At 74.7% G+C, this 227,756-nt stretch carries 205 protein-coding genes, 4 pseudogenes and 1 riboswitch (2 of these 210 only partly in view); of the genes and pseudogenes, 103 read left to right on the top strand and 106 right to left on the bottom strand.

What is annotated here, in order from left to right:
* Together ACQP04_RS18470 and ACQP04_RS18465 are read left to right on the top strand one after the other, a co-directional pair.
* On the top strand, positions 1–718 hold the 3' portion of the coding sequence (locus tag ACQP04_RS18470) for a polyprenol monophosphomannose synthase (protein ID WP_433508264.1). It extends 74 nt beyond the left edge of the window; only the last 718 of its 792 coding nucleotides appear in the window; its start codon lies beyond the left edge, outside the window; its stop codon occupies positions 716–718.
* A 16-nt stretch (positions 719–734) separates the two neighbouring features.
* The gene (locus ACQP04_RS18465) at positions 735–1,229 is read left to right on the top strand and encodes a phosphoribosyltransferase (protein WP_433508263.1); all 495 of its coding nucleotides are present in this window, start codon (positions 735–737) and stop codon (positions 1,227–1,229) included.
* 21 nt (positions 1,230–1,250) lie between these two features.
* Here ACQP04_RS18465 and ACQP04_RS18460 read toward each other — a convergent pair whose 3' ends face one another.
* The gene (locus ACQP04_RS18460) at positions 1,251–2,543 is read right to left on the bottom strand and encodes an MFS transporter (protein ID WP_433508262.1); all 1,293 of its coding nucleotides are present in this window, start codon (positions 2,541–2,543) and stop codon (positions 1,251–1,253) included.
* A 103-nt stretch (positions 2,544–2,646) separates the two neighbouring features.
* Here ACQP04_RS18460 and ACQP04_RS18455 point away from each other — a divergent pair, with 103 nt between their 5' ends.
* Positions 2,647–4,608 (top strand): aconitate hydratase, encoded by a 1,962-nt coding sequence (locus ACQP04_RS18455; protein WP_433508261.1) that lies wholly within the window; start codon positions 2,647–2,649, stop codon positions 4,606–4,608.
* A gap of 91 nt (positions 4,609–4,699) precedes the next feature.
* On the opposite strand, the gene ACQP04_RS18450 is transcribed toward ACQP04_RS18455, so the two are convergent.
* The 5 genes from ACQP04_RS18450 to ligD form a co-directional block, all read right to left on the bottom strand.
* Positions 4,700–6,340, bottom strand: coding sequence for a DUF885 domain-containing protein (locus ACQP04_RS18450; protein WP_433508260.1), 1,641 nt, complete (start codon positions 6,338–6,340; stop codon positions 4,700–4,702).
* Positions 6,341–6,481: 141 nt separating this feature from the next.
* Entirely contained in the window at positions 6,482–6,823 is a 342-nt protein-coding gene (locus ACQP04_RS18445) for an RNA polymerase-binding protein RbpA (protein WP_233304225.1), read from the bottom strand.
* A 372-nt stretch (positions 6,824–7,195) separates the two neighbouring features.
* Positions 7,196–8,515 (bottom strand): MFS transporter, encoded by a 1,320-nt coding sequence (locus ACQP04_RS18440; protein ID WP_433508259.1) that lies wholly within the window; start codon positions 8,513–8,515, stop codon positions 7,196–7,198.
* A 63-nt stretch (positions 8,516–8,578) separates the two neighbouring features.
* The gene (locus ACQP04_RS18435; RefSeq protein WP_433508258.1) at positions 8,579–9,352 is read right to left on the bottom strand and encodes a glycerophosphodiester phosphodiesterase family protein; all 774 of its coding nucleotides are present in this window, start codon (positions 9,350–9,352) and stop codon (positions 8,579–8,581) included.
* 27 nt (positions 9,353–9,379) lie between these two features.
* Positions 9,380–11,278 carry a non-homologous end-joining DNA ligase gene (ligD, locus tag ACQP04_RS18430; RefSeq protein WP_433508257.1) on the bottom strand — a complete coding sequence of 633 codons (1,899 nt, stop codon included), beginning with the start codon at positions 11,276–11,278 and terminating at the stop codon, positions 9,380–9,382.
* An 84-nt stretch (positions 11,279–11,362) separates the two neighbouring features.
* On the opposite strand from ligD, the gene ACQP04_RS18425 reads away from it, so the two are divergent.
* From ACQP04_RS18425 to ACQP04_RS18410, 4 genes are all read left to right on the top strand, one after another.
* Positions 11,363–11,560, top strand: coding sequence for a (2Fe-2S)-binding protein (locus tag ACQP04_RS18425; protein ID WP_433508256.1), 198 nt, complete (start codon positions 11,363–11,365; stop codon positions 11,558–11,560).
* A 133-nt stretch (positions 11,561–11,693) separates the two neighbouring features.
* Entirely contained in the window at positions 11,694–12,179 is a 486-nt protein-coding gene (bfr, locus tag ACQP04_RS18420; RefSeq protein ID WP_037038919.1) for a bacterioferritin, read from the top strand.
* A 68-nt stretch (positions 12,180–12,247) separates the two neighbouring features.
* Positions 12,248–12,886 (top strand): HdeD family acid-resistance protein, encoded by a 639-nt coding sequence (locus ACQP04_RS18415; protein ID WP_433508255.1) that lies wholly within the window; start codon positions 12,248–12,250, stop codon positions 12,884–12,886.
* 58 nt (positions 12,887–12,944) lie between these two features.
* The gene (locus ACQP04_RS18410; protein ID WP_433508254.1) at positions 12,945–13,169 is read left to right on the top strand and encodes a DUF3072 domain-containing protein; all 225 of its coding nucleotides are present in this window, start codon (positions 12,945–12,947) and stop codon (positions 13,167–13,169) included.
* A 16-nt stretch (positions 13,170–13,185) separates the two neighbouring features.
* Here the strand turns inward: ACQP04_RS18410 and ACQP04_RS18405 are convergent, their stop codons facing one another.
* A complete protein-coding gene (locus ACQP04_RS18405) occupies positions 13,186–13,446 on the bottom strand; it encodes a hypothetical protein (protein WP_433508253.1) in 261 nt (86 codons plus the stop codon).
* 193 nt (positions 13,447–13,639) lie between these two features.
* On the opposite strand from ACQP04_RS18405, the gene ACQP04_RS18400 reads away from it, so the two are divergent.
* From ACQP04_RS18400 to ACQP04_RS18380, 5 genes are all read left to right on the top strand, one after another.
* Entirely contained in the window at positions 13,640–14,092 is a 453-nt protein-coding gene (locus tag ACQP04_RS18400; protein WP_433508252.1) for a helix-turn-helix transcriptional regulator, read from the top strand.
* Positions 14,089–14,505, top strand: a complete 417-nt coding sequence (locus ACQP04_RS18395) for a VOC family protein (RefSeq protein ID WP_037038926.1) — start codon at positions 14,089–14,091, stop codon at positions 14,503–14,505. The genes ACQP04_RS18400 and ACQP04_RS18395 overlap by 4 nt, the downstream gene beginning before the upstream one ends.
* Before the next feature lie 101 nt (positions 14,506–14,606).
* On the top strand, positions 14,607–16,991 hold the full coding sequence (locus tag ACQP04_RS18390; RefSeq protein WP_433508251.1) for an ATP-binding cassette domain-containing protein: 2,385 nt from the start codon (positions 14,607–14,609) through the stop codon (positions 16,989–16,991).
* 87 nt (positions 16,992–17,078) lie between these two features.
* Positions 17,079–17,570: a hypothetical protein gene (locus ACQP04_RS18385; protein WP_433508250.1), complete on the top strand. Its 492-nt coding sequence runs from the start codon at positions 17,079–17,081 to the stop codon at positions 17,568–17,570.
* A gap of 4 nt (positions 17,571–17,574) precedes the next feature.
* A complete protein-coding gene (locus ACQP04_RS18380) occupies positions 17,575–18,453 on the top strand; it encodes an LLM class F420-dependent oxidoreductase (protein ID WP_433508249.1) in 879 nt (292 codons plus the stop codon).
* 447 nt (positions 18,454–18,900) lie between these two features.
* Here the strand turns inward: ACQP04_RS18380 and ACQP04_RS18375 are convergent, their stop codons facing one another.
* From ACQP04_RS18375 to ACQP04_RS18365, 3 genes are read right to left on the bottom strand one after another with little or no spacing between them, the layout of a single operon-like run.
* Positions 18,901–20,064: an acyl-CoA dehydrogenase family protein gene (locus ACQP04_RS18375; protein ID WP_433508248.1), complete on the bottom strand. Its 1,164-nt coding sequence runs from the start codon at positions 20,062–20,064 to the stop codon at positions 18,901–18,903.
* A gap of 1 nt (position 20,065) precedes the next feature.
* On the bottom strand, positions 20,066–21,097 hold the full coding sequence (locus tag ACQP04_RS18370; protein WP_433508247.1) for a zinc-binding dehydrogenase: 1,032 nt from the start codon (positions 21,095–21,097) through the stop codon (positions 20,066–20,068).
* Positions 21,097–22,092, bottom strand: coding sequence for an LLM class flavin-dependent oxidoreductase (locus ACQP04_RS18365; protein ID WP_433508246.1), 996 nt, complete (start codon positions 22,090–22,092; stop codon positions 21,097–21,099). Before ACQP04_RS18365 ends, ACQP04_RS18370 begins: the two co-directional genes overlap by 1 nt.
* Here ACQP04_RS18365 and ACQP04_RS18360 point away from each other — a divergent pair.
* From ACQP04_RS18360 to ACQP04_RS18340, 5 genes and pseudogenes are all read left to right on the top strand, one after another.
* Positions 21,995–22,630, top strand: a complete 636-nt coding sequence (locus ACQP04_RS18360) for a TetR/AcrR family transcriptional regulator (RefSeq protein WP_433508245.1) — start codon at positions 21,995–21,997, stop codon at positions 22,628–22,630. The genes ACQP04_RS18365 and ACQP04_RS18360 overlap by 98 nt on opposite strands.
* A gap of 100 nt (positions 22,631–22,730) precedes the next feature.
* Positions 22,731–22,916, top strand: a pseudogene (locus tag ACQP04_RS18355) (aldo/keto reductase); the annotation flags it as partial.
* 29 nt (positions 22,917–22,945) lie between these two features.
* The gene (locus ACQP04_RS18350) at positions 22,946–23,353 is read left to right on the top strand and encodes a VOC family protein (RefSeq protein WP_433508244.1); all 408 of its coding nucleotides are present in this window, start codon (positions 22,946–22,948) and stop codon (positions 23,351–23,353) included.
* 394 nt (positions 23,354–23,747) lie between these two features.
* On the top strand, positions 23,748–24,350 hold the full coding sequence (locus ACQP04_RS18345; RefSeq protein ID WP_433508243.1) for a cadmium resistance transporter: 603 nt from the start codon (positions 23,748–23,750) through the stop codon (positions 24,348–24,350).
* Positions 24,351–24,397: 47 nt separating this feature from the next.
* Positions 24,398–25,258, top strand: a complete 861-nt coding sequence (locus ACQP04_RS18340; protein ID WP_433508242.1) for an endonuclease/exonuclease/phosphatase family protein — start codon at positions 24,398–24,400, stop codon at positions 25,256–25,258.
* Here ACQP04_RS18340 and ACQP04_RS18335 read toward each other — a convergent pair.
* From ACQP04_RS18335 to ACQP04_RS18320, 4 genes are read right to left on the bottom strand one after another with little or no spacing between them, the layout of a single operon-like run.
* The gene (locus tag ACQP04_RS18335; RefSeq protein WP_433508241.1) at positions 25,255–25,656 is read right to left on the bottom strand and encodes an HNH endonuclease; all 402 of its coding nucleotides are present in this window, start codon (positions 25,654–25,656) and stop codon (positions 25,255–25,257) included. The two genes, ACQP04_RS18340 and ACQP04_RS18335, sit on opposite strands and share 4 nt — an antisense overlap.
* Before the next feature lie 41 nt (positions 25,657–25,697).
* Complete coding sequence (locus tag ACQP04_RS18330) at positions 25,698–26,306, bottom strand: PASTA domain-containing protein (RefSeq protein ID WP_433508240.1); 609 nt, start codon at positions 26,304–26,306, stop codon at positions 25,698–25,700.
* Positions 26,307–26,345: 39 nt separating this feature from the next.
* Positions 26,346–26,924, bottom strand: coding sequence for a Fic/DOC family protein (locus ACQP04_RS18325; RefSeq protein ID WP_433508239.1), 579 nt, complete (start codon positions 26,922–26,924; stop codon positions 26,346–26,348).
* Positions 26,921–27,127, bottom strand: coding sequence for an antitoxin VbhA family protein (locus ACQP04_RS18320; RefSeq protein WP_156066933.1), 207 nt, complete (start codon positions 27,125–27,127; stop codon positions 26,921–26,923). Before ACQP04_RS18320 ends, ACQP04_RS18325 begins: the two co-directional genes overlap by 4 nt.
* Positions 27,128–27,260: 133 nt before the next feature.
* Between ACQP04_RS18320 and ACQP04_RS18315 the strand changes: the two genes are divergently transcribed.
* Both ACQP04_RS18315 and ACQP04_RS18310 read left to right on the top strand, forming a co-directional pair.
* Positions 27,261–27,875: a malonic semialdehyde reductase gene (locus ACQP04_RS18315; protein ID WP_433508238.1), complete on the top strand. Its 615-nt coding sequence runs from the start codon at positions 27,261–27,263 to the stop codon at positions 27,873–27,875.
* A gap of 144 nt (positions 27,876–28,019) precedes the next feature.
* On the top strand, positions 28,020–28,253 hold the full coding sequence (locus ACQP04_RS18310; protein ID WP_433508237.1) for a hypothetical protein: 234 nt from the start codon (positions 28,020–28,022) through the stop codon (positions 28,251–28,253).
* Here ACQP04_RS18310 and pepE read toward each other — a convergent pair.
* The 5 genes from pepE to ACQP04_RS18285 form a co-directional block, all read right to left on the bottom strand.
* Positions 28,243–28,917 carry a dipeptidase PepE gene (gene pepE / locus ACQP04_RS18305; RefSeq protein ID WP_433508236.1) on the bottom strand — a complete coding sequence of 225 codons (675 nt, stop codon included), beginning with the start codon at positions 28,915–28,917 and terminating at the stop codon, positions 28,243–28,245. The genes ACQP04_RS18310 and pepE overlap by 11 nt on opposite strands.
* Before the next feature lie 32 nt (positions 28,918–28,949).
* Positions 28,950–29,573 carry a DUF4232 domain-containing protein gene (locus ACQP04_RS18300; protein ID WP_433508235.1) on the bottom strand — a complete coding sequence of 208 codons (624 nt, stop codon included), beginning with the start codon at positions 29,571–29,573 and terminating at the stop codon, positions 28,950–28,952.
* Positions 29,574–29,727: 154 nt separating this feature from the next.
* Positions 29,728–30,888 carry a heparan-alpha-glucosaminide N-acetyltransferase domain-containing protein gene (locus ACQP04_RS18295; RefSeq protein WP_433508234.1) on the bottom strand — a complete coding sequence of 387 codons (1,161 nt, stop codon included), beginning with the start codon at positions 30,886–30,888 and terminating at the stop codon, positions 29,728–29,730.
* Positions 30,885–32,846: a serine/threonine-protein kinase gene (locus tag ACQP04_RS18290; protein ID WP_433508233.1), complete on the bottom strand. Its 1,962-nt coding sequence runs from the start codon at positions 32,844–32,846 to the stop codon at positions 30,885–30,887. The genes ACQP04_RS18295 and ACQP04_RS18290 overlap by 4 nt, the downstream gene beginning before the upstream one ends.
* Positions 32,847–33,049: 203 nt before the next feature.
* Positions 33,050–33,541 (bottom strand): MarR family winged helix-turn-helix transcriptional regulator, encoded by a 492-nt coding sequence (locus ACQP04_RS18285; protein WP_051736536.1) that lies wholly within the window; start codon positions 33,539–33,541, stop codon positions 33,050–33,052.
* Positions 33,542–33,576: 35 nt separating this feature from the next.
* Between ACQP04_RS18285 and ACQP04_RS18280 the strand changes: the two are divergent.
* The 5 genes and pseudogenes from ACQP04_RS18280 to ACQP04_RS18260 form a co-directional block, all read left to right on the top strand.
* Positions 33,577–33,759 (top strand): annotated as a pseudogene (locus ACQP04_RS18280) (hypothetical protein); the annotation flags it as partial.
* Positions 33,760–33,848: 89 nt separating this feature from the next.
* Positions 33,849–34,121, top strand: a complete 273-nt coding sequence (locus ACQP04_RS18275) for an asparagine synthase-related protein (protein ID WP_433508232.1) — start codon at positions 33,849–33,851, stop codon at positions 34,119–34,121.
* 6 nt (positions 34,122–34,127) lie between these two features.
* Positions 34,128–34,235: pseudogene (locus ACQP04_RS18270) on the top strand (asparagine synthase-related protein); the annotation flags it as partial.
* A gap of 28 nt (positions 34,236–34,263) precedes the next feature.
* Positions 34,264–34,449: a hypothetical protein gene (locus ACQP04_RS18265; protein ID WP_433508534.1), complete on the top strand. Its 186-nt coding sequence runs from the start codon at positions 34,264–34,266 to the stop codon at positions 34,447–34,449.
* A gap of 84 nt (positions 34,450–34,533) precedes the next feature.
* Positions 34,534–35,331, top strand: coding sequence for a DUF427 domain-containing protein (locus ACQP04_RS18260; protein WP_433508231.1), 798 nt, complete (start codon positions 34,534–34,536; stop codon positions 35,329–35,331).
* Between the two features lie 15 nt (positions 35,332–35,346).
* On the opposite strand, the gene ACQP04_RS18255 is transcribed toward ACQP04_RS18260, so the two are convergent.
* Both ACQP04_RS18255 and coaA read right to left on the bottom strand, forming a co-directional pair.
* On the bottom strand, positions 35,347–35,835 hold the full coding sequence (locus tag ACQP04_RS18255) for a MarR family winged helix-turn-helix transcriptional regulator (protein WP_081923627.1): 489 nt from the start codon (positions 35,833–35,835) through the stop codon (positions 35,347–35,349).
* Between the two features lie 58 nt (positions 35,836–35,893).
* Positions 35,894–36,916, bottom strand: coding sequence for a type I pantothenate kinase (gene coaA / locus ACQP04_RS18250; protein ID WP_358205638.1), 1,023 nt, complete (start codon positions 36,914–36,916; stop codon positions 35,894–35,896).
* A 152-nt stretch (positions 36,917–37,068) separates the two neighbouring features.
* Here coaA and ACQP04_RS18245 point away from each other — a divergent pair, with 152 nt between their 5' ends.
* From ACQP04_RS18245 to ACQP04_RS18230, 4 genes are all read left to right on the top strand, one after another.
* A complete protein-coding gene (locus ACQP04_RS18245) occupies positions 37,069–38,379 on the top strand; it encodes a DNA glycosylase AlkZ-like family protein (protein WP_433508230.1) in 1,311 nt (436 codons plus the stop codon).
* Positions 38,380–38,448: 69 nt separating this feature from the next.
* A complete protein-coding gene (locus tag ACQP04_RS18240) occupies positions 38,449–39,777 on the top strand; it encodes a hemolysin family protein (protein WP_433508229.1) in 1,329 nt (442 codons plus the stop codon).
* Positions 39,770–40,816: a hemolysin family protein gene (locus ACQP04_RS18235; protein ID WP_433508228.1), complete on the top strand. Its 1,047-nt coding sequence runs from the start codon at positions 39,770–39,772 to the stop codon at positions 40,814–40,816. The genes ACQP04_RS18240 and ACQP04_RS18235 overlap by 8 nt, the downstream gene beginning before the upstream one ends.
* Positions 40,817–40,968: 152 nt before the next feature.
* A complete protein-coding gene (locus ACQP04_RS18230) occupies positions 40,969–41,793 on the top strand; it encodes a 3-methyladenine DNA glycosylase (protein ID WP_433508387.1) in 825 nt (274 codons plus the stop codon).
* Between the two features lie 39 nt (positions 41,794–41,832).
* Here the strand turns inward: ACQP04_RS18230 and gcvP are convergent, their stop codons facing one another.
* Entirely contained in the window at positions 41,833–44,730 is a 2,898-nt protein-coding gene (gcvP, locus tag ACQP04_RS18225) for an aminomethyl-transferring glycine dehydrogenase (protein WP_433508227.1), read from the bottom strand.
* A gap of 175 nt (positions 44,731–44,905) precedes the next feature.
* Positions 44,906–45,003, bottom strand: a riboswitch (glycine riboswitch).
* A 79-nt stretch (positions 45,004–45,082) separates the two neighbouring features.
* Between gcvP and ACQP04_RS18220 the strand changes: the two genes are divergently transcribed.
* The gene (locus ACQP04_RS18220; protein ID WP_433508226.1) at positions 45,083–45,385 is read left to right on the top strand and encodes a YiaA/YiaB family inner membrane protein; all 303 of its coding nucleotides are present in this window, start codon (positions 45,083–45,085) and stop codon (positions 45,383–45,385) included.
* A gap of 122 nt (positions 45,386–45,507) precedes the next feature.
* Here the strand turns inward: ACQP04_RS18220 and ACQP04_RS18215 are convergent, their stop codons facing one another.
* The 5 genes from ACQP04_RS18215 to ACQP04_RS18195 all read right to left on the bottom strand — a co-directional run bounded on the left by ACQP04_RS18215 (position 45,508) and on the right by ACQP04_RS18195 (position 48,538).
* Complete coding sequence (locus ACQP04_RS18215) at positions 45,508–46,089, bottom strand: MerR family transcriptional regulator (RefSeq protein WP_433508225.1); 582 nt, start codon at positions 46,087–46,089, stop codon at positions 45,508–45,510.
* 239 nt (positions 46,090–46,328) lie between these two features.
* Entirely contained in the window at positions 46,329–46,805 is a 477-nt protein-coding gene (locus tag ACQP04_RS18210) for a bifunctional nuclease family protein (RefSeq protein ID WP_037038968.1), read from the bottom strand.
* A 121-nt stretch (positions 46,806–46,926) separates the two neighbouring features.
* Positions 46,927–47,376 carry a glycogen accumulation regulator GarA gene (gene garA / locus ACQP04_RS18205; RefSeq protein WP_037038971.1) on the bottom strand — a complete coding sequence of 150 codons (450 nt, stop codon included), beginning with the start codon at positions 47,374–47,376 and terminating at the stop codon, positions 46,927–46,929.
* Positions 47,377–47,514: 138 nt separating this feature from the next.
* The gene (gene gcvH / locus ACQP04_RS18200) at positions 47,515–47,922 is read right to left on the bottom strand and encodes a glycine cleavage system protein GcvH (protein ID WP_433508224.1); all 408 of its coding nucleotides are present in this window, start codon (positions 47,920–47,922) and stop codon (positions 47,515–47,517) included.
* Positions 47,923–47,932: 10 nt separating this feature from the next.
* A complete protein-coding gene (locus tag ACQP04_RS18195; RefSeq protein WP_433508223.1) occupies positions 47,933–48,538 on the bottom strand; it encodes a CDP-alcohol phosphatidyltransferase family protein in 606 nt (201 codons plus the stop codon).
* Positions 48,539–48,591: 53 nt separating this feature from the next.
* Here ACQP04_RS18195 and ACQP04_RS18190 point away from each other — a divergent pair, with 53 nt between their 5' ends.
* From ACQP04_RS18190 to ACQP04_RS18170, 5 genes are all read left to right on the top strand, one after another.
* Positions 48,592–49,101 carry an OsmC family protein gene (locus tag ACQP04_RS18190; protein ID WP_433508222.1) on the top strand — a complete coding sequence of 170 codons (510 nt, stop codon included), beginning with the start codon at positions 48,592–48,594 and terminating at the stop codon, positions 49,099–49,101.
* Positions 49,102–49,110: 9 nt separating this feature from the next.
* Positions 49,111–50,724 carry an acetolactate synthase large subunit gene (locus ACQP04_RS18185; RefSeq protein ID WP_433508221.1) on the top strand — a complete coding sequence of 538 codons (1,614 nt, stop codon included), beginning with the start codon at positions 49,111–49,113 and terminating at the stop codon, positions 50,722–50,724.
* 131 nt (positions 50,725–50,855) lie between these two features.
* Positions 50,856–51,938: an MEDS domain-containing protein gene (locus ACQP04_RS18180; RefSeq protein WP_433508220.1), complete on the top strand. Its 1,083-nt coding sequence runs from the start codon at positions 50,856–50,858 to the stop codon at positions 51,936–51,938.
* Entirely contained in the window at positions 51,935–52,882 is a 948-nt protein-coding gene (locus ACQP04_RS18175; RefSeq protein WP_433508219.1) for an ATP-binding protein, read from the top strand. Before ACQP04_RS18180 ends, ACQP04_RS18175 begins: the two co-directional genes overlap by 4 nt.
* Positions 52,883–53,172: 290 nt before the next feature.
* The gene (locus tag ACQP04_RS18170) at positions 53,173–53,988 is read left to right on the top strand and encodes an AfsR/SARP family transcriptional regulator (protein WP_433508218.1); all 816 of its coding nucleotides are present in this window, start codon (positions 53,173–53,175) and stop codon (positions 53,986–53,988) included.
* Between the two features lie 70 nt (positions 53,989–54,058).
* On the opposite strand, the gene ACQP04_RS18165 is transcribed toward ACQP04_RS18170, so the two are convergent.
* The 3 genes from ACQP04_RS18165 to fgd all read right to left on the bottom strand — a co-directional run bounded on the left by ACQP04_RS18165 (position 54,059) and on the right by fgd (position 56,593).
* Positions 54,059–54,553 carry an ATP-binding protein gene (locus ACQP04_RS18165; RefSeq protein WP_433508217.1) on the bottom strand — a complete coding sequence of 165 codons (495 nt, stop codon included), beginning with the start codon at positions 54,551–54,553 and terminating at the stop codon, positions 54,059–54,061.
* Positions 54,554–54,662: 109 nt separating this feature from the next.
* The gene (locus tag ACQP04_RS18160) at positions 54,663–55,463 is read right to left on the bottom strand and encodes an enoyl-CoA hydratase/isomerase family protein (RefSeq protein ID WP_433508216.1); all 801 of its coding nucleotides are present in this window, start codon (positions 55,461–55,463) and stop codon (positions 54,663–54,665) included.
* A 125-nt stretch (positions 55,464–55,588) separates the two neighbouring features.
* Complete coding sequence (gene fgd / locus ACQP04_RS18155; protein ID WP_433508215.1) at positions 55,589–56,593, bottom strand: glucose-6-phosphate dehydrogenase (coenzyme-F420); 1,005 nt, start codon at positions 56,591–56,593, stop codon at positions 55,589–55,591.
* A 216-nt stretch (positions 56,594–56,809) separates the two neighbouring features.
* On the opposite strand from fgd, the gene ACQP04_RS18150 reads away from it, so the two are divergent.
* Positions 56,810–58,633 (top strand): ABC transporter ATP-binding protein, encoded by a 1,824-nt coding sequence (locus tag ACQP04_RS18150; protein ID WP_433508214.1) that lies wholly within the window; start codon positions 56,810–56,812, stop codon positions 58,631–58,633.
* Entirely contained in the window at positions 58,630–60,459 is a 1,830-nt protein-coding gene (locus ACQP04_RS18145; protein ID WP_433508213.1) for an ABC transporter ATP-binding protein, read from the top strand. The genes ACQP04_RS18150 and ACQP04_RS18145 overlap by 4 nt, the downstream gene beginning before the upstream one ends.
* 32 nt (positions 60,460–60,491) lie before the next feature.
* On the opposite strand, the gene ACQP04_RS18140 is transcribed toward ACQP04_RS18145, so the two are convergent.
* Positions 60,492–61,685 (bottom strand): acyl-CoA dehydrogenase family protein, encoded by a 1,194-nt coding sequence (locus tag ACQP04_RS18140; RefSeq protein ID WP_433508212.1) that lies wholly within the window; start codon positions 61,683–61,685, stop codon positions 60,492–60,494.
* Positions 61,686–61,781: 96 nt separating this feature from the next.
* Between ACQP04_RS18140 and recQ the strand changes: the two genes are divergently transcribed.
* The 3 genes from recQ (at position 61,782) to ACQP04_RS18125 (ending at position 66,409) form a co-directional block, all read left to right on the top strand.
* Positions 61,782–63,725 carry a DNA helicase RecQ gene (recQ, locus tag ACQP04_RS18135; protein WP_433508211.1) on the top strand — a complete coding sequence of 648 codons (1,944 nt, stop codon included), beginning with the start codon at positions 61,782–61,784 and terminating at the stop codon, positions 63,723–63,725.
* Positions 63,726–63,818: 93 nt separating this feature from the next.
* Complete coding sequence (locus ACQP04_RS18130) at positions 63,819–64,781, top strand: NAD(P)H-dependent flavin oxidoreductase (RefSeq protein WP_433508210.1); 963 nt, start codon at positions 63,819–63,821, stop codon at positions 64,779–64,781.
* A 38-nt stretch (positions 64,782–64,819) separates the two neighbouring features.
* Positions 64,820–66,409 (top strand): AMP-binding protein, encoded by a 1,590-nt coding sequence (locus ACQP04_RS18125; protein ID WP_433508209.1) that lies wholly within the window; start codon positions 64,820–64,822, stop codon positions 66,407–66,409.
* Between the two features lie 3 nt (positions 66,410–66,412).
* On the opposite strand, the gene ACQP04_RS18120 is transcribed toward ACQP04_RS18125, so the two are convergent.
* Entirely contained in the window at positions 66,413–67,399 is a 987-nt protein-coding gene (locus tag ACQP04_RS18120; protein WP_433508208.1) for a hypothetical protein, read from the bottom strand.
* A 1,178-nt stretch (positions 67,400–68,577) separates the two neighbouring features.
* Here ACQP04_RS18120 and ACQP04_RS18115 point away from each other — a divergent pair.
* Entirely contained in the window at positions 68,578–69,624 is a 1,047-nt protein-coding gene (locus ACQP04_RS18115; RefSeq protein WP_433508207.1) for an NAD(P)H-dependent flavin oxidoreductase, read from the top strand.
* A 42-nt stretch (positions 69,625–69,666) separates the two neighbouring features.
* Here ACQP04_RS18115 and ACQP04_RS18110 read toward each other — a convergent pair whose 3' ends face one another.
* Together ACQP04_RS18110 and ACQP04_RS18105 are read right to left on the bottom strand one after the other, a co-directional pair.
* Positions 69,667–69,963 (bottom strand): hypothetical protein, encoded by a 297-nt coding sequence (locus ACQP04_RS18110; protein WP_433508206.1) that lies wholly within the window; start codon positions 69,961–69,963, stop codon positions 69,667–69,669.
* A gap of 130 nt (positions 69,964–70,093) precedes the next feature.
* Positions 70,094–71,275 carry a geranylgeranyl reductase family protein gene (locus ACQP04_RS18105; RefSeq protein ID WP_433508205.1) on the bottom strand — a complete coding sequence of 394 codons (1,182 nt, stop codon included), beginning with the start codon at positions 71,273–71,275 and terminating at the stop codon, positions 70,094–70,096.
* Between the two features lie 127 nt (positions 71,276–71,402).
* Here ACQP04_RS18105 and ACQP04_RS18100 point away from each other — a divergent pair, with 127 nt between their 5' ends.
* The 8 genes from ACQP04_RS18100 (at position 71,403) to ACQP04_RS18065 (ending at position 79,012) form a co-directional block, all read left to right on the top strand.
* The gene (locus ACQP04_RS18100) at positions 71,403–72,179 is read left to right on the top strand and encodes an IclR family transcriptional regulator (RefSeq protein WP_433508204.1); all 777 of its coding nucleotides are present in this window, start codon (positions 71,403–71,405) and stop codon (positions 72,177–72,179) included.
* Positions 72,180–72,394: 215 nt separating this feature from the next.
* The gene (locus tag ACQP04_RS18095; protein ID WP_433508203.1) at positions 72,395–73,771 is read left to right on the top strand and encodes an MFS transporter; all 1,377 of its coding nucleotides are present in this window, start codon (positions 72,395–72,397) and stop codon (positions 73,769–73,771) included.
* The gene (locus ACQP04_RS18090) at positions 73,768–74,832 is read left to right on the top strand and encodes a Rieske 2Fe-2S domain-containing protein (RefSeq protein WP_433508202.1); all 1,065 of its coding nucleotides are present in this window, start codon (positions 73,768–73,770) and stop codon (positions 74,830–74,832) included. Before ACQP04_RS18095 ends, ACQP04_RS18090 begins: the two co-directional genes overlap by 4 nt.
* Entirely contained in the window at positions 74,829–75,068 is a 240-nt protein-coding gene (locus ACQP04_RS18085) for a hypothetical protein (protein WP_037038998.1), read from the top strand. Before ACQP04_RS18090 ends, ACQP04_RS18085 begins: the two co-directional genes overlap by 4 nt.
* A 19-nt stretch (positions 75,069–75,087) precedes the next feature.
* Positions 75,088–76,050 (top strand): PDR/VanB family oxidoreductase, encoded by a 963-nt coding sequence (locus tag ACQP04_RS18080; protein WP_433508201.1) that lies wholly within the window; start codon positions 75,088–75,090, stop codon positions 76,048–76,050.
* A gap of 92 nt (positions 76,051–76,142) precedes the next feature.
* The gene (locus tag ACQP04_RS18075; RefSeq protein ID WP_037039001.1) at positions 76,143–76,430 is read left to right on the top strand and encodes a GlsB/YeaQ/YmgE family stress response membrane protein; all 288 of its coding nucleotides are present in this window, start codon (positions 76,143–76,145) and stop codon (positions 76,428–76,430) included.
* A 244-nt stretch (positions 76,431–76,674) separates the two neighbouring features.
* Entirely contained in the window at positions 76,675–77,736 is a 1,062-nt protein-coding gene (locus ACQP04_RS18070; protein ID WP_433508200.1) for a tyrosine-type recombinase/integrase, read from the top strand.
* Positions 77,737–77,803: 67 nt separating this feature from the next.
* Complete coding sequence (locus ACQP04_RS18065; RefSeq protein WP_433508199.1) at positions 77,804–79,012, top strand: globin domain-containing protein; 1,209 nt, start codon at positions 77,804–77,806, stop codon at positions 79,010–79,012.
* Positions 79,013–79,231: 219 nt separating this feature from the next.
* Here ACQP04_RS18065 and ACQP04_RS18060 read toward each other — a convergent pair whose 3' ends face one another.
* The 7 genes from ACQP04_RS18060 to ACQP04_RS18030 form a co-directional block, all read right to left on the bottom strand.
* Entirely contained in the window at positions 79,232–80,281 is a 1,050-nt protein-coding gene (locus tag ACQP04_RS18060) for an NAD(P)/FAD-dependent oxidoreductase (RefSeq protein WP_433508198.1), read from the bottom strand.
* On the bottom strand, positions 80,278–80,829 hold the full coding sequence (locus ACQP04_RS18055) for an isoprenylcysteine carboxyl methyltransferase family protein (protein ID WP_433508197.1): 552 nt from the start codon (positions 80,827–80,829) through the stop codon (positions 80,278–80,280). Before ACQP04_RS18055 ends, ACQP04_RS18060 begins: the two co-directional genes overlap by 4 nt.
* Positions 80,826–81,902: a type III polyketide synthase gene (locus tag ACQP04_RS18050; RefSeq protein ID WP_433508196.1), complete on the bottom strand. Its 1,077-nt coding sequence runs from the start codon at positions 81,900–81,902 to the stop codon at positions 80,826–80,828. The genes ACQP04_RS18055 and ACQP04_RS18050 overlap by 4 nt, the downstream gene beginning before the upstream one ends.
* Positions 81,890–83,065, bottom strand: coding sequence for an NAD(P)/FAD-dependent oxidoreductase (locus ACQP04_RS18045; protein WP_433508195.1), 1,176 nt, complete (start codon positions 83,063–83,065; stop codon positions 81,890–81,892). Before ACQP04_RS18045 ends, ACQP04_RS18050 begins: the two co-directional genes overlap by 13 nt.
* The gene (locus ACQP04_RS18040; protein ID WP_433508194.1) at positions 83,065–83,898 is read right to left on the bottom strand and encodes a UbiA family prenyltransferase; all 834 of its coding nucleotides are present in this window, start codon (positions 83,896–83,898) and stop codon (positions 83,065–83,067) included. Before ACQP04_RS18040 ends, ACQP04_RS18045 begins: the two co-directional genes overlap by 1 nt.
* Positions 83,895–84,953 (bottom strand): NAD-dependent epimerase/dehydratase family protein, encoded by a 1,059-nt coding sequence (locus tag ACQP04_RS18035; protein WP_433508193.1) that lies wholly within the window; start codon positions 84,951–84,953, stop codon positions 83,895–83,897. Before ACQP04_RS18035 ends, ACQP04_RS18040 begins: the two co-directional genes overlap by 4 nt.
* Before the next feature lie 110 nt (positions 84,954–85,063).
* Complete coding sequence (locus ACQP04_RS18030; protein WP_433508386.1) at positions 85,064–87,310, bottom strand: HelD family protein; 2,247 nt, start codon at positions 87,308–87,310, stop codon at positions 85,064–85,066.
* 326 nt (positions 87,311–87,636) lie between these two features.
* On the opposite strand from ACQP04_RS18030, the gene ACQP04_RS18025 reads away from it, so the two are divergent.
* Entirely contained in the window at positions 87,637–88,443 is an 807-nt protein-coding gene (locus ACQP04_RS18025) for an RNA polymerase sigma factor SigF (RefSeq protein ID WP_433508192.1), read from the top strand.
* A 4-nt stretch (positions 88,444–88,447) separates the two neighbouring features.
* Here ACQP04_RS18025 and ACQP04_RS18020 read toward each other — a convergent pair whose 3' ends face one another.
* The 4 genes from ACQP04_RS18020 to ACQP04_RS18005 all read right to left on the bottom strand — a co-directional run bounded on the left by ACQP04_RS18020 (position 88,448) and on the right by ACQP04_RS18005 (position 94,526).
* On the bottom strand, positions 88,448–89,554 hold the full coding sequence (locus ACQP04_RS18020; protein ID WP_433508191.1) for a DNA topoisomerase IB: 1,107 nt from the start codon (positions 89,552–89,554) through the stop codon (positions 88,448–88,450).
* 74 nt (positions 89,555–89,628) lie between these two features.
* The gene (locus tag ACQP04_RS18015; RefSeq protein ID WP_433508190.1) at positions 89,629–91,989 is read right to left on the bottom strand and encodes a glycoside hydrolase family 65 protein; all 2,361 of its coding nucleotides are present in this window, start codon (positions 91,987–91,989) and stop codon (positions 89,629–89,631) included.
* Complete coding sequence (locus ACQP04_RS18010; RefSeq protein ID WP_433508189.1) at positions 91,986–92,720, bottom strand: beta-phosphoglucomutase family hydrolase; 735 nt, start codon at positions 92,718–92,720, stop codon at positions 91,986–91,988. The genes ACQP04_RS18015 and ACQP04_RS18010 overlap by 4 nt, the downstream gene beginning before the upstream one ends.
* Before the next feature lie 102 nt (positions 92,721–92,822).
* Positions 92,823–94,526 carry a histidine kinase gene (locus ACQP04_RS18005; protein WP_433508188.1) on the bottom strand — a complete coding sequence of 568 codons (1,704 nt, stop codon included), beginning with the start codon at positions 94,524–94,526 and terminating at the stop codon, positions 92,823–92,825.
* Between the two features lie 453 nt (positions 94,527–94,979).
* Here ACQP04_RS18005 and ACQP04_RS18000 point away from each other — a divergent pair, with 453 nt between their 5' ends.
* Both ACQP04_RS18000 and ACQP04_RS17995 read left to right on the top strand, forming a co-directional pair.
* Positions 94,980–95,546 carry a hypothetical protein gene (locus ACQP04_RS18000; protein ID WP_433508187.1) on the top strand — a complete coding sequence of 189 codons (567 nt, stop codon included), beginning with the start codon at positions 94,980–94,982 and terminating at the stop codon, positions 95,544–95,546.
* A gap of 41 nt (positions 95,547–95,587) precedes the next feature.
* The gene (locus ACQP04_RS17995; protein WP_433508186.1) at positions 95,588–98,122 is read left to right on the top strand and encodes a DEAD/DEAH box helicase; all 2,535 of its coding nucleotides are present in this window, start codon (positions 95,588–95,590) and stop codon (positions 98,120–98,122) included.
* A 22-nt stretch (positions 98,123–98,144) separates the two neighbouring features.
* On the opposite strand, the gene ACQP04_RS17990 is transcribed toward ACQP04_RS17995, so the two are convergent.
* The 3 genes from ACQP04_RS17990 to ACQP04_RS17980 all read right to left on the bottom strand — a co-directional run bounded on the left by ACQP04_RS17990 (position 98,145) and on the right by ACQP04_RS17980 (position 100,983).
* Positions 98,145–98,966, bottom strand: coding sequence for a DUF1206 domain-containing protein (locus ACQP04_RS17990; protein ID WP_433508185.1), 822 nt, complete (start codon positions 98,964–98,966; stop codon positions 98,145–98,147).
* A gap of 12 nt (positions 98,967–98,978) precedes the next feature.
* Positions 98,979–100,175 carry an acyl-CoA dehydrogenase family protein gene (locus ACQP04_RS17985; RefSeq protein WP_433508184.1) on the bottom strand — a complete coding sequence of 399 codons (1,197 nt, stop codon included), beginning with the start codon at positions 100,173–100,175 and terminating at the stop codon, positions 98,979–98,981.
* A gap of 73 nt (positions 100,176–100,248) precedes the next feature.
* Positions 100,249–100,983 (bottom strand): DUF742 domain-containing protein, encoded by a 735-nt coding sequence (locus tag ACQP04_RS17980; RefSeq protein WP_433508183.1) that lies wholly within the window; start codon positions 100,981–100,983, stop codon positions 100,249–100,251.
* A gap of 274 nt (positions 100,984–101,257) precedes the next feature.
* Here ACQP04_RS17980 and ACQP04_RS17975 point away from each other — a divergent pair, with 274 nt between their 5' ends.
* From ACQP04_RS17975 to ACQP04_RS17960, 4 genes are all read left to right on the top strand, one after another.
* Positions 101,258–101,905 carry a Pr6Pr family membrane protein gene (locus ACQP04_RS17975; RefSeq protein ID WP_433508182.1) on the top strand — a complete coding sequence of 216 codons (648 nt, stop codon included), beginning with the start codon at positions 101,258–101,260 and terminating at the stop codon, positions 101,903–101,905.
* 82 nt (positions 101,906–101,987) lie between these two features.
* Positions 101,988–103,538 carry an alkaline phosphatase D family protein gene (locus ACQP04_RS17970; RefSeq protein WP_433508181.1) on the top strand — a complete coding sequence of 517 codons (1,551 nt, stop codon included), beginning with the start codon at positions 101,988–101,990 and terminating at the stop codon, positions 103,536–103,538.
* Between the two features lie 81 nt (positions 103,539–103,619).
* Positions 103,620–104,228: a sulfite oxidase-like oxidoreductase gene (locus tag ACQP04_RS17965; protein ID WP_433508180.1), complete on the top strand. Its 609-nt coding sequence runs from the start codon at positions 103,620–103,622 to the stop codon at positions 104,226–104,228.
* Positions 104,228–104,914, top strand: a complete 687-nt coding sequence (locus tag ACQP04_RS17960; RefSeq protein WP_433508179.1) for a ferredoxin reductase — start codon at positions 104,228–104,230, stop codon at positions 104,912–104,914. The genes ACQP04_RS17965 and ACQP04_RS17960 overlap by 1 nt, the downstream gene beginning before the upstream one ends.
* A 68-nt stretch (positions 104,915–104,982) precedes the next feature.
* On the opposite strand, the gene ACQP04_RS17955 is transcribed toward ACQP04_RS17960, so the two are convergent.
* Positions 104,983–105,783 (bottom strand): DUF1932 domain-containing protein, encoded by an 801-nt coding sequence (locus tag ACQP04_RS17955; RefSeq protein WP_433508178.1) that lies wholly within the window; start codon positions 105,781–105,783, stop codon positions 104,983–104,985.
* 8 nt (positions 105,784–105,791) lie between these two features.
* Entirely contained in the window at positions 105,792–106,586 is a 795-nt protein-coding gene (locus ACQP04_RS17950; RefSeq protein ID WP_433508177.1) for a metal-dependent hydrolase, read from the bottom strand.
* Between the two features lie 67 nt (positions 106,587–106,653).
* Between ACQP04_RS17950 and ACQP04_RS17945 the strand changes: the two genes are divergently transcribed.
* Entirely contained in the window at positions 106,654–107,367 is a 714-nt protein-coding gene (locus tag ACQP04_RS17945) for an HpcH/HpaI aldolase family protein (RefSeq protein ID WP_433508176.1), read from the top strand.
* Positions 107,368–107,467: 100 nt separating this feature from the next.
* Here ACQP04_RS17945 and ACQP04_RS17940 read toward each other — a convergent pair whose 3' ends face one another.
* The 9 genes from ACQP04_RS17940 to ACQP04_RS17900 all read right to left on the bottom strand — a co-directional run bounded on the left by ACQP04_RS17940 (position 107,468) and on the right by ACQP04_RS17900 (position 118,842).
* Positions 107,468–109,651 carry an FUSC family protein gene (locus tag ACQP04_RS17940; RefSeq protein ID WP_433508175.1) on the bottom strand — a complete coding sequence of 728 codons (2,184 nt, stop codon included), beginning with the start codon at positions 109,649–109,651 and terminating at the stop codon, positions 107,468–107,470.
* Between the two features lie 32 nt (positions 109,652–109,683).
* Positions 109,684–110,106 carry an ester cyclase gene (locus ACQP04_RS17935; RefSeq protein ID WP_433508174.1) on the bottom strand — a complete coding sequence of 141 codons (423 nt, stop codon included), beginning with the start codon at positions 110,104–110,106 and terminating at the stop codon, positions 109,684–109,686.
* A gap of 59 nt (positions 110,107–110,165) precedes the next feature.
* Positions 110,166–111,167 carry a YihY/virulence factor BrkB family protein gene (locus ACQP04_RS17930; RefSeq protein WP_433508173.1) on the bottom strand — a complete coding sequence of 334 codons (1,002 nt, stop codon included), beginning with the start codon at positions 111,165–111,167 and terminating at the stop codon, positions 110,166–110,168.
* A 267-nt stretch (positions 111,168–111,434) separates the two neighbouring features.
* The gene (gene meaB, locus ACQP04_RS17925) at positions 111,435–112,418 is read right to left on the bottom strand and encodes a methylmalonyl Co-A mutase-associated GTPase MeaB (RefSeq protein ID WP_433508172.1); all 984 of its coding nucleotides are present in this window, start codon (positions 112,416–112,418) and stop codon (positions 111,435–111,437) included.
* Positions 112,418–114,607, bottom strand: a complete 2,190-nt coding sequence (scpA, locus tag ACQP04_RS17920; RefSeq protein ID WP_433508171.1) for a methylmalonyl-CoA mutase — start codon at positions 114,605–114,607, stop codon at positions 112,418–112,420. The genes meaB and scpA overlap by 1 nt, the downstream gene beginning before the upstream one ends.
* Positions 114,608–114,680: 73 nt before the next feature.
* Positions 114,681–116,627 carry a methylmalonyl-CoA mutase family protein gene (locus tag ACQP04_RS17915; protein ID WP_433508170.1) on the bottom strand — a complete coding sequence of 649 codons (1,947 nt, stop codon included), beginning with the start codon at positions 116,625–116,627 and terminating at the stop codon, positions 114,681–114,683.
* 141 nt (positions 116,628–116,768) lie between these two features.
* Positions 116,769–117,239, bottom strand: coding sequence for a Rieske (2Fe-2S) protein (locus tag ACQP04_RS17910; protein ID WP_433508169.1), 471 nt, complete (start codon positions 117,237–117,239; stop codon positions 116,769–116,771).
* Positions 117,240–117,257: 18 nt separating this feature from the next.
* A complete protein-coding gene (locus ACQP04_RS17905; RefSeq protein WP_433508168.1) occupies positions 117,258–118,244 on the bottom strand; it encodes a DUF6529 family protein in 987 nt (328 codons plus the stop codon).
* A gap of 22 nt (positions 118,245–118,266) precedes the next feature.
* Positions 118,267–118,842, bottom strand: a complete 576-nt coding sequence (locus ACQP04_RS17900) for a hypothetical protein (protein ID WP_433508167.1) — start codon at positions 118,840–118,842, stop codon at positions 118,267–118,269.
* A 224-nt stretch (positions 118,843–119,066) separates the two neighbouring features.
* Here ACQP04_RS17900 and ACQP04_RS17895 point away from each other — a divergent pair, with 224 nt between their 5' ends.
* From ACQP04_RS17895 to ACQP04_RS17885, 3 genes are all read left to right on the top strand, one after another.
* Positions 119,067–119,633, top strand: coding sequence for a sigma-70 family RNA polymerase sigma factor (locus ACQP04_RS17895; RefSeq protein WP_051736552.1), 567 nt, complete (start codon positions 119,067–119,069; stop codon positions 119,631–119,633).
* The gene (locus ACQP04_RS17890) at positions 119,630–120,304 is read left to right on the top strand and encodes an anti-sigma factor family protein (protein WP_433508166.1); all 675 of its coding nucleotides are present in this window, start codon (positions 119,630–119,632) and stop codon (positions 120,302–120,304) included. Before ACQP04_RS17895 ends, ACQP04_RS17890 begins: the two co-directional genes overlap by 4 nt.
* A 419-nt stretch (positions 120,305–120,723) precedes the next feature.
* Entirely contained in the window at positions 120,724–123,351 is a 2,628-nt protein-coding gene (locus ACQP04_RS17885) for a LuxR C-terminal-related transcriptional regulator (protein ID WP_433508165.1), read from the top strand.
* On the opposite strand, the gene ACQP04_RS17880 is transcribed toward ACQP04_RS17885, so the two are convergent.
* Entirely contained in the window at positions 123,282–124,310 is a 1,029-nt protein-coding gene (locus tag ACQP04_RS17880; RefSeq protein ID WP_433508164.1) for a hypothetical protein, read from the bottom strand. The two genes, ACQP04_RS17885 and ACQP04_RS17880, sit on opposite strands and share 70 nt — an antisense overlap.
* An 81-nt stretch (positions 124,311–124,391) precedes the next feature.
* Between ACQP04_RS17880 and ACQP04_RS17875 the strand changes: the two genes are divergently transcribed.
* The 5 genes and pseudogenes from ACQP04_RS17875 (at position 124,392) to ACQP04_RS17855 (ending at position 132,436) form a co-directional block, all read left to right on the top strand.
* Positions 124,392–126,224: a dynamin family protein gene (locus ACQP04_RS17875; RefSeq protein WP_433508163.1), complete on the top strand. Its 1,833-nt coding sequence runs from the start codon at positions 124,392–124,394 to the stop codon at positions 126,222–126,224.
* Entirely contained in the window at positions 126,221–127,696 is a 1,476-nt protein-coding gene (locus ACQP04_RS17870) for a dynamin family protein (protein ID WP_433508162.1), read from the top strand. The genes ACQP04_RS17875 and ACQP04_RS17870 overlap by 4 nt, the downstream gene beginning before the upstream one ends.
* 190 nt (positions 127,697–127,886) lie before the next feature.
* Entirely contained in the window at positions 127,887–130,574 is a 2,688-nt protein-coding gene (locus ACQP04_RS17865) for an Hsp70 family protein (RefSeq protein ID WP_433508161.1), read from the top strand.
* 175 nt (positions 130,575–130,749) lie between these two features.
* Positions 130,750–131,468, top strand: a pseudogene (locus ACQP04_RS17860) (HAD-IC family P-type ATPase); the annotation flags it as partial.
* A 248-nt stretch (positions 131,469–131,716) separates the two neighbouring features.
* The gene (locus tag ACQP04_RS17855) at positions 131,717–132,436 is read left to right on the top strand and encodes a DUF4386 family protein (RefSeq protein ID WP_433508160.1); all 720 of its coding nucleotides are present in this window, start codon (positions 131,717–131,719) and stop codon (positions 132,434–132,436) included.
* A gap of 13 nt (positions 132,437–132,449) precedes the next feature.
* Here ACQP04_RS17855 and ACQP04_RS17850 read toward each other — a convergent pair whose 3' ends face one another.
* The 6 genes from ACQP04_RS17850 to ACQP04_RS17825 form a co-directional block, all read right to left on the bottom strand.
* Positions 132,450–132,575 carry a hypothetical protein gene (locus ACQP04_RS17850; protein WP_433508159.1) on the bottom strand — a complete coding sequence of 42 codons (126 nt, stop codon included), beginning with the start codon at positions 132,573–132,575 and terminating at the stop codon, positions 132,450–132,452.
* A gap of 75 nt (positions 132,576–132,650) precedes the next feature.
* Positions 132,651–132,998 (bottom strand): hypothetical protein, encoded by a 348-nt coding sequence (locus ACQP04_RS17845; RefSeq protein ID WP_433508158.1) that lies wholly within the window; start codon positions 132,996–132,998, stop codon positions 132,651–132,653.
* 211 nt (positions 132,999–133,209) lie between these two features.
* Positions 133,210–133,698: a BBE domain-containing protein gene (locus ACQP04_RS17840; protein ID WP_433508157.1), complete on the bottom strand. Its 489-nt coding sequence runs from the start codon at positions 133,696–133,698 to the stop codon at positions 133,210–133,212.
* Positions 133,617–134,498 (bottom strand): FAD-binding oxidoreductase, encoded by an 882-nt coding sequence (locus ACQP04_RS17835; protein ID WP_433508156.1) that lies wholly within the window; start codon positions 134,496–134,498, stop codon positions 133,617–133,619. Before ACQP04_RS17835 ends, ACQP04_RS17840 begins: the two co-directional genes overlap by 82 nt.
* Before the next feature lie 239 nt (positions 134,499–134,737).
* Positions 134,738–135,166 (bottom strand): DUF3237 domain-containing protein, encoded by a 429-nt coding sequence (locus tag ACQP04_RS17830; protein WP_433508155.1) that lies wholly within the window; start codon positions 135,164–135,166, stop codon positions 134,738–134,740.
* A 160-nt stretch (positions 135,167–135,326) separates the two neighbouring features.
* A complete protein-coding gene (locus tag ACQP04_RS17825; RefSeq protein ID WP_433508154.1) occupies positions 135,327–135,755 on the bottom strand; it encodes a DUF3237 domain-containing protein in 429 nt (142 codons plus the stop codon).
* A gap of 151 nt (positions 135,756–135,906) precedes the next feature.
* Between ACQP04_RS17825 and ACQP04_RS17820 the strand changes: the two genes are divergently transcribed.
* Positions 135,907–138,696 (top strand): ATP-binding protein, encoded by a 2,790-nt coding sequence (locus ACQP04_RS17820; protein ID WP_433508153.1) that lies wholly within the window; start codon positions 135,907–135,909, stop codon positions 138,694–138,696.
* Positions 138,697–138,763: 67 nt separating this feature from the next.
* Complete coding sequence (locus ACQP04_RS17815) at positions 138,764–139,612, top strand: alpha/beta fold hydrolase (RefSeq protein ID WP_433508152.1); 849 nt, start codon at positions 138,764–138,766, stop codon at positions 139,610–139,612.
* Positions 139,613–139,673: 61 nt separating this feature from the next.
* Here the strand turns inward: ACQP04_RS17815 and ACQP04_RS17810 are convergent, their stop codons facing one another.
* On the bottom strand, positions 139,674–140,735 hold the full coding sequence (locus ACQP04_RS17810) for an LLM class flavin-dependent oxidoreductase (RefSeq protein ID WP_433508151.1): 1,062 nt from the start codon (positions 140,733–140,735) through the stop codon (positions 139,674–139,676).
* Between the two features lie 121 nt (positions 140,736–140,856).
* Here ACQP04_RS17810 and ACQP04_RS17805 point away from each other — a divergent pair, with 121 nt between their 5' ends.
* The 5 genes from ACQP04_RS17805 to ACQP04_RS17785 are packed head-to-tail and all read left to right on the top strand — an operon-like array spanning position 140,857 to position 148,097.
* The gene (locus ACQP04_RS17805; RefSeq protein ID WP_433508150.1) at positions 140,857–142,272 is read left to right on the top strand and encodes a cytochrome ubiquinol oxidase subunit I; all 1,416 of its coding nucleotides are present in this window, start codon (positions 140,857–140,859) and stop codon (positions 142,270–142,272) included.
* Positions 142,273–142,281: 9 nt separating this feature from the next.
* On the top strand, positions 142,282–143,283 hold the full coding sequence (gene cydB, locus ACQP04_RS17800) for a cytochrome d ubiquinol oxidase subunit II (protein WP_433508149.1): 1,002 nt from the start codon (positions 142,282–142,284) through the stop codon (positions 143,281–143,283).
* 12 nt (positions 143,284–143,295) lie between these two features.
* Complete coding sequence (gene cydD / locus ACQP04_RS17795) at positions 143,296–145,005, top strand: thiol reductant ABC exporter subunit CydD (protein WP_433508148.1); 1,710 nt, start codon at positions 143,296–143,298, stop codon at positions 145,003–145,005.
* A 37-nt stretch (positions 145,006–145,042) separates the two neighbouring features.
* Entirely contained in the window at positions 145,043–146,731 is a 1,689-nt protein-coding gene (cydC, locus tag ACQP04_RS17790) for a thiol reductant ABC exporter subunit CydC (RefSeq protein ID WP_433508147.1), read from the top strand.
* Between the two features lie 13 nt (positions 146,732–146,744).
* Complete coding sequence (locus tag ACQP04_RS17785) at positions 146,745–148,097, top strand: GH39 family glycosyl hydrolase (protein WP_433508146.1); 1,353 nt, start codon at positions 146,745–146,747, stop codon at positions 148,095–148,097.
* A gap of 61 nt (positions 148,098–148,158) precedes the next feature.
* Here the strand turns inward: ACQP04_RS17785 and ACQP04_RS17780 are convergent, their stop codons facing one another.
* Positions 148,159–148,971, bottom strand: coding sequence for a PaaI family thioesterase (locus tag ACQP04_RS17780; RefSeq protein WP_433508145.1), 813 nt, complete (start codon positions 148,969–148,971; stop codon positions 148,159–148,161).
* Between the two features lies 1 nt (position 148,972).
* Positions 148,973–149,734: a 3-oxoacyl-ACP reductase FabG gene (gene fabG / locus ACQP04_RS17775; RefSeq protein WP_433508144.1), complete on the bottom strand. Its 762-nt coding sequence runs from the start codon at positions 149,732–149,734 to the stop codon at positions 148,973–148,975.
* A gap of 167 nt (positions 149,735–149,901) precedes the next feature.
* Here fabG and ACQP04_RS17770 point away from each other — a divergent pair, with 167 nt between their 5' ends.
* Together ACQP04_RS17770 and ACQP04_RS17765 are read left to right on the top strand one after the other, a co-directional pair.
* Positions 149,902–150,663 (top strand): SDR family NAD(P)-dependent oxidoreductase, encoded by a 762-nt coding sequence (locus ACQP04_RS17770; protein ID WP_433508143.1) that lies wholly within the window; start codon positions 149,902–149,904, stop codon positions 150,661–150,663.
* A 17-nt stretch (positions 150,664–150,680) separates the two neighbouring features.
* The gene (locus tag ACQP04_RS17765) at positions 150,681–151,043 is read left to right on the top strand and encodes a VOC family protein (protein ID WP_433508142.1); all 363 of its coding nucleotides are present in this window, start codon (positions 150,681–150,683) and stop codon (positions 151,041–151,043) included.
* Between the two features lie 15 nt (positions 151,044–151,058).
* On the opposite strand, the gene ACQP04_RS17760 is transcribed toward ACQP04_RS17765, so the two are convergent.
* A complete protein-coding gene (locus ACQP04_RS17760; protein WP_433508141.1) occupies positions 151,059–152,654 on the bottom strand; it encodes a Na+/H+ antiporter in 1,596 nt (531 codons plus the stop codon).
* A gap of 42 nt (positions 152,655–152,696) precedes the next feature.
* Here ACQP04_RS17760 and ACQP04_RS17755 point away from each other — a divergent pair, with 42 nt between their 5' ends.
* The 3 genes from ACQP04_RS17755 to ACQP04_RS17745 all read left to right on the top strand — a co-directional run bounded on the left by ACQP04_RS17755 (position 152,697) and on the right by ACQP04_RS17745 (position 154,768).
* A complete protein-coding gene (locus tag ACQP04_RS17755) occupies positions 152,697–153,230 on the top strand; it encodes a YbhB/YbcL family Raf kinase inhibitor-like protein (protein WP_433508140.1) in 534 nt (177 codons plus the stop codon).
* A 62-nt stretch (positions 153,231–153,292) separates the two neighbouring features.
* Positions 153,293–153,874, top strand: a complete 582-nt coding sequence (locus ACQP04_RS17750; RefSeq protein WP_433508139.1) for a hemerythrin domain-containing protein — start codon at positions 153,293–153,295, stop codon at positions 153,872–153,874.
* A 63-nt stretch (positions 153,875–153,937) separates the two neighbouring features.
* Positions 153,938–154,768, top strand: coding sequence for a family 1 encapsulin nanocompartment shell protein (locus ACQP04_RS17745; RefSeq protein ID WP_433508138.1), 831 nt, complete (start codon positions 153,938–153,940; stop codon positions 154,766–154,768).
* A 73-nt stretch (positions 154,769–154,841) separates the two neighbouring features.
* Here the strand turns inward: ACQP04_RS17745 and ACQP04_RS17740 are convergent, their stop codons facing one another.
* The gene (locus ACQP04_RS17740) at positions 154,842–155,882 is read right to left on the bottom strand and encodes a hypothetical protein (RefSeq protein WP_433508137.1); all 1,041 of its coding nucleotides are present in this window, start codon (positions 155,880–155,882) and stop codon (positions 154,842–154,844) included.
* Complete coding sequence (locus tag ACQP04_RS17735; RefSeq protein WP_433508136.1) at positions 155,879–156,505, bottom strand: hypothetical protein; 627 nt, start codon at positions 156,503–156,505, stop codon at positions 155,879–155,881. The genes ACQP04_RS17740 and ACQP04_RS17735 overlap by 4 nt, the downstream gene beginning before the upstream one ends.
* A gap of 85 nt (positions 156,506–156,590) precedes the next feature.
* Between ACQP04_RS17735 and ACQP04_RS17730 the strand changes: the two genes are divergently transcribed.
* Positions 156,591–157,676 (top strand): hypothetical protein, encoded by a 1,086-nt coding sequence (locus ACQP04_RS17730; protein ID WP_433508135.1) that lies wholly within the window; start codon positions 156,591–156,593, stop codon positions 157,674–157,676.
* 237 nt (positions 157,677–157,913) lie between these two features.
* Here ACQP04_RS17730 and ACQP04_RS17725 read toward each other — a convergent pair whose 3' ends face one another.
* Both ACQP04_RS17725 and ACQP04_RS17720 read right to left on the bottom strand, forming a co-directional pair.
* Entirely contained in the window at positions 157,914–158,282 is a 369-nt protein-coding gene (locus ACQP04_RS17725) for a RidA family protein (RefSeq protein ID WP_433508134.1), read from the bottom strand.
* A gap of 380 nt (positions 158,283–158,662) precedes the next feature.
* Positions 158,663–160,378: a class I adenylate-forming enzyme family protein gene (locus ACQP04_RS17720; RefSeq protein ID WP_433508133.1), complete on the bottom strand. Its 1,716-nt coding sequence runs from the start codon at positions 160,376–160,378 to the stop codon at positions 158,663–158,665.
* Between the two features lie 98 nt (positions 160,379–160,476).
* Between ACQP04_RS17720 and ACQP04_RS17715 the strand changes: the two genes are divergently transcribed.
* Complete coding sequence (locus tag ACQP04_RS17715; protein ID WP_433508132.1) at positions 160,477–161,592, top strand: AbrB family transcriptional regulator; 1,116 nt, start codon at positions 160,477–160,479, stop codon at positions 161,590–161,592.
* On the opposite strand, the gene ACQP04_RS17710 is transcribed toward ACQP04_RS17715, so the two are convergent.
* Both ACQP04_RS17710 and ACQP04_RS17705 read right to left on the bottom strand, forming a co-directional pair.
* The gene (locus tag ACQP04_RS17710) at positions 161,585–162,949 is read right to left on the bottom strand and encodes an MFS transporter (protein WP_433508131.1); all 1,365 of its coding nucleotides are present in this window, start codon (positions 162,947–162,949) and stop codon (positions 161,585–161,587) included. The two genes, ACQP04_RS17715 and ACQP04_RS17710, sit on opposite strands and share 8 nt — an antisense overlap.
* Positions 162,950–163,049: 100 nt before the next feature.
* Positions 163,050–163,931, bottom strand: a complete 882-nt coding sequence (locus tag ACQP04_RS17705; protein ID WP_433508130.1) for an ABC transporter substrate-binding protein — start codon at positions 163,929–163,931, stop codon at positions 163,050–163,052.
* 141 nt (positions 163,932–164,072) lie between these two features.
* Here ACQP04_RS17705 and pgm point away from each other — a divergent pair, with 141 nt between their 5' ends.
* Positions 164,073–165,704 carry a phosphoglucomutase (alpha-D-glucose-1,6-bisphosphate-dependent) gene (gene pgm, locus ACQP04_RS17700; RefSeq protein WP_433508129.1) on the top strand — a complete coding sequence of 544 codons (1,632 nt, stop codon included), beginning with the start codon at positions 164,073–164,075 and terminating at the stop codon, positions 165,702–165,704.
* Complete coding sequence (ppgK, locus tag ACQP04_RS17695) at positions 165,701–166,465, top strand: polyphosphate--glucose phosphotransferase (protein ID WP_433508128.1); 765 nt, start codon at positions 165,701–165,703, stop codon at positions 166,463–166,465. Before pgm ends, ppgK begins: the two co-directional genes overlap by 4 nt.
* Here ppgK and ACQP04_RS17690 read toward each other — a convergent pair.
* From ACQP04_RS17690 to ACQP04_RS17675, 4 genes are all read right to left on the bottom strand, one after another.
* Positions 166,462–167,934, bottom strand: coding sequence for a mannitol dehydrogenase family protein (locus tag ACQP04_RS17690; RefSeq protein ID WP_433508127.1), 1,473 nt, complete (start codon positions 167,932–167,934; stop codon positions 166,462–166,464). The genes ppgK and ACQP04_RS17690 overlap by 4 nt on opposite strands.
* A gap of 49 nt (positions 167,935–167,983) precedes the next feature.
* A complete protein-coding gene (locus tag ACQP04_RS17685) occupies positions 167,984–168,889 on the bottom strand; it encodes an aldose 1-epimerase family protein (protein ID WP_433508385.1) in 906 nt (301 codons plus the stop codon).
* Positions 168,890–169,034: 145 nt separating this feature from the next.
* Positions 169,035–172,538 carry an AAA family ATPase gene (locus ACQP04_RS17680; protein ID WP_433508126.1) on the bottom strand — a complete coding sequence of 1,168 codons (3,504 nt, stop codon included), beginning with the start codon at positions 172,536–172,538 and terminating at the stop codon, positions 169,035–169,037.
* Positions 172,539–172,541: 3 nt separating this feature from the next.
* Complete coding sequence (locus ACQP04_RS17675; protein ID WP_433508125.1) at positions 172,542–173,810, bottom strand: metallophosphoesterase; 1,269 nt, start codon at positions 173,808–173,810, stop codon at positions 172,542–172,544.
* 212 nt (positions 173,811–174,022) lie between these two features.
* Here ACQP04_RS17675 and ACQP04_RS17670 point away from each other — a divergent pair, with 212 nt between their 5' ends.
* Both ACQP04_RS17670 and ACQP04_RS17665 read left to right on the top strand, forming a co-directional pair.
* Complete coding sequence (locus tag ACQP04_RS17670; RefSeq protein ID WP_433508124.1) at positions 174,023–174,304, top strand: hypothetical protein; 282 nt, start codon at positions 174,023–174,025, stop codon at positions 174,302–174,304.
* Between the two features lie 201 nt (positions 174,305–174,505).
* Positions 174,506–175,159 (top strand): RNA polymerase sigma factor, encoded by a 654-nt coding sequence (locus ACQP04_RS17665; RefSeq protein ID WP_433508123.1) that lies wholly within the window; start codon positions 174,506–174,508, stop codon positions 175,157–175,159.
* A 17-nt stretch (positions 175,160–175,176) separates the two neighbouring features.
* Here the strand turns inward: ACQP04_RS17665 and ACQP04_RS17660 are convergent, their stop codons facing one another.
* From ACQP04_RS17660 to nhaA, 3 genes are all read right to left on the bottom strand, one after another.
* Entirely contained in the window at positions 175,177–178,251 is a 3,075-nt protein-coding gene (locus ACQP04_RS17660; protein WP_433508122.1) for a helix-turn-helix transcriptional regulator, read from the bottom strand.
* Between the two features lie 219 nt (positions 178,252–178,470).
* Entirely contained in the window at positions 178,471–179,688 is a 1,218-nt protein-coding gene (locus ACQP04_RS17655; RefSeq protein WP_433508121.1) for an MFS transporter, read from the bottom strand.
* Positions 179,689–179,806: 118 nt separating this feature from the next.
* Positions 179,807–181,084 (bottom strand): Na+/H+ antiporter NhaA, encoded by a 1,278-nt coding sequence (gene nhaA, locus ACQP04_RS17650; RefSeq protein WP_433508120.1) that lies wholly within the window; start codon positions 181,082–181,084, stop codon positions 179,807–179,809.
* Positions 181,085–181,233: 149 nt separating this feature from the next.
* Between nhaA and ACQP04_RS17645 the strand changes: the two genes are divergently transcribed.
* Complete coding sequence (locus ACQP04_RS17645; RefSeq protein WP_433508119.1) at positions 181,234–182,457, top strand: ROK family transcriptional regulator; 1,224 nt, start codon at positions 181,234–181,236, stop codon at positions 182,455–182,457.
* On the opposite strand, the gene ACQP04_RS17640 is transcribed toward ACQP04_RS17645, so the two are convergent.
* Complete coding sequence (locus ACQP04_RS17640) at positions 182,441–183,157, bottom strand: GNAT family N-acetyltransferase (protein WP_433508118.1); 717 nt, start codon at positions 183,155–183,157, stop codon at positions 182,441–182,443. The genes ACQP04_RS17645 and ACQP04_RS17640 overlap by 17 nt on opposite strands.
* 80 nt (positions 183,158–183,237) lie before the next feature.
* On the opposite strand from ACQP04_RS17640, the gene galT reads away from it, so the two are divergent.
* The 3 genes from galT to ACQP04_RS17625 are packed head-to-tail and all read left to right on the top strand — an operon-like array spanning position 183,238 to position 185,848.
* Complete coding sequence (galT, locus tag ACQP04_RS17635) at positions 183,238–184,362, top strand: galactose-1-phosphate uridylyltransferase (RefSeq protein WP_433508117.1); 1,125 nt, start codon at positions 183,238–183,240, stop codon at positions 184,360–184,362.
* Positions 184,359–185,483 (top strand): galactokinase, encoded by a 1,125-nt coding sequence (gene galK / locus ACQP04_RS17630; RefSeq protein WP_433508116.1) that lies wholly within the window; start codon positions 184,359–184,361, stop codon positions 185,481–185,483. The genes galT and galK overlap by 4 nt, the downstream gene beginning before the upstream one ends.
* Positions 185,480–185,848 (top strand): YchJ family protein, encoded by a 369-nt coding sequence (locus tag ACQP04_RS17625; protein ID WP_433508115.1) that lies wholly within the window; start codon positions 185,480–185,482, stop codon positions 185,846–185,848. Before galK ends, ACQP04_RS17625 begins: the two co-directional genes overlap by 4 nt.
* Positions 185,849–185,855: 7 nt before the next feature.
* Here ACQP04_RS17625 and ACQP04_RS17620 read toward each other — a convergent pair whose 3' ends face one another.
* Together ACQP04_RS17620 and ACQP04_RS17615 are read right to left on the bottom strand one after the other, a co-directional pair.
* Positions 185,856–186,470, bottom strand: coding sequence for an Rv1733c family protein (locus tag ACQP04_RS17620; protein ID WP_433508114.1), 615 nt, complete (start codon positions 186,468–186,470; stop codon positions 185,856–185,858).
* 124 nt (positions 186,471–186,594) lie between these two features.
* Positions 186,595–187,800: a PucR family transcriptional regulator gene (locus tag ACQP04_RS17615; protein WP_433508384.1), complete on the bottom strand. Its 1,206-nt coding sequence runs from the start codon at positions 187,798–187,800 to the stop codon at positions 186,595–186,597.
* 132 nt (positions 187,801–187,932) lie between these two features.
* Here ACQP04_RS17615 and hpnC point away from each other — a divergent pair, with 132 nt between their 5' ends.
* The 8 genes from hpnC (at position 187,933) to ACQP04_RS17575 (ending at position 197,747) form a co-directional block, all read left to right on the top strand.
* Complete coding sequence (gene hpnC, locus ACQP04_RS17610; protein ID WP_433508113.1) at positions 187,933–188,943, top strand: squalene synthase HpnC; 1,011 nt, start codon at positions 187,933–187,935, stop codon at positions 188,941–188,943.
* Positions 188,940–189,998: a squalene/phytoene synthase family protein gene (locus tag ACQP04_RS17605; RefSeq protein WP_433508112.1), complete on the top strand. Its 1,059-nt coding sequence runs from the start codon at positions 188,940–188,942 to the stop codon at positions 189,996–189,998. Before hpnC ends, ACQP04_RS17605 begins: the two co-directional genes overlap by 4 nt.
* Entirely contained in the window at positions 189,995–191,410 is a 1,416-nt protein-coding gene (hpnE, locus tag ACQP04_RS17600; RefSeq protein ID WP_433508111.1) for a hydroxysqualene dehydroxylase HpnE, read from the top strand. Before ACQP04_RS17605 ends, hpnE begins: the two co-directional genes overlap by 4 nt.
* The gene (locus ACQP04_RS17595) at positions 191,407–192,456 is read left to right on the top strand and encodes a polyprenyl synthetase family protein (RefSeq protein ID WP_433508110.1); all 1,050 of its coding nucleotides are present in this window, start codon (positions 191,407–191,409) and stop codon (positions 192,454–192,456) included. The genes hpnE and ACQP04_RS17595 overlap by 4 nt, the downstream gene beginning before the upstream one ends.
* Positions 192,457–192,469: 13 nt before the next feature.
* Positions 192,470–194,380, top strand: a complete 1,911-nt coding sequence (shc, locus tag ACQP04_RS17590) for a squalene--hopene cyclase (protein WP_433508109.1) — start codon at positions 192,470–192,472, stop codon at positions 194,378–194,380.
* Positions 194,377–195,903 (top strand): 4-hydroxy-3-methylbut-2-enyl diphosphate reductase, encoded by a 1,527-nt coding sequence (gene ispH, locus ACQP04_RS17585; RefSeq protein WP_433508108.1) that lies wholly within the window; start codon positions 194,377–194,379, stop codon positions 195,901–195,903. The genes shc and ispH overlap by 4 nt, the downstream gene beginning before the upstream one ends.
* A gap of 4 nt (positions 195,904–195,907) precedes the next feature.
* Positions 195,908–196,912 (top strand): adenosyl-hopene transferase HpnH, encoded by a 1,005-nt coding sequence (gene hpnH / locus ACQP04_RS17580; protein WP_433508107.1) that lies wholly within the window; start codon positions 195,908–195,910, stop codon positions 196,910–196,912.
* A gap of 175 nt (positions 196,913–197,087) precedes the next feature.
* Positions 197,088–197,747: a VC0807 family protein gene (locus ACQP04_RS17575; protein WP_358206138.1), complete on the top strand. Its 660-nt coding sequence runs from the start codon at positions 197,088–197,090 to the stop codon at positions 197,745–197,747.
* A gap of 8 nt (positions 197,748–197,755) precedes the next feature.
* On the opposite strand, the gene ACQP04_RS17570 is transcribed toward ACQP04_RS17575, so the two are convergent.
* Positions 197,756–198,886, bottom strand: coding sequence for an MGDG synthase family glycosyltransferase (locus ACQP04_RS17570; RefSeq protein ID WP_433508106.1), 1,131 nt, complete (start codon positions 198,884–198,886; stop codon positions 197,756–197,758).
* Between the two features lie 59 nt (positions 198,887–198,945).
* Here ACQP04_RS17570 and ACQP04_RS17565 point away from each other — a divergent pair, with 59 nt between their 5' ends.
* From ACQP04_RS17565 to ACQP04_RS17555, 3 genes are read left to right on the top strand one after another with little or no spacing between them, the layout of a single operon-like run.
* Positions 198,946–201,318: an MGDG synthase family glycosyltransferase gene (locus ACQP04_RS17565; protein ID WP_433508105.1), complete on the top strand. Its 2,373-nt coding sequence runs from the start codon at positions 198,946–198,948 to the stop codon at positions 201,316–201,318.
* A 37-nt stretch (positions 201,319–201,355) separates the two neighbouring features.
* Positions 201,356–202,279: a DMT family transporter gene (locus tag ACQP04_RS17560; RefSeq protein ID WP_433508104.1), complete on the top strand. Its 924-nt coding sequence runs from the start codon at positions 201,356–201,358 to the stop codon at positions 202,277–202,279.
* 16 nt (positions 202,280–202,295) lie between these two features.
* Entirely contained in the window at positions 202,296–203,021 is a 726-nt protein-coding gene (locus tag ACQP04_RS17555) for an SDR family NAD(P)-dependent oxidoreductase (RefSeq protein WP_433508103.1), read from the top strand.
* A 57-nt stretch (positions 203,022–203,078) separates the two neighbouring features.
* On the opposite strand, the gene nusB is transcribed toward ACQP04_RS17555, so the two are convergent.
* The 3 genes from nusB to ACQP04_RS17540 form a co-directional block, all read right to left on the bottom strand.
* Positions 203,079–203,498, bottom strand: a complete 420-nt coding sequence (gene nusB / locus ACQP04_RS17550; protein ID WP_037044388.1) for a transcription antitermination factor NusB — start codon at positions 203,496–203,498, stop codon at positions 203,079–203,081.
* 1 nt (position 203,499) lies between these two features.
* Positions 203,500–204,063, bottom strand: coding sequence for an elongation factor P (gene efp, locus ACQP04_RS17545; protein WP_037044386.1), 564 nt, complete (start codon positions 204,061–204,063; stop codon positions 203,500–203,502).
* 234 nt (positions 204,064–204,297) lie between these two features.
* Positions 204,298–205,425, bottom strand: a complete 1,128-nt coding sequence (locus tag ACQP04_RS17540) for a M24 family metallopeptidase (protein ID WP_433508102.1) — start codon at positions 205,423–205,425, stop codon at positions 204,298–204,300.
* 24 nt (positions 205,426–205,449) lie between these two features.
* Here ACQP04_RS17540 and ACQP04_RS17535 point away from each other — a divergent pair, with 24 nt between their 5' ends.
* A complete protein-coding gene (locus tag ACQP04_RS17535) occupies positions 205,450–206,160 on the top strand; it encodes an MBL fold metallo-hydrolase (protein ID WP_433508101.1) in 711 nt (236 codons plus the stop codon).
* A 4-nt stretch (positions 206,161–206,164) separates the two neighbouring features.
* On the opposite strand, the gene aroQ is transcribed toward ACQP04_RS17535, so the two are convergent.
* From aroQ to ACQP04_RS17510, 5 genes are all read right to left on the bottom strand, one after another.
* Positions 206,165–206,593 carry a type II 3-dehydroquinate dehydratase gene (aroQ, locus tag ACQP04_RS17530; RefSeq protein ID WP_433508100.1) on the bottom strand — a complete coding sequence of 143 codons (429 nt, stop codon included), beginning with the start codon at positions 206,591–206,593 and terminating at the stop codon, positions 206,165–206,167.
* Positions 206,590–207,729, bottom strand: coding sequence for a 3-dehydroquinate synthase (gene aroB / locus ACQP04_RS17525; protein ID WP_433508099.1), 1,140 nt, complete (start codon positions 207,727–207,729; stop codon positions 206,590–206,592). The genes aroQ and aroB overlap by 4 nt, the downstream gene beginning before the upstream one ends.
* 83 nt (positions 207,730–207,812) lie before the next feature.
* Positions 207,813–208,442, bottom strand: a complete 630-nt coding sequence (locus tag ACQP04_RS17520) for a shikimate kinase (RefSeq protein ID WP_433508098.1) — start codon at positions 208,440–208,442, stop codon at positions 207,813–207,815.
* 100 nt (positions 208,443–208,542) lie between these two features.
* Positions 208,543–209,730: a chorismate synthase gene (aroC, locus tag ACQP04_RS17515; RefSeq protein WP_433508097.1), complete on the bottom strand. Its 1,188-nt coding sequence runs from the start codon at positions 209,728–209,730 to the stop codon at positions 208,543–208,545.
* A gap of 12 nt (positions 209,731–209,742) precedes the next feature.
* Positions 209,743–210,666 carry a prepilin peptidase gene (locus tag ACQP04_RS17510; protein WP_433508096.1) on the bottom strand — a complete coding sequence of 308 codons (924 nt, stop codon included), beginning with the start codon at positions 210,664–210,666 and terminating at the stop codon, positions 209,743–209,745.
* Positions 210,667–210,865: 199 nt separating this feature from the next.
* On the opposite strand from ACQP04_RS17510, the gene ACQP04_RS17505 reads away from it, so the two are divergent.
* Entirely contained in the window at positions 210,866–211,732 is an 867-nt protein-coding gene (locus ACQP04_RS17505; RefSeq protein WP_433508095.1) for a spermidine synthase, read from the top strand.
* A gap of 171 nt (positions 211,733–211,903) precedes the next feature.
* Here ACQP04_RS17505 and ACQP04_RS17500 read toward each other — a convergent pair whose 3' ends face one another.
* The 6 genes from ACQP04_RS17500 to shbA all read right to left on the bottom strand — a co-directional run bounded on the left by ACQP04_RS17500 (position 211,904) and on the right by shbA (position 217,998).
* Positions 211,904–213,103, bottom strand: a complete 1,200-nt coding sequence (locus ACQP04_RS17500; RefSeq protein WP_433508094.1) for an endolytic transglycosylase MltG — start codon at positions 213,101–213,103, stop codon at positions 211,904–211,906.
* A 118-nt stretch (positions 213,104–213,221) separates the two neighbouring features.
* Positions 213,222–213,635 (bottom strand): Holliday junction resolvase RuvX, encoded by a 414-nt coding sequence (ruvX, locus tag ACQP04_RS17495; protein ID WP_433508093.1) that lies wholly within the window; start codon positions 213,633–213,635, stop codon positions 213,222–213,224.
* A gap of 41 nt (positions 213,636–213,676) precedes the next feature.
* Entirely contained in the window at positions 213,677–216,337 is a 2,661-nt protein-coding gene (gene alaS, locus ACQP04_RS17490) for an alanine--tRNA ligase (protein ID WP_433508092.1), read from the bottom strand.
* A gap of 56 nt (positions 216,338–216,393) precedes the next feature.
* On the bottom strand, positions 216,394–216,702 hold the full coding sequence (locus tag ACQP04_RS17485) for a hypothetical protein (RefSeq protein WP_433508091.1): 309 nt from the start codon (positions 216,700–216,702) through the stop codon (positions 216,394–216,396).
* Positions 216,699–217,100, bottom strand: a complete 402-nt coding sequence (locus ACQP04_RS17480) for a DUF948 domain-containing protein (protein WP_433508090.1) — start codon at positions 217,098–217,100, stop codon at positions 216,699–216,701. Before ACQP04_RS17480 ends, ACQP04_RS17485 begins: the two co-directional genes overlap by 4 nt.
* A gap of 103 nt (positions 217,101–217,203) precedes the next feature.
* Complete coding sequence (shbA, locus tag ACQP04_RS17475) at positions 217,204–217,998, bottom strand: RNA polymerase sigma factor ShbA (RefSeq protein ID WP_433508089.1); 795 nt, start codon at positions 217,996–217,998, stop codon at positions 217,204–217,206.
* A 372-nt stretch (positions 217,999–218,370) separates the two neighbouring features.
* On the opposite strand from shbA, the gene ACQP04_RS17470 reads away from it, so the two are divergent.
* Both ACQP04_RS17470 and ACQP04_RS17465 read left to right on the top strand, forming a co-directional pair.
* On the top strand, positions 218,371–219,066 hold the full coding sequence (locus ACQP04_RS17470) for a TetR/AcrR family transcriptional regulator (RefSeq protein ID WP_433508088.1): 696 nt from the start codon (positions 218,371–218,373) through the stop codon (positions 219,064–219,066).
* A gap of 452 nt (positions 219,067–219,518) precedes the next feature.
* Positions 219,519–220,340, top strand: a complete 822-nt coding sequence (locus ACQP04_RS17465; RefSeq protein ID WP_433508087.1) for a DNRLRE domain-containing protein — start codon at positions 219,519–219,521, stop codon at positions 220,338–220,340.
* Here the strand turns inward: ACQP04_RS17465 and rocD are convergent.
* The 3 genes from rocD to ACQP04_RS17450 all read right to left on the bottom strand — a co-directional run bounded on the left by rocD (position 220,327) and on the right by ACQP04_RS17450 (position 223,012).
* Positions 220,327–221,559, bottom strand: a complete 1,233-nt coding sequence (gene rocD, locus ACQP04_RS17460) for an ornithine--oxo-acid transaminase (protein ID WP_433508086.1) — start codon at positions 221,557–221,559, stop codon at positions 220,327–220,329. The genes ACQP04_RS17465 and rocD overlap by 14 nt on opposite strands.
* The gene (gene ddaH, locus ACQP04_RS17455; protein WP_433508085.1) at positions 221,556–222,392 is read right to left on the bottom strand and encodes a dimethylargininase; all 837 of its coding nucleotides are present in this window, start codon (positions 222,390–222,392) and stop codon (positions 221,556–221,558) included. Before ddaH ends, rocD begins: the two co-directional genes overlap by 4 nt.
* A gap of 137 nt (positions 222,393–222,529) precedes the next feature.
* On the bottom strand, positions 222,530–223,012 hold the full coding sequence (locus ACQP04_RS17450; protein WP_433508084.1) for an Lrp/AsnC family transcriptional regulator: 483 nt from the start codon (positions 223,010–223,012) through the stop codon (positions 222,530–222,532).
* On the opposite strand from ACQP04_RS17450, the gene ACQP04_RS17445 reads away from it, so the two are divergent.
* The gene (locus ACQP04_RS17445) at positions 223,011–224,285 is read left to right on the top strand and encodes an arginine deiminase (RefSeq protein ID WP_433508083.1); all 1,275 of its coding nucleotides are present in this window, start codon (positions 223,011–223,013) and stop codon (positions 224,283–224,285) included. The two genes, ACQP04_RS17450 and ACQP04_RS17445, sit on opposite strands and share 2 nt — an antisense overlap.
* 132 nt (positions 224,286–224,417) lie before the next feature.
* The gene (locus ACQP04_RS17440) at positions 224,418–225,290 is read left to right on the top strand and encodes a S1 family peptidase (RefSeq protein ID WP_433508082.1); all 873 of its coding nucleotides are present in this window, start codon (positions 224,418–224,420) and stop codon (positions 225,288–225,290) included.
* A 108-nt stretch (positions 225,291–225,398) separates the two neighbouring features.
* Here the strand turns inward: ACQP04_RS17440 and ACQP04_RS17435 are convergent, their stop codons facing one another.
* Both ACQP04_RS17435 and ACQP04_RS17430 read right to left on the bottom strand, forming a co-directional pair.
* Complete coding sequence (locus tag ACQP04_RS17435; RefSeq protein WP_433508081.1) at positions 225,399–226,763, bottom strand: replication-associated recombination protein A; 1,365 nt, start codon at positions 226,761–226,763, stop codon at positions 225,399–225,401.
* Positions 226,764–226,808: 45 nt separating this feature from the next.
* Positions 226,809–227,756: the 3' portion of a hypothetical protein gene (locus tag ACQP04_RS17430; RefSeq protein WP_433508080.1), read on the bottom strand. It continues 225 nt past the right edge of the window; 948 of the gene's 1,173 nt are visible here — the last part of the coding sequence; its start codon lies beyond the right edge, outside the window; the stop codon is at positions 226,809–226,811.

Genomic DNA, 227,756 nt, shown 5'->3' with positions numbered 1-227,756 from the left:
CGCGCGGCTCAACGCGGCCGTGCCCGACGCGGACATCCTGGTCGTCGACGACGCCAGCCCGGACGGCACGGGCGAGCTCGCCGAGGAGATGGCGGCGAAGGACCCGCGGGTGCGCGTGCTGCACCGCGAGGGCAAGAACGGCCTCGGCGCCGCGTACCTCGCCGGCTTCCGGCACGCCCTGAGCGGCGAGCACCAGGTCGTCGTCGAGATGGACGCGGACGGCTCGCACGCCCCCGAGGACCTGCCGGCCCTGCTGGCCGCGCTGGAGGAGGGCGCGGGCGCCGACCTCGTGCTCGGCTCCCGGTACGTGCCCGGCGGCGAGGTCGTCAACTGGCCCGCCCACCGCGAGTGGCTCTCCCGCGGCGCGAACCTGTACGCGCGGCTGGCCCTGGGCGCGGACGTCCGCGACATCACCGCCGGTTACCGCGTCTACCGGCGGCAGGTGCTCGAGCAGCTCGACCTCGACTCGGTGATCTCGCAGGGCTACTGCTTCCAGATCGACCTCGCGTGGCGCGCGCTGCAGGCCGGCTTCCGCGTGGTCGAGGTGCCGATCACCTTCACCGAGCGGCAGATCGGCTCGTCGAAGATGGACGGCGCCGTGATGCTCGAGGCGTTCGTGAACGTCGCTCGCTGGGGCTTCGAGCACCGGTTCCGCCGGCTGCGCCCCGCCCGCGGCACCCGGGACACCGCAGCCGGCGAAGGCTCCGTGCGCGCCTGATCGTTAGGCTCCGGCCATGAGCGGTGCGGAGCGCGAGACGCTGACCTGGGACCTGTTCGGCACGGCCTCCCGCGAGCTGGCCGAGCAGGTCGCCGACAGCGGCTACCGGCCGGACATCATCCTGTCGGTCGCGCGTGGCGGGCTGTTCGTGGCCGGCGCCCTCGGTTACGCGCTCAGCGTGAAGAACCTGCACGTCATGAACGTCGAGTTCTACACCGGCGTGGGGGAGCGGCTGCCGCTGCCGGTCATGCTGCCGCCCGTCCCCAACGTCGTCGACCTGTCCGGGGCGAAGGTCCTCGTGGCGGACGACGTGGCCGACACCGGCGCCACGTTGAAGCTGGTGCGGGACTTCTGCGGCGAGCACGTGGCGGACGTCCGGTGCGCCGTCGTGTACGAGAAGCCGCAGAGCGAGGTGCGCTGTGAGTACGTCTGGCGGCACACCCCGCTCTGGATCAACTTCCCCTGGTCGACGCTGCCCCCGGTCGTCCAGGCCGAGGTGCTCGACGCCTGAGGCTCCCTCCCCACAGGGGCCTCAGGGCGGCAGCGGCTCGTCCTTGGTCTCGTGCAGGAAGGGCAGCATGACGAGCCCGAGCAGGTACGCCGTCCCCATGTAGAGCGCGGCGCGGGAGACCCCGCCGAAGGTCGCGATGAGCGAGCCGGACACGATCGGGCCGATCCACGCGATGAGCCGGGTGGCGTTGAAGACGAATCCGGTCGCGGTGGAGCGGACGGTCGAGCCGAACAGCTCCGGCAGGTAGATCGCGAACCAGGCGAAGCCACCGAGGGTGAAGGCACCGTTCACCAGCGCGACCACCTGGAACGCCACGGGGCCGCCCCACCAGAGGTAGGTGATCGGCGTCATCACCAGGGAGCCGCCGAAGATGATCGCGACGAGCCACCGCCTGCCGAGGGCGTCGGCGACGAACCCGCTCGCGATGTAGCCCAGGATGGCGCCGACGTTGTAGAACACGACGGCCAGCGCACCCCAGCTCTCCGGGTGGGCGACTCCGCTCGCGCGGGCCAGCGGGATGGCGAACTGCGGGAGGAAGGCCGACACCGCGTACCAGCCGATGATCGTGCCGAGGGACAGCACGAGCAGCACCAGGACGCGCCGACGGTTGACCGGGTCGGCGAAGAGCCTGCGCACGGTGAACGTGCGCTTCTCCTGTGCCTGCTTCTCCGCCGCGACCGCGTCCTGCCAGCGTCGCGACTCGTCCAGGCGTCGCCGGATGTAGAGGACGAGGAAGGCGGGCGCGATCCCGATGACGAACATCCAGCGCCACGCCCCCGGACTCGATCCCTGGATGAGGAACCAGATCAGGGCGGCCAGCAGCGTGCCGAAACCGAACCCGGACTGCATGAACCCGGCGCCCTTGGCCCGCGCCCGGTCCGGCCAGGTCTCCTGCAGCAGGACCGTCCCGGTGGCCCACTCGCTGCCCATCGCGATGCCCGTGAGGATCCGGAAGGCGATCAGCATCTCGAACGACGTGCTCAGCGCCGTCAGACCGGTGAACAACGCGTAGCCGACGATCGCGAACAGCATCACCCGCCTGCGCCCGACGTAGTCGGCGAGCACGCCTCCGACGAGCCCGCCGATGCCCCAACCGAGCAGGGTCAACCCGATCGCGAGCCCGGAGTAGAACCCGATGCTGCCCCGCTCGCCCGCCGGCAGCAGCTGCGCCAGCGCGGGCGCCACCACCACGACGAGCGCCTGGGTCTCGTAGCCGTCGAAGGCCCACCCCGCGAACGTCGCGTAGAGGACCCGACGATGGTTGCGGTTCAGCCCCGCGTACCACGGGGTCCGCCGCGTCTCGACCTCGGCCATGGCACCCCCTCGTGCTGGCGGCGAAGCGACGGGACTACCCAACCCGGCGGTGCCCTACACCCTCCTTCCTGCACTCGGCGGCGGAGGTGAGGACGATGGCGTGGTGGCCGAGAACCTCACCCGCACACTCCTCGCCCAGCACCGTCGCGAGGGGGCGCTCGAGCCCGGCGAGGACGTCACGCTCGCGGTGGACCAGGTGCTCATCGAGGACGCCACCGGGTCGATGACGTGCATGCAGTTCGAGGCGCTCGACGTGGAGCGCGTGACGGTGGACCCGACGGTGCTCTACGTCGACCACAACGTGCTGCAGATCGACGAGCGCAACATGGCCGAGCACCACTACCTACGCTCGTTCTGCCGCCGTCACGGGGTGCGGTACTCGCCCGCCGGCAACGGGATCTCCCACTACGTGCACCTGGAGCGTTTCGCCCGGCCGGGTGGCCTGCTGGTGGGCGCGGACTCCCATTCGACGACGGCGGGCGCCGTCGGGATGCTCGCCGTGGGCGCGGGCGGTCTCGAGGTGGCCGTGGCGATGGCCGGCCGCGGGTTCGACCTCGCCTGCCCGCGGGTCGTGCGGGTCGAACTCACCGGCGCCCTGTCGGAGTGGGTCGAGGCGAAGGACGTGATCCTGGAACTCCTGCGCCGCCACGGGGTACGGGGCGGCGCGGGAGCGGTGTTCGAGTTCACCGGCGAGGGCGTCGCCGGCCTGTCGGTCACCCAGCGCGCCACGATCTGCAACATGATCACGGAGACCGGTGCCACCGGGGCCGTGTTCCCCGGCGACGAGCGGGTCCGGGAGTGGCTGGCCGCCCAGCGTCGCGAGCAGGACTGGACGGCAGTGACGGCCGAGGACGGCGCGACCTACGACGCCGAGGAGCACATCGATCTTGCCCGGCTCGAGCCGTTGATCGCCGTGCCGCAGTCACCGGGCGACGTCGTACCGGTCCGGGAGGTCGCCGGTACGCCGGTCGTGCAGGTGTGCGTCGGCTCCTCGGTCAACTCCTCCTACGAGGACCTCGCGACGGTCGCCGCGGTGCTGGCGGGCCGTACCGTCCACCCGGACGTCGCGCTCACGGTCACACCGGGCTCGCGGCAGATCCTCGACACGATCGTCCGGGGTGAGGTGTACCGCGGCCTCGCCACGGCCGGGGCCCGGATGCTGGAGCCGGTCTGCGGTCCCTGCATCGGGATCGGGCAGGCCCCGACGCGTGGGCAGGCGTCCGTCCGGACGTTCAACCGCAACTTCCCGGGCCGCAGCGGCACGGCCGAGGATCGCGTCTACCTCTGCTCGCCCTCGACGGCTGCGGCGACCGCGCTGACGGGACGGATCATCGACCCTCGCGACCTCGGCGCGTTCCCCACGCTGCCCGCCGCCCCGGACACCGACCCGGCGGTGGTCGAAGGGCTGATCGCCGAGCCGCTGCCCGCCGACGAGGCGCGGCGGGTGGAGATCGTCCGTGGACCGAGCCTCGTCCCCCCGCCGGTGCCGGAACCGCCGCCGGAGGAGCTCGACGGGCGGGTGGTGATCGTCGTCGGTGACGACGTCTCCACCGGCGACATGGCCCCGGACGGCGCCATCGGCATGTCCGTGTGGTCGGACATCGAGGCGTGCGCCGGCTACATGTTCCGCCGCCTCGACCCCCGGTTCCCCGACCGGGCGCGCGAGTGGGCCGCCCGCGGGACCCCGGGGATCATCGTCGGCGGGCACAACTACGGCCAGGGCTCCTCGCGCGAGCAGGCCGCGCTGGCCCCGTTGCATCTGGGTGTCAGGGTCGTGGCCGCGGCGGGCTTCGCGCGCATACATCGGCGCAACCTCATCGTGCAGGGCATCGTGCCGCTGGTCCTCGCCCGCGAGGGCGACCGCGAGCGGGCGTCGGTCGGCGACCGGTGGCGCATCGAGGGTCTGGCCGACGCGGTCCGCGACGGTGTCGAGGAGCTGACCGCCGAGGTGGAGCGCGGTGAGCCGATCCCACTACGACTGCTGCTCAGCCACGAGGAGCGCAACGTCCTCGCCGCGGGGGGCCTGCTGCGCCGGGCCAGGGACGGAGACCGCCCGCCGCCGTGAGATCTGCGCAGGACTGCCCGTGCTCGACGACGTCGCCACCGGTCGACCTCGCGTCGGGAGCCCGCGCCGTGAGCGGCCGGACTCCGGAACCTCAGAGCGCGGCCAGCTCCAGCTCCAGGTCGTCGAGGCCCAGCGAGCCCTGCGACAGCGCGGCCATGTGCCAGGCCTTGAGGTTGAAGTCCGCGCCCCGCGCCCGCCGTGCGGCGTCCCGGCCCGCCAGCCACGCGCGCTCGCCGAGCTTGTAGCTGATGGCCTGCCCGGGCCCACCCAGGTAGCGCAGCAGCTCGCTGTCGAGGAACGCCGCGTCCCGCCCGCAGTAGGCGCCGAAGAGGTCCCGGGCCAGCTCGGGGGTCCAGGTCAGGCCGGCGTGCAGCGGCGAGTCGGCCGGGACCGCCAGCTCCAGGTGCATGCCGATGTCGATGATCACCCGGATCGCCCGCATCATCTGGGCGTCGAGGTAGCCGAGCCGCTCGCCGGGATCGGTGAGGAAGCCGAGCTCGTCCATGAGCCGCTCGGCGTAGAGCGCCCAGCCCTCGAGGTTGCCGCTGATCATCCCGGCCGAGGCCTGGAAGGTGGAGAGCTCGCCGGCGCACAGCGCCCACTGGCCGAGCTGCAGGTGATGCCCCGGGACGCCCTCGTGGTACCAGGTGCTCACCAGGTCCCACATCGGGAAGCGGTCGCGGCCGAGGGTCGGCAGCCATGTCCGGCCGGGGCGGGAGAAGTCCAGGGAGGGCTGCGTGTAGTACGGGGCGGCGGCGCTGCCCTCGGGCGCGATCATCGCCTCGACGCGGAGCAGCTCGGGGGCGAGGTCGACGTGCGTGCCCTGCAGGGCCGCGATCGTGTCGTCCATGATCCCCTGCAGCCGGGCGCGGATCGCGTCGAGCCCGACGACGACCTCGCCGTGCGTCTCGAGGTACGCCATCGCCTCGCGCGGCGCAGCGCCGGGCAGGATCCGCGCGGTCTCGGCGCGCTGCTCCGCGAGGATGCGGTGGAACTCCGACCAGGCCCAGTCGTACGCCTCACGGAGGTCGAGGTCGGCGCCCGTCCAGCGGCGGACGGCGACCCGGTAGCGATCCTCGCCGACCGCGTCCGCGACGCCTGCGGTGCGCGGGCGGTACTCGCGGGCCAGGAACTCCCGCAGCGTGCCGAGGGCCGCGGTGGCGGCGTCGGCGCTGCCCGCGGGGAGGCCGGAGTCGGCGGCGAAGGAGGCGAACCAGTCGGCGGCGAGCCACGAGCCGAACTGCTCGACGGCGGCGTCGACCTGGCGGGGCGCGGCGAGCAGCCCGCGATCGGCGCCGGCGCGGAGGCTCTCGGCGTAGCCCGCGAACGCGGCGGGGACGGCGGCGAGCCGGGCGGCGAGGTTCGCGCGCTCCTCGGCAGTGCCCGCGGGCATCAGCGTGAGCGTGGTGCGCAGGTTCTGGACCGGCCCGAACAGGATCTGGACGTTGCGCAGGTGCTCGCCGAGGGCGCGGGTCTCCTGCGCGGCGGCGAGCCGCTCGCGGAGCAGCCGGGCGCAGCGGCGCTCGATGTCGTTCTCCGGCTCGCCGGCGGCCTCGAGGCGGGCGAGGGTGTCCCGGTCGAGGGCGTCGAGCGCCTCCTCGCCGGCGGGGGAGAGGTCGGGGAGCCGGTCCTGGCCGGTGGGCAGGCCCAGCGAGGTCGCGAGCAGCGGGTCGAGCTCGGCGTGCGCGGCGACGTGGGCGTCGGCCAGGTCCCGGATCGTGCGTGCGGACATGCGGTCATCATCGCCCGCCCGCTCCCAGACGCGACGAAGCCGGGCCCCACGGGAGGTGGCCCGGCTTCGTGATGTGCTGCGGCGCGTCCGCCGTGGCGTCGCCGTCGCGACGCCGACCCGTTCGGGAGGGTCAGGCGATCACTAGGCGATCTCCTGGCGACGCTCGCGGAGCAGGTCGAGCCGCTCGTTGAGCAGCTCCTCCAGCTCCGGGATCGAGCGGCGCTCCAGCAGCATGTCCCAGTGGGTGCGCGGCGGCTTGGTCTTCTTCTGCTCCGCCTCGACGCCGTCCACCCGACGCCCGACGCCGCCCTGGGGCGACTCCCAGGTCGCGGGCGCCTCGGCGTCGTTCGCGAAGGGCACCTCGAACTCATGGCCCGAGGGGGAGACGTAGCGGACCAGCTGCCGCGGCGCCAGGTCGTGATTCCGGTCGGTCTCGTAGCTGACAGCCCCGAGCCGGCTGCCACGGAGCACGCGGTCGGCCATGCGTCATCCTCCCGTCTTCTGCCGAGGGGGGCACCCCTCGACGGTCACGTCGTCGCCACCCGGTGTAACGTCTGCAGTGCAGCCGTGCATTCCCGGGGAGGCATTGCGCGGGCATGCCGAGGTCATCGTGACCGTCGGTCACCCGCTCCTGTCCCGACGTCAGAGTGTGGCCCATCAGGCGCTTTGCCACACGCGAATGTGACGTGTCAGCCTTCTGTGACTTACCTCACCGGCCGGGCGCGGAGTGTTTACACAAGGGTGGCTTCCCGTTACCCGCGATCGTCATGCATCAGGATATGCGCAGGTGGGAGTGCTTGCAGCGCGAACCGTCGGGCGTCCGACGATCCCGCGGCGAAGACCATCCGGTCGGGGTCACCCCGCCGACGCCTCCGGCCGGCGGACGGGCCACAGGGCGAGCAACCCGGCCGCGAGAACCACGAGGATCCCGACCGTGCCCGCGCGGTCCGAGCCGAACGCGTACGTGAAGAAGCCCACGAGCGTCGGGGCGAGGAAGGACACCGCCCGGCCCGTGGTGGCGTACAGCCCGAACATCTGGCCCTCCTGGCCGGGCGGCGTGAGCCGGGCCAGGTAGGTGCGCGAGGACGACTGCGCCGGCCCCACGAACAGGCACAACCCGAGCCCGAACACCCAGAAGGCCGTCGGGCCGGACAGGAACAACAGCACCACGCCGCACACGATCAGCCCGACGAGGGACCCGACGATGACCGCCTTCGGGCCGATCCGGTCGTCGAGCCAGCCGCCGGTGAGCGCGCCGAGCGCGGACACGACGTTGGCGGCCACGCCGAAGACCAGCACGTCGCCCGGGCTCAGCCCGTACACGCTGACGGCGATCACGGCGCCGAACGTGAACACCGCGGCCAGCCCGTCCCGGAACAGCGCGCTGGCCCCGAGGAAGTAGACGGTGTGCGGGCTCGCGCGGTGCAGGTCCCGCAGGTCGACGACCAGCTTCCGGTAGCTCGCCCGCACGCCCAGCCGCGGCGCCCGGTCGAGGGCCGGGGGCGCCTCCGGCACGACGAGGAACAGCGGGATCGCGGCCACCGCGAACCACACGGCGGCGACGAGCGCGACCACCCGGACGTTGAGCCCGCCCTCGGTGCTCACCCCGAGCGCGCCGCCCCCGCCGGCGATGAACAGCACGTACACGGCCAGGAGCAGCACGATCCCGCCGAAGTACCCCATGGACCAGCCGAAGCCGGAGACGCGGCCGATCGTGGCGGGCGTGGAGATCTGCCGCAGGACGGCGTTGTAGGAGACCTCGGCGAGCTCGAAGAAGATCGAGCCCAGGGCGAGCAGCAGCAGGCCGAGCCAGAGGTAGTGCCAGTCGTCCCGGACGAGGAACAGCAGCGCCATGGACGCGACCGTTGCGGCGGTCCAGATCGCGGTGGACCGCAACCGTCGCCCGGCCCGGTCGGCGCTCTGCCCGACGACCGGCGCCAGCAGCGCGATCACGAGCCCGGCGGCGCCGATGGCGTAGCCGAGCCAGCTGTTGGCGTCGACCGAGCCCGGCAGGTCCCGCCCGACGGTGTCGGTGAGGTAGACGGAGAAGACGAACGTGAGCGTGATCGTGTTGTAGGCCGAGGAGCCCCAGTCCCAGAAGGCCCAGGCGAGCACCTGCCGCCGCGCGACCCGAGCGTCTCCGGTCCGGTCCGCGGGGGCGGCCTCGCTGCTCACCGCGGCAGCCTAGAGCGCGGGGCGCGCCGGGAGGGAGGAGGCGCGACGGTCACAGCACGGTCGTCACAGGGCGATGAGGAGGTCCGGCCGGTCGGAGAGCAGTCCGTCAACCCCCATCGCGAGCAGCTCGCGCATCTCGGCCGGCTCGTCGACGGTCCAGACGTGCACCTCCAGGCCGGCGCCGTGGGCCCGGGCGAGCAGCCGGTCGTCGACCACGGTGAGGGGGCCGAACCGCCGCGGGATCTGGGCGAGGCTGCCGCGGACCCGGGGGAGGACCGGCTCCATGTAGGGGAGGGCCGACGGCGAGGCGTCGAGCCAGGCCCGCGCGCGCAGGCCGAGGACCGCCTCGAAGCCCATCGACGTGAAGAGCCGCGGACCGGCCGCGCGGGCCCGCCGGAGCCGGCTCTCGTGGTAGGCGCCCAGGCAGACCCGGTCCCAGGCGTCGAGCCGCTCGAGCACGGCGAGGGTCGGCAGGACGACGGCGTCGGACTTCAGCTCGATCGTGAACCGGGTCTCCGGTAGTGCCGCCAGCACGGACTCCAGCCGCGGCACCGGCTCCCGCCCGCCCACCCGGGCGTCCTCGATCACCGCGGCCGGCAGGCGGGCGAGCAGGCCGCTGCCGTCCGTTGTGCGGTCGAGGGCCATGTCGTGGTGGACCATCGGCACGCCGTCCACCGACGCGTGCACGTCCATCTCGATGTAGGAGAAGCCGTTCGCCACCGCGAGCTCGAAGCCCGCGAGCGTGTTCTCGCAGCCCGCGAGCTCGCCGATGTGCCAGCCGCGGTGCGCGTACCGGCGCGGATAGGGCCCGTCCAGGTACGGGTGCCGGTCCGTCACGCCCGGCACCCTCTCATCCGGACCCGATCACGCGCGACGCGGAAGGCGTTGCCGCTCGGTGAACAGCAGGGGTTCGAGCAGGTCACCGTGCTCGTCGAGGCGGGCGGGCAGGTCGTCGAGGGTGAAGACGAGGTCGTCCGGACGGCGGCAGGCCCGGACCTCCTCCCAGGTCACCGGCGTGGCGACGGTCGGGCGGGCGCGCCCGCGCAACGAGTAGCTGCCGATCGTCGTCTTGGCGGTGTTGTTCTGGCTCCAGTCGACGAAGACCTTCCCGCGCCGCCGCGCCTTGGCCATCACCGACGTGACGGTGCGCGGGGACTCGTCGGCCAGCCGCTCGGCCAGTGCCTTCGCGAACTCGATCGTCTGCTCGGCGCGGCTCACCGTGACCGGCAGGTAGAGCTGCAACCCCTTGCCGCCCGACGTCCGGGGGTACGCCACGAGGTCGTCCTCGGCGAGGACCTCGGCGATCCGCTGCGCGACCCGGCAGCACTCGACGACCGTCGTCCCCTCGCCGGGGTCGAGGTCGAAGACGACCAGGTCCGGCTCGTGCCGGCCGCCGCGCGGCCCGACCCGCCACTGCGGCACGTGGAGTTCGAGCGCGGCCAGGTTCGCCGCCCAGGCCAGCCCCTCCTCGCTCTCGAGCAGCGGGAAGTCGGCGGTCTCCGATCGCCCGCCCGGCGTCCCGACCCGCTCGGTGCGGATCCAGTCCGGCGCGTGCCGCGACACGTCCTTCTCGAAGAACGAGGGCTTCTCGACGCCGTCCGGCCAGCGGACGAGCGTGACCGGCCGGCCCTCGAGGTGCGGCAGCATCACCGGCGCGACGGCGCGGTAGTGCGCCAGCACATCCGCCTTCGTGGTGCCGGTGAGCGGGTAGAGGACCTTGTCGGGGTTCGTGAGCTTCGCCCGGCCCACCCCCGCCTTCGCACCGGTGCGTCCCGCACGCGGCTTCTCGGGCTCGGCGATCTCGCCCACCTCCCGCCAGGTGTCGGAGCGTGTCCCGGGCCGGTACGGCGAGTCCGCCCGCTTGGCGACCAGGCCCGGCAGGCCCTGCCCGCGGACGGCGTCGAGCACCGCGGCGCCCGTGTCCGCCGGGTAGACCGGGGCGAGCCGCCAGTGCGGGCCGGACAGCGGGAGCTCGGTGAGCAGGTCGTGCCGGTCGGCGAAGCCCAGCCCGCAGGTGTCCCGGCCGTCGAGGAACAGCAGGTCGGAGATCCAGAGCTCGCCGCCCCGCGTCAGCTCGGCGTCGAGCAGCAGCGCGGTGGCCCCGACCGAGGGCCCCAGCTCGGCGAGGGTCTTCGCGGTGACCTCCTCGCCGTCGGCCGTCACCCGCGTCCGCCCGCCGTCGAGCTCGACGATCACGCGGCGGCCGCCGAAACGGACCTGCAGCAGCCAGCGCTCAGGGTCCTCAGGCAGCTCGCCGGGCACCCCGCGCATGGGGGCGGTGTCGTGGGGGAGGGGAGTGCGGTCGGTGCGGTCCGACCGCTTGAGCAGCCAGCCGTCGCGGCGTTCGCGGTTGCTCCTGACCAGCACGTACTTCCCCTGCGCGCGCTCGCCGTGCAGGGTGAACGCCACCTCGCGGTCCGACCACTTCTCGGTCTCGTAGCGGCCGTGGTCCCAGATCGTCATGGTCCCGCCGCCGTACTCGCCGCGCGGGATCTCGCCGGAGAACTCCAGGTATTCCAGAGGATGGTCCTCGGTCCGCACGGCCAGCCGCAGCGTCTCGGTGTCGACGGGCAGGCCCTTCGGCACCGCCCAGGAGGCGAGGACGCCGTCGCGCTCCAGCCGCAGGTCCCAGTGCAGCGCGCGGGCGTGGTGCTCCTGGATCACGAACCGGTCGCCCGGCCCCTCCGCCCCGGGGTCGGCGTCCGGCACGGGCTCCGGAGTGCGCCCCCGGTCGCGCTTGCGGCGGTACTCGTCGAGCGGCACGTGGCCAGGCTAGCGCCGTGCAGGGCTTGTCACCGGGCGTGATCGTCTGCGAGCATAGGCTTACCTGACGAAAGGCTGGCCTGCATGTACGTCTGCATCTGTCACGCCGTGACGGACGTCGAGCTGCGCGACTGCATCGGCGAGGGCGCCCGCACGGTCGAGGACATCGGCGACGCGTGCGGTGCCGGCACCGGGTGCGGGAGCTGCCTCGACACGGTCGACGTCCTGCTGGCCGCGGAGCTCGCCTCGTCCGTGATGTCGGAGCTGCCGCTCAGCGCATGATCGTCCACGGGCCGGCCGACACCGCATTCGCCCAGGTAAGCCTAGCCGTCGCACAGTCCGTCCTTCGTGGATCCGGGCGAACCGGACCCACTACCGTTCGTGTCGCCCGTCACAGCGAACGAAGGACGACGCCATGCGTGGGGACCCGGAGATCATCTCCCTGCTCAACGAGCAGCTCACCAGCGAGCTCACCGCGATCAACCAGTACTTCCTGCACGCGAAGATGCAGCAGAACTGGGGCCTGACGAAGCTCGCCGCCTACACCCGCAGCGAGTCGATCGACGAGATGCGGCACGCGGAGAAGATCACCGACCGCATCCTGTTCCTGGAGGGCCTGCCGAACTACCAGCGCCTGTTCCAGCTGCGCATCGGCACGAACGTCCGCGAGATGCTGCAGTCCGACCTCGCCATCGAGCTCGAGGTCGTGCAGCGGCTCCGGCCCGGCATCGCGATGTGCCGCTCCAAGGGCGACATCACCACGGCGAACCTGTTCGAGGAGATCCTCGCCGACGAGGAGCACCACATCGACTACATCGAGACGAACCTCGAGCTGATGGACCGCCTGGGCGAGCAGCTCTACCTGGCCCAGCTGGTCGACCAGCCTCCCACGCCCGGCTGATTCCGCGTTCCCCGCGCGAGGAGTACACAGATCGCGGGGTGTCCACCCGGGACACCGAGGGGGGCGTCATGACCGAGAACGTGAGTGCCGGTGGCCGGGCGGGCGACTCCGGGCAGCGCCCGGTCGACGCGGTCCGCGAGTTCGCCGGGGCCGTCTGGTGGATGGTGCTGCTGCGCGGCGCCCTGATCGCCCTGTTCGGGATCATCGCGCTGGTGAGTCCGGGGATCGCGCTGCTGACCCTGGTGTTCCTGTTCGGCTTCTACGCGATCCTCGACGGCGTCGTCGCCGTGGTCATGGGTGTCCGGGCGCGCAAGACCGCGGCGCACTGGGTGTGGCCGGTCGTGCAGGGCGTGCTGTCGGTGATCGCCGGCATCGTCGCGCTGGCCTGGCCCGGGGTCACGGCGCTGGCGCTGCTCTTCGTCGTGGCGTTCTGGGCGATCGTCATGGGCGTCGCGGAGATCGCCGAGGCGTTCACGGCGCGCCGGGCCGGGGCGCAGGCCTGGGGCTGGACCCTCGTCGCGGGCATCGTGAACGTCCTGTTCGGCCTCGCCCTGCTCGTGTGGCCGGCCACCGGGATCCTCGCGCTCATCTGGCTCGTCGGCCTGTTCGCGCTGATCGGCGGCGTGATCCTGATCGGCTGGGCCTTCCGGATCCGGGCGATCGCCAAGGGTGCCGCGGGTCACCGGCCCTCGGCCGACCTGTCATAACGGGCGCGGCGTCGCGGCTCGGGTCGCGGGGGAGCGCGGTCGAAGATATGTTCGAACCATGACCGATCGCGACACCCAGGACCAGACCAGCACGCCGGCCGCGAAGGACCCGGAGGACTGGACCACCGGCGACGAGCCGATCACCGGCCCGCAGCGCTCGTACCTCGAGACGCTCGCGCAGCAGGCGGGCCAGGAGCTGCCCGAGGACATCGGCGCCCTCACCAAGGCCGAGGCGTCGAAGCGCATCGACGCGCTGCAGGCGGCTGCGGGCCGCGGGCAGTGACGACGGCGGGCGGCGGTCAGTCCGGCTCGCCCGGCAACGGGTCGAGCCGGACCCGGACCGCGACCCGGCCACGCCCGTCCCTCGTGGCGGCGGCGTGCCCGGTCCGGTCGGCGCCGTCGAGCTCGACCGTGATCGGGCCGCCCTCGCCGAGGAAGTTGCGCCACCAGTTCTTCGCGTCGGGGAACTGCACGCCGATCACGAGCTCGTCGCCGGAGCGCCGGTAGGCCACCGGCGTCCGGAAGGTCCGCCCGGAGCGGCGGCCGACGTAGCTGATCATCGCGATGCTGCGGCCCACGACACGGCCCACGCGCGGGCGAGGGCCTCCACACCGGCGTTGACGCACCGGACCGCCTTGCTGGTGAACAGGGGAGCGCGCACGGGGCCGACCGTAGCCGCGCCGCCCTGAAGTCGCTCTCAGCCCTGGCCGGGCACGGTGCATTTCGGACGCGCGACGTGGCACGATCACCGGGGTGAGCAGCAGACCCGCCGCGAACCTGAGCGACCTGGCCCGGCTGCGCCGCGTCAAGGACCGGATAGACCGGGAGTACGCCCACCCGCTCGACGTCGAGGCGTTGGCCCGCGGCGTGCACATGTCGGCGGGGCACCTCAGCCGGGAGTTCCGGCGGGCCTACGGCGAGTCGCCGTACTCCTACCTGATGACCCGCCGCATCGAGCGGGCGATGGCGCTGCTGCGACGGGGGGACCTGAGCGTCACCGAGGTCTGCTTCGCGGTGGGCTGCTCCTCGCTGGGGACGTTCAGCACGCGCTTCGCCGAGCTCGTCGGCATGCCGCCGGGCGCCTACCGCCGGGCGGCCGAGGAGGCGACGGTGGACATGCCGTCGTGCGTGGTCAAGCAGGTGACGAGACCGGTCAGGAATCGAGAAGCCCCGGCCGGCCGAGCGCCGCTAGCGTCCCCCTCATGAGTTCGGACATCGTCATCAGCCAGAGCTACCTCCCGCACACCGGCAAGGACGAGGCGATCGCCTTCTACCGGGACGTCCTCGGCTTCGAGGTGCAGAACGAGGTCGGCTACAACGACATGTACTGGATCACCGTCGCCCCTCCCGGGCAGCCGGAGATCGCGATCGTCCTGCACCCGCCGGCGGTGGACCCGGGGATCACCGACGAGGAGCGCAGGGTCATCTCCGAGATGATGGCCAAGGGCACCTACGCCGCGATCAACCTGGCCACCAAGGACCTGGACGCGACGTTCGACCGGATCCAGGCCGCGGACGCCGAGGTCGTCCAGGAACCGATGGACCAGCCCTACGGCGTGCGGGACTGTGCCTTCCGCGACCCGGCGGGCAACATGATCAGGATCAAGCAGCTCGGCTGAGCGGAGCTAGCGGAGCGACCATCCGAGCTGAGCGGAGCCCGGGTGGCGGATATCGACAGGGACATCGACACAGCACGTCGCACCACAGGGGGAGACACGGGATGAGCACGGCCACGGAGACGGAGTCCCCGTCGCTGCACGCCGCCGACAGCCACGACCTGATCCGGGTGCACGGCGCGCGCGAGAACAACCTCAAGGACGTCAGCGTCGAGCTGCCGAAGCGGCGGCTGACGGTGTTCACCGGGGTCTCCGGCTCGGGCAAGAGCTCGCTGGTGTTCGGCACGATCGCCGCGGAGTCCCAGCGGCTGATCAACGAGACCTACAGCACCTTCGTGCAGGGCTTCATGCCCACGCTGGGGCGCCCGGACGTCGACGTCCTCGACGGCCTGACCACGGCGATCATCGTCGACCAGGAGCGGATGGGCGCCAACCCGCGGTCCACCGTCGGCACGGTCACGGACGCCAACGCGATGCTGCGGATCCTGTTCAGCCGGCTGGGCCGGCCGCACATCGGCTCGGCCCAGGCGTTCTCCTTCAACGTGGCGTCGATCAGCGGCGCGGGCGCGGTCACCATCGAGAAGGCCGGGCAGAAGGTGAAGGAGCGCCGGGAGTTCAGCATCACCGGCGGCATGTGCCCGCGGTGCGAGGGCCGGGGCGCGGTCAACGACATCGACCTGACCGCGCTGTACGACGAGACGAAGTCGCTCAACGAGGGCGCCATCACCATCCCGGGCTACAGCATGGAGGGCTGGTACGGCCGCATCTACCGCGGCTGCGGCTACTTCGACCCGGACAAGCCCATCAAGGAGTTCACCACGAGGGAGCTGCAGGACCTCGTCTACAAGGAGCCCACGAAGATCAAGGTCGAAGGCATCAACCTGACCTACAGCGGACTGGTCCCGCAGATCCAGAAGTCCTACCTGTCGAAGGACATCGACGCCCTGCAGCCGCACATCCGTGCCTTCGTGGAGCGAGCGGCCACGTTCAGCACCTGCCCGGAGTGCGAGGGCACCCGGCTGACCGAGGCGGCCCGGTCGTCGAAGATCAAGGGCATCAGCATCGCGGACTGTTGCGCGATGCAGATCAGCGACCTCGCCGCCTGGGTCCGCGAGCTCGACGAGCCGTCCATGCGGCCGCTGCTGACGTCGCTGGGGGAGACGCTCGACTCGTTCGTCGAGATCGGGCTGGGCTACCTGTCGCTCGAGCGCCCGTCCGGCACCCTCTCGGGCGGGGAGGCGCAGCGCACCAAGATGATCCGCCACCTCGGCTCCTCGCTCACGGACGTCACCTACGTCTTCGACGAGCCGACGATCGGCCTGCACCCGCACGACATCCAGCGGATGAACGACCTGCTCCGGCAGCTGCGGGACAAGGGCAACACCGTGCTCGTCGTGGAGCACAAGCCGGAGGCGATCGCGATCGCCGACCACGTCGTCGACCTCGGCCCGCACGCCGGCGCCGCGGGCGGCGAGGTGGTGTTCGAGGGCACCGTCGAGGGGCTGCGGACCAGCGGCACGCTCACCGGGCGGCACCTGGACGACCGGGCGTCGGTGAAGCCGTCCGTGCGGAAGGCCTCCGGGGCGCTGGAGGTCCGGGGCGCGGACACGCACAACCTGCAGGGGGTGGACGTCGACATCCCGCTCGGCGTGCTCTGCGTGGTCACCGGGGTGGCGGGCTCGGGCAAGAGCTCGCTGATCCACGGTTCGGTGGCCGGCCGGGACAGCGTGGTGGCCGTCGACCAGGGCGCCATCCGCGGCTCCCGGCGCAGCAACCCGGCCACCTACACGGGCCTGCTCGAGCCCATCCGCAAGGCGTTCGCGAAGGCCAACGGCGTGAAGCCGGCGTTGTTCAGCGCGAACTCCGAGGGTGCCTGCCCGAACTGCAACGGCGCCGGGGTGATCTACACCGACCTCGCGATCATGGCCGGGGTCGCCACCACGTGCGAGCTGTGCGAGGGCAAGCGGTTCGACGCGTCGGTGCTCGAGTACCACCTGGGCGGCAAGGACATCAGCGAGGTGCTCGCGATGCCGGTCGCCGAGGCGTTCGAGTTCTTCGGCGCGGGCGAGGCGAAGGTCGCGGCCGCCCACAAGATCCTCGAGCGACTCGCCGCCGTCGGGCTCGGGTACCTCACCATCGGGCAGCCGCTCACCACGCTGTCCGGCGGCGAGCGCCAGCGGCTCAAGCTGGCGACGCACATGGGCGACAAGGGCGGCGTCTACGTGCTCGACGAGCCGACCACCGGTCTCCACCTCGCGGACGTCGAGCAACTGCTCGGGCTGCTCGACCACCTGGTCGACTCCGGGAAGTCCGTGATCGTCATCGAGCACCACCAGGCGGTCATGGCGCACGCGGACTGGATCATCGACCTGGGCCCGGGGGCCGGCCACGACGGCGGCCGGGTCGTCTTCGAGGGCACGCCCGCCGATCTCGTCTCCGCCCGGTCGACGCTGACCGGCGAGCACCTCGCGGCGTACGTGGGCGCCTGACCAGGGCAGAGGCCGCCGGGACCGTCAGAAGAGGACGGAGCGGGAGATCCCTGGACCACGGGGACGGGATCGGGCACCATCCCCGTCATGACCGACGAGGAGCAGGACTCCGCGATCGCGCCGTCCACGGACGGCGCGATCGCCTCGGTCGGCAGCGCCGCGATCTCCGAGAGCGTCGCGGTCGCGGGCAGCGTGGACACCGCCCACAGCGTCGCGGTGGCCGGCAGTGTGGGGACGGTCGGCAGCGTGGGCGTGGTCCAGAGTGCGGCCACGGCCGGCAGCGTCGCGGTCGCCGGGAGCGTGGCGACCGCCGGAAGTGTCGCGGTGGCCGGGAGCGCCGCCACGGCCGGCAGTGTCGCGGTCGCCGGCAGCGCGGCCACCGCCGGGAGCCTCGGGATCGTGGCCAGCCTGCTCACCGTCGTCGGCGTCGGCCTCCGGAAGTGCGTGGCCACGCTGGCCTGCATCAACTGCACGCGGTGCGTGGGCTGCATCGCGTGTGTCGACTGTGTGGACTGCGTCGGGTGCATCGGCTGCGTCGGCCTCCGCGGGGCGGTCGGGCAGCGGGGCGTGCGGGCCTGACGCGATGCAGATCGGTCTGCACGCTCTCGGGATCGGGACCGGCGCCCAGCGGTCCGTCATCGACGCGGTCGCGGTCGCCGCGGAGACCTGCGGCTTCGCCACGCTGTGGTCGGGGGAGCACGTCGTGATGGTCGAACGCGGGTCGTCGCGCTATCCGTACTCGGCCGACGGGCGGATCGCCGTGCCGGCGGCGGCCGACTGGATCGACCCCCTGATCGGTCTCAGCTTCGCGGCCGCGGCCACCTCGACGATCCGGGTCGCGACGGGCGTGCTGCTCCTGCCGGAACACAACCCGGTGCTCGTGGCCAAGCAGGCGGCGACGCTCGACTCGCTCTCCGGCGGCCGGCTGACGCTCGGCGTCGGCGTCGGCTGGTCGCGCGAGGAGTTCGACGCGCTCGGGGTGCCGTTCGCGCGGCGGGGCGCGCGGACGGACGAGTACGTCGCCGCGATGCGCACCGTGTGGCGCGACGACGTCGCCTCGTTCACGGGCGAGTTCGTCCGCTTCGACTCCGTGCGGGTCAACCCCAAGCCGGTCCGGGACAGGACGATCCCGATCGTGTTCGGGGGCAACAGCGACGCCGCGCTCCGCCGCGTGGCCGCCGTCGGCGACGGCTGGTACGGGTTCTACCTGGACGACGTCGGTCACGTCGCCGAGCGCGTCGAGTTCCTGCAGGCGACGTGCCGGGAGGCGGGACGCGACCTCGCCGAGCTGCGGCTCGCCGTCGCGCTGCGCAGTCCGGAGGTCGACGACGCCGCGAGGCTCGCCGATCTGGGGGTGGACGAGCTGGTGGTCGTCGAGGGCCCACCCGCCGATCCGCAGGACGCCGGCGGGTGGGTGTCGGCCCTGGCCGACCGCTGGCTCCCGGCCGCGACGAGCGCCTGACTGTTCCCGCCGGCGCCGGTGCGCCGCTCAGCGGGGTCGCTCGACGGGCTCCGGGCGCAGCCACAGCGTCGGCGTGCCGCCGTCGGGCTTCGGTGTCGTTATGACAAATCAGGGCGTCGAACTGCACGGGGAGCGTCGGCGTGGACGTGGTGCTGCCCGAGGACGGGCGCGCCGCCGTGCACGCAGCGCGGCCGGTACACGCTGTCGCGGTGCGAGGACTTCTTCTCGACCGCCTGCCGGAGCGGGCCGCGACGAGCTCACGCGCGCTCACTTGATCCACAGGACGTCGTGAGGGTCCGTGCCCTGCAACAGGTAGCTCCCGTCCCTGCAGAGCCGATAACCTACGTTATGACAGTTCGATTCGACTGGCCCTATCTCGCAGCACCCGCGCGCAACTCCCGCGGAATCGTGTGCGCCGCCGCCACGCGTGCTTGCCATGCGGGGCGGTCAGTCGGAGGGCCAGCGCGGCTCCGCCGCCAGGTCGATCCCCAGGGCCGCCTTGCCGATGGTCTCGAGGGCGACGTCGGTGGACGGCGGGTGGAACTGCCCGGCCCGCACGTCCCGGTAGTACCGCTCGAGCGGCAGCCGGCGGAAGATCCCGTGGCCGCCGACCATGCGCACGCAGCGGTCCACGGCGGCGGCCGCGGCGGTGACCGAGGTGTGCTTGAGGGCCTGGATGTCCGCGGGCGCCAGCAGCTCGCCGTCGGCGCGGCGGGTCAGCACGTCGTTGACCATCGCCTCCGCCGGCCGCAGCGCCAGCTCGATCTCGGCCGCGCTCGTCACCTGGGCGGGCTGGCGTGCCATCGGCAGCGAGGCGCCCGTGACGGTCCGGCCGCCGACGTAGTCGTAGGCGAACCGGGCCGCGGCGCGGGCGATCCCGAGGTAGACCGAGGCGACCGAGACGGCGAACCAGGCGAAGATCCGCTCCTGGGCGGCGTCCCACACCGGCGGGCCCGCGGGGTCGGTCCCGCGCTGCACCGCGGTGTCGGGCACGAACACGTCGTCGAACACGACGTCCCAGGAGCCGGTGCCGCGCATGGCCATCGTGTCCCAGGTGTCGACGAACGACAGCCCGGGCGTGTCCCGCGGGAGCCCGAACAGCAGCAGCCGCCCGGTCCCGGTGTCGGCCGCGGTACCCCAGAAGGAGTTGAGCACCGGGGCGAGCGAGCAGAACGACTTGCGGCCGGTCACCCGGTAGCCGCCCGGGACCGGGCGGGCCGGCGTCGACGAGGTGCGCACATTGAGCCCGGTGGCGGCGTCGGTGAGGCTGCCGCCGACGACCGTGCCCGCCGTGACCATGCCGAAGATCGGCTCGGCACCGCGCTCGCCGCCGTGCCAGCCCTCGGCCGCGGCGCCGACGCCGAACAGGTGCATGTTCGTGGCGAGCGCGGTGGAGGCGCAGGCCCCGGCGATGATCTTCTGGCAGGCGGCGAACGTCGCCAGGTCCGCCCCTCCCCCGCCGAGCTCGGTCGGCACCACCGAGGAGAGGTAGCCGACCTCCTTCATGCGTTCGACGTTCTCCACCGGGAAGCGACCCTCCCGGTCGATCTCGGCGGCCCGCGGCGCGAACTCCTCGGCCAGCTGCGCGGCGACGGCGGTCCAGTCGGTCATCTCACGGCTCCACGACGATCTTGCAGTGCTCCTCGGGGTCGCCCAGCGCGTCGAACGCCCAGGACAGGCGGTCGAGCCCCACCCGGGCGGTGACGAGCGGGGCCACGTCGATCTCGCCCTCGGCGATCGACCGCAGGGACGCGGCGAACTCCTCCGGCGTGTAGCCGAGGACGAAGTCGACCGACAGCTCCTTGGAGATGCCGAAGTACGGGTGGACGGTGTCGGCGCCCATGCACACCCCGACCACGACGACCCGGGAGCGGGCCGGCGCGCAGCGCATGATGTCGTCGAGCACGCCCGGGACACCGACCGCCTCGAAGACGACCAGCGGCGTGGCCGCGCCCGTCCGGTCCCACACCGTCTCCTGCCGCGGGTCGACGACCTCGGTGGCGCCCATCGTCGCGGCGAGGGTCCGCCGGGCCGTCGAGAAGTCGGCGGCCACGATCGACTCGACGCCCCGGACGCGCAGGGCGGTGATCACCGCCAGCCCGACGGGCCCGCAACCGACCACGACGGCCCGCTGACCGGCCTCGATGCCGGACCGGACCACCGCGTGCAGCCCGACGGCCATCGGCTCGGTGAGCGCGGCGTGGTGCGCGGGCAGCCCGTTGGGCACCTCCAGCAGCAGCGGCGCCGCGAGCAGCAGCTTCTCGCCGTACCCGCCGTGGATCGTGTTGGAGTAGACGATCGTGTCGATGTCCCCGTCGGCGCGCGGGAGGATCGGGAACGCCGTGACGAGCGTGCCCGCAGGCGGGGCCGTCGTGTCCGGCCCGGCCTCCAGGACTCGGCCCGCGAACTCGTGGCCCATGTAGACGTCCTGGTCCAGGTCGAGCTCGCGGCGGCTCGGGCGGGCCATCCCCTCGATCTGGGTGCCCAGCGCCAGCATCTCCGCGCCGTGCTGGGCGAAGTGCAGGTCCGACCCGCATATCCCGCAGGCCGCGACCTCGACGAGGACCTCGCCGGGGCCGGGGACCGGGTCCGGGACGTCGTCGCGGACGTGGATCTTCCCGGCGTTCAGCACCCCGGCGCGCATCAGGCCCCCCGCCTGGTCGCGCCGGTCTCGGCGGCGTGGGTCTTGATCGCGTTGACCACGGCCTCGCCCGCCCGCCCGAAGATCTCCTCCTTCTTGGCCACGGCCCAGTCGTGGGAGGCCTTGGGCGCGGACAGCCGGCCCTTGAAGTGCGGGATCACGTGCCGCGCGAACAGCCGGTAGGACTCGATCGTCGCGGTGGGGGAAGCCCAGTCGTGGCCGAGCTGGAGGAAGGTGCCGAACCCGCCGGACTGGTCGAGCAGCTTCTCGATGTAGGCGATCGCGTCGTCCGGGGTGCCGATCATGGCGCGCCCGCTCGCCGCGTACTGCTCCACGAAGTCCCGGTCGGTGACCGAGGCCGGGTCGCCGCCGTCGGACAGCGGCACGAAGCCCGCGCCGCCGCCGCCGAAGTAGTTGGCGAAGTCCCGCAGCCCGTAGGTGCAGTCCTCGATCGCCTGCTCCCGGGTCGGGGCGAGGTGCAGCTGGCCGAGCACGCGCCAGGTCGAGCGGTCCGGCGCCGGCCGGCCGGCCGCCGCGGCCTGCTCCTCGACGACGCTCCACGCGTTGCCGATCGCGGCGAAGCCCTCGGCCGCCGCGGACATCGACAGCGACAGCAGGGAGGCGCCGTAGCGCCCGGCCAGCCGCGGCCCGGACGGCGACACCATCGCCGCCACCGCGACCTCCGGGTGCGGGTACTGGTAGGGCCGCACCTGGAGCCGCGCCTCGCGCATGGTGAACCAGTCCGACTCGCGGGTCACCGGGTCCTCGCCGCGGAACAGCGCGAGCACGGCCTCGAGCGCCTCCTCGTGGCGGCGCCGCTGGTCGACGGGGTCGATGCCCATGACGTAGGCGTCCGTCGGCAGGGCGCCGGGGCCGGTACCGAAGATCAGCCGGCCACGGGTGAGGTGGTCCAGCAGCGCGATCCGGTCCGCCAGCAGCCACGGGTGGGCCGAACGGCGCTCCCTGCTGCTCGACGCCGGGCTGGAACTACTGGGCACCCAGGGGCTCGCGGCCACCACGGTCCGCGGCGTGTGCGCGGCGGCGCGCCTGAACGCGCGGTACTTCTACGAGAGCTTCGACGACATCGGCGCCCTGGTCGTCGCCGTGTTCGACCAGGTCGTCGCCGAGCTGCACACGACAGTCGACGCGGCCGTGGCGGCGGCCGGCGACGATCCGGTCGCCCGGGTGCGGGCCATGGTGGCGAGCACCGCCGAGTTCGTCGACTCCGACCGGCGCCGGGCCCGCGTGCTGTACGTCGAGGGCCGCGGCCACGAGCGGCTGCAACGCCGGCGGCGGGAGTCGTCGTCGGACATCGCCGGGCTGCTCGCCCTGGAGGCGGCCGGGAAGGAGCCGGGCTCCGAGCACCGGATCGTCGCGGCCTTCCTGGTCGGTGGGTTCAGCGAGCTGCTCACGCGCTGGATCGACGGCGAGATCCCCGTCGACCGGGACCAGCTGGTGCACGCGGCGACCGAGCTGTTCCTCGCGCTCGGGCGCGCGGGGGGCCGCCTCGCCACGTCGGCCGACCGGACCGGCTGAGCGGGACCGTCAGCCCCGCTCCTCCACGGGAACGGCCGGGCCGGGGGTCGCGGCCAACGGCCCAGTCCGGTGCCCTGCACGCCGTGGCCGACCGGCTTGTGCCACCCCGCTGGCCGTCGCGCTCGCGTGGCCGCTGCAGCGGTCGCCGAACATGCTGCTCATCCCCGGGACGTCGGCCGTCGCGCACCTGCGGGAGAACGTCGCGGCCGCCGGGCTCGAGCTGCCGGACGACGCCCTGGCCGAGCTCGACGCGATCCGGCGGAAGGAATCCGCCGGCGGCCGATGAGTTCCGCGGCGGCCCGCGGTCGTAGGGGCATGAGCAACGACACCAGGGCACGCAGCGGCATCTCCAACATCGGCGTGGTCATGTTCACCGTCGCCGACCAGGACGCCGCCCAGGAGTGGTACACGACCGTCCTCGGCTTCGAGGTCCGCAGCGACAGCCGCTTCGGCCCGAACGACGAGTACCGCTGGCTCGAGGTCGCCCCGCCCGGCTCGACGGCCCGGCTCGCCCTCAACCCGCCGATGTTCGACCAGCCCGGGGGCGGCTCGATCGGCGTCGAGACGGCCGACGTGGCGGCGGAGCACGCCCGGCTGAGCGCCATCGGCGGGGTCGACCTCGACGCCGCGCCGGACGACAGCACGCCCGGGGCGCCGAAGCTGTTCATGATGCGCGACCCGGACGGCAACAATATCGCCGTCGTCGAGGTGCCGGCCGGCTGAGGCCGGCCGAGGTCACGGGGTCGGCGGTACACGGCGGGTGTACCGCGGTCCCCGGGTAGTCCGTTGGTGCCATCGGCAGGTGTGGCCCGCCCCGTGTGGGCTACCCTGCCGCCGATGTCCGCTCCGACGGATGGCGTCAGAGCCTCACCGTCCCGGGACCCCGGGTGGCCCCGGCCGTGGCGGACGCCCTGCTGCCGACCCGCAGCTTCGACGTCCTGCAGGGGCACGACGCCGGGGACGAGTACTCCGCCGCGCGGCCAAGCATCGTGACGGGCTTCCCGGGCGCCTGGAAGGCGGCCGACGACGCCATGTACGAGCAGAAGCGCCGCCGGCGGGCCGGACTCTCGCGCACCCCCTCCGGAGCGCACGCGGGCCCCGCGGCAGGCTTTAGGGCGTGCAGCTCGGGGTGATCGGCCAGGCGGCCGGGATGTTCGCGGTGACGAACGTCGACGACCTCCTGCTGCTCGCGCTCTGGTTCGGGCGGGCCCCGGACCGCCGCGCCGCGGGAGAGGTCGTGGCCGGGCAGTACCTCGGCTTCGGCGCGATCCTGGCCGCGTCGCTGCTCGGCGCGGTCGGGGCCGGGTTCCTGCCCGAGGGCGTCGTCCCCTACCTCGGACTGCTGCCGATCCTGCTCGGGCTGCGCGCGGCGTGGGAGGTGTGGCGGGCCCGGCGGGACGGCGAGGGCGGCGACGAGGACGACGAGCCCGGCGGCGGGACGGGCCTGCTCGCGATCGCCGCGGTGACGCTGGCCAACGGCGGCGACAACATCGGCGTCTACGTCCCGGTGTTCGCGACCACGGACACCGTCGGCCTGGTGATCTACGCCGTCGTGTTCCTGCTGCTCGTGGGCGTGTGGTGCGCCGCGGGCCGATTCCTCGCGACCCGTCGCTTCGTCGCCCGCGCGATCTCGCGGTGGGGACACGTCCTGCTGCCGGTGGTGCTGATCGCGATCGGTGTGCTCGTCCTGGTCGAGGGCGGGGCGTTCGGCCTGGGCTGAACGGGGCCGGGCTGAGTCGGAAAGCGCGACCGGGCAGCATGGGCCGGGTGAACCCGACCCGCCCCGCGGCCCGGATCCGGGTCGTCACCCTCAACGCCCTGTCCCCGCAGTACGCCGACGGGCCGCGGCGCCGCGAGGCGATCCGTGCGGAGCTGCGGCGGCACGACCCGGACGTGGTGGCGCTGCAGGAGGTCGTGCGCGACGAGGTGCCCGATCTCGTGCCCGGCCACCACCTCGCCCCGCACCCCGCGGTCGCCGACGACGGCAGCACCGCCGTGCTCGCGAGCCGGTGGCCCTTCGCGCGGGTGCACCGGCTGGATCTCGACGTCACCCCGCGCGCCCGGGAGTTCCCGTGGGGCGGCGCGGTGGTCGCCGAGCTCGACGCACCCGGGCTCGGTCCGCTCGTCGTCGCCCACCACAAGCCGTGCTACCAGCTGAGCTTCGAGCGGGAGCGCGAGCTCCAGGCGGTGGCGACCGCCGAGCTCGTCGAGCGGGTGGTGGCGGAACGGCCGGCCCACGTCGTGCTGCTCGGGGACCTCGACGCGACGCCCGACGCGGCCAGCATCCGGTTCCTCACCGGGCGCCAGTCCCTGGAAGGCGTGAGCGTGAGCTACCACGACGCATGGGAGACCGCGCACCCCGGCGAGCCCGGGCACACCTTCACGCCGGCGAACCCGCTGGTCGCGGCCGGGGACATGCCGCTGGTCCGGCCGCGGCGCATCGACTACGTGCTGGTGCGGGGCACGAGCCACGGCCCGACCCTCCGGGTCGACGCATGCGAGCTCGCCTTCACCGGCGGGCCCGGCGGTACCCCGCCGAGCGACCACCTCGGCCTCGTGGCCGATCTCGCGCTGCCCGACCGGCCGCCCGAGACGTTCGGCGCGGGGTTCGCCGGCCACGTCCCCTAGGACGCGCGGCGCTCCTCCTCGGCGCGGGCCAGCCGGCGCAGCTGGGCGGCGAGGTAGGGCCGGGCGCGCCGCTGTCCGCCGCGGGCCGCGATCGCCGCGTCCAGGGCGCGCAGCGCACCGAGCACCGCGGTGAGGTTCGGCTCCCAGCCGCGCCGCTCACACTCGGCGAACCACTCGGCCGGGCTGCGGTGCCCACGCGCGGCGTTGCAGCGTCGGCACGCCACGACCTCGTTCTCCACCCAGCTCGGGCCGCCCTTGACCTTGGGCACCAGATGGTCGGTCGTCGGCGCGACGAGACCGACGCACGGCCGGCCGCACCACACGCACGCGTCGCCGTCCCGGGCCGCGGCGGCGCGCAGCCGTTCGGCGCGGCCGGGCTGCGGGTGTGGGGACGACATCGTGGACCAGTGTCCCCCGGATGCCGCCGGAGCGCCCGCGGTCAGGGCACGCTCTCGCCCGTCGCCTCGTCGACGGCGCCGCGACGGGCCCGCGGGTCCGGGGGCGGCCGCAGCGGCGCGGGCACCCCGGCCGAGCCGGGACCGCGGCGCAGCCACACCGTCACGGCCGTGTGTGCCGCCACCCGCTCGCCGGGCGCCGGCTTCTGGTCCACCACCCGGAAGTCCGCGGCCTCGGGGCCGAGGAAGGGCGGCAGGTCGGGATCGGCACTCACGATGTCCAACCGCTCCTCCTGCAGCCGCAGCCGGGCGGCGGCCCAGGTCATCCCGACGACGTCGGGCACGGTCACGGGGCGGGCGGCGAGGTCCCGGGCGGCCTCGTCCTCGGCGCGCCGCAGCGGGTCGGGGCCCTCCTCGTCGAGCTCCCGCCAGCGCTCCCAGGCCGACTGCCGGGTGATGCCGAGCCGCGTCGCGATCTCGGCCCACGACCGTCGCCCGGCCCGGGCGTCCCGCACCGCCTCCAGCTCCGCCCGGTCGAGCAGGCGGCGCAGGGAGCCGATGTCGGAGAGGGCGTCGAGCGCCCCCTTGCGGGTCCGCCTGCCGGCGAGGCGTCCGAGCGCCTCCCGGGCCTCGCGCCACGGGTCCACGGCCACAGTGTCAGGCTAGCCTGACACTGGCCGTCCGCCAACGGTTCAGTCCCGGCCCACCACCAGCCGGTCGAGCATCCGGCGCAGCGGCTCCAGGTCCCCGGCGTGCGCGGCGACCGACGCCCGGACGTTCTCCCCGCGGTCGAGGGCGGCCCACCGGATCCGGTGGCCGGCGTCGCGGGCGAGCTGGGCGAGGAAGGCGCGCCGAGCGCGCCCGTTGCCCTCCCGGAAGGGGTGCAGCTCGTTGATCCCGGCGAGGAGCCCGGCCAGCCCGGCGACGAAGTCCGCTCGGGCGCGGCCGCGCAGGTGCGAGTCGCGGGCGAGGTCGGCGAAGAGGACGGCCGCGCGGTCCTCGAGCTCCGCGGGCGGGCAGAACGACCGGCCCTTCCCGAGCGCGACGGTGCGCAGCTGCCCGGCCCACGGGTAGACGTCGCCGAAGACGTGCCAGTGGAAGGCCTGCAGATGGGCCAGGTCGTAGCCGCCGGGCACCGGCCGCAGCTCGAGGCCGGCGATCCGGGCCGCGCTGAAGTCGGCCTCTGCGGCGGCGAGCGCGACGGGATCGGTCAGGCCGAGCCGGTTGCGGAGGACGCCCGTGCGGAGATCGAGGTAGGGATCCCAGCTCAAGCCGGGCGGTGCGGGCGGTAGTGCGCGGTCAGCCGCGCGACGGCCTGCTCGGGGTCGAGCTCGCCGCGGGCGATGGCCTCGCACAGCGACAGCCCCGTGCTGCTGGGCTCCAGGCCCTCGGCACGGACGGAGCCGAGCGCCTCGTCGACCGCGTCGCGGCAGCGCACGGCCGCAGGCGGCGCGGGCTCCCGGGTCACATGCACGCCGGGGAGACTACCGGAGCACGACGCCCCGGGCCGCTCCCCTCTCGGCTCCTCGTGATCATGCGTGACCGAGACCACCGGGCCACATCGGAACACCCTGGAGTGTTGAGCGTTTGACTATCTCGTGACGACAGTGACTGACAGCCCCGTGACCCTCCCCGTCCTCGACGACGCGGGCCGCGCAGCGCTCTTCACCGAGGCCCGGACGGCCAACACGTTCTTCCCGGAGCCCGTCTCCGACGAGACCCTTCGCGCGGTGTGGGAGCTGGCCAAGTGGCCGCCGACCGCCGCCAACACCCAGCCCCTGCGCGTGACCTTCGTGCGCGGCGAGGAGGGAAAGCAGCGGCTGCTCCCGCTGCTCGCCGAGGGCAACCGGGCGAAGTCCGAGAAGGCCCCGGTCGTGGCGATCCTCGCCGCGGACCTCGACTTCCACGAGTTCGTGCCGCAGACCTTCCCCGCGCGCGCCGAGATGAAGGACGCCTTCGAGGCCTCCGGCCGCAAGGGCCGCGAGGACATGGCCCGCTTCAACTCCACCCTGCAGATCGGCTACTTCCTGCTCGCCGCCCGCGCCCACGGCCTGGCCACCGGCCCGATGGCCGGCTTCGACCACGACGCCGTGACCGCCGAGTTCTACCCGGGCGGCCGCGAGAAGGTCCTGCTGGTCGTCAACCTCGGTCACCCCGGCCCCGACGCCTGGTTCCCGCGCCTGCCGCGCCTCGAGCACTCCGACGTCGTCCGCTGGGTCTGAGAACCCGCCGCTCCCCCGGCCCCGACGCCCGGTCCGCCCCGCCGCGGACCGGGCGTCGCGCGTCCGCACTCCCATGGCGAACGGCGCTCGCCCGGGGCGAAAACCGATCGCCCCGCCGTCGCCCGGCGGGTACCAACATCCGGTATGACCGGCCCCGTCCTGCACCCGATCGTCGCCGACGGACTCGTCCGGGAACGGCACGCGGACCTGCTCCGCGCCGCCGAGGTCGCGCGGCTGCGCCGCCTCGCGCGCCGGCGCCGCCTCGCGCAGCGGCTCCCGGTTTCTCCGTCCCCCCTGCGTCGACGGGTCGGCTGGGCACTGGTGGAGGTCGGCCTGCGGCTCGCGGTCGGCCGGGCCCCGTCCCGGGTCACGGGCTGAGCGGCCCCGTCCGGCACTCCTCCGGCTCCGCACCGCGGCGGAACACCCGCGCCGACCCGTGCAGCGTCACCGCCGCGCCGGACACCCGCAGCCACCCGCCCTCGCGGAGCCCGACGACGGGCAGGGCGTTCTCCTCGAGGAACTCCCGGATCCGCTCCTCCCGGGTCTCGCCCATGTGGGCCGACCCCGGTACCGGGTCGAGGTAGTGCGGGTTCACCTGGAAGCCGACGAGCCCGAGTGCGGCGAACCCCGCGGGCTCGACGATCGGCATGTCGTTGGTGGTGCGGATCGTCGGGCAGGCGAGGTTGCTGCCGGCGCTCGCGCCGCCGTACCGGGCTCCGCAGGCGACGGCCTCGCGGATCGCGGCGAGACCGTCGAGCCGCTGCAGGGCCCGGAGCAGCCGGAACGTGTTGCCGCCGCCCACCCACACCGCCTCGGCGGTGCGCAGCGCCGCGGCCGGGTCCGGCTCGGTGTGCACGCTGCGCAGCCGCAGCCCGGCCCGGGCGAAGGCGGCGCCGATGGCCTCGGCGTACCCCGCGTGGTCGGCGAGGGCGTACGGCACGAAGCGCACCTCGCGGCCCTCGTAGAACTCCGCGAGCGGGGCGTGCGCCAGCGTCCGCGCGCCGTGGTTCGTGGAGTTCGACAGCAGCAGGAGTTCGCTCACGCAGATCATCCCAGCACGGGCGCCGCCCCGACTCAGTGCGCCGTCATCGTCTGCACGCTCAGCTGGTTCCCCGGCAGCTGCTCCGCCGCACACCCCGTCGTCTCGAACGGCACGAAGGCGGACCGGGTGTTCCCCGGCGGGTAGACCCGCAGGCCGCGCACGGGGGTCGGCCGGCAGGCGGCGGCGTCGAAGTTCTGGACGTTCACGAGCTGCAGCTGCGCCGCCGCGGACCCGCCGGACGCCAGCCGCACCTCGCCGCCCCGCTCCCCGGACATGGCCGCGGCGGGCCCGACCTGGTGCCCGTCGTCGCCGGTCACGTACGAGACGCCCGGGAACCCGCGCAGCTGGCAGGTGCTCCCGCCGGTGTTGGTGAAGATCAGCGGCCGGTAGCTGGAGCCCGCACCGGCGTCGCCGTCGCCCAGGGTGATCCGCAGCGAGGCGGTGGGGCAGTTGGGCGGGCTGAGCGGGTCGCCGCCGCTCGTGGCCGCCGCGGCGGTGGTGCTCGCGGGCGGTGTGGCCGGCGCTGTCGTCGGTGTACCGCTCCCGGCCGGTGTGCCGCCGTTGACCTCGTCCGTACCGCCGGAACAGCCGGCCAGCAGGAGCGCGGCGACGGCCACGCCGGCCGCGGCGAGCCGGCGGATGATCGTGATCGACATGTCTCCCCTTCCCCGACGCCGGACCCCCGGTCCGGCGGGAGCCGACCGGGAGAGGTCGGCTCCTGTCAGGGGGACGGGCGGGACGGCCGAGGGGTTGCGCCGCGGAACGATCTTTCTGCGCCGAACGGCTTCTTTGACGCCTCCGGCTGGCAGATCAGCCCGTGGACCGGAGCACGGCCCGGCGGGCGGTACGGGAGGCCGCGGACACCACCGCCTCGGCGGGGCCCCCGATCCGCAGGGCGCGGGCGACCAGCCCGATCGCCAGGCACCAGCCGACGTGCCAGAGCAACGTCACGACTCCGGTGTTCCCGAGGATCGCGAGCGAGGCGACGTGCAGGGCGTACAGCGTGAGCGGCACCGCGCCGATCGCCGCGAGCGGCACGACGAGCCTCGGGACCCGTTCCGCGACCAGCAGCGCCGCGCCCAGCACGGCCAGGGCACTGCCGGTGGTCTGCGCGAGGTCCAGCGGGGTGCCGGAGTGCGGCACCTCGGCGGCGAGCCACCACCAGGTGTCGGCGGGGACGGTGCCGTAGCGCTGCACCCGCAGGGCGTCGGCGCCCGAGCCGGCGGTGATCGTCTCGGCCCCGCCGGCCGCCAGCAGGACCGCCGACACGACCGTCGCCGCGACCGCGAGCGCGGCGCCCCCGCCCAGCATCCACCACGCCGTGCGGGCGCGGCGCAGGTCGAGCCGCCCCACGGCCAGCCCGGCGAGGAGGTAGGTCGACCAGGTCAGCACCGGGTAGTAGCCGGTGACCAGCAGGGTCCCGAGCGCGCTCCCGGGCTCGCCCAGCGACGAGAGCCCGACCTGGGCGCCGGGGCCGGGCGGCAGCCCCTCGCGCAGCAGCACGCTCAGGACGGGCGTGACACCGCCCGCGACCATCGCGCCGGCCGCGAGCACCCCGGCCCGCAGCCGCAGCAGCGGGATCGCCAGGAGGATGAGCAGGCCGTAGTAGGCGAGGATGACCGCGACCGGCGGCCGGAGCTCCACGAGCGCGAGCCCGAGCAGCGCCACCAGCACCGCCCGCACGACCAGGCCCGCCGCCGCGGCGAGATGCAGCCGGCCGAGCGGCGGTCCCGGGGGATCCGGCGGCCGCAACCCGAGGTGACCGCCCGTGCCGAGCGCGATCCCCACCCCGAGGAGCAGCGCGAACAACGCGGAGGCCCGGCCGGCGGCGACCGCGCCGGTGAGCGTCTCCCCGGTCGCGGTGTGCAGCGGCAGGACGTGCGTGGCCATCATGCCGAGCAGCGCGATCCCGCGCGCCGCGTCGACGCCCGCGATCCGGTCCCGGACGCCGGCGGGCACGGCGGCCGTCACGGCCGGGCGGTGCCCGCCCCCACCGGGCCCGCGACCGGCACGCCCGTCCGCCGCAGCCACTCGTCGAGCGACCGCTGGGTGGTGACCAGGTCCGGCCGGCGGTCCGGGTCGGTGCGCAGGGCCTGCTTGAGCAGCGAGAGGTGCGCGGTGCGCCGGGGCAGGTGCGTGAGCTTGGCCCCGACGGCGGCGGCCCGCAGCCCGGAGATCGCGTCGGCGTGCCCGCCGCGCGGCGGGTAGCCGGTGAGCGCGAACGACACCGTGGCCGCCAGCTGCCAGATGTCCGAGCGCGTGGTGGCCTTCTGTCCCGCGGCGACCTCGGGCGCGAGGTAGTCCGGTGTGCCCAGCACGAAGCCCGTCATGGTCAGCGTGGAGTCCCCGGTCCGGCGGGCGATGCCGAAGTCGATCAGGTGCGGGTGCCCGGCGGCGTCGACGATCACGTTGCCCGGCTTGAGGTCGCGGTGGAGCACCCCGCGGCGGTGGGCCGCGTCGAGGGCGCCGGCGACGCCGCTCCAGATCCGGGCGGCGGACACGTCGTCGACCGGCCCGCGCTCCTGCACCAGCCGCGAGAGCGGCACGCCCTCGACGTACTCCATCACGATGACCAGGCCCTCGAGCTGGGACAGGCCGGGATCGGACTTGGCGTGCACCAGGTCGTGGATCTGGACGCACTGCGGGTGCCGGACGGCGGCCAGCGCGGCCGCCTCGCGACGGATCCGCTCCTCGGTCTCGCCGTCGGGCGCGTGGGCCGACTTGAGCGCGACGGTGCGCCCGAGCTTGGCGTCGTGGGCCAGCCAGACCCGGCCGAAGCCGCCGGCGCCGATGCGCTGCAGCACCCGGAAGCGCGGCGCCCTGCCGTTCAGCGGGGCGCCGCCCACCGGGACGGCACCCATCGCGGCGGGCGGGCCGGGGAACGGTCCGGCAGCCGCGAGGGTGCCGCCCGGGCCGGTGGGGCGCCCCGGAGGCGGGCCGAAGCCGCCGGGCCCGCGGCCGGGGATCGGCGGCAGCGCGCCCGGCGCGGCCGCGAGCGGCGCGGGACCGCCGGCGCGGGGTTGCGGAACGGCGGTCGGCGGCGGCGCGACGGGCAGCCGGCTGCTGTCGAAGTCGGCGTACTGCGGGCGAGGTTCCTGCGCGGAGCGGTCCGCCCGGCGCTCCTCCGCGGAGGGGAGCTGCACGATCGGCTGCATCCGCTCCTTGAGGCGGGCGAGCCGCTGCTCGCCGGTCTCGGCCGGCCGCTTCTCGCGGGCCGGGCCCGCGGGCTGCAGCGAGCGCCGGACCGTCTCACGGGACGGCGGCGGCACGGCGCTGACCAGCAGCATGCCGGCGAAGGCGCCCAGGCAGGCCCCGACCCAGAGGTGCTCGGACGCGCCCGCGGGCACGCCGGCGGTGAGCACGGCCAGCGCCAGGGTGGGGCCCCAGAAGAACCGGGCGGGCCAGGCGGGCCCGCGGCGCAGCGCCAGCCGGGCCTGGATCCCGACGAACACCGCGGTGATCAGGGGCACGATGCCGAGCAGCAGGACGGCGACGCCGAGCCGGACCGGGTCCGAAGGGTCGAACGCGTCGCCGACGGTGCCGGAGCCGAGGTAGGTGCTCTGCGACCCGACGAAGCACTCGGTGGAGCGCAGCGAGCGCGCCGCGGCACCGGTCAGGCCGGGCACGTCGGCACCGCGGACGGCGGAGGCGGCGAACACCCGCCCCGCGGCCACGAACACGAGCAGCGGGAGCAGTCCGGCGGTGAGCAGGCCGATCCCGGCCAGGAGCACCCCGCGCCCGCCGCCGTAGGCGGCACCGAAGCGCCGCCGCAGCAGCGCCACGACCAGGGCGCCCGCGGCGGGCAGGAGCCCGACGCCGAGGCCCAGCGCCGACGTCGCCCAGGCCCAGACACCCGGGCAGGCCTGCGGGGCCACGGTCTCGCGCAGCACGGACAGCAGCTGCCCGACCAGCGCGACGAGCGTGTCCACCGGCTCCCCCTCCCCCTGTCGGAGCGCCCGGACGCCGGGCGCGATACGTGACGCGACCGGGACGTGGCCGGCACCCCCACTATGGCATCACCGGGGTCCCCCGTGCCGGGCCGTGCCGGGCACAGCGTGTCGCCCGTTCGTCGCCCCGCCCCGCCGCCGTCCGGGGGTACCGGTCGGGCCGCCCGCCGTGCGGCCCGTGCCGCTCAGCGTCCGCCCTGCTCCCGGTACGTGTCCAGGTCCTCGTTGAACCGCTCGAGCAGCATGCCGAGCGACTCCCGGTCCTCCTGCGGCCAGGACTCCAGCACGGCTTGCAGCGGGCGAAGCCGGGCCTCGCGGACGAGCTCCCGCTGGGCCAGGCCCTCGGCGGTCAGCGACACGACGACGGACCGCGAGTCGCGCTCGTCCGGCCGGACGTCGACGAGCCCGGCGCGGGAGAGCCGGGAGACCTGCCGGCTCGCCGTCGGCTTGCTCACGCCCAGCCGCGCGGTGAGCAGCGTGAGCGACTGCGCCCCGTTCTCGTCGAGCGCGGCGAGCACGGGATAGGTGTAGCGGTCCACGGCCTCGTGCGCGCCGTAGCCGCCGGACCAGACGGGCTCCAGCGTGCGCCGGATCAGCACGGTGATCTCGTGTTCGAGGCGGTGCAGCGAGTCCTGGGCCGGATTCTCGGGCGCGACCGCACCAGTGGTCGACGTCACTGGGTCACCCCTCCGCGGAAATCGGTCGTTCGGGCATGAATCGATCGTACCCGTATTGCGGCCCGCAATGTTTCGTCGTGCAATCCGATCATCTCGACGCCCACGCCCACGCCGCGCTGGGCCGGCGCGACCCGCGCGAGGGCGTCCGGCGGATGAACGGCATGTTCGCCTACGCGCTGTGGGACCCGGCGGCCCAGGAGCTCGTGCCGGTCCGCGACCGGCTCGGGATCAAGCCGCTCCACTACCTGCCCACCGCCGACGGCGTGCTGTTCGCTCCGAGCCCGAGGCGATCCTCGCCGACCCGCGGGTGGAGCGCCGGGTCATGCTCGACGGCCTGCGCCGGCTGCTGTCCTGGGTGGACGACCCGTCGAACGCGGTGTTCGCCGGGATGCGCGAGGTGCCGCCGGGCGCGGTCGTGCGGGTCACCCGCGACGGGCTGCGCGAGGAGCGGTACCGGCAGCTCCGGGGGCGGTCGACGGTGGCGCCCTCGGGCGAGTCCGCGGACGAGGTCTTCGGCGGGTACCGGGACTTCCACGACCCGGACCACCGGCTCGTCGAGTACGTCTTCGGCACGCCGTGAGCGCACATGACCTTCGACGGCCGGGAGAAGAGCCTGCTGCGGCACGCCACGGCGCACCTGCTGCCCGAGTCCGTGGTGCAGCGGGTGAAGAGCCCGTACCCGTCGACGCAGGACGACACCCACGAGAAGGAGCTGCGCGAGCATGCCGCGGACCTGTTGCGCCGCGACGACTCCCGGTGCCCCGCTGATCGACCGCGCGGTCGTCGCGGCCCGGATCGACGCCCCGCTCGACGGGACCACCGGGATGCACGCCCGCACCCAGCTCGAGCGGGTCCTCGACGTCGACGCCTGGCTGCGGGACTACGACGTGGCGCTCGATCTGCGCTGACCCGCCGTGCGCGGTGAGTGGTTCCGGAGCACCACTCAGCGTGCACGGCGGAATGCCGCACCGTGCCGGCGGGTTGGCCGTGACATGGGACTCACCCGACGCGAGGGACCCCTGGCCCCCGACTCACCCACCACCGTCAACTACGCGATCGACGGCCCGGCCCACAAGCTGTTCGCCCAACCCTTCCCGCGCCGCATCCGCGCGGAGTTCGCCGGCCGGACGGTTGTCGACACCACCCGGGGCGTGCTGGTCCACGAGACCGCCCTGCTCCCCGTGCTCTACGTGCCGTTCGACGACGTCGACGCGGACGCGCTCGTCCCCACCGACCACTCGACGCACTGCCCGTTCAAGGGCGACGCGAGCTACCACTCGCTGGTCGTGGGCGACCGGACCGCGGAGAACGCCGTCTGGTCCTACCCCGAGCCGAAGCCCGAGGCCCCGTGGCTGAAGGGCTACGCCGCCTTCTACTGGAACGCCCTCGACGCCTGGTACGACGAGGAGGAGCAGGTCTTCGCCCACCTCACCGACCCGTACACCCGCGTCGACGTCCGGCCGACCCGCCGCCATGTCCAGGTCCGGCACGGCGACACGGTGCTCGCGGACTCCGACGCGCCGGCCGTGCTCTCCGAGACCGGGCTGCCGAACCGCTGGTACCTGCCGAGGGACGCGGTCCGGGTGGAGCTGCGCCCGTCGGACACCCGCACGCGCTGCCCCTACAAGGGCGAGGCGCGCTACTGGACCGCGGTGCTGCCCGACGGCACCGAGATCGCCGACGCGGCCTGGGAGTACGAGACCCCGCTGCCGGAGTCGAGCCGGGTCGCGGGCCTGCTCAGCTTCTGGGGCGACGGCGTCGAGGTGCTGGTCGACGGCGCGCCGGCCTGAGCCCGTCCTCCGTGCCTACTCGTCCTCGAGCAGGGCCTCGATCGCGGGCAGCGCCGCCCGGATGACGGCGCGCTGCTCGGCGTCGAGGCGCTGCAGCCGGCGGGCGACGAGCGCGGTCCGGTGGGTGCGGATCTCGTCCAGCCGGACCCGTCCGGTGTCCGACAGCGTGATCAGCACGCCGCGGGCGTCCTGCGGGTCCGGCGTGCGCACGACCAGGCCCTGGTCGTCGAGCGCGCCGAGCACCCGGGACATGGTCGGAGCCGTGACGGCCTCGCGTTTCGCGAGCTCGGAGAGCCGCAGCGGGCCGTGCATCGCGATCGTCACCAGCGCGGAGAGCTGCAACGGGGGCAGCGAGTCCCCGCCGTCGATCCGGATCCGCCGATGCAGCCGGCCGACGGCGAGCCGCAGCCGGGTGGCCTCCTCGGTGAGCTCCGGGTCCTCCACGTCGGGTGCGACGGGGGTCTCGACCGGGTGATCGGGCGGCGGGACGTGCTCCGCGGTCATCCACCCATCCTGCCAGCCGGACAGTTCGGACAGTGCCCGGTCCCCCTGGCCTGCGCCGTCAGACCTTCCGGAGCCGGATCCGCGTGACGTCGTGCCGCGGGCCCTTGGTGAGTACCAGGCTGGCCCGGCCGCGGGTCGGGAGGATGTTCTCCTCCAGGTTCGGCCCGTTGATCGTGGCCCAGATGTTCTCGGCGTGCGCCACGGCCGCGTCGTGGTCCAGCTCGGCGTACCGGCGGAAGTACGAGGCCGGGTCGCGGAAGGCGGTCTCGCGCAGCTTGAGGAAGCGGTCGACGTACCAGCGGCGCAGGTCCTGGGTGGCGGCGTCGACGTAGACCGAGAAGTCGATGAAGTCGCTGACCGTCAGGGCCGTGTTGCCCGAGGCCGGTTGCAGGACGTTGAGCCCCTCGATCAGCAGGATGTCCGGGCGCCGGACGACCAGCCGCTCGTCCGGGACGATGTCGTAGACCAGGTGGGAGTACACCGGCGCGGTCACCTCGGCGCGGCCCGCCTTGACCTCGGTGACGAACCGCAGCAGCGCCCGCCGGTCGTAGGACTCGGGGAACCCCTTGCGCTGCATGAGCCCGCGCCGCTCCAGCTCGGCGTTGGGGTACAGGAAGCCGTCCGTGGTGACCAGCTCCACCCGGGGGTGCTGGGGCCAGCGGGCGAGCAGCAGCCGCAGCAGGCGCGCGGTCGTGGACTTGCCCGCCGAGACCGAACCCGCGACCCCGATCACGAAGGGCGTGCGCGCGGCCGTGCCGCCCAGGAAGGTCCGGTAGGCCCGGTAGAGCCGCCCGCCCTCCTGCACGTGCAGGTTCAGCAGCCGGGACAGCGGCAGGTAGACCTCGCGCACCTCGGCGAGGTCGACCGCGTCGCCCAGGGAGCGCACCCGCTCCAGCTCCGCCGCGGTGAGCGGCAGCGGGCTCGTCTCCCCCAGCCGGGCCCACGAGGCGCGGTCGAAGTCGACGAAGGGCGAGGAGCCCCCGTCGCGATGGCCGAGGGAGGCGCCCGGGACGCCGGGCGGGAGCACGTGCCGTGGGGCACGGCGGTCGGTCTGCTCTGTGGCCTGCACCGTCGCGGGCATCGGGACCTCGGTCCTGTCGGGTTCTTCGGGTGCGATGGAGGTCCAACCTAGACGTCGATCGGCCGGCCGACCCCGCGACGTGGGGTGAACCACTCCGCCGCGACGCGTGATCGATCGGAGGTCCCCACGGGATACCCGGGAGGATGAACGGTATGTCCGGGACGCCCCCCGCGCTGGACCGCCGCCGCGTCCTCGCCCACCGGTTCGCGGCGCACGGGCTGGCCGTCCGCACGGCCGCCCGTCCGTCCGACCTGCGGGTCCTCCACCTGGGCGTGCAGGACACCCCGCCGGGATCGCTGCCGCTGGCCCTGGCCGCGCGGCTGCCGGAGATCCCCGCGGACACCCCGCCGGGCGCGAGCGTGGTGTGGTCGCACCGCGGCGCCCCGCACCTGCACCCGGACGCGGACCTCGTCGCGTTGGCGGCGGCCTGCTGGCCGGTCTCCGACGCCGACGCGGCCGCCCGGCTCGGCTGGCAGCGCGCCCGGCTCGCCACGGAGGGTGCGGCCGCCCGCGGCGCGATCCGGACCGTGGCCGAGGCGGTCGCGACCGTGCTGTCCGGCGGGCCGCTGGTCAAGGGCGAGCTCAGCACCGAGGTCACCCGGATCGTCCCGGGGGCGCTCTCGCCGTGGTGCGGCCCGTGCGGGGTGCACCACGTGGCCGAGCAGCTGCTCCGGCTGGCGGGGCTGCCGGCCGGGGCGCGGCTGCGTCCGGGCACGAAACCCGTTGTCCTGGAGGCGATCCCGGACTGGCCGGGGCTGCCCGCCGCCGACGCCGCCGGCGCCGGCCCCGTCGTCGCCGCCTACCTCGGCCTCTTCGCGCCCGCCTCGCCCTCGGACGTCGCCGGGTTCCTCGGCACGTCCACGACGGCCGCCCGGCCGGCCCTGCCCGCCGGCCTCGTGCCCGTGACCGTCGACGGCCGGTCGGTGCTCTGCCCGCCCGCGCTGCTCGACGAGCTGACCGGACCCGCGCCGGACCCGGCCGGCGTCGTCCGGCTGCTGCCGCCCTCCGACCCGTACCTGCAGGGGCGGGACCGGGAGCTGCTGGTCCCGGCCAAGGAGCACCGGTCGGTGATCTGGCGGGCGGCCGGAGCGCCCCGGGGTGGTGGCCGTCGACGGCGAGATCGCCGGGGTGTGGCGCACCCGGGCGCGCGGGCGGGTGCTGGACATCACCGTCGACGGGTTCCGCCCCCTCACGGCGGCCGAGACCGGGGCCGTCGAGGCCGAGGCGGAGCGGGTTCGCCAGGTCCGGGGCGCGCGGGAGGTCGTCGTCCGGACCGGCTGAGGGGCCGGGGCCGCGTCCGTCCGGAGGAACCCGCCGCCGGTGCGGCCACCGTCGGGCGCGGGACGGCACCGGGCGCCCTAGACTCGGCCGGGCGCCCCTGGTACTGCCGTCCGGGGCGCGTGCACCCCGAGTCCGACAGGAGTCCCGTTGCCGTCCGCGTCCGCAGGACCGTCAGGCAGTAGCGCGCCGGGCTCGGCCCGGCCGCACCGATCCCGGGAGCGTCACCCGGCCCGGCCCCTCCGGCGGCCCCGGTGACCGTGCTCCTCTCCCTCCTCGGCCTGCTGGCCGTGGTCGCCCTCACCCTGGGCACTGCCATCTCGGTGGCCTCGGAGTTCTCGCTGACCGCGCTGGAGCGCAGCCAGGTCGACTCGCACGTCGCCGCCGTCGGGGACCGGCGGGCGCGGGCCGTGCAGCGGGCGCACCGCACGCTGTCCTTCCAGCTGTCCGGCAGCCAGCTGGGCATCACGGTCACCACCCTGGCCACCGGTTACATCGCCGAGCCCGCGATCGCCGAGCTGATCCGGCCGGGGCTGACGGCCCTCGGCCTGTCCGAGGGGATGTCGGCCGGCGCGGCCACGATCGCCTCCCTGCTGATCGCCACGACCCTGTCCATGGTGTTCGGCGAGCTGGTGCCCAAGAACATCGCGATCGCCAAGCCGCTGGAGACCGCACGCGCGGTCGTCTGGCTGCAGAGCGCGTTCGCCCACGCCTTCCGCTGGCTGATCGACCTGCTCAACAGCTCGGCCAACGCGATCGTCCGCCGGCTGGGCGTGGAGCCCGCCGAGGAGCTGCGGTCGGCCCGGTCGCCGCACGAGCTCAGCTCCCTGGTCCGCTCCAGCGCGGAGCACGGCACGATCGACGAGGGCACCGCCGCGCTGCTCGACCGGTCGCTGCGGTTCACCGACCGGGTCGCCGAGGACCTCATGACCCCGCGGGTGCGCGTCGACACCCTCGACGCCGCGGACTCGGTCGCCGACCTCGTCGCCCTCGCCCGGCGCAGCGGCCACTCCCGTTTCCCGGTGCACGACGGCGACCCCGACGCCGTCCTCGGGCTGGTGCACGTCAAGCAGGCCTTCGGCGTCGAGCCGAGCGCCCGGGCGGGCACCCCGGTCCGCGACCTCGTGCAGCCCGCCGAGATCGTCCCCGCGTCCCTCGACGGCGACGAACTGCTCTCCCGGCTGCGCGAGTCCGGCCTGCAGACCGCCGTCGTCGTCGACGAGTACGGCGGCACGGCCGGCCTGGTGACCCTCGAGGACCTGATCGAGGAGATCGTCGGCGACGTCCGGGACGAGCACGACCGTGCCGAACAGGCCCGGGTGCGCCCGCTCGGCCGGGACAGCTGGCTCGTCTCCGGGCTGATGCGCGCCGACGAGGTCGACGAGGCCACCGGCTTCCGGATGCCCGAGGGCGACTACGAGACCCTGGCGGGGATGGTGCTGGAGAGGCTGGGCCGGATCCCGGACGTGGGCGACGACGTCGCGGTCGACGGCTGGCGGGTCACCGTGATGCGCCGCGACCGCAACCGCGTCGCCGAGCTGCGGCTCGCGCGGCTGGCGCCCGAGGCGGTGGCCCGTGGGTAGCGACGTCCTCGCCGTCCTGGCGGCGATCCTGCTGCTGGGTGCCAACGCGTTCTTCGTGATGGCGGAGTTCGCCCTGATCAGCGCGCGCAAGGACCGGCTGGAGGCGATGGCCGACAGCGGCGTCGCCGGGGCCCGGACCGTGCTGCGCGCGAGCGCCGACCTGGCCCGGATGCTCGCGGCGTCGCAGCTCGGCATCACGATCGCCTCGCTGCTGCTGGGGCGGCTCGGCGAGCCCGCCGTCGCGCACTTCATCGAGGCGCCGCTGGAGTGGGCGGGGCTGCCCGAGGCCGCGCTGCACCCGATCGCCTTCGCGCTGTCGCTCGCGCTGGTGTCGGTGGCGCACATCCTCCTCGGCGAGATGGTGCCGAAGAACATCTCGATCGCGGGCCCGGAGCGCGCGGCGATCCTGCTGGTGCCGCCGTTCCTGGTCTTCACGACGGTGATGCGGCCCTTCATCGACCTGTTCAACCACCTGGCGAACCTCACCCTGCGGCTGCTGCGGATCGAGCCGAAGGACGAGCTGGAGACGGCGTTCACCTCGGGCGAGCTGTCGGAGATGATCGCGGACTCGCGCCGCGAGGGCCTGCTCGACGACGAGGAGTCCACCCGGATCTCCCGCACCCTGCGGTCCGCCGAGGCGACCGTCGGCGACGTGCTCGTGCCGGCCGGGGAGCTCGTCTCGCTGCCCGTGCGGCCGCGGGTAGGGGACGTCCAGCGCGCGGTGGAGCAGACCGGCTTCTCCCGCTTCCCGCTGCGCGCCCCGGACGGCCGCTTCACCGGGTACCTGCACGTCAAGGACGTGCTCGACGTGATCGACGATTCCGACGCCGACATCCCGCTCACCCGGGTCCGCGGCCTGCCCGAGGTGCCCGCCGACGCCCGGCTCGACGAGGCCGTCGCCGCCCTGCGCACCACCCGCGCACACCTCGCCCGGGCCGTCGACCGGTTCGGCGCCACGGTCGGCATGGTGGCCATGGAGGACCTGATCGAGCACTACGTCGGCACGGTCCGCGACGCCACCCACACCAGCGAGTCCTGACCCGTGGGTGCCGACTGCCCCTCGAGGGGCACTCGGCACTCACGACCCCCGGTGACCTGGGCAGACCCCGCCGCGTAGCGTTGCGGGGCGTGGTGACCGAGGAACTCGACGAGCCCGCGTGGCGGGCCCGGGCGGCCGCCCACCGCACCCGGATGGAGCGCTGGACCGGGCCGCACCGGGAGCGCCGGCGCCGCCGCGAGCCGCACCCGGTGCAGGACTTCCTGTTCACCTACTACTCGCTGCGGCCCGCGCAGCTCGAGCAGTGGCAGCCCGGCCCCGGCGTCCGGCTCCTCGGCGACGTCCGCGGGTTCGCCGACCGCCCCGGCTACCGGCCGGACGGCGCCGGCGTCGTGCTCGATCCCGCGCTGCTGCCCGAACGGCTGCACCGCACAGCCGGCTTCGTGCACGGGCTGGTCTCCGCGACGGCCGCCCGCCCCGCCCGCTACGGCTGCTTCGGGCTGCACGAGTGGGCGATGGTCTACCGCACCGACCGGCCGCGTCACGGCGCCGTGCCGCTGCGGCTCGGCTCGGCCGGTACCGACGCCGTCGTCGAGTCGATCCCGGTCACCTGCACGCACCACGACGCGTTCCGCTTCTTCACCGCGGCCGCGCGCCCGCTCAACCGGCTCCAGCCGACGCGCGAGGACCAGGTCGCGCTGGAGCAGCCGGGGTGCCTGCACGCGACCATGGACCTCTACAAGTGGGCGTACAAGCTGCTCCCGGCCACCCCGGCCGAGCTGCTCGGGGACTGCTTCGCGCTGGCTGCCGAGGTCCGCGAGCTCGACATGCGGGCCAGCCCCTACGACCTCGCCGACCGCGGCTACGCGCCGGTGCGCATCGAAACACCCGAGGGCCGCGCCGAGTACGCCCGGGCACAGCAGGGCTTCGCCGAGCGCGCCGCACCGCTCCGCACCCGCCTCCTGGCCCTCTGCACCGCCCTCACCGACCCGGTGAACGGCACTCTCGCTCACATCTAGTGAGCGAGAGCGCCGTTCGCTCGGACTTGTGACCTGGGGTCAGGAGCTGTAGGCCTCGATGGGCGGGCAGGAGCAGACCAGGTTGCGGTCGCCGTGCGCCTGGTCGATGCGGCGGACCGGCGGCCAGACCTTGCGGTCGTGCACCCCGGGTACGGCACCCGTCGGGTAGGCGGCGAGGTCGCGGGGGTACGGGTGGTCCCACTTGTCCACCAGGCAGGCCGCGGTGTGCGGCGCGCCGCGCAGCGGGTTGTCGTCGACCGGCCACTCCCCCGCCTGCACCCGGCGGATCTCGTCCCGGATCCCGATCATGGCCGCGACGAACCGGTCGATCTCGGCGAGGTCCTCGCTCTCGGTCGGCTCGACCATCAGCGTGCCGGCGACCGGGAAGGACATGGTCGGGGCGTGCAGGCCGTAGTCGGCGAGCCGCTTGGCGACGTCGTCGACCGTCACGCCGGACTCCTTGGTGATCCCGCGGAGGTCGAGGATGCACTCGTGCGCGACCGCACCGTCGCGGCCCGCGTAGAGCACCGGGTAGTGCTCGCCGAGCCGGGCGGCGACGTAGTTGGCCGCCGCGACCGCGGTGAGTGTGGCCCGCCGCAGCCCCTCGACGCCCATCATCCGGATGTAGGCCCAGGAGATCGGCAGCACGCCGGGACTCCCGTACGGCGCGGCCGACACCGGTCCGACCTCCCCGCGGCCGGGCAGGAACGGCGCGAGGTGCTCGGCCACGGCAACCGGCCCGACGCCCGGGCCGCCGCCGCCGTGCGGGATGCAGAAGGTCTTGTGCAGGTTGAGGTGGCTGACGTCGCCGCCGAACGCACCGGGCCGGGCGAGCCCGAGCAGCGCGTTCAGGTTGGCCCCGTCGACGTAGACCTGACCGCCCGCCTCGTGCACCGCGGCGCAGACCTCGCGCACCTCGGCCTCGTACACGCCGTGGGTCGACGGGTAGGTGATCATCAGCGCGGCGAGGGCCGACCCGTGCTCGCCGATCTTGGCGTGCAGGTCGGCGAGGTCGACGTTGCCCGCCGGATCGGTGGCCACCACGACCACCCGCATCCCGGCCATGACGGCTGACGCCGCGTTGGTGCCGTGGGCGCTCGACGGGATCAGGCAGACGTTCCGCTCGGCCTCGCCGCGCGAGCGGTGGTAGGCGGCGATGGCCAGCAGCCCGGCGAGCTCACCCTGGCTGCCCGCGTTGGGCTGCACGGAGACGGCGGCGTACCCCGTCAGCTCGGCGAGCCAGCGCTCGAGCTGCGTGATCATCTCCCGGATTCCCTCGGTGTCCGCCGCGGGGGCGAACGGGTGCAGTTCCGCGAACTCGGGCCAGGTGATCGGCTCCATCTCGGCGGTCGCGTTGAGCTTCATGGTGCAGGAGCCCAGCGGGATCATCGTGCGGTCGAGGGCCAGGTCGGCGTCGGCGAGCCGGCGCAGCCAGCGCATGAGCGCGGTCTCCGAGCGGTGCTCGTGGAAGGTCGGGTGGGTGAGGAACTCCGACTCCCGCCGCAGGTCCGCGGGCAGCGCGTCGGGGGTGGCGGCATCGAGGTCGGCGACGTCCGCATCCACCCCGAACGCCTCCCACAACGCGCGGAGGTGCGCGATGGTGGTCAGCTCCGAGCAGGCCAGGCCCAACTCGTCGGCGGAGATCCGGCGGACGGAGATCCCGACCGCGTGCGCCGCGTCGGCGATCTCGGCGGCACGCCCCGGCACCCGCGCGACCACGGTGTCGAAGAAGTTCTCGTAGGCAACCTCGACCCCGCCCGCGCGCAGCCCCGCCGCCAGGACGGCGGCCATCCGGTGGGTGCGCCGGGCGATCCGGGTGAGCCCCTCGGGGCCGTGGTAGATCGCGTAGCAGGCCGCGACGACGGCGAGCAGCACCTGCGCCGTGCAGATGTTCGACGTCGCCTTCTCCCGCCGGATGTGCTGCTCACGGGTCTGCAGGGCGAGCCGCAGGGCGGGATTGCCGTCGGCGTCCCGGGACACGCCGACGAGCCGGCCCGGCAGCTGGCGGGCGAACTGCTGGCGCACCGACAGGAAGCCGGCGTGGGGACCGCCGAACCCGAGCGGGACGCCGAAGCGCTGGGTCGTGCCCACCGCGGCGTCGGCCCCGAGCTCGCCGGGCGGGGTGAGCAGGGTGAGCCCGAGCAGGTCCGCGGCCACCGCCACCAGGCCCCCGCGGGCGTGGGCCTCCTCGATCAGCCTCCGGGGGTCGGCGACGCGGCCGGACGCGCCCGGGTACGACAGGAGCAGGCCGAACAGGTCGCCCTCGGGCAGGCCGTCGGCCAGGTCGGCGACCACCAGCTCGATGCCGAGCGGCTCGGCGCGGGTCCGCAGCACGTCGACCGTCTGCGGGAGGGTGTCGGCGTCGACCACGAACCGCGGGCTCTTCGCCTTGCCCGCCCGCCGCAGCAGCGTCATCGCCTCGGCGGCCGCGGTGGCCTCGTCGAGCAGCGACGCGCCGGCCACCGGCAGCCCGGTCAGGTCGGCGACCGTGGTCTGGAAGGCGAGCAGCGCCTCGAGCCGACCCTGGCTGATCTCCGGCTGGTACGGCGTGTAGGCCGTGTACCAGGCCGGGTTCTCCAGCACGTGCCGGCGGATCACCGGCGGGGTGACCGTGCCCGCGTAGCCCAGCCCGATCATCGGGACGGTCACGGTGTTGCGGTCGGCGAGCCCGCGCAGCTCGGCCAGCATCTCGGTCTCCGACGCGGGTGCCGGGATGCACGTCGGCACCTCGCCGGTGTCGCGGATGCTCGGCGGCAGCGCGCGGTCGGCCAGCTCCTCCAGCGAGCCGACGCCGATCGCGGCGAGCATGCGCTCGAGCTCGGCCGGCCGGGGCCCGACGTGCCGGTCGGCGAACGGGACCCCCGCCTCGAGCTCGGCCAGCGAGAGCTGCGGCGGGGCGGACGTGGTGCTCGACGGAGCAGGCGGCGCGTCGGTCACGAGGACGACCTTTCGGGCGGTGGGCAGGACGGCAAGCGGGACGTGCTGCCCTCCCCCTCTGTCCCCACCCGGGGTACCCGGGTGCCTGAGAGATTCACCCGGCCGGAGCCGGGCTTTCCCCGTCGGCGGACGCCGGCCCGGTGGTCCCCGCACCGGCGTCGCTTTCCAGAGGCGTCTCACCCTCGCGGTCTCGGGTGCCTGAGAGGTTCCGGGGAGGAGTTGCTCCTTCGGCGCCCGGTCCACGTGCGACCGGGTCTCTCCCGCGCGGGATCGGCGACTGCCCGACCAGCCTAGCGCCGGATGCCGTAGTTCCACCGAGGAACCGGGCCGGGATCACCGCCAGACTCGCCGCATGAGCAGCTCGGACCGCAGCACCGGTCCCGTCCCGTCGACCACCGCGGCGTTCCACCTGCAGGCGGCGGCGTCGTTCGTCGTCTCGCTCGCCGCCGTGACGGTCGGCGTGCTCTACCTGCCCGCCGGCCCCTGGGTGCGCGCCTTCCTCGCCGTGTCCGTTCTCTACGTGACGACCTCGGCCTTCACCCTCGCCAAGACGGTGCGGGACAAGCAGGAGCGCCTCACGGTGGTCAACCGGGTGGACCAGGCGCGGCTGGAGAAGCTCCTCGCCGAACACGACCCCTTCCGCCCCGCCGCCTGAGCGTGCAGCTCCCGCCGGTCGAGATGAACCGCAGGGCAGTTCGCGACCCTCAGAACGACCTGATGTTCATCTGCGGAGGAGAAGGGGCGGGTGGGGTGGCTCAGGGAGCCGCGCCCGGGGCCTCAACTGATGGCGCGGCGGGCGCGGCGTCGGGAGAGTTCGTCCTCCGGGGCCTCGTCGACCGAACCGCCGTCCGCACGCTCGACCGGGAAGTCCTTGATGGAGCCGCTGATCTCGCGCATCGCGCCGGAGACCGCGATCCCGAACACGCCCTGGCCGCCCTGCAGGAGGTCGACGACCTCCTCGGGCGAGGTGCACTCGTACACCGTGGTGCCGTCCGAGAAGAGGGTGATCTGCGCCAGATCTCTTATCCCCCGCCGGCGCAGGTGCTCGACGGCGACCCGGATGTTCTGGAGGGACACCCCGGCGTCGAGCAGCCGCTTGACGACCTTGAGGACCAGGACGTCCTTGAACGAGTACAGGCGCTGCGACCCGGAGCCGGCGGCCCCGCGGATCGACGGGACGACGAGCCCGGTGCGGGCCCAGTAGTCCAGCTGCCGGTAGGTGATGCCGACGACCTGGCAGGCGGTGGGGCCACGGAACCCGACGAGCTGGTCCGGCAGGCCGTCGAGGCCTTCTCCGATCAGCGGGTCCGGGAAGAGCTCGCCCTGCTCGGGCCCGTCGGACGACGACGACCCGTCCACGGCACTCCCTCCGCCGGTCGGGACCTCCTGTCCCGACGACCACTCACCTGTTGACGGAGCCGACGGTAAGCGCGCGGGCGCCGACGGTCAACGCGCCACGCCGCCGCACGCCCTGCTCACCCGGGCGTGTCGGCGATCGGCCGCATCCCCGGGCGGGGTCGACGCCCCACCGGGGCCCTTCCGACGACCGGGAGCGACGATCACGCCCGCCCCCGACCGACCTTCGCACGGTTCGGGGATCAGCCCGGCTGGGCGCCCCGGAAGTCCTCCGGGGAGACGGAGTCGAGAAACTCGCGGAACTTCTCGACCTCGTCCTCCTGCTCGTCCGGGATGACCAGCCCGGCCTCGGAGAGCACGCTCTCGTCGGCGTGGATCGGCACCCCGATGCGGAGCGCGAGCGCCACCGAGTCACTCGGCCGCGCGGACACGGTGATCCCGCCGTCGAAGATCAGCTCGGCGTAGAACGTGCCCTCCTGAAGATCGGTGATCCGCACCTGTTCCAGCCGCCGCCCGAGCGCGCCGATCACGTCCTTGAGCAGGTCGTGGGTCAGCGGACGGGCGGGCTTGACCCCCTGCTGCTCCAGCGCGATCGCGGTGGCCTCCACCGAGCCGATCCAGATCGGCAGGTAGCGGTCGCCCTGCGTCTCCCGCAACAGGAGGATGGGCTGGTTGGCGGGCAGTTCGACCCTGACTCCCACGACGCGCATCTCGCTCATGCGCCCGCCTCCTCACCCTGGGGTCCGACATCCTCGACGCTACACGCGCGACCCGTGCTTCGCGCGCCTCCGGACGGGCGTCGGCGCGGACTTTTCCGCCCCGCAACGCCCCCGCGCCCGGTCAGCCCTCCGCCCCGGGCTCCGGCCCGGTGAGGAAGACGAGCCGGAACTTGCCGATCTGGACCTCGTCGCCGTTGGCGAGGACGGCCGTGTCGACCGGCTCCCGGTTGACGTAGGTCCCGTTGAGGCTGCCGACGTCGACGACGACGAACTCACCCGAGTCGCGCCGGAACTCCGCGTGCCGCCGGGAGACCGTGACGTCGTCGAGGAAGATGTCGCTGTCGGGGTGCCGACCGGCGCTCGTGGTCGGCCGGTCCAGCAGGAAGCGCGAGCCGGCGTTCGGGCCGCGGCGCACGACCAGCAGGGCGGAGCCGGGGGGCAGCGCGTCGACGCCCGAGACCGGCTGCTCCTGGGCGGGCGGCTCGACGTCGGCCAGGAAGTCCGCCCGGAAGACCGACGTGGTCTCCGGGGAACGCTCCGGCGGAACGCCGGGCCCGTCGTTCGTGGTCACCTCGGGGTCTCCTCCTGCGTGGTGCGGTCCCGGCCGCGCCGCTGAGGGCGCCGCAGGGGCTTGCTGTCGTGCGGGCCGCCGCGGCACGACCCGCCGAACCTATCGTGCCGGGGCCGTGCGCGGGGGCCGGGGACGGCGCTAGGCGCCCTCGACCAGCTGCCGGTAGGCGGCCGCGTCGAGCAGCTCCGCGACGGCGTCGGCGGCGCCCTCGCCGAGCTCCAGCTCGACGATCCAGCCGTCCCCGTAGGCCGCGGAGTTGATCATCTCCGGGCTGTCCTCCAGGGCCTGGTTGACGGCGACGACCTCGCCCGCGAGCGGGGCGTAGATGTCCGAGACGGACTTGGTCGACTCGACCTCGCCGAGCGCGTCGCCCTGGGCGAAGCTGTCCCCCACCGCCGGGAGCTGCACGAACACGACGTCGCCGAGCTGCTCCTGCGCGTGGTCGGTGACCCCGACCCGTACCCGGTTCCCGTCGAGGACCCGGACCCACTCGTGGGCCTCGGTGTACCGCAGGTCGTCCGGCGTGGCGGTCTGCTCGGCAGTCACGCTGCGCAGCCTAGACCTCGGGCCGCGGGTCCTCGGAGCGGACCGGTCCGGCGCGCATCGCCAGGACGAACTGGGCGAAGTACAGCAGGCCGGACCACAGGTAGAGCGCCACGCCCCAGGCCGCGAAGGCGTACCCGAACGGCCGCGCGAGCTCGCCCCAGAACCCCGCCCGGGTCCCCAGCAGCAGGATCGGGAAGGCGTAGAGCAGCAGGAACGTCGCCGCCTTGCCGAGGTAGATCACCGGGAACGGACCGTAGCCGTTGCGCCGCAGCACGGACACGCACAGCCCCAGGACGAGGTCGCGGGCCACGAGCACGGCGACGACCCACCACGGCACGATGTCCCGGACACCCAGCGCGACCAACGCCGAGAGGATGTAGAGCCGGTCGACCGCGGGGTCGAGGAGTTCGCCGAGCCGGGAGTACTGGTCCAGCAGTCGGGCGAGCTTCCCGTCGGCCCAGTCGGTGACCCCGCCGACGGCGAGCACGAGGATGGCCCAGCCGTCCGCCCGCGGGCCGAGCAGCAGCCACAGGAACAGCGGGACCCCGGCCAGCCGCAGCACGCTGAGCAGGTTGGGGACGGTGAGCACCCGCTCCTGCCGGATCACCCCTGTCACGACGGGGAGGGTACCGGTGGAGATCGGCCCGTCCCCGGGCGACGATGGCTCCCATGGACGCCACCCAGCTGCGGGACGTGCAGGGCCCGCTGAAGAAGCAGTACCGGGAGGACCCGGGGTCCGCCGTGGTCACGTTGCACGCGGACGGGGAGCTCGACGGCACGGGCGTGGCCTGCCGGGTGCGCACCGCGACCGCGCTGGCCGAGGCCGGCCTGCACCCCGCGACCGGCGGCGACGGCACCCAGCTCTGCTCCGGCGACATGCTCCTCGAGGCCCTGGTCGCGTGCGCGGGGGTCACCTTGCGGGCGGTGGCGACGTCGATGGGTCTGGAGGTGTCCGGCACCGTGCGCGCGGAGGGCGACCTGGACTTCCGCGGCACGCTCGGTGTGGACAAGGAGGCACCGGTCGGGTTCCGGGACGTCCGGCTGTCCTTCGCCCTGGACACCACGGCAGACGAGGAGCAGGTCGCGAGCCTCGTCACGCTGACCGAGCGGTACTGCGTGGTGCTGCAGACGATCAAGGGGAACCCGCACACCGAGGTGGCGGTGACCACCGCCGGGTAGCGTCGCGGCATGGCAGGACCCGAGACAGGACCCGAGCCCGCAGTGGAGACCACCGGCGCGCAGGTGCTGCTGCGCACCCTGGTCGACGCCGGCGTCGACGTCTGCTTCGCCAACCCCGGCACGTCCGAGATGCACCTGGTCGCGGCGCTCGACGCCGAGCCCCGGATGCGCGCGGTCCTGACCCTGTTCGAGGGCGTGGCGACCGGCGCCGCGGACGGCTACGCCCGGATGGCGGACAAGCCGGCGGCCACCCTGCTGCACCTCGGGCCCGGCCTGGCCAACGGCACCGCCAACCTGCACAACGCGCGACGGGCCGGCACGCCGGTGGTCAACGTCGTCGGCGACCACGCGCTGGACCACAAGCCGCTCGACGCCCCGCTGGAGTCGGACGTCGACGCGCTGGCCGGCACGGTCTCCGCCCGGGTGCACCGCAGCCTGTCGACCGCGGACCTGGGCCGGGACACCGCCGACGCCGTGGCCGCGGCGTGCGGCCCACCGCCCGCCGTCTCCACCCTGCTCGTGCCCGCCGACGTGGCCTGGACCTCGGCCGCGGGACTCGAGCCCGGCACCGTCGCGCCGCCGGCCGCCCCGGGCCGCGGGGCCCTCGACGCCGACGGCCTGGAGTCCGCCGCCAAGGCGCTCTGGTCCGGCGAGCCCTGCACCCTGCTCGTCGGCGGCACGGGCCTGCGGGAGCGCGGGCTCGTGGCGGCGCACCGGATCGCGGTCGCGACCGGGGCCCGGGTGCTCGCCGAGTGCTTCCCGACGCGGCTGGAGCGCGGTGCGGGCGTCCCGCCGATCTCCCGGCTCGCCTACCCCGGCGACGTCGCGCGGAAGCAGCTCGAGGGCACCACGCACCTCGTGCTCGCCGGAGCCGTCTCCCCCGTCACCTTCTTCGGCTACCCGGGCAAGCAGGGCGACCTGGTGCCGGAGGGCGCCACCGTGCACCGCGTCAGTGAGATCGGGGCCGCCGGCTCCGTCGCCCTCGAGGCGCTGGCCGACCTGGTCGCCGCCGGCGTCACGGACGTCCCGCGCGCCGGGTTCGCCCCGCCCGCGCTGCCGACCGGCCCGCTGACGGTGCAGACCGCGGCGGAGGTCGTCGGTGCCCTGCTGCCCGAGGGCGCGATCGTGGTCGACGAGTCGGTCACCTCCGGCGCGAGCCTGCCGCAGGCCACGGCCGGGTCGGCCCGGCACGACTGGCTCACCCTCACCGGCGGGGCGATCGGGTTCGGCCTCCCCGCAGCCACGGGGGCGGCGGTCGCCTGCCCCGACCGGCCCGTCTGGTGCCTGCAGGCCGACGGGAGCGCGATGTACACGATCTCCGCGCTCTGGACCCACGCGCGGGAGAACCTCGACGTCACCACCGTCGTCTACGACAACGGTGCCTACGCGATCCTGCGCGGCGAGCTGCTCGGGGTCGGCGCGTCCCTGCCCGCGGACTCCCCCGCGCGCTCGCTGCTCGACCTCGGCTCGCCCCGGCTGGACTTCGTCGCACTCGCCACCGGGATGGGGATGCCCGCGGTGCGCGCGTCGACGGCCCAGGAGCTGGCCGGCGCGCTCCGCCGGGCAGCGGCCGAGCCCGGCCCCCACCTGGTCGCCGCGCAGGTCCCGCCGCTGGTCCCCTGATCACGACCGTCGGACCCACCGCTCGTCGCGGTGTCGTGTCGCTTCGGCGCGGGTACCCCCGGCCGTGTGACGGGTGCCCCCTTGTGGCGCCCGTAGGGTGGTGATCTGGTCACGAGCAGCGAGCGAGAGACATGAGCGTGCGAGCGGCAGAGGATCTGGCGTCCGGCGACCACGCCTGCGCCGTGCCGGTCAGCGACGAGCAGCTCTGGGAGCTCACGGCCCGGTTCCTCTCCGGCGGCCTCCGCCGCAACGAGAAGGTCGTCTACTTCGACGACGGCACCTCCGAGCGGGTCCTCGACCGGCTGACCGAGGACCGCATGCCGGTCGCCGCCACGCTCCGGAGCGGTCAGCTGCAGGTCGTGCCCGCCGACGTCACCCGCGGCGCCTTCCGCTCCCCCGTCGCCGACGTCCGCGCCCTGCTGCACTCCTATGTCGACGGCTCCGTCGCCCAGGGCTGGTCCGGCTTCCGCATGACCGGGCAGATGAGCTACGGCGCCGACGCCCCCGCGGGCATCCCGATGACGGCCTACGACGCCGCGCTCGACGACGTCGTCCGCGAGCGCCGGCTCGCCGCGCTGTGCCTCTACGACCACGGGCACTACACGCAGGAGCAGATCGAGCGGATGCGGGCGGCGCACCGCGAGGAGCTCACCGCCCCCGCCGCCTACGACGACGGCCTGCTGCGGATCACCCAGACCGGCGTCACCGCCGTGCGGCTCGCCGGCGAGGCCGACCACAGCAACCGCCCGGTGATCCACAAGCTGATCACGGACACGCTGGACCGGGCGCTGCGCTCGGCCGACGCGCCCACGGACATCGAGCTCAACCTGGCCTCCCTGCGGTTCATCGACGTGGCCGGCGCGGTCGCCCTGGTGCACGCGGCCGAGGAGTTCCCGAGCAGCCACCGGCTGGTGCTCGGGGACGTCCGGCCCGGCGTCCAGCGGGTGCTCGACCGGTGCGGGGCGCCGTTCGCGACCCAGCTGCTGGTCCGCGAGGCCCGCCAGCCCCCGGTCCGGCTGCCCGAGTCCGCGGACGGGCCGCACGGTCCGCGCGAGCGGCGGGTCGCCGGGGCCGAGCCCGAGGCGGTGGGGAACGGGTCCCGGCCGGAGCAGGACGCGCCCGACGACACCGAGAAGACCGACGCGTCCGACGCATCCGACGCCGTCGACGAGGACCCCCGGCGCGAGCCCGCCACCGAGGGGGCGGCCGGATGAAGGTCGAGTCCCGCGTCCCCGCGCACACCCGGCTGCGGCACGCCGTGGAGTTCCACGACGGGACGGAGGACCAGCTCACGCGGGCCGTCGCGTTCGCCCGGGCCACCGTCCGCCGCGGCGAGCAGCTCGCCGTGGCCGTGCCGCCCGCCGTCGGGAAGGCGGTGTTCGACGCGGTCGGGCACGCCGGCGTCGTCGCGTTGACGGCGCCCTTCGGCGCGTCCGGCGGCTCGGGGCAGACCACGGCCGCGACCTGGGCCCGGGAGCTGCGCTCGCTCGTGCAGAGCGACGCCGGCGTCACCGTGCTGTGCGGGCACGACCCGGCGCACGACGGCGTCGACGGCGGCTACTGGACCGAGCTCGACGCCGCGCTCAACGTCTCGCTGGCCGACCTGCCGGTGGACCTCGTCTGCCTCTACCCGGCCTGGCCGCTCCACCTCGAGGTGCTCGAGGGCGCCCGGGCCAACCACCCGTACGTGCTCGACGACGGCGGGCTGCGGCACAACCCCGAGCACCGCTGCCCGATGGAGGTGCTCCGCGGGCGGGAGCGCGCCGCGCCGCTGGTCCTGGGCCCGCCGGACCTCACCTACCGGTACAACTCCTGGCAGCTGCACGAGGTCCGCCGCATGGTCGCGCGGCTCGCGCCCGCCCTGGGCTTCGACCCGGTCCGGTCCGAGGACCTGGTGCTGGCCGTGAACGAGGTCGCCACCAACGCCGTCGAGCACGGGGCACCGCAGGCGGAGATCCAGCTGTGGGCCACGGCGGGCGGCCTGGTCTGCGAGGTGCACGACACCGGCGACCTCGACGAACCGTTGCCCGGCCTGACCGCGCCGCACCCCGCGGAGCCGCGCGGGCGCGGGGTGTGGATCGCGCGGCAGCTCTGCGACCTGTTGCACGTGTGGCAGGACCGCAGGGGAACACACGTCCGGCTGCACGCGACCCCGTGATCGGCCCGCCGGGGGTCCCCCGGCCGTGTCCCGAGGGCTGCGTTAAGATCGCCCCGGACGTCACCACTACGGCTGTACCTGCGGATTGTCAATTAGGTACGTGCAGATCGTAACTGTGACGAAACAGCCTCTTGGCAATCCGGGTCGTCGGGAGAACACTGTTCGGCGGCACGGAGCCCACCCACGAGGCGTGCCCACGGGTCATCAGTCGAGTACCACCACAAGTCGGGATAACCATGTCTGACGGTCACCGCCGATCCCTCACTGAGTGTCCGGGCCACCGCATCACGGTGCTCGGATCGTTCGGTCTCACCTCGGACGGCACCACCGTGCCGTTGAGTGTTGACTCCCGCCGCGTCGTCGCGTACCTGGCCGTGCACCGCCGGCCGCAGCCGCGCGCCGGCCTCGCCGCCGACCTCTGGCCGGGCGTACCGGCCGAGGCCGCCCGCCGCCTGCTCGCCGAGGCGCTGACCGGCATCGACGTACCGGGCCTGCTCGTGGGCGACCCGGCCGACGAGGCCGCCCCGGTCGCCCTGGCGGACGAGGTCGAGGTCGACCTGTCCGACGCGATGCTCCTGGTCCGCGCCTTCAACGGCGGCGGTCGCCTCACCGAGCGTCCCGCGGTCGACCTGCTGTCCGAGGACATCCTGCCCGCGTGGACCTCCCCGTGGATCGCCGTCGAGCGCGAACGCTTCCGCCAGCTCCGGCTCGCCGCGCTGGAGGAGGTCTCCCTCAAGCTGACGGCGGCCGGCCTGTTCGCCGACGCCGTGCAGATCGCCGAGATCGCCGTGGCCGCCGCCCCGAGCCGGGAGAGCGCGCGCCGGGCCCTGGTCGAGGCGCTGCTGGCCAAGGGCGACGTCGTCGAGGCGGTCGCCCAGTACGACGCGTTCCAGGAGCTGCTCCGCACGAGCGTCGGGCCGGAGAGCGCGGGCCTGGAGGGCCTGTTCCCGTTCGCCGGCGCCTGGCCGATGCGGCCCTCGATGGGCGGGTTCCGTCGCCCGGTGCAGCGCTCCGCCGTGGTCCTGCCGGGCCTGCGCGCCGCGCGCCCGGCCACACCCGGTGCCCCGCGTCGCCTGGTCTCCGGCGGGTCGGTGCCCGGCCGCTGAGCCCGCCCGTCCCGTTTCTCCCGGAACCCCGGTCGCCCCGCGGCCGGGGTTCCGGCGTTCCCGGGCCCGGTCAGTCCGGGAGGGCCAGCTCGAGGCAGACCTCGGTCCCCCGGCCCGTGGCGACGACGTCGAGGTGCGCCGCCAGCGCCCGGATCATCGGCAGCCCGCGGCCGCGGTCCCGGACCGCCCCCGCCGTGGCCGGCCGCCAGCGCCCCTGGTCGGAGATCCGCGCGGCGACGACGCTCCCGGAGCGGCGCCGGCGCAGCTGCACGTCGACCTCCACCGGACCGGGCGGGCCACCGCGGTAGGCGTGGTCGACGGCGTTGGCCGCAGCCTCCCCCACAGCGAGGAGCAGGTCGACGAGCACGTCGGCGGACAGGCCCGCACGCCGGCCCCACCGGGACACGGCGGTGCGGATGCCGGAGAGCTCGTCGGCCACGGCCGTGCGGACGATGCGCAGCTCGTCCGGTACCGCTCGCACCGGCCGCCGGTCGGCCGCGCCCTGCGCGGTCGGTGCAGCGGTCGGTGCGGCCGGGACGCCGCGCTGCGGGCCGTGCACGTTCACGAGCGGAGTGCCCCCGGGGATCGACGGTGGCGCACCGGATTCGGTCGCCTCGCCTGGTATCCCCCGGGCGCGCGCGCGGCAAACAGGCTCGGTGCGTGACCCGCGCCGGTCAGCCGTGGAAGCGGGGCGCCCGCTTCTCGCCGAACGCGGTGAGCCCCTCGGCCCCCTCCGGCCCGGCGGCGCTGGCGGAGATCGACGCCGCCTCGGCGTCGAGGTGGGTCCGCAGGTCGTGGTCGAACGTCCCGGCGAGCAGCCGCTTGATCCGGCCGAGCGCCGCCGTGGGCCCCTGGGCCAGCCGGTACGCCGTCGCCTCGGCCTCGGCGGCCAGCTCGGTGTCGTCGGCCAGCACCGACGCGATGCCCAGCGACAGCATGTCCTCGGCGGTGAGCACCTGGTCGGACAGCAGGATGTGCCGGGCCCGGCCAAGGCCGACGATCCGCGGCAGCGTCCAGCTCATCCCGCCGTCGGGCGAGAAGCCGATCGCGGGGTAGGCGGGCCGGATCCGCGTGGAGGTCCCGACGACGACCACGTCCGTGGCCAGCACGAGGCTCATCCCTGCGCCGGCGGCCCAGCCCTGCACGCCGGCCACCGTCGGGACGGCGCACCGGACGTAGGCCCCGAGCATCTCGTGGAACAGGTCGGCGACCTCGCGCACGAACGCGCCGCGGTCCTCCGCGGCCGCGAAGGAGCGGACGTCCCCGCCCGCGCAGAAGTTGCCGCCGTCGTGCGCGAGCTGGACCGCGCCGATCCCCCGCTCGGCCGCCTCCTCGAGGGTGCCGAGCCCGCGCAGCGCCTCGGCGACCTCGGCCATCGCCGGGCCGTCGAGCGCGCCGGCCTTGCCCGCCGTCACCCGACAGCGCAGCACGCGCCCGTCCTGCGCCACCACGGGGCTCCCGCTCGCACCGCTCATCCCACCGCTCCTCACCCGGGGCGCGTCCCCGTCGACCCCGGCAGACTAACGGTCAGCGCTGACCGGACGGAACGATCGCCTCGGGTGAGGCACCCGACACCGGGCCGGCCACGCCATCCTCACGGTCAGGCCAGGGCGCGCAGCTTCGGCACGACGTCCTCGGCGAACTGGGTGAGGAACCGCTCCTGGTCGTGGCCGGGGCCGTGGACGACCAGGTGGTTGAGCCCGGCGTCGAGGTACGGCTTGATCTGCGCGACGGCCTCGTCCGGGTCGCTCGCCACGATCCAGCGCTTGGCGACCTGCTCGATCGGCAGCTCGTCGGCCAGCCGCTCCATCTCCTCCGCCGAGTCCACCGTGTGCTTCTGCTCGGCGGTCAGCGACAGCGGCGCCCAGAAGCGGGTGTTCTCGAGCGCCGCGTCGGCGTCCCGGTCGTAGGAGAGCTTGATCTCGATGGTCCGGTCGATGTCCTCGAAGGACCGCGACTCCTTCTCCGCGCCCTCCTTGACCGCCGGGATCAGCTTCTCGGTGTAGAGGTCCATGCCCTTGCCCGAGGTGCAGATGAAGCCCTCGCCGGAGCGGCCCGCGTAGCGCGCCACCACCGGCCCGCCGGCGGCGATGTAGACCGGCACCGGCTTCTCCGGCCGGTCGTAGATCGACGCGTTGACGAGCGTGTAGTAGTCGCCCTCGAAGTCGACGTTCGTGTCGGTCCACAGCGCGCGCATCAGCCGCACGGCCTCGCGCAGCCGCGCGAACCGCTCCTTGAACTCCGGCCACTCCATGCCCGACACCGCGATCTCGTTGAGCGCCTCGCCGGTGCCCGCGCCGAGGATGATCCGGTTGTCGTAGAGCAGCGCCATGGTGGCGAAGGTCTGCGCCATCACGGCCGGGTTGTAGCGGAACGTCGGCGTGGTCACGCTCGTGCCGATCTGCACCCGGCGGGTGCGCTCCCCCACGGCCGCCATCCACGTCAGCGCCGACGGCGCGTGCCCGCCCTCGTGCCGCCACGGCAGGAAGTGGTCCGAGACCCACACGCTGTCCAGGCCCACCTCCTCGGCCCGCACCGCATACTCCACCAGGTCACGGGGCCCGAACTGCTCCGCCGAGGCCTTGTAACCGATCTTCAGGTCCACGCTGGTCCTTCCGCTGGGGAAACCCCTCCTGCGCACAGGTCTACTACACCGGACCGCCGCCGACACCCGCGCCGCCCGGCCCGCCCTTGACCTCGACCGCGGTTCAGGTCGCACGGTCGGGTGGTGATCGACACACGCATGCACGGCTCGGCCCACGGCGAACCCGCCGCAACTCGGATGCGCCGGCGCCGGCGACTTCGTAGCGTGGTCGAAACCATGCCTGCCTCTCCCGACACCGTGCAGGCGCAGGACCCTCCCACGACCGAGCCGTCCGGGGCCGTGATCCGGCCCGCGGCGACCCTGGCCGCGCTGCGCCGCCTCGCCCCCTACGTCCGTCCGCACCGCGGCGCGCTGCTCGGCTCCGGCGCCGCGGCGCTCGCCGCCACCCTCGCCGCCCTGGTGATCCCGCTGGTCACCCGCCGGATCGTCGACGGGCCGATCGCCCGCGGTGACCTCTCCCCGCTGCCGTGGCTGATCGGCGGCGTCCTCGCACTCGGCCTCGTCGAGGCCCTCCTGCTGCTGGTGCGCCGCCGGATCGTCGCGCGCCCGACCACCCGCATCGAGGCCGACATGCGCGCGGACCTCTACGCCCACCTGCAGCGGCTGCCGATCTCCTTCCACGACCGCTGGCCCTCCGGCCAGCTGCTGTCCCGCGCGGTGCAGGACCTCTCCACGATCCGCCGCTTCCTGGCCTTCGCCGGCGTGTTCCTCGTCGTCAACACGATCACCGCCCTGGTCGGCATTGCGATCCTCGGCGCCTTGTCCTGGCTGCTCGGGGTCGCGGTGGTCGTCGTCGCGGTGCCGCTGGTCGTGCTGACGCTGCGGCTCGAGCGCCGCTACTCGGTGGTCGCGCGGCTGGCCCAGGACCAGGACGGTGATCTCGCGACCGTCGTCGAGGAGTCCGCGCTCGGCGTCCGGGTGCTGCGCGCGCTGGGCCGCGGCCGGCAGATCACCGACCGGTTCGTCACCGGCGCGCGCGGCCTGCGCCGCACCGAGCTCCGCAAGGTGCGGCTGCAGGCGGCGCTGTGGTGCGTGCTCGTGCTGCTGCCCGAGGCCGCGATCGCGGTCATCCTCGCGATCAGCGCGTGGGGCGTGGCGACGGGCGCGCTGACCGTCGGCACCCTGGTCGCGGCCGTGACGATCATGACCTACCTGTACTGGCCGATCGCCTCGCTCGGGTGGCTGCTCACCGAGGCCGGGAACGCCGCCGCCGCGACCCGCCGGTACTGGGAGGTCCGCGACGTCGCGCCGGCGATCGTCGACCCGCCGGACCCCGTCGCCCTCGGCGCCGTGCGCGGCCGCGTCGAGTTCCGCGGGGTCCGGTTCCGGCACGACGGCGCGGAGGCCGACGTGCTGCGCGGGGTGGACCTCGCCGTCGAGCCGGGCGAGACGATGGCCCTGGTCGGCGCCACGGGCTCGGGCAAGACCGTGCTGACCTCGCTGGTCGGCCGGCTCGCTGACGTCACGGGCGGCGCGGTGCTGCTCGACGGCGTCGACGTCCGTCGACTGCGGCTCGCCGACCTGCGCACCGCCGTCGCCACGGCCTTCGAGGACCCGGTGCTGATCTCCGCGAGCGTGCGGGAGAACGTGGCGCTCGGCCTGCCCGACGCGAGCGACGCGGACGTGTGGGAGGCCCTGCGGGTCGCGGGTGCGGCCGGGTTCGTCGAGGCGCTGCCCTGGGGCCTGGCCACACGGATCGGCGAGCAGGGCCTGTCCCTGTCCGGCGGTCAGCGGCAGCGGCTCGCGCTGGCCCGCGCCGTGCTCGGCCGCCCGCCCGTCCTCGTGCTCGACGATCCCCTCTCGGCCCTCGACGTCCACACCGAGGCCGAGGTCGAGGCGGCCCTGCGCAGCGTGCTCGGCGGGGTGACGGCGCTGGTGGTGGCCCACCGGCCGTCGACGGTGCAGCTGGCCGACCGGGTCGCGCTGCTGGAGGGCGGCCGGGTCACCGCCGTCGGCACGCACCGCGCGCTCCTGGCCACGAACGCGGTCTACCGGAACCTGCTGAGCAGCCCCGACGCCGACCGGGTGGGGGCGGCATGAGCGCCGACACCACCGATCTCGGCTGGCACGGAATCGGGGACGAGAGCGAGGAGGTCACCCGGGCCGCCGGGCTGCGGCTGGCCCGCAGCGCCCGCCTGCTCGTCGCCGACCTCCTGCGACCCCGCCGCGGCGCCGTCGCGCTCGCGCTGCTGATCCTGGTCGTCGAGAACGCCGTGATGCTGACCGGGCCGCTGCTCGTCGCGCTGGCCGTGGACACCGGCGTCCCCGCGGCGCTCGACGGACGTCCGGCGCCGTTGGCCTGGGCGGTCGCCGGGTACGCGGCATGCGGTCTGGCCTCGGCGGGCCTGCGGGCGGCGTTCCTGCTGCTGTCCGGCCGGCTCGGCCAGGACGTGCTGCTGGAGCTGCGGCGGCGGGTGTTCCGGCACGCGCAGCGGCTCGCCCTGGAGTGGCACGAGTCGTACACCTCGGGCCGGCTGATCAGCCGCTTGACGAGCGACCTGGAGTCGATCGACGACCTGCTGCAGCAGGGGCTCGACGGCCTGCTGGGCGCCCTGCTCTCGCTGGCCGGGATCACCGTCCTGCTCCTGCTGATCGACCCGGTGCTCGCCGGCGTCGTACTGGCCGGGTTCGTGCCGCTGGCGCTGCTCACCCGCTGGTTCCAGCGCCGCTCCCGGGCGAGCTACCGGCTCACCCGCACCTGGGTGGCGCGGGTGATCGTCCAGTTCGTCGAGTCCATGAACGGCATCCGCGCGGTGCAGGCCTACCGCCGCGAGGCGCGCAACGAGTCGATCATGGAGCAGCTCAACCACCGGTACCGCGACGCCAACGCCGACGCCCTGCTCACCTTGTCCTGGTTCGTGGCCTGCGTGCGGGCCGTCGGCAACCTGACGCTCGCGCTGGTGCTGCTGCTCGGCGCGCTGCGGGTCACCTCCGGGGCACTCGAGCTGGGCGCGCTCACCGCGTTCCTGCTCTACCTGCGGCGCTTCTACGACCCGCTGGACCAGCTCGCCCAGTTCATGAACGCCTACCAGTCGGCCGCCGCGGCGCTGGAGAAGCTGGCCTCGGTCCTGGAGACGCCGATCGGGGTGCCCGAGCCGGCACGCCCCCGGGCGCTGCCCGAGCCGGTGCGCGGCGAGCTGACCTTCGGCCGGGTCACCTTCGCCTACCCGCGGGCGCCCGAGCGGCTCGTGCTGCCCGAGTTCTCGCTGACCGTGCCGGCCGGGCAGACGATCGCGCTGGTCGGCGAGACGGGGGCGGGCAAGACCACGCTCGCCAAGCTGGCCGCCCGGTTCCACGACCCGGTCACCGGCGCCGTGCTGCTCGACGGCGTGGACCTGCGCGAGCTCGCCGACGCGGACCTGCGCCGTGCGCTGGTCATGGTCACGCAGGAGCCCTTCCTGTTCTCCGGTTCGCTGGCGGACAACGTCGCCATGGGCCGGCCCGGGGCGTCGCGCGCGGAGATCGCGGCGGCCGTCGACGCCGTCGGGGCGGACTTCGTGCACGCCCTGCCGGAGGGGCTCGACACGGACGTCCGCAAGCGCGGCGGGCGGCTGTCGGCCGGGCAGCGGCAGCTGGTCTCGCTGGCCCGGGTCGTGCTGGCCGATCCCGCGGTCGTGTTGCTCGACGAGGCGACGTCGAGCCTCGACATCCCCTCGGAGCGGGCGGTGCAGGCCGCGCTGGAGACGGTACTGGCCGACCGGACGGCGCTGATCATCGCTCACCGGCTGTCCACGGTCGCGATCGCCGACCGGGTGCTGGTGATGGGCGGCGGCCGGATCGTGCAGGACGGCACCCCGGCCGAGCTCCTCGCCTCCGGCGGCGACTTCGCCGACCTCCACGCCGCCTGGCAGGACTCCCTGCGCTGACGCGCATCATGGAACCACAAGTGCGGTCGGGGTCAGCGGACGAAGGCGGAGTGGCCGGTGATCGCCCGGCCGACGACGAGGGTGTTGATCTCGCGGGTGCCCTCGAAGGAGTACAAGGCCTCGGCGTCGGCGAAGAACTTCGCCACGCCGTAGTCGAGCACCACGCCGTTGCCGCCGACGACCTGCCGCGCCAGCGCCACGGTCTCGCGCATCGCGGTGGTCGTGTACTCCTTGGCCAGGGCGGCGTGCTCGTCGCGCGCCTCGCCGGCGTCCTGCATCTCGGCCAGCCGCACGCACATGCCGAGCGAGGCGGTGATGTTGCCCAGCATGCGCACCAGCAGGTCCTGGACCAGCTGGAACCCGCCGATCGGCCGGCCGAACTGCTCCCGCTCCTTGCTGTAGGCGAGCGCGGCCTCGTACGCGCCGATCATCGTGCCGGTGGCGCCCCACGCCACGCCGCCGCGCGTCCGGCGGAGCACCCCGTTGGTGTCCTTGAACGAACTGGCTCGCTGCAGCCGGTCCTCCTCGGGGACGCGGCAGTCGGTGAGGACGATGTCGGCGTTCTGCACGGTGCGCAGCGCGATCTTGTTCTCGATCTTCGTGGCCGTCATGCCCGGGTTGTCCTTGTGCACGACGAAGCCCTTCACCGCGTCGTCGGCCTCGTCGCGGGCCCAGATCACGACGAGATCGGCGAAGGTCGCGTTGCCGATCCAGCGCTTCTCGCCGTTCAGGACCCAGGTGTCGCCCTCGCGCCGGGCGGTGGTCTCCAGGCCCTGCGCGACGTCGGACCCGCCGTGCGGTTCGGTGAGGCCGAAGGCACCGATCTGCTCCATCCGGGCCATGGCGGGGAGCCAGCGCTCGCGCTGCTCGTCGGAGCCGCAGAGGTCGATGCTGCCCATCGCGAGCCCGTTGTGGATGCCGAAGAAGCTGTTCAGCGAGGCGTCGGTGTGCGCCAGCTCCAGCGAGACGAACCCGATCAGCAGCCTGCGCGCGGCCGGGCCCGCGAGCCCGTCGTAGGGCAGCGCGGCGATGTCGAGCTCCGCGAACTTCGGGACGATGCCGTGCGGGAACTCGGCGCGGCTCCAGGCCTCCTGCGCGATCGGGGCGATCTCGGTCCGGCAGAACTCGCGGACGCGTCCGACGATCTTCTGCTCCTCGTCGGTGAGCAGGGAGCCGTAACCGAAGAAGTCGCCGGTGAGGAGGTCGGCGTCGCGCAGGTCGCTCATGGGGCGACTCTTGCACGACGCACCGGCCTCCGCTCGTCGTCGCGACCGTTCGCGTGCCCGTCCCGGACCGTCGGTGCCGGCCTTTACGATCGCGCCGTGACCGCTCCCCCCGCCCCCGCGCTCGAGGTGCTCCACCGGGTCTTCGGCTACGAGGCGTTCCGGGGGCCGCAGCAGGAGGTCGTGGAGCACGTCTGCGCGGGCGGGGACGCGCTGGTCCTCATGCCCACCGGCGGCGGCAAGTCGCTCTGCTACCAGGTGCCGGCGCTGGTCCGGCCCGGTACCGGCGTGGTGGTCTCGCCGCTCATCGCGCTCATGCAGGATCAGGTCGACGCCCTGCGCACGCTCGGGGTGAAGGCCGGGTTCCTCAACTCCACGCAGGGGCCGGAGGAGCGCCGCGACACGGAGCGGGCGCTGCTCGGGGGCGAGCTGGACCTGCTCTACCTCGCGCCCGAGCGGCTGCGCGTCGGGTCGACCGTCGACCTGCTGGACCGGCTCGAGGCCCGGGGCGGGATCGCGCTGTTCGCGATCGACGAGGCGCACTGCGTGGCGCAGTGGGGCCACGACTTCCGGCCGGACTACCTGATGCTCTCCGAGCTGCACCGGCGCTGGCCGGCCGTGCCGCGCATCGCGCTCACGGCGACGGCCACCGAGCACACCCGCGCGGAGATCGCCGAGCGGCTCGACCTCACCGGGGCCAAGCAGGTCGTCGCCAGCTTCGACCGGCCCAACATCCAGTACCGGATCGCGCCGAAGGCCGAGCCGCGCCGGCAGCTGCTCGACCTCATCCGCACCGAGCACCCCGGCGACTCGGGCATCGTCTACTGCCTGTCGCGCAAGTCGGTGGAGCAGACCGCGGAGTTCCTGCAGGGCCAGGGCGTGCCGGCCCTCCCCTACCACGCGGGGCTCGACGCCGGGGTCCGCCGCGAGCACCAGGCCCGGTTCCTCCGCGAAGAGGGCCTGGTCATGTGCGCGACCATCGCCTTCGGGATGGGCATCGACAAGCCGGACGTCCGGTTCGTCGCCCACCTCGACCTGCCCAAGTCCGTCGAGGGCTACTACCAGGAGACCGGCCGCGCGGGCCGGGACGGGCTGCCGTCCACGGCGTGGCTGGCCTACGGGCTGGCCGACGTCGTGCAGCAGCGCAAGATGATCGACGACTCCGAGGGCGACCAGGCGCACAAGCGGCGGCTGGGCCAGCACCTCGACGCGATGCTCGCGCTGTGCGAGACCGTCGAGTGCCGGCGGGTGCAGCTGCTCGCGTACTTCTCCGAGAAGACCGAGCCGTGCGGCAACTGCGACACCTGCCTCACCCCGGCCGAGTCCTGGGACGGCACCGTCCCGGCCCAGAAGCTGCTGTCCACGGTGTGGCGGCTCAAGCGCGAGCGGAACCAGAGCTTCGGCGCCGGGCAGGTCGTCGACATCCTCGTCGGCAAGCGCACCGCGAAGGTCGAGCAGTCCCGGCACGACCAGCTCTCCACCTTCGGCATCGGCACCGAGCTGTCCGAGCAGGAGTGGCGCGGCGTCGTGCGGCAGCTGCTGGCGCGCGGGCTCCTCGAGGTCGGCGGGGCCTACAACACGCTGCAGCTCACGGACGGCAGCTCCGCCGTGCTCAAAGGCGAGCGCCAGGTGATGCTTCGCAAGGACCCCGAGCGCACGCGGACCCGCCGCTCCGCCCGCTCCACGGTCCCCGCGGCGGACCTGCCGGCCGGCGCGGCCCCGGTGTTCGAGCGGCTCCGGGCCTGGCGCGCCGCGACCGCGAAGGAGCAGGGCGTCCCGGCGTACGTGATCTTCCACGACGCCACGCTGCGCGCGATCGCCACGCTCGCGCCGAGCTCCCCCGCCGCCCTCGGCACGGTCAGCGGGGTCGGGGAGAACAAGCTCGCGAAGTACGGGGCGGGGGTGCTGGCGGCCGTCGCGGGGAACGACGGGGCCGCTTCCGAGACACCCCCGCAGCCGACTGCGCCGTCGGCGGACGAGGACTGGCCGGTCGAGGAACCCCCGGAACCCGACCACCCCGACGAGGACCCCTGGGGCGCTTGAGTCGACCCGCCTGTCACCCCGTCGGCCCATCGGTCGGGCCCGCCGAACGTCGATAATCGCGGGCGGACCCGTCGTCGAGGCCCGGGAGGACATGTGCCGGAACGGACCGGCCTGCCCCTACGGATCACGGAGCGGCTGCGCCTGCCGGTGATCGCCGCGCCGATGCTGCGGGTCTCCGGCCCGGACCTGGTGGTGGCGGCGTGCGAGGCGGGCGTCGTGGGCGGGTTCCCCACCGCCAACGCACGCAGCGCCGAGGAGCTCGACCGCTGGCTCGCCGACATCGAGGCACGGACGGGTCCCGCCGCCGCGCCCTGCGCCCCGAACCTGATCATGCGCTCGCTGCGGCTCACCGAGGACCTCGCGGTCCTCGTGCGGCACCGGGTGGAGCTCGTGATCGCCAGCGTCGGGTCGCCGGCGCCGGTCCTCGGGCCGCTGCACGACGCGGGCGCCCTCGTCCTGGCCGACGTCGCGACGCTGCGGCACGCCGAGCGGGCCGTCGCGGCCGGGGCGGACGGGCTGGTCCTGCTCACCGCGGGCGCCGGCGGGCAGACCGGCTGGATGAACCCGTTCGCGTTCGTGCGCGCGGTACGCAGCTTCTTCGACGGCCCGGTGGTGCTCGCCGGCGGGATCGGCGACGGCACCGCGCTCGCCGCCGCCCGCACGCTCGGCGCCGACCTCGGCTACCTGGGCACCGCCTTCCTCGCCACGCGGGAGAGCATGGCGGCCCCGGAGTACAAGCGGATGTGCGTCGACAGCACGCTCGACGACGTCGTTCTGACCAGGGCGTTCACCGGCCTGCCCAGCAGCATGCTCGCCGCCGCCATCCGCGCCGCCGGCCTCGACCCGGCCGCGCTCGACGAGACCGTCACCCCGGCCGACGCCGATGCCCTCTACGGCCACGGCGGCCTCGGCCCGCGCCGGTGGACCGAGGTCTGGAGCGCCGGCCACTCCGTGTCCGGGGTCCGCGAGATTCCGACGGCCGCCGAGCTCGTCGACCGCCTGGCGGGCGAGTACGAGGCCGCCGCCGATCCGGGCCGCGCCGTCACCCCGTCCTGACCCGGCCCGACGTCCGTCGCCGCACCGAGGGAGCACGCATGACCACCGACACCCGCACCACCGCACACACCGGCTCCGCGCCGGCACCGCTCTGGGCGGAGACGACCGTCGGGACGCTGGTGCTCCGCGCGCTGCGCCGGTACCCGGCCCGGACCGCCTTCGCCACCGACACCGGAACGCTCACCTACGCCGCCGTGACGGAGCTCGTCGGACGGATCCAACGGGTGCTGGCCGACCGCGGCCTCCGCCGGGGAGACCGGATCGGGCTGCTCGCCGGCAACAGCCCGGAGGCCTGGTGCGCGGGGATCGCGGTGCAGGCGTCGGGCATGGCGACCTCGTGGCTGCACCCGCTCGGTTCGGTGGAGGACCAGCTCTACCAGCTCGCCGACCTCGACGCCGCCGCCTGCCTCGTCGACGCCCAGCGGCACCCCGGCCGCGGGGCCGAGCTCGCCGCCCGCTCCGGCGACGTCCCGGTGCTCGGCCTCGGTCCGTCGGAGTTCGGTCCCGACCTGCTCGCGGAGGCCGCGGCGGTGGGTGCGGCGACCGCCCACGACGTCGCCCACGTCGACGACATCGCGCTGGTCAACTACACCGGCGGCACCACCGGCCGCCCGAAGGGCGTGATGCGCCGGCACCCCGCCGTCAGCCACATCATGTCGATCGGCACGCTCACCGACTTCGAGATCCCGTTCGACGCCCGCTACCTCGCCGTCGCGCCGATCACGCACGTCGCGGGCACCAAGGTCGTCCCGGTCCTGCAGCGCGGCGGGACCGTGCACCTGCAGGACGGCTTCGATCCCGGCCGCTTCCTGGCGACCGTCGAGCGGGAGCGGATCACGATGACCCTCGCCGTGCCGACGATGATCTACGCGCTGCTCGACCATCCCGCCCTCGACCGCACCGACCTGAGCTCGCTGGAGCTGCTGCTCTACGGTGCGTCCCCCATGTCGCCGACCCGGCTGGCGGAGGGGCTGGAGCGGATCGGGCCGGTGTTCTCGCAGCTCTACGGCCAGACCGAGTGCTACCCGATCAGCGTGCTGCGCCGGGCCGAGCACGCCGACCCGACGCTCGAGGGCTCCTGCGGCGTGCCGATCAGCACCGTCGACGTCGCCCTCCTCGACCCGGAGGGCAACCCGGTCGAGCCCGGCGAACCCGGCGAGATCTGCGTCCGCGGTCCCGGAACCATGGAGGAGTACTGGCGCAAGCCGGACCTGACCGCGCAGGCCTTCGCGTACGGCTGGCTGCACACCGGCGACGTCGCCCGGCGCGACGACCGCGGCTACCTCACGATCGTCGACCGCACCAAGGACATGATCATCAGTGGTGGCTTCAACGTCTTCCCCCGTGAGGTGGAGGACGCGTTGACCAGCCACGACGCCGTCGCGATGGCCGCGGTGTTCGGGCTGCCCGACGAGAAGTGGGGCGAGGCGGTGACCGCCGCGGTCGTGCTGCGGCCCGGCGCGACGGCGACCGCGGAGGAGCTCACCGCCCACGTGCGGGCGCTCAAGGGCGCGGTGCAGACGCCGAAGTCGGTCCACCTGGTCGACGCGCTGCCGACCACGGCCGTCGGCAAGATCGACAAGAAGGCGCTGCGGGCGGGCCTGCGGACCGGCGGGCTCGAGCGGTAGCCCTCACCCCTCCCCCGGGTCGCCCGCCGCGCGCAGCCGCTCCAGCTCGTGCTCGGCCGCGCCGAGTCGCCGGTGCAGGTCAGCCGCCTCCCGCGCGTGCTCGGCGGCGCGCCGTTCGATCGCGGCCGCGTGCTCCTCCCGCAGCCGGTCCTGCTCCGTGCGGTGCCGGGCGGCCGTCCGGTCCCGTTCCTCGGCGGCGGCGGCCCGGACGGCGTCCAGCCGGGAGGCGTGCTCCTCCCGGAGGCCGGCCAGCGCGGTGTCGAGCTCGTCGTGGTGGGCGGCGGCCGCCTCGCGGGCCCGCTCCCGCTCCTTGTCGAGCTCCGTCCGGTGGGCGGCCAGCTCCGTCCGGTGGGCCTCGGCGGCCTCGCGGGCCCGGCGTCGTTCGGTGTCGAGCTCGGTGTCCCGGGCGGTGAGGGTGGCGCGCAGCGCGGCGAGCTCGTCGCGCAGCTGCGCGGTCTGCGCCGCGGCGGCCTCGGCCAGGTCCTCGGCGCGCACGGCCCGGTCCTCGAGCGCGACGGACCGGCCCTCGGCCCGCAGCTGCTCCCGCTCCGCGGCGGCCGCGGCGTGCTCCGCGCGGGTGCGCGCCCGCTCGGCCTCCGCCCGCACCTCGACCGCCTCCGCGGCCCGCGCCCCGGCCTCGCCCGCCGTCGCCTCGGCCCGCGCCGCGCGCTCCTCCGCCGCCAGCCGCGCACCGTGGTCCTCCGCCGCCCGCGCCAGGGCCGTGTCCCGCGCGGCCAGCGCCTCGCGCACCTCGTCGTCGAGCCGGGTACGCAGCACCGCCACGCCGTCGAGCACCGCGGCCAGCGGGCCGGCCGCCGCGGCGAGCCGGGCCCCGAGGTCGTCGACGGCGGTGACCGCGCCCGCGGTGTCCCCCTCCTCCCGCAGGGACTCGACGGCCACGAACGCCGCCTCGGCGTCCTTGCAGCTCAGCCCCTTCGTCCCCCAGCCCCGCCCGTCCTGGCAGTAGCGCGGCCGGTTGCCCCGCCCCACCAGAACCGGCAGCGGCTCCCGGCAGCGCCGGAAGGCACACCGGCGGGGCTCCGCCGGCGGCCCCGACTCGATTTCCGCAGGTCGTACTGCCGTCGCGCCGTTATCCATTGTGCTCTCCCGGAATTGCGTAACTCGTTCTCGATAATCAGAACTACATCTCTGTAGTTCCCAGAGTACTCAACTCGGGAGAACATCTCTTCTCCTGGGTCGGAAGGACCGTTCGGGGCGAGGAGGGGCCGGAAAAGTGGCCCGTCGCCGGGCCGGCGGAGCCCGTGCGCCCGGCGCCGCACTGCGCACAGCCAGCGGTGCCCCGCACACCCGTCCCGGTGCCGCGGCGACACCCGGTGAGCACGTCGCAGACCCTGTCGACGGCCTGCGGGACGCCGCTTCGGGTGTGTGAGCTCCGACATCGGCCGGCTCGAGGGCGCATCTCACGCGGTCGCACCGCGGAGCGTTCCTGTCTCGGCACAACCTGCCGGGCGTGGCACACCCGGTCGACTGGGTGTGCCGTCGACCCCTCGGCTGTGCGACCGCGCCGGGGCAGGTGTGCCGCGCCCTTCCCAGCGTGCGGGCCCCCTCCCGGATGTGCGGGGCCCTTTCGGATGTGCGGAGCCCTTCCGGATGTGCGGGCCTTCCGGATGTGCCGCGCCTGTGCTGCGCCGTCCGAGGTCCGGGCGACAGGTCGCGATCCCGCCGCGGGGTGCGCGGGGTCCGTCGACGTGCGCCGGGTCCTTCGGGATGCGCCGCGTCCTTCCGGGTGGCCGCGTCCTCCAGGTGCGCTGCGTCCTTCCGGGTGCGGGGCGCTCTCTCGGGTACGCCCAATTCCCTGCGGCACAGCGCGCGGAGCGGGTTCGCGCACTGGGCGACCAACAGTCGCGAATTCCTCACCAGCCCGTCGCCCGACGGCTCGACCGCCGGCCGGGCGTGGTGGCGGCGCGACCGCCCGATCCCCGTGGAGTGACCGCGCCGTTGCGGTCTCGGGAGCGGCCGCGCCGCTGCGGGTTCCGAGAGTGGGTGAGGACCCGCACCCCGGCTGTTCCCAGTCTCGTGCCTTCGCCGAACGCCGTGTACAGGTTCGGCTGCGGCGTGCCCAGGTTCGGGTGAGCGCGCACCTCCCCCCTCGCCCGGCCCTGGAGATCACCTCCGCGTGAACCGCGGCGTGTGGTCGGATGACGGGCATGCAGCGACGCGTGACGGAGTTCTGCGAACGGTTCGGCCTGCGGCTGCCGATCCTCGAGGCGCCGATGGCCGGGGCCTGCCCACCGGAGCTGGCGATCGCGGTGGCCGAGGCGGGCGGGATGGGCGCCGACGGGGTCGTCCTCGACCCGCCCGAGCGAATCACGGCGTGGGTGGAGCGGTTCCGCGCGGGCTCGGCCGGTGCCCTCCAGCTCAACATCTGGATCCCCGGCCCGCCGGTCGACGCCCCCGACCGCCTGCGCGCCGCCGAGGACTACCTCGCGGGCTTCGGCGCGCCGGGCGAGCCGGGTCCGGCGGGCCCGGTGTTCGCCGAGCAGTGCGAGGCCATGCTCGACGCCGCGCCGACCGTGATCTCCTCGATCATGGGGCTGTTCGAGCCCGAGTACGTCGAGCGGATGCACGCCCGCGGGATCGCCTGGTTCGCCTGCGCGACCACCCTGGAGGACGCGCTCGCCGCCCAGGAGGCCGGCGCCGATGCGATCGTCGCCCAGGGCATGGAGGCGGGCGGCCACCGCGGGACGTTCGATCCGGCCGCGGCCGAGCACACGAACGTCGGGCTCTTCGCCCTGCTCCCCCACCTCGTCGACCGGCTGCGGGTGCCCGTCGTCGCCGCCGGCGGGATCGCCGACGGCCGGGGCGTGGCCGCGGCGCTGGCGCTCGGTGCCAGCGCCGTCCAGGTGGGCACGGCGCTCCTGCGGTCGCCCGAGGCCGGCATCGACGAGACCTGGGCCTCGGCCCTGGTGGAGCTGCCACCGGAGCAGACCGTGCCCACCCGCGCCTACTCGGGGCGGCTCGGCCGGGCCGTGCCGACGCAGTACGTCACCGCCTGGGCCCGACCGGAGGCACCCGCGCCCGCGCCCTACCCCGACCAGCGCCGGCTCGTGGGTCAGTGGCGACGCGGGGGAGCGACGGGCGTGGACCGGGTCAACCAGTGGGCCGGCCAGGGTGCCGCGCTGGCGCGGCAGGCCCCGGCCGGGACCATCGTGCAGGAGATGTGGGAGACCGCCCGCGCACTTCTCGCCCAGTAGTACGGCGGCCGCGATCCTCGGCGACACCGAGCCGAGGGCGGCTCAGCCAACCGGCTCCCGATCCTCGTGACCATGGTGGTGGTGACCGTGCGGCAGGCGCTCGGCCACCCGCCGGATCCTGCGCAGCAGCGGGATGCTCGGGTAGCGGTCCTGCTCGACCTTCTCCCTGAGCACCTGCAGGTACTCCGGGATCATGCGGCGTGGGATCCACCGCTCGATGAGGTCGAGCAGGGTGTAGCTGGGGTAGCGGCTCTCGCGGACCCTGTCGAGGAGCAGCTCGACCAGCCACTCGCGGATGTCGTCGCGGGTCAGGTCGTTCTCGATCTCGTCACGGGTCATATCGGGATCGACCTCCGCCGCCGTCGGGCCGTGAACCGCCTCCAGGGTCCGTCGGCCCGGGTGCCGGTGATTAGGGACGAAGGACCCGCCCGGCCGGGCCCCGCGCACGGGAACGGCACATCGGCCACCGTCAGGGTGCAGCCGGGGCGAGGAGGGGCCCAGCAGGCACGCCCGCGCGACGACCGGTCCCCGGCCGCACGAACAGCGCGCCGATCGTGGCGAGGGTGCGGGCGTGCGCGGCGCCCCGTCCCAGCCCGACCTCGACGACGTCGTCGAACACCGCCCGGTCCCGGCCCGCGGCGAGCACCGCGGCGTGCACGAACCGGGGGCTCCTCATCAGGCGGGCCAGGGCCGCGGTGTGCCGGTGGTGGCGGCCGAAGCAGCGGCGCAGGCTCGCCCGGTGGACCGCGCCCGCCGCCGCCCCGTACAGCGCGGCCTGGCCGGCGAGCACCCCGGAGGCCACGGCATCGAAGATGCCCTCGCCGGTGAGCGGGTTGACCAGCGAAGCGGCGTCGCCCGCGAGGAGCACCCGCCCGTCCGGCTGGACGCGGCCGCCGGTGGACAGGGGCAGGCGGTGGCCCCGGACGGTCGACGGGTCGGGCTCCTGGCCCGGCAGCTGGGCGTCGAGCCCGGCGAGGAGCTCGTCGCGGCTGGTCGGCGCGGTGCCGTCGAAGATCCCGTACCCGACGTTGGCGCCGCCGTCGGCGAGCGGGAAGGACCAGGCGTAGGCGGGTCGGCGGCCCTCGGCGAACGCGATGTGCAGCGCTCCCGGGGTCGCGGGGGCCTGCGGGCTGTAGCCGCGGACCGCCACGGCCATCCCTCGCGGCCGGGGCGGGATGCCGAGGCTGCGACGGACGACGGAGTTGGCGCCGTCGGTACCGATCACCGTGCGCGCGGCCGTGTCGCCGTCGAGCACCACGTGGTCGGCGTGGGCCTCGAGGCGACGGACGCGCTGGCGCCGCAACCGGGCCCCGCGCGCGACACAGGCCGTGACCAGCGCGTCGTCCAGCACGGCGCGGGGCACGACCCGGTTGGGGCGGGCGCAGTCCCGGTCGACCACGGCCCCGCGCGGTGAGCGGACGCACAGCCGCGGCACGGACCCGCCGAGGGTGGCCGACTCGGGCAGGCCCAGGGCGGCGAGGAGGTCGAAGACCCCCGCCGCGATCCCGTCGCCGCAGGTCTTGTCCCGGGGGAACCGGGCGGCGTCGAGCAGCAGCACCCGGGCGTCGGGCCGGAGCTGGAGCACCCTCAGGGCGGCCGCGCTCCCGGCCGGTCCCGCCCCGACCACGGCGACGTCGTACATCCCGGTCATCGCGACCCTCCCCGTCGCCGGCCGGAGCGCCGACGTCGCCGGGTGATACCCCGGGACGCCATGACCGAAGACGAGTACGGACACTAGCGCTCACGCGGGTACGGCGGACGGACGAGCGGGAGCGGACATGGCGGGTCGAGGCCGACCGACGGGTCCGACGGGCCCGGTGCTGACCCGCGGGCTCGCCCTGCTCGGCGCCTTCGGCCCCGCCCGCCCCGCGATGACCCTGAGCCAGCTCGCGCGGCACGCCGGGATGCCGCTCTCGACCGCCCACCGGCTCCTCGGCGAGCTCGTCGAGTGGGGCGCCCTCGAGCGCGACGACACCGGCTCCTACCGGATCGGGCTGCGCCTCTGGGAGCTCGGCGCGCTCGCCCCGCGGGGCCAGGGCCTGCGGGAACGCGCACTGCCGTTCCTCGAGGACCTCTCCCAGATCACGCGGGAGAACGTTCAGCTCGCCGTCCGCGAGGGCACCGAGGTCGTGTTCGTCGAGCGGATCGGCGGCTCCGGCGCGGTCCCGGTCCTCACCCGTGTCGGCGGGCGGTTCGCGTTGACCGCCACCGGCGTCGGGCTCGTGCTGCTCGCGCACGCCCCCACCGAGGTGCAGGAGGACGTCCTCGGCAGCCGGATCGAGCGCTTCACCGAGCGCACGGTCACCGATGCCGACGAGCTGCGCCGCATGCTCGCCGACGTCCGCGTGAACGGCTTCTCGATCAGCGACCGCCAGGTCACGATGGACGCGCTCTCCGTCGGCGCGCCGATCCAGGACGAGCGCGGCCAGGTCGTCGCGGCGGTCTCGCTCGTCGTCCGGCACGGCACCGCGTCGCCGCACACCCTCACGCCGCTGGTGCGCACCAGCGCACGGGCGATCAGCCGCGCCCTCGCCGAGGGCTACCGCGCCGGCTGAGCCCGGCCCAGCACAAACCCTTCCATTTTCCGGAAGGCCTGTTCGGCCGCGCCGGGCACGGAACGCATGCTCTCGGACACCGCACCGGGACCCGACCCGGGCGGCGCCCGCTCCCACCACGGCCGTCCTCACGACCGGTGCGGGCCCCGACGCAGTCGACAACGGAGTGCTGCCATGCGTCCTCCCACCCTTCGCGTTCCCGAGGGCCGGCGCCGATGAGCGCCACGGTCCGGGAGCTCATCGACGACCGGCCGATGTCCCGCTTCCAGTGGGGCGCCGTCGTCGTGTGCGTCCTGCTGAACATGCTCGACGGCTTCGACGTGCTGGTCATGGCCTTCACCGGCAAGTCCGTCTCCGCCGACTGGGGACTCAACGGCGCCCAGCTCGGCCTGCTGCTGTCCGCCGGCCTGATCGGCATGGCCGTCGGCTCGATGGTCGTGGCCCCGTGGGCGGACCGGTTCGGCCGGCGGCCGATCGTGCTCGGCTGCCTCGCCGTCGCGGCCGCCGCGATGCTGCTGTCGGCCGCCAGCCAGTCCCCCGCCCAGCTCGGCGTGCTCCGCGCGGTGACCGGCCTGGGAATCGGCGGCATCCTCGCCACCAGCAACGTGATCGCCGCCGAGTACGCCTCGAAGCGCTGGCGCGGCCTCGCCGTGAGCCTCAACTCGACCGGCTACGCCCTGGGCGCCACGCTCGGCGGGCTGCTGGCCGCCGTGCTGATCGGCCAGTTCGGCTGGCGGGCGGTGTTCCTCGTCGGCGGCCTCGCGACCGCCGCGTCGATCCCGCTGGTCTGGTGGCGCCTGCCCGAGTCGCTGGACTTCCTGCTGGCCCGCCGCCCGGCGGGTGCCCTGGAGCGGGTGAACGCGCTGCTCGCCCGGATGCGCCACGAGGCGCTGGCCGCCCTGCCCGAGCAGACGACCGCGCCCAAGGGCGTCGGCGCCGGCTACAAGGAGCTGCTCACGCCGCGGCTGCGCCGCACCACGCTGGTGCTCTGGGTCGTCTTCTTCTGCATCATGGCGGGCTTCTACTTCGTGACGAGCTGGACGCCGACCCTGCTGGTCGCGGCCGGCCTGTCCCCCACGGCCGGGATCGCCGGCGGCACCCTGCTCAACGTCGGCGGGATCTTCGGCGCCGCGCTGCTCGGGCTGCTGGCCGCGAAGTTCGCCCTGCGCACCGTGCTGGCCACGTACCTGGTCGCCACCGGCGTGCTGCTGGCGATCTTCATCGGCGCGTCGTCCTCGCTCGCCGCGGCGTTCGCGATCGCCGCCGTGATCGGCGTGTTCGTCAACGGCTGCGTCGCCGGGCTGTACGCCCTCACCCCGACCGTCTACGACCCGGCCGTGCGCACCACCGGCGTGGGCACCGGCCTGGCCATCGGTCGCGCCGGCGCGATCCTCGCCCCGACGCTCGCCGGCACGCTGCTCGACGGCGGCTGGACGCCCGAGCAGCTCTACATCGCCTTCGGCGTGGTCTTCGTGGCCACCGCCGCCCTGCTCTTCCTCCTCCGGCTGCGCAGCACCACCCCGGACACCGCCCCGGACACCGCACCGCGCGCCGCCGGCCCCACCGTCCGACCCGAGGGAGCCACCTCATGAGCACCATCCCCCGCGACCAGTGGTACGTCGCCGCGTACGGCTCCGAGATCCGCCACGAGCTGTTCGCCCGGACCATCTGCGACGAGCCGATCCTGTTCTGGCGCACCGAGTCCGGCGAGGTCGTCGCGAACTCCGACCGCTGCGTGCACCGCCGCTTCCCGCTGTCCAGGGCCCCGTCCCGGCTCGTCGACGACAAGGTCGTCTGCGGCTACCACGGCTTCACCTACGGCTCCGACGGCAAGTGCGTCGCGGTGCCCGGCCAGACCCGCGTGCCGCGCACCGCCCGGCTCACCCCGTACCCGGTCGTCGAGCTCGACTCGCTGGTCTGGGTGTGGATCGGCGACCCCGCGCTGGCCGACCCGACCCGCATCCCGCGCGTCCCCTACCTGGCCTCGCCGGACTTCACCACGGTCCGCGGGATGGAGCCGCTGCAGGCCCGGTTCTCGCTGCTGGTCGACAACCTGCTCGACCTGTCGCACGAGACCTACCTGCACGGCGGCTACATCGGCACCCCCGAGGTCGCCTCGACCCCGATCTCCACCGAGGTCGACGACGAGGCCGGCATCGTCTACGTCTCCCGGCACATGGACGACGCGGAGTGCCCGCCCTTCTACTCGAAGTCGACCGGCCTGCAGGGGCGGATCGCCCGCTGGCAGGACATCGAGTACACCCCGCCGTGCCTGTACAAGCTGCACAGCCGGATCGCGCCCGTCGGCTCCCTCCCGAACCCCGACGGCACCGACCCCGACGCCTTCCACGTCGAGGTCGTCTACGCGATCACCCCGGAGACCGAGCATTCGACGCACGACTTCTGGATGGTCGCCCGCGACTTCGCGCTCGAGGACGAGGAGGTCTCGACCTTCCTCGCCGAGAACAACCGGACCGTCGTGCTGCAGGACGTCGAGGCCCTCGACGTGCTCGAGCAGGTGATCCAGGGCGAGCCGGAGGGCTACCAGGAGCTCTCGATCAACATCGACACCGGCGGCCTGGCCGCGCGCCGGATGCTGGCCCGGATGGTCGGGCAGGCCCCGCGCAACGCCCCGGCGGCCCCCGCCCGATGAGCGCCGGCATCCCGGAGGCCCCGCCCGTCCTGGGCGGCGACCGCGTCTACCGCATCCACTGGGTCCTCGGCACCGACCGGCTCCGCGCCGTCTGCCACTGCGGCAGCGAGCGGATCTTCGAGGACCCGGTGGAGCTGTGGGAGTGGCTGCTCGCCCACCCGGACGGCCACGGGCCCGCCGCCGTCCCCGCACCGTCGCCCGAGCCCGCCCCGGCCCGCGAGCCCGCGCCGGCCTGAGCACCCCGAGGAGACCCGAATGCACGCCGAGACCCCCGAGCCCGAGCTCGACCTGGTCCTCGAGAAGAAGGAGACCCTGGCCGACGGCGTCGTGCAGCTGACCCTGCGCGATCCCGCCGGTGCGGACCTGCCCGCCTGGGAGCCCGGGGCGCACGTCGACCTGGTGCTCACCGACGGGCTGACCCGGCAGTACTCACTCTGCGGCGACCCCGCCGAGCGCTCGGTGCTGCAGGTCGCGGTCCTGCGCGAGCCCGCGGGCCGGGGTGGTTCGGCGCATGTCCACGACGTGCTGGCCGAGGGCGACACCGTGCGGGTCCGTGGGCCGCGCAACCACTTCGCGCTGGCGCCGGCCCCGCGCTACCTGTTCCTCGCCGGCGGCATCGGCATCACGCCGATCCTGCCGATGATCGCGGCGGCCGAGGCGGCGGGCGCGGACTGGCGGCTGGTCTACGGCGGCCGCACCCGCGCGTCGATGGCCTTCCGCGACCGGCTCGAGGAGCGCCACCCCGACCGGGTCGACGTCCGGCCGCAGGACGAGACGGGCCTGCTCGACCTGGCCGCCCTGCTCGGCGAGCCGGTCGAGGGCACCGCGGTCTACTGCTGCGGGCCGGAGCCCTTGCTGTCGGCCGTCGAGGAGCGGTGCGCGGCCTGGCCGGCAGGGACCCTGCACCTGGAGCGGTTCGCCCCGAAGGCCGGCGCGGACGACGGGCCGCGGGAGGCGTTCGAGGTCGAGCTCGCGCAGACCGGCACGACGCTGACCGTGCCGGCGGACCGGTCGATCCTCGAGGTGGTGGAGGAGGCCGGCGTCGGGATCCTGTCGTCGTGCCGTGAAGGCACGTGCGGTACCTGCGAGACCGGGGTGCTCGGGGGCGTCGCGGACCACCGCGACTCGGTGCTCACCGCCGAGGAGCAGGCGGCGAACGACGCGATGATGATCTGCGTGTCCCGCTCGTGCTCGGCCCGCCTGGTGCTCGACCTCTGACGGGAGCCCAGCTGTGGATCCGCTGAGAGGTTCCGTAACGATGTTGTGATCGGGGTACACCGGGGTCACGGCCTCACGCGGAGGAGAACGCCATGACCATCACCGGGATCATCTCGGCCCTGCTCGTCGGCCTGCTCATCGGAGCCCTGGGCCGGCTCGTCGTGCCCGGGAAGCAGCGCATCCCTATCTGGCTGACGATCGTGATCGGCATCGTCGCGGCCTTCGTCGGGTCGTACCTTGCCGGTCTGTTCGGTTACCGGAACTCCGGCGGCGGGTTCCCGTGGCTCCTGCTGGTCATCCAGGTGGCGGTCGCGGCGGTCGGCGTCGTCCTCGCCGCGGGGGCCTACGGCCGGCGGCACCGCGGCATGCTGCGCCGCTGAGCGGGGCCGCGCGCAACGGCCCCGTGCTCAGCGGGTGCGTCGCCCGGCCGCGCCGAACCAGTAGCCGAGGACCGTGCCGGCCATGCCCGTGGTCCCGCCGGCACGCGGGGGCGGCCCCTACTCCTCGCCCGGGCCCGGGACGACCGGCGCACCCGGCCGGGCGCGTCGCCGACGACGTCGGCTGCGCGGCTCCTAGGCTCGGTGCCGTGCGCGACCGAGCCCTCACGACCCGTCCGACGTGCCGGTGACCGGCCGGGAGACCGCGCTCAGCCCCCGGGCGACGTCCGCGCTGCGGCGCCGGCCGCTCCCCGGGGACCCTGCCTCCGACGCGACGCTGCGGGTCGACGCGCTCGACGCGGCGGCGGACCATTATCTCGACGCGGAGCGGGTGGCCAGCACCCGTGAGGCCTACGCGCGGGACTGGGCGGCCTGGGAGGACTACACCCGGTGGGCCGGCATCCCGCTGCTCTCCGGCGGCCGTGGCGCCCTGGTCGGGTTCGTGCTGTGGCTCGAGCAGGGCGCGCCCCGGCTCGGGCGGGAGCCCGGCGCCCCGGCCGCACCCGCCACCATCCGGCGCAAGCTCGCCGGGGCGCTGTACGGGCTGCGGAAGTTCGGGGCCGACGTCGACCCCCGCGGCCCGGCCGCCGCCCGCGAGGCCCTCACCATCTACCGGCGACGTCTCGCCGCCGGCGGCGAGCGGCGCGGCCGCGGCCAGGCGCACGCCGTGGACCTGCGGGCCGTGCTCGCGATGTCGCAGGCCTGCCCCGACACCCGCCGCGGCCTGCGCGACCGCGCCATGCTGACCATCGGCTTCTACGGCGCGACCCGGGCCAGCGACCAGGCACACCTGCTCACCTCCGACGTGCTCGTCGAGCAGAACGGCGTGGTCCTCGACGTCCGGGTCGGCAAGACGACCGGCCGCAGCGCGCTGCCCCGGCGTCGGCACCCCCTGCTCTGTCCGCGCTCGGCCTGGCTGGCGTGGCTGCGGGCGGGCGGGCACACGGGCGGCCCCGCCTTCCGGCGCATCGACCGGCACGACACCGTCCGCGACGAACCGCTGTCCCCCGACGCCGTCACCGCGGTGATCGCGCGGGCCGGGGAACGCGCCGGGCTCCCCTACCCGGTCACCTGCCACTCCCTGAGGGCCGGCTTCGCCACCGAGTCCTACCGCGCCGGCGCCTCGCTGCTCGACATCGCCACCCAGGGCCGTTGGGCGCCCGGCTCGCAGGAGCTGTTCCGCTACATCCGCACGGTGGACCAGTGGCGGCACAACGCGGCCGACGGGCTCGACCTCGAACCCGGCTGACGCCGTTTCGGGGCTGCGGGGGCGGGAACGCAGGCCGACATCGACCTGACCCGCGGAGGTGACAGCTGTGCTGTCCGACAAGTCCCGTCCGGTGATCGAGGCGATGCTGCCCGTGGTGGGCGAGAACATCGGCGTGATCGCCACCCGCTTCTACGAGCACCTCTTCGCCGAGCACCCGGAGCTGCTGGACGGCACGTTCAACCGCGGCAACCAGGTCGACGGCTCGCAGCAGCAGGCGCTGGCCGGGTCCGTCGCCTCGTTCGCGAGCATCCTGGTGAGCGCCCCCGACCGCACCCCGGAGAAGCTGCTGCGCCGGATCGCGCACAAGCACGCCTCCCTGGGCATCCGCCCCGAGCAGTACCAGGTCGTCCACGACAACCTGATGTGGGCGATCGTCGACGTGCTCGGCGACGCGGTCACCCCCGAGGTCGCCGCCGCCTGGGACGAGGTCTACTGGCTGATGGCGAGCGCGCTGATCAACCAGGAGCGCGGCCTCTACAGCGCGCGCGGGGTCCGGCCGGAGACGGTCTGGCGGCCGTGGCGGGTCGAGCGGAAGATCCGGGAGACCGACGACGTCGTGACGTTCGTGGTCGAGCGGGTCGACGACCGGCTGGTCAAGACCTCGCTGCCGGGCCAGTACGTCACGGTCCTGATGCCGATGCCGGACGGCGTTCGGCAGCCCCGCCAGTACAGCCTCACCCGCGCCGACGACGGGGAGCACCGCCAGTTCGCCGTCAAGCGCGTGCAGGGCGACGGGAAGCCCGACGGCGAGATGTCCACGCTGCTCTGCGACACGGTCGAGATCGGCGACGTCCTGACGATGTCGTTGCCCTACGGCGACGTCGTCCTGGACGACGCGGGCCGTCCCGTGGTCTTCGCGAGTGCGGGCATCGGCATCACGCCGATGGCGGGCATGCTCTCGCACCTGGTCGCCGCGAACTCCGGTCTGAACATCACGCTCCTGCACGCCGACGCGAACGAGGGGGCGTTCGCCCTCCGCCGCCAGGTCGTCGAGGACATCCTCACCGCCCGCAACGCCTCGCTGCACGTCTGGTACGAGGACGGCACGGGCAGCATCGAACCGATGGACGGGGTCCACGCCGGGTTGATGGACCTGTCCGAGGTCACGCTGCCCGCCGACGCGCTGTACTACCTGTGCGGCCCGATCCCCTTCATGCAGGCGATCCGGTCGGCGCTGATCGAACGCGGGGTCGCGCCCTCCGAGGTCCAGTACGAGGTGTTCGGGCCCGACCTGTGGCAGGCCGACCTCGACTGACTGTGAGGCTGGCGGTACCGGCCCGGTGATGGTGGGTTGGTGCGCGACGACAGCGGGTGTGGCCCTTCGCCTGACTGGCTCTTCGGGGCCGGGCTGCGCGGGTGGGCGGCCCAAGTCCGGCGACGACACGCCGACGGGTACAACGAGCTCGTCGAGTTCGCCGTCACCGTCGCCAGGATCGCTCCAGTGGCTGCGGTCACAGCGGCGCGAGCGGGGGCGTCACCGGCCGCCGCCGACCGGGCGGGCCAGCGCGTTCACCGCTCCGCCGAAGAGCGGCGGCAGCAGCCGCGAGGCGGGGACCAGCGCGCGGCGCGCGACCCGCGGACGCGTGCCGGCCAGCAGCGCCGCGGTGAGCAGGCGGTAGCGCCGGGTCAGGCGTGCCCATTCGCGCTCGTAGCGCTGCGGCTCGCCGTCGACGATCGCCCGCACGGCGGCGTCCGCCTGGGCGAACGCGAGGGCCAGACCCTCCCCCGTCAGGGCGTCGACGTAGCCGGCGGCGTCGCCGACCAGCAGCACCCGGCCGGCCACGCGCCGCCGGGCGCCGCGGCGCAGGGGACCGGCCCCCCGCACGTCGGTCGCCGGCTCGCTGCCGGACAGGAGCTCCTCGAGACCCGGGAGCGCCCGCAGCCGGCTGTCGAAGGAGCCCTTGGTGGAGACGAGCAGTGCGACCCCGACGAGGTCCCCGGCCACCGGGGTCACGTAGGCCTCCACCTCGGATCCCCAGTGCACCTCGACGTACGGCGACCAGGGGGCGGTCCGGAAGTGCCGGCGCAACCCGAAGCGCGGGTGCCGCGCGGCGGCGACGTCGAGGCCGAGGGCGCGGCGCACCGGGGAGTGCAGGCCGTCGGCGCCCACCAGGTGCCGCGCGCGCCGCCCGTCGGCGGTGACGCCCGCGTCGTCCTGCCGCACCTCCCCGACCGCGCGCTCCTCGATGCGGGCCCCCGCGGCCACCGCTGCCTCGCGCAGCGCCCGGTGCAGCGTGATCCGGCGGATCCCCCGGCCGGGACCGAGGCGGAAGTCCGCGTCGGCGGACCGCCCCGCGCCGACGTACCGGATGCCGCGGAACGGGTGCCCGGCCGGATCGACGCCGAGGGCCAGCAGCCCGGCGAGCGCCCCGGGCATCAGGCCCTCGCCGCAGGCCTTGTCGACGGCGCCGGGCCGAGGCTCCCAGACCTCGACGTCGAGACCGGCGCGGGCGGCGTGGAGCGCGGTCACCAGGCCGGCCGGGCCGCCCCCGGCGACGAGCAGGTCGACCGGGCGGACGCTCATGCCCGCACCTCCGTGGCCGCGGCCTCGCGCAGGGCCCGCCGCTCCTCCCGCAGCCGCACGGTCAGCACCCCGGCGTTCGCCACGGTGAACGCCACGGCGGTGAGCCACGCCGTGTGGACGAGCGGGAGGGCCGCACCCTCCACGACGACGGCGGCGTAGTTGGGATGCGGCAGGAAGCGGTAGGGCCCCGAGGTGACCAGCGGGAGCCCGGGCACGACGATCACCCGCGTGTTCCACCGCGGGCCGAGCGCGCGGATGCACCACCACCGGACGCTCTGGCACGCGACGACCAGGGCGAGCATCGGCCAGCCGAGCGCGGGCACGAAGGGCCGGCCGGCGAGCCACACCTCCGCGACGCACCCGACGAGCAGGCCCGTGTGCACCACGACCATCACCGGGTAGTGCCCCCGGCCGGTCTCGACACCCCCGCGGGCCAGCGCCCACTGCGCGTGGCGCGTGGAGAGGACCAGCTCGGCCAGCCGCTCGAGACCGACCGCGAGCACGAGCAGCGTGAAGAGCAGGGCAGACACCGGGAACGGCAAGCTCATGCCGGTGCCCGCAGCAGGACGAGTTCGGAGCAGAAACCGGGCCCCATCGCGAGCATCAGGCCGTACGAGCCCGGCCGCGGTGGCCGGACGTCGAGGGTGTCGGCCAGGACGTGCAGCACCGAGGCCGAGGAGAGGTTCCCGACGCGGTGCAACGAGTCCCAGGTCAGGGCCAGCGCGTCGCGGTCGACCTGGAGCGCGTCGTGCAGGGCCTCGAGCACCTTGGGGCCGCCGGGGTGCGCGACGTACCACTCGACGTCCGCGCGCCCGAGCCTGTGGTCGGCCAGGAACCGGCGCACGTCGTCGCCGAGGTACCGGCGCACGAGGTCGGGGACGGCCGCGTCGAGCACGATCCGCAGGCCGCCGGCGCCGACGTCCCAGCCCATGGTCCGCTCGGAGTCGGGGTAGAGGCGGCTGCGCGCGGCCAGCACCTCCGGCTGCACGCGCCCGCCGTCGCCCAGCTGCTCGGCGCGCCGCGATCCCGCGGCGACCACCGCGGCGGCGCCGTCGCCGAACAGGCCGCTGGCGACCAGGTTGGGCACCGAGACGTCGTCCCGCTGCAGGGTCAGCGAGCACAGCTCGACGCTCATCAGCACCGCGACCGCGTCGGGGTGGCCGACCAGGTGATCGTGCAGCCGGGCGACCCCCGCGGCCCCGGCCACGCACCCCAGGCCGACGATCGGCACCCGCACCACGTCGTCGCGCATGCCGGTGAGCGCAGCGACCCGCGCGTCGAGGGACGGCACGGCGAGGCCGGTCACGGTCGCGGAGACGACGAGGTCGACGTCCGACGGCGCGAGGTCGACCGCTTTGAGCGCCTCGACGACCGCGCGGGCGCCGAGCTCGACCCCGGCCGCGATGAAGGCGTCGTTGGACTCCCCGAAGTCGCGGAGCCGGCCGTAGCGCTCCAGCGGCAGCGCGGTGTGCCGCGTCCCGACACCCGCGTTGCGGTGGAACCGCTCCAGGACCGCCCGGTCGACGCGGCCCCCGAGCAGCGACCCCGCGACGGCCTCGGTGATCTCCTCCTGTCGGTGGCGATGGGCGGGAAGGGCACCTCGGACGCTCAGGATGCGCATGCTCGACTCTCCTCCACAGGATGGACGGGGGCGGCCGACAGGAGGGCGCCGGCCAGGCCCCGGACGACGGTGGGGGTGATCCGGCCGCGGGCCAGTCCGAGCTCGACGAGGTCGTCGAAGACCCGGCCGTCCCGCGCCGACGCGCGCAGGCCGGCGTCGAGGACCGGTCCGCTCCGGCTCAGGCGGGCCGCGAGCGCGGTGTGACGCAGGTGCGGGAGCAGGTGCGCGCGGGCGGCCCGCCGGTAGCGGTGCCCGGCCGTGCCGGGCCGGTCCGCGGTGATCGCCCGTGCGGCGGCCCGCCCGGCGGCGAGACCGGTGGCGACCGCGTAGTAGATGCCCTCCCCCGTCAACGGGTTGACCAGGCCGGCGGCGTCGCCGACCAGCAGCACCCGGCCGGTGGGCGGCCGCCAGCGGGCACCCGAGAGCGGCAGGTGGTGGCCCTTCCAGTCGGTGCCGTCGCGCCCCGCACCGGGGAGCAGCTCCTCGAGCCGGTCGAGCAGCTCGGAGCGCGTCGGGGCCGGCCCGCGGCCGAGCACCTCGCCGTACCCGACGTTCGCGAGCCCGTCGCCGCGGTCGAAGGACCAGGCGTACGCCGGCTGCCGGGCCGTCCCGAACGCGATGACCTGGGCGTGCTCGCGCCCCGCGGACACCGGCGCGTAGCCGCGCAGGGCGAAGGCGGGACGGGCGGTGGGCCACCCGAGCCGGCGGCGCACCACCGACCGGGCGCCGTCCGCCCCGACGACCACCGCGGCCCGGTGCGCACCGTCGAGCACGACACCGTCCGCGCCGGGCGCCAGGTCGCGGACCCGGTGCCGTACCAGCACCGCCCCGGCCGCGCGGGCCGCCTCGACCAGCCGGGCGTCCAGGATCCGGCGCGGCACCACGTACGACGGCCGCGCCATCGTGCGGTCGACGCCGCGTCCGCCCCGATCGAGCCGTAGCCTCGCGACCGGGACCCGGTCGTCGAGCAGGCCAGTGACCCCGACCTCCACGAGGCGGTCGAGCACGTGCGGGGCGACGCCGTCGCCGCAGGCCTTGTCCCGCGGGAAGTCCGCGCGGTCGAGCAGCGCGACCCGCAGCCCCGGTGCGGCGCGCAGCGCCCCCAGAGCGGTCGCCGCACCGGCGGGTCCGGCCCCGACGACCGCGAGGTCCCAGCCGGGCATCAGCCGGCCGCCACGAGCAGCACCACGTCGAGCAGCGCGATCAGCATCGCGGCGCGGAACGGGACGCGCCCACGGCCGGTCAGGGCGACCGTCGCGAGCGCGGCGACCACCAGCAGCGCTGCCCAGACCCACGCGGGCGGGCTCCCCACCGGGCCGAGCGCGGCCAGGAGCGACGCGGCGACGAGCAGCCCGGCGGCCAGCGGCCGCGCGACGCGCTCCCCCAGCCGGTGCGGCAGGCCCCGGACGCCGGTCCGCACGTCGTCCGCGAGATCGGGCAGTGCGTTGAGCACGTGGGCACCGACCCCGAGCGCCGCGCCGGCGGCGGTGGTCCACCAGGGCGGCCACGCCGGAGCCGGGCCGGCGAGGGAGGCCACGGCCGGCAGCGTGCCGAAGGCCACGGCGTACGGCAGCCACGACAGCCGGGTCCCCTTGACCCCCAGGTTGTAGGTCAGCGCCGAGCCGACGCCGAGCACGAGGTGGACCAGGCCGCTGCGCCAGCCCGCGGCCAGGGACAACGCCACGCAGGCGGCCCCGGAGACGACGACCGCGGTGCCGACCCGGTGAGCGGCCACCCGGCCGGTGGCGAGCGGCTTGTCGGCACGTCCGACGGCACGGTCACGCTTCAGGTCGACCAGGTCGTTGACCCACCCGACCGTCAACTGGCCCGCCAGGACGGCGAGGGCGACGACGAGAGTGGTGCGGGCCGGCTGTCCGGCGTCGACCGCGAGCAGGGCGGCGACCACCGTGACGGCCACGGCAGGACCGGGGTGGGCGGCCGCGACCAGCCCGGGGAGGGCGCCGCCCCGGCGGGTGGGCAGCGGCGGCGCGCTCACGGCCGCGACCGTCTGCCGACGTGGCCGTGGAGCAGGGCGTCCCTGGTCGTACCGGCGACCGTGCGGGGCCGCAGTACCGCCGTGGGCCCCGACGCGGCCGTGCGCATGCCGTCGACGACCTCGCGGAACACGGCGACGGCGTCCTTCGTGGGCGACCAGCCGAGCTCGGTGCGGGCGCGCGTGGAGTCGATCAGCGGGAGGGCGAAGGCCATGTCGAGCCAGCCGGTGTCGACCTGCTGCAGGCGCAGGTGCCACGCGGCGGCCATCGCCGGGCGCAGGGCCGCCGAGGGCACGTGCACCAGCGGGGCACCCAGCACCCGGGCGATGTCCGGGGCGGTCAGCGGCGGGTCGGCGGCCAGGTTGAACGCGCCGGCGGCACGCCGGTCCAGTACGCGGGCGACGGCGTCGGCGACGTCGTCGGCGTGCACCACCGGGATCGCCAGGCGGCGGTCGAGGGGCAGCACGGGCAGCCAGGCGAGGGCGCGCGCCGGCACCAGACCCGGCACCCCGTAGCGCAGCAGCGCGCTCCCGGCCGCGTGCTGCCCGACGATGCCCGGCCGGAGCCGGGTGACCGTGGGCAGGGCGCCCTCCGCCCCGTCGAGGATCCGTTCGGCGGCGGCCTTGTGCCGGCTGTAGCGCGAGGTCGGGACGCCGTCCGTCGGCCAGGTCTCGTCGACCGGGGTGTCGTCGCGGCGCGGCGAGTAGGCGCCGATCGAGGACATGTGCACCAGGTGCGGCACCCGGGCCGCGGCCGCCGCGGCCACGACGCGACGGGTGCCGCCGACGCCGAGCTCGCGCAGGTACCGCAGGTCGTGCGAGGGCTGGAAGCCCCAGGCCAGGTGGACGACGGCGTCGGCGCCGGCGAGGACCCGCACGAGCGCCTCCGCGCTGGCGCGGGTCAGGTCGAGCGACCTCCAGGCCGCGGGCTGCCCACCCGCGACCGGCCCCGCCGGCACCCGGCGGGCCACACCGACCAGCTCATGGTCCTCCCGGGCGAGGCGGCGCAGCACCGCCGTTCCGATGTTGCCCGTCGCGCCGGTGACGACGATCCGCATCCTGCCTCCCCGAGCATCGACCGACTGGTGGTCGGTTCCCCTCGGACAGGGAACTCACACGCGCGGACCCGCGGTCCGCGGGGGACGCGCGGTCGAAGGGTGCCGGGCGGTCAGGCCCGGCGCAGGCGCTTGAGCGGTTCCGGCAGGTCCGCGGCGTGCACCACGCTGAGCCGCTGGGTGGCACGGGTGAGCGCGACGTAGAGGTCGTTCATCCCGCGCGGGCTCTCGGCCAGCACCTCGGCCGGCTCGACGAGCACGACGGCGTCGAACTCCAGGCCCTTCGACGCACCGACCGGCAGCACCACGACCGGCGCCTCGAGGTCCTCCGGGTCCTCGGGCGCGGCGTCGCCGAGCACGGCCTCGCGCATCGCGGCGACCCGCGCCGCCGGCACGAGCACCGCGGTGCGCCCCTCGCCCACCGCGCCCCGCTCCTCCGCGACGATCCCGGCGAGCACCCCGTCGGACCCCTCCAGCGAGCCCGGCGCGATCGGGACGGCGCGCGGCGGCACCCCGGTGCTGCGGACGGACGTCGGCGGGGTGAGGCCGGGGTCGATGGCGGCCAGGACGTCGTCGGCGACGTCGGCGATCTCCGCCGGCGTCCGGTAGTTCACCGTGAGCTGCTCGAGCTTCCACCGGTTCTGCACGAACGGCGACAGCACCTCCGACCAGGTGGAGGCCCCGGCGATGTCGCCGGTCTGTGCCACGTCGCCCACGACCGTCATGGAGCGGCTCGGCACCCGGCGCATCACCAGCCGCCACGCCATCGCCGACAGCTCCTGCGCCTCGTCGACGATCACGTGCCCGTAGGTCCACTCGCGGTCCGCGGCGGCGCGGTCGGCGGTCGACTCGTAGGTCCGCACCTGCATGCGCTCGGCCAGCCGGTCGGCGTCGACGATGTCGGTGGCCCGCAGCAGCTCCGGGTCGAGGTCCTCCTCGAGGTCGAGCACGTCGAGCACGCCCTGGGCGTACTCGATCTCCTCGCGCAGCGCGGCCTGCTCGGCGGCCCGCGCGGCCGACCCGTCGTCCCCGAGGAGCTCGGCGGCCTCGTCGAGCAGCGGGACGTCCGCGTGGGTCCAGCGCAGGTCGTGCGGCACGTCCGCCCCGGCGGCCGGCCGCTCCAGCAGCGCCCGGTCCTCGGCCGGGATCCGCCGGGCGATCGAGTTGAGCTTGCGCCGGTCGGCGAACAGGTCGGCGAGCAGCTGCTCCGGGGTGAGGGTGGGCCACAGGGCGTCGAGCTCGCGGGCGACGGCGGCATCCTCGGCCAGCTCCTCGCGGATGTCCTCCACGTCGAGCTTGCCGAGCAGGTTCCGCCCGCCGAGGGTCTGCGCCACCTGCTGGGCGAGCAGCCGCAGCGCCTCGGTGCGGAAGATCCGCTTGGCCTCGTTGTGCGGCTTGCGCGAGCGCCGGGCCCGCGAGCGGGCGGCGTTGACCAGGTCCCGGTCGATCCGCACGTCCTGCCGCTCGACGACGAGCTCGATCGGCCGCCGCGGCAGCTGCTGGCGGTCCCGGACCGCCGCGGCGACGACGGCGGCCATGTCGGCGCGGCCCTTCACCTCGGCGGTGCGGGCGTCCTCCGGCCGGCGCGCGTGCAGGCCCGGGAACAGCTCCGCGGGGGTGGCGAGCACGACCGAGGTCTCGCCCAGCGACGGCAGGACCTGGCCGATGTAGCGCAGGAAGGTCGGGTTCGGGCCGATCACCAGCACGCCGCGGCGGGCCAGCCGGTCCCGGTGCGTGTAGAGCAGGTAGGCGGCGCGGTGCAGCGCGACCGCGGTCTTGCCGGTGCCGGGCCCGCCCTGCACCACCAGCACGCCCGACGGCGTGGACCGGATGATCCGGTCCTGCTCCGCCTGGATCGTCGCGACGATGTCGCCCATGCGGCCGGTGCGGGCCTCGCTGACCGCGGCCATGAGCGCGGCCTCGCTGGTCAGGCCCGACCCGCTGCCCCGGGCGGCGGCGTCGGCGAGGTCGAGCACCTCGTCGTCGACGGCGACGACGTTCCGCCCGCGGGTGCGCAGGTGCCGGCGCCGGCGCATGCCCTCCGGGTTGGCCGCGGTCGCGGTGTAGAAGGGCTGCGCGGCCGGGGCGCGCCAGTCCATGAGCAGCGGCTCGTACTCGTGGTCCTCGTCGAGGAGGCCGAGCCGGCCGATGTAGCGGACCTCGCCCGACTCCGCGTCGAGCCGGCCGAACGCCAGCCCGTGCTCCGCGGCACGCAGCGCGGCGAGCCGGTCCGTGTACATCGCGGCCGCCGCGTCGCGCTCGGTGAGCGCCTGCGGTGTGCCCACGGTCTCGCCGTGCAGCACGTCGGCGAGCCGGCGCGCGGTGTCCCGGCGGCGCTCGTCGAGCCGCTCGTAGAGCATCGCGACATAAGCGCGCTCGTGCTCGAGCGGCGTCTCGCCCGTGGCGGGTTCGGGGGTCGGCACCTGCTTCGATGTCCTTCGCGGGAGTGACGGATCGGCCGGTCGGCCCGGTCGTCCCTCGATCTGTCGACAACTCGCGCGGCCGGCGGCGCGGCCGACGTCCTCGTCGTCCCTCGTCGCCCGACGGCGCGGCGTTCCAACCTACCAGCGATCTCCCCCGACCTCCGCGGGCATTTCCCCGGCCGGGGGACCGCGTTTGAAGGATCGGGCCGGTCGGGTAGATGCCTGCGTGGCGTCGGACAACAGAGACCCTTCCCCGGGGCGTCGTGGCTGACCGCGACCCGGCCCCCGCCCAGGGCCCCGCCCAGAACGGGCAGGGCTCCGACTCGGAGTACGGGCACCTGGCCCCGCTCTTCGAGAAGTTCGTGTCGCTCCCCGCCGACCATCCCGACCGCGACGCCCTGCGCGCCGAGCTGGTCACCGGCCACCTCCCCGTGGTCCAGCACATCGCCCGGCGCTTCGCCAACCGCGGCGAGCCCGTCGACGACCTGGAGCAGGCCGGCACCGTCGGGCTCATCAACGCCGTGGACCGGTTCGAGCCGGACCGCGGCGTCGACTTCCTCTCCTACGCCATCCCGACCATCACCGGCGAGGTGCGCCGGCACTTCCGCGACCGCACCTGGGCGATGCGCGTGCCCCGCCGGCTCAAGGAGATGCAGAGCTCGATCAACGGGGCGATCGGGCCGCTGTCCCAGGAGCTGGGCCGCGCCCCCAAGCCGTCGGAGATCGCCGAGCGGCTCGGCCTGTCCACCGAGGAGGTGCTGGAGGGGCTCGACGCCCAGCAGGCCTACCGCGGCCCCTCGCTCGACGAGCTGGTGGCCGGGGCCGACTCCCCGCTCGCGGACACCCTGGGCACGGCCGACGCCGAGCTGGACAAGGTCGAGTACCGGCAGACCCTGGCGCCGCTGCTCGACGAGCTGCCGCAGCGCGAGCGCACGATCCTGGTGCTGCGCTTCTTCGGCAACAAGACGCAGACCCAGATCGCCGACCAGATCGGGATCTCGCAGATGCACGTGTCCCGGCTGCTCGCCCGCACGCTCGCCCAGCTGCGGCAGCGGATGAGCGAGGAGTAGGCGCTCAGCCCTTGATCAGCCGCACCACCGCGCGCTCCACCGCGGCCCGACTGTGGTCGTCGGTGAGGTCGGGGGTCTCCAGCCGCTTCAGCGCCACCAGCACCGTGCGCCCCTCCTCGAACTGCTCGACCACCCGCGGATCGACGTAGGAGTTCTTCGCGACGGTCGGGGTGTTGCCGAGGTGGTCGGACACCGTGGTGATGGCGTGGCGCACGAGCCGGGCCCGCGCGCGCTTCGCCGACGGGACCCGGCCCTCCTCGGCCACCGCCCCGGCGAGGGTGACGGCGGCGAGCACCGTGGCGTTCCAGGTCCGCAGGTCCTTGCAGGTGAACAGGTCCCCCGCCAGCTCCTTCACCGCGTTGTTGAGGTCCTCCGAGCGGACGTCGTGCCAGTCCGACCGGCCCGTGCGGTAGGCCAGCAGGTCCTCGCCGCCGCCCTTGCGCCGCAACAGCCCGTTGACCAGCCGGTGCAGGAGCGGGTCGCGCAGGTCGAGCTTGCGGGGCACGCCGCCCTTGGCCGGGTAGTCGAAGTGGATCAGGCCCCGGCGCAGCGTGACGTGCTCGCGGCGCAGGGTGGCCAGGCCGAACGTGCCACTGTCGTCGTGGTCGTCGCCGTCGTGCCCGCAGTTGTCGGACCCGTCGTCCCCGCAGCTGGGTGCGTACTGCTCGCCCCCGGCGCGGAACACCCCGATGTCGAGCATCCGGACGGCCCCGGCGAGCACCCGCTCGCGGTGCAGGCCGCTGTCCTCCAGCCGGGTGGTGATCTCCCCGCGGATGTCGGCGAGCCGGCGGCCCAGGGACAGCACGCGGTCGTGTTTCTCCTGGTCCCGGGTCCGGCGCCAGTCGTCGTGGTAGCGGTACTGGCGGCGGCCGGCGTCGTCCGTCCCGACGGCCTGGATGTGGCCGCGGGGGTCGGGTGCGATCCAGACGTCCCGCCAGGCGGGCGGGATCACCAGGCTCTTGATCCGCGCGATCTCCGCCCGGTCCTCGATCCGGTCGCCGTCCGGCCCGAGGAAGACCCAGCCCCGGCCGGAGCGCCGCCGCCCCAGCCCCGGCGTCGAGGGGTCGGAGCGGACGAGCCCGGCGGGGGGATCGACTGCTGCTGCGGTCACGCGCGGGAGATACCCCGGCCGCCCTTGCGCAATCCCCCCGCGTGATCGGCGTGACCGGGCCGCCGGGTTCGGGGTCAGCTCCCGTGGTGCCGCTGGCGCGGCGCCCGGCCGTACGGCTGCTCCACCGGGTCCACGGTGGGCGGCGAGGGCAGCGGCCGCACCTGCGGGTCCTCGGCCAGCGCGACCGGCTCGCCGTGGTGCCGCAGCCGCATCGGCGGGCCGCTGACCAGCGTGTACTCCACGTCGTCCTGGGTGATCGTGACCCGGATGTGCCGCCCCTGCCAGCGCAGCCCGAACGAGATCCGGGTGAGCGCGGCCGGGAGCACCGGCGCGAAGGCCAGCCCGGTCGCGTCGCACGTCATGCCGCCCAGCCCGGTCGTGATCGCCACCCAGGTGCCGGCCATCGACGCGATGTGCATGCCGTGGTCGGTGTTCCCGGCCAGGTTGTTGAGGTCGATGAGCGCGGCCTCGGCCAGGTAGTCGTAGGCCAGGTCCAGGTGACCGGTGCGGGCGGCGACCATCGACTGCGTGCAGGCCGAGAGCGACGAGTCCCGCACGGTGATCGCCTCGTAGTAGGCGAAGTTGCGGCGCATCTGCTCCGGCGTGAAGGCGTCCGGCCGCAGCTGCATCGCCAGCACCAGGTCGGCCTGCTTGATCACCTGCTTGCGGTACAGGTCGAAGTACGGGTAGTGCAGCAGCAGCGGGTAGGTGTCGGCCGGGGTGCGCTCGAAGTCCCAGATCTTGTGCTTGGTGAAGCCCTCGGACTGCGGGTGCACGCGCAGCTCGTCGTCGAACGGGATCCGCATCGAGGCCGCCGCGTCGCGCCAGCTGGCCATCTCCTCGGAGTTCACGCCCAGCTTGGCCGCGCTGCGCGGGTGCTTCGCGGCGACCTCGGCGGCGTAGCGCAGGTTCAGCTGCGCCATGAGGTTCGTGTAGACGTTGTTGTCCACGATCGCCGAGTACTCGTCCGGGCCGGTCACGCCGTCGATCCGGAACTCGCCCGCCGAGTCGTGGTGGCCCAGCGAGCGCCACAGCCGCGCGGTGGCGACCAGGATCTCCAGGCCGGTCTCCAGCTCGAACTGGGTGTCGCCGGTCGCGGCGACGTGCCGGCGCACGGCGTCGGCGATGTCGGCGTTGATGTGGAAGGCCGCGGTGCCGGCGGGCCAGTACCCCGAGCACTCCTCGCCGCGGATGGTGCGCCACGGGAAGGCGGCGCCGTCGAGGCCGAGCTGCTGGGCGCGCTCGAAAGCCTTCGGCAGGATCGACTGCCGCCAGCGCAGCGCGTCGGCCGCCGCGTCGGGCGCCAGGAAGGACAGCACCTGCAGGCAGAAGGTCTCGGTGTCCCAGAAGGTGTGCCCGTCGTAGCCGTCGGCGGTGAGGCCCTTCGCCGAGATGCACCGGCGCTCGGCGCGGGCGCCGGCCTGCAGCACGTGGAAGGTGGCCAGCCGGACGGCCTGTTGGAGCTCCGCGTCGCCGTCGATCTCGACGTCGGCGGTCTCCCAGAAGTCCTCGAGGTAGTCGGCCTGCTCGCGGAGCAGCCCCTCCCAGCTCGTGTAGCGGGCGGCGGCCAGCGCGGCCCGGACCTGGTCGTAGACCGCGGGCAGGCTGCGCTGCGACGACCAGCCGTAGGACAGGTACTTGACGATCTTGAGCGTCTCGCCGGGCTTGACCCGGCCGATGATCGTGGTGCTGCCCGTGTCCTCGGTGGCATCCGAAGTGATCTTGATGCCCTCGGGCCCGTGCACCTCGTGGTCCATCGCGGCGGCGACCCGCAGCCCCGACCTTCGGGTGCTGTGCACCAGCGTGGCGCCGGCCTCGTCGGCGCGGTGCATCTCGGACTCGAGCGCGTTGGTGAGCGCGGCCTCCAGGCGCGGGTCGTCCGCGCCGCGGGTCGGCAGCTGCTCGTTGGCGACCAGCTCGGACTGCACGACGAGCAGCGCCGGCTCGTCGAGCACCTCGACCTCGTAGCAGATGGCGGCGATGGCGCGCTGGGTCAGCGACACCAGCCGCGTGCTGTGCACCCGCACCACGCGCCCGGCCGGGGACTCCCACTCGACCTCGCGGGTCAGGGTGCCCGCACGCAGGTCGAGCACCCGCTCGTGCCGGCGGAGCTTGCCGTAGCGCAGGTCGAACGGCTCGTCGTCGACCAGCAGCCGGATCAGCTTGCCGTTGGTGACGTTGATGATCGTCTGCCCTGACTCCGGGTAGCCGTAGCCGCCCTCGGCGTACGGCAGCGGCCGGACCTCGTAGAACGAGTTCAGGTAGGTCCCGGGCAGGTGGTGCGGGTCGCCCTCGTCGAGGTTGCCGCGCAGCCCGATGTGGCCGTTGGACAGCGCGAAGACCGACTCGGTCTGGCCCATCGCGGCGATGTCGAGGGTCGGCTCGCGCACGACCCAGGGCTCGACCGCGAAGGTGCGGCCCGCGTCCGGCTTCACTGGTCCTCCAACAGCTCGGAGAGGTCGGACACCACGACGTCGGCGCCGTGCTCGCGCAGCTTGTCCGCGTGCCCGAGCCGGTCGACGCCGACGACCCGGCCGAACCCGCCGGCCCGGCCCGCCTCGACGCCCGCCAGCGCGTCCTCGTACACCACGGCGGCCGTGCGCGGCACGCCCAGGTCCTCGGCCGCCGCCAGGAACGTGTCCGGCTTCGGCTTGCCCGGCAGCCCGCGCTCCCGCGCGACGACGCCGTCGACCCGGTGGTCGATCAGCTCGGCCAGTCCGGCCACGTCGAGCACCTGCTCGGCGTTGGCCGAGGACGACACCACAGCCACCTTCAGGCCCGCCCTGCGGACGGCCTCGAGGTAGGGCCGCGAGGCCGGGTAGACGTCGACGCCCTTCTCCTGCAGCACGACCTGCACCAGGTCGTTCTTGCGGGTGGACAGCCCCCAGAGCGTCTCCGCGTCGGGCGGGTCGTCCGGGCTGCCCTCGGGCAGGGTGATCCCCCGGGAGGCGAGGAAGCTGCGGGTGCCCTCCAGCCGCGGCTTGCCGTCGACGTACGGGCCGTAGTCGGCGGCGACGTCGAACGGCCGGTAGCCGGGGCCCTCGTGCCGGGCGAGGAACTCGTCGAACATGGTCTTCCACGAGGTCGCGTGCACGCCGGCGGTGTCGGTGAGCACACCGTCGAGGTCGAACAGGCAGGCGCGGGCGCCGTCGGGGAGGCCGAGCATGCGCGCACCGTAGCGTCCCGGTGATCGCGTCCGCAGACCGGCGCCGTGACGTCACACCGTCGCCGCGCAGGTTGTCACCTGGCGTTCACACAGGTGGGTGGTTCAGCCCGGGCACGCGGCGGGCGCCGGTACCCGGAGCCGGGTCTCCCCGTGACCCTCGTCGGCCACCACGACCTCGGCCCCGCCGACCCCGTCGGGCACGACGTCCACGGTGACCGCGCCACCCTCCGGGCGCGGTTCGATGCGCTGCTGCACCGTCTCGCGCACGAGGACGAGCACCTGCAATGGGGCGACGGCGAGGTCGGCGAGCTGCGCGGCGAGCACTTCGTCGACCGTCACGGTGGTGTCCAGGCGTCGGCCGAACCGGGCCTTCTCGATGGCCAGGTAGGCGCGGACGGCAGCCAGCTCGTCGGCCAGCGGGATCTCCGGGGTGCCGACGCGGTCGGCGGTGCGGCTGAGGTCGGCGAACCCGAGGAGGAGCTCGCGGGCCTGCCCCGGATCGGTCCGCATCAGGGAGGCGATGGTGTTGAAGGCGTTGTAGACGAAGTGCTGCTCGAGGCTGCGGTTGAGCGAGCTGGCGGGGCCGGGCGGTGCGGCCCCGAGGTTCGCCGCGGGCCGTTCCGGCACGGCCGGGAGGGCCGGCGGTTCCGGGGCCGCCGGCGCGGCCGCGTGGTCCGCGGGTCGGCCGTGCCCGTGCGGGGTGGGCACCCGCTCGCCGCGGCGGGCCGGGCCCCAGACCTCCGCCCCGTCCTCGGCCTGCTCGGCGCCGTCGCGCTCCCAGGGCGTGCCCGCCCAGTCCTCGGGGCCGACCTCCCCGGGCCGCAGGATCCCCCGCCACACCGGCAGCCGCAGGTGCGCGCCGCGGGTCCAGCCCTGGTACTCGGCCTGCCCGACGATCCGGGGCACGACCCAGCGGGCGTCGTCGGCCACGGTCTCGGGCACGGCGCCGGGCCCGTGGCCCGTGAACGGCGACACCTGCGCGTTGAGCGTGCGCAGCAGCTCGCCGACCTCCCGGCGCGCGGGGCCCGAGCCGATCCCGACCCGGCCGACGTACCGGAGCGGGCCGACGGGTCCGCCCGGCGCGGGCGGGGTCTCGGGGATGCCGAGCAGCAGGGCGCCGACGCGGCCGGGCCGGTTGCGCTCGGCCGGCATCCATCCCCCGACGACGACCGGCCGCGCGCGCCGCAGCGGCACCCGCAGCCAGTCCCGGGTGCGCCGGCCGGCCTTGTACGCGGCGTCGACCCGCTTGAGGTGCAGCCCGTCGAGGCCGAAGCGCTCGGCCGCCTCCATCACGAACCCCGCCTCCGACGCCGGGTGCGAGGGCGGGACCAGCACCGGGGACCCGGCGATGCCCAGGCCCTCCAGGAGCGTGCGGCGCTCGGCGTAGGGGCGGCGCAGCAGCGGCCGGCCATCGAGCCACAGCAGGTCCGTGACGACGAACCCGACCGGCACCCGGGAGCGCAGCGACTCCGACGGCGTGACGGTGGAGGTGCGGCGCATCAGCGGGCGGCGGCTGGGGCGGCCGGCGTCGTCGAGGGCGACGACCACGCCGTCGAGCACCATGCCGGAGCCCTTCACCCGGTCGCCGAGCACGGCGAGCTCGGGGAAGCTGCGGGTCACGCTGCGCGCGGTCGAGGAGAGCAGGCGCACGTGCCCGGGCCGGACGTAGGCGACGCAGCGGAAGCCCGCCCAGGCGAACTCGACCGCCCAGTCACCGCCCCGCTCGCCGTCGGCCAGGTCCCCCTGGGAGGGGAGCATCGGCGGGACGACGTCGGGCATGCCGCCGCCCGCTCCCCGCCCTGTCACGGTCCCTACGGTAAACGGCCGTACGGGCCGAATGTCACCTGATCGGCCGTACGGCGGTGGCAGCGCGCCCAGGGCGCCCTCAGGTGCGGCGGATGGTGGTCGGCGCAACTCGCTTCGGCTCGGACGGGCCCTGCTCGAGGACGCCGCCGCCACCGCGCGGCGGGGCCGGCCTCCCTGCGCTCACGCTGACCACCTTCGGAGGAGCCGTGGAACGGGCCGTACTACGCGCGCTGCGGCTTCCGGTGGCTGGCCGAGGAGGAGCTCACGCCGGGCCTGCGCGCGGTCCGGGCGGTCGAGCGCGCCCGCGGCCTGGACCGGTGGCCGCGGGCGTGCCTGATCCGCACCCTCCGATCCCCGACGGATCCGGACGGGCCGCCCGCTCTTCCGGCCGACGCGCTTCCTCCGAGCCCGCGGCACTGATACCCGTGAGGGGTATCCGACCGAGGAGGCGCCATGACCGCGATCGAGCCCGGCACGACCGGCCGGCACAGCTGGTTCCACCGGACCTGGCCCGCCGCGGCCGGGCTCGCCGTCGGGCTCGCCTCGGGGATCGGGATCGCCGACGGGGCCGAGGTCGCCCCGGTCGTCGCGGCGTCCGGGTTCGTCTACCTCGTGGCCGCGGCGCTCGGGTCGCGCGTCGCCGCGTGGCCGGCCTTCGCCGTGTCGGTCGTGCTGATCGCCGCGGCGAAGGTCGTGCCCGGGTTCGCGCCGACGTGGGGGATGCTCGCGATCGGCGCCGTGCTCCTGCTCGTCGGCCTGGCCCGGGGCCGGCGACGCCCGCCGTGGGGGCTGCCCCTGCAGGCGGCGGCGATGCTCGTGCTGGGCGCCGTCGCGCTGGTGGCGGCCGAGGTGTCGCCGACCTGGTCCGGCGTGCTGGTGGCGGGGGCGCTGCTGGTCCACGCCGGCTGGGACGTCCACCACCACCGCACCGGTCGGGTGGTCGTGCCGTCGATGGCGGTGTTCTGCGCGGTCCTCGACACGGCCCTCGCCGGGCTGGTGCTCGCCGTGACCCTCACCTGAGCCGGGCGGTCGGAGCCGACTCGTGGAGAATCGACCCCATCATGACCGCCACCTCCGCCCCCACGCTCACCGACCGCCTGCCCACCGGCGACGACCCGGACGCCCTGGTCGAGGTGTTCGCGGACTGGGCCTTCGAGGAGCGGGGCCTCTCGCTCTACCCCGCCCAGGAGGAGGCCCTGCTGGAGATCGCGACCGGCGGCAACGTGATCCTCTCCACCCCCACCGGGTCCGGGAAGTCGCTCGTCGCGATCGCCGCGCACGCTGCCGCGCTCTCCCGCGGCGCCCGCACCTTCTACACCGCGCCGATCAAGGCGCTGGTCAGCGAGAAGTTCTTCGACCTCATCGAGGTGTTCGGCGCCGACAAGGTCGGCATGCTGACCGGCGACGCCGCCGTCAACGAGGGCGCGGAGATCATCTGCTGCACCGCCGAGATCCTGGCGAACATCGCGCTGCGCCAGGGCGCCCAGGCGGACGTCGGCTCGGTCGTGATGGACGAGTTCCACTTCTACGCCGACCCGGACCGCGGCTGGGCCTGGCAGGTGCCGCTGGTCGAGCTGCCCCAGGCGCAGTTCCTGCTGATGAGCGCCACGCTGGGCGACACGTCGTTCTTCCGGGACGACCTCACCCGCCGCACCGGCCGGGCCACCCGCGAGATCACCTCGGTCGAGCGACCGGTGCCGCTGCACTACCGGTACGTCCTCACCCCGCTGCACGAGACGATCACCGAGCTGCTCGGGACGCACGAGGCACCGGTCTACGTCGTGCACTTCACCCAGCAGTCGGCCGTCGAGCGGGCGCAGGCGCTGATGAGCGTCAACGTCACCTCGAAGGAGGAGAAGGCGGCGATCGCCGAGCTGATCGGCGACTTCCGCTTCACCGCCGGGTTCGGCAAGACGTTGTCCCGGCTCGTCCGGCACGGGATCGGCGTGCACCACGCCGGCATGCTCCCCCGCTACCGGCGGCTCGTGGAGACCCTCGCCCAGGCCGGCCTGCTCAAGGTCATCTGCGGCACGGACACCCTCGGCGTGGGGATCAACGTGCCGATCCGGACCGTGCTGTTCACCGGCCTGTCGAAGTACGACGGCCGGCGTACCCGCCCGCTCAAGGCGCGCGAGTTCCACCAGATCGCCGGGCGGGCCGGGCGGGCGGGCTACGACACCGTCGGCACGGTCCTCGCCGAGGCGCCCGAGCACGAGATCGAGAACCACAAGGCCCTGCAGAAGGCGGGCGACGACCCGAAGAAGCGCCGCCGGGTGGTGCGCAAGCAGCCGCCGGAGGGCTTCGTCGGCTGGTCGCAGACCTCCTACGAGAAGCTGCAGGCCGCCCAGCCCGAGCCGCTGACCAGCCACTTCCACGTGTCGCACGCGATGCTGCTGAACGTGATCTCCCGGCCCGGGGACGCGTTCACCGCGATGCGGCACCTGCTCGAGGACAACCACGAGCCGCGGCCCCGGCAGCGCAAGCACATCCTGCGCGCCATCGCGATCTACCGGGCGCTGCTCGCCGCGGGCGTGGTGGAGAAGCTCGCGGAGCCCGACGCGGAGGGCCGCACGATCCGGCTCGTAGGCGACCTGCAGCTGGACTTCGCACTCAACCAGCCCCTGTCGCCGTTCGCCCTGGCCGCCTTCGAGCTGCTCGACCGGGAGTCGCGGTCGTACGCGCACGACGTCGTCTCGGTCGTGGAGGCCACGCTCGACGACCCCCGCCCCGTGCTCTACGCCCAGGAGAACAAGGCCAAGGGCGAGGCCGTGGCCTCGATGAAGGCCGAGGGCATCGAGTACGAGGAGCGGATGTCGCTCCTCGAGGACGTCTCGCACCCCAAGCCGCTCGAGGAGCTCCTGGTCGGCGCGCTGGAGACCTACCGGCGCGGGGCGCCGTGGGTCGAGGACGCCCGGCTCTCGCCCAAGTCCGTGGTGCGGGACATGTCCGAGCGGGCCATGACCTTCCACGAGTACGTGGCCTTCTACCAGCTCGCCCGCTCCGAGGGCCTGGTGCTGCGGTACCTCGCGGACTGCTACCGGGCGCTGCGGCAGACCGTGCCCGAGCACGCACGGACGGACGAGCTGACCGACCTCATCGAGTGGCTCGGCGAGCTGGTCCGCCAGGTCGACTCCAGCCTGCTCGACGAGTGGGAGAAGCTCGCCGCCGGCGGCGGGGTCGAGGACGAGTCCGCTCCCCCGTCGCTCGACCAGGGCCCGGCCGGGGTCACCCGCAACGCCCGGGCCTTCCGGGTGCTGGTGCGCAACGCGCTGTTCCGCCGGGTCGAGCTCGCCTCGCTGAACCGGTGGGACCTGCTCGGCGAGCTGGACAAGGAGGCCGGTTGGACGGCGGACCGCTGGCGGGAGGCCTTCCAGCCCTTCTTCGACCTGCACGGCTTCGGCGGCATCGGGATCGGCCCGGACGCCCGCGGCCCCGAGATGATCGACATCGTCGAGGAGCCGGAGCGCTGGCTGGTCCGTCAGGTCATCGACGATCCCGCGGACGACCACGACTGGGCGATCATCGCCGAGGTCGACCTCGCCGCCTCCGACGAGGCGGGCGAGGCCGTCCTGTGGATCACCGGCTTCGGCGACTAGCGGGCTGCCCTCGCCGGAGGCGTTATGCCGCGCGGTGGCGGGCGTGGAAGAGCGTGTAGACCGCGAAGACCACGAGCCCCGCGGCCAGCACGATCAGCACGGCGGGCCCCACGGCGTGCCCGCTCAGGCCCTTGAGCGCGGCGTCGAGGCCGGTCGGCTGGGCGGGATCGTGCTGCACCGCGGCGATCACGAGCAGGCCGCCGGACAGGACGTACGCGCTGCCGAGCGCGGTCCAGCCCACCCGGCCCAGTCGCATGACCAGCAGCGACCGGCGCAGGCCCGCCCCGCGGAGATCGAGGTCGCGGCGGAACGCACCGCTGATCCCGCGGTACGCCGCGTACCCGGCCACGGTGACCACGCCCAGGCCGGCCGCCCCGAGCAGGAACCGCCCGCCCGGCAGGCCGAGCAGCAGCGACGGCAGCGGGGTCGACGACGGCTCGGCGCCGCCGTCCGCCGCCACGTCCGCCGCGGTCTTCGCCAGCAGCGCGTAGACGACCGCCTCGGCCACGTCGACGGCCGTGCGGCGCAGGCGCGGCACCCGGGGCAGCCCGCGGTGCCCGAACGCGGCCTGCACGAGCCGGTCGGCCACGAGCGCGACCAGCCCGCCGACGACGAGCCAGAGCACCACCCGCCCCGCGGCGGTGGCGGCGACGGACTGCAGGGCGCCCGCCTTGTCCGCCTGCCCACCCGCGCCGAGCGCGATCCGCACGGCGAGCACGGCGATCAGCAGGTGCACCAGGCCGTAGGCGACGAGCCCTACCCGCGCCAGGACGTCGAGCACCGGGTGGTCCACGACGCGCTGCGCGGCGCCACCCCCGGTTTCACTGACAGCACCGTCGGTCACCCGATCAGGATCTCAGCCCAGCGGGCTGCGCGGGAGCAGCCGGTCGGCGATGATCTTCTGCTGGATCTCGCTGGTGCCCTCGAAGATCGTGGTGAGGCGGGCGTCGCGCCAGTAGCGCTCGACGCGGTGCTCGGTGGTGTAGCCGTTGCCGCCGTGCAGCTGGATGCCGTCCCCGGTGACCTCGGCGGCCATCTCGGTGGCCAGCAGCTTCACCATCGCCGTCTCCCGCTCGCACGGTTCGCCCTGGTCCAGCCGCTGCGCGACGTGCTGGTAGAACGACCGCGCCTGCTCGACCTTCGCGGCCATCGTGGCCAGCTTGAACCGGATGGCCTGGAAGTCGCCGATCGGGTGCTCGAACTGCTCGCGCTCCTGCAGGTAGACGATGCAGTCCTCGACGGCGCCCCGGGCGAGCCCCACCGCACGGGCCGCGGTGTGCACGCGGGCGATGTTGAGCCACTGCTGGGCCTCCGCGAAGCCCTGCTCGCCGAGCAGGTTCGCGGCCGGGACCCGCAGCCCGTCGAACTCCAGGTCCCACGTCACGAAGCCGTGATAGCCGATCTTGTCGATCGGGGTGCCGGAGAGGCCCTCGGGGAAGGTGTCCCGCTCCTTCTCGAGGACGAGGGTCGCCAGTCCCGCGGACCGCTTCTCCCCCGGCTCCGGGTCCGCCGTCCGCACGAGGATCTGCAGGAAGTCCGCGGCCTTCGCGTTGCCGATCCACCGCTTGCGACCGGTGATCACGAAGTCGTCGCCGTCCCGCTCCGCCCGGGTGGCGACGGCGGCGAGGTCCGACCCGGCATCGGGCTCGGAGAGGGCGATGGCCCCGATCCAGGTGCCGGCGGCGCTGCGGCGCAGCAGCTCCGCCCGGCGCGTCTCGTCCGCCACGCCGGTGCCGGCGCCCTGGGCGCGGGCGATGATGCTGCCCACGCTCATCCAGCCGCGGGCCAGCTCCTCGGCGATCATGCAGTACTCGAAGGCCCCCAGCCCCAGCCCGCCGTGCTCGCGCGGCACCGTGATGCCGAAGTAGCCGAGCTCGGCCATCTCGTCGAGCAGCGACCGCGGGATCTCGCCCTTGACCTTGTCGAGCTCGTCGGCGACCGGCAGGACGCGCTCGGCGGCGAAGGCGCGCGCCTGCTCCTGCAGCTTCTCCCGCTCGGGCGTGTGGAACGGCGCGGGGACGACCGGGACGGGCGGGGCCAGGAAGTCGCTCATGGACGAGTTGTGCCACATCGCGGCCCCGCGCGCCCGCCGGACCGGCCGAACGGGCAGGGTCGCCGGTCGGCGCTCACAGTCGTCGGAGGCCGCTCAGCACCCGCTCCATCAGGGCCAGGTCGGGGCCCTCGGCCGTGACGGTGCGGTGCACCTCGAGCCCGCCCGTCACCGCGAGGTCGCCGACCACGACCCGGGCCACGCCGAGCGGCATCCCCGTGATCGCGCCGATCTCGGCGATGGACCGGGGCTCGCGGCACAGTTCGAGGATCGCGGTGTGCTCGGCCAGCTCCGGGCGGCGCAGGGCCGCGGGCGGCGTGGACACCAGCGTCTCGATCGCCAGCTCGTAGCGGGACCGGGTGCGGCCCTTGGTGTAGAAGTACGGCCGCACCGCCAGCGAGCGGCCGGCGTCGTCCTGCACGTACTCCTCGTCGACGTCCTCGACCACGGGCGGGGACAGCGGCGGCAGGGCCACCGGTCCGGCCACCACCGGCACCGGCTCCGGGTGCTCGTCGCGGTCGCGGCGGCGGCGGGAGGACCCGCCGAACCGGGCGCCGGTGCACCCCACGGCGGGAGCCTCGTGGAGGCCCGTGAGCTCGCCGGCCTCGGCGGGATCGGCGACGGGCGCCGGGCCGGGTGCGGCGGGCGCCTCGCCGACGACCGGCATCGCCGCCGTGTCCGCCTCGTCCGCGGTCCGCCGCTCGGGCTGGTTCTGCGCGGGCGCCTCGCCCTTCTTGCGCCGCCTCTTCCGGGGTGCGCCGCCGAAGCGGGCACCGGTGAAGCCGATGTCGAGGTCGTCGGCGGGCGTCATGCGTCTCCCTGATCACGGCGTGCGGAGCGTGGAGCGCCTCGCACCGTCCCGGCCGTGTGTTACGCAGCCGTGACACCGGCGTTCCACCGGCATGACGATCGCTCTCCGTGCTCCATCTCCGGCGAACGGGTGATGACCGTGCTGCCCAGGGTCACCGTCGAGGTCGGACGAATCCGCCGAAAGGGGACAAGCGCGACCGTCACCTGTCGGCGTGGTCGTCGTCGGCCGTCCTCGCCGCCCGTCGGACCGGCGGATCCGCGGCTAGAGTCCTCCGGTGCCCCGCTACCTCCCGCTCGCCCGGCCGTGGTTCGGGCTCGTGGGGGCGCTCGCCCTGCTCGGGGTCGTGCTGCAGGTGGTGGCGACGGCGGTCCACTCCAGCCCGTACTCGATCTTCGCCAGCACCGGTTCGCGCGTGGCCAACGTGTTCGCGTTCTTCACGATCCTCAGCAACCTGGTCGTCGGGATCGCGTACGTGCTCCTGACGATCGACCCCGAGCGGGACTCCCGCGCGATGCGGATCCTGCTGCTCGACGCCGTGGTGGCCATCGCCGTCACCGGCATCGTCTACAACCTGGTGCTGGCCCAGACCGCGAACCCGCAGGGCCTGCACGAGGTCGCCAACGTCCTGTGCCACATGATCACGCCGCTGTTCGCCGTCCTCGGGTGGCTGCTGTTCGGCCCGCGTGGGCTGGTGGACCGGGACGTCGTGCTGCTCTCCGCGGTCTACCCGCTCGCGTGGCTGGCGTTCACGCTCGTCCGCGGGGCGGTGATCGACTGGTACCCGTACCCGTTCGTCGACGTCGTCGCGCACGGCTACGCGCGGGTCGCGATCAACTGCCTGGTGGTGGCCGTCCTGTTCGTCGGGCTCGGGTTCGGCGCGCTCGCGCTGGACCGCAGGCTGCCGGGCCTCGCGGCCGGCTGAGCCCGGCTGTTCACCGGGAGGTGGCGTGCGGATCACCCGGGACGAGGGGCCGCGGTCAACCCCACTGCGTCGCATGGGGGACATGGCGCTCCCGCCGTTCGGCCGCCGCCTGTTCCTGCTCGGAGCCGCCCTCACCACCACCGCCGCCACCGGGGTCCTCACCGCCGCGGGCCCACGCATCCCGTCGAGGTCCGCCCGCGACCCGTTCACCCTCGGCGTCGCCTCCGGTGATCCCTCGTCCGACGGCATGGTCCTGTGGACCCGGCTGGCGCCGGATCCCCTCGCGGCCGACGGCCTGGGGGGCATGCCCGCGCGGGTGGTGCCGGTCGAGTGGGAGGTGGCCCGGGACGAGCGCTTCACCGTGATCGAGCAGCGCGGGACGGTCGACGCCGTGCCCGAGGCCGCGCATTCCGTGCACGTCGAGACGACCGGCCTGGCGCCGGGCCGCGAGTACTTCTACCGGTTCCGGGCCGACGGGGCGGTGTCCCCGGCGGGCCGGACCCGCACCGCTCCCCCGGCCGGCGCCGTCGGTGCGGCGCTGACGACCTGCGTCGCGTCCTGCTCGAACTACCCCATCGGCTACTTCACGGCCTACCGGCGGCTCGCCGAGGACGAGCCCGACCTCGTCCTGCACCTCGGCGACTACCAGTACGAGTACCCGACTCCGCAGAGGTCCGTGCGGTCCGTCGCCGGCGCCGAGACCACCGAGCTGGCCGGGTACCGGCAGCGGTACGCGCAGTACCGCAGCGACCCGGACCTGCAGGCCGCGCACGCCGTCGCCCCGTGGGTGGTCGTGTGGGACGACCACGAGACCGACGACGACTGGGCCGGCGACGTGCCCGAGGACGACCAGACCCGGGAGGCCTTCCTCGCCCGCCGGGCCGCCGCCTTCCGCGCCTACTACGAGAACATGCCGCTGCGGCGCGCGTCGGTGCCGCGGGGGTACGACATGCAGCTGTACCGCCGGGTCGAGTGGGGCGGCCTGGCCACCTTCCACATGCTCGACACCCGGCAGTACCGCGACGACCAGGCCTGCGGCGACGGGCAGCGCGTCGGCTGCGCGCAGCGGCTGGACCCGGCCCGGTCGCTGCCCGGGGCCGCGCAGGAGCGCTGGCTCGCCGACGGTTTCCGCCGGTCCCGGGCCCGCTGGGACGTGCTCGGCCAGCAGGTGTTCTTCGCGCAGCGCGACACCGACCCGGGCGCGCCCGAGAAGTTCTCGATGGACGGCTGGGACGGCTACGCCGCCTCCCGCCACCGGGTCACCCGCAGCTGGGTCGACGCCGGGGTGCGCAACGCCGTGGTCCTCACCGGCGACGTGCACATCCACTGGGCCAACGAGATCAAGACGGACTACGCCGACCCGGCGTCGCCGACCGTCGGCACCGAGCTCGTCTCCAGCTCCATCACCTCCGGTGGTGACGGCGACGCCGCCACCGACCACCCCGACCTGCACACCAACCCGCACCTGAGGTTCCGCAGCAACCGCCGCGGGTACCTCCGGGCGCGCTACGAGCCCGGGCAGGTCACCGCGGACTTCCGGGTGCTCGACGCCGTGACGACGCCGGACCTGCCGATCCGCACCGCCGGGTCGTTCGTGATCCCGGACCGCGAACCGGGGCTCAACCGCGCCTGACGACCTCACACCGCTCCGGGCGCGGGAATGTCGCCCCGGTCCGCCATGCTGTGTCCCGGTAGGACCGGCGAAGGGACGGGAATGGCGATCACCCGAGGATTCACCGGGCGCGGCCGGGCGACGCGCGACCCGCGGCTGCCCCCGGGCCAGTACGACGCGAAGGACGACTGGCCCGTGCTCAACGCGGAGGCCACCCCGCGGATCGGCACGGACCGCTGGACCTTCACGATCGAGGGCCTCGTCGACCGCCCGCGCAGCTGGACCTGGGACGAGATCCACGCCCTGCCCGGCTCGCGGTACTCCGGGGACATCCACTGCGTCACCACGTGGTCGAAGCTGGGCATGACGTTCGACGGCGTCTCGGTCGACACCCTGCTCGACGCCGTGGGCGTGCAGCCCGAGGCGAAGTTCGTCATGGCCACGGCGCACACCGGCTACACCACGAACCTCCCGCTGGCCGACGTGACCGGCGGCAGGGCCTGGGTCGTGTGGCAGGCGGACGGACGGCCGCTGACCGTCGAGCACGGCGGTCCGGCCCGGCTGCTCGTGCCGCACCTGTACTTCTGGAAGAGCGCGAAGTGGGCCTCCGGCCTGCGGGTCATGGCCGAGGACGAGCAGGGCTTCTGGGAGCGCAACGGCTACCACGACCGGGGCGACCCCTGGCTCGAGCAGCGCTACCAGGGGGACTGATGGCGGTCTGGCAGACGGCGACGGTCCTCGACGTCCGGCGGGAGACGCCCACGGCGAAGACCTTCCGGCTCAAGCTCCCGGCGGAGTCCGGGCACATCGCCGGTCAGTACTACGTGGTCAGGTTGACCGCGGAGGACGGCTACACCGCGCAGCGGGACTACTCCGTGGCGTCGGTCCCGGGCACGGACGAGATCGACCTGACCGTCGAGCTCCTGCCCGGCGGCGAGGTGTCGGAGTTCCTGCACGAGGTCGTCGAGCCCGGGGACCAGCTCGAGGTCCGCGGGCCGATCGGCGGCTGGTTCGCCTGGCCCGGGGACGCGCCGGCGCTCGGCGTGGCCGGCGGGTCCGGGGTGGTGCCGCTCATGGCGATGCTGCGCTCCGCCCGGATCGCGGGGTCGAAGCTCTTCCGGCTGATCGTCTCGGCACGCACGCCGGCGGCCCTCTACTACGGCGACGAGCTGCCCGGGCCGGAGACCACGATCGTCTACACCCGCGAGGTGCCGCCCGGGTACGCGCGGCCGCCGGGCCGGATCACGGCGGCGGACCTCGAGCCGCTCCTGCTGCCGGCGCAGACGGTCTTCGTCTGCGGCACACCGCCCTTCTGCGACACCGCCACCGACCTGCTCACGGGGCTCGACGTCGGCACGGACCGGATCCGGGTGGAGCGGTTCGGCCCGTCGAGCTGAGCCCCCGGCGCACGAGTCGGGAATTCCTGACCCGCGAGTCGGGAGTTCCTGACCCGCGAGTCGGGAGATCAGGCGCGCCGGTACATCTCGGCCGCGGCGCGGGAGAAGCCGTCGGGCACCCCGGCCGCGGCCAGGGCGTCGGCCGCCTCCTCCATCTCCGCGACCCACCGCCAGCCCTTCTCCTTCGCGCGCGCCGCCACCGCGCCCAGCTCGGCCGGGTAGTCCACACCGGTCCGGGCCAGTTCCTCACGGAGCGGGCCGTCGACCCCGAGAGTGCGGGCCGCCTCGTCGAGAGCCAGCCAGATCGCCGGCAGCGCCTTGCTCTGCAGCGCGAAGCAGGCCTTGAGCGCGCTCGCGGTGCCCGGCTCGGGGCCGAGGGTGCGCGCTGTGAAGGGGGTCCCGGCGAACAGGGCCTCGACGGTCGCGGCGTGCGGCCCCGAGAGCCACAGGACGGTGGTGCCCGCCTCCCAGGCCGGCGGGCCGATCACCGCCCCGTCGACCACGGCGTCGTCCGGGAGGAGCTCGCCGATGGCCGCGACCGTGGCGGGCGAGACGGCGTTCGCGTCGACGTAGAGCGGGGTGCGGTCCTGCCCCGCGACGGCCTCGGCGACCTGCCCGGCGACGTCGAGGGCGGCCCCGGGCGGACAGATCGAGATCACGACGTGGGCGCGCCGGGCCAGCTCCCCGACGTCCGGCACGGCGACCAGGTCGGCCAGCTCGGCGCGCTTGGAGGTGGCCTGGGACCGCCCCGCGTCGGCCCAGATCACGGCGCCGGCCCGGGCCTTCAGGGCAGAGCCGAGGGCGGCGCCCATCGCCCCGGGGTGCAGGATCCCGATCACGGGCCGGCCGGGCAGGCTCCAGTCGCTCACGTCGACCATCATCCGCCCGCGACGAGCCGGGCGCGCAGGTCCAGTAGGACGTCGAGGGCCCCGGGCACGACATAGACCGCCAGCGCGAGGGTGCCGAGGGTGAGCAGGGGCGCCACCAGCAGCGCCTCCACGCGGCCGCCGGCGCGGAACCGCAGCGGCCGCGGGCTGCCGATCGGGTACCAGTGCCGGCCGCGGATCGGGAAGGGCCACAGCAGCGGGGCCCCGGACTCGGTCACGGCGTCGCCCAGCGAGTGCACGAGCATCCCGAGCCCGACGGCGAGGCCGAGCCAACCGGCCGTCCCCGCGGTGCCGCCGGGGAGGTACTCCTCGGCCACCCAGGTCAGACCGGCGGCGATCACCAGCGACGGCGGGCCGGGGACCAGGCCGTCGAGCCCCTTGATCGCCAGCGCCAGGCAGACGAACAGCACCCCGGCGGTGACCGGCGTGCCCCAGCGCGCGCTCGCGACGCCCACGCCCGCGGCGAGCAGCAGCGCGCCGGCCAGCGTGTGGGTCAGGCCGCGGTGCGTGCCGCGCCCGGAGTCGCGGGGGCCGCGGGTCAGGCGGAAGACCAGGGCCGACAGCGGCCGGACGGCGTGCGCGGCGAGCCAGGAGGCCCACGAGAACCGGCGGCTCGCCGTCGACGACGGGTGGTCGAGGTCGGGCAGCAGCGCCGCCCCGGCCGTCACGCCGGCGAAGGTCAGGATCGTGCCTGCCGTCGGGGCCGTGCCCACCGCCTGCGGGGCGAGCCCCGCGACCGCGAGCCCGAGGGCCGCTCCGGACGTGGCGTGACTGACCCCGAGCACCGCGTGACCCTACGGTGGCCGCACCCCGGTTCCCGCGAGGCGCGCCGAGGGGGCAGGGTCTTCGGTCATGACCCTCTCCTTCGACGGCGCCGTCGCCGGCTGGTGTCAGCTGCCCTCCCCCACCGCGGCCGAGATCGTCGGCTCCTCCGGCGTGGACGTCGTCTGCCTCGACGCCCAGCACGGCCTCCTCGGCGACGACTCGCTGCTCGCCACGCTCCAGGCGCTACGCGGCGTCCCCACCCTGGTCCGCGTGCCGCACAACGCCCCGGACCCGATCGCCAGGGCGCTCGACCGCGGGGCGGACGGGGTGATCGTCCCGCTGGTCGACTCCGCCGCCGAGGCCGCGACGGCCGCCGCCGCGTGCGCGTACCCGCCGGCCGGGGTGCGCAGCTTCGGGCCGACGCGGGTGGGCTGGACCGGCGCGGACGTCCTCGCCCGGGGCCGCTGCGTGATCATGGTCGAGACGATGGCCGCGGTCGCGGACCTCCCGGCGATCCTGCAGGTCGAGGGCGTGGACGCGATCTTCGTCGGGCCGTCGGACCTCTCGCTGAGCTCGGGCCGGGCCGCGATCCCGCCGCTCGACGACGACGGGTACCGCGACCTCCTCCGGTCCGTCACCGGCCAGTGCCGGGAGGCGGGGATGCCGGTCGGGGTCTACTGCGGCGCCCCGGACTGGGCCCCGACCTACCGCGAACTGGGCTTCACCTGGCTCACCCTGCCCTCGGAGGCCGGCCTGCTGCAGAACGCCGTCGGGTCCGCCCTCGCCGCGCTTCGACGCTGAGGACCACGGCGACGCTCCTGTCGGGCACCGTGATCGTCGACCGTGGACCCGGAGGGTCGACAACCCACCGCCCGCGTCCACGACCGATGATCACCCCGCCCTACCCCGGCGCCCCGTCCGCGATCCCGGCCAGCCTGACGCGGACGTCGACCGCCGGCTCGGGCGCACCGGTCCGAGCGGCGAGGACCCGGGAGAGGTCGTCCCGCAGTCCGTCGAGCCAGACCCGCAGGTCGGCGAGGTGGTAGAGGTCCACGCCGAGGTCCGTGGGCCAGTCGAGGTCCGGCGGCGGGAGGGTCGGCGCGGTGAGGGCCGTGCGGTCGCGGCGCGCGAGCCCGAGGGCGACGTGCTCGAAGCGGGCGGCGACGTCGGCGGCGGCCAGGTCCAGCGGGCCGACGCAGGTGAGGAGCCGGCCGGTCGGGCACTCGCGGACCAGCGCCTCGGCGCCGCGGACGGCGTGGTGCCCGGCCACGAGGGTCGCCTGCCAGTCGACGACGCCCGGGCGGGGGTGCCGTTCGCTCTGGTACAGCGCGAAGGAGGCCTCGGCGAGGCGGCCGGTGCGGCGGGCACGGGGCAGGGCGTCGGCGGGCCGGGCGCCCTCGGCGACCACCCGCACCGTCTCGCGGACCACGCCCGCGGCGTCGGCGAGGAACTCCGCCGCGGCGCGGTGCAGCTCCCCGCTCCCGCCACGGGGCCAGGCGATCAGGCCGATGACCACGCCGATCGCGGCGCCGACGGCGACGTCGAGCAGCCGGGCCTCGGCGAGGTGCCAGTCCGCGGGGCTGACCTGGGCGAACACCAGCGAGATGACCAGCGTGAACAGCGCCTGCGCCCAGCCGGGCCCGAGCAGCGGCCCGGCCGCGAAGCCGACGAGCATCACGAAGGGCAGCAGGATCGCGTAGGTCGTCGGCGGCACGCCCAGCACGAGCAGCCCGGCGGCGATGAGCGCGCCGATCGTGGTGCCGATCAGGGCGGGCCGCAGCAGCGCGCGGGTCTCGGCCGCCGTCGTGCGCAGCACGGTGAGGATGGTGAGCAGCACCCAGAACCCGTGGGACAGGTCGAACAGCCCGGCCAGCAGCCGGGCGACGGCGAGGGCCACGGCGAGCCGGAGGGCACCCTGGAAGTAGACCGAGCGTGGCGTGAGGTGCTCGCGCAGCCGGTGCCAGAGCAGCGCCCACTCCGGCTCTCGGGCGAACCAGAAGACCCCGGGCCTGGCCGAGGGTGGCGTCGTGTCGGGCGGGATCGGTGCGCCCCCGGCCACCCGCAACGCCGTGACCAGGGTCTTCGTCCACTCCCCCAGCTGCAGGACCATCGAGCCGAGCCGCAGGCGTTCCGGCGGGATGCCGTCCGGCGGGACGGCCGCACGGGCCGCCCGGAACTCGCGCAGGGCCGCGCCGATGCGGTCGGTGTCCGGGAGCTCGCCCTCGCCGCGCAGCCACGCGGCGGCGGCCGCGGCACAGCCGGACACCACGCGGAGCAGGGCCGCGGCGGCGGGCAGGTCCGAGGCGTCCCGGTCGTCGGCCAGGGCGAGGTCGGCGGTCCGCCCGAGCAGCAGGCGCGCCGTCCCGGCCGCCGTGGCCAGGGCGTGGTCCCGACGACCGGCCGACGCCGGGGCCTGGCCGGGAGGCAGCTGCGAGGGCCGGAGGGCCTCGGCGGCGTCGACCGCCTCGGGCAGGAGGGCCTCGAGCCGGTCCCGGCCGCGGCCGGTCCAGGCGTCGGCCACGGCGTCGAGACACCCGGCGAGCGCGCCGACGGCCGCGGCCAGCCGGTCGGTGTAGGGCGGCGGGCTGCGGTCGGGCCAGAGCACCAGCTCGGCGGCCGTCAGCAGCACCACGGCGAGCGCGAACCCCGCGACGCGCCAGCCCAGCGAGCCGGGGTCGAACGGCGGGAAGCACGGGAGGATGTAGAGCAGCTGCGTCCCGGCGGCGAGTCCCACCAGCCGTGGGCCGCCCACGCCCACGTAGCTCACCGCGAAGCCGAGGACGAACATCCCGGCCGTCGCCGCGACGAGGTCGAAGGACAGCAGCGTGCCGAGGGTGATCAGCACGGCCCCGACGGGCAGCATCGCCAGGAGCGTCCGCGCGCGGCGGGGTGGCGGGCCGGGGATCTGCGAGAGCGCCCCGAGCGCGACGGCCCCGAACAGCGCGTACGCGGCCATGTCCGGCTCGCCGAGGACGTACCGGCAGACGTAGAACCCCAGGCACGCGACGACCGTGACGCGCGCCGCCCGCCGGACGGCGACCAGCCCGGGGTCGTGGCGGCGCAGCCACGCCCCCGGTGAGGTCATGTGCGGCATCCTGCCCCGCACACCCGCGGGTGTCAGCCCTGCAGGTGCCCGAGCTGGCGGAGGATCGCCATGTTGTCCCAGGTGATCCACCACTCGGCGATCTTGCCCTCGGCCATCCGGAACACGGCCCCGAAGCTGATCTTGGCGTACTTCCCGGTGGCCGGGAACGGGCCGAGGTCGCCGTCCTGGGTGCCCTCGTAGGTCGCCCAGAGCCCGACCATGTCCCCGTCGACGACGATGTGCTCGAAGGTCTGCTTGTTGTCCGGGAAGACCGCGGCGTCGAACCGCAGGAAGTCCTTGAGCTGGTCCAGGTTCGTGACGACGACGGCGGGCGTCGCCTCGCAGTGCCGCACGACGTCGGGCGCGATGAACGCGTCCAGGTCGTCGAGCCGGCGCTCGTTCATCGCGGCCTCGAAGCGCCGCATCAGGTCCTTGGTCTCGCCCGGGGTCAGCACTCGCGGACACCTCCGTGGTCGTCGTCGACCGCGGGCGTTCGGAGCGGATCTCGCAATCGTTACGAATGGGGCGGTTGTGGCACGACGTTCCGCCGGTCCTTGAGCCGCTTGGGCCAGTAGTGCTGGACGGCGGCGTTGAAGTGCGCGCCCAGCACGATCGCGAGCCCGATGAAGAACGCGGCGAGCAGGAACGCGATCGGGGCGGCGAGGGCGCCGTAGGTGTAGCCGGTGGTGGTGAGCCAGCTGATGTAGACCCGCAGCGCGGTGACCCCGGCCAGGAACACCACGGCGGCGAGCAGCGCGCCCGGCAGCCCGCGGTGCCAGGGCGGTTTCGCCGGCAGGGCGAGCTTGTAGAGCGTGGTCAGCGCCAGGACCAGCCCGAACGCGAGCACCGGGTAGTACAGCCAGCCGATCAGCGTGACGGCCGGGTCCTGCCAGGAGGCGGGCAGCAGCTTCGGCAGCCGGTCGGGTCCGAGGGCCAGCAGCGGCAGGGAGATGATCCCGCCGACCAGCGCCACGAGGTACATGAGCAGCGCCAGCATCCGTTGCCACACGGGATTGCGGACACCGTACTGGTCGTGCGCCCGCGTGATCGCGTCGACGAACGACGACATGGCCGACGACCCGGACCACAGCGAGATCACGAAGCCCAGCGACACCAGCTCGCTGCGGCCGGTGGTGAGCAGTGTCGAGACGGTCGGGGCGATGATCTCGTCGACGACGTTGCGGCTGAACACCGTGGAGACGCCGCGGATGATCTGCTGCTCGGCGAGGTCGATGGTGTCGGGGCCGAACCAGCCGCCGATGTAGCCGAGGCTGCCCAGCAGGCCCAGGAGCAGCGGCGGCAGGGACAGCGTCTGCCAGAACGCGGCGGCCGCCGACTCGCTGAAGATGTTGTCGTCCCACGCCCGGACGAGCGTGCGCTTCATCAGGACCCAGGCGCCGTGCCGGCCGTAGGGCCGGGGGTCGCCGCCGGCCGTGAGCCGGACGGTCGGGGCGTCGGGCGGGGCGGGCAGCGAGCCGGGCGGCCCGGACACCGGCGTGTCGGGTGGGCCGGACACGGGTGTGTCGGGTGGGCCGGACACGGGCGTGTCGGGTGGGCCGGACACGGGCGTGTCGGGCTGGGCGGGCCTCGGTGTGTCGGTCGGACCGGACGCTCCCGGAGCCGGGCCGGGCCCCCGGCCCTCGTCCGGGCGGGGGGGCTCGCCGGGGTGCGCCTGTGCGCGCTCCCGGGACCGGCCCGCCACGTCCGTCACGTTCCCAGCATGCGCCGACCTGCGCCGTCTGTCTCGTCCGGGTCCCGGCGCGTCCGGGGCGACTCCCGTGGCTCAGCCGAGGAGGTCGAGGATCTCCTGGGCGGCCAGCGTGGGCGTCAGCTCCCCGGTACGGACCTCGTCGGTGAGCGCGGGCAGACGCTTCTTCACCCCCGGGTCGCTGGTGAGCCGGTCCATCAGCTGGTCGCGGACCATCGCCCACATCCACTCGACCTGCTGGTCGGCCCGGCGCGTCGCGAGCTCGCCGGCCTTCTCCAGGGCCGCGCGGTGCTCGAGGACCGTGCCCCAGACCTTGTCGAGGCCCTTCCCGGTCTGCGCGCTGCACGAGAGCACCTTCGGCCGCCAGTGCTCGCTCGCCGGCGCCATCATGTGCAGCGCACCGGCGAGGTCCCGGGCCGCGGCCTTCGCCTCGCGCTCGTGCGGGCCGTCGGCCTTGTTCACCGCGACGACGTCGGCCAGCTCCAGGATCCCCTTCTTGATCCCCTGCAGCTGGTCGCCGGTGCGGGCGATGGTGAGGAACAGGAAGGTGTCGACCATCCCGGCCACGGTGACCTCGGACTGGCCGACGCCGACCGTCTCGACCAGCACGACGTCGTAGCCCGCGGCCTCCATCAGCACCATCGTCTCGCGCGTGCGCCGGGCGACCCCGCCGAGCGTGCCGGCGCTCGGCGAGGGCCGGATGAAGGCGTTGTCGTCGACGGCGAGGGCGGCCATCCGGGTCTTGTCGCCCAGGATCGACCCCTTCGTCCGGGTGGACGACGGGTCGACGGCCAGGACCGCCACCTTGTGCCCGTCCCCCGTCAGCCGGGTGCCGAGCGCCTCGATGAAGGTCGACTTGCCGACCCCCGGCACGCCGGAGATCCCGACCCGCGTCGCGCCGCCGGCGTGCGGCTGCAGCTCCAGGAGCAGCTGCTGGGCCGCCTGCCGGTGGTCGGCGCGCTTGGACTCGACGAGGGTGATCGCGCGGGCCAGGACCGTGCGGTTGCCGTCGAGCACGCCCTTGGCGAGTGCCGGGACGTCCGGCGGCTTCGGGGGCATCAGTCCGTCGACTCCGCGTGGTCCCCGTGACCCAGCGCGGCCGACAGCTTGCCGAGCAGCTCGACGGCCGACTCCGCGATCACGGTGCCGGGCGGGAACACCGCCGCGGCGCCCATGTCGATCAGCTGCGGCACGTCGGCCGGCGGGATCACGCCACCCACGACGATCATGATGTCCTCGCGGCCCAGCTTCGCCAGCTCCTCCTTCAGCTCGGGCACCAGCGTGAGGTGCCCGGCCGCGAGCGAGCTCGCCCCGACGACGTGGACGTCGGCCTCGACGGCCTGCCGCGCCACCTCGGCCGGGGTCTGGAACAGCGGGCCGACGTCGACGTCGAAGCCCAGGTCGGCGAACGCCGTCGCGATCACCTTCTGGCCGCGGTCGTGCCCGTCCTGACCCATCTTGGCGACGAGGATGCGGGGCTGGCGGCCCTCCTCCTCGGCGAACCCGCCGACGAGCTCGCGGGCACGGGTGATCGCCGGGCTGGCCCCGGCCTCCTCGGAGTACACGCCGGAGATGATCCTGATCTGCCCGGAGTGCCGCCCGAACACCTTCTCCAGCGCGTCGGAGATCTCGCCGACCGTGGCCTTCGCGCGGGCGGCGTCGACGGCGAGGGCCAGCAGGTTCTGGTCGAAGCCGCGCTCCGAGCCGTCCGCGATCGCCGCGGCCGAGTCGGTCAGGGCCTTCAGCGCCGCGTCCACGGCACGGGAGTCCCGCTCGGCGCGCAGCCGCTCGAGCTTCTCGATCTGCTCGCGGCGCACCTGCGCGTTGTCGACCTTGAGGACCTCGACGACCTCGTCGGAGTCGACCACGTACTTGTTCACGCCGATCACCGGCTGCCGGCCGGAGTCGATGCGGGCCTGGGTGCGGGCCGCGGCCTCCTCGACGCGCAGCTTCGGGATGCCGGCGTCGATCGCCCGGGCCATGCCGCCGGCCTTCTCGACCTCGGCGATGTGCCCCCACGCCCGGCGGGCCAGGTCGTAGGTGAGCTTCTCGACGTAGTACGAGCCGCCCCACGGGTCGATGACCTTGGTGGTGCCGGACTCCTGTTGCAGCAGCAGCTGGGTGTTGCGGGCGATCCGCGCCGAGAAGTCGGTGGGCAGCGCGAGCGCCTCGTCGAGCGAGTTCGTGTGCAGCGACTGGGTGTGGCCCTGGGTCGCCGCCATCGCCTCGATGCAGGTGCGGACCACGTTGTTGTAGACGTCCTGCGCGGCCAGCGACCAGCCCGACGTCTGCGAGTGGGTGCGCAGCGACAGCGACTTCGGGTTCTTGGGCGAGAACTGGTTCACGAGCTTCGACCAGAGCAGGCGCGCGGCCCGCATCTTGGCGACCTCCATGAAGAAGTTCATGCCGATCGCCCAGAAGAAGCTCAGCCGCGGGGCGAACTTGTCCACGTCCAGGCCGGCGTCGATCCCGGCGCGCAGGTACTCCACGCCGTCGGCCAGGGTGTAGGCGAGCTCGAGGTCGTTCGTCGCCCCGGCCTCCTGGATGTGGTACCCGGAGATCGAGATCGAGTTGAACTTCGGCATCTTCTGGGACGTGTAGCTGAAGATGTCCGAGATGATCCGCATGCTCGGCTGCGGCGGGTAGATGTAGGTGTTGCGGACCATGAACTCCTTGAGGATGTCGTTCTGGATGGTCCCCGCGAGCTGCTCCGGCTTCACCCCCTGCTCCTCCGCCGCGACGATGTAGAGGGCGAGCACCGGGAGCACCGCGCCGTTCATCGTCATGGACACGGACATCTTGTCCAGCGGGATGCCGTCGAACAGCTGCCGCATGTCGTAGATCGAGTCGATCGCGACGCCCGCCATGCCGACGTCGCCGCCCACGCGCGGGTGGTCGGAGTCGTAGCCGCGGTGCGTGGCCAGGTCGAACGCGATCGACAGGCCCTTCTGGCCGGCCGCGAGGTTGCGGCGGTAGAAGGCGTTGGACTCGGTGGCCGTGGAGAAGCCCGCGTACTGGCGGATCGTCCAGGGCTGGCTCGCGTACATGGTCGGGTACGGCCCGCGCAGGTACGGCGTGATGCCCGGGTAGGTGCGCAGGAAGTCCAGGCCCTCGGTGTCGGCCGCGCCGTAGAACGGCTTGACCGAGATGCCCTCGGGGGCCTCCCAGGCCTCCGGACCGCCGGCCCAGTCGGCCGTGGGCGCCGCACCGGACGCGAGGTCCACCTTCGTGAAGTCGGGGATGGTCACGCCGCCTCCTCGCTGGCGCTCGTCAGCGACGCGACGAGGGTCGCTGCATTCAATGGTGGGCTCGCAAGCTCGCTCAACGTGACCCCTCCAGAGCGGCGTAGACGTCGTCGATGACGGCCAGGGCGTCGCACCCGGCGAACAGGTACCCGTCGACGCCGTCGTAGGAACCCTTGCCCGCGAGCAGGATGCGCGCGGCACCGGCCTCGCGCAGCGCGGCGGCCGTGGCCTCGGCGCGCTCGCCGTACAGGGCGTCGGTGGAGCAGAGGACGGCGACCGGGGAGCCGGACTTGCGGAAGGCCTCGGCGACCTCATCCGGCGTCTCGGTCGGGCCGGCCTCCGGCCCGGCGATCCCGCCGGCCTGCAGGAGGTTGCGGGCGAACCCGGCGCGGGCGGTGTACGCCGCGAGCGGGCCGAGCGTGGCCAGGAACGCGGCCGGGCGGGCACCCGTCTCGGCCAGGATCGCGTCCGACCGGTCGCGGTACGCCTCGTAGGCCTCCGCCGGCCGGTACAGCGGCAGGCCGCCGCGGGCCACGGGCTCCGGCAGCGGGGTGCGCTCGACCGGCTTCTCGTCGAGGTCCGGGAACTCGCTGACGCCGGTGAGCGGGGTCCGGCGGGTCGCGACGCCCTTCTCCCGCTTCGCCCGGACCTCGCCGACCTTCTCGGCGACCAGGCCGGAGTCCAGCGCTGCGACGGCGCCGCCCGCGGCCTCGAGCTCCTGGAAGAAGGCCCAGCCGGCGCGGGCCAGGTCGTCCGTGAGGTGCTCGACGTACCAGGACCCGCCGCCCGGGTCGATCACCCGGGACAGGTGCGACTCCTCGATCAGCAGCGCCTGGGTGTTGCGCGCGACGCGCCGGGAGAAGGGCTCGGCCTCGCCGATCGCGATGTCGAACGGCGGCACGGTCACGGCGTCGGCGCCACCGACGCCGGCCGCGAACCCGGCGACCGTGCCGCGCAGCATGTTCACCCACGGGTCCCGCCTGCTGAAGAGCGTCGGCGAGACGACGGCGTGCTGGGCCTGGCCCGCGGCCGCCGGGTCGTCGGACAGGGCGCCGGAGGCCTCCAGGACCCGGCCCCAGAGCCGGCGGGCGGCGCGGAGCTTGGCGATGGTCGGGAACTGCTCGGCGGTGGCCGAGTAGCGGAACTCGAGCACGCGGGCGGCGTCGGACACCGGGAGCCCGGCGCCGGTGAGCGCGCGCAGGTAGGCCACGCCGGCGGCGAGCGAGAAGCCGAGCTCCTGCGCCTCGGACCCGCCGGCCTCCTGGACCGCGGTGGCGTCGACGACCACGGCCCGCACCTGCGGGTACTCCCCCGCGACGCGGGTGGCGAGGGGGACCACCGAGTCGACGTCCGGTCCCGAGCCGGCGCGGGCCCGCAGGCCGATCGGGTCGAGCCCGAGGGTGCCGAGCAGGGCGTCCTTCGCGACGCCGCGCTCCTCGGCCAGGGTCAGGAAGGCCTCGGCGGCCTCCGCGGCCGACTCACCCGCGTCGAGCACGACCGGGGCGAGGTCGAGCACGACGCCGTCGAGCGCCGCGCCCAGCTCGGCCACCGGGATCCCGCCGGCGCCCACGGCGAGCCACACCGACGAGACGCCGTTCTCGAGGTCGGCCAGCAGGGCGTCCTGCACCGCTGCCGCGGAGGGCGCGGCGTGGTGCTGGCGGACGTCCCACCCGTCCGGCACGTGCCCGCCGGTGCGGGAGCCGCGCACGAAGGGCAGGGCCCCCGGGACCCCGGTCGCGGGCAGGTCCGCGACGTCCTCGGCCGTGTAGAGCGGCTGCACGCGGATGCCGTCGGCGGTGTCCCAGGCGAGCTTCTCGACGCCCGCGCCGAGCGGCGCGTCCTCGCCGATGCGCCCAGACTTCCGGACCACGCCGTCGACCGCCGCCGCCCACTGGTCGCGGGTGGCGTCGGAGAACTCGGCCGCGAGCACCAGGTGCTCGGGCGGCTCCGGGGCGTTCTCGCTGAGCTCCTGCTCGTCCACCTGGTCGGTCGGGGCGTCCTGCGGTGCCCTGCCTGATGTCATCCGCGCAAACTCCTCACCCACCCCGGCGAGCGCACACGCCGTGGTGCGTCGTCGCTTCGCGGGGTCGTGCGGAGTCTAGTGACCGCCCACAGTCACGGTCAGCCGTGACCGGCCGTGATCTCCGACTCTGATCGCCCCAGCTCAGGCCAGGGTGACGGCGTCGCCCGAGACGGTGACCGCCTTCTCGGGGAGCGGCTTCTTCGCAGGTCCCTCGGTCGGCGCGCCGTCGGTCACGGAGAAGTAGCTGCCGTGGCACGGGCACACGATCTGGCCGTCCGCGACGGATGTCACCTCGCAGCCCTGGTGCGTGCACGTCGTCGAGAAGGCCTTGAAGAGCCCGGCGGTCGGCTGGGTCACGACGACCTGCTGCGCGGCCAGGATCACACCGCCGCCGACCGGCACCTCGGCGGTCTTCACGAGCGGGGCGGCCGCGGCGCCGCCGGGCTGCGGCGCGGCCGTGCCGCCCGCCTGCGGGGCGGCATCGGGCTCCGGTACCGCCGAGTAGGTGGCGCAGCCGGCGAGCGCGGCGCAGCCGGCGGCGCAGGTGCCGGCGAGGACGGCCCTGCGGTTCAGCAGGGCGGCGGTGGTGAGGAGCGCGGGACGGGAGCTCATGGTGGGGTCTCCGGGGGGTCAGACGGTCAGGCCCTTGGTGGTGAAGAACCACACCGAGGACGTGAGGAAGAGGCCGGTCAGCACGACGAAAACCAGGCCGCCGAGGACGGGCAGGGCCCAGCGCGGCGCGTCGTGGCGGGGCAGGACGAGCATCTTGGCGGCGAACGCGCCGTAGAAGAAGCAGCCCAGCAGCGAGTGCAGGAGCACGCGGAGGTTCGCGTCGGAGTAGCCGAGCGCGTAGAGGCAGTGCACCGCGACCGGGATGGTCAGCAGCACGGCCAGCCGCCCGGACCAGCGGTGGGCCGTCGCGGTCCCGCGGCCGGCGGGGCGGCGCTTCCCGATCCGCCCGTACATCCGCATCGAGGTCCACAGCTGCACCAGGACCAGCACGAACGCTGCCGCGGTCAACCAGCTCTTGGCGGCGAGGCCGCTGGAGAATCCGGCCAGGTTGATCGCGGTGCCGGTGCCCTCGTGGACGCGGGCGTACACGCCGAGCCCGACGGAGATCGCGACGCCGACGACGGTCGGGACCAGGAGGGCGGCCGGCCGGGTGCCGGGGTGGCCCGGGGCCTCGACGACGTCGGGGGCGTCCGGCCGCTCCTCGGCGTCGGCGCCGTAGGGGTGCGGGCCGGGGTCGAACCCGCCGAACCGGTCGAACTCCTCGAGCTCGTCGTCGTAGTCGGGGCGGTCCCAGGAGCGGTGCCCCCAGGTGGGGTCGGCCCAGCCGCCGTCGACGCCGTCGTCGTGCCCGGTCCGGGCGGGCACGGCGGCGAAGATCGAGGTGGTGGCCTCCTGCAGCCCCGGATCGAGAGCGGCGTCGGGCTCCGCCGGGACGATCGGCAGGTTCGGGTCGGTCGGCGGGTCGAACCGGCCCGGGTCGTAGTCCGGCCGGTAGCCGCCGGTGTCGGCGGCTTCGGGACGGTCGGTGCCGGGACGATCGGTGCCGGCCTCGGTGGCGGGGTCGTAGCCGAGGTCGGTGGCACCGGTGCGCGGGGAGCGGCTCACGGGGTCCTCCGGGGGATCGGGGTCAGGCGGTGCCGAGCTTCTTCAGGACGGCGCGGTCGGCGGCCGCCCCGGCCGGCGCGTCCTCGGGCTGCGCCGAGAAGGGCCAGCTCTTGTCGCCCACGGCGACGGTGCCGAACACGGCCTGGTTCGTCGCGTCGGCGGTCAGGTCGCCGTCGACGCCGCTGAGCTGCAGCTTCCCGCCGTTGACGGTGCCCTCGAACCAGGACTCGACCTGCTTGCCGTCGCAGACGTACGCGACGACCTTGTCCCCCTCGACGCCCATCGCGACGGTCACCTCGTTGCCGGCGGAACGGCCGGCGAAGGCGGAGTCGGCGACAGCGGGGGCGGCCTGCTGTTGGGTCTGCGGGACCGCGGCCTCGGAGGCGGCCCGGTCCTGGGGAGCGGCTTGGGCCTGCGGGGCGGCCTGGGCCTCGGCGGGGCCGCCGTACCCGTCGGAGCCCGCCGAGCCGGACTGCGCGGTCGTGGTCACGGCCGGCTCGTCGTCGGGCCCGCCGGCCAGGACCGTGTTCACGGCGAACACCGCCAGGCCGACCGCCAGCACGGCGAGCAGCGTCAGCATCGGGCCGCGTGTCCTCATCGGTTCACCTCGTTCATGGGGGAGCGTTCACGAGGGGACACGGACGCGGGCGGGACGCGGTTCACCGGTTCGGGGAAAAAGTTGCGGTGAACCGTTCCCTCGGTGCGTCCGTGTCGCTGACGTGGACTTCGCTACCCTCACCGCGCTCCGCAGGGGCACGGGACCGCCGGTGGGTCCGGCCCGTTCCGCCCGCGGTGTCGTCGGTCGTCTCTCCGGGAGCGTGCATGGTCGGGTCGGGTCACCGGGCGCGGGGACGCGCCCGGGAACGCAGGGGTCCGCGGGACCCGGACGAGGCGCTGATCCGCGCCGTCTACGCCGAGCACGGGCGGGCGCTGCTGGCGTTCACCACCCGGCTGCTCGGCGACCGGGCGGCGGCGGAGGACGTGGTCCAGGAGGTCCTGGTCCGCGCCTGGCAGCACTCCGACGTGCTGACCAACGGCCGCGGCTCGGTGCGCAGCTGGCTGCTGACCGTCGCCCGGAACCTGGTCACCGACCGGGTGCGGGCCCAGCGCGCCCGGCCGTCGGAGGTCGAGGAGGACGCCGCTCCCCCGGTCCCGACCGGCGACCACGCGGACCGGGTCGTCGACGCCCTGACCGTCCTGCCCGCGCTGGAACGGCTCTCGCCCGACCACCGCGACGTCCTGGCCGAGGTCTACTTCCGCGGCCGGACGCTGCCCGAGGCCGCCGAGGTGCTCGGCGTGCCCCCGGGCACGGTGAAGTCCCGCTCGTACTACGCGTTGCGCGCCCTGCGCACCGCGCTCGGCCCGACCGTGGAGGGGGTGCCGGGATGACGACCTGTGGCATCGACGGCGGCGAGCTGTCCGCACACGTCCTGGGGCTGCTGACCCCCGAGGAGACGACGGCGGTCGAGGCTCATCTGGAGGGGTGCGCGCAGTGCCGCGCCGAGTGGGAGGACCTGCGCGCGATGACGCGGACGCTCGACGAGCTGCCCGACGAGGCCCTGCTGGAGGGCCCGCCCGACAGCGACCTGGTGCTGCACCGGGCGCTGCGGGAGATCCGCGACGAGCGCGCCGCGGAGCGCCGCCGGCGCCTGCTGACCCGCGCGGTCGCCGCGGCGGTGGTGGCCGCGGCGCTGCTGGGCGGCGGGGTCGTCGCCGGGCGGGCGCTGGCCCCGTCCGCGCCGGCCACCACCGTGGCGGCGGGGGCCCGGACCATGGAGGCGACGCAGGGCGCGGTCACCGCCGCGGTCACCGTGACCCCGGCCAACGGCTGGGTGCGGCTCGCGGCGAACGTCAAGGGCGTCCCCGCGGGCGAGCACTGCCGCCTGGTCGTGGTGGCCAAGGACGGTTCGCGGGAGATCGCCGGCGGCTGGGTGGTCCCGCCGCAGGGCGAGGCGGGCGGCGTCCACCTTGACGGCAGCGCCGGCGTCCCGGCCGACCAGGTCGCGGGCGTGGTGGTGGAGAACACCGCCGGGGAGAGGTACGCGGAGATGAAGGTCTGACGGTTTCCCCGGGGACGTCCGCACTCCGGGGAAGGCCCCTCGTCGGGTAACGGCGGGCGGGGGCCGGGTCGAACGACCCTCCATGCACACGCGGGCGGGGCGGTGGGGTCGGGGCCGCTCGTACCTCGTGCTCGACGGGCCGGCCCCGGTGCGCGCGATGCCGCGCCGAACGCCGTCATCCGGCGTTCCGGCGGTCCGCGCGCTGCGACAGGCGGATGAATTCGCGCGTGCACGGTTGGCACTGCGGCCGCACATGGGCAGAGTCCGGGTGCCGATCCGCGGAGGCGGTTCGGGGCGGTGGGACTCTCCTGTGAGGTTCCGGTGAGCGCTCTCGGCCGTCCCGCTCGCGTCGATTCCACTCCCGTCGGCGCGGACGCGGCGTCCGGCCCTCCCGTTCCCGGGGCCTCCGGGCGGCCGTGATGGTGCGCCACTGGCCCTTCGTCGGCCGCGCCGCCCAGTTGGCGCGGGTGCGACGGATCCGGTCCGGCCCCGGCGGCCGGGCGGGCGTCGTGCTGGTCGGGCCGGCCGGGTCCGGGCTGACGAGGCTGGCCCGGGCGGTCCTCGACGCGGCCGCGGCGGAGGGCTGGACGGCGCGGTGGGTCATGGCGACGCGTTCGGCGTCGGAGATCCCCCTCGGCGCGCTGGCCCAGTTGCTGGTCGGCGCGGACCCCGTCGAGGGGCCGCAGGTACTCACGCAGGTCGCGGGGCACCTCGTCGCGGGCACGAACGGGCGCGGACTGGTCGTGGGGGTCAACGACGCCCATCTCCTCGACCCCGTCTCCGCGAGCGTGCTCCACCACCTGGCCGTGACCCGGTCGGCCTTCCTGGTGCTCGCGGCGCGCACCGAGGTGTCCGTGCCCGACCCGGTGTTCGCCCTGTGGAAGGAGAACCTGCTCGAACGCGTCGACGTCCACGAGTTCGACGAGGACGAGACGGCCGAGCTGCTGAGCCGGGTCGTCGAGGGCCGGGTGGCCCGGGCGACCGTGCAGCGGCTGCACACCCTGACCGGCGGCAACGCGACCTACCTGCGCGAGTTCGTCGAGGAGGGGCTGCGTTCGCGCGTCCTCTCCCCGGTCGACGGGGTCTGGCGGTGGGACGGACCGCTGCGCCCGACCCGCCGGCTGAGCGACCTGGTCCGGGCCCGCATCGGCCCGCTGCTCCCCGGGGAGCAGGAGGCCCTCGAGCTGCTGGCCTTCGGCCGCGACCTCGACGCCGACGGCCTGATGCGCCGCTACGGCGCCGACCTGCTCGACGGGCTCGAGCAGCGGGGCCTGCTGGTGTCGCGCGCGGTGGGCGACCGCGTGCGGGTGTCCCTCGCGCACCTGATCGACGTCGAGGTGCTGCGCTCGGCGACGTCGCCCCTGCGCGAGCGCGCGGTGTACCGGCTCCTCGCGGAGACCTTCGACGGACCCGACCTGGAACCCGTGGACCGGATCCGGGCCACCTCCTGGCGGCTGGGCGGCGGGCTCCCGGTCCCCTCGGAGACCCTCGTGGCGGTCGCCCGGCGGGCCGCGCAGGTCGCGGAGCCGGACCATGCGGCCGCGGTGCGGGTGGCCCGCGCCGCCGCGCGTCGCGGAGGCGGGTTCGAGGCCTCCCTGACGCTGGCCCAGGCGCTGACGGCGCTCGGGGAGCCGGCCGCGGCCGAGGAGGTGCTCGCCGGGCTGCCCGCGGACGGCGACGAGCGCCGGCTCCGCCTGGCGCTGGTCCGCCTGGGGAACCTGCAGTGGGGCGTCGGCTCGCCGGATCGCGCGGCGGCGGTGGCGCTGGAGGCCGACCGGGCGTCCCGGACCGACCCGCGGCGCCCGGACCTGCTCGTCCTGCGCGCGGCGGGTCTCGCGTACTCGGACCGCTGCGGCGAGGCAATCGCCACGGTCGCGCCCCTCCTCGACGACGAGGACCGGCTCGGCCCGCTGGCCGGCCCGGCCCGGGCCGTCGCCGCCGACGCGTGGTGCGGCACGGGACGGCACGAGGCCGCGCTGGCCGTGGCCGGGCGCGGCCGTGCGGCGCTGCCGGCCGCGGCCACCTGGACGGCCGGCTGGGGGCTCCCCCACCTGGACTCGGCGAGCTGCGGTGCGCTGGTCGGCCTGGGGCGGTTGGCGGAGGCGGAGGCGCTCGCCGAGGCCGGGCACCGTCGTGCGGTCGACGCCCACCAGCCCGTCGCCCAGGCCCTGTACGGGGGCTGGCACGGCATCGCCCTCGCCCGGCAGGGGCGGCTCGGTGCCGCCCTGGAGCGGTTGCAGGACGCGGCGGGCACGGTCCGGGACGGCGCGTTCCCGTTCCTGGCCCACGTGCGGGCACAGATCGCCGAGGCCGAGGCGATGCGGGGCGACGCCGTCGCCGCGGCGGCGGCGCTGCGGCACGCCGAACGGGCGGCGGAGGCGGTCGGCGGGGCCGGCGAGGCGTGGGTGGTGCTCGCGTCCGCGTGGACGGCGGCCGCCCAGGGCGGCGACGCGGTCACCCGCGCGCTGGACGCGGCCGAGCGTGCGCGGGCGATCTCCCAGCGGCAGGTCGAGCTGCAGGCGCTGCACGGGTGCGTGCGGTTCGACGCGGCGGAGGCGGCCCTGGAGCGGATCACCGAGGTCGCGGCGGGGGTCGACGGCCCGATCGCGCCCGCCTACGCCCGCCACGCGAGAGCGCTCGCCGCCGGCGACGCCCGTGCGCTCGGCGAGGTCGCCGACGTCTTCGCCGACCACGGGATGCTGCTGCTGGCCGCCGAGGCCGCGGCCCAGGCCGCCCGCGCGCACGAGCTCGCCGGCCGCAAGGGCGCGTCCCGGCTCGCGGCCACGCGGGCACGGGAGTGGGCCGGACGGTGTGAGGGCGCCGCGACCCCGCCCCTGGCGTCGCTGGGCGCGGCCGGGGTGCTGACGTCCCGGGAGTCCGAGATCGCGACGCTCGCGGCCGCCGGGATGACGAGCAAGGCCATCGCCGCCCAGCTGATGGTGTCGGTCCGCACGGTCGACAACGTGCTGCACGGGATCTACCGCAAGCTCGGCGTGCCGGGCAGGCGGGAGCTGGCCGTGGCGTTGCGGGCGGGCGTGGACGAGTGAGGCCGCGGCCTGCCGGTCGACGCGGACGGGGGGCGCATGAGTAGTCCGGCGGGCGTCGGGGCGCAGGGAAGTACCGGACTACTCACGACGCCGCACCCGGAACGCCCGGAGACTGCTGGCCGGCGACCGGCCGGTCGCCACCGCACGAAGGACGAGCCAGGCACAGGAACGGGCAGGGAGGGACCGTCATGGCCGACCAGAGCACGGGCGAGCACACCCGCAGCGGGGACGTCTTCGGGCACGAGCAGCGGGAGCACCGCGACGAACGGGATCGCGAGCGCGACGAACACCGCGATCGCGAGCGGGAGGAACAGCGCGAGCACCGGGAGCGCGAACGCGAGGAGCACCGCGAGCGGGAACACCGCGAGCACGAGCGGGAGGAGCACGCGCGCGAGGAGCACCGCGAGCGGGAACGGGAAGAGCACCGCGAGCGGGAGGAGCACCGCGGCGAGCACCGCGGCGAGCACCGCGGGCACGAGGAACACCGCGGACGCGAGGAACACCGCGGCCGGGAGGAGCACCGCGGCCGGGAGGAGCACCGCGGCCGGGAAGAGCACCGCGACCGGGAAGAGCACCGCGACCGGGAAGAGCACCGCGACCGCGAGGAGCACCGCGGGGGGCACCGGGGCGAGCACCACGACAGCGGGGAGCGGGGCCGGCACTTCGAGGGCACCCGGCGTGACGGCGACGAACACCGCGACCGCGACGAGCACCGCGACCGCGACGACTACCGCGACCGGGACCGCGACCAGTACCGCGACCGCGACCGGGACGAGCACCGGGACCGGGACGAGCACCGCGACGAGCACCGCGACGACCGCCGCGACGACGAGCACCGGTACGAGCACCAGGACGTCCGCTCCGGGCACGACGACCGCTACGACCAGGGCCGGACCGAGGACCGCGGGCACGAGGAGCACCGCGACATGGAGGGGTCGCACGACGTCGGGACCGAGCACGTCTGATCGGTCGCCGGGAGGCGCGGTCCACGACCGCGCCGGTAGGGCCGCCGGGGGGTCGGCGGCCGGGCCGGGGGGAGCATGATCCAGCAGCAGGGACCGAGCGCCGCGGTGCGCTACGCCCGCGAGACCGTGGACCTGGCGATCGACGGCGCCGACGCGTACCGCCGGGACGATCTCGTCGAGCGGCTCCGCGGCGCCCGGGACCTGCTGTCCGGATCCGGCGTCACCGTCTACGTCGTCGGCGAGTACAAGAAGGGCAAGAGCTCGCTGGTCAACGCCTTGCTGACCACCTCGGTGTGCCCCGTGGACGACGACATCGCCACGTCCGTCCCGACCGTCGTGAGGTTCGCGACCGAGCCGAGCGCCCGGGCCACCTACGAGCCGCCGGACGGCGACGTCGGCTCGCCGTGGACCGAGACGATCGCGTTCGAGCAGATCGCCGCCCACGTCGCGGAGGGCGGCAACCCCGGCAACCGGCGGCGCCTGCGGTCGGTGACGGTGGGCGTGGACCGGGCGCTGCTGGAGTCCGGGCTGATCGTGGTGGACACACCGGGGGTCGGCGGGCTCGGGTCCGTCCGCAACGCGGTGACCGCGAGCGCGCTGCCCTCGGCGCACGCCGTGCTGTTCGTGTCCGACGCCTCGCAGGAGCTCACGGCGGCGGAGCTGCGCTTCCTGCGGACGGTGGTCGAGCTGTGCCCCACCGTCCTGTTCGTCCTGACCAAGACCGACCTGTACCCGCACTGGCGGCGCATCCTCGAGCTCGACCTCGCGCACCTCGAGCGGGAAGGGGTGACGGTGGCGGCCTTCCCCGTCTCCTCACAGGTGCGGTCGGACGCGGCCGCGACCGCCGACGCGGAGCTGAACGAGGAGTCCGGGTTCCCGCCGCTCGTGCGCCGGATCGACGACGTCGTCGAGGACGCGGAGCGCGTCGCGCTGCAGTCGGTGGGCGCCCACCTGCAGTCGGTGATCGGGCAGATCGTCCCCGCGCTCTCGGCGCGGGCCGCCGCGCTGGGCCGCCCGGAGGCGGCCGGCGACGTGCGGGCCGAGCTCGTCCGCGCGCGGGAGCGGGCGGACACCCTGCGCAGCCGCAGCGCACGGTGGCAGCAGGTGCTGTACGACGGCTTCGCCGACATCTCCTCGGACGTCGACTTCGACCTCCGGGTGCGCACCCGGGCGGTGCTCACCGAGGCGGAGCGGGCGATCGAGGAGGGCGATCCGGCGCGCAACTGGGACGAGTTCGAGAAGTGGCTGCGCTCGCGGCTGGCCGCGGAGACCCTGGAGAACTACGCGCGGTTCACCAAGGCCGCCGACGAGCTGGCGGACCGGGTCGCCGAGCACTTCGAGCTGGTCGAGAAGCAGATCCTCACGGTCCGCGCGCCGGTCGGCGTGCTGGAGCAGATGTCGATCGACACGACCGCGCTCGAGAGCCCGAAGAAGGTCACCGGGAAGCTGGCGATCTTCCAGAAGACCTACTCCGGCTACATGATGTTCACGATGCTCGCGCATCTGACGACGCTGGTGATCCCCAGCCCCGTGGGCATCGTCGCGGGCCTGCTGATGGGCCGCGCCGCACTGGGCGAGGAGCGGCGCCGGGCGATCGAGAAGCGGCGGGCGGCCGCGCGTACCGCGGTGCGCCAGTTCGTGGAGGAGTTCTCGACGCAGGTGTCGAAGGACTCGCGGGACACGGTCCGGCGGGCGCAGCGGGACCTGCGCGAGCGCTACACCAAGCGGGCCGAGGAGCTCCAGCGGTCGGCCTCCGAGGCGGTCGACGCCGCCCGCGAGGCGGTGCGCGACGACGAGGACGCCGCCGACGAGCTGCGCCGGCTGCAGAAGGACCTGCAGCTCTTCGCCACCCTCCGCACCCGCACGGAGCACATGCTGGCGCGGACGGCCACGGAGCCGGCCCGGTGAGCGGGCCCGAGGTCGCCCGGCGGGTCGCCGCGCTCGTCCGGACGTCGATCGGCGAGTACGCCGGGAGCCCGGCCGAGGCCGAGCTGCGCGCCGTCGCCGACCGGCTCGCCGAACCGTTGCGTGTGGCGATCGCGGGACGGGTCAAGGCGGGCAAGTCCACGCTGCTCAACGCGTTGGTCGGGCAGCAGCTCGCCGCCACCGACGCCGGGGAGTGCACACGCATCGTCACCTGGTACGTCGACGGGATCACCTATCGCGTGGCCCTCCACCCGCGCGAGGGGCCGCCGCGGCAGGTGCCGTTCGGGCGCGTGCAGGGAGCGCTCGACATCCGCCTCGAGGGGGTGACCGCGGCGGACGTGGAGCGGCTGGTGGTCGAGTGGCCGGCCCCGGCGTTGCGGACGATGTCGCTGATCGACACCCCGGGGATGGGGTCGAGCACCGGGCTCGGTGAGCGGACCGAGGCGCTGCTGACCCCGGAGGCCGAGCTCGACGCCGGTCCCGCCGAGGTCGACGCCGTGGTCTACCTGATGCGCCATGTGCACGGCGAGGACATCCGGTTCCTCGAGACGTTCCGGGACGGCTCGCCCGACCGCAACGCGGTGAACACGGTGGGCGTGCTCGCCCGCGCGGACGAGGTGGGGCACGCCCGTCCGGACGCGCTCGAGGTCGCGGGCAGGATCGCCACGCGCTACGCCGCGGATCCCCGGATCCGGGCGCTCTGCCGCACCGTCGTGCCGGTGGCGGGGCTGCTGGCGTCCTCCGCGGCGGCGCTGCGGGAGAGCGAGTACCGCATGATCGAGGTGCTCGCGCGCGCGCCGGACGTGGACCGGCTGCTGCGCACGGCCGATCGGCTGCGCAGCGCACCCTCCGACGTCCCGCTGCTGCCCGACGAGCGCGTCGCGCTGCTCGACCGGTTCGGCATGTTCGGGCTGCGGCTCGCCACCCGCATGGTCCGCGATGGCGAGGTCGGCGGGGCCGGCGACCTCGCGGCGGCGCTGGCGGAGGCCAGCGGCCTGCCGCTGTTGCGGGCGGTGCTGGCGGACCAGTTCGCGGCGCGCGCGGAGATCCTCAAGGCCCGGTCGGCGTTGATGGGGCTCGAGGCCGTGGTCCGGCGGTTCCCGCCGCCGACCGGGTCCGGTCTCGCGCGCGAGGTCGAACGGGTCCGTGCCGAGGCCCACGAGTTCGCCGAGATCGCGCTCCTGGACGCCGTCCGCTCGGGGGCGGTCCCGCTCTCCCCCGACGAGGCGGCCGCGGCCGAGCTCCTGCTGGGGGCGGCGGGGACGGACGCACGGGCCCGGCTCGGCCTGGCCGCCGACGCCGGACCCGAGCAGGTCCGCAAGGCCGCCGCCGACCAGCACCTGCGATGGCAGCTGCGTGCCGAGCACCCAGGCTCGCCGCGCGAGGTCGGACAGGCGGCGCGGCTGCTGGTGCGCAGCTGCGAGGGCATCCTCGGCGAGCTCGGCCCCGGATGAGCGGCGACCTGCGGGCCCGTCGTCGGGCAGGAGTCGTCGGGCACGAGCCGTCGACATGAGTAGTCGGGGCGCGACCGGCGTCCGGGGTGAGTAGCGCACTACTCATGACGGTCGCGGCGGTGGCCGGGAGGTTGACCGGGCGGGAGGCCTCGGGCCGTTGCCGCCCCCTGTGACGTCTGGAGGAGGCCCGGTGGGATACAGCCTCGGAATCGACCTCGGTACCACGTACACGGCGGCGGCCGTCGACCGCAAGGGCGCCGTCGAGATGGCCACGCTCGGCGACCGGACCGCGGCGATCCCCTCGGTCGTGCTCTGGCGCAGTGACGGCCCGGTACTCACCGGGGACGCCGCGAACCGCCGGGCGATGATGGAGCCCGACCGGGTAGCCCGCGAGTTCAAGCGTCGCCTGGGCGACCCCACGCCGCTCGTCCTCGGCGGGGCCCCGCACTCGGTCGCCTCGGTGCTGGCCTCGCTGCTGCACGCCGTCGTCGACAAGGTCGCCGACCGCGAGGGCGGGCCGGCGGAGCACGTCGTCCTGACGCACCCGGCGAACTGGGGGCCCTACAAGCTCGAGCTGTTCGGGTCGGTGCCGCGGATCGCCGAGGTCGAGCACGTGACGATGACGACCGAACCGGAGGCCGCCGCGGCGCACTACGCGACGAACGAACGCCTGCCCGAAGGTGCGGTCATCGCCGTGTACGACTTCGGCGGCGGGACCTTCGACGCCACGGTGCTCCGGCACCGCGGAGGCTCCGGCTTCGAGACGCTCGGCGTGCCCGAGGGCGTGGAGGGCCTGGGCGGGATCGACTTCGACGAGGCGGTGTTCGCCTTCGTCGACCGGACCCTCGACGGGGCGGTGACGGCCCTCGACCACGGGGACCGGCAGAACGCGGCGGCGCTGCTCAGGCTGCGGCAGGAGTGCGTGCTGGCGAAGGAGACGCTGTCCTTCGACATCGAGACGATCATCCCGGTGCTGCTGCCGAGCCTGCAGGCCGAGGTGCGGCTGACCCGCGCCGAGCTCGAGGAGATGATGCGGCCGTCGATCGAGTCGACCGTCCGCGCCCTGCGCCGGGCCCTGCGGACCGCGGCGGTCGAGCCGGAGGACCTCCACGCCGTCCTCCTGGTGGGCGGCTCGTCGCGCATCCCGCTGGTGTCGCAGATGGTGTCCGAGGCGCTGGGCCGGCCCACCGCGGTCGACGCCCACCCCAAGCACGTCGTCGCGCTCGGCGCGGCGGCCCTCGCCGCGGCGTACGAACACCCCTCCGGCAACGGTGTCGGGGCCACGGAGACCACGGGTGCGGGCACGGCCGCCCCGACGACGGATCCGCGCTCCGGCGAGGGCGCGGCGGACAGCGCAGCGCCGGTGGCCGGCGGCGTGGCGGCGGCCGGTGGGGTGGCGGCGGCCGGTGGGGTGGCGGCGGCCGGTGGGGTGGCGGCGGGTCTGGCCAGTGCGTCCGCCGCGAGCCCCGCGCCGGCCGAGGCCGCGCCGCCCGTGGCGCCGGCAACGGGCACGTCGCCGGCCGGGGCTCCACCGCCCGTGCCGGCCCCGGCGGCTCCCGCCGAGGTCCGGGCGAGCGCCGTGCCCGTGCAGCCGACCGCGCCCGAGGTTCACGCTCCGGACACCCCGGCGTCCGGAGCGGTGGGCGCCGGTCCGATCCCCGACCCCCGCGCGGGAGGAGGCGGCGGCAGCGCCCCGGGGAGCGGTGGCGGTGCCGGCGCCGGTGGTGGTCGGGACGACGGCGGCACGGCGGTGGCCACTCCCCCCGCCACCACGACGGGTCCGCCCGCCGGTCCACCGCCCCTCGCGAAACCACCGAGCGGCCGGCCGCGCCGTCCGCTGCGGATCCTCCTCGCCGTCGTGGCCGTGATCGTGGTGCTGGCCGGGGCGGGGATCGGCGTGTACCTGCTCCGCGGCGGCGGCGCGTCGCCGCCCGCCGCCATCGGAGGTGTCGCCGCGAGCATCGCGAACCCGACCGTCTCCCGGACCACCCCGGTCGGGCAGAACCCGCAGGACGTGCTCCTGTCGCCCGACGGCCGCACCGCCTACGTCATGAACACCGGCTCCAACTCGATCTCCGTGATCGACACGGGGACCATGGGGATCACGGCGACCATCCCCGTGCCCAACGGACCGCCGCAGTTCGCGAGCATCAGCCCCGACGGCGCGCGCCTGTACGTGAGCGTCTACAACCCCGCCACCAACGCCGCCAACGCGGTGAACGCCGTCGACGTGGTCGACACGACGTCGCACGCGGTCACGCTGACCATCCCGGTCGGCCTGCACCCCTACGCCTCCGCGGTCTCCCCGGACGGCAACACCATCCTGGTCCCGAACCACGACTCCGCGGATATCTCGGTGATCGACTGGAGGACCAAGTCGGTGACCGGGAGGATCCCGGTCAAGCCCAACCCGCACTTCGTCGCCTTCACCGCGGACGGCTCGAAGGCGTTCGTCGCCGACCACGAGTCGAATGTCGTCTCGGTGCTCGACGGGCACACGTTCGCGGTCACCGCAGTGATCCCGGTGGGCCGCAGCCCGCACAGCCTGGCCGTGTCGCCCGACCAGCGCACCGTCTACGTCGTCGACTACGACCAGAACACGGTCTCCGTCATCGACATCGCGAGCGAGAAGGTCACCGGCACGATCCCGGTCGGGGCGAAGCCGCAGAGCGTCGTCTTCGCCCCCGACGGCAAGCATGCCTACGTCGCCAACAGCGGGGGCGGCACCGTCTCCACCATCGACACCGGCACCCGCGCGGTCGTGTCCACGGTGCAGGTCGGGCGCAGCCCGACCACGATCGCCGTGGCGCCCGACGGGCGCACCGCCTACGTCACGAACTTCGACGACAACACCCTCTCGGTCCTCGCGACCGCCTGACCCGCACGTCTCCTGCCGGTCCTCTGACGACGCCGGGGCTCGTGCACCGTGGAGCAGGCCGCTCAGGCTGGTCGGGTGGACGAGGAGGACGTCGAGCGCCTACGCCCGGCAAGGAGGGCGGCCATGAGGGCCGCCGGCGCAGTGACGGTGATCAGCCCGATGGTGGTCGAGGGGCGTGGACGGGCACGCCGTGCTCGTCGGGCGGCCCCGCCTGCTGCAGGACCGGAGCCGGCCCCTGACCGGGGAGCTCGCCGCCGCCGCGCAGGCCGAGGCCGCGCAGGGCCGCACGGCGATCGCCGTGGCCTGGGACGGCGAGGCACGGGCAGTCCTGGTGGTCGCCGACGCGGTCAAGGACACCTCCGCTGAGGCGATCGCGCGGCTGCGCGGGCTCGGGCTCACCCCGATCCTGCTCACCGGCGACAACCGGGCCGCGGCCGAGGCCGTCGCCCGCGAGGTCGGCATCGACCCCGACCCGGACACCGTGATCGCCGAGGTGCTGCCGGCCGACAAGCTCGCCGTGGTCGAGGACCTGCAGGCCCGTGGCCGGGTGGTGGCGATGGTCGGCGACGGGGTCAACGACGCCGCCGCGCTGGCCCGGGCCGACCTCGGCCTGGCGATGGGCACCGGCACCGACGTCGCCATCGAGGCCGCCGACATCACCCTCGTCCGTGGCGACCTGCGCACCGCGGCCGACGCGATCCGCCTGTCCCGCCGCACCCTGGGCACGATCCAGGGCACCTGTTCTGGGCGTTCGCCTACAACGTCGCGGCGCTGCCGCTGGCCGCCCTGGGCCTGCTCAACCCGATGCTCGCCGGTGCCGCCATGGCGTTCAGCTCGGTGTTCGTCGTCGGGAACAGCCTGCGGTTGCGGAGGTTCCGCGCGACGGCACGCTAGGCGCCACGGCGAGCTCTCGCCGACCCGCAGACGGTCCTGTGGCTGGCTCGTTGAAGGACGAGCCGGCCACGGGACCGAAGGACGGTCGGGCAGGTAGGACTTCCGCCTCACCGAGCAGGCCATTCTCCTCTGCGATTCGCTCCGCTTCCTGGGACAGCGTGGTCCGTGGGGCTCGGGTTGCGCCCCGGAACCGGCATGTCGGGGGTCAGAGCCGGGCCACCAGGGTCGCAGCGGAAAGGATCGCGGCGATGAGCATGCGAGCGGCACTTTCGTCAGACCGCAGTGCGCTGACCCTCAGCGGCGCACTACTGCTCGGTGGCTTCGTCGTGAACGCCATCCAGCGGATGCTCCTGCATCCGACCGGAGAGGAAGACGATCACCAAGCGATCTTCGCCGCGTACGCGGCGAGCGGCGCCTGGGTCGCCACCCACCTCGCAGAGTTCGTCCTCGTGCTCGTGGCCCTTTCCGGCTTGCTCGTGCTCTGCCACGCCCTCCACCGAGAAGCGCCCTATCTGGCGCTGCTGGCCACGGGGGCAATCATTGCCAGCGCTGGGGCCTGGGCCGTACTCCAAGCGGTGGATGGCGTCACGCTCAAGCAGAACGTCGAGGCGTGGGCCGCCGCAGCGGAGACCGAGAAGCCGACCCGCTTCGCCGACGCCGAAACCACCCGCTGGATCGAGTGGGGCGTCCAGAGCTACTTCCGGGTCCTGCTCGGCGTGGCCTTCGTGCTGGTGGGCGCCGCGGTTGTGGTGAGCCGCCTCCTCGCGAGCTGGCTCGGCGTCCTCCTGGTGGTCGGCGGCCTGCTCTCCCTCGCCATAGGGGTGTCCATCGGCTACGAAGGACTGGAGAGCGGCTTCCAGGACGCCGTCGGCATCGCCCTGCAGCTCGTCGTCCTCGTCTTCGGCGTCGGCCTGCTCGTCGTCGGACTCAAGTCGCGAGAGCCGGCTGCTCCCGTGGCCGGCAGGTAGATCAGGGAGTCGGCTACCGGCGCAACACTGCGCCGGCGAGAGCCGCGAACAGCCCGGCCGCCAGTGGTCCACCGGGCGGGACGAGCTGCGGGTCGCCCACGACCAGGTGCCGGGCGCCGGCGTCGCGGAGGCGTGCCACCTCTCCGGGGTGTGCCGATCGGCGGCCAGGCTCCACCCCTTGCGGTCGGCCAGGAAGAACACGACCGGCTCCTGGTCATTGTTGGTCACCCGTCCTCGACGTGCGGCTGGTCGTCGACACCACGGCCAGATCCGACGGGGTCGACACCGCGTCGAGCGCGATCGCGCAGCTGCCGAACACGCCGGCCTTGTCCTGCAGCGACTGGGCGAACACGTTGACCTCCTGTGCCCCGAGCAGCACCCCACCATGGCCGCGGCCGCCACGGCGACCGGCCGGCTCAGCCGCGCCCAGACCCGGCACAGGGCAACGCCGACCCCCCCCGACACCGACGGCGATCGTGGCGTAGGGCAGCGAGTAGACGTGGTACTGGATGCCCAGGTCGGTACCGGTGTAGCGGCCGGCCGCGTAGTAGTAGATCGTCAACCCCGAGCCGGCCGAGCCACGCTCCGAGGAGCGTCCCGGCCGTCCTACGCGCCAGCGCTCCGGTCACGAGCGGGAAGCCTGAGCAGGTGAGTTGAAGACACGCTGAGGCCTCGTGCAGCTGTCCGCTAGGACCTGGTCTCAAACCCCGGGATACGTTCCTCCCAGTCCTTCCGGTGCCTGCCCGGCGATCGACACGGCATAGCGCCTGTGACTAGTCAGCTGGCTCGATGTTCTGGTTCAGTCGGAAGGCATTCTCCGGGTCGTACTTCTGCTTGACTGCACTGAGTCGATCGAAATTCGAGCCGAAAGCCGATCGAATTCTGCCTGATCCCTCCTCGCCCAGATAATTAACATAGACCCCGCCACTGGCAAATCGCGCGGTCGCTCCGACGAAGTCCTTCGTCCGGGAGACGTTCTCCTCGGCGTTCCGCCGATCCTCCCACATCGAGGTGACGAGTAGGTTGTAGGTGGAGTCTCTGTGCCAGAAGGCGGTCTCATTGCGACCAATGTCGTTCATCGCGCCGTCCCCGTTGTGTTCGATGACGACCGACGTCATCGATGAGGGCACGGAGGAGAACTGTTGGACAATTGTGTCGATCGCGCCGTCCGAAAGTCCGTTCAGGAAATCCGACTTCCAGTAGTTCTGGAAGTTGTGCGGCCAGAATGCATCAGCCATCGTCTGTGCGGCGCTGTAAGGCATCGGCTCGATGATGTCCGCAACAGGCTGCCCCCAGTCACGAAGTGGCCGTAGCACCTTCTCCCCGACCTCCAGATCACCGGTGAATACCCCGCCGATGCCGACGACCAGTTCCCCCTGGACATCTTCCGGCAGGAATGGTGCCGGAGGTGCCGTGAACAGCAGTGCACCTCGAACTCGAACGAGGTAACGATCCCGAAGTTGCCGCCACCACCTCGGACGGCCCAGAAGAGGTCGGGATTGTCTTCTGTGCTGGCCTGGAGCAAGCGCCCGTCCGCGGTCACGATGTCGACCGAGACCAGGTTGTCGCAAGCGAGGCCGTGCTTTCGGACCAGCCACCCGAGTCCGCCACCCAAGGTGAGACCGGCGACCCCGGTCGTCCCCACGAAACCCCCAGCGGCCGCGAGCCCGAAGTGTTGCAGATCGTGGTTGACCTCAAGCCAGGTCAGCCCTGCTTCCGCCCGGACAATCCTGAGCCGCGGATCGATGCGCAGTCCCTTCATCGGAGACAGATCGATCGTCAATCCGCGGTCAGCCAAGGCGTTGCCGGTGACATTATGTCCGCCCCCTCGGACAGCAATCGGCAGGTCATGCCTTCGACCGAATTTGACCGCGTCAATGACATCGCCGACGCCGGCACAGCGAACGATGATCTCGGGCCGCCGGTCGATCATTGCGTTGTAGACACGCCGGGTGTCCTCGTAGTCCGCGTCCCCTGCGCGAACGAGGTTACCGCGAAGATCCGATTTCAAGAGATCGACTGCCGAGCCGAAGGATGCCGCGGACTGCCTGTCCTGGTCCATCTAGTGTCCCCTCCGTTCAGGTCGAGCGACCAGTGGCGCGAGCGGAAATGTCCTCCTCATTCCGAGATCACGGCAAGTAGAGCTCGAGGGAGCGGGCGCGCACGGATTCGATGACCACGGACGGTTCCCGCGGATCCCTGGTCTCCGGGCGAGGACCCGGGCGTTTGACGGCGTTGACGCCCGACACTCGGCAATCGAGCGTCGACTCCGGCTCTCCGTCGCCGGCCGGCCGGGGTTGCTCAGCGCACCTCGTACCACTCGTAGTCGACGGAGAGGTCCTCGTGGAGGATGCCCTTGCCCACCGCCTGGACGCGGTTGAGCCAGGCATAGCGCTCGTCGCCCGTCTCGAACCGCGCTGCGACGTACGCCGTCAGCGGGGGGTTCATGCCGGCTGACGCGTCCACCCGGCCGCCGTACTGGACATAGATGACGGCGCCGTCGTCTGTGCGGTATGTGGCCCGGACGTCGAGCGTGGCGGTGCCCTCCGGGCCGACGAGCAGCCAGTCCGCTGCGGCGTCCCCCATCAACTCGGCATCGAGCCGGTCCCCCTCGATCTTCGAGCTCGCAAGCTCGAAGACCAGTCTGGTCCCGGCAGGACCGGAGCCGACCTCGATGGGTGGCTTCACCTGTATCCGCACCGTGCAGAGCGGCACCAACTCGATAGTCATCGCGGGCTCCCGTGGTCGGAGACCCCTCAGTGTCGTAACCCGCTGCGCACCAGGACATACGCGAAGCTACGTAGGGCGGCTGCGGCCAGGCGCCCCTGGTCCTCGACAGACGAGGACAGAGCCGTCGTCGTGACCACCGGCGGTCACCGAGAGCCGGGAGTCAGCGCACCTCGTACCACTCGTAGTCGAGGGAGAAGTCCTCGCGGATGACGCCCTTGCCGACCGCCTGGACGCGGTTGAGCCAGGTGTAGCGCTCGTCGCCCGTCTCGAACCGCGGCGCGACGTAGAGCGTCAGCGGCGGATCCAGGCCGTTCGTCACATCCACGCGGCCGTTGTAATGGACGAAGATGACGACGCCGTCGTCGGTGCGGTAGGTGCTCCGCACGTCGACCATCGCTGTGCCCTCCGGGCCGACGACGATCCAGTCCGCAGCTGCGGATCCCACCATCTCGGCGCTGAGTCGCTCCCCCTCGATCTTCGCGCTCGCGAGCTCACCGACCAGTCTCGTCCCGGCTGCACCGCAGCCGACCTCGATGGGGGGCTTCAGCTCAATCCGTAACGTGCACAGCGGCACCAGCTCGATGGTCATCGTGGCCTCCCGACATCGGAGACCCTTCAGTGTCGTAACCCGCTGCGCAGCAGGACATACGCAATGTTGCGTAGGACCGGCCCGGCCACCGCCGCACTGCTCACTCGGCGGGATCGTGGTCTGCCTCGCCCGTGTTCGCGATACTCGCCGGATGGGTCCGACGCTCGTCGGTCGCTCCGAGGAGCTGGCGGCGCTGCTCGATGCCTGTCACGGCGGGCCGGGCCGGCTCGTTCTCGTGACGGGCTGTGCGGGCAGCGGCAAGACGACGTTGCTCGAGGAGCTGACGCGGCGTGTGGCGGAGGCCGGCGCAGTGGTCGGGTCGGGGCACGCGGTGCCCGGCGGAGGACCGTTCCGCCCGGTGGCCGAGGCGCTGGTCCGGGTCGCGCCGCCCGCGCTCGCCGACGAGGGGGCCCTGTCGCCGTTCCGCGCTGTGCTCGCGCGGATCCTGCCGACCTGGCCGCCCGCGCTCGCCGCGGGCACGCATCTCGTCGATCCGGTGGTCGTCCTCGGCGAGGCGGTGCTCGCACTGCTCCGGGTGCTCTCGACCGACCGCCGGACGGTGCTCGTCCTGGACGACGCCCAGTGGGCGGATCGGGACACCCTCGCGCTGCTGGAGTACCTCGCGGGCGGTCTGCGGGAGGTGGCGGCGACCCTCGTCGTCGCCGCACGCGACGACCAAGCCGTTCCCGACGCGCTCACCGCCCTGCATCGGCATGCTCGGATCCTGACGGTCGCGTTGCGTCCGCTGCCTCCGGCCGAGGTCGCGCTGCTGGTGCGTCGGACCGTCGGTGGGGAGCTCCCACCGGAGGCCGAGGAGTACGTGGCCCGGGTGGGCGAGGGCGTCCCCCTCCTGGTCACCGAGTTGGCGGCCGGGCTCCTGGAGAGCGGGTCGCTGGTACCGGACGGGAACGGGTGGCGAACGACGAGCAGGCTCACCGGCGGACTGCCTCCCTCTCATCTGGCTCTGGTCCACAACCGGGTCGCGGGCCTGGCGCCCCGGGCTCGGGAACTGGTCCGCACCGCCGCCGTGCTGGGCCCCGAGCTCGACGCGGACCTACTGACGACGGTCTTCGGGTCGGACGCCGCCGAGGTCGCCGACGCCCTGTCGTCCGCCGTCGACGCCGGCCTGCTCACCAGGAACGCGGCCGGAGACGTGCGCTGGCGGCACGCGCTGACCTGCGGTGCGGTTCTTGCCGGGCTCACCCAGCCCGAGCGGGGCGCGATCGCTGCCCGTGCCGCAGAGGCGCTCGAGGACGAGGTGGGTGTGCGCCGGGCCCTGGTCGCGGACCTGCACGCGCGCGGCGGACGTCCGGCCCGCGCCGCCGCGCTGCTGCTTGAGGAGGCGCGCGACGCCGTCGCCGCCGGGGCTCTGGCCACCGCGCAGGAGATCCTGGAGCGGGCCCTCGTGCTGGCCGTGGGAGACCCCGGCCTGGTCGTGGGGATCACGGTCGAGCGGATTCAGGCGTTCGCCCTGGCGACGCGCACGGACGAGGCGATCGCGGCGGCGGACGTCGCGCTACCGACCGCGACGGGTGCAGACCGGACCGCGTTGGCCGTCGCCGCGGCCCGGGCGTGCGTGGGCGGGCAACGCTTCGACGAGGCCGGCCGCTACCTCACGATGTTCGGGGATACCGACGATCCGCGGGTCCAGGCGCTCGCCGCCCACATCGCCCTCAACGCCGAGGACCTCGATCAGGCGTTGGCTCTGGCGACTCGCGCTGCGGGGGCCGCCGAGCAGGTCGGCCCGCCGGACGTCCTCTGCGAGGCGCTCGAGGTCGTCGGACGGGCACTGCGGCGGCGCGATCCGGCGACGTCCGTCGCCGCTTTCGAGCGGGCCGAGCGGGTGGCGGCCGGCCACGGCCTCACGCCGTGGCGGATCCGGGCGCTCGCCGAGCTCGGCGCCACCGAGTTGTACGGAGCGGCACCGACCGGCCGCATCGCCGAGGCGCAGGCGCTCGCGCTCGACGCCGGCATGCTCGGCACCGCGACGGCCCTCGACCTCCAGGCCATCGCGATGACCGTCGGGGCCGAGGGGATGGTCGGCGTCATGTCCCGCGCCGAACGGTGCGCGGACCGGGCCGGCCGGCTGGGGCTCACCGGCATCCAGGCGCACGCGTTGATGTTCGCCGCCCGCGGCCGGGTGCATGCCGGCCGCGCCGGTGAGGCGGACCTGCTCCTCGACGACGTCGATCGGCTCGTCCCGAGTCCGCTGTACCGCTCCGAGCGGTCCCACAACCGGGCCACCGACGCCTGGCTGGACGGCGACGACGAACGGGCCGCGCGGGAACTCGACGACTGCATCGCTCTCCTGCGGGAGCTGCCCGCCGCACCGCCGGCGCCGGTCTGGGGCGAATGGGTCGTGCTGCGCACCGTGTGCGACCCCACCGATGACGGACCCCGTGCGGAGCTACGGGAATCCGACGTCCTGGTCCAGGCTGTCAACCGCGCCGCTCTCGCCTATGCCGACGCCGTCGCCGCCGCGCACGTTCAGCAGGTCGACCCCGGCCTGCTGCTCGCCGAGGGTGACCGGCTGCTGGTGCCCCACCCGTTCCTCCGCCACTGGCTGCGGATCATGCTCGTGGCGCGCGCGGTCGACGGCCGGCTCGGGGACGCTCCCGCGCTGCTGCGCGAGGCTCACGCCTGGTTGCTGGCCCACGGCGAGAACCGCATGGCCCGGCTCTGCGCGGCGCACCTGCGCCGCCTCGGTCTCCCGGTGCCCCGTCCCGGGCGGTACGGCGAGATGGTCCCTCCGCGGCTACGCGCCCTCGGCGTGACCGGCCGCGAGCTGGAGGTCCTGAGGCTGGTCGCCGAAGGCCTCGGCAACATCGAGATCGCCGGCCGGCTGCAGCTGTCGCGGCGCACCGTCGAGACCCACGTCAGCAACCTGCTGCTCAAGACCGGCACGAGATCGCGAGAAGGCCTGACGGGCCTGGCTCCGTGAGCTGCCCGGCCCAGATCCGTGTGTCACCCGGATCCCCCCGCACGCCACCCAGGGCAGCGTGCGGTGCATGACCACGACTTCCACCGCAACCAGCCACGGCCGCATCGACGTCGGCGACGCCGAACTCGAATACTGGGAACGCGGCCCTCGCGACGCGACCCACACGCTCTTCCTCGTCCACGCCGGCGTCTTCGGTGAGTGGTTCCGCCCCATGTTCGACGAGCCGGCACTCGACGGGTTCCGGGTCGTGCGGGTCCACCGCGCCGGCTACGGCGCCAGCTCCCGACCCCACGGCCACCTCACACTGGCCGACCACGCCCGCCAGTGCTCCCGGCTCCTGAGGGAACTCGGGATCCGGCGCGCCCTCTGGGTCGGGCACTCCTCCAGCGGCTGCATCGGACTGCAGGCGGCCCTCGACGACGCCGACCTGATCACGGGTCTCGTCCTGCTCGAGCCGGCGCCGAACCCCGCCGGGCCGTCCAGCCAGGTCCTGGTCCGTGAGGTCGTCGGCCCTGCCATGGCCGCAGTCGGCGCCGGCGACTTCGCCCAGGCGACCGACACGTTCCTCAGCGGCGTCGACGGCCCCGACTGCCGCGCCGCCCTCACCGCCCGCCTGGGCGAGGACGCGTTCGACCGCATCGTGCGCGACGCCACGTTCTTCTTCACCGACGAGATCCGCGCCGCGGGCGAATGGAATCTCGACCCCGAGCGAGCAACGCGGATCACGGTTCCGGCCCTGCTCGTCACCGGCGGCGAGAGCGCCGCCGTGACGAGCGCGTACGACGAGACGGCCACGATCCTCGCGGGCATGCTGCCCGCCGCGCGCCACATCGTGCTGCCCGGCGTCAGCCACAGCATGCCCCTCCAGGACCCCGCCCGCGTTGCGCAACTCGTCGCCGACTTCGTTCCACGCTGAGCCTCCACGGGACGCGATCCGGGAGTTGCGCGAGCTCCTCGGTGCTCGATTCGCTCCCCCGTCACCGGGCCCGGGAGCCGATCTCCTCCGCGTGCACCTCCCGCCGCGCCCGGGTGGTGGGCGGGAGGGTGAGGGCGGGGAGCACCTCGGCGCCGAGGCGGGCGATGTTGTCGCAGGTCCGGGCGGTGTCGCCGGTGGTCTCGACCATCAGCGCGAGGGCGCGGGCGCCGGTGCGGCGGAGCGTCCGGTCCAGGCGGGTACGGCAGAGGGCGGGGTCGCCGACCGGGTGGAGACGGCAGAGGAGGTCGGTGTACTCGTCGGCGTCCCGCGGGGTGCGGGGCGCGCCGTCGTAGCGTGTGTAGCCCGCGAGCCCCGGGCGCAGCCAGCGCGGGAGCGACTCCCGGACCTCGGCCTGCGCAGTGCCGGTGGTGTCGGCGACGTGCGCGAGGTGCGTGCTGACGTGCAGCAAGTCCGGCCCGCCCCGCTCGCGGTAGGCGCGGACAGTTCGGGCCTTCTCCTCGTCGTCGGCGTGCATGCCGAGCAGCATGGGCAGGCCGCGCTCGGCGGCGAGGCTCATCCCGGTGCCGGAGGTGACCGCGAGCAGCGGGTCCACCCCGGCCCGCGGCCCGGGCACGATCTCGACCGGGCGGAACCGGAAGTGCGGCCCGTCGCCGCGGACCCGGGGCCCGGACAGGGCCGAGAGCAGCAGGTCCAGCGACTCGGCGAACCCGTGGTCGAGCCGCTCCGGCCCCGTGCCGAACACCTCCAGGTCCACCCACGGCCCGCCGCGGCCGACGCCGAGCCGGAACCGGCCGCCGGAGACCTGGTCGAGCAGCAGCGCCTGCTCCGCGAGCGCGACCGGGTGCTGCACGGACAGCACGCTCACCGCGGTGCCGACCGTGATTCGCGAGGTGGCGCCGAGGACGTACCCGGCGAGCGTGACGGCCGAGGGGCACAGCCCGTAGGTCATGAAGTGGTGCTCGGCCAGCCAGACCGCGTCGAACCCGGCCTCCTCCGCGGCGGCGGCCGCCGCGACGGTCCCCTCCAGCACCTCGGTCGCCGACCGGCCGGGGAAGCCGGGGGCCAGCAGGAACACCCCGACCCGGGGCCGCGCGCCGATCACGGGGAGGACCGTAACGGCACCGCCGCACGGTGATCGGACACACCCGCCCCGAACTTTCTACGTGGTGTAGAACTGAACCAGAGCCTCTACAAGTCGTAGAAGTTCGGGAGGAGCCGCCACCATGGCACTCGACCTGGCCCGTTGGCAGTTCGGGATCACGACGGTCTACCACTTCCTGTTCGTCCCGCTGACTATCGGCCTGTCCGTGGTCGTCGCCTCCCTGCAGACCGCGTGGCACCGCACGGGCCGGACCGAGTACCTGCGCGCCACGAAGTTCTTCGGCAAGCTCTTTCTGATCAACTTCGCCATGGGTGTGGTGACCGGGATCGTGCAGGAGTTCCAGTTCGGGATGAACTGGAGCGATTACTCGACCTTCGTCGGCGACGTCTTCGGCGCGCCGCTGGCCATGGAGGCGCTGCTCGCCTTCTTCCTCGAGTCGACCTTCATCGGCCTGTGGATCTTCGGCTGGGACAAGCTCCCCCGCCGCGTCCACCTGGCCTGCATCTGGGCCGCCGCGATCGGCACCAACCTGAGCGCCTACTTCATCCTCGCGGCCAACGCCTGGATGCGGCACCCCGTCGGCTTCGAGATCGACCCGACCACCGGCCAGGCCCGGCTGACCAGCATCTGGGCCGTGCTGAGCAACGACCAGGCCTGGTCGACGTACCTGCACGTCGTGTCGGCCGCGTTCATCGCCGCCGGGTTGTTCGTCGCCGCGGTCAGCGCCTACAAGCTGTTGAAGGACAAGGAACCGCGCGAGCGGGAGCTGTTCCGCAAGAGCCTGCGGGCCGGGTTCGTGGTCACCGCGATCGCGGGCGTCGTCGTGACCCTGAGCGGCGACCACCAGGCCAAGCTGATGGCGCAGTACGAGCCGATGAAGCTGGCCAGTGCCGAGGCCCTGTGGGACGACGAGCACGGCGCCGGCTTCTCGATCTTCGCCGTGGGCGACATCCAGGACGGCCGCAACCACATCAACGTCCAGGTCCCGGGCGTGCTGGCCTTCCTCGCGACCGGCGACCTCAGCGGGGACGTCCAGGGCATCAACGACATCCAGGCCCGCTACGAGCAGGTCTTCGGCCCCGGCACCTACATCCCGAACGTCGGGCTCCTCTACTGGGCCTTCCGGATGATGATGGGCCTCGGCCTGGCCGGCGTCGCGATCTCGGTCGTCGGGCTCTGGATGACGCGCAAGGGCAGGCTGTTCCCCTACCGCTGGCAGTACGGGCTGGTCGTCGCCGCGCTGCCCGCCGCCCTGCTGGCCAACATCTTCGGCTGGATCCTGACCGAGATGGGCCGCCAGCCGTGGACGGTCGTGGGCGAGCTGCTCACCGCGCACAGCGTGAGCCCCGGGGTGAGCCTGACCGAGGTCGCGATCTCGTTGTCCGCCTTCACGCTGATCTACGCCGTCCTCGCGGTCGTCGAGTTCGGGCTGCTGCGCCGCTACGTCAAGGCCGGCACCACCGCCGTCATGCCCTACCCCGAGGACGAGCCCGAACCCGAGAAGACCGACGACCGCGTCCCGGCGTTCGTCTACTAGGAGCCGATCATGGACCTGACAGTCATCTGGTTCCTCGCCATCGCCGTCCTCTGGACCGGCTACCTCGTCCTGGAGGGCTTCGACTTCGGCGTCGGCGCGCTGCTGCCGGTGCTGTCGAAGGACGACACCGACCGCCGGGTGATGATCAACTCGATCGGCCCGGTCTGGGACGGCAACGAGGTCTGGCTGATCACCGCCGTTGGGGCGACGTTCGCCGCGTTCCCTGCCTGGTACGCCTCGATGCTCAGCGGCTTCTACCTGCCGATGCTGCTGATCCTGCTCGCCCTGATCGGGCGCGGCGTGGCGTTCGAGTACCGCGGCAAGGTCGACTCGGCGGTCTGGCGGCGGCGCTGGGACGCGGTGATCGTCGCCGGCAGCGCGCTCCCGGCCTTCCTGTGGGGCCTGCTCTTCGCCAACCTGGTCCGCGGGCTCGCGATGGGCCCCGACCACGTCGTCACCACGGACGTCGTCGAGCTGTTCAACGGCTACGCGCTGCTCGGCGGGGTGCTCACGCTCGGCCTGTTCCTGCTGCACGGCGCGGTCTTCCTCAGCCTGAAGACCGACGGCCCGGTCCGGCTGCGCGCCCGGTCGTTCGCGGCCTGGTCGGCGCTGGTGGTACTGCCCCTCCTGGTCGCCTTCACCGGCTGGACGCAGGCGCGCAGCGGCGAGCCGTGGACCCTGCCGGTCGCGATCGTGTCGGTCGTGGCGCTCGCGCTCGGTGCCGGCCTGGTCCGGCGGGGCCGCGAGGGCTGGGCGTTCACCGCCACCGCGGTGGCCGTGGGCATGCTGGCCGTGCTGATCTTCGGGTCGCTGTTCCCCGACGTCCTGCCGTCGACCACGGACCCGGCGAACTCGCTGACGATCGACAACGCCGCGTCGGCGCCCTACACGCTCACGGTCATGAGCTGGGTGGCGGCGGTCTTCCTGCCGCTGGTGCTGGCCTACCAGGCCTGGAGCTACTGGGTGTTCCGCAAGCGGGTCACCCGGGACCACATCGCCGTGAGCCACTGAGGAGAAGCGTCGATGGTCGACTCCGCACACTCCGTCTCGCCCATGAAACCCCTCGATCCCCGCCTGCTGCGCACGGCGAGCGCCGTCCGCACGCACCTGCTCGTCGCCACCGCGTGCGGCGCGGCCCTCACCGGGCTGATCCTGCTGCAGGCGTGGCTCGTGTCCCGCGTCGTCGCTCGCGCGACCGGCGGCGCGGGGCTCGAGGAGCTCGCCCTGGTGATCGCCGCCGTCGCCGCGGTGGCGGTCGCCAGGGCCGGGCTCGCCTACGGCGCCGAGGCCGCCGCGCTGCGCAGCGCCGCCTCGGCGAAGTCGCAGCTGCGGATGCGGCTGGTCCGGCACGTCACCGGCGGTGTCCCCCGCGATCGGGACGCCGGTGAGCTGGTCACCCTCGCCACCCGGGGTCTCGACGCGCTCGACGACTACTTCGCCCGCTACCTCCCCCAGCTCGTCCTGGCCGTGATGGTCCCGGTCGCGGTGCTCGTGGTGATCGTGGGCGCGGACTGGGTGTCGGCGGTCGTCGTCGCGGTGACCATCCCTCTGATCCCGCTGTTCATGGCGCTGGTCGGCATGCACACGCAGGCCCGGACGAACCGGCAGTGGGCGCTGCTGAACCGGCTCGGCGGGCACTTCCTCGACGTCGTCGAGGGGCTGCCCACGCTCGCCCTGTTCCGCCGGGCCAAGGCCGAGGCGGCGCTCGTCCGGAAGGTCACCGACCAGCACCGCGAGGCGACCATGGGCACGCTCACGGTGGCGTTCCTGTCGGCCTTCGTGCTCGAGGTCCTGGCGACGCTCGCCGTGGCGCTGGTGGCCGTGGAGGTCGGCTTCCGGCTGCTCTACGGCCGCTTGGACCTGGAGACCGCACTGCTCGTGCTGATCCTCGCGCCCGAGGCGTACCTGCCGCTGCGTGAGGTCGGGGCGCGGTTCCACGCCAGCATGGAGGGCATCGCCGCGGCCCAGCAGGTCTTCGCGGTGCTCGACGACCGGGCCGGCGTGGTCCCCGCCGGCACCGGCGCCACCCCCACGGGCGACATCCACCTGCACGGCATCACGGTCCGCTACCCCGGCCGCGACCGCGACGCCCTCCACGATCTCGACCTGACCCTGCCGGCCGGCCGCACCACGCTGGTGACGGGGCCGAGCGGGGCGGGCAAGTCGACCCTGCTCGGGCTGCTGCTGCAGTTCGTCGAGCCCACCTCGGGCCGGATCACGGTGAACGCGGACGATCTCGCCGACGCCGACCCCGACCGCTGGCGCCGCGCCGTCGCCTGGGTCCCCCAGGACCCGCACCTGTTCGACGACACGCTCGCCGGCAACATCCGCCTCGGCGAGCCCGACGCCCCGATGGCGGCCGTGCGCCGCGCCGCCACCCTGGCCGAGCTCGACGACGTCGTGGCCGCCCTGCCCGCCGGGTTCGCCACCCGGCTCGGCGAGCGGGGCGCGCGGCTGTCGGCCGGGCAGCGCCAGCGGGTCGCGCTCGCCCGGGCCTTCCTGCGGGCCGAGCGCGCGGAGACCCCGCCGCTCGTGCTGCTCGACGAGCCGACCGCCCACCTCGACCCGGACAACGCGGCCGCCGTGCGGCGTGCGGTCGGGCGGCTGGTCGAGGGCCGGACCGCGGTGATCGTGACGCACGACCCCGCGTGGGCCGACGAGCTGCCGGCCGACGCCGGACTCGTCCGGCTCGAGACTCCCGCCCTGGTCAGCCGGGTCGTGAGCGATGAGTGACCCTCCAGGGGCAGTGCGCACTCACGGGGTGGTGCGGATGCTCGGGCTCGCACGACCCCGTGGCGGCCGGTTCGCCCTGGGCGTGCTGCTCGGGGCCGCCGCGACGGCCGCGGGCGTGGGGCTGCTGTCGCTCGCCGCCTGGCTGATCGCGACCGCCGCGACCCATCCCGCCGTGACCGCGCTGAGCGTCGCGGTGGTGCTGACCCGCGCGCTCGGCGTGACCCGCGGCGTGGCCCGCTACCTCGAACGCCTGGTCACCCACGATGCCGCGCTGCGCACCCTCGCCGACGCCCGCGACCGCGTCTACGCCCGGCTCGCGGCCACCGAGCCGGTCCGCCGGTTCCGCTCGGGTGACCTCGTCTCGCGGCTGGTCAGCGACACCGACGCCACGCAGGACCTGCTGGTCCGCGGCCTGACGCCGCCGCTGGCGGCGCTGCTGGTCGGGGGCGGGGTGGTCGCGCTGTCGACCGCGCTGCTGACCGAGGGCGGCCTGCTGCTCGCGGCCGGGCTGGTGCTGGCCGGTGTGGCCGTGCCGCTGCTGGCCGCGCGGGCCGGCCGCGGGCCCGGCCGCCGGGTCGCCGCGGCCCGCGCCGAGCTCTCGACCACGCTGGTCGACGCCCTGCAGGGCGCCCCCGACCTCGTCGCCTACGGGGCGATGGACCGGGCCGTCGCACGGGTCGAGGCGGCCGACGCCGACCTCACCCGCACCGCCCGGCGCGACGCCCGCCTGCTCGGACTCGGCGCCGGCGCCACCGCCCTGCTGGCCGGCCTCACCCTGTGGGGCTCGCTGCTCCTCGGGGTCGCGGCCGTCTCGGCGGGCCGGCTCGACCCGATCCCGCTGGCCGTGCTGGTGCTCACCGCCTCGGCCGCGTTCGAGATCGTGGCGCCGCTCCCCGCGGCGGCCGCCCGGCTCGGCGCGGTCCGCGCGAGCGGCGAGCGGCTGTTCGGGGTGCTCGACACCCCGCCGCAGGTCCGGCCCGCGTCGGACGAGCCGGTGCCCGCCGGCCCGGCCGACCTGCGGATCCGGGAGCTGACCGCCCGCTACGACGGTCCCCTGGTGCTCGACGGCCTGGACCTCGACGTCCCGGCGGGGGCGCACGTCGCCGTCGTCGGGCCGAGCGGGGCGGGCAAGAGCACGCTCGCCGCGATCCTGTTCCGCTTCCAGGACGCCGAGGGCGGCGCGGTCCGGCTGGGCGGCGCGGACCTGCTCCACCGCTCCCCCGACGCCGTGCGCGCCGCGGTGAGCGGGGTGCCGCAGGACCCGCACGTCTTCGACAGCACCGTGCGGGAGAACCTGCGCCTGGCCCGATCGACGGCGACCGACGACGAGCTGCGGGCCGTCCTCGCCCGCGTGCGCCTCGACCTGGAGCTCGACGACCCCGTCGGGATCCGCGGCAGCCGGCTCTCCGGCGGCATGCGGCAACGGCTCGCGCTGGCCCGCGCGCTGCTCACCGATCCCGCGCTGCTCGTGCTCGACGAGCCGACCGCGCACCTCGACCCCGGCACCCGCGACGTCGTCCTCGACGACCTGCTCGACGCCGCCGCGGGCCGCGCCACCCTGCTGATCACCCACGACCTGGCCGGGCTGGAGCGGATGGACCACGTGTACGTCGTCCGGGAGGGGCGGGTGGCCGAGCACGGGACCCCCGGCGAGCTGCTGGCCGCCGACGGGTGGCTCGCGGGCGCCGGTCGGACCCCTCTCAGCCGCTCCACAGCCGGGCGCTGACACTCTCCGGGCCGTGCGTTCCCGCCGAACCCTTCCCGTCCTCGCCGCCCTCGCGGCCGGCCTGCTCGCCCTGGCCGGCTGCTCGTCCACCACCCCGCCCGCGACCGGCGCGACCACCGACCGGTCCGCCGCGGGGCTCGACCTCGGGGAGAGCTGGGACTGGGCGCCCCAGGGCGCCCCGCTCGACCTCGGGGTGACGCACACCCAGGACAGCCTCGACGACCACGACCCGGCCGAGTCCAACGCGCGCGGCGAGGCGATCCTGAAGGACTCCGCGGTGTGGCAGAACGTGCACCTGATGGGCTTCGGCACGCTCAGCCCCGAGCCCGCGCCCGGGCAGTTCGACTGGGCGACGCTGGACGAGCGCATGGACCTGGTGAAGCGCACCGGCGCCCGCACGGTCCTCACCGCCTGCTGCGCGCCGGACTGGATGAAGGGCGGCGTCGCCGGGCAGACCGACTGGACGCGGCTCGAGGTCGCCCCGCTGCCGCAGGACTTCCAGGCCTACGCCGACCTGGTCGCGCAGACGGTGCAGCGCTACCCGCAGATCGAGCGGGTCGTGGTGTGGAACGAGCTCAAGGGCTTCTTCGACATGACGAAGAACCGGTGGGACTACGAGGGCTACACCGCGCTCTACAACGCCGTGTACACCGCGGTGAAGGCGGTGCGCCCGGACGTGCAGGTCGGCGGCCCCTACCCGGTCATGATCAGCCTGCCGACGGACGACCCGAACGCCTCGGACACCCTCAAGGGCAGCTGGGGCGCGATCGACCGGCGGATCCTCGACGTGCTCGAGTACTGGGACACGAACAAGGTCGGCGCCGACTTCCTGGCCGTCGACGGCGGGACGGCGCAGCGCGGCGGCACGATCAGCGGCCGCCTCGACGACGCCGCCGCGAAGTTCTCCGACGTCACCCGGTTCCTGCGCAGCAAGACCACGGTGCCGATCTGGTGGACCGAGTTCTACTCCGAGGTGCCCGAGGGACAGACCGGCGCCGCGGACGGCCAGGCCAGCGCGGCCTCGACGCTCGCCTCCGTGGCCGCGTTCGCCCGGTCCGGGGTGTCGGTGGCGCTGCTGTGGGGCCCGCAGGGCAGCTCCCTGCCGTACTCCGCGCTCTGGACGGACGCCACCGAAGCGGCCGGCGGGCAGCCCACCCCGCTCACGCAGGCGTGGGAGTGGCTGGTCCCCCGGCTCGCGCAGGGCAACGTGGAGCTCGGCACCGCGCAGGACTCGCCGTTGATCGCCTTCCGGGCCACCGACGGGTCCGCGCTGGTCGTCAACGTCTCCGACGAGGAGGTGCCGGTCGCCGGGCAGGAGCCGTTGGCCCCCTACGCGATCGGGCTCCGCAACGCCCCCACCCCGTGATCCCCGCCTGCGGCCGCCCTTTCCGGGCGGCCGCAGGCGGGAGCGGTGCGATCAGGGGGACTCAGCGAACCCGGCGGGTGACGGTCGCCGTGGTGGCCAGCTTGCCGGTGGGCCCCCACGCCTCCACCTCGACCACCCCGAAGGAGCGGCCCGCGTGCACCACCCGGGTGCGGAACTGCGTGGTGCCCGCGACCGGCGAGGGCCTCAGGTAGCAGATCCGCATCGAGCCCGTGACCAGCGGCCGGCCCGGCGGGCCGGGCAGCGCGGCCGCCGCGGCCACCTCCGAGGCGGTCAGCATGATCCCGCCGTGGATGGTGTCCAGCTCGTTGGCCAGCGCCGCCACGCCCGGCACCGACAGCACCACCGGGTCGCCGGACATCTCCGCACCCAGCAGCCCGACGACCGAGCCCACCGGCGGCACCTGCACCTCCGGCACCGCGGCGTCGACGTCCGGCACCCCGAGCGTGAACTTCCCCCACTCGGTCGCGACGCCGAGCAGCGTGCCGTCCGCGGCCAGGATCCGGCCCTGCGAGAGCGAGCCCTCGGCGTCGGCCGCGACCGCCCGCGCCTCGACGGTCACGGGGGACCCGTCGAGCGGGACGGGCGCGACGAGGTCGGCGGCCAGCTCCGTGGTGACCGCCCACCCGTCGACCGGCCGGGGCAGGAGCATCGCCTGCCCCAGCACGGCGTCGAGCAGCACGCCCAGCGCCCCGGCGGAGGGCCGGCCGTCGGGGCCGACCATCCACGGGGCGGTGGGCATGCTCGCGCGGACCAGGCCCGAGTCGTCGACCTCGATCGGGCCCATCCCGACCAGGCGGTCCGGGCCGAGGGGCGCCGTCAGCAGGACCGGCGCCACCGTGAGATCGGCCGTCACGTCAGGCCTTCGGGCCGCCGGCGACGTAGATGACCTGGCCGGAGACGAAGCTCGAGCGCTCGTCGACGAAGAACGACACGGTCTGCGCGATGTCCTCGACCGCGCCGGGGCGCTGCACCGGGATCTCCTTGGCGCGGGCCGCCTTGAACTCCTCCCAGTCCACGCCGAGGCGCTCGGCGGTGGCCTTGGTCATCTCGCTGGCGATGAACCCGGGGGCGATGCAGTTGACCGTGACGCTGAACTTGCCCAGCTCGATCGCGAGGGTCTTGGTGAAGCCCTGCAGGCCGGCCTTCGCGGTGGAGTAGTTGGCCTGGCCGCGGTTGCCCAGCGCCGAGGTCGACGACAGGTTGACGATGCGGCCCCAGCCGGCGTCGACCATGTGCTTCTGCACGGCCTTGGCCATGAGGAACGAGCCCTTGAGGTGCACGCCCATCACCGAGTCCCAGTCGGTCTCGGACATCTTGAACAGCAGGTTGTCCCGGGTGATGCCGGCGTTGTTGATCAGCACGGTCGGCGCGCCGAGCTCCTCGGCGACCCGCGCCACGGCGGCCTCGACGGCCGCGGCGTCGGACACGTCGGCGCCGACGGCGATCGCCGTGCCGCCCGCGGAGACGATGGCGTCGACGGTGGTCTTCGCGGCCGCCTCCTCGAGGTCGATCACCGCCACCTTGAAGCCGTCCTGCGCCAGGCGCTGTGCGGTGGCCGCACCGATCCCCCGGGCCGCTCCCGTGACGATCGCGACGCGCTGCTGGGACTCCGCCATGTTCGGTCTCCTTCGACTTCGCTCGACTGCGCTACGCACCGGTCGCGAACGACCGATCGTTTCGTTCCGATCCTCGCACCGGGCTCCCCGCACGGCGCAAGCCGCTGTCGCCCGCGCCACGTCTCCGTTCGTTTCTGACTTGGTGCGACTGCATTAAGGTCCGGCGCATGACGGTACTGCAGCGGTTCTCGCTCGAGGGCAAGGTGGCCATCGTGACGGGCGCGTCGTCGGGGCTCGGCGTCGCGTTCGCGAAGGCGCTGGCGGAGGCGGGTGCCGACGTCGTGCTGGGCGCGCGCCGGGCCGACCGCCTCGACGGCACGCGGAAGATGGTCGAGGAGCTCGACCGCCGGGCGGTGGCGGTGACCACGGACGTCGCCCGGCAGCCGGACTGCCAGAACCTGGTCGACACCGCGATGGCGGAGCTCGGCCGGGTCGACGTCCTGGTCAACAACGCCGGCATCGGCACCGCCGTGCCCGCGACCCGGGAGAGCGTCGAGGAGTTCACGCAGGTCATCGACGTGAACCTGAACGGCTGCTACTGGATGGCGCAGGCCTGCGGGCGGGTCATGCAGCCGGGCAGCAGCATCGTGAACATCTCCAGCATCCTCGGCATCACCACCGCGAACCTGCCGCAGGCGGCCTACGCGGCCAGCAAGGCCGGCCTGATCGGGCTCACCCGCGACCTCGCCCAGCAGTGGGGCGGGCGCAAGGGCATCCGGGTCAACGCGCTGGCCCCGGGCTTCTTCGAGTCGGAGATGACCGACCAGTACCAGCCCGGCTACCTGGACTCGATGATGGAGCGGGTCCCGCTGGGTCGGAAGGGCGACCCGGAGGAGCTGGCCGCCGCGCTGGTGTTCCTCGCGAGCGCGGCCGGCGGGTACGTCACCGGGCAGACGATCGCGATCGACGGCGGCATCACGATCACCTGACGGGCTACGGTCGTCCGGTGAGTGATCCCGCGAAGACGCCGGTGAAGATCGGCAACGTCCTGCACCCGGTGGCCGACGTCGACGCCGCCGTGCGCTTCTACGCCGACACCTTCGGCCTGGCCACGAAGTTCGTCGACGGCGACCGCTACGCCGCGCTCGACGCCGGTGGCACGACGCTGGCCCTGGCCGGCCCGGCCGAGGACGTCACCGGCGGAGTGCCGGCGGCGTCGTTCAAGGTCCCGGACGTCGCGGCGGCGATCGCCGCCCTCGTGCAGGGCGGCGGGTCCGTGGTCCGGGAGCCCGAGCAGGGCCCGCACGAGGTCCGGGCCGTCGCCCGGGACCCGTGGGGCAACACCGTGGTCGTCTACGGACCGCAGTAGCCGCGGTCCGGCGCGTCAGTCCAGGAGGACGGTCCGGAGGTCGAGCCTGCGCAGCACGCGGTCGGCCGCCTCCGGGTCGATCCCCGGCTCGCGGCGCGCCGCGAGCACCTCGGCGCGGGCGGCGGACAGGGCGTCGGCCTCGATGAACTGCAGCACGTCCCGGCGGTCGCGGATCGCGCGGAGCCGCTGGCGCTCGTCCTCGGAGAGCGACTCGCCGGAGAGCACGGCGTCGAGCCGGCTCATGCGCTGCCGGATCGCGGCCTCGACCTCCTCCGGCAGCTGTTCGGACCGGTCGGCCTCGCCGATCCGCGCGGCCATCCGGTTCAGCGCGGCCCGCTGCGCCCGCCGCGTCACGATCTTCTCGGCGCGCTCCTCGGCGTCCGCCCGCTCGGCGACGCCCAGGGCCTTGACCAGCGTGGGCAGGGTGAACCCCGGCAGGAGGAGGGTCACCAGGAGCACCCCGACGGCGATCAGCGTGATCTCGGCGCGGGCCGGGAACGGTGCTCCCGACGCCATGACGGTGGGCAGCGAGAGCGCCAGGGCCAGGGTCGCCAGCCCGCGCATGCCGCACCAGGCCAGCACCACGGCCTCCCGGCCGGTGCGGGGTGCGGCGGAGGCGTCGGCGGAGCGGCGGACGGTCAGCCAGGCGACCGTCATCCACAGCACCCGGACCCCGACCACCACGAGGCAGACCAGCGCGGCGTGGCCCACCATCCGCGGCAGGTCCGTGCCCGCCTCCTCGACCACCCCCCGCAGGTCCAGCCCGATCAGGCCGAAGGCGACGCCGGTGACCAGCAGCTCGACGACGTCCCAGAACGAGCGCTGGACCAGGCGCTCGGCGGCCTCGTCGGCGTCGCCGAGCCGGCGCAGCTGCAGCGCGACCACCACCACGGCCACCACGCCCGACGCGTGCGCCTCCTCCGCGGCGAGGTAGACGGCGAACGGCAGCACCAGCGTCAGCGCGCTGCGCCCGATCGTGTCGGTGACCCGGGCCAGGACCATCCGCGCCAGCCACGCGACGACCAGCCCGATGAGCACGGCCGCGGCCGCGCCGAGCAGGAAGGACAGCGCCAGGCCGCCGAGCGACAGCTCGTCGCCCTGCACCGTGGCCAGCACCGCCGCCTGGAACACGACGAGCGCGGTGGCGTCGTTGAACAGGCCCTCGCTCTGCAGCACCGCGAGCAGCCGGCGCGGGATCCGCACGGGCCCGGCCACGGCCTCCACGGCCACCGGGTCCGGCGGCGCGACCATCGCGCCGAGGGCCACCGCGGCGGTGAGCGTGATCCCCGGGACGAGCAGCACCGCCAGCCCGCTCACCACCCCGATCGTGACCACGACCAGCGCGATCGCGAGCAGCGCGATGGACCGCCAGCGGGCCCGGAACAGCGACCAGGAGGTGCGCTGCGCCGTCGCGAACAGCAGCGGCGGCAGGAACAGCGGCAGGATCAGGTCCGGGTCCAGCTCGAAGGAGTCCGGCAGGCCGGGCGTCAGCGCGACGAGGGCGCCGAGCACCACCATCAGCGCGGGCCACGGGAGCCGCAGCCGGTCCCCGACCCCCACCAGCAGCACCGCGCCGAGCATCAGGCCCACGATGAGCAGCAGGTTCTCCACCGGGGAAGCTTCCCAGCCCGATCGGTGCCATGATCGGTGGCCATGAGCCACGACCCCTACAGCGACCTGCCCGACCTCCCCACGTTCGAGCTGACCAGCGACGACGTCACCCACGGCGGCACCCTCGACACGCCGCACCTGTCGGGCCTCCTGGGCGCGGGCGGCGAGGACCGTTCGCCGCACCTGTCGTGGAGCGGCTTCCCCGAGGGGACGAGGTCGTTCGCGGTGACGTGCTACGACCCGGACGCGCCCACGGCGTCGGGCTTCTGGCACTGGGCCGTCGCCGACATCCCGGCCTCGGTCACCGAGCTGCCCGCGGGCGCGGGCGACGAGAACTCGTCGTCGCTGCCCGAGGGCGCCGTGGTGCTGGCCAACGACGCGGGGATGAAGCGCTTCGTCGGTGCCGCCCCGCCGCCCGGGCACGGCCCGCACCGCTACATCTTCGTGGTGCACGCGGTCGACGTGGAGAGCCTCGGCCTGCCCGACGGCGCCACCCCGGCGTTCCTCGGGTTCAACCTGTTCAGCCACGCGATCGCGCGCGCGACCCTCACCGCGACGCACGAGAACACCGGCTGAGCCGAGACCCGGACGGGCAGCAGGGCGGGCGCGGCCGGGCCGTTCGGCAGTACGGTCCGGCCGTGCCCGACATCACTCAGCTCATCCTCGACGACCACGAGTGGTTCCGTCGCCGGTTCGCCGAGCTCGACGACCTGCGCGCCGAGGGCGCCGAGCCGACCGCGCTCCGGGCGGTCTGGCGCCCGCTCGCCGACCTGCTCGACGTCCACGCGGAGGCCGAGGAGCGGATCTTCTACCCGCAGCTGCTCCGGAAGGGCGAGAACGACCCGGAGGAGGAGACGCTCGACGCCATCGGCGACCACAACGAGATCCGCGACGGCGTGCGCGAGGCGGACCGCAACCCGGTCGGCAGCGCGGGCTGGTGGGCCGGCGTCGACAGCGCCCGCGAGGCCAACGACGAGCACATGGGCGAGGAGGAGAACGAGGGCCTCCCCGACTTCCGGCTCAACGCCCCGTCCGGGCTGCGCGAGTCCCTCGGCCGGCAGTTCACCGAGTTCAAGGAGCGGCACCCGGGCGGGCGCGGCATCGAGATCACCGACAAGGACCCCGAGGAGTACGTGGAGACCATCGAGCGGGAGATCCACCCGCCGTCGGACTTCTCCGGCGACGTCTCGCTCGGCATCGGCGGGCTCCGCGGCCGCTGACCCCGTCGACAGCGGCCCACCACGCCGTTCCCCGACGTCCTCCCCACCACGCAAGGAGCACCCGTGACCGCACCCTCCGACCACCTGCTCAGGGCGAACGCGCCCATCCCCACCGAGGCCTGGAAGGCGATCGACGACGAGGCCCGCGAGCGGCTCACCCCGCTGCTCGCCGCGCGCAAGCTGGTCGACTTCGTCGGCAGCGGCGGCTGGCAGCACTCGGCGCGCAGCCTGGGCCGGACGACCGGGCTGGCCGGGCCGCCGCCGGGTGTCGAGGGCGGCGCCGGGGTGAGCGCCCGCGTCCGCCGCGTCCTCCCGCTCGCCGAGGTGCGCGTGCCGTTCACGGTCTCGCGCGCGGAGATCGACGACATCCAGCGCGGTGCTCCCGACCCCGAGTTCGAGGACCTCGACCGGGCGGCGCGGGTGGCGGCCGAGATCGAGAACCGCGCGGTGTTCCACGGCTGGCCGGCCGCGCTCGTCGAGGGCATCGCCCAGGTCGCGCCGCACGACCCGCTACCCCTGGGCGAGGACTGCCTCCGCTGGCCGGGCGTGGTGGCCCGCGCGGTGGACACGTTGCGCCGCAACGGCATCGGCGGGCCGTACGCGTTCGCGGTCGGGCCGGACCTGTACACGAAGATCGTCGAGACCACGGAGCACGGCGGGTACCTGCTCTTCGACCACCTCAAGCGGATCCTGGGCGGCTCGGTGATCTGGGCGGCCGGGGTCGACGGCGCAGTGCTGGTGAGCGAGCGGGGCGGGGACTTCGCCCTCGACGTCGGGCAGGACCTCGCCATCGGCTACTCCCACCACGACGCGGACTCGGTGAGCCTCTACATCGAGGAGAGTTTCACCTTCCAGGTGGTCGAGCCCGACGCGGCGTTCGCGCTGACCGTCTGACGTCCCGGAACACACGGGAGGGGCCGCGGATCCGTGGATCCGCGGCCCCTCCCGTGTGGTGGTGCGGCGCCCGTCAGATGGTGAGCAGGCGGTCGAAGAAGCTCCGGTAGCGGCCCAGGGCCAGCCGGAGGTCCTCGGTGGAGGCGGACTCGTTGTTCAGGTCGCGCTCCAGCTCGCTGCGCTGCCGCTTGAACAGCGCCTCCAGCTCGTCGAGCACCTCGCCGACCAGGGCGTTGGCGTCGCGGACGGCGCCGCGGGGCTCGTCGACGAACCCGGCCTTCAGCGTCTCCCAGCGGCGCAGGTACTCGGCGGAGCGGTCCTGCGGGACCAGGGTCGCGTGACCGGAGGAGTCGGTCTCCTGGGTGGGCGCGCCCATGGACTCCGCGCGGGACCGGCCGCCCTCGCCGTGTGAGTCGTGGCGGCCCTCGTGCCGGCCGGCCTCGCGCAGGCCGCCGCCGCCCTCGTCGCCCGGCATCCGCTCGTCCGGGACGCCGGAGCCGTGCACGGCGGTGTCGTGGCCGCCGCGGGCGTCGCCGCGCATGCCGCCCGTGTCCCGGCCCGGATCGTGGCGCAGGTCGCCCGTGTCGCCGCCCATGTCGCGGGCCCGGTCACCGGTGTCGCGCGGGGTGTCGGTGGTGGCGTCGGAGGTCGCGTCGGTGGCGCCGCTGCGCAGGTCGACGGTGCGTGCGCCCTCGTCGCTGCGGACGTCGCGGTGCCCGGTGCCCGCAGTGTCCCCGATGCCCCCGGTGCCCCCCGCGTCCCGGCCGCGGAGGCCGTCGTCGGGGTCGTCGCCCGGGCCCAGGTCACCGCGGCCGCGGTCCTGCGGCAGGTGCTCGTCGTGCCCGCGGGGCGTCGGTGCGCCCTCGCCGGTGTCGTAGCCGCGCTCACGGGTGCCCACGCCGCTGCGGTCCTCCTGGGCGGCGCCCCGTCCCTCGTGTCCGTGCTCACCGTGCTCACCGGGTTCTCGGCCCAGCACCTTGTCGAGGAAGCTGCGGTCGTCGTGACGGTCGTCGGCGTGCCCGCTGCCGTCGGCGGTGCGGGGGTCGAGCTTGTCCATCAGCCGCTCACCTCGTGTCTCGTCGGGGCGTCGCTCGTGGCCCACGTGCTCGCTCATGCGCTCGTCTCCTTCCGGCGGGTGTCGTCAGGGCCGGCGGGGTCGCCGCCGTGCCGGCCGTCGTGCTGCCCGTCGTGGTGCCGGTCGCCGCCCAGCAGGGCCTGGACCAGCTCGCGGTAGGAGGTCACAGCGCCGCGCAGCTCCTCGGTGTCGGCGCGGTGCTCCCGGTTCGCCTGGGCGATCCGGCGCGCCTCGCGGTAGCGCTGCACCACCACGGGGTGCTCGACGGAGACGTCCGCCGCCCGCTGCTCGAAGTCGTCGACCGGGTAGCCGCGGGCGGACATCAGCTCGTCCACCAGCGCGTCGGCACGGTCCACGGCGTGGTCCGGGTCGTCGACGAACTCCGCCTGGACCGCCGTCCAGCGGCGCTCGAACGTCTCCCGCTCACGGTCGTCGAGGGTGCGCAGGCTCAGCCCGCGGTGGCGCTTCTCGCGCTCCGCCAGGACCCGCTCGGTCTCGGCCGGGTCGTTCGTCTCCGACAGGTGGCGGTCGTACTCGGGGCCGAAGCGCTCCTTCAGGCGTCGGCTCCTGCGGCGCCCGTTCATCGACCACGCGAACGCGGCGAGCGCCAGCAGCGCGATCACCACCACGACGATCACTACGATGACTGCGGTGCTGCTCATGGACACCGGGTGCCCACTGAGGACCTGTCACAATCCGTGAGTACCGGATGGATCTGTGACCGATGCCACACTGAATCGAGTGAGCATGAACCGCTCTGCTCCGGACGCCGACGAGGGCTCCGCCGGACGCCCCGCGGAGACCTCCGACGACGGGTCCACCGAGCCCATGGACACCGACGACCGGGTCGAGGCCGCTGCCGACGAGCTGTACGGCGTGGCCCCGGACGACTTCGTCCCCGTGCGGGACGAGCTGGTCGCCGAGGCCAAAGCGGTCGGGGACAAGGAGGCGGCCAAGTCGATCGGGAGGTTCCGGCGACCCACGCAGGCGGCCTGGCTGGCCAATCTGCTCGCCCGCGAGCGCGGCGAGCAGCTCGACGCCCTGCTCGATCTGGCCGAGGAGCTCTCCTCCGCGCAGCGGACGCTCGACGGCGCCCAGCTGCGCCACCTCTCCGCGCAGCGCTCCAAACTGGTCGGGGCGATGGCCCGCGAGGCGCGGCGGCTGGCCGCCGAGGACGGGCACCGGGTCACCGAATCGGTCGAGAAGGACCTGCGCGGCATCCTCGAGGCGGCCCTGGCGGACGAGGACGTCGCCGACGAGGTGCGGTCGGGGCGGCTGACCCGGACGGTGAGCTGGTCGGGTTTCGGGTTCGGCGGCGAGACCACGGTCGGCACCGGCCCGCGGAAGCCCCGCGAGCGGGACGGGGAGGGTGCCCGGCGTCGCCGGCCCGCCACGCGTCCGGCGCGGCGGCCCGCCCGCGAGGGTCCGGCGGAGGACACCGACGCCGATGTGGATGCCGGTGTCGACGCCGCGGAGCGCGCCGAGCGGGAGCGCCGCGAGCGGAAGGAGCGCGAGCAGCGGGAACGGGAACGCGCCGAGGCACGGGAGGCCGTCGACGAGGCCCGCCGCGCGGCCGACGCCGCCGCCGACGCCCAGGAGGACGCCGCCGCGGCCCTCCGCGACGCCGAGTCCGCGCGCGACGACGCCACCGCCCGCGTCGAGGAGCTCACCGCCGAGCTGGAGCGGGCGCGGGAGGCCCGCACCGCCGCCGCGGCCGCCGTCAAGGACGCCGCCCAGGCAGAGCGGGAGGCGAGCCGCACCGCCCGCGACACCGCGACCGCCCTCACCCGTGCCGAGGAACGCCTCGCCGACCTCGAGGACGACCAGGGGTAGCGACAGGGGCGCGCCTGCGGGCAGGAACGCGCTCGCCGGCCCGTCCGAGCTGGTCCTCGATCGGTCTACCGGCCGCCAACCCCCGGGGATGCGAAACGGTGCCCCCTCCGCCGCGTCGGGCAGGACAGGGCCCCGTCGCGCCAGGCAGGCGTCAGGCGCTGTCGCCTTCGCCGGCCGGCGAGCCCTCGACCGGGGACACGTCGGCCGGCCCTCGGCGAGGAAGTGGTTTCACCCCTATCAGGCACTCCCCAGGATGGCGACGGCAGAGATCTCGACCAACTGAGGGGGTAGGGCGAGGTCGACCACGCCCAGGAGCGTGCTCGTCGGACGATGGTTCCCGAAGTACTCGTGGTGCAGCCGAGCGATGTCCTCGAAGTGCTCCCGCAGGTTCTTCACATAGACCATCGTCTCGACGATCTGGTCCTTGTGCGCACTATGGGCCTCAAGCACCCGGTCGATGTTGGCGAACGTCGTCCGCACCTGGAGCTCGAAGTCTCCTTCACCCACGAAATTGGCATCCATGTCGTGGGACAGCTGACCAGAGATGTACAGCGTGGATCCGCTCCGAATAGCCTGCGAGAAGCCGTACGCCTCCTCCCAGGGCATGCCGAAGCCGAACGTGTGTAATCCGTTACTCATCCGGGCCCCCTCATTCGGAGTTGCGCATGTTCGGGATGTCGGAGATGCAGGAGATGACGAGCGCACTGACGTCAGTCCCCCGTGGACGAGAGGCCTCGACCCAGAGCGCTGAGCGAGGTTACACCTCGGCTGCGGGCTAGCCCAGGCCTTCATGGGCATGGTGGCGGGGATGCCGCCTGAATGGAGAAAGTGCCTCGTAACGAATCGCCGAGCTGCGCCTCTACGTCCTCGACGGTCGCCCTGACGCCTCCGTATTCGCATTCACCCTTGCCCTTGCACAAACGTCCCGCTCGTTCGCGACAAGTTGGGTGCGAGGACGTGAGCACGCCCTGGACGTGGACGCCGGCTCAGCCCGACCGCTCCCGCAGCTCCCGTTTCAGCAGCTTGCCGGTGGCGGTGCGGGGCAGGGGCTCGGTCCACCAGAACACGTGGGCCGGGGCGGCGAAGCCGGCGACCCGTGCGGTCACGTGGGCGCGGAGGGCGTCGGCGGCGGCGTCGTCGTGCGGGGACCCGGGTGTGGTGCGGACGGCGGCGGCCACCTCCTCCCCCAGCGTCGGGTGCGGGACCCCGAAGATCGCCACCTCGTCGACCCACGGCACCTCGTGCAGGGCGGCCTCGACCTGGGCGCTGTAGACGTTCTCCCCGCCGCGCAGCACCACGTCCTTGAGCCGGTCGACGACGTACACCCAGCCCGCACGCACGAACCCGAGGTCGCCGGTGCGGAACCAGCCGTCGACGAACGCCGCGGCGGTCGCCTCCTCGTTCCGCCAGTACCCGCCGACGATGTTGGGCCCGCGGAACCAGAGCTCGCCGATCTCGCCCTCCGGTACGTCGTCGAGCGTCTCCGGGTCGACGATCCGGACGTCGGCCCCGGGCGCCGGCCGCCCGACGCTGTCCGGGTGCGCCACGTAGTCCGCGCCGATGTTGGCGCAGACCGCCGAGGTGGTCTCGGTGAGCCCGTACCCGTTGGCGGACATCGGGCCGAGCTCGGTGGCGATGCGCTGGACCAGCTCGCCGGGGATCGGCGCCCCGCCCATCCCGATGCGCGACAACGAGGACAGCTCGTCCGGGTGCGCGATGGCGATCTCGGCGAGCTCGCGCATCGTGGTGGGGACGCCGGCACCGCCGGTCAACCGCTCCTCGCGCACCAGCCGCCGCGCCTCCTCGCGGTCCCAGCGGTACATCGTGGCGACCTTGCCCCCGATGATCACCTGCCCGTACAGGCCGTTGAGCCCGGCGATGTGGAAGAGCGGGTAGGTCAGCAGAGTGCCGGTCTGCGGCGGCGCCGGCCGGCTCGACCTCGGCGACGCGGCCGCGTTGGCCCTGGCCGTGAGCAGCACGTTCAGCGCGTTGGTCACGTGGTTGCGGTGGGTGTGCACCGCGCCCTTGGGACGCCCGGTGGTGCCCGAGGTGTAGAGGATCGTGGACGGGTCGTCCGGCCGGACCGCCACCGGCGGCGGGCCGGCGGCCGGGTCCAGCGACTCCATCAGGTCGGGCCACTCGCGCCCCGCGAACGGGCCCTCGCCGCGCACCCGGACCAGCGGCACGTCGCTCCCGATCCCGCCGTGCCCGGTCAGCAGGGCGGTCCGCTCGCCGTCGGCGACGACGATCCGGGCCCCCGAGTCGCCGACCGCCCAGACCAGCTCCGGCCCGGTCCACCAGGCGTTGAGCGGGACGGCGACGAGCCCGGCGAGCTGCGCCGCCCAGAACACGACGCCCCACTCGGGGTAGTTGCGCATCGCGATCGCGACCCGGTCGCCCGGCTTCAGGCCGTACTCGCCGAGCAGGACGGCGGCGAGGCCGTGCACGAGACGCAGGTGGGTGGCGTAGTCGAGATGCTCGTCGGCGTAGACCCAGTAGGGCCGGTCGCCGAAGGCGGCGGTGTCGGCGATCATCTCGGCGAGCGTGTGCGGGCCGCGGGCGTAGACCCGCATCAGGACGCCGCCGACGACCTCCTCCCGGAGGGCGTACTCCGCTCCGGGTGCGGTCATCCGGGCGAGCTCCCGCCCGAGCGGGGTGTCGTCCGCGGGGATGCCCGGTTCCACCGTCTGCTCGACCGGCACTGCCTGGTCCTCACTGTCCGTGGCATGCATCGGAGATCACTCTGCCACTCGGCTCCCCCCTCGCGCGACGGCTCGTTGCGCCGTGACAGGGTCGATGCGTGACGGAGGAGCGGGCCGGGAGCGCACGCGGGGCCCGGTCCTTCCCCCCGTGGGGCCGGTGGGCGTTGCTGGTCGCGCTCACGGTCGTCCTGACCGTCCTGTTGCAGGGCTTCGGCGTCCCCTCCCCCGCGCTCTTCGCCGGCCTCGCCGTGGCCACGGTCCTCGCCCTGATCGGGATCGGGCCGGCCCGCGTCGCCCGCCCCGCGACGTCGGCCGCCCAGGCGGTGATCGGTGTGGTCATCGGGGTGCTCGCACGACCGGAGACGCTGTCCGCGGTGGCCGCCAGCTGGTTGCCCGTCCTGCTGGTCAGCCTGGGGACGCTCGCGGTGAGCATGGCCGCCGGCCTGCTGCTGGGTGTCCAGCGCGGCGTCTCACCGCTGACCGGGATGCTCGCGCTGACCGCGGGCGGCGCCTCGGGCCTCGTGGCCGTGACCCGCGAGCTGGGCGGCGACGAGCGGATCGTCTCGGTGATCCAGTACCTGCGCGTGGGGATGGTCACGGCGACCATGCCGATCGTGGCGACGGCGGTGTTCGGCGCCGGGCACGTCGGCGTCGGCGGCACGGGGCCGACCACCGGGCCCTGGTACCTCGGCGTCGCGCTCGTCGCGGTGTGCGCGCTGGTCGGGGTGCCGGTGGCCAACCGTCTGCACGTGCCCGCGGGCGCCCTGCTGGGGCCGATGGTGATCGCCCTGGCGCTCAGCCTCACCGGCCTGACCTTCGACGCCTCGCCGCCCACACTGCTCGTGGACCTCGCCTACGCCGTGATCGGCTGGCAGGCCGGGCTGCGCTTCACCCGCCCCGCGCTGCGCACGGTCCTGCGGATCCTCCCGCTGGCCACGGCCCTGATCCTCGTGATCGTCGCCGCCTGCGCGGGGCTCGGCCTCGTCCTGTCCGCCGCGACGGGCGCGACCCGGCTCGACGGCTACCTGGCCACCACCCCCGGTGGCATCTACGCCGTGCTGGCCACCGCGATCTCGTCGGGCGGGGACGTGACCTTCGTCGTGGCCGTCCAGGTGCTCCGGGTGATCTTCATGCTGCTGGTCGCGCCGTTCCTGGCCCGGCTCGTGGGCCGCCGCTGGGGTGGGGGTCAGGTGGAGGCCGGCGGCTCTAGGTGAGGTCGGCCAGGCTCCGGCCCGTGGTGCGCGGGCCGAGCACGGCCACGTCGACGGCCACGATCACCATCGCCACCGCGATCGCGACGAACACGGCCGTGGGGCCCGCCGAGTCGAGCAGCGGGACCAGCACGAACGGCATCACTGCGGTGGCCAGCCGGGACAGCGAGTAGGCACTGCCGGCGCCGGTGGCGCGCAGCGTCGTGGGGAAGAGCTCGCCCGAGTAGACGTGGAAGCCGTTCGAGAACAGGTTGCTGACGACGGTGTAGGCGAACCCGAGCACGACGATCAGCACCGGGTTCGCCGCGTACCCGAAGCCGAGCCCGAGGACGATCATCCCGATCGCGGCGCCGACGATCAGCGTCTTGCGCTGCACCCGCTCCATCAGCGGGATCGAGAGCGCCGAGCCGATCGGGTAGCCGAGGAAGCTGAGCGCGGTGAAGGTCAGCCCCTGGACGACGTCGTAGCCCTTGGCCGCCAGTACCAGCGGGACGAGCGTGCCGAAGCCGTAGTAGCCGAACGTCTGGAAGAGCTGGAAGATCCACAGCATCACGGTGCGCCGTCGCCAGGGCTTGCGGAACAGCGCGCGGACCGGCTCGCGCTTCGCCGGAGCGATCTCCGGGCCGGGCTCCGGCTCCTCGAGAGTGCCGCCCTCGGCCCGCGCCGCGTCCTCGAAGACGCGGACCGCGGCGTCGGCCTCCTCGTTGCGGCCCATCGACGCCAGCCAGCGCGGCGACTCGGGCAGCCCGCGGCGCATCAGCCAGCACAGCAGGGCGCCGAGCCCGCCGATCACGAACATCCAGCGCCAGCCCTCGAGCCCGAGGAAGCTGTGCGGGGCGATCACGCGGGCGAGCAGGCCCGCCACCGGCACGCCGCAGAAGCCGACCGTGTACGCCCAGGCGATCATCCGGCCCCGGACGCGCGCGGGCAGCAGGTCGGAGAGGTAGGCGTCGCACAGCGGCAGCTCCGCCCCGATCCCGATGCCGGCGAGGAACCGGCACACGATCAGCATCTCGACGTTCGGGCTGAAGGCGCCCAGCACCGAGAACACCGAGTAGATGCCGAGGGTGAGGAAGAAGGCGCGGCGGCGACCCACGCGGTCGGCGAGCCGGGTCAGCGTGATCGCGCCGACGAAGGCGCCGACGAACACCGAGGCGAGCACCAGCTTCTGCGCGGTGCCGGCGACCCCGAACTCCTTGCCCAGGACGGTCGCGAGCGTGCCCGCGAGGAACACCTCGTAGAGATCGAAGAAGATCCCGATCCCGACCGCCACCAGTGCGAACCGGTGCCGCCGGGTCACCGGCAGCCGGTCCAGCCGGGCGTGGATCGCCGCCACCGTCGTGCCCGCCGAGGTCGTCATCGACCCTCACCTCCCCCGGCATCGTCGGGTCGCCCCGGACCTTCCGCACAACGGACCGCCCGCTTCGCCGGATTGATCCGGCTCACCGGGGCGGACGTCGTCAGCGCCGGCTGATCCGCCCGGGCGGCGGCGCGGGCACGGCGTCGGGATGCAGCGCCCAGGCCAGCGCCTCCACGCCGTCGACGATCCCGGGCCCGGCCTGCACCACGTACGCGGCCGAGTCGATCGCGACGAGCGGGACCCCGGGGAGCCGCGCGGCGACCGCCCCGGCCTGGCGTTCGGCCTCGGCGAGCCCGAACCCGCACGGGGCGACGACGGCGACGCCCGGCTCCAGCGCCGCGAGCTCGGCCCACGGCGCGGCCACGCTCCGGCCGCCCGCGATCGCGGCGAGCGGCTCCCCACCGGCCCGCCGGACGAGGTCGGGGACCCAGTGGCCCGGGACGTACGGCGGGTCGGTCCACTCCAGCATCAGGACCCGCGGGACCGGGCGGCCTGCGACGGCCTCCGCGACGGCCGCCAGCCGCCTCCGCAGGTCGCCGACCAGGCGTTCCCCCGCCTCGGCGGCGTCCGCGGCGCGGGCGACCGCGAGGATCGCCGCCAGCACCTCGTCGAGCGTGTGCGGGTCGACGGACACCACGGCGGCATCGGTGCCGATCTCCGCCAGCGCCTCCTCGACCGACCCGGACGGCAACGCGCAGACCCGGCAGAGGTCCTGGGTGAGGATCAGGTCAGGGCGGGCGGCCGCGAGCGCGGCGCGGTCGAGCTCGTACATCGGCAGCCCGGCCGCGGCGCGGTCGGCGACCCAGGTGTCGATCTCCTTCGGCTCCAGCCCCGGCGGGATCGCGGTGTCGACCACCACCGGCACGCGCTCGGGGGCGCCGGGCGGGACGCCGCACTCGAAGGTGCGGGCCACGAGCGCGCCGCCGAGGCCCAGCGCCCCGACGATCTCCGTGGCCGCGGGCAGCAGGGAGGCGATCCGCATGCGGCGGAGGGTAACCCCGGCGGCCCGGGCGCAGAGTCATCCTGCGGACGCGTCCGGATGACCGGGCGGCGCGGATGCGGCAGGCTACAGGCGGCACCCGCGCCGGTCACCGCCCGGCGCCGCACGGAAGCGGAGGACGACATGGCCATCCACCCGCGGGCCGGCACCCGGGCCCGCCCCGAGGACCTCGTCGACGTGCCGGCCCTGCTGGCCGCGTACGCCGACCGGCACCCCGACCCGTCGGTCGCGGAGCAGCGGGTCGCGTTCGGCACCTCAGGGCACCGCGGGTCGGCCTTCTCGGCCACGTTCAACGACGACCACATCGCGGCGACCAGCCAGGCGATCTGCGAGTACCGGGCGCAGCAGGGCACGGACGGGCCGCTGTTCCTCGGCAAGGACACGCACGCGTTGTCCGACCCGGCCTGGGTGACCGCGGTCGAGGTGTTCGCGGCCAACGGGGTGCAGGTGCTCGTCGACTCCCGCGACGGCTGGACGCCGACCCCGGCCGTCTCGCACGCGATCCTGACCTACAACGAGGGCCGGCACAACGGGCTGGCCGACGGGGTCGTGGTCACGCCGTCGCACAACCCGCCCGCGGACGGCGGCTTCAAGTACAACCCGCCGGACGGCGGCCCGGCCGGCACCGCGGCCACGGGCTGGATCGCCGGCCGCGCCAACGAGCTGCTCGAGGCGAAGCTGCAGGGTGTGCAGCGGGTGCCCCTCGACCGGGCCGAGCGCGGGACCTACGACTTCCTCGACGCCTACGTGAGCGACCTGGAGTCCGTCGTCGACCTCGACGCGATCCGGAGCGCGGGCGTGGTGCTGGCGGCCGATCCGCTCGGGGGCGCCGCGGTGCACTACTGGGGCGCGATCGCCGACCGCTACAAGCTGGACCTCACGGTGGTGAACCCGGACGTCGACCCGGCCTTCGGGTTCATGACGCTGGACTGGGACGGCAAGATCCGGATGGACTGCTCGTCGCCGTACGCGATGGCGTCCCTGGTCGGCCGCAAGGACGAGTTCACCATCGCCACCGGCAACGACGCCGACTCCGACCGGCACGGCATCGTCACCCGCGACGCGGGGCTGATGAACCCGAACCACTACCTCGCCGTCGCCATCGGCTACCTCTACGCGCACCGGTCCGGCTGGCCCGGCGGCGCGGCCGTCGGGAAGACGGCGGTGAGCTCGTCCATGATCGACCGGGTGGCCGCGGACCTCGGCCGGGAGCTGCTCGAGGTGCCCGTCGGGTTCAAGTGGTTCGTGCCGGGCCTGCAGGACGGCAGCATCGCCTTCGGCGGCGAGGAGAGCGCCGGGGCGTCGTTCCTGCGGACGGACGGCCGCCCGTGGTCGACCGACAAGGACGGCATCATCATGTGCCTCCTGGCCAGCGAGATCACGGCGGTGACCGGGCAGACGCCGTCGCAGCGCTACGCCGAGCTGACCTCCCGGTTCGGCGACCCCGCCTACGCCCGCACCGACGTGGCCTGCTCCCGGGAGGACAAGGCCAAGCTGGGCAAGCTGTCCGCCGACGACGTCTCCGCGACGGAGCTGGCGGGCGAGCCGATCACGGCGCGGCTCACCACCGCGCCCGGCAACGGCGAGCCGCTCGGCGGGCTCAAGGTCGTGACGGAGAACGGGTGGTTCGCCGCCCGTCCCTCCGGAACCGAGGACGTCTACAAGGTCTACGCGGAGAGCTTCCGGGGTTCCGAGCACCTGGCCCGGATCCAGGAGGAGGCGCAGCAGGTCGTGAGGGGAGCGCTGGGCGGATGACGAAGAAGAGGCACCACGGCCACCACCACGGCTTGGGCATCGACATCGGCGGGTCGGGGATCAAGGGCGCGCCGGTCGACCTCGACAAGGGCAAGTTCGCCGACGAGCGGCTGCGGATCCCGACCCCGCAGCCCTCGACCCCCGAGGCGGTCGCCGAGGTCGTCGGGCAGATCCTCGACCACTTCGAGTGGGACGGGCCCTTCGGCTGCACGTTCCCGGCCGTGGTCCAGCACGGGATCACGCAGACCGCGGCCAACGTCGACCCCTCCTGGATCGGCTGCGACGCCCAGGGCCTGATGCGGGCGAAGACCGGCCGCAAGGCGCTCGTGGTCAACGACGCCGACGCCGCCGGGATCGCCGAGGTCGAGTACGGGGCCGCGAAGGGACACCGCGGCGCCGTGCTCGTCTCCACCCTGGGTACGGGTATCGGGTCGGCGCTGGTCCTGGGCGGGCACCTGTTCCCCAACACCGAGCTCGGGCACCTGGAGATCGACGGGCACGACGCCGAGAAGCGGGCCGCCGACTCCGCCCGGGAGCGCGAGGACCTCTCCTGGGAGGAGTGGGGCGGGCGGCTGACCCGCTACTTCCAGCACGTGGAGAACCTGCTCTGGCCGGACCTCATCGTGGTCGGCGGCGGGGTGAGCAAGAAGTTCTCCCGCTGGCAGCCCTACGTGGAGACGCGCACGCCGATGGTCCCGGCCCAGCTGCTCAACGACGCCGGGATCATCGGGGCCGCGCTGCTGGCGCACCAGGAGCACTAGCGCTCGACGAGCTTCTCCACCGTGGCGCGGGCGCCGTCGCGGTGCAGGGAGTCGAGGGCCCACAGGTAGGCCTCGCGGAAGCGCTCGTCGTCCGCGAGGTCGCCGAACACCGCGGTGTTGCGGATGAACGCCTCCGGGTTCTCACGCTGGGTGCGGGCCAGCGGGACCAGGGTGTCGGCGAGCCGGTCCTGGACGTCGATCGGCGAGCCCTTCTCGTCGACGCCCTCGGCGTAGCGCGCCCAGCTGGCCACGACCGCGGTCGCGCGCTCGATCTCCCCGCCGTTCTCCAGCTGGTGGCGGATCACCGGGAGCACCCAGAGCGAGATGCGGTCCGAGCTGCCGAAGTTGATCCGCGCCAGGGTGTCGGCGACCCCGGGGTTGGCGAAGCGCTCGATCAGGGTGGTCTTGTAGGCGTCGAGATCCACGCCGGGCACCTCGGACAGCGTCGGCGTGCCCTCGCGGTCCATGTAGGCGCGCAGGAACCGCGCGAACAGCGGGTCGCCGGCGACCTCGTGCACGTAGGTGTAGCCGGAGAGGAAGCCGAAGTAGCCCAGCGCCTGGTGGCTGGCGTTGAGCAGGCGCAGCTTCATCAGCTCGTAGGGCACGACGTCCTCGACGAGCTGCACCCCGACGTCCTCGAACGGCGGGCGGCCCGCCGAGAAGTGGTCCTCGAGCACCCACTGCGTGAACGGCTCGCAGACGACCGGCCAGCCGTCCGTCAGGCCGAACTCGTCCTCGAGGCGCTTCGTGTCCTCCGCGCTGGTGGCCGGGGTGATCCGGTCGACCATGGAGTTGGGGAAGCCGACGTTCGTCTCGACCCAGTCGCCGAGCTCCGGGTCCTTCAGCCGGGCGAACGCGGCGAAGGTGCGGGCGGCGGTGTCGCCGTTGCCCTGGATGTTGTCGCAGCTCATGATCGTGAAGGCGGGCAGCCCGCGCTCCCGGCGGCGGGCCAGCGCCTCGGTGACCAGGCCGAACACCGTGGTGGGCTCGGCGCCCGGCTGCAGGTCGGCGCGGATCTCCGGGGTGTCCTCGGCGAACTCGCCGGTGACCTGGTCGATGTTGTAGCCGCCCTCGGTGATCGTGAGTGAGACGATCCGGGTGCTCTCCGCGGCCATCTTCTCGACCACGGCCTCCGGCGAGTCCGGCGCGAACAGGTACTCGACGATCGAGCCGATCACGCGCGGGGCGAGCGAGCCGTCCGGCTGCTTGACGACGAGCGTGTACAGGCCCTCCTGCCCGGTGAGCACCTCCTGCATGCGCCGGTCCCCCGGCAGCACGCCGACCCCGCAGATGCCCCAGTCGAGCGCCTCGCCCTGGTTCATCAGGGAGTCGACGTACATCGCCTGGTGAGCGCGGTGGAACCCGCCGACGCCGAAGTGGACGATGCCCACGGTGACCGCGGACCGGTCGTAGCCCGGGACGTCCACCCCGTCGATCTCCGGCAACCTGCCCCCGGCCAGAGTGTGCATCCGTGCCCCCTCGTCCGCGTCGTCGGCGACCCGGACCGACCCTAGCCGCTCAGGCCGTGACCGGCCGGATCCCCCAGCGGGCCGTCCACTCCTCGCCGGGGGCGAGCACGGCGAGGTCGGTGCCGGAGTTCAGCGCGTCGGGCGGGCAGGTCATCGGCTCGACGGCGACGCCGCGGCCGTGCCCGGGCATGTCCGGCGGGGTGAAGACCTGCACCCAGCGGAACACCTGCTCGGCCCACAGCTCGGCGCCCCGTCCGTCCGGCGCGACGAGGCGGTGCCGGACGAGGTCGTCGCCGTCCGCAGGCGCACAGTCGCCGAAGGCGGAGTCCAGCTCGACGCCCTTGAGGGGCGCACCCGCGCGCAGCGGCGCGTCGGCGGCGAGCGGCTCGAGCGGGCCGCTGGGCAGCTGGTCGGCGAGCGGCAGCGCGGCGCGGGCGGCGAGGGTGAGGGTGCAGTCGTCCGTCGGGGTGTCGCCGACGCGCAGGTAGGGGTGGAAGCCCAGGCCGAACGGGACGGCGTCCGACCCGAGGTTGGTGGCGGTGGTGGTGACGGTGAGGCCCTGCTCGTCGACGGCGTAGGTGACCGCGACGCGGACCGGCTGCGGCCAGCCGTTCTGCGGCGGCGCGACGGCCTCGAGGGTGATCGCCGCGTCGGTGCGGTCCGTGGGGCGCCAGAACGCGTACCGCAGCAGGCCGTGGATGGCGTTGCCGGCGTCGGGCTCGGTGAGGGCGAGCTGCTGTGCCTTCCCCTGCCAGGTCCAGCGGCCGCCGGCGACCCGGTTGGGCCAGGGCGCCAGCAGCGACCCCGACCCGCGCGGCGGGCGGACGCCCTCGGGCTGGGGCTCGGTGTAGTCGACGCCGGCCACGGAGAAGGAGCGCAGGCCCGCCCCGACCTCGTTCACCGCCGCCCGCGCCTCGCCGGACGCGATCGTGAAGTGCTCGCCGCTCGGATCCATCACGGACGCCATCCTGCCGGGTCCGGGGTGGATCCCGGGCCCCGGCACGCGCGGATCCGCTCGCGGCGCGGCCGGGGCACGGGCGGGATCGGGCGGGGTGGGATCAGGCGGGTGGGATCAGGCGGGTGGGATCAGGCGGGTGGGATCAGGCGGGGTGGGCGAGCGGGAGCGCGACGGCGGCGGGCGGGCCCAGCTCGATGACCGTCACGCCCTCCGCGAGGTTCTCGGTGGCCCGCCGGGCGAGGGCCGCCAGGTGCTCGTGGTGGCTGAACAGCAGCACCTGCCAGTCCGCGGCCAGCTCGGCGAGCACGGCGAGGGCGGCGGCTGCGCGGGCGTCGTCGAAGGTCATGAGGACGTCATCGAGCACGACCGGGACGGCGGGCAGGCCGGCGGCCCGCCGCTCGGCCTGCAGCTGCCGGATACCGGCGAGCCGGAGGGCGAGGAAGACCTGGTCGGCGGTGCCCTCGGAGAGCTGGTCCGGGGCGAGCTCCTCCCCGTCCGCCCGGGCGGCGACGAGCGTGCGGGCCTCGCCGCCCGCCGGCCGCAGCCCGGCGAAGCGCCCGCCGGTGAGCCGCCCGAGCAGCCGGCCCGCCTCGTCGAGCAGCGGGGACGAGTGCCGTCGCTCGTAGCTCTCCAGCTCGCGGCGCAGGGTCTCGCGCTGCAGGTGCACGATCACGTACCGCTCGGCGGCCTCCGCGGCCCGGGCGAGGTGCCCCTGCGCCTCGGCGTGCAGCACGGCGGCGCCGTCGGCGCCCTCGAGCACACGCCGGCGGTCCCGCAGCCCGCCGAGCTGTTCCAGCAGCTCCTCGTGCTCGCGCGCGAGCTCCGCCGCCGCGGTGCGGGCGCGGTGCAACTCGTCGGCGAGGGCGCTCTCCTCGACGGTCTCGGAGGCCGCGACCAGCTCGTCGGCGTCGAGGTCGGGGGCCGCGGTGCGCAGCAGGGCCAGCGCCGTGGCCTCCTCCTCGCGGATCCGGACGGCCTCGCGGCCCCGCTCGGCGGCGGCGTCGAGGCCGCCCTCCTCGGGCGCGGCGGTGAGCCACAGCTCCACGGCCAGCCGGTCGAGCCGCTGCCGGGCCGCCGACGCCTCCCGGCGGACGCGGCGCGCCTCCGCCTCGGCCTGCTCGGCGGCGGCGTCGACGTGCCGGGCCGACACCGCGGCCTCGGCGGCCTGCCGGACCCGGTCGACCAGCTCCGGCAGCGCGACGGCCGGGGGCAGGGCCCGGCCGAGGTGCCGCCCGGCGAGGGCGGTCACGGCCTTCTCGTGGGCCGAGACGCGGGCCGCGAGCCGCTTCGCCTCCGCGGCGAGGGCGCGACCGTCGGCCTCCGCGTGCACCGCCTCGGCCAGGACCTCCTGCCGGACGCGCCAGCTCGCGGGCCCGGCGTCGGCGGGTCCGCCCGCCGCGCGCAGGGCGTGCCGCCACCGCAGGGACGCCTGGTCGAGGTCGTGGCGCCGGGCGTCGCTCTCGGCGGCGGCGCGCTCGGCGTCGGCCCGCAGCCGGTGCAGGACTGTGCGCCGGTCCCGCGCGGCGTCGGCCTCCGCCTCGAGGTCCTCGGCGGCGCGGAGCAGCGCGTCGAGATCGGCGCCGGGGCGCGCGCGGCCGGCCGCCTCCAGCGCCGCGGCGAGCGTGGCGGCCTGGGCAGCCTCGTCGGCGGCGAGGTCGGCAGCCCGCACGGCGGCATGGTCGCGCTCGGCGAGGGCCTGGCGGGCGGCGAGCAGGCCGCGGCGCACGGTGTCGGCCTCGTCCGGGTGCGGGGCGGGGCAGGGGCCCCACAGGGCGATCCAGTGCTCGCGGGCCTGGGCGCGGGCGGTCGCCGCGGCCTGCGCGGCGCTGTCCGCGGCCGCGTGCTCCTCCTCGGCAGCGGTGACGTCCGCCCGGGCGCGGGTCAGCTCGGCCATCCGGTCCGCGGTGGTGATCATGCCGTCGGCCAGCGCGTCGGCCTCGCGGACCGCGCGCTCGACGGCGAGCGACGCCCGCGCGAGCCCGGCCGGGTCCGTCCCCGCGGGATCGCGGACGGCGGCCAGCAGGGCGTCGACCGCGGTGTCGCGCTCGCGGCGCGCGGCGGCCAGGGCCTCGGGGTCGGCGGGGGCGCCGGCGGCGACCAGGGCGTCGAGGGCGGCGCGCGCCGCGTCCCGGCGGCGGCCGGCGCGGTGGACCTCGCGGCGGGCCTGCCCGTCCGCCTCCGCGGCCTGCCGCAGCGCGGTCCGGTGCGCGGCGATCCGTGCCGCGGCCGGCGGCTCGGGAACGGGCGGGAGCGGGTCGGCGCCCAGCCCGGTGCCTTCGAGGGAGCTCCGGGCGCGGAGCGTGGCGTCGGCGGCCTCCCGCAGCGCGGCCCGGCGCAGGGCGCAGGCGGAGCCGTCGGCCAGGACCGAGCGGCGCGCCTCGGCCACCCGCGCGACCGCGGACGAGTCGGGGCCGGCCGCGCCGTCGGCGGCCTCCCGGGCGGTGCGGCGGGCCTCGCGGTGCTGCTCGGCGGCCCGGTCCGCGGCGGCGGCCACCCGATCGACCTCGGCCGCCAGCGCCTCGAGATCGGCCGCGCGGTCCGCGGGGACGGTGAGCGCCTCGAGCCGGCGGCGCACCGCCCGTGGCTCGACGCCCGGCTCGATCCGCTCGAGCAGCTCCTCGGCACGGCGGGACCGGTCCGCCGCCTCGGCCCGCAGCGTGCCCAGCCGCTCGGCCTCGGCCTGCCGGGCCTCCCGCTCGCCCGCGAGCCGGTGGATCTGCTCGGCGTCGGCCGTGACCGCCTCGTCGACCCGGATCTCGCCCCGCTCCGCCCGCAGCCCGCGCAGCCGGTCCTCGAGCTCGGCGAGCGTGTCCTCGGCCCGGTCCCGGGCCTGCCGGGCGGTGTCGAACTCGGCGAGCCGGGTGGCGTCGAGCACCACCCCGGAGGCCGCGAGGGCCGCCAGGTCCGCCCGCAGCCGCGCCACGTCGCGCGCCGCGGGGTACGCGCGCACCCGCTGCTGCGCCTCGGCCCCGGCCCGCGCCGCGCTCTCCCGGTCCCGGGCCAGCGCCGTCGCCCGGCGCTCGAGGCGGCCGATCTCCTCGGCCAGGGCCGCCACGTCCCCCGCGCGGGACATCTGCTCGGCCGCCGCGGCGTCGGCGTGCTCGTAGGCGGACAGCGCCCGGCGGAGCTCGACCTTCTGCGCGTTGCGGTGCTCCTTGTAGAGGCGGTCCGCCTCCTCGTCGAGCTCCGCCAGGATCGCCCGCACGTCCCGCCCGCTGCGCGCGGTGAACACCAGCTCGGCCAGCTCCCCGCCGCCGTCGCAGAGCCGGGCGCCGCCCTCGCGCAGCGCCTCGTGCCCGAGCCCGAAGCTCTGCTGCCAGGTGCGGCGGGACTGCGCGCCGCCGGGGCCCCAGGGCGCCTCCAGCGGCTCCTCCCCCGGCCCGAACAGCCCGCGGGTGGTGCGGCGGACGGCCAGCTCCCCGCCGGGCAACGCGACCTCGGCCGCGATCGCGAGCCGCGCCGGTGAGGCGGCGTAGGCGTGCCGGACCGGGCGCGGGAAGCCCCAGAGCAGGTCGGACACGGCGTCGAGCAGCGTCGACTTGCCCGCCTCGTTGGGCCCCGTGACCAGCGTGAGCCCACGGCCGAGCGCGAGCACGCGGCCCTCGTGGGTGCCGTAGCGCTCGAGGGTGAGCCCGGTGATCCGCACCCGTCAGGCCGCCGATCCCCGCGCGGGGTCCGAGCCGGCCAGCCGCGCCCGCAGCTCCTCCTCCGCCCGGCGGGCCAGCTCGGCCAGCCCGGCCGGGTCCCGCAGGTCCAGCCCCGCCCCGCGCAGCCGACGCCCGGCCTCGCGCTCCAGGACGGCGACGAGCTCGCCGGCCCGCTCCGGCTCCGCCACCAGCCGCGACGCCGCCGCGGCGACCGCGCCCGCGAGCTCCTCGTCGACGGCGGCCACGGCCTCCGGGGACGCGTCCTCCGCCCGGGGGCTGCGGGTGCGGTTGCGCACCATCTCGACGACCGCCCCGGACTTCTCGGCCACGACGTCGATCTCCGCGCGCAGCCACTCCGCGTCGAGCAGGGCGGGGGCCGCCGGGGTGGGCCCGTCGAGGGTCACCCGGGCCGCGACCGGCCGGGAGCCCGCGGCCAGCCCGATCCCGCGCAGCTCGGCGTCGAGCGCCTCCAGCACCTCGTCCGCATCGGCGCAGGCGCTCGCGTCGAGCCGGACATGGGTCCAGCGGGCGACGTCGCACACCTCGTGCCGCAGCTCGGCCCGCGCGCCGGGCCCGACCTCGACGACGGTGGCGCCCTTCGCCCCGGGCTCGCGGGGGTGCCGGCCCTGCAGGTTCCCGCTGAACGCGGCGACGTGCTCCCCGTCGGTGACCACGCGGCGCTCGTGCACGTGCCCCAGGGCGAAGTACTCGTAGCGGCAGCGCGCGAGGTCCTCGGGGGTGCAGGGCGCGTAGGAGTCGTGCCCCTCCGCGCCCAGCACGGACGTGTGCAGCAGGCCCACGTTGACCAGGCCGGGAATCCGGTCGGGGTAGGCCGGCACCAGGTTCTCCAGCACCGCGCGGGTGGCGAAGCCCTGGCCGTGCACGGCCAGCCCCACGTCGTCGAGCACCACGGTCTCGGGACGGTCGGTGGCGAGCCGGTGCACGTTCGGCGGCAGGCGCAGCGAGCGCGTGATCTCGCTCTCCGCGTCGTGGTTGCCGTTGATGAGGAAGACGGGGATCCCCTCGTCGTGCAGCCGGGACATCTGCCGGACGAAGAAGGCGCCGGTGGCGTAGTCCCGCCAGTTCCCGTCGTAGACGTCCCCGGCGAGGAGCAGCGCGTCGGCCCGCTCGGCCACGGTGAGGTCGACGAGGTTCTCGCAGGCCCGGCGGGTGGCCCGGCGCAACGTGTCGGCCAGGTCGGAGTCCTCGAGCCGGGAGAGCCCCAGCAACGGGCTGTCGAGGTGCAGGTCGGCGGCGTGGACCAGGCGCACTCCCAGAACCTCCTGACGGGCGAACTACATGCGTGCGATTCGGCTGCGGCGAGCGTACAACCGCCCTCCGACAATCCCGGGACGTGCGCGACGCCACCCCGTGCGACCTGGGGAGTCAGGGTTTCGCGTGCCAGAATCGGGCAGTTCAGCGTCCGAACCAGCCTCGTCTCAGCGCCGACCCGGGGCCCCTGCCCCGAGCCCTGGGAGGCGAGTTGCAGTTCCACCTGTGCGAGCGGTGCTACGCGCCGATCGACGTCGCTCGCGAGCGCTACACCACCCTGGCCCACATCGACCGGGTGCTGCCCGACGGCAGCATCGGGTGGGTCCACTCCGCCCTGCACGCCGACGCGTGCGGCGAGCCCGCCCGGGACCGCTCGGCCGCCGAGCCGCCGGACACCGGTGAGTGGGACCCGTCCCGGCGGGGGCACTCCCCGGCCGCGGCGCAACACGCGGCCCGCCGGACGGAGCCGGCGGACGTGCGCACGCCTCGCTGACCTCGCGCGCCGGGGGTCCTCCCCCGGTCGACGCCCGCCGCACCCACGGGAGGTGGGGGTGGTCCCCCGCGGAAATAGGGGGGTCCCCGCGACCCTCCTAGGGGGTTGTCCAGACGCGCGGGAGGCCCTCCGGGCGGAAGTCTCTGAGGGGTCATCAGCGAGCCGGTGCCCCGGCCGCGCAGGACCCCCTCGGAGGCATCCATGCGCACGCCCGTCCCACCCCCGTCCGGCACCGGCGCGCCCGTTCCCACGGCGGCCGCCGACGCCGACCTGCTCGGCCGGCTCGCCGCCGGTGACCAGTCCGCCTGGCGCGAGGTCGTGACCCGGTACGAGCGCCTCGTCCGCTCCCGGGTCCGCGGCTTCCGGCTGCAGCCCGCCGACGCGGACGACGCCGTCGCCGCCACCTGGCTGCGGCTCGCCCAGAACGCCGACCGCATCAACGACGTCGAGCGGCTCCCGGGCTGGCTCTCGACCGTCGCCGGCCGCGAGTGCCTGCGGATCCTCGACCGGTCCGCGCACGCCGGGGTCCCGGTGGAGGACGCCGGGGTCACCGTCGCGGAGGCGACGCCCGGGCCCGAGCAGCGTGCGGTCGACGCCGACATCGCCCGCGAGCTGCGGGCGCTGGTCGCGGACCTGCCGCGCCGGCGCCGGCTGCTCATCGCCGCGCTCTTCGGCGAGGACACCTGGAGCTACGAGCGGATCAGCCGGGTCACCGGCATCCCCACGGGCTCCATCGGCCCCACCCGGGCCCGGGCGCTGGACCAGCTCCGCCGGCTCGCGGTCGAGCGGGGCCTGGGCGCCGCCCACCCGGTCGTGCGGGGGCTCGCCCCGGCCGCCGGCAGCGCCGCGGGCTGAGCGGGCGGTTCCCCGGCTCAGGAGCCGGGATGGGTCTCGCTGGGGGCGGCGCGCAGGTAGACCGCCCCCGCCTGCACCCGGCTGCGGACCCCGAGCTTGGCCAGCAGGTGCGTGACATGGATGCCCACCGTCTTCTCGCTGATGAACAGCCGCTGCGCGATCTCCCGGTTGGTGTGCCCGGCGGCGATCTCGGCCAGCACCTCCGTCTCCCGCGGGGTCAGCGACCCGAGCACGTCCCGGCGGGTCGGCGGCCGGGCGGCCGGGACCCGCGGACGGGCCGGCCGCGCGACCTCCAGCTCGTCCGGCACCTGCTCGGCCACCGCGGCCGGTTCGGGGTGGTAGCCGGTCCGCTCCGGTTCCGGGGGCAGGTCCGGGAGCCGGATCCGCGCCCGTCTGCCGAGGTCGCGCACCTCCTCGAGGAACGGCACGGCCCGCAGGTCCGCGGCGATGTCGTGCGCCTCGACCAGCGCGTCGGCGGCGGCCCTGCTGCGGGTGCGCCGGGCGAGCAGCGCCTCCGCGCGGCGCAACTGCCCGTAGGCCACGTTGTAGGGCTGGTCCCGGCGCCGCCACTGCGCGGCCACCTCGCCCCAGAGCTCGGGATCGGAGTCGCCGTCGGCGCGGGTCACCTCGGCGTCGCACATCTGCGCGAACACCCCGACGAGCCCCGCGACCATCGGCACCGCCCGCCGGGCCCGGTCGTGCAGCCCGGCCCCCGACTCGCGGAGCCGGTCCACGACCTCGTGGGCGGGCGGAGGCCGGTCCAACCGCACGGTCTCGGCGTGGGCCCGCAGCCCGTGCCAGATGAGGGGGGCCTCCAGCCAGACGTCGTCGTGCCCCTTCCCGACGACGTCGAGCCCGGCCACGGTGTGCCCCACGGCCCGTTCCGGCCGGCCGAGGAACATCTCCAGGCCGGCCCGGAGCGTGAGCATCGGGACGCGGTAGCGGGCGCCGACGGTGTCGTGGGCCAGCATCGCCACCGCGTCGAGGTCCTCGGCGGCCCCGCTCAGGTCGCCGCGCCCGACGCGCATCCGGCCGCGGGAGAGGCGGATGTCCAGCGCCTCGCTGCCGGACGGCCGGGCGCGGAAGGCCTGGTCGATCACCTCCACGGCCTCGTCCCAGCGTCCGCAGCGGAACTGGCCGTTGGCGGCGAGCGCGAGCAGCCGGACGCCGTGCGTGCGGCCGAGCCCCAGCTCGGTGAGCCGCTCGGCCCCGGCCAGGGCGAGGTCGATGCCCTCGGACAGCGCGTTGAGCGGCCCGGAGAGGAGCTCGGCCCGCCGGTGGTAGGCGCTGCCGAGCACCGCGGGCGACCCGCTCGCCTCGGCCACCCGCAGCCCCTCGGCCAGCGCGGCCGCGCCGGCCTGGGTGTCCTCCAGGTAGGCGAGGCTGAAGCCGAGCGTGACCAGCACGCGGGCCTGCTCGTCGGGCGTGCCCGCCTGCCGGGCCGCCGCGAGCGCCCGGGTGGCCTCGTCGCGGGCGTCGGCGAACCGGCCCGCGGCCTGCAGCGCCTCCGCGTGTCCGGCGAGCAGCGCGACGTGCGCCTCCCCGCCGAGCCGCAGCGCCTCCCGGTAGGCGCCCTCGGCCTCGACGCCGCGGCCCGCCGCGAGCAGGTAGTCGCCGAGCCGCGCGACGAGCGTGGCCCGGCGCGGGTCGGCGGGATCGGTGAGCCCGATCCGCTCCTGCAGCACGTTCACGGCGGCGTCGTGCTCACCGGCCAGGTGCGCGGCCTCGGCCGCACGTTCCAGGCTCACGGGCCGGTCCAGGCCCACCGAGGCGACGGGTTCGGACGCCGGCCGGGGTGGGACGGACCGGCCCGCCACGAGGTCGGCGACCCGCCGCCAGTGCCGGTAGGCGTCGGCGTAGCCGTGCACGCGCTCGGCCGCGCTCGCCGCGTCGGCGGCGGCGCTGAGGGCTCGCGCGTCGTCGCCCGCCCGGTCCCAGTGGTGGGCGAGCAGCGCGGCGACGGCCGACCGGTCGCCGCCGGCGGTCAGCTCGGCGAGCGCCGCGGCGTACCGGCGGTGCAGGTCCCGGCGCTCCGCCGGCAGCAGGTCGGCGGACACGACGTCGACGGCCAGCCCGTGCCGCAGCCGGTACCCGTCGTCGCCGCCCTCGGCGCCGGGCCCGTCGAGCACGACCGAGCCCTCCTCGACGACGTGCCGGACGGCGGTGAGCAGCCGGTCCGGCGGCAGTCCGGTGACCAGCTGCGCGACCTCGTGCGACACCGCGCCCTCGGCGACCGACAGCGCCCGGACGACGGTGCGGGCGTCCTCCGGGAGCGCCCGCACCCGGCCGAGCACGAGGTCGCGCAGGGTGCCCGAGACCGCCATGGGGTCGCGGTCGCGCAGGGCGCGGACCGTCTCCTCGGCGATGAACGCGTTGCCCCGGGAGCGCTGCCACACCAGCTCGACCGGGTCGTCGACGTCCGTCTCGGGCAGCGGCTCGCGCGCCACGAGCTCCGCGATCGCCGCGCGGTCGAGGGGTCCCAGAGGAATTCCGCGCACGCGCGGGTGCCGGCGCAGCCCGCCGAGGCCGAGCTCGTCGAGCCCGGGCGAGCCACCCCCCTCGCGATGCGTGACGACGACGAGCAGCCGGGCGTCCAGCATGATCGCCGTGAGGTAGGACAGCAGGTCCCGGGTGGCGCGGTCGGCCCACTGGACGTCCTCGACGACCAGCAGCACGGGCCGGTCGGCGGCGAGCCCGAGCAGAACCCGGCCGGCCGTGTCCAGGTGGTGCGGGACGGCCTGCACGGGCCCGCCCGGCGACGGCGGCAGCAGCCCCAGGGCCTCCAGCTCGCCCCGCCACGGCTCGACGACCGTGCGCCCGGCGGGCTCGCGGGCCAGCGCCCGCACGGCCAGGGTGAGCGGCAGGAGCGGCGGGCTCTCCCCCACGTCGACGGCGGCGCCGGCGAGCACGACGGCCCCGGACCGCTCGGCCCGGGCCACCAGCTCGGCGACCAGCCGCGACTTGCCGACGCCCGCCTCGCCGCAGACGAGCGCGACCCCCGGCGTGCCCGTGCGGGCCGCCTCGAACAGCTCGGCAAGGGACCGCAGCTCGTCCGTACGTCCGATCAAGGGCGGACGGGCCGGGGCGGTCACTCTGCGTACGGTATTCAGCCCGGGCCTCCTGGTCCAGCAGGTGGACCCGCCCGTGGCGCGGCCGGGTCGTGGGGACCCGACGGGCCGGGGCGGTCGCAGACACGGGACCCCCGGCCCGCTCCTGCGCCACCCCCTCGGCCCCGGCCCGGCGGCACCCTCCCCCACGCCACGAGAAGAGCGCGCCGGATCGCCGCCGGATACGCCCGTCCGGAAAAAGATTCAGGGGGTGCGGCCGGAGGCCGCCAGACCCGCCGTGAACAGCACGAGCACCGCGGCGAGAACCACGAGAAGGGGCCCGGACCAGGTGCCGGTCGCCTCGTGCACAGCGCCCACGACGGACGGCCCGGTCGCGGCGACGGTGTAGCCGCCGCCCTGGACCAGCGCGGACATCCGGCGGTTCTCGGTGAGGTCCCGCGCCCGCCGGACGACGAGGGAGAAGATCACGGTGATCCCGCCGCCCTGCGCGGCCCCGCCCAGCGCGCACCACACCGCCCAGCCCTCCGGGGCGAGCAGCAGGCCGAGCGGCAGCGCCGCCCACGCCGCGCAGACCACGCCCACGACGATCCGCGGCGAGGGGCACAGCCGCAGCAGCACGGGGACGCCGAAGGCGCCGACGATCGCCGCGATCTGGAAGATCGAGGAGCTCACGCCCGCCGCGGAGTCGCTCATCCCGAGCTCGTCGCCGAGCAGCAGCGGCAGCCAGGCCGTGACGCCGAAGTAGGCGAAGGCCTGCCCGGCGAACGCGATCGTGAGGCCCCAGACCACCGGGCGGCGCCACCACACGGGCCCGGCGACGGGTGCCTCGGCGGCCGCCGCGTCGGCCGGCCTGCCCGCGCCCAGCGATCGGGTCGCCCACCACCACACACCGGCCGCGACCAGCACCAGCACGCCCCAGGCCGCCAGGGCGAAGCGCCAGTCCGTGGCCCCCGCGATCGGCACGGTCAGCGAGAGGGTGATCATCGAGCCGATGTTCAGCGCGGCCGTGTACATGCCGAGCACGGCGCCCGCGTGCCGCGGCAGGTCCCGCCCGATGACCACCGGCACCGCCACGTTGCCGACGGTGATCGCCGCGCCGATCAGCAGCGTCCCGGCGACCGCGGCCGGCAGCCCGTCGAGGGAGCGCACGACCGTCCCGGCCAGCAGCACGCCCAGCGCGACGAGCACGCCGCGGCCGAGCCCGGTGCGCGCCAGCAGCGCCGACGCCAGCGGGGTGGCCAGCCCGAAGCACAGCACCGGGAGGCTGGTGAGCAGGCCGGCCGTGCCGGCGTCGATCCCCAGGTCCGCGCGGATCGCCTCGGTGACCGGTGAGACGGCGACGATCGGGCCGCGCAGGTTCAGCGCGAGCAGCAGGATCGCGGCGACGAGCAGGGCGGGGGCGACGGTCCGGGGCGGGGCTGCGGTGGGGGCGGGAGCGGCAGTTTCGTGCGTGGCGGTCACTGGTTTCATCCTTGCAGTGCGAAACCATGACGTCACGCGGTCGTGAGCGAGGGAACTGGCGAGAGTCCGTGCACGAGACGCAGGACACGACTTGCGCTGCTCTCCGCGCTGTAGCCGCTCAGTCCTCGCGGCGCTGGTAGACGTCCGGGATCCCGTCGGCGTCGGAGTCGACCGCCTCCTCCGCCTCCATCCGCCGGTAGCGGGCGTTGCGGATCCGCAGGATCACGCTCGCGACCAGCGCCGACAGCAGCGAGCCGGTGAGCACGCCGATCTTCACCTCGCCGTCGATCGCCGAGCCCGGACCGAAGGCCAGCTCGCCGATCAGCAGCGACACCGTGAACCCGATCCCGGCGAGCACCGAGAGGCCGAGCACGTCCCACCAGCTCAGGCCCTCCGCGAGCTGTGCCCGGGTGAACCGCTGGACCGCCCAGGTCGCGCCGAGCACGCCCACCGTCTTGCCCACGAACAAACCCAGGACCACCCCGAGGGTGACGGGGTGCAGGAAGGCGCCGGCGCCGGCGTCGACCACGGACACCCCGGCCGCGAAGAACGCGAAGATCGGCACGGCGACGCCCGCCGACAACGGCCGGAACCGGTGCTCGAAGTGCTCGGCCAGGCCCGGCCCGGGGCCCGTGGCGCGCCGCACCACCGGCACGGCGAACCCGAGCAGCACCCCGGCGACCGTGGCGTGCACCCCGGAGGCGTGCACCAGCCCCCAGGTGAGGGCGGCGAGCGGGAGCAGCAGCCACCAGGACCGGACCCGCCGCTGCACGAGCACCGTGAACAGCGCGAGCGGGACCAGCGCCAGCAGCAGCGGCAGCGGGTGCAGGTCGTCCGTGTAGAAGATCGCGATGATCGTGATGGCCAGCAGGTCGTCGACCACGGCGAGGGTGAGCAGGAAGGTGCGCAGGGCCGAGGGCAGGTGCGTGGAGATCACCGCGAGCACGGCCAGGGCGAACGCGATGTCGGTGGCGGTCGGGATGGCCCAGCCGACGGCCGTGCCCGCTCCCAGGTTCAGCGCGGTGAAGATCACGGCCGGCACGATCATGCCGCCGACGGCCGCGGCCACCGGCAGCGACGCCCGCCGGGGATCGCGCAGGTCCCCGGCCACGAACTCGCGCTTGAGCTCCAGCCCGGCCACGAAGAAGAAGATCGCCAGCAGCCCGTCCGACGCCCAGGCCGCGAGCGTCAGGTCCAGGTGGAGCGCAACCGGCCCGACCGTGATCGCGCCGAGCGCCGAGTAGGCCCCGCGCCACGGCGAGTTCGCCCAGATCAGCGCGACGACGGCCGCCCCGACGAGCAGCAGCCCGCCCACGGTCTCGGTGCGGAGGAGGTCGCCGATGCGGCGGGCCTCGGGCCAGGTGCCGCGGTCGAACAGGCGGGCGGGACGGCTCACGACGGTTGGCCTCTCGGTGGGCGGGCACGGCGGGACGGACGCCGACCAGACTTCCCGGCACACCGCGGACCACCCTACGGGACGCCTTGCGCACGCGAAAAGCGAAAATGTGGCATCTTCGGTATCGACGCAGGTGAGGAGGCCCCGTCATGACCGGTGCCGGCATCGGGTCCGCCCGTGGCCGCAGGCCCACGTCCGCCCCGGCCACCGCAGGAGAGATCTTCGCGCTCATCCGGCAGGGTGCCGTCGCCACCCGGACCGAGATCGGCCGGGCGACCGGGCTGTCCCGGACCGCCGTGGCCGCCCGGGTGGACCGGCTCCTCAAGGAGGGCCTGGTCACCGAGGTCCAGGGGGGTGCGGCGACGGGCGGCCGGCCCGCCGCCCGGCTCGCCTTCCACACCGCCGGGGGCACGGTGCTGGCCGCGTCCGTCGGCGTCAGCCGGACCTCGCTCGCCGTCTGCGACCTCGCCGGGACCGTGCTGGCCCAGGACTCGGTGCGGATGCGGGTGCGCAGCGGGCCCGAGGCCGTGCTGGAGGCGGTCGGCGACCGGCTCGCCCGGCTCGTCCAGGAGACCGGCAGCGACCCGGCCCAGGTGCGCGGCATCGGGCTGTCGATCCCCGGCACCGTCGACTGCGTCGCCGGGTGCAGCATCGGCGTCCCCGTGCTGCCGGGCTGGGCCGAGGTCAAGCTGCCGCCGCTGCTCACCGACCGGTTCCCGGTGCCGGTGCGGGTGGACAACGACGTGAACGTCATGGCCATCGCCGAGCAGCACGCGCACCCCGGCATCGACGACCTGCTGGTGGTGAAGGTCTCCACCGGGATCGGCGCCGCCGTGGTGAGCGGGGGCACCCTGCAGCGGGGCGCCCGGGGCTCGGCCGGCGAGATCGGCCACACCCAGATCTCCGACGGGCCGGGCACGCCGTGCCACTGCGGCAACGTCGACTGCCTGGAGATCCTCGCCAGCGGCAGCGCGCTCATCCGCGACCTCACCGCGCGCGGGCGCACCGTCGACACCGTGTCCGGGGTCGTCGACCTGGTGCGCAGCGGGGACGCCGAGGCCGTCCGGCTGGTCCGCACCGCCGGGCGGCGGATCGGCGAGGTGCTGGCCTCGGCCGTGAACCTGCTCAACCCGGCGGTGATCACCGTGGGTGGCGACCTCGTCGGCGCCTACGAGCCGCTGGTCGCGGGCATCCGGGAGTCGGTGTTCAAGCGGTCGGTCGCCACCGCCACGCAGACGCTGCGGGTGGAGCCGGGCGCACTGGCCGGGCGCAGCGGCGTGACCGGCTGCGCGATCCTCGTGCTGGACCAGGTGCTGTCCCCCTCGGCGGTCGACGACGTCCTGGCCCAGCACGACCTCACGCCGCCGGACTGACCGCCGGGGCCCGGTAGCCGATGAACTCCAGCTCGCGCGAAACCGTGAAGCCGAGGTGCTCGTAGAGCCGGATGGCAGTGGTGTTGGTCGCGGCGGCGTGGAGGAAGGGCAGCTCTCCCCGCTCGCGGATCACCGCGCCGACCGCGCGGACGAGCCGGGCGGCCAGCCCCTGCCCGCGCGCGGCGGGGTCGGTGCACACCGCGGAGATCTCGGTGCCGCCCGGTACCCGCATGCGCTCCCCCGCCATCGCGACCAGCGCGCCGTCCCGGCGGATGCCGAGATAGGTGCCGAGCTGGATCGTCCGCGGCAGGAACGGGCCGGGCTTCGTCCGGGCGACCAGGTCCAGCATGTCGGCCACGTCCGCGGGCCCGAGGCGCACGGCCTCCGGGTCCGGGGCGACCTCCAGCGCGTCGCCGGTCATCTGCACCCCGGGCAGGTCCATGCCGGTCTCCCAGCCCGCGGGCGCCTCGCGCCGCGGGCCGGCCAACACCGCGGACCCGCCGGGACCGCTCACCGCGGCGAGGTCCGCCCAGTCCTCCGGGGTGGGGTCCAGCGGCAGCCCGGCGAACGGGGTGACGTCCGGCCGGTAGCGGGCCGCGCGGCCGCGGAGGTCGGCGAACGCGCGGTGCGGCCCGGTGAGGGCGGCGAGGACGGGATTGCGGAGAGATCCGGTCGTGTCGTCGGGGGACGGGAGAGCCACGAGATCCATCCTGCCTCGCCCTCGGGGTATAGCGTTCCGACGGCTGCACACTCCGGCACGACCAGGTTGGAGCATCCTCCGTGACGCAGGCATCGACCCCCGCCGTCGTCGGCGGCACGTCCGTCCACCGCACTCGCGGCCGGCTGTCCGACGGCCGGGAGATCCTCTGGTACGACCGGGAGCCGGGCCGGGTGCCCGGCACGGACGAGCGCGGCCTGCCCGAGGTCCACACCGTGTCGCAGATCCGCTACGACGAGCTGCTCGACGAGTGGGTGGCGATCGCCAGCCACCGGCAGACGCGCACGTTCCAGCCCTCCGGCGGGGCGGACCAGTGCCCGCTGTGCCCGACGATCCCGGGCCGCGTCACCGAGGTGCCCACCCCGGACTACGAGACGGTGGTGTTCGAGAACCGCTTCCCGTCGTTCTCCGGCGGGGTCGGCCGGGCCGAGGTGGTCTGCTTCACCAGCGACCACGACGGCCGCTTCGGCGCACTGCCGCCGGACCGCGTCCGGCTGGTGATCGACACCCTGGCCGACCGCACCGCCGAGCTCTCCGCCCGCCCGGACGTCGAGCAGGTGTTCCCGTTCGAGAACCGCGGCGAGGAGATCGGGGTGACCCTCGCCCACCCGCACGGGCAGATCTACGGCTACCCGTTCGTCACGCCGCGGACGCGGCAGCAGCTGGAGTCCGCCCGCCGGTACCGGACGCGGACGCGGGGCAACCTCTACGCCGACATCCTCGAGCGGGAGCGGACCGAGGGCGACCGGGTGGTCACCGCGACCCGGCACTGGACCGCGTTCGTGCCGAAGGCCGCGCGCTGGCCCGTCGAGGTGCACCTCTACCCCCACCGCGGCGCCCCGGACCTGCCGGACCTCACGGACGCCGAGCGCACCGACCTCGGCACGATCTGGCTCGACGTGCTGGGCCGGCTGGAGCTCTTCCACGGCCGTCCCCTCCCCTACATCGCGGCGTGGCACCAGGCCCCGGTGCGGACGGACCGCGACCTCGCCTGGCTGCACCTCGAGCTGTTCTCGATCCTGCGGGCGCCGAACAAGCTCAAGTTCCTGGCCGGCTCCGAGTCCGGCATGGGTGTGTTCATCAACGACACCACCCCCGAGGACGTGGCCGCGCGGCTGCGCGAGCTGGGCCCCGGACAGGACGGCACGGCGAAGGACGGCACGGGCCACGACGGGGCCGGGGCATGAGCGTCGCCACCCGGTTCGCCGAGGTCTACGGCCACGACCCGGCCGGGGTGTGGGCGGCGCCGGGCCGGGTCAACCTGATCGGCGAGCACACCGACTACAACGACGGCTTCGTGCTGCCCCTGGCCCTGGACCGGCGGACCCGCGTCGCCGCCGAGCTCGCCCGGGGCGCCACGACGGTCCGCTCGTCCCGCGAGGCGGAGCCCGTGACGTTCGCGGCGGAGACGGTCGCGCCGGGCGAGGTCACCGGGTGGGCCGCCTATGTGGCCGGGGTGGTCTGGGCCTTCCGCCAGGCGGGGCTGCCCGTCGCCGACCTCGACCTGTTCGTGCAGGGCGACGTGCCGGTGGGGGCCGGGCTGTCGTCGTCGGCCTCGCTGGAGTGCGCGGTCGCGGTGGCGCTGTGCGAGCTGACCGGCACCGGTCTCGACCTCACCGAGATCGCGCACCTCGCCCGGCGCGCGGAGAACGAGTTCGTCGGTGCGCCCACCGGCGGGATGGACCAGATGGCCGCGATGCACGGCGTGGCGGACCGGCTCGTCTTCCTCGACACGCGGGACGACCACGTCGAGCTGATCCCGTTCGCGCTGGCCACGCACGGATTGCGGCTGCTGGTGATCGACACCCGGGCGCCCCACCAGCTCGTCGACGGCCAGTACGGCGCACGCCGCGCCGACTGCGCGAAGGCGGCCGAGCTGCTGGGCGTGCCGGCGCTGCGGGACGCGACCGTCGCGGCGGTGGAGACCCTCACCGACGAGCGCCTGCGCCGGCGGGCCCGGCACGTGGTGACCGAGGACGAGCGGGTGCTCGAGGTGGTCGAGCGGCTGCGGGCGGGGAAGGACCCGCGCGCGATCGGGCCGCTGCTGTCGGCCTCGCACACGTCGATGCGGGAGGACTTCGAGATCACGGTCCCGCACGTCGACGTCGCCGCCGCCGTGGCCGAGGAGGCCGGCGCGCACGGGGCCCGGATGACGGGCGGCGGGTTCGGCGGCTGCGTGATCGCGCTGGTCGACACCGAGACCGGCGACGGGGTCACGGGGGCGGTCACGGCCGCCTACGCCGAGCGCGGCTGGGAGCCGCCGGTGGTCTTCGACGCCGTGGCCGCCGACGGTGCGGGGCGCGCATGACGCCGTGTCCGTGCGGGTCGGACGAGCCCTACGGGGCCTGCTGCGGGCGTCTGCACGCCGGCGAGCGGGCGGTGACCGCCGAGCAGCTGATGCGCAGCCGCTTCGCGGCCTTCGCGGTGGGCGACGAGGCGTACCTGCGGCGGACCTGGCACCGGTCGACCCGGCCGCGCCGGCTGGACCTCGACCCGGCCGTGCGGTGGACGCACCTGGAGATCGTGGACCGGGTGGCGGGCGGCCCGCTGGACACCGACGGCATCGTCGAGTTCCGGGCCCACCACCGGGTCGGCGGCCGGCCGGGGGTGCAGGCCGAGCGCAGCCGGTTCGTCCGCGAGGACGGGGCCTGGCTCTACCTCGCCGCCGAGTAGCGGCGGCTCAGCGGCCGGACCAGAGCGGCTCGTAGCGCGCCCACTCGCGGGCCCAGGCGGCGTGGTTGCGGGCGGCGCACCGGGCGTGGACGAGGGCGCGCAGGCCGAGCAGCACCAGCACCCCGACCAGGAGCACGAGCAGCCCGCCGACGACGCCCGTGACCGCGGCCTGCAGCGCGTCGACCGGCGGCGGGGCGATCGCGCCGCTGCTGCGGTCCACCCACACCGGCACGGTCGACCCGGCCGGCTGGGAGCCGAGGACCGGCACGGTCCCGGTGTGCTCGCGCCCGTCCGGCGCCGTCCAGGAGGCGGGGGCGGTGACCTGCGCGGTGCTCGCGGCGGCGTCGACACCGATCGCCCCGTCGACGGGCTCGAGGAGGGTGGCCTCCACCGAGATCCGGTTCACGGCGTCGGCCCGGGCCTGCTCCAGCCCGTTCCCGTGCAGCTGCAGCCCGGTCAGCACCGCGACGGCGACGAGGACCAGACCGAGCACGCCGAGGAGCAAGGAGGCCGCCGACTCGACGCGGTCCGTCGCCCGCCGGGGGATCCGGTCGGTCCCGACCGCGGAGTACGGGTGCGGGCGGTCGGAATGATCCGGATTCCCTGGCCGGTGGGGTTGCACGTTCGGGGTTCCTCTCCACGGGGATACCTCCACGGTGCGCCCGGGTGCGGTTCCCGGCAACGTGAGTGAGACCCACTTGACCGTGGGATCCGTCACCAGGGGGAAGCGGGCCGTCACCGACCGTTCACCGAAGGTTCTCGGCCTCCGGCGGCCGCGGGGCGCCCCAGGCGAGCGCCAGGAGGAGCCGCGAGCGGTTCTCCGGATCGTCGAGCTGGGGGCCGAAGAGCTCGTGCAGCCGCGCCAGGCGGTAGCGCACCGTCTGCGGGTGGACGTGCAGCTCGGCGGCCATGGCCTGGCGGTCACCCAGATGGCGGAGGTAGGCCGAGAGCGTCTCGCACAGCCGCTCCCGCGAGGCCGGCGCCGAGGCCTCGAGCGGCCGGAGCACCTGGGCCCGCAGCACCTCCAGCAGCCGCGAGTCGCGGTGCACGATGATCGCGTCGAGGTGCTCCTCGGCGAAGACGGGGTCCTCGGGCAGCACGCCGGTGCGCTGCAGCCGGGCCGCGACCTCGGCGATGTGCAGGCTGGCCGGCAGCCGGTCCGGCGACACCGTGGGCCCGACGACCGCGCGGGTGCCGCGCAGCATCCCCGTCAGCCGCTGCCGTCGCCCGCTCTGCGCCGGGTCCGGCACGATCGCCCCGGACAGCCGCGCCCGGTTGATCATCAGCGACGCCGGGTCGAACCGGGACAGCAGGCCGTGGCCGAGCAGGCTGTCGTCCTGCACCAGGACCACCGCGACCTCCTGCGGCACCTGCCACCCGGCCCGGGCCGCCGCGGCCTGCACGGCACCCTCGGTGGCGCGGTCGGAGAGCAGCAGCTCCACCAGCTCCTCGCGCAGCCGCTCGCGCGCGACCACGGCCTCGGACTGCTCGAGCACGAAACCGTGGGCCGCCGACGACGACAGCCGGTCGACGAACGCGAAGACGCCCTCGGCCAGCCCGGCCAGCACCGCCGGCTCCAGGTGCAGCTCCACCGCCACCAGCGCGACGTGCCGCCAGAACACCCGCGCCCCGAGCTGGAAGGCCGACAGCAGCGTGGAGACGTCCCGGCCCTCCCGCCACTGCGTGCGGCCGATCTCCTCGAACAGCTCCTGCTCGCCGAACCCGGACGGGTACTCCCCCGTGACCTCGGGATCGCCCGCGATCTCGCTGCTGACCGCGACCAGCCGGTGCAACGCGTGGTGCGCCGCCGCGGCGACCTCCGTGCGATTCGCGTCGACGAACCGGGCGTAATCCGGCCATTCGGTCAACAAAGCCGCGCTGACCTCCTCCAGCACGGCCGGGACGCGCGCGAGCAGGGCGTCGACGAGGTCGTCCGTTCCGGCGCGCGGCATCTCCACACCGAGGTTGTACGCCCGGAGGGGCGAAGGGCGCAGCCCTTTTGTACGTCCGTGACAATTCTGGCCCGGAAGAATTAACACGCGTTGAGGAGAGTCCCACCGCCTTCCTGCGACACGATCAGCGGCGTGGGACGGGGGAACGGAACGCCCGTGGGGGCGTCGGCAGGCGTGCGCGCCGGCGGGGCCGAGGCCGGCCGGCGGGCCGCGCCCGGCCCGTCCGCGGTGGTCCCGGCCGATCCCACCGGGGCAGACCGGCTGCGTGCGGCCGAGGCCGCCGAGAACTTCCCCGTCGCGATGCGGGTCCTGCCCGCGCGGTGTCGCCGCAGGTTGCGGGCGGTGTACGACGTCGTCCGGATGATCGACGACCTCGGCGACGAGGGCACCGGCACCCCCGCCGAGCGGATCGCCGCCCTCGAGGCCTTCCGCGCCGACCTGCACGCGCCCGCGCCCACCCGGCCGGTGCTGCGCCGGCTGGCCCAGGTCGCGCCGGACCTGCCGGCGGAGCCGTTCGACCGGCTCCTCGACGCGAACGTCCTGGACCAGCAGCGGCCGACCTACGACACCTGGGACGCGCTCCTCGGCTACTGCGCTTTGTCCGCGGACCCCATCGGGCGGCTCGTCCTGGCGATCTTCGACGTGCCCGCGGACGGCGAGATCGAGCACGCCTCCGACGCCGTCTGCACCGCGCTGCAGCTCCTGGAGCACCTGCAGGACGTCCGGGAGGACCGCGGCCGGGGCCGGATCTACCTGCCCGCCGCGGACCGCGCGGCGTTCGGGGTCACGGAGGCCGACCTCGACCGTCCCGTGGCCTCCGCGGAGCTGCGCGCGCTCGTCCGGCACGAGACGGAGCGCGCCGAGCAGCTCCTCGACGCCGGCACGCCGATCGTCGGCGCGCTCGACGGGTGGGCGCGGCTCGCGGTGGCGGGCTACGTCGCCGGCGGCCGCGCGGCGGCCGACGCCCTGCACCGGGTCGACGGCGAGGTCCTCGGCCGCGCCGTCGAGGCCGCGCACAGCAGGAAACGGGATGTCCTGCGGCACCTGCCCGCGGTACTCCTGCAGTCCCGACGACCCGGCCGCCCGCGCGGGACCCGACCCCGACCGGATCTCCCGCGCCCGACACCCCGGAGCTGCCGATGACCGACCCCTCCCGGCCCACCGCCACCACCGCCGCCCCGACCGAGCGCTCCCCCGCCGGCGACGGCACCGCCACCGACCGCGACACCCTGACCGACACCGGCACCGACACCGACCGCACCGACTACACCGCCGACCTCCCCGCCGCCTACGCCGCCTGCGAGGAGATCACCCGCCGCGAGGCCCGCAACTTCTCCTACGGGATCCGCCTCCTGCCGACCCCGAAGCGGGCCGCGCTCTCGGCCGTCTACGCCCTCGCCCGCCGCATCGACGACATCGGCGACGGCGACTTCGACCCGCCGGGCGGGGCCGTCGCGGTCTCGTTCGCGCAGAAGGCCGCCGCGCTCGCCGGGGTCAGGGCCTCGGTCCAGGCGATGCGGGAGCAGACCCCCGACCCGTTCGACCCGGTGCTGGTCGGCGTCACCGACGCCGCGCGCCGCTACCCGATCCCGCTCGGCGCCTTCGAGGAGCTGGTCGACGGCGTCGAGGCCGACGCCCGGATGGACCACGCCGCGGAGCAGCTCGGCGAGGCCGCGCGTCCGCACGCCACGTTCGACGACATGACGGTCTACTGCCGGCAGGTCGCGGGCTCGGTGGGCCGGCTCTGCCTGGGCATCTTCGGCTCCCGCCCCGACGAGCACGCCGCGGAGTACGCCGACCGGCTCGGCATCGCCCTGCAGCAGACCAACATCCTCCGCGACATCCGCGAGGACCTGCGCAACGGCCGGGTCTACCTGCCCACCGAGGAGCTCGCGCGGTTCGGCACCGAGCTCCGCCTCGACGCGGCCGGCGCCCTCGACGACCCGGACGGCGCCCTCGCCGCCTACATCCGCTTCGCCGCGGACCGGGCGCGCGGCTGGTACGCCGAAGGGCTGAAGCTGCTCCCGCTCCTCGACCGGCGCAGCGCCGCCTGCGCCGGGGCGATGGCGGGCATCTACCGGCGCCTGCTGGAGGACATCGCCGCCGATCCGCGATCCGTGTACGCGCAACGGCGGTCGTTGTCCGGGGCGCAGAAGATCGGCGTGGCGCTCCGCGCCCTGGCGGGGCGGACGGCGTGACCGGCGGGGCGCGGGTCGCGGTCGTCGGCGGGGGACTCGCCGGCGTCGCCGCCGCGCTCCGGTGCGCCGAGGCGGGGCTCGCCGTCACGCTGCTCGAGTCGCGCGCCCGGCTCGGCGGGGTGGCCGGCTCGTTCACCCGCGGGGAGCTCGCGGTGGACACCGGCCAGCACGTCTTCCTCCGCTGCTGCACGGCCTACCGGGACTTCGTCGCGCGGATCGGCGCCGCGGACCTGATCATGATCCAGGAGCGGCTGGACATCCCGGTCCTGGCACCCGGCGCCGCTCCGGCCCGGCTGCGCCGCACCGGGCTGCCCGCCCCGCTGCACCTGGGAGGTGCCCTCCTGCGGTACCGGCACCTGCCCGTCGCCGACCGGTTCCGGCTGGTCCGGGCGGCCCTGGCGCTCGGCGCGGTCGACCGCGGCGATCCCGCCACGGACGCCCGGTCCTTCGGCGACTGGCTGGCCGCCCACGGGCAGGGCCGCCGGGCCGTCGACGCGCTGTGGGACCTGGTCGGCATCGCCACCCTGAACGCCCGGGCCGGCGACGCGTCGCTCGCGCTCGCCGCCACGGTCTTCCAGCTCGGCCTGCTCACCGACGCCGCCGCCGGCGACATCGGCTGGGCCACCGCGCCGCTCGGCGCGATCCACGACGACGCCGCCCGCCGCGCCCTCGCGGCGGCCGGTGTGGAGGTGAGGAGGTCCGCGAGGGCGCGGGCGCTGGTGCGGGACGGGACCCGGCCGGGAGGCCGGTGGCGGGTCCCGGTGGGAACTGCCGACGGAGAGGAGGAGCTCGTGACCGACCGGATCGTGTGCGCCGTACCGCCGGGCCCGGCGGAGCGGCTGCTGCCCGCGGGGGCGCTGCCGCTGCCGGGGGGCTGGGCCGACCGGCTGGGCAGCACCCCCATCGTCAACGTGCACGTCGTCTACGACCGCCGGGTCCTCGGCCCCGGCACCGGCAACGGGATCGATGCCGGGTTCGCCGCGGGCGTCGACACGCCCGTGCAGTGGGTCTTCGACCGGACCGGCCAGTCCGGCGCCGCCTCGGTGTACGGCCCGCGGGCCCAGTACCTCGCCGTGTCGCTCTCGGCCGCCGACGACCTCGTCGGGCTGCCCGCGGCCGCGCTGCGCGAGCGGTTCCTCCCGGCGCTGGAGGCGCTGCTGCCGGCCGCCCGGGAGGCGGTGGTCCTCGACTCGTTCGTGACCCGGGAGCCGCACGCCACCTTCCGCGGCGCCCCCGGCCAGGCGGCCCTGCGCCCCGGCCCCCGCACCGTCCTGCCCGGGCTCTACATGGCCGGCGCGTGGACCGACACCGGCTGGCCCGCGACGATGGAGGGCGCGGTGCGCAGCGGCGAGGCCGCCGCCGAGGCCCTCCTCGCCGACGCGGCGGCCGTCCCCGCGGAGGTGGCCGCATGACCGCCGTCCTCGGGACCACCGACACCGCCGCGACCGGACCGGACGTGCCGGCCCTGCTCGCGGGCTGCCGGGACGCCGTCACGCCCGCCCTGAAGGCCGCCGTCGCCCGGCTCGACACCGCCAGCCGCAAGCAGGCCGAGTACCACCTGGGCTGGGTGGAGCTCGACGGCTCACCGGGCCGCGGCGGCGGCAAGGCCGTGCGGCCCGCACTGGCGCTGCTCTCCGCCCGGGCCGCCGGCGCGCCGGCCGAGACCGGGATCGCCGGGGCAGTGGCGGTGGAGCTGGTGCACAACTTCTCCCTGCTCCACGACGACCTCATGGACGGCGACACGGAGCGCCGGCACCGCCCGACCGTCTGGGCCCAGTGGGGCGCGGCCTCGGCCATCCTCTGCGGCGACGCATTGCTGGCGCTGGCCACCGAGGTGCTGCTCGAGGACCCGTCGCCGCACGCGGCCGAGGCGGCCCGGCTGATCGCCACCACCACCCGCGAGCTGATCCGCGGGCAGGCCGAGGACGTCGCCTTCGAGGAGCGCGCGGACGTCGGCGTCGACGAGTGCCTGTCGATGGCGGCCGGCAAGACCGGTTCGCTGCTGGCCACCAGCGCGGCGATCGGCGCGGTGCTGGCCGGGGCCCCGTCGGCCACGGTCACCGGCCTGCGGGACTACGGCGCCGCGATCGGGCTGGCCTTCCAGCTCGTCGACGACCTGCTCGGGATCTGGGGCGACCCGGCGGTCACCGGCAAGCCCGTGCTGTCGGACCTGCGCTCGCGCAAGAAGTCCCTTCCCGTGACCTTCGCCGTGCAGCGTGGCGGGGCGGCCGGGCGGGAGCTGGCCGCGTGGCTCGCGCGCTCGGGCGAGCAGACCGAGGAGGAGCTGCACATGGCCGCCGACCTCGTCGAACGGGGCGGCGGGCGCGACTGGGCCGCCGCCGAGGCGCGGCGGCAGATGGACCTCGCCGAACGGGCCCTCACCGGTGCCGGGCTCGCCGGCGACCCCCGCGCCGAGCTCGTCGCGCTCGGCCGCCACCTCACGACCCGTAGCTTCTGACCAGGGAGAACTGGTGACCCTCACCGCACCGGAGACCAGCACCACCGAGGCCGGTGACGCGCGGCGGACGCTCGACGCGGCCGTCGGCTTCCTCAGGTCGATCCAGCACGAGCGCGGCTGGTGGCAGGGCGACCTCGAGACCAACGTGACCATGGACGCCGAGGACCTGCTCATGCGGGAGTTCCTCGGCATCCGTACGGCGCGGGAGACCGCGGAGGCCGCCCGCTGGATCCGCTCGCAGCAGCGGGAGGACGGCACCTGGGCGACCTTCGCGGGCGGGCCCGGCGACCTCTCCACGACGATCGAGGCCTGGGTCGCGCTGCGGCTGGCCGGGGACGACCCGGCCGAGCCGCACATGCGCGCGGCGGAGAAGTTCTGCCTGGCCGAGGGCGGGATCGAGCGCTCCCGGGTGTTCACCCGGATCTGGCTGGCGCTGTTCGGGCTGTGGTCGTGGGACGACCTGCCGAACATGCCCCCGGAGCTGATCTTCCTGCCGAAGTGGTTCCCGCTGAACGTCTACGACTGGTCCTGCTGGGCCCGGCAGACGGTGGTGCCGCTGACGATCGTCGCCACCCTGCGGCCCGCGCGGTCGCTGCCCTTCGGCGTCGACGAGCTGCGCTCCGGGGCGGCGCCCGAGGCGTTCGACGCGCCGTGGACCTGGGCCGGCGCCTTCCAGCGGCTCGACGTCGGCCTGCACGCCTACGCGAAGCGGCCGATCGCGCCGCTGCGCCGGCTCGCGATGCGCCGCGGCGCCGAGTGGATCCTCGCCCGCCAGGAGGCCGACGGCGGCTGGGGCGGGATCCAGCCCCCGTGGGTCTACTCGCTGATCGCCCTGCACCTGCTCGGCTACCCGCTCGACCACCCGGCGATGAAGGCCGGGATCGAGGGCTTCGAGCGGTTCCTCGTCCGCCGGGAGACCCCGGACGGCACGATCCGCATGCTCGAGGCCTGCCAGTCCCCCGTCTGGGACACCTGCCTGGCGGTCACCGCCCTGCTCGACGCCGGCGTCCCCGCCGACGACCCGGACGTGGTCCGGGCCGCGAGCTGGATGCTCGACGAGGAGATCCACGGGGTCCGCGGGGACTGGGCGGTCCGCCGGCCCGACCTCCCCGTCGGCGGCTGGGCCTTCGAGTTCGACAACGACGGCTACCCCGACACGGACGACACCGCCGAGGTCGTGCTGGCCCTGCGGCGGGTGGCGCACCCCGACCCGGTGCGGCTGCGGGCGGCCGTCGACCGCGGCCTCGCGTGGACCGTCGGGATGCAGTCCTCCGACGGCGGCTGGGGCGCCTTCGACGCCGACAACACCCGCGAGCTCGTCACCAAGCTGCCGTTCTGCGACTTCGGAGCCGTGATCGACCCGCCGTCCGCCGACGTGACCGCGCACGTGGTCGAGATGCTCGCCCACGAGGGCCTGGCGGACGGCGAGGCCTGCCGGCGCGGCGTGCGCTGGCTGCTCGACCACCAGGAGTCCGACGGCTCGTGGTTCGGCCGGTGGGGCACCAACCACGTCTACGGCACCGGGGGCGTCGTCCCGGCGTTGGTCGCGGCCGGGGTCCCCGCGTCCGACCCGGCGGTCCGGCGCGCGGTCGCCTGGCTCGAGCGCTACCAGAACGCCGACGGCGGCTGGGGCGAGGACATCCGTTCCTACTCCGACCCGAGCTGGATCGGCCGCGGCGAGTCCACGGCGTCGCAGACGGCGTGGGGGCTGCTCGCCCTGGTCGCGGCCGGGCGGGCGCGGTCGGAGGCGGCCCGCCGGGCGGTCGCCTTCCTCGCCAGCACGCAGCTCCCCGACGGCAGCTGGGAGGAGGAGATGTACACGGGCACCGGGTTCCCCGGCGCCTTCTACATCCGCTACCGGCTGTACCGCATGACGTTCCCCGTCTCCGCCCTCGGGCGCTGGTGCGAGGAGGTGGGCGCATGAGCACGCTCCGGGACCACCGGGCACTGGGACCGCCGGTCGTCTGCACCCCGCTGGGCGTGGAACGCGCCGCCCTGCGCGGCGTGGTCGGCGACGCCTCCGTCGTCCGGACGGGCATGGGTCCGGCCCGCGCGCAGGCGTCGGCCGCGTGGATCGCCTCCGGCGGCCCGCGTCCGGTGCTGGTCACCGGTGTGGCCGGGGCCCTCGACACCGCGGTCCGGGCCGGCGACCTCGTCGTCGCCGACGAGATCCGGTTCACCGACTTCCGGGCCCCGGTGCCCGTCCCCACCGCCGCGGCGCTCGCCGCGGCGCTGCGCCGGCTCGGCCTGCGGGTGCACCTGGGGCCGGTCGTGTCCTCGCCGACGGTGGTCGAGGGGGTGCGGCGCGCGGGGCTCGGTCGCGAGGGCGCCCTCGCCGTCGACATGGAGTCCGGGTGGCTCGCCGAGGCCTCGGCCGGCGGGCCGTTCGCGGTGGTCCGGGCGATCGTCGACACCCCGGAGGCACCGCTGGCGCGGCCGGGCACGCCGATCCGCGGCTTCACCGCCCTGCGCGCCCTGCGCCGGGCCGCGCCCGCCCTGCGGGAGTGGTTCGCGGCGGCCGCCGCCCGCGAGGTCGTGCTCGCCGAGCCGCGCAGCTTCTGCGCCGGGGTGGAGCGGGCGATCGACATCGTCGACCGGGCGCTCGACCGCTACGGCGCCCCGGTCTACGTGCGCCGGCAGATCGTGCACAACGCCCACGTCGTGCGGCGGCTGACCGAGCGCGGCGCGGTGTTCGTCCAGGAGGTCGAGGAGGTGCCCCGCGGCGCGACCTGCGTGCTCGCCGCGCACGGGGTCTCCCCCGCGGTCCGCGCCGAGGCCGAGGCCCGCGACCTCGCCGTCATCGACGCCACCTGTCCCCTGGTCGCCAAGGTGCACGCCGAGGTCAAGCGGCACACCGGCCGCGGCGAGACGGTCTTCCTCATCGGCCACTCCGACCACGAGGAGGTCGAGGGCACGGTCGGCGAGGCACCCGCCGACATCGTCGTGGTCGAGGACGAGGCCATGGCCCACACGGTGACCGCGCCCGATCCGGGCCGGGTCGCCTACGCCATGCAGACCACCCTCGCGGTGGACGAGGCCGAGCGGATCGCCGCGGTGCTGCGCGGCCGGTTCCCGGCCATCTCGACCCCTCGCCGCGACGACATCTGCTACGCCACCACGAACCGCCAGCGCGCCATCCGCGCGGTGGCCGCCGAGACCGACCTCGTGCTCGTCGTCGGCTCGGAGAACTCGTCGAACTCCCGCCGGCTGGCCGAGGTGGCCGCCCGCGCGGGCACCCCGGCCCACCTCGTCGACGACGTGGGCGGGATCGACCTGACCTGGCTCCGCGGGGCCCGGCGGGTCGGGGTCAGCGCGGGGGCGTCGGCGCCCCCGGAGCTCGTCGACGAGGTCGTGTCCTGTCTCTCCGGCCTCGGCCCGGTCGCCGTCACGACGACCACCACCGGGACCGAGGACGTCGTCTTCACCCTTCCCAAGGAGGTGAGCTGACCAGATGGCCATGCCACTGCGCCAGTCGATCCGTCTCGGTTCGTACCTGCTGAAGCAGAAGATCAAGGGGACCGAGAAGTTCCCGATCCTGGTCGAGCTCGAACCACTGTTCGCCTGCAACCTGAAGTGCAACGGCTGCGGGAAGATCCAGCAGCCCGCGCACCTGCTCAAGCAGCGCATGCCGGTCGAGCAGGCCGTGAACGCCGTCCTGGAGAGCGGCGCGCCGATGGTCTCCATCGCCGGCGGCGAGCCGTTGATGCACAAGGAGATCGACGTCATCGTCCGGCGGCTGCTGGACCTCGGCAAGATCGTCTTCCTGTGCACGAACGCGGTGCTCCTGCCCAAGCACCTGCACCGCTTCACCCCGCACAAGAACTTCGCCTGGATGGTCCACATCGACGGGCTGCGCGAGCGGCACGACGAGTCGGTGGCCAAGGAGGGCGTGTTCGACCAGGCCGTCGCCGCGATCAAATTGGCACAGGAGGCCGGCTTCCGGGTCAATACGAACACCACGTTCTTCGACACCGACACGCCGCAGGACGTCATCGACGTGCTCGACTACCTCAACGACGAGCTGAAGATCGACAACATGCAGATCTCGCCGGGGTACGCCTACGAGAAGGCCCCGGACCAGGAGCACTTCCTCGGCGTCCAGCAGACGCGCGAGCTGTTCAAGAAGGCCTTCGCCGACGGTCGGCGCCGGAGGTGGCGGCTCAACCACTCGTCGGTCTTCCTGGACTTCCTCGAGGGGCGCCGCGACCTCGACTGCACGGCGTGGGCCATCCCGTCGTACTCGCTGCTCGGCTGGCAGAAGCCCTGCTACCTGCTCGACGACGGGTACGTGAAGACCTACCGCGAGCTCATCGACGACACCGACTGGGAGGCCTACGGGCGCGGCAGGGACGAGCGCTGCGCCAACTGCATGGCGCACTGCGGCTACGAGCCCTCTGCGGTGTTCGCCACACTCGGGTCGTTGCGGGACACCATCCGCACCGCCGCGGGCGCCTGAGAGCGGCTCCGGAGCAGGTCGGCGGTGGCGGGGCGCGGGCTCACGGGGAGGTCACAACGGGCGACCGGCCCGTTATCTCCCCGTGACCCGAACCGCTACACTCCCGAAATCGCGTTGCACGACGCGAGCGGACTGGTACCCCGACGCGAGAAGGACCTGCATGCCGGAGCACCGGATGACGACTCTGATCCATCTCCCGCCGATCGGATCCCTGCTGCGCCACGCCGGACGTCCGCTCCTGGAGTCCACGCTGATCCCCCTCGCGCTGTTCTGGATCCTGTTCACGCACGCGGGGTTCGATGCCGGGATCATCGGGGCGCTGTCCTGGTCGGCGCTGGCCATCGGCCGGCGGGTCGTCACGCGGCGGAAGATCCCGGCGATCCTGTGGCTGACCACCGTCCTGCTCGTCGCCCGGACCGTGGTCGGGCTGTGGACCGGGTCCGCGTTCCTCTACTTCCTGCAGCCCACCGTGCAGAACTTCGTGTTCGCCGGGCTGCTGCTCGTCACGATCGGGCTGGAGCGGCCGCTGCTGGCCAAGCTGGCGGACGACTTCTGCGCCTTCCCCGACGCGCTCACGCAGCACCCGCGGATGAAGAGCTTCTTCAAGAAGGTCTCGCTGCTGTGGGCGGCGGTCTTCCTGGTCAACGGCGTGACCACGCTCGCCGTGCTGGCCACCCAGACCGTCGGCAACTTCCTCATGGTGTCCACGGCCGGCTCGTACTCGCTGGTCGCGGTGGGCATCGGGCTCTCGCTCTGGTGGTTCCAGCGCTCGCTGGCCGGCGAGGGCATCGGGCTGCGCATCGGGGTGCCGCAGCCCAAGCTCCGCGTGGGCTGACCCCGTCCTCAGAGGCGGCGGGCCAGCTCCTCGAGCTCCGCGTCGAGCGTCCGCCGGGAGAACTCCCGGGCCCGCCGGCTCAGCTCCGCCCGGCCCTCGGGGTCGGCCCGCAGCCGCCGCACGGCCGCGGTGACGTCGGTGGAGCGGGGGCAGACCAGCGCCAGCCCCGCCTCCTCGGTCATCCGGGCCCCGGCGCGGCCGTGCCCCGGCACGGGGTTCGCGAACAGCACGGGCGTGCCGACGGCGAGCGACTCGCTCGCGATCATCCCGCCGGCCGTGGTGAGCACCAGGTCCGCCGCCGTGATCAGCTCGGGCACCCGATCCGTCCAGCCCAGTGCGCTCAGCCCGGGCGTGCCCCGCGCCGCCAGCCGGGCCCGCAGCCGCTCGTTGCGCCCGCACAGCACCACGGCCTCGACCGGAGGGCCCTCGCCTGCCCCGCCCGCGAGCACGGCGTCGACCACGCCCTCCATGCCGCCGAAGGCCAGCGAGCCGCCGGTCACCAGGACCACGAACGCCCCCTCCGGCAGCCCCAGCGCCCGCCGGGTGGCCGCGCGGTCGCCGGGGTGGAAGCGCCGGTCGACGGCGGCGGGCGCCACCCGGACCTCGGCCTCCGGGACCAGGCCCGCAGCCTGCGCGCGGCTGGCCGGCAGCAGCGTCCAGGTCTCGTCGACGTCCGCCCACACCCAGAACGGGTGCACGGCGACGTCCGTGACCACCGCGACGCTGCGCGCGGGCAGCTGCCCGCGCCGGCGCAGCCAGGCCAGCCCGCCGCTGATCATCGGGTAGGTGGAGACCACCAGGTCCGGGTGCTCCTCGCGCAGCAGCGGGGCCAGGGACCGGCCCAGGCGCGCCGCCGCGACCCGCTTGCACAGCGCGGCGAACCGCGGGTGGCGCACGAGCAGGTCGTAGCCCAGGCCGTACAGGCCGGGGGTCCAGCGCATGGTGGCGGCGTAGGAGCGGCGCAGCACCGCGTCCCGCACACCGCCGCGCCGCCCGCCGCCGGCGCTCTCCACCTCGTGCACCTCGGCCGCGGGCCAGAGCTCCCGCATGCGCGCGGCCAGCGCGCGGGCCGCCGCCACGTGGCCCTCCCCCACCGGGGCCGACAGCACCAGCACCCGGCGCGGCGCTCCACCGTCCATACAGGACACGGTACCCCCGTTCCGGTCCTGCCGACCATTCCCCGCACGGCAAGGACGACATGACGGATCCGCAACGGTTGCTGCTGGTCACCGGCAGTTTGGGCGCGGGCCACCACGCGGCGGCGCGCGCCGTCGAGGAGCGCGCGCGGCGGCTGTGGCCGGGCGTCGAGGTGAGCTGGACCGAGACCCTCGACGGCATGGGCCGGCGAGCCGGGCCGGTGTTCCGGGCGGTCTACGCCGGCTGCATCCGGTACCTGCCCTGGCTGTACGAGCTGTACTTCCGCCTGCTCTGGCACGTGCCCTTCTTCCGGGGCGGCACCCGCGCCGTGATCGGGCGGTGGAGCGGCCGCGGCCTGGAGCCGGCGCTCCGGGAGCACCGGCCCGACCTGGTCGTGGCGACCTTCCCGGAGGGCATCACCGGGCTGGCGTGGCTGCGCCGCCGGGGCCGGCTGCCGGTGCCCGCCGTCGCCCTGGTCAACGACCCCGCCCCGCACCCGTTGTGGGCCTCCCCGTCCCTCGACCTGCATCTGGTCAGCACCGAGGAGGGTGCCGCGTTGCTTCGCAGGGCCGCGCCCGGCGCCCCGGTTCGGGTGGCGGCGTTGCCCGTGGTCTCCGCCTTCGCCCCGCCCGAGGAGGCACCGCGCGAGCGGCCCCGGGTCCTCGTGTCCTGCGGCTCGCTGGCCTTCGGCGACGTGGCCGCGGTCTGCGCCGGCGCGCTCGACGCCGGCGCGGACGTCGTCGTCACGGCGGGCCGGTTGCCCGCGCTGCGCCGCCGGCTGCAGCGGCTGGCCGGCTCCCACCCGCAGGGGGCGCGCCTGACCGTCGTCGACTGGATCGACGACCCCGCGACCGCGACCCGTGAGTCCGACCTGGTGATCACCAACGGCGGGGGCGCCACCGCGCTCGAGGCCCTGGCCTGCGCCCGCCCGCTCCTGCTGGCCGACCCGATCCCCGGGCACGGCCGGGCCAACGCCGAGGTGCTGGCCGCGGCGGGGCTCGCCCGGATCTGCCGGGGCCGGGCGGGCGTGGCGGAGGCGGTCGCCGAGCTGCGGGACCCCGGCGCGCGGGCGGTCGTCGTCAAGGACCTGCGGCGCCGGCTCGAGGCCCACGACCTGGACCGGGACGTCGCGGCCCTCGCCGACCTCGACGTCCCGGCCGTCGAGGAGCGGCTGCGCCCGCAGGACGCCCTGTTCGTGCACGCCGCCACGACCGAGGTGCCGCAGCAGGTCGGGGCCCGGATCACGGTCGAGGGGGCCCCCGCCGAGGGCTGGGTGGCGCACCTCGACGGCCTGGTCCGCGCGCGGGCGCCGCACCTCGACCTGCTGACCCGGGGGCTGGCCCCGCCGCGCCCGGGCCGGCCGCTGCGCTGGCGGCCCGATCCCGCCCCGGACCCGCTGGCCCACGTCCGGCGCGAGGTGTGGCGGATCGGGCCGGAGGGCGACCACCCGAGCTGGGACGCGGCCGTCACGGCGTTCTTCGCCGACGCGCTCGACCCGGGCCTGGGCTGGGAGCTGCAGGCCGCCTGCGCGGACACCGGCGAGGCCGCCGTGCTGGCCCGGGTGCACCACGCCCTCGGCGACGGGCTCGCGGTCACCGACGGGCTGATCCGCCTGCTCACCGACGAGAACGCCGGAACCCCGGCCGCCCGGATGGCGGCCGCCGCCGACGGCGGGCGGGGCGCGCGGCTCCGGCATGCGCTCACCGTCGTCCGGGGCATCGCGAGCCTCGCCACCGCGGGACCGGTCGGCCGGTCGCCGCTGGTCGGGCGCTCGGGACCCGGGCCGCGGCGGATCGCGGTCGACCTCGACGGGTCCGCGGTCCGCCGCGCGGCCCGCGCCCACGGCGTCGGCACCACGGTGCTGGTCCTGGCGGCCCTCGCGCAGACGCTGCACGAGGAGTTCGACGCCCCGCTGCGAATCCGCACCATGGTGCCGATGACGACCCGGACGCGGGCGGGCGTCGGCAGCCGGGCCGGTGGGAACCGGACGGCGGCGGTGTCGGTGGACCTGCCGACCGGGCCGATGACCCCGACCGAGCGGATCGCCCGGGTGGACGCGGCACTGGCCGCGGGCTCGTCGGCCGGGCAGCCGGAGGGCGCGGCGGCGGTGCTGGCGGCGCTCGGCCTGCTGCCGGGCCGGGTGCAGGCCCCGCTGGTCCGGCTGGTGTACGGCCGGCGGTTCTTCCACCTGCTGGCCTCGGTCATGCCGGGTGCCCGCCGCCCGCTGCACGTGCGCGGCGGGTTGATCACGACGGTGCAGCCCGTGCTGCCGCTCGCCGACGGCGTCGGTCTCGCGGTCGGGGCGTTGCACTGGGGCCGGTACACGTGTGTGGGGATCACCGCGGATCCCGCCGTACTTCCCGTGATCGAGGGAATACCTGCTGGCCTGAGGCGGTCGTTGGGGAGTATGCAGCTACCCGTACACCCGTACTGATCGAACGGTTCGGGACGCGCACCGGGGGGGGGTGGGTATGGACGGCGACATTGTGATCGCGGTCCCTGCCGCCGTGCTCGGGGCCGCCGGGTTCGGGCTCGCCACCGCGGCCCAGCAGCGAGCCACGCACGAGGTGGAGACCGCGCCGACGCTGAGCCCGCGCCTGATCACCACGCTGCTCCGCCGGCCGATGTGGCTGCTGGGGCTGGTGGCCACGATCGTCGCGCTGTTGCTGCAGCTCATCGCGCTGGCGTACGGGGCGATCGCGGTCGTGCAGCCGCTGCTGGTCACCGGCGTGGTGTTCGCGGCGGCGTTCTCCTCGCTGATGTCCCGCCGCCGACCGGACCCGCTGATCCTGCTGGGCGCGCTGCTCTGCGCCGCCGGGATCGCCGCGTTCCTGCTGCTCGCGCGTCCGGTTCCGTCGGATCAGGAGCACGTCGACGTCTGGGGCGGGCTGCCGCTCGCGATCGCGCTGGCCGCAGCGGTGGTCGGGGCGATCGTGTACTCGTCGCTGGTGCGGCACCCCACCCGGGTGCTCGCGCTCGCCCTCGCGACCGGGATCATGTACGGCGTCACGGCCGGCCTGATGAAGGTGGTCACGGGGCAGCTGCGCGTCGGGCTGCTGGAACCGTTCCAGCACGTCACGCTGTACGCGGTGTGCGTGATCGGGCCGATCGGTTTCCTGCTGAGCCAGAACACGTTCCAGCAGGGCCGAATGGTGTCGCCGGCCGTCGCCGTGATCACCAGCGTGGACCCGGTGGTCGCGGTGCTGATCGGGGTGTGGTGGCTGGGCGAGCGCCTCGACGCCACGCCGGCCCTCCTCGCGGGGCAGTGCGTCGCCGCGGTCGTGGTGATCGCCGGGATCGCCTTCATCACCCTGCGCGGCAGCCACCTGCTCCACGAGCTCGACGCCCAGCACGCGGCGGCCGGGAGGGCCGGGCCGGACGTGGCCCCCGGATGAGGCGCGGGAGGCGCGGATGAGGGTGGCGGAGCGGATCGCGCTGGTCACGGGGGCGTCGTCGGGCATCGGCGCCGCGGTGGCGCAGCGGCTGGCGGGCGACGGCGCGCGGCTGGTGGTGACCGGGCGGGACCCGGAGCGGCTGCAGCAGGTCGCCGAGCGGACCGGCGCCAAGGCCGTCGTCGCCGACCTCGCCGCGGGCGTCGACACCCTGCTCGACGCCCTGCCCGCCCGGCCCGCACTCGTCGTCCACTGCGCGGGCGTCGGGGCGGCAGGGCCGCTCGAGGACCTCTCCCCCGCCCGGGTCGACGAGCTGGTCGATCTCAACCTGCGGGCGCCGATCCAGCTGACCCGGGCGCTGCTGCCCGGCCTGCGGGAGGAGCGCGGACACCTCGTCTTCGTCGCCTCCATCGCGGCCCTCGGGGTGGCCGGTGAGGCCGTGTACAGCGCCACGAAGGCGGGGCTGCGGGGCTTCGCCGACGCGGTGCGCATCGAGGCGCCCGAGGTCGGCGTCACGACGGTGCTGCCCGGCGCGGTCGACACGCCCTACTTCGGGCGGCGGGGCCGGGAGTACGACCGGCGATTCCCGCGGCCGATCCTCGCCGACCGGGTGGCCGAGGAGATCGCCCGCGGGATCCGGCGGGGGTCCGTCGAGATCGTCACGCCGCGGTGGCTGGCGCTGGGCGCGAAGGTGCACGGCGCCGCCCCGGCCCTGTTCGCCCGGGCCTCGCGCCGCTTCGGCTGAGCATGAACGAACGGCACTCTCGCTCACATCTGGTGAGCGAGAGTGCCGTTCGCCGCGTCAGAGGGTGGCGCGCAGGTGCTCGGCGATGTCCGCGATCCGGCCGAGCACGCCGTTGAGGAAACGCGGCGAGTCGTCCGTCGACAGCGTCCGGGCGAGCTCGACGGCCTCGGTGATCGCCACCGGGTCGTCGATCTCGTCCACCCAGAGCAGCTCGTAGACGCCGATCCGCAGCAGCGTGCGGTCGACGGCGGGCATCCGGGCGACCGTCCAGCCCTCGGCGTGCTCGGCGAGGAGCTGGTCGATCCGCTCCCGGTTCTCCACCACGCCGCGCACCAGCAGCGCGGCGTAGTCCGAGACGGGCGGGGCGTCGTCCGTCTCGCGGCGCTGGGTCAGCACCTCGAGGGGGTCGGCGCCGCGCGCCTCGGACTCGAAGAGGATGTCGAGGGCGCGCTTGCGGGCCTTGGTCCTGGCCCGCACGTCAGCTGCTGACGCGGCCGAGGTACCGGCCGTCGCGGGTGTCGACCTTCACCTTGGTGCCGGTCTCGAGGAACAGCGGGACCTGGATCTCGGCGCCGGTCTCCAGGGTGGCCGGCTTGGTGCCGCCGGTGGAGCGGTCGCCCTGCAGGCCCGGGTCGGTGTGCGAGATGACCAGCTCGACCGAGGTGGGCAGCTCGACGAACAGCGGAGCGTCCTCGTGGAAGCTGATCTGCGCGACCTGGTTCTCGAGCAGGTAGTTCGCGGCGTCGCCGACCACGTTCTCCGGGATCGGGAGCTGGTCGTAGGTGTCCCCGTCCATGAAGACGAAGTCCGCGCCGTCCCGGTACAGGTAGGTCATGTCGCGGCGGTCGACCGTCGCGGTCTCGACCTTGGTGCCGGCGTTGAACGTCTTGTCGACGACCTTGCCGGTCATCACGTTCTTCAGCGTGGTGCGCACGAAGGCGCCGCCCTTGCCGGGCTTGACGTGCTGGAACGCCTGGACCGACCACAGCTGGCCCTCCAGGTTGAGCACCAAGCCGTTCTTCAGGTCGTTCGTGGTGGCCACGTGCGGGTCTCTCCTGGTTCGTCGGTACTGCGGAGCGGTGCTGCAGGGTCGTACTCGGCGGGGCGCGCGTGTGCCGACCGTGACGACGGATGACGAACCGGTACGACCGCACGCGGCGGATGTCGCTCTCGGCGGCGGCGCCCGGACTCCCGCCCGGGACAGGCCCCGCCGAACCGTCGTCGAGGATACCGCCGCGTGCCGGAGCACGAGCGTGACCCCGGCGGACGTCCCCCGTCAGGCGACCTGGACGAGGTCCTTCGTGAACCCGGTGAGGGTCTCGGCCGGCCCCGCCCCGGGCACGACCAGGGTGTCCTCGATGCGGACGCCGCCCCGACCGGCGAGGTAGACCCCGGGCTCCACGGTGACCGCCATGCCGGCCTCCAGCACGTCCTTCGACGCGGCGGACAGCGCCGGGGCCTCGTGAATCTGCAGCCCGACGCCGTGGCCCAGCCCGTGCAGGAACTGCGGACCCCGCCCCGCCGCGGTGATCGGCTCGCGCGAGGCGGCGTCGACGTCCGCGGCGGGCACCCCGGCCTCCACCGCCGCGCAGCCGGCCGCCTGCGCCCCGTGGACGAGGGCGTACAGCTCGCGCTGCCAGTCCGCGGCCCGGCCGAGCACCAGCGTGCGGGTCATGTCCGAGTGGTAGCCGCCCACCAGGGCACCGAAGTCCAGCTTGAGGAGGTCGCCGGGGCGCAGCGCCACGTCGGTCGGGCTGTGGTGCGGGATCGCGGAGTTCGGGCCCGCGGCGACGATCGAGTCGAACGCCGGCCCGTCCGCCCCGAGCGCGCGCATCCGGAACTCCAGGTCCAGGGCGATCTCCCGCTCGGTCCGGCCCGCCCGGACCCCGCCCGCGTCGAGCAGGTCGGTGAGCGCCGTGTCGGCGATGGCGCAGGCCCGCCGGATCGCCTCGACCTCGGCGTCGTCCTTGATCACCCGCAGCTGCGCGACGAGCCCAGGGGCCCGCTCGAGCGTCGCACCCTCCGCGGCGGCGGACAGGGCGGCGTGCGCGTCGACGGTCACGGCGTCGGACTCGAAGCCCAGCCGCCGGATCCCGAGCGCCGACGCCCGCGCGGCCAGGGCCAGCGCCGTCGCCCGCTCGATCAGCGGCGGCACGTCCGGCACCTCGGCGGCGGCCTGGATCGTGTACCGGCCGTCCGTGCCGAACCGGCTGCCGGCGTCGTCCGTCGCGGCGAGCAGCAGGGCGCCGTTGGAGCCGGTGAACCCGGTCAGGTAGCGGACGTTGACGAGGTCGGTGACCAGCAGCCCGTCGAGCCCCGCGGCGCGCACCCGCACGCGGAGGGCCTCGCGGCGCGCGGCCTGCGGGCGGGGGCTTCGGGTGCTGGTCTGGGCGGCACCGGTCATGGGCCTCAGCCTAGGCTTGGCCGTATGAGCGGGTCGGGGCTGTACTTCAGGCAGCTGCTGTCCGGACAGGACTTCGCGGTCGGCGACCGGGTCGCCACCCAGATGGTCAACTTCGCCTACCTCATCGGGGACGAGGAGTCCCGCGAGGCCGTCGTCGTCGACCCGGCCTACGCCCCGGACGACCTCCTCGACGTGCTCGACGCCGACGGCATGCGGCTCACCGGCGTGCTCGCCACGCACCACCACCCCGACCACGTCGGCGGCACGATGATGGGCTTCGACCTCGCCGGGCTCACCGGGCTGCTCGCCCGCGCGCCCGTCCCGGTGCACGTGCAGAAGGCCGAGGCCGAGTGGGTCACCAAGGTCACCGGGCTCTCCGTCGCCGACCTCACCCTCCACGAGAACGACGACGTGGTGCAGGTCGGCGGCATCCCCATCCGGCTGCTGCACACCCCCGGCCACACCCCCGGCAGCCAGTGCTTCCTCGTCGACGGACGGCTGGTCGCCGGCGACACCCTGTTCCTGCAGGGCTGCGGCCGCACGGACTTCCCGGGCGGTGACGTCGAGGCGATGTACCGCAGCATCCAGCGCCTCGGCTCCCTCGCGGGCAACCCGACCGTCTACCCGGGGCACCGCTACTCGGAGGAGCCGCACTCGCCGCTGCTCGACGTCCGCCGCGCCAACGTCGTGTTCCGCCCGCGGTCGGCGGAGGAGTTCGTCTTGGCCTTCGGCTGAGGGTCTAGAGGCTCGCGAGGTAGCGCAGGGCCAGGACGTAGCCCTGCACGCCGAGGCCGACGATGGTGCCGGTGGCGACGGCGCTGACGTAGCTGTGGTGCCGGAACTCCTCGCGCGTGTGCACGTTGCTGATGTGCACCTCGATCAGGCCGCCCGTCAGCATCGCGCACGCGTCCCGCACCGCCACGCTGGTGTGCGTCCAGGCGGCGGGGTTGAGGACGACCGGGGTGCCGGCGTCGGCGGCCTCGTGCAGCCAGCCGATCAGCTCGCCCTCGGTGTTGGTCTGTCGGACCTCGACGTCCAGCCCCAGCTCGGTGCCGGTCTTCTCGCACAGCGCGACCAGGTCGGCGTAGGTCGTGTGGCCGTAGATGCCGGGCTCGCGCAGGCCGAGCCGGTTGAGGTTGGGACCGTTGAGGACCAGCACGCGCGTCATGCGCTCACCGTCGCATAGGCCTGCTCGAGCAGCTCCGGCGCGGGGCCCTCGAGCCGGCCAGGCTTCGCGAGGCCGTCGAGCACCACGAACCGCAGCATCCCGGCCCGGGACTTCTTGTCGCCCTTCATGGTCTCGACCAGCTCCGGCAGCACGCCGGCCTCGTACGTCGTGGGCAGGCCGATCGAGCTGAGGATCGCGCGGTGCCGGTCCGTGGTGGCGTCGTCGAGGCGTCCGGCGGCCCGGGCGAGCTCCGCGGCGAACACCAGCCCGACGCTCACCGCCGCCCCGTGCCGCCAGGTGTAGTCCTCCCGGCGCTCGATGGCGTGGCCCAGCGTGTGGCCGTAGTTGAGGATCTCCCGCAGGTGCGACTCGCGCAGGTCCGCGCCCACGACGTCGGCCTTCACCTGGATCGACCGCCGGACCAGCTCCGGCAGCACCTCGCCGGCCGGGTCGAGCGCGGCCTTCGGGTCCCGCTCGACGAGGTCGAGTATCACCGGGTCCGCGATGAAGCCGGCCTTGATCACCTCGGCCATGCCCGCCACCAGCTCCGGCTCGGGCAGCGTCTCCAGCGTCGCCAGGTCCACGAGCACGGCGGAGGGCTCGTAGAAGGCGCCGACCAGGTTCTTCCCGGCGGCGGTGTTGATGCCGGTCTTGCCGCCGACGGCCGCGTCGACCATCGCGAGCAGGGTGGTCGGCACGTGCACGACCTTCACCCCGCGCATCCAGGTCGCGGCCACGAAGCCGGCCAGGTCGGTCGCCGCTCCCCCGCCGAAACCGATCACGACGTCCTGGCGGGTCAGCCCGATCTGCCCGCAGACCTCCCAGCAGAACCCGGCGACGGCGAGCGCCTTGCCCTCCTCGGCGTCGGGCACCTCGACACGGTGGGCGTCGACACCGGCGTCCTCCAGCTCCTGCCGCACGGCCTCCGCCGCCTCTGCCAGCGCGGGCTGGTGCACCAGCAGCGCGGTCCGAGACCCCAGCTCCTGCACGACGCCGGGCAGCCCGGCCCGCACCCCGCGCCCGACGATCACGTCGTAGGGGCGCTCCGCGGCGACGCGGATCGTGGTGGGCGGGTCCGCCTGTGCCGCGGACGTGGCTGCGGTCGGGCTCGTCTCCGAGGGGCCGGGCTGGGTCATGGGACGACCCTAACCGCCCCCGGTCGTGCGACCTGCGGGCGCGTCGCGCCCGTCCTGTCCGCGCACGGGTGATCGTGTGGCGGTCAGGAGCCGGGGCGGCCGAAGACGGGGTCCGGGAGCGGGGCGTCGTCGGACGAGGTGATCGCGTCGTCGGGGTCGCCCGGGCTCGGGGCCGGGGCGGGGCTCGCGGCGGCGTCGAGATCGAGGGCCGTGAGCACCGCGGCGGCGACCTGGTTCGCGCTGCGCTTGACCGTGTCGATCTCGACCGTGGCGACCTCCTGGTACAGCGGGGCCCGCGCCTCGAGCAGCGCGCGGAAGGTCGCCCGCGGGTTCACACCGGCCAGCAGCGGGCGCGCGGTCGACATGCCGGTGCGGCGGATGCCGTCGGCCAGCCCGACCTTGAGGTACACGACCCGGTGCGCGGCCAGGAGCGCGCGCGTCGACCCGGCCAGCACCGATCCACCGCCGAGGGCGAGCACCCCGCAGTCCGTTCCCAGCAGCTCGGCCACGACCTCGCGCTCCACGGCGCGGAAGGCCTCCTCGCCCTGGGAGGTGAACATCTCCGCGATCGTGGTGCCGACGCGCGCCTCGATCTCGGTGTCGACGTCCGTGAACGGCACCGCCAGCCTGCGCCCGAGGACCCGCCCGACGGTGCTCTTGCCCGCCCCGGGGGGACCCACCAGCACCAGCACCGGCCTCGTCGCGTCGCTCACGGCGCGATCGTATCCGCCGTTCGCCCGGCGTTCACCGACCGCCCGCAGGCGCGGAAGCACCCGTGGTCAGTGCGTCGTCAGCCCACGCTCGGGTCCGCACTCAGTGCGCGAAGCGGCGCGTCACGTCGTCCCGGTAGGACGCCGCGTTGCGCCGGGTCTCGGCCAGCGAGTCGCCGCCGAACTTCTCCAGCGCCGCCTCGGCCAGCACCAGCGCCACCATCGACTCGGCGACCACCCCGGCGCGCGGGACGGCACAGGCGTCGGAACGCTGGTGGATCGCGGTCGCCTCCTCGCCCGTGGTGGTGTCGATCGTGCGCAGCGCCCGCGGCACCGTGGAGATCGGCTTCATGGCGACCCGCACGCGGACCGGCTCGCCGTTGGTCATGCCGCCCTCGATGCCGCCCGCGCGGTTGGACAGCCGCTTCACCGGGTCGCCCGGGATCATCTCGTCGTGCGCCGCGGAGCCGCGGCGGTGCGCGGTGCGGAAGCCGTCGCCGATCTCCACGCCCTTCATCGCCTGGATGCCCATGAGGGCCGCGGCGAGCTTGGCGTCGAGCCGGCGATCCGACTGGACGTAGGAGCCGACGCCGACCGGCATGCCGTAGGCGAGCACCTCGATGACGCCGCCCAGGGTGTCGCCGTCCTCGTGCGCGGCGTCGATCTCGGCCATCATCCGCACGGCCGTGGCCTCGGAGAAGGCGCGGACCGGGCTGGCGTCGACGCGGTCGAGGTCGCCGGGCCCGGGCACCGGGTCGTCCTCGGGGGCGTCGACGGCGCCGATCGCGACGACGTGCGACACGACGTCGACCCCGAACGCCTGCTTGAGGAACGCCTTGGCGACCGTGCCGAGCACGACCTTCGCGGCGGTCTCCCGGGCGCTGGCGCGCTCGAGGACCGGGCGGGCCTCGTCGAAGCCGTACTTCGTCATGCCGGCGAGGTCGGCGTGGCCGGGTCGCGGCCGGGTGAGCGGGGCGTTGCGGGCCCGGTTCGCGACGAGCTCCGGGTCGACGGGATCGGCCGCCATGACCGTCTCCCACTTGGGCCACTCGGTGTTGCCGATCCGGACGGCCACCGGGCCGCCCTGGGTCACGCCGTGCCGGAGGCCGCCGATCACCTCGAGCTCGTCCGCCTCGAACGCCATCCGCGGGCTGCGCCCGTGGCCCAGCTTGCGGCGGCCGAGCTCGGCCTGCAGCTCCTTGGTCGTGATCTCGACACCGGCGACCATGCCCTCCAGCACGGCGACCAGCGCGGGACCGTGCGACTCCCCGGCGGTGATCCAACGCAGCACGCCGCGATTCTCTCACCCCCCGCCCATCGGCCCGACGGCACCGCTCGTGCCGCCCACCAGCGCCGCCACGAACACCACCAGCCACGCCGAGCCGAGCATCGGCGGGCCGAGCGGCAGCTCCGCGGGAGGCATCGACCTCGACGCGCCCCTCCGCCAGGTCGCCGCGCCCGACGCGCTGTCGCACAGGAGCGGTGCCGCCACGCCCGGCGGGCCCGCGCCCGTGCCGTCGAGCGAGACACCAGCACCACGGGTGGGCCGGGCCGACCGCGCCACCATCCATCCGGCCATGCCCACACTGGCGACGGCCGTGAGCGCACAGCCGAGGAGCAGGGCCGGCCACGACGCGGCGGCGGACAGGGCGCCGACCGGTGCCGCGAGCTTCACGTCGCCCAGGCCCAGCGACCGCGGCGACACCGCGTGGACCAGAAGGTACGCGCCGACGAGGAGGGCGGCGCCCGCCGCGGCGCGCCCGACCGCCGCGACACCCACGGGCACGGCGAGGACCAGGGCGGCGGGCAGTGCGGGCAGGGTGAGCGCGTCGGGCAGGCGGTGGTGCCGCACGTCGACCACGCTCGCCACCACCGCGAGCCACCCGGCGCCGAGGAGCAGGGGCAGCCACGCCCACGGCAGCACCCCGGCCCCCGCCGCGCCGACGACACCCGCGCAGGGCACCCCGACCGCCACCTCCAGCCAGGGCGGCGGCACGCGCGTACCGCGGCGCATCCGCGCCAGCAGCAATCGACCGGCCGCGCCGCCCAGCATCCCGAGCCCGAACCCCAGGAGCGCCCAGCCGACGACGGTCCCGCCGGGCAGGAGGCCGTTCGGCGTGATCCCGCTCGCCGCCAGCTCGGCACCCACCCGCGGCAGCGGCGGACCCGCTCCCGAGAGCCCGCCGGGCACCAGCGCCTCCACCCTCACCACCAGCGACACGACCATGCCGCCGATGCTCGCCCGATCTGCCGACGGGCGGTGTACCCACCGCGAAGCTGTGCACAGGTCCGCCGATCCGTGGACGAACCTCCGCGGAGCGAGCCACGAGGGCCCCGTCCTGTCGCACCCACCTGGTAGTGCGCGTCACCGCCTCGGCACCCGACCGGCCGGTGCAGCGCCGCAGCGGCCGGGGAAGGATCGTGGGGTGCCCGACCCCGCTCGTCCCGATCCGCCCCTCGCACCCGCCGTCGTCCGGGCGGAGATCGACCACGGCCGGGCAGAGCTGGTGGGCGATCCCGAGCGCCCCCTGGCCTGGACCCTGCTCGTCAACGGCACCGCCCAGTCCCACGTCGACCTGGCCGACCCCGAGCACCTGGAGTTCGAGTACGTCCGGCGCATGGGGCACGTGGTCGACACGATCGCGCCGCCCATGACCCCGCTGCGCGCGGTCCACCTCGGCGGCGGCGCCTGGACGCTCCCCCGCTACGTCGCCGCGACCCGCCCGGGTTCGCCGCAGCTCGTCGTCGAGCTCGACGCGGCCCTGATCGACCTGGTCGCCGCGCGGCTGCCCGCCGACGACACCGGCATCGACGTGGTCAGCGGCGATGCCCGCGCGCTCCTCGCGACCCGCCCGGACGCCTCTGCCGACCTGCTGGTCCTCGACGTCTTCGCCGGCGCCCGCACCCCCGCCCACCTGACCTCGGCCGAGTTCGTCGCCGACGTGCGGCGGGTGCTCGCACCGGACGGGGTCTACGTCGCGAACGTGGCCGACGGCGGCGCGCTCGAGTTCGCCCGCGGCCAGACCGCGACCGTGGGCGCGCAGTTCCCCGAGCTCGCGGTGATCGCCGCGCCGGACCTGCTGTCCGGCCGGCGGTTCGGCAACCTCGTGCTGGTCGCCGCCGACCGGCCGCTGCCGGTGGCCGACCTGACCCGCCGGGCCGCGGGCGACCCGTTCCGCGCGCGGGTGCTGGCCGGGCCGGCGGTCGCGACGCTGGCGAAGGGCGCGCCCGTGCGGCACGACCGCTCGACCACTCCCTCGCCGGTCCCCCCGCCGGGCTTCTTCGGGCAGTGAGGCCCGGCTAGGCCGTGTCTCTCAATCCGGCGCCGTCGGGCCCGGTGATCCACGTCGTTCCCGGCAAGGCAGCCGGGCTGCCCTCATACCGGGCGTATTCGGGTGGCCCGGCAACGCCGGCGGGGACGGCGTGGGCGCCGGGAGCGGTGGTGGCGGGTTGGGAGACACGGCCTAGAACGCCCCGTTCCGGATCGCCTCGCCGACGTTGGTCTGGTGCTCGGCCAGCGAGGTCGCGAAGCAGGACGTGCCGTCCTTCTGGCACCGCACGAAGAAGGTCCACGGACCCGCCTCGGGGTCGAGCGCGGCGGCGATCGCGTCCTTGCCCGGCGCCGCGATCGGCGTCGGCGGCAGCCCCGTGTTCTGGTACGAGTTGTACGGCCCCGCCGTGCCCCGCGCCTCCGCGGTCGTGCGCAGCGCCTGCAGGTCCAGCGGGTAGTTGACCGTGGAGTCCAGCTCGAGCCGCTGGTTGATGTCGAGCCGGTTCGTGATCACCCGGGCGACCTTGCCCATGTCCGGGGTGATCGCCTCCTTCTCGGCCAGCGAGGCGAGCACCAGGAGCTGGTAGGTGGCGAGCCCGTCGTGGCTCGCGTCGGCGGTGAGCCCGCTCGACTCGAGCTGCGCGACCGACACCGCGAACAGGGACTTCCAGACGTCCGCGGCCGACGTGCCCGGCGCGACGTCGTACAGGCCCGGCACGATCAGGCCCTCGAACTTCCGGTTCGGCTCGGCCCGCGCGACGTCCTCGACCGCCCACTGGGGCACCCCGAGCGACGCCGGGTCGGCCGTGGCCATGACCTGCCGCAGCTCCTCCGGGCTCACGCAGCGCCGCTGGCCGTCGATCCGGCCGCAGCTGGCCTGCGAGATCAGGCTGATCACGCCGGGTGCGACGGTCCCGTCCGGCGAGCGGGTGTCGTCCAGCTGGGTGCCGCCGCGGATCTCCAGCCGCCCCACCCGCGACGACGGGTCGATCATCAGGGCGACCGCGGACTCGCCCGACATCTGCAGCCGCATCTGGTAGTAGCCGGGCTGGATCCCGAGGACCTTCTTCTCCTCGGCCGCGGCCTCGGTGAAGGCCTCCGGGCTGGCGACGACGCCGCGGCGGGCCAGCATCGTGCCGATCTGCCGGGTGGAGTCCCCGTCGAGGACCCGGACCACGGCGTCCCCCTGGCCGTCGCCGTCGAAGTCGTCCGTGAAGAAGGTGGAGCCCACCAGGTACGCACCCCCGCCGAACACGACCCCGAGCAGGACCAGCGCGGCGAGCAGTACGAACAGGCCGCGCCGGCGGCGCTTGCGCGCGATCTCACGCAGCTCCGCCCGCCGCGCCGCGAGCTCCTCGCGGCGGGTCAGGAAGGGACCGGTGGGTGGGTTCACGCCTCGCAGCCCGCCCGGTGGCGGTTCCGACTGCTGCGGCGCGTCCCGTTCACAGCTCCGGAGGGTAACGGGTCCCCGCACCGGCCCGGCACGGTGCACGCCCGACCGGGCCGGACGGTCACCGTCGGGTGTCCAGGTACCCCTGCAGGATGGCGACGGCGGCGGCCTGGTCGATCACCGCGCGTTGCTTGCGCCCCTTGACCCGGCCCCGCAGCTGCTGGGTCGCGACGACGGTCGTGAGCCGCTCGTCGTGCAGCACGACGGGCACCGCGAGCACGGCCTCCAGCTCGGCCCGGAACGCCTGCGCGGCCTCGGCCGCCGGTCCCTCCCGGCCGGCGAGGGTGCGGGGCAGCCCGAGCACGACCTCGACGGCCAGGTGCTCGTCGACCAGCTCCGCCACGCGCCGGGCCGCGCCCTCGCGCGGCACCGTCTCGAGCGGGGTCGCGACCAGGCCGTCGGGATCGCACAGGGCGACCCCGACGCGCACCGATCCCACGTCGACGCCGAGCCGGCGGCCTCGCGGCTCGATCACCGTGCCGACCTCGACCGCGCCGAGCTGTGGACGGACACTGCTCAGCCCCGGACCGCCTCGCGCAGCTTCCGGATGGCGGCCGCGACGCCCGACGGGTCCGTGCCACCGCCCTGGGCGAGGTCCGGCTTGCCGCCGCCCCGCCCGCCGACGGCAGGCGCGAACGCCGGGATCAGCTTGCCGGCGGCCAGGCCCTTGTCCCGGGCCGCGGCGGTGGTGGCCACGACGAACGCGACCTTCTCCCCGTCCGTGGAGAACAGCGCCACGACACCCGGCTTCGACCCGAGCCGTCCGCGGACGTCCGACGCCAGGTTGCGCAGGTCGTTGCCCGCCAGCCCGGCCGGGGCCTCGACCGCCACCACGGACACCCCGCCCAGGTCCTCGGCCTGCTCGGCGAGGGTCCCGGCGGAGGCCAGCACGGCTTCGGCGCGGTGCTTCTCCAGGTCCCGCTCGGCGTCGCGCAGCCGCTCGACCAGCCCGTTGATCCGCTCCGGCAGGTCCTCCGGCTTGGCCTTGAGCTGCTCGGCCAGCTGGCTGACGAGGAGGTGCTCCTTGGACATGTGGTCGAAGGCGTCGAGCCCCACGAGGGCCTCCACGCGCCGGATGCCCGAGCCGATCGAGCCCTCGGACAGCACCTTGATCAGGCCGATCTCGCCGGTCCGGCCCACGTGCGTGCCACCGCAGAGCTCGCGGGAGTAGTCGCCCATGTCGACCACGCGGACGCGGTCGCCGTACTTCTCGCCGAAGAGCATCATCGCGCCGAGCCGCTTGGCCTCGTCCATCGACGTCTCGTAGGCCTCGACCTCGCGGTTCTGCTGCAGCACCGCGTTGATCTCGCCCTCGACCTCGGCGAGCTGGGTCGGCGTAACGGCGCCGGACGGCGAGGTGAAGTCGAACCGCAGCCGCCCCGGGGCGTTGAGCGACCCGGCCTGCGCGGCGGAGGTGCCCAGTGCGCCGCGGACGCCCGCGTGCACCAGGTGCGTCCCGGTGTGGGCGCGGGAGATCGACGCCCGACGGGCCACGTCGATCTCGGCGACGACCGGCGAGTCGACCGTGGCCGTGCCGTTGGTGACGACGCCGCGGTGCACCCGCAGGCCCGCGACCGGCGACTGCACGTCGTCCACCCGGATGGTGAACGAGTCCGACCGCAGCTCACCGGTGTCGGCCTGCTGGCCACCGGCCTCGGCGTAGAACGGCGTGCGGTCGAGGACGACCTCGACCGACGAGCCCTCGGACGCGGCCGGCACCGGCTGCCCGTCGACCAGCAGTCCGACGATGGTGCCCTCGGCGGCCAGATCGCTGTAGCCGAGGAACTCCGTGATGCCGTGGTTGTCCAGCACCGCGCGGTAGACCGAGGCGTCGCCGTGCCCGACCTTGCGGGAGGCGGCGTCGGCCTTGGCCCGGGTGCGCTGCTCCTGCATGAGCGCGGTGAACCGGTCCTGGTCGACCTCGAGCCCCTGCTCGGCGGCCATCTCCAGGGTGAGGTCGATCGGGAAGCCGTAGGTGTCGTGCAGCTGGAAGGCGCGGTCGCCGGGCAGCACCAGGCCGCCGGCCTTCTTCGTCTCCGCCACGGCGGTGTCGAAGATGCGCGAGCCCGCCGTCAGCGTGGAGAGGAAGGCCTCCTCCTCCGCCTCGACGACGGCCGAGATCCGCTCGAAGTTCGTGATCAGCTCGGGGTAGGTCGGCGCCATCTCGTCCCGCACCACCTCGGCGAAGGCGCGCAGCACCGGCTGGGTCACACCGAGCAACCGGGCCGAGCGCACGATCCGGCGCAGCAGCCGGCGCAGCACGTAGCCACGGCCCTCGTTCGACGGCGTGACGCCGTCGCCGATGATCATCACGCCGGAGCGGGCGTGGTCGGCGATGACCCGGAAACGGGTGTCGTCCTCGGGGTTCGCGCCGTACTTGCGGCCCGACAGGGTCTCCGCCTGGGCGATCACCGGGCGGACCAGGTCGGTCTCGTAGACGTTGGCCACGCCCTGCAGCAGGTAGGCGACCCGCTCGACGCCCATGCCGGTGTCGATGTTCTTGCTGGGCAGGGTGCCGATCGGCGGGTGGCCGACCTTCGGGCTCAGCTCGCCGCGCTCGTCCTGCATGAAGACGAGGTTCCAGATCTCGAGGTACCGGTCCTCGTCGGCCTCGGGGCCGCCGTCGCGGCCGTACTCCGGGCCACGGTCGTAGTAGATCTCCGAGCAGGGGCCGCCGGGACCGGGCACGCCCATGTCCCAGTAGTTGTCCTTGCCGCCGCGGCGCTGGATTCGCTCCTCGGGCAGCCCGGCGATCTCCTTCCAGAGCGCGATGGCCTCGTCGTCGTCCTGGTAGACGGTGACCCAGATGCGCTCGGGGTCGAACCCGAACCCGCCCGAGTCGCGGTCCCCGGTCACGAGGGTCCAGGCCAGCTCGATCGCCCCGGCCTTGAAGTAGTCGCCGAAGCTGAAGTTCCCGGCCATCTGGAAGAACGTGTTGTGCCGGGTCGTGCGGCCGACCTCGTCGATGTCGCCGGTGCGCACGCACTTCTGGATCGACGTGGCACGCGGGTACGGCGCCGGGACGTCACCCAGGAAGTACGGCTTGAACTGCACCATGCCGGCGTTGACGAACAGCAGGTTGGGGTCGTCGAGGATCAGCGACGCGCTGGCCACCGGGGTGTGCCCGGCCCTGACGAAGTGCTCGGTGAAACGGCGGACGATCTCGTGGGTCTGCACGGGTGTCTCTCTCGCGGAAAACGGGTGGGACGACGGCGCGGTGCGGCAGGGACCGCTCAGGCCCCTGCCCCGCGCGCTCGCCCCCGAGGGCGGGCCGGCTCGTCCTCGGCCGCGGCCTCACTGTAGGACGGGACGTGTCCGCCCGTCCGCCGCTCGACGAGGTCGGTGAGCTCCTGCTCGCGGGTGGCCATGCCGGCACGCACCTCGGCACCGAAGGCGCCGAGGCCGGCCCCGAGCTCGCGCAGCCCGTCGGCCAGGTCGGCGCCGATGCCCTGCGGGGTGAGCCGCTGCCTGGTCTCGGTGAGCCGGCGGGTGACGTAGGCGCCGGCGGCGGCGCCGACGCCGATCCAGAAGAGCCGCTTCACTTCGTCCTCCCCCGGCGGCGGCCACGGGAGTGCGCCCCCGCGTCCTTGCCGGCGCGGCGGGCCTTGATGGCCTTGTTCAGGCCGTAGGAGAAGGCGGCGGCGCGCACCAGCGGTCCGCCCAGGGTCGCGGTGAACAGCGAGGTCAGCACCGACACGTTGCTGGTGACGGTCTTGGCGTTCGACGTGATCCCGTCGACCCGCTCGAGCTGGGTGTTCACGCTGTTCAGCGTGGTGTGCGCGTCGACCAGCAGGGGGGCGCTGCCCTCGTGGGCCTTGCGGATCGCGACGGTCGCCTCGTCGAGCGTCCGGCCGAGCTTCAACAGCGGGATCGCGAGCAGCACGACGAGCACCACGAACGCGATCGCCGCGATGAGCGCGGCGATCTGACCAGCCGACACGGACCCCTCCAGCGATCTTCGAATGACGACCGCCACGAGCGTGGAGATCGGCGGTCAGGCTACTCCCCCGGCCGCCGGTCCCCACGTCCGGATCACGCCCGGATCAGCCGGTGGTGCCGACCGCGCCCTCGTCCGTGTCGGCCTCGACGGCGGCCGCCACGGCCTCGGCGACCTCACGGGGCAGGCCGCCGGTGACGAGCTGGCGCAGCCGCGCGAGCGCGCGGTGCTGGGTGACGCGGACGGCGCCGGGGGTGGAGCCGACGGTCTGCGCGGTCTCCTCGGCGCTGAGGCCGACGACCACCCGGAGGACGAGGACCTCGCGCTGCCGCTCGGTCAGCACGCCGAGCAGCCCGCCCAGGCGCTGGTTGAGCTCGGCGGTCAGCGCCAGGTGCTCCGGCCCGTCGAGCACCACGCCGGTGTCCGGGACGTCCGCGACCGGCTCGGAGCGGTTCCGGCCGATTGCCCGGAAGGTGTCGGTGACCTTGTGCGCGGCGATGCCGTACACGAAGGCACGGAAGGACAGGCCCTTGACGGTGTAGGTCGGCAGCGCGGCGAGCACGGCGACGCAGACGTCCTGCGCCACGTCCTCCGCCGAGCCGATGACCGTCTCCTGGCGGCCGAGCCGGGCACGGCAGTATCGCAGCACCAGCGGGCGGATCTCCTCGAGGAGCCGCTCGCGGGCCCGCGGGTCGCCCTCGACGGCGGTGGCCACGTACTGCTCGAGGACCGAGGGCGCCGGAACCGACCGGGTCCGCCGCCCCTTCGTCCCGGGGACGACGGTGAGCTGCGGGATCTGGACCTCGGTGGGTGCCGAGCCGGGGACGGCGGTGAGTCCCTCCGGTTCGGCGAACGCGGCGCCGAACGGATCCGGGGGGTCGAAGGCTGCCGCGGCGGTCATCGGACCGGTTCCGAGGCAGGGCGGATCGAAGCGTGCATGGGTTCCCCTCCCCTGCGACGCAGGAGGGCGTGCCCGACCTCCGGGGCCGGACGGCGCCCCTCCGCGCCGTGCGCGGTAGTGATGCGGCCGGGGCCCGATGTGCCCGTCGGACCCTGGCCGCGTGCTCCGGACGGAGCGACCGTGCGACACCCGCCCGGCCGCACGAGGCGACCTCCGACGGGCCGGTGCCCGCACCCTCCTCCCGCCCGGTGATCGCGGGCCGTGCCCTGCCCGACGAGACCGTTCGAGATTCAAGTACGTGCTCACCATCTTGAGTGATCCTCGAAATGGAGTCAAGCCCAACTCGGCGTGTTTCGACTACGGTCCGTCGATATGACCACCGGCGGAAGCGGCCGTTCGAGCGACGCCCGGGCTCGGGCCGCACGAACGAAGCGCGACCGCACCCGCCGCGCCCTGCTGGACGCCGCCGACGCCAACTTCGGCACCCGCGGGTGGAACCGCACGCGTATGGAGGACATCGCGGCCACCGCGGGGGTGAGCCCGGCGACCGCCTACAACCACTTCCCGAGCAAACACGCACTCATCGGCGCCGTCTACGGGCCACTGGTCCATAGTCTGGTGCAGCAGGCGGAGCAGGACCGCAGGGCCGGACGGCCGGTGCTCGACGCACTGCGCGACCAGGTCAACGCCCTGACCAGGACGAGTTGGCGGCACCGCGGTCTCACCGCCGCGTTCTGGTACGCCGTCCAGGACTACGTCTCGACCCGGGTCGGAGGGCCCCCGGACCCGGCCGACCTGGGCGATCCGCGCACCCTCGCCCCGATTCCGGACGCGATCCTCGGCCTCCTGCAGGACGGGCAGGCCTCCGGGGAGCTGCGCCCGTACCCGCCGGCCCTGGAGATCAGCGGGTTGATCGTCAACACCCTCCTCATGCGCGCCGTGAACCGGCCCCACGAGCCTCCCGAGCAGACGGCCGAATTGTTACTCACCGTGCTCTTCGGGACACTCAAGCCGGAGCTGCTCTGCCGCGCCCGGGAGGACGAGCGGCCGTTCGCGGGCGACCACTGAACGCTCTCACGGGACGGGCGGCCGTCGGCGCACGACGAGCGGTACCGAACGGGTGTATCCGGTCCCCCGCTGCGGGCGCGTTCCTTTCCGTACCCCACAGGTGGTCGTACCTGTACCGATCATGGAACGTCGCGCGGTGTCCCGCACCGCCACCCTGCTCTCCCTCGCACTGTCCCTCGGCGCGGCCACGGTCCTGGCGGCCGCCCCCGCCGCCGCGGCCCCCACCGGCCCCACCAGCTCCACGGAGGCCGGCAGCACGACCAGCGCCACCTCCGAGTCCACGGCCCGGCCCGACGGCGGGCGGACCGTCACCCTCTACTCCGGCCCGGTCCGCGTGCAGCGCGGCGCCGAGTGGCTGCCGGTCGACCTCACCCTGCAGGCCGGGCCCGACGGCGTCGTCCGGCCGGTCGCGGCACCCCACGACCTCACGCTGACCCCCGACGGGACCGTCGGTGCGGTACGCGGAGGGCGGGTCGGCGGCCGTCGTGTGGCCGGCCCCGCTGTCCGCCCCGCGGCTCGACGGCCCGACGGCCACCTACCCGCAGGTCCGGCCCGGCTACGACCTCGAGGTCGAGGCGACCCGCGCCGGCTTCGTCGCCTCCGTGCGCAAGGACGGCGCCCCGACCGGACCCGCGCCGGAGCTGAAGCTGACCGGCAACGCCGAGGCGGTGCCGGACGCGACCGGCTCGCTGACCGAGGCGGAGTCCGCCGTCAGCCGGGTGGTCGCGGCCGCCCCGGTCACCGCCGCGGCGCCGGTCCCCTTCGACACCACCGCTCAGACGACCGTCGAGAACACCGACACCTCGGGCGACCCGGACCTCCGGCTCGGCAGCTACGACGGCAGGGAGGCGGCCCGCAGCTACCTCACGTTCGACCTCACCCGGGCCGGTGCGAGCGGAGGAAGGGCCGCGTCCGTGCGTACGGCGACGCTGGACCTCTACCAGACCTGGTCCGCCTCCTGCCGGCCGCGCGCCTGGGAGGTGTGGACGCTCCCCGCGGGCACCACCGTCGGGCCGAAGCTCCGCTGGGCGAACCAGCCGCAGGGCGAGCGGCTGCGCGCGACCAGCACCGACACCCGCGGCAATGCCACGGCCTGCGCACCGGGCTGGAGCAGCGTCGACGTGACCGAGCTGGTGAAGGAGTGGACGGCCGCCGGCGCCACGAGCGGCACCGTGATGCTCAGGGCGGCCGACGAGACCGACCCGCTGTCCTGGAAGCGGTTCGCCTCCGCCGAGACGGCGACGGTCCCCCACCTCACCGTCACGCTCGGCTGAGGACCCCCTCCAGGGCGTCGAGGGCCAGGTGCAGGTCCGGCTCCTCGACGACGAGCGGCGGCGAGAGGCGCAGCGTCGGGCCGTGGGTGTCCTTGGTGAGCACCCCGGCCCGCGCGAGCCGCTCGCCGAGCTCGCGCCCGGTACCGAGCGCCGGGTCGACGTCGATACCCGCCCACAGCCCCACCCCGCGCACGGCGGTCAGCCCCGGCATCGCGCGCAGCCGCGCCTGCAGGACCTCGCCGAGCGCGCGGGCGTGGGCGAGCACGACGTCGTCGCGCAGGATCCCGATCACCGCCCGGCCGACGGCGCAGGCCAGTGGGTTCCCGCCGAAGGTCGAGCCGTGCTGCCCGGGCTTGAGCACACCGAGGACGTCCGCGTTCGCCACGACGGCCGACACCGGCACCACGCCGCCGCCGAGCGCCTTGCCCAGCAGGTAGACGTCCGCCTGCACGCCGCCGAGGCCGCGGGTCGCGAGCACGTACCCGGTCCGCCCGAAGCCGGACTGCACCTCGTCGGAGATCCACAGCACCCCGGTCTCGCTGCAGATCTCCCGCACCGCACGCAGGTACCCGTCCGGCGGGACGATCACCCCGGCCTCGCCCTGCACCGGCTCCAGCAGCACCGCCACCGTGTCCGGGGTGATCGCGGCGCGCAGGGCCTCGGCGTCCCCGTACGGGACGACGTCGAACCCGGGGGTGAACGGGCCGAACCCGCCGCGGGCCTCCGGGTCGGTGGAGAAGGACACGATCGAGATCGTGCGGCCGTGGAAGGCGCCGGCCGCCACGACCACGCGCGCCCGGTCGGCCGGCACGCCCTTGACCTCGTAGCCCCACTTGCGGGCCACCTTCAGCCCGGACTCGACGGCCTCGGCGCCGGTGTTCATCGGCAGCACCATGTCCTTGCCGAGCAGCGCGGCGAGCTCGGTGCAGAACGGGCCGAGCTGGTCGTTGCCGAAGGCCCGGCTGGTCAGCGTCATCCGGTCGAGCTGGGCGTGGGCCGCGGCGCGCAGCACCGGGTTGCCGTGGCCGAAGTTCAGGGCGGAGTAGCCGGCGAGGAAGTCGAGGTAGCGGCGGCCCTCGACGTCCGTCACCCAGGCACCCTCGCCGGAGGACAGCACCACCGGCAGCGGGGCGTAGTTGTGGGCGGAGTGCTCGGCGAGCATCCGCTCGTGGTGCGCGGTCGCCGAGAGGGACACGGTGGGCTGGTCCAGAAGGGTCATGCGCGCACCTCCAACGTGCAGCACTTGGGTCCGCCACCGCCCTTGAGCAGCTCGGACAGGTCGACGCCCACGGGCTCGTACCCGCGGTCGCGCAGGGCGACGGCCAGCCCGGCCGCCGCGGCGGGGAGGACGACGTGCCGGCCGTCCGACACGGCGTTGAGCCCGAGGACCGCCGCGTCGACCTGCGAGGCGAGCACCGCGTCGGGGTAGCGGCCGGCCAGCACCCCACGGGAGCGCGGCGAGAAGGCTTCGGGCAGGTAGGCGACGTCGTGCCCGGACAGCACGGCCAGCGCGGTGTCGAGGTGGTAGTAGCGGGGGTCGACGAGCTCCAGGCCGATCACGGGGCGGCGCAGCACCCGGGCGGCCTCGGCGTGCGCCCGCGGCTCCGTGCGGAATCCGGTGCCGGCCAGCACGACGTCGCCGGCCACGAGGAAGTCCCCCTCGCCCTCGTTGACGAACATCGGCTCGGTGTAGGTGCCGACCTCGACCAGCGCCTTGCGGTAGAGCTCGGCCTCGGCGGCGCGCTGCGGGTACCGGAAGCGGGCGCCGTAGACCCGGCCGTCGACGACGGTCGCGGCGTTGGCGGCGTAGACCATGTCCGGCAGTCCGATTTCGGGCTCCACGACGGTCACCTCGTGGCCCAGGTCGAGGTAGGTGCGGCGCAGGGCGTCCCACTGCGCGAGGGCCAGCTCGCGGTCGACCGGCGTCCCGGGTCGCATCCACGGGTTGATGGCGTACTCGACGGCGAAGTGCGTGGGCGGGCACATGACGTAGTGCCGCCGGGTGGGTGTGCGGTCGCCGATGGTGTCGGGACGGGTGAGAACGCTGGTCATCAAGCCTCCCTCGGCGCGGCGGGAGTCACGTCCTCGGGACTCCCTGCAACGGTAAAGAGGCCTGCGCCACGCCCACAATCGACGTTCATTGCCCATCTGCGCTCGATCATTGCGCGTTCGGTCGCGACAACGGCGTTTCAGTGCACGGTCGGCGGCGGCCTGCGGATGAGCGGCGAGAGCACCAGCACGGACTTGGTCCGCTCGACGAACCCCTCGGCTCCGATCTGCTCCAGCACCTGCTCGAAGTGCCGCATGTCCGCGGCGAGGATACGGACCAGGGCGTCCGCGTCGCCGGACACCGTGCTGGCGTCGACGACCTCGGCCAGCCCCGCGCAGGCGCGGCGGATCGCCGCGGGCGGCGTCGACGGCCGGCAGTAGAGCTCGACGTACCCCTCGACCGCCCAGCCCAGCGCGGCCGGGTCGAGGCGCACCGTGAACGCGGTGATCACCCCGTCGGCCCGCAGCCGGTCCACGCGCCGTTTCACCGCGGACGCCGACAGCCCGACCTCCGCGCCCAGCTCCGCGAAGCTCCGGCGCGAGTCCGCGACGAGCAGGGTCACGATCTTCTCGTCGAGCGGGTCCCAGCGCACCCACCCATCTTCGGCCACGATGTCGTTCATGCAGCCCACGGACTCCCCGGACGGTTCCGGCCCCGGCCGGGCCGCGGACCGGGTCTACCGGGTCGACTCGGAGGTCGGGACGCTGCGGCGGGTCCTGCTGCACCGGCCCGGCCTCGAGCTCAAGCGGCTGACCCCGGGGAACAAGGACCAGCTGCTGTTCGACGACGTCCTGTGGGTCCAGCGCGCCCAGGAGGAACACGACGGCTTCGCCGCGCTGCTGCGGGAGCGCGGCGTCGAGGTCCACCTGTTCAACCGGCTGCTGCGCGAGACCTTCGCGCTGCCCGAGGCGAAGGCCCACGCGCTCGACCGGATCTTCGACGACCGGATGTACGGCCCGCTCGCCGTCGACGCCCTGCGCAACCTGTTCGACGCCATGGACGTGGACACGCTGACCGAGCACATGATCGGCGGCATCACCAAGCGCGAGGTGCTGGAACGGATCGACGAGCCGCGGTCGATCGCCTTCCACATCCTGGGCCCGGACGACTTCGTGCTGGAGCCCCTGCCGAACCACCTCTACACCCGGGACACCACGGCCTGGATCCACGGCGGCGTCGCGATCAACAGCATGCGCAAGCAGGCGCGGATGCGCGAGACCGTGCACTACGAGGCCGTGTACCGCTGGCACCCGTTGTTCGCCGGGGCAGGCTTCGACGTCTGGTCGGCCGGCTCGGTCAACGGGCCCGCGACCGTCGAGGGCGGCGACATCCTGGTGCTGGGCGACGGCGCGGTGCTGGTCGGGATGAGCGAGCGGACCCGTCCAGCGGGCGTGGAGCGACTGGCGCGGTCGCTGTTCGCCGGCGGCCAGGTCGACCGGATCGTGGCGCTGCGGATGCCGCACGGGCGCGCGCTGATGCACCTCGACACCGTCCTGACGATGATCGACCGCGGGACGTTCGTGAAGTACGCCGGGCTCGGGATGCTGCCCTCGTACACGGTCCGGCCGGGCGACTCCGACAAGGAGATGGTCATGACCGACCACCCGCCGGAGGACATGCACGCCGCCGTCGCCGCCGCGCTCGGGCTGGACTCGATCCGCGTGCTCACCGCGGAGCAGGACGTGCACTCCGCCGAGCGCGAGCAGTGGGACGACGGCTGCAACCTGCTCGCCGTCTCCCCGGGCGTGGTGGTGACCTACGAGCGGAACGTCACCACCAACACCTACCTGCGGAAACAGGGCGTCGAGGTGCTCGAGGTCCCGGGCGGCGAGCTCGGCCGCGGGCGCGGCGGGCCCCGGTGCATGAGCTGTCCGGTGCTGCGCGACCCCGCGTGATCGACAGGACCGCGGATACTCAGCGTGTAACTACGCCGAACGGGTGACGCACGGGCGGGTGGACGCCCGCTCCGCAGGCAACGCCGACCTCGTTGGCCCGGCGTGGCAGCCCTCGACGGACAGCGCACCGCCGTGCGCCTCCCCGGATTCCGGACCGTGCTCCGCGCCCTCCTCGTCCTCACGGCCGCCGCGGCCCTGACCGGGGCCGGGGTGGCGGCGGCCTCGCCGCCGGAGCCGAAGGCGGCCGCGCCGCTCGCCGCGCCCGCGGCCGTCATGGCGCTGCTCGACGCGCGTACGGCGGCCGGCATGCCGGCCGGTATCGCGGACTACGGGATCGAGGGCGACGTCGTCGACGTCCGGCTGGTCGGCGACCCCTCCCCCGAGGTGACCGCGTTGTTCGACGGCATCGACCCGGCCCTGCTGCGGGTGGAGACCGGTGCGGGCGTGCCGCAGCACCAGGCGCTGCGCGGCGGCCAGCGGATCACCGGCGGCAACACCCGTTGCACGCTCGGCTTCTCCGCCGGCTCCGGCGCCCAGGACTGGATCATCACGGCCGGGCACTGCACCCGCGAGTCCGACGAGTGGCTCGACGACAACGGCGAGGTCATCGGCGACGGCGCCACGACCGCGGGCAACGGCGTCGACGTGGGGGCCGTGCCCGTCACCTCCTCGACGGCGGCCCTGCCCGAGGTGGCCTCGGTGCCGGTCCGCGGCACCGTCCCCGCGCCCGTCGGCTCGGCGGTGTGCCTCTACGGCAGCACCAGCGGCAAGGCCTGCGGCACCGTGAGCGCCCGCAACCGCACCGTGAACTTCGACGGCCAGCAGCAGCGCGGCATGGTCGTGGCCTCGATCTGCACCGCCCAGGGCGACTCCGGCGGCCCGTACATCACCGCCGACGGCCAGGCCCAGGGCGTGCACAGCGGGGCCGGCAACGGCTGCACCGCCTACTTCACCCCGATCGACCGGGCGCTGAGCTCACTGGGCCTGACCCTGCGCACCGCCTGACCGCGCGCCCGCAGAAACAGGCTCGATAATCGCATCATGGTTCCATGACGCGATTCGAGCGGCCGGAGAATCGCATGATGGTTCCATGATGCGTCGGGGATTCGGCCGTCAGCGGCCGCGGACCGCGCGGCGGAGCTTGGGCACGCGCTCGGCGAGGACCCGCTCCGCGCCGTGCGTGGTGGGCTCGTAGTAGTCCTTGCCGACGAGCTCGTCCGGCGGGTACTGCTGCGCCAGCACCCCGTCCGGCGTGCTGTGCGGGTAGCGGTAGCCCACGGCGTTGCCCAGCTTCTGCGCGCCCGCGTAGTGCCCGTCCCGCAGGTGCGCCGGCACCGCACCGACCGCCCCGCCCCGCACGTCCGCCATGGCGGCGTCGATCGCTGCGATCACCGCGTTGGACTTCGGGGCCGTGGCCAGGTGCACCGTGGCCTGGGCCAGCGCGAGCCGCGCCTCGGGCATGCCGACGAGCTGCACCACCTGCGCCGCCGCCGTGGCGGCCTGCAGCGCGGTGGGGTCGGCGAGCCCGATGTCCTCGCTCGCGTGCACCATCAGCCGGCGCGCGATGAACCGCGGGTCCTCCCCCGCGACGATCATGCGGGCCAGGTAGTGCAGCGCGGCGTCGGGATCGGAGCCGCGGATGGACTTGATGAAGGCGCTGATCACGTCGTAGTGCTGGTCGCCGGCGCGGTCGTAGCGGACCGCGACCTCGGTGACCGCCCGCTCGACCGCGGCGAGGTCGACGACGCCGGTGCCGTCCGCCAGCACCCCGTCCGCCGCCGCCTCGAGCGCGGTGAGGGCCCGGCGCGCGTCGCCCGCGGAGAGCCGGACCAGCGCGGCCTCGCCGTCCTCGGCCAGCGTGACCGCGCCGTTGAGCCCCTGCTCCGCTCGCACCGCCCGGCGGAGCACCTCACGGACCTCGTCCTCGTCGAGCGACTGCAGCTGCAGGACCAGCGAGCGGGACAGCAGCGGCGACACGACCGAGAACGACGGGTTCTCGGTGGTCGCGGCGACCAGCAGCACCACCCGGTCCTCGACGGCGCCGAGCAGCGCGTCCTGCTGGGTCCTGGAGAAGCGGTGCACCTCGTCGATGAACAGCACGGTGGAGCCGCCGTGGTAGTCCCGGCGGCGCCGCGCGTCGTCGATCACGGCGCGCAGCTCCTTCACCCCGGCCGAGAGGGCCGAGAGGGCGACGAAGTGCCGCTCGCCCGCCCGGGCCATGAGCCGGGCGAGCGTGGTCTTGCCGGTGCCGGGCGGGCCGTACAGCAGCACGGACGCCGGGGCACCGCCCTCGAGCAGCCGGCGCAGGGGGGCGCCGGGCTTGAGCAGGTGCCGCTGCCCGACCACCTCGCCGAGCGAGCGCGGGCGCATCCGCACGGCGAGAGGCGCGCCCGGAGCCGGGCGCGCCTCCTCCGAGGCGGCCCCGGAGGCGTCTCCGCCCGCGGGCTCGCCGATGTCGAACAGGCCGTCAGCGCTCATCGGTGTCCAGGGTGCCACCCGGCACCGACGATTCGGGGCGGCAGGTCAGGTCTGCAGCTCCTGCACCAGCGTCGGCGTGCCGACCTGGGGGTTCTCCTTGTTGCGCAGCGAGGCGTAGGTGACCACCGCGACGCCCGCCGCGGCCAGGGTCACCGGAAGCGTCAGGATGTTCACGATGATCGACCGCGACAGGCTGTTCGGATCGGTGAAGGTCGAGACGATCGCGCTGATGATCCCGCTGTAGACCGCGGCGGCGATCGCGAAGGTGATCAACCGGCCGAACGTGCCCCAGAACTCGCGGTTGACCAGCTCGAACGTCCGGCCGATGCCGGCCCGCTCGTACATGATCACGCCGGTCAGCGAGGCCACGAACACCACGCTGAGGTATATGCCCGGGATGACCAGCAGCAGGAAGCCGATGAAGACCAGGATCCCGGCGAGGATGCCCCAGCCGAGCAGCGGCAGCGCGCGGCGGGCGGCGAAGGACAGCGCCTCCCCGGCGCCGACCGGCTGCTCCGCGGCCTGCCGGGTGACCACGTAGACGGACGCGCCCTGCGCCAGCAGGGACACGGCGACCACGATGATCAGCGACAGGCCGCCGCCGATCGCCACGCCGACCCAGCCGCCGCCTGCGGCGACGATCACCGCGATCAGCGCGCCGATGATCAGGGCCGGCAGCGCGGTGGCGATCTGGATCAGCAGCAGCGGCTGCCAGCTCCGCTTGAGCACCGCGAGGACCTTCGTCCACCAGTCCGAGAAGTCCGCGGCGACCAGCGGGTCGGCGAGCGGCGCGGCCGCCCCGCCCGGGTACTGCGCGGGCTGGCCGTAGCCGTAGGGCTGCTGGCCGTACCCCTCCGGGCCGTAGCCCTGCGGCGGGTAGCCCTGCTGTCCGTAGCCCTGCGGCGGGTAGCCCTGCTGTCCGTAGCCCTGCGGCGGGTAGCCCTGCTGGCCGTACCCCTGCTGCCCGTACCCCTGCTGTTCAGGACCGGGCGG

The sequence above is a fragment of the Pseudonocardia halophobica genome (genome assembly GCF_050948485.1).
GTDB classification, from domain to species: domain Bacteria; phylum Actinomycetota; class Actinomycetes; order Mycobacteriales; family Pseudonocardiaceae; genus Pseudonocardia; species Pseudonocardia halophobica.
Note: the sequence above shows the minus strand (reverse complement) of the source record. Positions and strands in the feature narration are given on the sequence as shown.

Excerpts from the sequence above, each read along its gene's own strand:
- ACQP04_RS17820 (WP_433508153.1), top strand. The coding sequence starts at position 135,907 with ATGGGTCCGACGCTCGTCGGTCGCTCCGAGGAGCTGGCGGCGCTGCTC.
- ACQP04_RS17805 (WP_433508150.1), top strand. The coding sequence starts at position 140,857 with ATGGCACTCGACCTGGCCCGTTGGCAGTTCGGGATCACGACGGTCTAC.
- cydB (WP_433508149.1), top strand. The coding sequence starts at position 142,282 with ATGGACCTGACAGTCATCTGGTTCCTCGCCATCGCCGTCCTCTGGACC.
- ACQP04_RS17825 (WP_433508154.1), bottom strand. The coding sequence starts at position 135,755 with ATGACCATCGAGCTGGTGCCGCTGTGCACGTTACGGATTGAGCTGAAG.
- ACQP04_RS17915 (WP_433508170.1), bottom strand. The coding sequence starts at position 116,627 with ATGACATCAGGCAGGGCACCGCAGGACGCCCCGACCGACCAGGTGGAC.
- ACQP04_RS17875 (WP_433508163.1), top strand. The coding sequence starts at position 124,392 with ATGATCCAGCAGCAGGGACCGAGCGCCGCGGTGCGCTACGCCCGCGAG.
- ppgK (WP_433508128.1), top strand. The coding sequence starts at position 165,701 with ATGACGAAGAAGAGGCACCACGGCCACCACCACGGCTTGGGCATCGAC.
- ACQP04_RS18150 (WP_433508214.1), top strand. The coding sequence starts at position 56,810 with ATGCCTGCCTCTCCCGACACCGTGCAGGCGCAGGACCCTCCCACGACC.
- ACQP04_RS17730 (WP_433508135.1), top strand. The coding sequence starts at position 156,591 with ATGAACCGCTCTGCTCCGGACGCCGACGAGGGCTCCGCCGGACGCCCC.
- ACQP04_RS18405 (WP_433508253.1), bottom strand. The coding sequence starts at position 13,446 with ATGATCAGCTACGTCGGCCGCCGCTCCGGGCGGACCTTCCGGACGCCG.
- ACQP04_RS17540 (WP_433508102.1), bottom strand. The coding sequence starts at position 205,425 with ATGACCGGTGCCGCCCAGACCAGCACCCGAAGCCCCCGCCCGCAGGCC.
- ACQP04_RS18335 (WP_433508241.1), bottom strand. The coding sequence starts at position 25,656 with ATGTCGTCCCCACACCCGCAGCCCGGCCGCGCCGAACGGCTGCGCGCC.
- ACQP04_RS18425 (WP_433508256.1), top strand. The coding sequence starts at position 11,363 with ATGTACGTCTGCATCTGTCACGCCGTGACGGACGTCGAGCTGCGCGAC.
- ACQP04_RS18105 (WP_433508205.1), bottom strand. The coding sequence starts at position 71,275 with ATGACCGGGATGTACGACGTCGCCGTGGTCGGGGCGGGACCGGCCGGG.
- ACQP04_RS18100 (WP_433508204.1), top strand. The coding sequence starts at position 71,403 with ATGGCGGGTCGAGGCCGACCGACGGGTCCGACGGGCCCGGTGCTGACC.
- ACQP04_RS18385 (WP_433508250.1), top strand. The coding sequence starts at position 17,079 with ATGACCGACGAGGAGCAGGACTCCGCGATCGCGCCGTCCACGGACGGC.
- ACQP04_RS17735 (WP_433508136.1), bottom strand. The coding sequence starts at position 156,505 with ATGAGCAGCACCGCAGTCATCGTAGTGATCGTCGTGGTGGTGATCGCG.
- ACQP04_RS17470 (WP_433508088.1), top strand. The coding sequence starts at position 218,371 with ATGACCACCGGCGGAAGCGGCCGTTCGAGCGACGCCCGGGCTCGGGCC.
- ACQP04_RS18110 (WP_433508206.1), bottom strand. The coding sequence starts at position 69,963 with ATGACCCGTGACGAGATCGAGAACGACCTGACCCGCGACGACATCCGC.
- ACQP04_RS17705 (WP_433508130.1), bottom strand. The coding sequence starts at position 163,931 with ATGCGGATCGCCTCCCTGCTGCCCGCGGCCACGGAGATCGTCGGGGCG.
- fabG (WP_433508144.1), bottom strand. The coding sequence starts at position 149,734 with ATGGCGGAGTCCCAGCAGCGCGTCGCGATCGTCACGGGAGCGGCCCGG.
- ACQP04_RS18075 (WP_037039001.1), top strand. The coding sequence starts at position 76,143 with ATGACCATCACCGGGATCATCTCGGCCCTGCTCGTCGGCCTGCTCATC.
- ACQP04_RS17840 (WP_433508157.1), bottom strand. The coding sequence starts at position 133,698 with ATGCCTTACAGCGCCGCACAGACGATGGCTGATGCATTCTGGCCGCAC.
- ACQP04_RS17770 (WP_433508143.1), top strand. The coding sequence starts at position 149,902 with ATGACGGTACTGCAGCGGTTCTCGCTCGAGGGCAAGGTGGCCATCGTG.
- ACQP04_RS18260 (WP_433508231.1), top strand. The coding sequence starts at position 34,534 with ATGGGACTCACCCGACGCGAGGGACCCCTGGCCCCCGACTCACCCACC.
- ACQP04_RS17970 (WP_433508181.1), top strand. The coding sequence starts at position 101,988 with ATGGCGCTCCCGCCGTTCGGCCGCCGCCTGTTCCTGCTCGGAGCCGCC.
- ACQP04_RS18220 (WP_433508226.1), top strand. The coding sequence starts at position 45,083 with ATGAGCAGCTCGGACCGCAGCACCGGTCCCGTCCCGTCGACCACCGCG.
- ACQP04_RS17710 (WP_433508131.1), bottom strand. The coding sequence starts at position 162,949 with ATGACGACCTCGGCGGGCACGACGGTGGCGGCGATCCACGCCCGGCTG.
- ACQP04_RS18185 (WP_433508221.1), top strand. The coding sequence starts at position 49,111 with ATGGCAGGACCCGAGACAGGACCCGAGCCCGCAGTGGAGACCACCGGC.
- ACQP04_RS18050 (WP_433508196.1), bottom strand. The coding sequence starts at position 81,902 with ATGCGCATCCTGAGCGTCCGAGGTGCCCTTCCCGCCCATCGCCACCGA.
- cydC (WP_433508147.1), top strand. The coding sequence starts at position 145,043 with ATGCTCGGGCTCGCACGACCCCGTGGCGGCCGGTTCGCCCTGGGCGTG.
- ACQP04_RS18180 (WP_433508220.1), top strand. The coding sequence starts at position 50,856 with ATGAGCGTGCGAGCGGCAGAGGATCTGGCGTCCGGCGACCACGCCTGC.
- ACQP04_RS17985 (WP_433508184.1), bottom strand. The coding sequence starts at position 100,175 with ATGAGCGACTTCCTGGCCCCGCCCGTCCCGGTCGTCCCCGCGCCGTTC.
- ACQP04_RS17830 (WP_433508155.1), bottom strand. The coding sequence starts at position 135,166 with ATGACTATCGAGTTGGTGCCGCTCTGCACGGTGCGGATACAGGTGAAG.
- ACQP04_RS17625 (WP_433508115.1), top strand. The coding sequence starts at position 185,480 with ATGACGCCGTGTCCGTGCGGGTCGGACGAGCCCTACGGGGCCTGCTGC.
- rocD (WP_433508086.1), bottom strand. The coding sequence starts at position 221,559 with ATGACCCTTCTGGACCAGCCCACCGTGTCCCTCTCGGCGACCGCGCAC.
- ACQP04_RS17965 (WP_433508180.1), top strand. The coding sequence starts at position 103,620 with ATGGCGATCACCCGAGGATTCACCGGGCGCGGCCGGGCGACGCGCGAC.
- ACQP04_RS18010 (WP_433508189.1), bottom strand. The coding sequence starts at position 92,720 with ATGCTCGGCCTCCCCGACGGCGCCCGCGCCTGCCTGTTCGACCTCGAC.
- ACQP04_RS17665 (WP_433508123.1), top strand. The coding sequence starts at position 174,506 with ATGCGCACGCCCGTCCCACCCCCGTCCGGCACCGGCGCGCCCGTTCCC.
- ACQP04_RS17890 (WP_433508166.1), top strand. The coding sequence starts at position 119,630 with ATGACGACCTGTGGCATCGACGGCGGCGAGCTGTCCGCACACGTCCTG.
- ACQP04_RS17615 (WP_433508384.1), bottom strand. The coding sequence starts at position 187,800 with ATGCCGCGCGCCGGAACGGACGACCTCGTCGACGCCCTGCTCGCGCGC.
- ACQP04_RS17510 (WP_433508096.1), bottom strand. The coding sequence starts at position 210,666 with ATGGTCGTGTCGCTGGTGGTGAGGGTGGAGGCGCTGGTGCCCGGCGGG.
- shbA (WP_433508089.1), bottom strand. The coding sequence starts at position 217,998 with ATGACCGCCGCGGCAGCCTTCGACCCCCCGGATCCGTTCGGCGCCGCG.
- ACQP04_RS18445 (WP_233304225.1), bottom strand. The coding sequence starts at position 6,823 with ATGGCCGACCGCGTGCTCCGTGGCAGCCGGCTCGGGGCTGTCAGCTAC.
- ACQP04_RS17815 (WP_433508152.1), top strand. The coding sequence starts at position 138,764 with ATGACCACGACTTCCACCGCAACCAGCCACGGCCGCATCGACGTCGGC.
- coaA (WP_358205638.1), bottom strand. The coding sequence starts at position 36,916 with ATGCCCGCGACGGTGCAGGCCACAGAGCAGACCGACCGCCGTGCCCCA.
- ACQP04_RS18410 (WP_433508254.1), top strand. The coding sequence starts at position 12,945 with ATGACCGATCGCGACACCCAGGACCAGACCAGCACGCCGGCCGCGAAG.
- ACQP04_RS18095 (WP_433508203.1), top strand. The coding sequence starts at position 72,395 with ATGAGCGCCACGGTCCGGGAGCTCATCGACGACCGGCCGATGTCCCGC.
- ACQP04_RS18245 (WP_433508230.1), top strand. The coding sequence starts at position 37,069 with ATGTCCGGGACGCCCCCCGCGCTGGACCGCCGCCGCGTCCTCGCCCAC.
- hpnH (WP_433508107.1), top strand. The coding sequence starts at position 195,908 with ATGGCCATGCCACTGCGCCAGTCGATCCGTCTCGGTTCGTACCTGCTG.
- ddaH (WP_433508085.1), bottom strand. The coding sequence starts at position 222,392 with ATGACCAGCGTTCTCACCCGTCCCGACACCATCGGCGACCGCACACCC.
- ACQP04_RS18045 (WP_433508195.1), bottom strand. The coding sequence starts at position 83,065 with ATGCCCGGCTGGGACCTCGCGGTCGTCGGGGCCGGACCCGCCGGTGCG.
- ACQP04_RS18230 (WP_433508387.1), top strand. The coding sequence starts at position 40,969 with ATGGAGCGCTGGACCGGGCCGCACCGGGAGCGCCGGCGCCGCCGCGAG.
- cydD (WP_433508148.1), top strand. The coding sequence starts at position 143,296 with ATGGTCGACTCCGCACACTCCGTCTCGCCCATGAAACCCCTCGATCCC.
- ACQP04_RS17885 (WP_433508165.1), top strand. The coding sequence starts at position 120,724 with ATGGTGCGCCACTGGCCCTTCGTCGGCCGCGCCGCCCAGTTGGCGCGG.
- ACQP04_RS18255 (WP_081923627.1), bottom strand. The coding sequence starts at position 35,835 with ATGACCGCGGAGCACGTCCCGCCGCCCGATCACCCGGTCGAGACCCCC.
- meaB (WP_433508172.1), bottom strand. The coding sequence starts at position 112,418 with ATGCCCCCGAAGCCGCCGGACGTCCCGGCACTCGCCAAGGGCGTGCTC.
- ACQP04_RS18055 (WP_433508197.1), bottom strand. The coding sequence starts at position 80,829 with ATGAGCTTGCCGTTCCCGGTGTCTGCCCTGCTCTTCACGCTGCTCGTG.
- ACQP04_RS17755 (WP_433508140.1), top strand. The coding sequence starts at position 152,697 with ATGAGCCACGACCCCTACAGCGACCTGCCCGACCTCCCCACGTTCGAG.
- ACQP04_RS17910 (WP_433508169.1), bottom strand. The coding sequence starts at position 117,239 with ATGAGCTCCCGTCCCGCGCTCCTCACCACCGCCGCCCTGCTGAACCGC.
- ACQP04_RS17960 (WP_433508179.1), top strand. The coding sequence starts at position 104,228 with ATGGCGGTCTGGCAGACGGCGACGGTCCTCGACGTCCGGCGGGAGACG.
- aroQ (WP_433508100.1), bottom strand. The coding sequence starts at position 206,593 with ATGACGCGCGTGCTGGTCCTCAACGGTCCCAACCTCAACCGGCTCGGC.
- ACQP04_RS18125 (WP_433508209.1), top strand. The coding sequence starts at position 64,820 with ATGACCACCGACACCCGCACCACCGCACACACCGGCTCCGCGCCGGCA.
- ACQP04_RS17945 (WP_433508176.1), top strand. The coding sequence starts at position 106,654 with ATGACCCTCTCCTTCGACGGCGCCGTCGCCGGCTGGTGTCAGCTGCCC.
- aroB (WP_433508099.1), bottom strand. The coding sequence starts at position 207,729 with ATGACCCAGCCCGGCCCCTCGGAGACGAGCCCGACCGCAGCCACGTCC.
- ACQP04_RS17605 (WP_433508112.1), top strand. The coding sequence starts at position 188,940 with ATGACCGACCCCTCCCGGCCCACCGCCACCACCGCCGCCCCGACCGAG.
- ACQP04_RS17595 (WP_433508110.1), top strand. The coding sequence starts at position 191,407 with ATGACCGCCGTCCTCGGGACCACCGACACCGCCGCGACCGGACCGGAC.
- ACQP04_RS17560 (WP_433508104.1), top strand. The coding sequence starts at position 201,356 with ATGGACGGCGACATTGTGATCGCGGTCCCTGCCGCCGTGCTCGGGGCC.
- ACQP04_RS18115 (WP_433508207.1), top strand. The coding sequence starts at position 68,578 with ATGCAGCGACGCGTGACGGAGTTCTGCGAACGGTTCGGCCTGCGGCTG.
- galK (WP_433508116.1), top strand. The coding sequence starts at position 184,359 with ATGAGCGTCGCCACCCGGTTCGCCGAGGTCTACGGCCACGACCCGGCC.
- ACQP04_RS18000 (WP_433508187.1), top strand. The coding sequence starts at position 94,980 with ATGACCGCGATCGAGCCCGGCACGACCGGCCGGCACAGCTGGTTCCAC.
- ACQP04_RS18390 (WP_433508251.1), top strand. The coding sequence starts at position 14,607 with ATGAGCACGGCCACGGAGACGGAGTCCCCGTCGCTGCACGCCGCCGAC.
- ACQP04_RS18160 (WP_433508216.1), bottom strand. The coding sequence starts at position 55,463 with ATGAGCGGTGCGAGCGGGAGCCCCGTGGTGGCGCAGGACGGGCGCGTG.
- ACQP04_RS17435 (WP_433508081.1), bottom strand. The coding sequence starts at position 226,763 with ATGAGCGCTGACGGCCTGTTCGACATCGGCGAGCCCGCGGGCGGAGAC.
- ACQP04_RS17835 (WP_433508156.1), bottom strand. The coding sequence starts at position 134,498 with ATGGACCAGGACAGGCAGTCCGCGGCATCCTTCGGCTCGGCAGTCGAT.
- ACQP04_RS17570 (WP_433508106.1), bottom strand. The coding sequence starts at position 198,886 with ATGGACGGTGGAGCGCCGCGCCGGGTGCTGGTGCTGTCGGCCCCGGTG.
- ACQP04_RS17685 (WP_433508385.1), bottom strand. The coding sequence starts at position 168,889 with ATGGATCCGAGCGGCGAGCACTTCACGATCGCGTCCGGCGAGGCGCGG.
- ACQP04_RS17690 (WP_433508127.1), bottom strand. The coding sequence starts at position 167,934 with ATGCACACTCTGGCCGGGGGCAGGTTGCCGGAGATCGACGGGGTGGAC.
- ACQP04_RS18080 (WP_433508201.1), top strand. The coding sequence starts at position 75,088 with ATGCACGCCGAGACCCCCGAGCCCGAGCTCGACCTGGTCCTCGAGAAG.
- ispH (WP_433508108.1), top strand. The coding sequence starts at position 194,377 with ATGAGCACGCTCCGGGACCACCGGGCACTGGGACCGCCGGTCGTCTGC.
- ACQP04_RS18370 (WP_433508247.1), bottom strand. The coding sequence starts at position 21,097 with ATGCGCGCCGGGGTGCTGAACGCCGGGAAGATCCACGTCCGCGACGAC.
- ACQP04_RS17900 (WP_433508167.1), bottom strand. The coding sequence starts at position 118,842 with ATGAGGACACGCGGCCCGATGCTGACGCTGCTCGCCGTGCTGGCGGTC.
- ACQP04_RS18460 (WP_433508262.1), bottom strand. The coding sequence starts at position 2,543 with ATGGCCGAGGTCGAGACGCGGCGGACCCCGTGGTACGCGGGGCTGAAC.
- ACQP04_RS18030 (WP_433508386.1), bottom strand. The coding sequence starts at position 87,310 with ATGCTCTACGAGCGGCTCGACGAGCGCCGCCGGGACACCGCGCGCCGG.
- ACQP04_RS18035 (WP_433508193.1), bottom strand. The coding sequence starts at position 84,953 with ATGCGGATCGTCGTCACCGGCGCGACGGGCAACATCGGAACGGCGGTG.
- ACQP04_RS18375 (WP_433508248.1), bottom strand. The coding sequence starts at position 20,064 with ATGACCGACTGGACCGCCGTCGCCGCGCAGCTGGCCGAGGAGTTCGCG.
- pgm (WP_433508129.1), top strand. The coding sequence starts at position 164,073 with ATGGCCATCCACCCGCGGGCCGGCACCCGGGCCCGCCCCGAGGACCTC.
- ACQP04_RS17980 (WP_433508183.1), bottom strand. The coding sequence starts at position 100,983 with ATGACGCCCGCCGACGACCTCGACATCGGCTTCACCGGTGCCCGCTTC.
- ACQP04_RS18140 (WP_433508212.1), bottom strand. The coding sequence starts at position 61,685 with ATGAGCGACCTGCGCGACGCCGACCTCCTCACCGGCGACTTCTTCGGT.
- ACQP04_RS17645 (WP_433508119.1), top strand. The coding sequence starts at position 181,234 with ATGACCGGTGCCGGCATCGGGTCCGCCCGTGGCCGCAGGCCCACGTCC.
- ACQP04_RS17555 (WP_433508103.1), top strand. The coding sequence starts at position 202,296 with ATGAGGGTGGCGGAGCGGATCGCGCTGGTCACGGGGGCGTCGTCGGGC.
- ACQP04_RS18090 (WP_433508202.1), top strand. The coding sequence starts at position 73,768 with ATGAGCACCATCCCCCGCGACCAGTGGTACGTCGCCGCGTACGGCTCC.
- ACQP04_RS18395 (WP_037038926.1), top strand. The coding sequence starts at position 14,089 with ATGAGTTCGGACATCGTCATCAGCCAGAGCTACCTCCCGCACACCGGC.
- ACQP04_RS17940 (WP_433508175.1), bottom strand. The coding sequence starts at position 109,651 with ATGACCTCACCGGGGGCGTGGCTGCGCCGCCACGACCCCGGGCTGGTC.
- ACQP04_RS17450 (WP_433508084.1), bottom strand. The coding sequence starts at position 223,012 with ATGAACGACATCGTGGCCGAAGATGGGTGGGTGCGCTGGGACCCGCTC.
- ACQP04_RS17995 (WP_433508186.1), top strand. The coding sequence starts at position 95,588 with ATGACCGCCACCTCCGCCCCCACGCTCACCGACCGCCTGCCCACCGGC.
- ACQP04_RS18300 (WP_433508235.1), bottom strand. The coding sequence starts at position 29,573 with ATGTCGATCACGATCATCCGCCGGCTCGCCGCGGCCGGCGTGGCCGTC.
- ACQP04_RS18415 (WP_433508255.1), top strand. The coding sequence starts at position 12,248 with ATGACCGAGAACGTGAGTGCCGGTGGCCGGGCGGGCGACTCCGGGCAG.
- ACQP04_RS18265 (WP_433508534.1), top strand. The coding sequence starts at position 34,264 with ATGCCGCGGACCTGTTGCGCCGCGACGACTCCCGGTGCCCCGCTGATC.
- ACQP04_RS18465 (WP_433508263.1), top strand. The coding sequence starts at position 735 with ATGAGCGGTGCGGAGCGCGAGACGCTGACCTGGGACCTGTTCGGCACG.
- ACQP04_RS18175 (WP_433508219.1), top strand. The coding sequence starts at position 51,935 with ATGAAGGTCGAGTCCCGCGTCCCCGCGCACACCCGGCTGCGGCACGCC.
- bfr (WP_037038919.1), top strand. The coding sequence starts at position 11,694 with ATGCGTGGGGACCCGGAGATCATCTCCCTGCTCAACGAGCAGCTCACC.
- ACQP04_RS17565 (WP_433508105.1), top strand. The coding sequence starts at position 198,946 with ATGACGGATCCGCAACGGTTGCTGCTGGTCACCGGCAGTTTGGGCGCG.
- ACQP04_RS17445 (WP_433508083.1), top strand. The coding sequence starts at position 223,011 with ATGCAGCCCACGGACTCCCCGGACGGTTCCGGCCCCGGCCGGGCCGCG.
- ACQP04_RS18145 (WP_433508213.1), top strand. The coding sequence starts at position 58,630 with ATGAGCGCCGACACCACCGATCTCGGCTGGCACGGAATCGGGGACGAG.
- ACQP04_RS18190 (WP_433508222.1), top strand. The coding sequence starts at position 48,592 with ATGGACGCCACCCAGCTGCGGGACGTGCAGGGCCCGCTGAAGAAGCAG.
- ACQP04_RS17725 (WP_433508134.1), bottom strand. The coding sequence starts at position 158,282 with ATGCCCTGGGAGGAGGCGTACGGCTTCTCGCAGGCTATTCGGAGCGGA.
- ACQP04_RS18350 (WP_433508244.1), top strand. The coding sequence starts at position 22,946 with ATGAGCAACGACACCAGGGCACGCAGCGGCATCTCCAACATCGGCGTG.
- ACQP04_RS17855 (WP_433508160.1), top strand. The coding sequence starts at position 131,717 with ATGAGCATGCGAGCGGCACTTTCGTCAGACCGCAGTGCGCTGACCCTC.
- ACQP04_RS17575 (WP_358206138.1), top strand. The coding sequence starts at position 197,088 with ATGACGACTCTGATCCATCTCCCGCCGATCGGATCCCTGCTGCGCCAC.
- ACQP04_RS18085 (WP_037038998.1), top strand. The coding sequence starts at position 74,829 with ATGAGCGCCGGCATCCCGGAGGCCCCGCCCGTCCTGGGCGGCGACCGC.
- ACQP04_RS18210 (WP_037038968.1), bottom strand. The coding sequence starts at position 46,805 with ATGAGCGAGATGCGCGTCGTGGGAGTCAGGGTCGAACTGCCCGCCAAC.
- ACQP04_RS18380 (WP_433508249.1), top strand. The coding sequence starts at position 17,575 with ATGCAGATCGGTCTGCACGCTCTCGGGATCGGGACCGGCGCCCAGCGG.
- ACQP04_RS18450 (WP_433508260.1), bottom strand. The coding sequence starts at position 6,340 with ATGTCCGCACGCACGATCCGGGACCTGGCCGACGCCCACGTCGCCGCG.
- ACQP04_RS18310 (WP_433508237.1), top strand. The coding sequence starts at position 28,020 with ATGACCGGCCCCGTCCTGCACCCGATCGTCGCCGACGGACTCGTCCGG.
- ACQP04_RS18060 (WP_433508198.1), bottom strand. The coding sequence starts at position 80,281 with ATGAGCGTCCGCCCGGTCGACCTGCTCGTCGCCGGGGGCGGCCCGGCC.
- ACQP04_RS17535 (WP_433508101.1), top strand. The coding sequence starts at position 205,450 with ATGAGCGGGTCGGGGCTGTACTTCAGGCAGCTGCTGTCCGGACAGGAC.
- ACQP04_RS17895 (WP_051736552.1), top strand. The coding sequence starts at position 119,067 with ATGGTCGGGTCGGGTCACCGGGCGCGGGGACGCGCCCGGGAACGCAGG.
- ACQP04_RS17740 (WP_433508137.1), bottom strand. The coding sequence starts at position 155,882 with ATGAGCGAGCACGTGGGCCACGAGCGACGCCCCGACGAGACACGAGGT.